At 71.3% G+C, this 219,434-nt stretch carries 213 protein-coding genes and 1 tRNA gene (1 of these 214 running past the window's edge); 101 read left to right on the top strand and 113 right to left on the bottom strand.

Annotated elements, in window-relative coordinates:
- From E0493_RS10750 to mutL, 4 genes are all read right to left on the bottom strand, one after another.
- On the bottom strand, window positions 1–552 hold the 5' portion of the coding sequence (locus tag E0493_RS10750; RefSeq protein ID WP_160936937.1) for a transporter substrate-binding domain-containing protein. It extends 264 nt beyond the left edge of the window; 552 of the gene's 816 nt are visible here — the first part of the coding sequence; its start codon is at window positions 550–552; its stop codon lies beyond the left edge, outside the window.
- A 27-nt stretch (window positions 553–579) separates the two neighbouring features.
- On the bottom strand, window positions 580–1,230 hold the full coding sequence (locus tag E0493_RS10745) for an amino acid ABC transporter permease (protein WP_160936936.1): 651 nt from the start codon (window positions 1,228–1,230) through the stop codon (window positions 580–582).
- A 13-nt stretch (window positions 1,231–1,243) separates the two neighbouring features.
- Complete coding sequence (locus E0493_RS10740) at window positions 1,244–1,915, bottom strand: amino acid ABC transporter permease (protein ID WP_160936935.1); 672 nt, start codon at window positions 1,913–1,915, stop codon at window positions 1,244–1,246.
- A 165-nt stretch (window positions 1,916–2,080) separates the two neighbouring features.
- Entirely contained in the window at window positions 2,081–3,856 is a 1,776-nt protein-coding gene (gene mutL, locus E0493_RS10735) for a DNA mismatch repair endonuclease MutL (RefSeq protein ID WP_160936934.1), read from the bottom strand.
- 146 nt (window positions 3,857–4,002) lie between these two features.
- Here mutL and E0493_RS10730 point away from each other — a divergent pair, with 146 nt between their 5' ends.
- Window positions 4,003–4,707, top strand: a complete 705-nt coding sequence (locus E0493_RS10730) for a class I SAM-dependent methyltransferase (protein WP_160936933.1) — start codon at window positions 4,003–4,005, stop codon at window positions 4,705–4,707.
- Window positions 4,708–4,880: 173 nt separating this feature from the next.
- Window positions 4,881–6,056: a GAF domain-containing sensor histidine kinase gene (locus E0493_RS10725; RefSeq protein ID WP_367614490.1), complete on the top strand. Its 1,176-nt coding sequence runs from the start codon at window positions 4,881–4,883 to the stop codon at window positions 6,054–6,056.
- Between the two features lie 166 nt (window positions 6,057–6,222).
- On the opposite strand, the gene pgi is transcribed toward E0493_RS10725, so the two are convergent.
- From pgi to E0493_RS10680, 9 genes are all read right to left on the bottom strand, one after another.
- On the bottom strand, window positions 6,223–7,884 hold the full coding sequence (gene pgi / locus E0493_RS10720; RefSeq protein ID WP_160936931.1) for a glucose-6-phosphate isomerase: 1,662 nt from the start codon (window positions 7,882–7,884) through the stop codon (window positions 6,223–6,225).
- A 52-nt stretch (window positions 7,885–7,936) separates the two neighbouring features.
- Window positions 7,937–9,196: a M16 family metallopeptidase gene (locus E0493_RS10715; RefSeq protein WP_160936930.1), complete on the bottom strand. Its 1,260-nt coding sequence runs from the start codon at window positions 9,194–9,196 to the stop codon at window positions 7,937–7,939.
- Entirely contained in the window at window positions 9,193–10,599 is a 1,407-nt protein-coding gene (locus E0493_RS10710) for a M16 family metallopeptidase (protein WP_160936929.1), read from the bottom strand. The genes E0493_RS10715 and E0493_RS10710 overlap by 4 nt, the downstream gene beginning before the upstream one ends.
- 44 nt (window positions 10,600–10,643) lie before the next feature.
- Window positions 10,644–11,234, bottom strand: coding sequence for a DUF3035 domain-containing protein (locus E0493_RS10705; protein WP_160936928.1), 591 nt, complete (start codon window positions 11,232–11,234; stop codon window positions 10,644–10,646).
- Window positions 11,231–11,728: a signal peptidase II gene (gene lspA, locus E0493_RS10700; RefSeq protein WP_160936927.1), complete on the bottom strand. Its 498-nt coding sequence runs from the start codon at window positions 11,726–11,728 to the stop codon at window positions 11,231–11,233. Before lspA ends, E0493_RS10705 begins: the two co-directional genes overlap by 4 nt.
- A complete protein-coding gene (gene ileS / locus E0493_RS10695) occupies window positions 11,725–14,649 on the bottom strand; it encodes an isoleucine--tRNA ligase (protein ID WP_160936926.1) in 2,925 nt (974 codons plus the stop codon). Before ileS ends, lspA begins: the two co-directional genes overlap by 4 nt.
- Window positions 14,650–14,935: 286 nt before the next feature.
- Window positions 14,936–16,564 carry a M48 family metalloprotease gene (locus E0493_RS10690; protein WP_160936925.1) on the bottom strand — a complete coding sequence of 543 codons (1,629 nt, stop codon included), beginning with the start codon at window positions 16,562–16,564 and terminating at the stop codon, window positions 14,936–14,938.
- A 44-nt stretch (window positions 16,565–16,608) separates the two neighbouring features.
- Window positions 16,609–16,959: a hypothetical protein gene (locus tag E0493_RS10685; protein ID WP_160936924.1), complete on the bottom strand. Its 351-nt coding sequence runs from the start codon at window positions 16,957–16,959 to the stop codon at window positions 16,609–16,611.
- Window positions 16,901–18,502: a CHASE2 domain-containing protein gene (locus E0493_RS10680; RefSeq protein WP_160936923.1), complete on the bottom strand. Its 1,602-nt coding sequence runs from the start codon at window positions 18,500–18,502 to the stop codon at window positions 16,901–16,903. Before E0493_RS10680 ends, E0493_RS10685 begins: the two co-directional genes overlap by 59 nt.
- Window positions 18,503–18,965: 463 nt before the next feature.
- On the opposite strand from E0493_RS10680, the gene E0493_RS23330 reads away from it, so the two are divergent.
- Window positions 18,966–19,850 carry an acyltransferase gene (locus tag E0493_RS23330; RefSeq protein ID WP_160936922.1) on the top strand — a complete coding sequence of 295 codons (885 nt, stop codon included), beginning with the start codon at window positions 18,966–18,968 and terminating at the stop codon, window positions 19,848–19,850.
- Here the strand turns inward: E0493_RS23330 and E0493_RS10670 are convergent.
- Both E0493_RS10670 and E0493_RS10665 read right to left on the bottom strand, forming a co-directional pair.
- On the bottom strand, window positions 19,791–20,696 hold the full coding sequence (locus E0493_RS10670; RefSeq protein WP_160936921.1) for a bifunctional riboflavin kinase/FAD synthetase: 906 nt from the start codon (window positions 20,694–20,696) through the stop codon (window positions 19,791–19,793). The two genes, E0493_RS23330 and E0493_RS10670, sit on opposite strands and share 60 nt — an antisense overlap.
- A gap of 16 nt (window positions 20,697–20,712) precedes the next feature.
- Window positions 20,713–21,294 carry an LOG family protein gene (locus E0493_RS10665; protein ID WP_160936920.1) on the bottom strand — a complete coding sequence of 194 codons (582 nt, stop codon included), beginning with the start codon at window positions 21,292–21,294 and terminating at the stop codon, window positions 20,713–20,715.
- 243 nt (window positions 21,295–21,537) lie between these two features.
- On the opposite strand from E0493_RS10665, the gene E0493_RS10660 reads away from it, so the two are divergent.
- Together E0493_RS10660 and E0493_RS10655 are read left to right on the top strand one after the other, a co-directional pair.
- On the top strand, window positions 21,538–22,674 hold the full coding sequence (locus E0493_RS10660; protein WP_160936919.1) for a M20 family metallopeptidase: 1,137 nt from the start codon (window positions 21,538–21,540) through the stop codon (window positions 22,672–22,674).
- A gap of 196 nt (window positions 22,675–22,870) precedes the next feature.
- Complete coding sequence (locus tag E0493_RS10655) at window positions 22,871–24,643, top strand: monovalent cation:proton antiporter-2 (CPA2) family protein (RefSeq protein WP_160936918.1); 1,773 nt, start codon at window positions 22,871–22,873, stop codon at window positions 24,641–24,643.
- A gap of 66 nt (window positions 24,644–24,709) precedes the next feature.
- Here E0493_RS10655 and E0493_RS10650 read toward each other — a convergent pair whose 3' ends face one another.
- The 5 genes from E0493_RS10650 to E0493_RS10630 form a co-directional block, all read right to left on the bottom strand.
- Entirely contained in the window at window positions 24,710–25,393 is a 684-nt protein-coding gene (locus E0493_RS10650) for a class I SAM-dependent methyltransferase (RefSeq protein ID WP_160936917.1), read from the bottom strand.
- Window positions 25,394–25,583: 190 nt separating this feature from the next.
- Window positions 25,584–27,074, bottom strand: coding sequence for an argininosuccinate lyase (locus E0493_RS10645; protein WP_235913692.1), 1,491 nt, complete (start codon window positions 27,072–27,074; stop codon window positions 25,584–25,586).
- 180 nt (window positions 27,075–27,254) lie between these two features.
- On the bottom strand, window positions 27,255–28,262 hold the full coding sequence (locus E0493_RS10640; RefSeq protein WP_160936915.1) for a zinc-dependent alcohol dehydrogenase family protein: 1,008 nt from the start codon (window positions 28,260–28,262) through the stop codon (window positions 27,255–27,257).
- Window positions 28,263–28,338: 76 nt separating this feature from the next.
- The gene (locus E0493_RS10635) at window positions 28,339–28,689 is read right to left on the bottom strand and encodes a DUF1428 domain-containing protein (protein WP_160936914.1); all 351 of its coding nucleotides are present in this window, start codon (window positions 28,687–28,689) and stop codon (window positions 28,339–28,341) included.
- A gap of 146 nt (window positions 28,690–28,835) precedes the next feature.
- Complete coding sequence (locus E0493_RS10630) at window positions 28,836–29,948, bottom strand: M20 family metallopeptidase (protein WP_160936913.1); 1,113 nt, start codon at window positions 29,946–29,948, stop codon at window positions 28,836–28,838.
- A 53-nt stretch (window positions 29,949–30,001) separates the two neighbouring features.
- Between E0493_RS10630 and E0493_RS10625 the strand changes: the two genes are divergently transcribed.
- From E0493_RS10625 to E0493_RS10615, 3 genes are all read left to right on the top strand, one after another.
- Window positions 30,002–31,138, top strand: a complete 1,137-nt coding sequence (locus tag E0493_RS10625) for a threonine synthase (protein WP_160936912.1) — start codon at window positions 30,002–30,004, stop codon at window positions 31,136–31,138.
- Window positions 31,135–32,694, top strand: a complete 1,560-nt coding sequence (locus tag E0493_RS10620; RefSeq protein ID WP_160936911.1) for a M81 family metallopeptidase — start codon at window positions 31,135–31,137, stop codon at window positions 32,692–32,694. Before E0493_RS10625 ends, E0493_RS10620 begins: the two co-directional genes overlap by 4 nt.
- A 495-nt stretch (window positions 32,695–33,189) precedes the next feature.
- Entirely contained in the window at window positions 33,190–34,329 is a 1,140-nt protein-coding gene (locus tag E0493_RS10615; RefSeq protein WP_160936910.1) for a methyltransferase, read from the top strand.
- Window positions 34,330–34,615: 286 nt separating this feature from the next.
- On the opposite strand, the gene E0493_RS10610 is transcribed toward E0493_RS10615, so the two are convergent.
- Both E0493_RS10610 and E0493_RS10605 read right to left on the bottom strand, forming a co-directional pair.
- Window positions 34,616–35,620, bottom strand: a complete 1,005-nt coding sequence (locus E0493_RS10610; RefSeq protein WP_160936909.1) for an aldo/keto reductase — start codon at window positions 35,618–35,620, stop codon at window positions 34,616–34,618.
- 482 nt (window positions 35,621–36,102) lie between these two features.
- On the bottom strand, window positions 36,103–36,318 hold the full coding sequence (locus E0493_RS10605) for a DUF1127 domain-containing protein (RefSeq protein ID WP_235913691.1): 216 nt from the start codon (window positions 36,316–36,318) through the stop codon (window positions 36,103–36,105).
- A 112-nt stretch (window positions 36,319–36,430) separates the two neighbouring features.
- Here E0493_RS10605 and E0493_RS10600 point away from each other — a divergent pair, with 112 nt between their 5' ends.
- Window positions 36,431–37,393, top strand: coding sequence for a transcriptional regulator GcvA (locus tag E0493_RS10600; protein ID WP_160936908.1), 963 nt, complete (start codon window positions 36,431–36,433; stop codon window positions 37,391–37,393).
- A gap of 537 nt (window positions 37,394–37,930) precedes the next feature.
- Here E0493_RS10600 and E0493_RS10595 read toward each other — a convergent pair.
- Window positions 37,931–40,069 (bottom strand): hybrid sensor histidine kinase/response regulator, encoded by a 2,139-nt coding sequence (locus E0493_RS10595; RefSeq protein ID WP_367614489.1) that lies wholly within the window; start codon window positions 40,067–40,069, stop codon window positions 37,931–37,933.
- Complete coding sequence (locus tag E0493_RS10590) at window positions 40,066–41,568, bottom strand: ATPase domain-containing protein (RefSeq protein ID WP_160936907.1); 1,503 nt, start codon at window positions 41,566–41,568, stop codon at window positions 40,066–40,068. Before E0493_RS10590 ends, E0493_RS10595 begins: the two co-directional genes overlap by 4 nt.
- 1,174 nt (window positions 41,569–42,742) lie before the next feature.
- Here E0493_RS10590 and E0493_RS10585 point away from each other — a divergent pair.
- The 3 genes from E0493_RS10585 to E0493_RS10575 all read left to right on the top strand — a co-directional run bounded on the left by E0493_RS10585 (window position 42,743) and on the right by E0493_RS10575 (window position 46,486).
- The gene (locus E0493_RS10585; RefSeq protein WP_160936906.1) at window positions 42,743–43,831 is read left to right on the top strand and encodes a mandelate racemase/muconate lactonizing enzyme family protein; all 1,089 of its coding nucleotides are present in this window, start codon (window positions 42,743–42,745) and stop codon (window positions 43,829–43,831) included.
- 635 nt (window positions 43,832–44,466) lie between these two features.
- Window positions 44,467–44,889, top strand: coding sequence for a CopG family transcriptional regulator (locus E0493_RS10580; protein ID WP_160936905.1), 423 nt, complete (start codon window positions 44,467–44,469; stop codon window positions 44,887–44,889).
- Between the two features lie 298 nt (window positions 44,890–45,187).
- Entirely contained in the window at window positions 45,188–46,486 is a 1,299-nt protein-coding gene (locus E0493_RS10575) for an extracellular catalytic domain type 1 short-chain-length polyhydroxyalkanoate depolymerase (protein ID WP_160936904.1), read from the top strand.
- Between the two features lie 782 nt (window positions 46,487–47,268).
- Here the strand turns inward: E0493_RS10575 and E0493_RS10570 are convergent.
- The 3 genes from E0493_RS10570 to E0493_RS10560 all read right to left on the bottom strand — a co-directional run bounded on the left by E0493_RS10570 (window position 47,269) and on the right by E0493_RS10560 (window position 48,372).
- Window positions 47,269–47,457, bottom strand: a complete 189-nt coding sequence (locus E0493_RS10570; protein WP_160936903.1) for a DUF3606 domain-containing protein — start codon at window positions 47,455–47,457, stop codon at window positions 47,269–47,271.
- A 110-nt stretch (window positions 47,458–47,567) separates the two neighbouring features.
- On the bottom strand, window positions 47,568–47,780 hold the full coding sequence (locus E0493_RS10565) for a hypothetical protein (protein WP_160936902.1): 213 nt from the start codon (window positions 47,778–47,780) through the stop codon (window positions 47,568–47,570).
- A 385-nt stretch (window positions 47,781–48,165) separates the two neighbouring features.
- Window positions 48,166–48,372 (bottom strand): cold-shock protein, encoded by a 207-nt coding sequence (locus E0493_RS10560; RefSeq protein WP_160936901.1) that lies wholly within the window; start codon window positions 48,370–48,372, stop codon window positions 48,166–48,168.
- 817 nt (window positions 48,373–49,189) lie between these two features.
- Here E0493_RS10560 and E0493_RS23325 point away from each other — a divergent pair.
- On the top strand, window positions 49,190–49,720 hold the full coding sequence (locus tag E0493_RS23325; protein ID WP_367614488.1) for a TFIIB-type zinc ribbon-containing protein: 531 nt from the start codon (window positions 49,190–49,192) through the stop codon (window positions 49,718–49,720).
- Window positions 49,721–50,106: 386 nt separating this feature from the next.
- On the opposite strand, the gene E0493_RS10550 is transcribed toward E0493_RS23325, so the two are convergent.
- The 6 genes from E0493_RS10550 to E0493_RS10525 form a co-directional block, all read right to left on the bottom strand.
- On the bottom strand, window positions 50,107–50,760 hold the full coding sequence (locus E0493_RS10550; RefSeq protein ID WP_160936900.1) for a trimeric intracellular cation channel family protein: 654 nt from the start codon (window positions 50,758–50,760) through the stop codon (window positions 50,107–50,109).
- 1 nt (window position 50,761) lies between these two features.
- Complete coding sequence (locus E0493_RS10545; RefSeq protein WP_160936899.1) at window positions 50,762–51,991, bottom strand: MFS transporter; 1,230 nt, start codon at window positions 51,989–51,991, stop codon at window positions 50,762–50,764.
- Window positions 51,992–52,134: 143 nt separating this feature from the next.
- Window positions 52,135–52,887 carry a DUF2076 domain-containing protein gene (locus E0493_RS10540; protein ID WP_160936898.1) on the bottom strand — a complete coding sequence of 251 codons (753 nt, stop codon included), beginning with the start codon at window positions 52,885–52,887 and terminating at the stop codon, window positions 52,135–52,137.
- Between the two features lie 130 nt (window positions 52,888–53,017).
- The gene (locus E0493_RS10535; protein ID WP_160936897.1) at window positions 53,018–53,449 is read right to left on the bottom strand and encodes a CoA-binding protein; all 432 of its coding nucleotides are present in this window, start codon (window positions 53,447–53,449) and stop codon (window positions 53,018–53,020) included.
- 14 nt (window positions 53,450–53,463) lie between these two features.
- A complete protein-coding gene (locus E0493_RS10530; RefSeq protein ID WP_160936896.1) occupies window positions 53,464–53,916 on the bottom strand; it encodes a PepSY domain-containing protein in 453 nt (150 codons plus the stop codon).
- 81 nt (window positions 53,917–53,997) lie between these two features.
- Window positions 53,998–55,107, bottom strand: coding sequence for an S-(hydroxymethyl)glutathione dehydrogenase/class III alcohol dehydrogenase (locus E0493_RS10525; RefSeq protein ID WP_160936895.1), 1,110 nt, complete (start codon window positions 55,105–55,107; stop codon window positions 53,998–54,000).
- 85 nt (window positions 55,108–55,192) lie between these two features.
- On the opposite strand from E0493_RS10525, the gene E0493_RS10520 reads away from it, so the two are divergent.
- Complete coding sequence (locus E0493_RS10520; RefSeq protein WP_160936894.1) at window positions 55,193–55,990, top strand: S49 family peptidase; 798 nt, start codon at window positions 55,193–55,195, stop codon at window positions 55,988–55,990.
- A 177-nt stretch (window positions 55,991–56,167) separates the two neighbouring features.
- Window positions 56,168–57,415 carry an aminopeptidase gene (locus E0493_RS10515; protein ID WP_160936893.1) on the top strand — a complete coding sequence of 416 codons (1,248 nt, stop codon included), beginning with the start codon at window positions 56,168–56,170 and terminating at the stop codon, window positions 57,413–57,415.
- 222 nt (window positions 57,416–57,637) lie between these two features.
- On the opposite strand, the gene E0493_RS10510 is transcribed toward E0493_RS10515, so the two are convergent.
- From E0493_RS10510 to E0493_RS10500, 3 genes are all read right to left on the bottom strand, one after another.
- Window positions 57,638–58,645 (bottom strand): Fic family protein, encoded by a 1,008-nt coding sequence (locus E0493_RS10510; RefSeq protein ID WP_160936892.1) that lies wholly within the window; start codon window positions 58,643–58,645, stop codon window positions 57,638–57,640.
- Window positions 58,646–59,108: 463 nt separating this feature from the next.
- Window positions 59,109–59,759, bottom strand: a complete 651-nt coding sequence (locus E0493_RS10505) for an HAD hydrolase-like protein (protein ID WP_160936891.1) — start codon at window positions 59,757–59,759, stop codon at window positions 59,109–59,111.
- Window positions 59,760–59,769: 10 nt separating this feature from the next.
- Window positions 59,770–60,174, bottom strand: coding sequence for a ketosteroid isomerase-related protein (locus tag E0493_RS10500; RefSeq protein WP_160936890.1), 405 nt, complete (start codon window positions 60,172–60,174; stop codon window positions 59,770–59,772).
- Window positions 60,175–60,272: 98 nt separating this feature from the next.
- On the opposite strand from E0493_RS10500, the gene E0493_RS10495 reads away from it, so the two are divergent.
- The 4 genes from E0493_RS10495 (at window position 60,273) to E0493_RS10480 (ending at window position 67,053) form a co-directional block, all read left to right on the top strand.
- A complete protein-coding gene (locus tag E0493_RS10495) occupies window positions 60,273–61,166 on the top strand; it encodes a glycine--tRNA ligase subunit alpha (RefSeq protein ID WP_160936889.1) in 894 nt (297 codons plus the stop codon).
- Between the two features lie 62 nt (window positions 61,167–61,228).
- Window positions 61,229–63,409, top strand: a complete 2,181-nt coding sequence (gene glyS, locus E0493_RS10490; RefSeq protein WP_160936888.1) for a glycine--tRNA ligase subunit beta — start codon at window positions 61,229–61,231, stop codon at window positions 63,407–63,409.
- A 12-nt stretch (window positions 63,410–63,421) separates the two neighbouring features.
- Window positions 63,422–66,094: a pyruvate, phosphate dikinase gene (gene ppdK / locus E0493_RS10485; protein WP_160936887.1), complete on the top strand. Its 2,673-nt coding sequence runs from the start codon at window positions 63,422–63,424 to the stop codon at window positions 66,092–66,094.
- Window positions 66,095–66,195: 101 nt separating this feature from the next.
- On the top strand, window positions 66,196–67,053 hold the full coding sequence (locus tag E0493_RS10480; protein ID WP_202397048.1) for a class I SAM-dependent methyltransferase: 858 nt from the start codon (window positions 66,196–66,198) through the stop codon (window positions 67,051–67,053).
- 19 nt (window positions 67,054–67,072) lie between these two features.
- On the opposite strand, the gene ygfZ is transcribed toward E0493_RS10480, so the two are convergent.
- The gene (gene ygfZ, locus E0493_RS10475; protein WP_202397047.1) at window positions 67,073–67,897 is read right to left on the bottom strand and encodes a CAF17-like 4Fe-4S cluster assembly/insertion protein YgfZ; all 825 of its coding nucleotides are present in this window, start codon (window positions 67,895–67,897) and stop codon (window positions 67,073–67,075) included.
- Window positions 67,898–67,981: 84 nt separating this feature from the next.
- Here ygfZ and E0493_RS10470 point away from each other — a divergent pair, with 84 nt between their 5' ends.
- The 4 genes from E0493_RS10470 to E0493_RS23715 are packed head-to-tail and all read left to right on the top strand — an operon-like array spanning window position 67,982 to window position 71,979.
- Entirely contained in the window at window positions 67,982–68,905 is a 924-nt protein-coding gene (locus E0493_RS10470) for a glycosyltransferase family 9 protein (protein ID WP_202397046.1), read from the top strand.
- 43 nt (window positions 68,906–68,948) lie between these two features.
- Entirely contained in the window at window positions 68,949–70,034 is a 1,086-nt protein-coding gene (locus E0493_RS10465) for a glycosyltransferase (RefSeq protein ID WP_160936884.1), read from the top strand.
- Between the two features lie 7 nt (window positions 70,035–70,041).
- The gene (gene asnB / locus E0493_RS10460; protein ID WP_160936883.1) at window positions 70,042–71,799 is read left to right on the top strand and encodes an asparagine synthase (glutamine-hydrolyzing); all 1,758 of its coding nucleotides are present in this window, start codon (window positions 70,042–70,044) and stop codon (window positions 71,797–71,799) included.
- A gap of 48 nt (window positions 71,800–71,847) precedes the next feature.
- A complete protein-coding gene (locus E0493_RS23715; protein WP_268894110.1) occupies window positions 71,848–71,979 on the top strand; it encodes a hypothetical protein in 132 nt (43 codons plus the stop codon).
- A 249-nt stretch (window positions 71,980–72,228) separates the two neighbouring features.
- Here E0493_RS23715 and der read toward each other — a convergent pair whose 3' ends face one another.
- The 3 genes from der to E0493_RS10445 all read right to left on the bottom strand — a co-directional run bounded on the left by der (window position 72,229) and on the right by E0493_RS10445 (window position 75,577).
- The gene (der, locus tag E0493_RS10455; RefSeq protein ID WP_160936882.1) at window positions 72,229–73,566 is read right to left on the bottom strand and encodes a ribosome biogenesis GTPase Der; all 1,338 of its coding nucleotides are present in this window, start codon (window positions 73,564–73,566) and stop codon (window positions 72,229–72,231) included.
- A 191-nt stretch (window positions 73,567–73,757) separates the two neighbouring features.
- Window positions 73,758–74,666: a hydroxymethylglutaryl-CoA lyase gene (locus tag E0493_RS10450; RefSeq protein WP_160936881.1), complete on the bottom strand. Its 909-nt coding sequence runs from the start codon at window positions 74,664–74,666 to the stop codon at window positions 73,758–73,760.
- 134 nt (window positions 74,667–74,800) lie between these two features.
- A complete protein-coding gene (locus E0493_RS10445; protein ID WP_160936880.1) occupies window positions 74,801–75,577 on the bottom strand; it encodes a VOC family protein in 777 nt (258 codons plus the stop codon).
- Between the two features lie 84 nt (window positions 75,578–75,661).
- Here E0493_RS10445 and E0493_RS10440 point away from each other — a divergent pair, with 84 nt between their 5' ends.
- The 4 genes from E0493_RS10440 to E0493_RS10425 all read left to right on the top strand — a co-directional run bounded on the left by E0493_RS10440 (window position 75,662) and on the right by E0493_RS10425 (window position 79,523).
- Window positions 75,662–76,108 (top strand): MarR family winged helix-turn-helix transcriptional regulator, encoded by a 447-nt coding sequence (locus E0493_RS10440; protein ID WP_160936879.1) that lies wholly within the window; start codon window positions 75,662–75,664, stop codon window positions 76,106–76,108.
- 96 nt (window positions 76,109–76,204) lie between these two features.
- On the top strand, window positions 76,205–77,122 hold the full coding sequence (locus tag E0493_RS10435) for a LysR family transcriptional regulator (protein WP_160936878.1): 918 nt from the start codon (window positions 76,205–76,207) through the stop codon (window positions 77,120–77,122).
- Window positions 77,123–77,233: 111 nt separating this feature from the next.
- Window positions 77,234–78,214: a Bug family tripartite tricarboxylate transporter substrate binding protein gene (locus E0493_RS10430; RefSeq protein ID WP_160936877.1), complete on the top strand. Its 981-nt coding sequence runs from the start codon at window positions 77,234–77,236 to the stop codon at window positions 78,212–78,214.
- Window positions 78,215–78,218: 4 nt separating this feature from the next.
- The gene (locus E0493_RS10425; RefSeq protein WP_202397044.1) at window positions 78,219–79,523 is read left to right on the top strand and encodes a CaiB/BaiF CoA transferase family protein; all 1,305 of its coding nucleotides are present in this window, start codon (window positions 78,219–78,221) and stop codon (window positions 79,521–79,523) included.
- Between the two features lie 213 nt (window positions 79,524–79,736).
- On the opposite strand, the gene E0493_RS10420 is transcribed toward E0493_RS10425, so the two are convergent.
- From E0493_RS10420 to E0493_RS10410, 3 genes are all read right to left on the bottom strand, one after another.
- Window positions 79,737–81,077 (bottom strand): outer membrane protein assembly factor BamB family protein, encoded by a 1,341-nt coding sequence (locus tag E0493_RS10420; protein WP_160936876.1) that lies wholly within the window; start codon window positions 81,075–81,077, stop codon window positions 79,737–79,739.
- Window positions 81,077–81,727 (bottom strand): tetratricopeptide repeat protein, encoded by a 651-nt coding sequence (locus E0493_RS10415; protein ID WP_160936875.1) that lies wholly within the window; start codon window positions 81,725–81,727, stop codon window positions 81,077–81,079. The genes E0493_RS10420 and E0493_RS10415 overlap by 1 nt, the downstream gene beginning before the upstream one ends.
- A 175-nt stretch (window positions 81,728–81,902) precedes the next feature.
- The gene (locus E0493_RS10410) at window positions 81,903–83,219 is read right to left on the bottom strand and encodes a dihydroorotase (protein WP_160936874.1); all 1,317 of its coding nucleotides are present in this window, start codon (window positions 83,217–83,219) and stop codon (window positions 81,903–81,905) included.
- A 240-nt stretch (window positions 83,220–83,459) separates the two neighbouring features.
- On the opposite strand from E0493_RS10410, the gene E0493_RS10405 reads away from it, so the two are divergent.
- On the top strand, window positions 83,460–84,755 hold the full coding sequence (locus E0493_RS10405) for a cation:proton antiporter (RefSeq protein WP_202397043.1): 1,296 nt from the start codon (window positions 83,460–83,462) through the stop codon (window positions 84,753–84,755).
- A gap of 175 nt (window positions 84,756–84,930) precedes the next feature.
- Here E0493_RS10405 and E0493_RS10400 read toward each other — a convergent pair whose 3' ends face one another.
- Entirely contained in the window at window positions 84,931–85,992 is a 1,062-nt protein-coding gene (locus tag E0493_RS10400; RefSeq protein ID WP_160936873.1) for an aspartate-semialdehyde dehydrogenase, read from the bottom strand.
- A gap of 306 nt (window positions 85,993–86,298) precedes the next feature.
- Between E0493_RS10400 and E0493_RS10395 the strand changes: the two genes are divergently transcribed.
- From E0493_RS10395 to E0493_RS10385, 3 genes are all read left to right on the top strand, one after another.
- Complete coding sequence (locus E0493_RS10395; RefSeq protein ID WP_202397042.1) at window positions 86,299–86,778, top strand: GNAT family N-acetyltransferase; 480 nt, start codon at window positions 86,299–86,301, stop codon at window positions 86,776–86,778.
- Window positions 86,779–86,841: 63 nt separating this feature from the next.
- Entirely contained in the window at window positions 86,842–87,693 is an 852-nt protein-coding gene (locus tag E0493_RS10390; RefSeq protein ID WP_235913690.1) for a TIGR02587 family membrane protein, read from the top strand.
- A 5-nt stretch (window positions 87,694–87,698) separates the two neighbouring features.
- Entirely contained in the window at window positions 87,699–88,079 is a 381-nt protein-coding gene (locus E0493_RS10385) for a hypothetical protein (RefSeq protein WP_160936872.1), read from the top strand.
- A gap of 116 nt (window positions 88,080–88,195) precedes the next feature.
- Here the strand turns inward: E0493_RS10385 and E0493_RS10380 are convergent, their stop codons facing one another.
- From E0493_RS10380 to radA, 4 genes are read right to left on the bottom strand one after another with little or no spacing between them, the layout of a single operon-like run.
- Complete coding sequence (locus tag E0493_RS10380) at window positions 88,196–88,912, bottom strand: SDR family NAD(P)-dependent oxidoreductase (protein ID WP_160936871.1); 717 nt, start codon at window positions 88,910–88,912, stop codon at window positions 88,196–88,198.
- Window positions 88,913–88,938: 26 nt separating this feature from the next.
- Window positions 88,939–90,426, bottom strand: coding sequence for an amidophosphoribosyltransferase (purF, locus tag E0493_RS10375; protein WP_202397041.1), 1,488 nt, complete (start codon window positions 90,424–90,426; stop codon window positions 88,939–88,941).
- A gap of 5 nt (window positions 90,427–90,431) precedes the next feature.
- A complete protein-coding gene (locus tag E0493_RS10370; protein ID WP_160936869.1) occupies window positions 90,432–90,989 on the bottom strand; it encodes a CvpA family protein in 558 nt (185 codons plus the stop codon).
- 34 nt (window positions 90,990–91,023) lie between these two features.
- On the bottom strand, window positions 91,024–92,451 hold the full coding sequence (gene radA, locus E0493_RS10365; RefSeq protein ID WP_160936868.1) for a DNA repair protein RadA: 1,428 nt from the start codon (window positions 92,449–92,451) through the stop codon (window positions 91,024–91,026).
- A gap of 506 nt (window positions 92,452–92,957) precedes the next feature.
- Here radA and E0493_RS10360 point away from each other — a divergent pair.
- Entirely contained in the window at window positions 92,958–95,531 is a 2,574-nt protein-coding gene (locus tag E0493_RS10360; RefSeq protein WP_160936867.1) for an HWE histidine kinase domain-containing protein, read from the top strand.
- A gap of 101 nt (window positions 95,532–95,632) precedes the next feature.
- Here E0493_RS10360 and E0493_RS10355 read toward each other — a convergent pair whose 3' ends face one another.
- The 9 genes from E0493_RS10355 to rpsF form a co-directional block, all read right to left on the bottom strand.
- Complete coding sequence (locus E0493_RS10355) at window positions 95,633–96,406, bottom strand: ABC transporter ATP-binding protein (RefSeq protein ID WP_160936866.1); 774 nt, start codon at window positions 96,404–96,406, stop codon at window positions 95,633–95,635.
- Window positions 96,403–97,188 carry an MlaE family ABC transporter permease gene (locus tag E0493_RS10350; protein WP_160936865.1) on the bottom strand — a complete coding sequence of 262 codons (786 nt, stop codon included), beginning with the start codon at window positions 97,186–97,188 and terminating at the stop codon, window positions 96,403–96,405. Before E0493_RS10350 ends, E0493_RS10355 begins: the two co-directional genes overlap by 4 nt.
- A 15-nt stretch (window positions 97,189–97,203) precedes the next feature.
- Window positions 97,204–98,265, bottom strand: a complete 1,062-nt coding sequence (alr, locus tag E0493_RS10345) for an alanine racemase (protein ID WP_160936864.1) — start codon at window positions 98,263–98,265, stop codon at window positions 97,204–97,206.
- Entirely contained in the window at window positions 98,258–99,772 is a 1,515-nt protein-coding gene (locus tag E0493_RS10340) for a replicative DNA helicase (protein ID WP_160936863.1), read from the bottom strand. Before E0493_RS10340 ends, alr begins: the two co-directional genes overlap by 8 nt.
- Before the next feature lie 116 nt (window positions 99,773–99,888).
- Window positions 99,889–101,154, bottom strand: coding sequence for an SAM-dependent methyltransferase (locus tag E0493_RS10335; RefSeq protein ID WP_160936862.1), 1,266 nt, complete (start codon window positions 101,152–101,154; stop codon window positions 99,889–99,891).
- 178 nt (window positions 101,155–101,332) lie between these two features.
- The gene (gene rplI, locus E0493_RS10330; protein ID WP_160936861.1) at window positions 101,333–101,902 is read right to left on the bottom strand and encodes a 50S ribosomal protein L9; all 570 of its coding nucleotides are present in this window, start codon (window positions 101,900–101,902) and stop codon (window positions 101,333–101,335) included.
- A 16-nt stretch (window positions 101,903–101,918) separates the two neighbouring features.
- Window positions 101,919–102,839 (bottom strand): DUF2232 domain-containing protein, encoded by a 921-nt coding sequence (locus tag E0493_RS23885; protein ID WP_160936860.1) that lies wholly within the window; start codon window positions 102,837–102,839, stop codon window positions 101,919–101,921.
- Between the two features lie 42 nt (window positions 102,840–102,881).
- On the bottom strand, window positions 102,882–103,160 hold the full coding sequence (rpsR, locus tag E0493_RS10320; RefSeq protein WP_076960322.1) for a 30S ribosomal protein S18: 279 nt from the start codon (window positions 103,158–103,160) through the stop codon (window positions 102,882–102,884).
- A 6-nt stretch (window positions 103,161–103,166) separates the two neighbouring features.
- Window positions 103,167–103,640 carry a 30S ribosomal protein S6 gene (gene rpsF / locus E0493_RS10315; RefSeq protein ID WP_160936859.1) on the bottom strand — a complete coding sequence of 158 codons (474 nt, stop codon included), beginning with the start codon at window positions 103,638–103,640 and terminating at the stop codon, window positions 103,167–103,169.
- A 346-nt stretch (window positions 103,641–103,986) separates the two neighbouring features.
- On the opposite strand from rpsF, the gene fabD reads away from it, so the two are divergent.
- The 5 genes from fabD (at window position 103,987) to mltG (ending at window position 108,489) form a co-directional block, all read left to right on the top strand.
- Complete coding sequence (gene fabD / locus E0493_RS10310; RefSeq protein WP_160936858.1) at window positions 103,987–104,943, top strand: ACP S-malonyltransferase; 957 nt, start codon at window positions 103,987–103,989, stop codon at window positions 104,941–104,943.
- A gap of 14 nt (window positions 104,944–104,957) precedes the next feature.
- On the top strand, window positions 104,958–105,695 hold the full coding sequence (gene fabG / locus E0493_RS10305) for a 3-oxoacyl-[acyl-carrier-protein] reductase (RefSeq protein ID WP_160936857.1): 738 nt from the start codon (window positions 104,958–104,960) through the stop codon (window positions 105,693–105,695).
- A gap of 122 nt (window positions 105,696–105,817) precedes the next feature.
- Window positions 105,818–106,057, top strand: a complete 240-nt coding sequence (locus tag E0493_RS10300) for an acyl carrier protein (protein ID WP_160936856.1) — start codon at window positions 105,818–105,820, stop codon at window positions 106,055–106,057.
- Window positions 106,058–106,094: 37 nt separating this feature from the next.
- Window positions 106,095–107,378: a beta-ketoacyl-ACP synthase II gene (fabF, locus tag E0493_RS10295; protein WP_160936855.1), complete on the top strand. Its 1,284-nt coding sequence runs from the start codon at window positions 106,095–106,097 to the stop codon at window positions 107,376–107,378.
- Window positions 107,379–107,517: 139 nt separating this feature from the next.
- Complete coding sequence (gene mltG, locus E0493_RS10290; RefSeq protein WP_160936854.1) at window positions 107,518–108,489, top strand: endolytic transglycosylase MltG; 972 nt, start codon at window positions 107,518–107,520, stop codon at window positions 108,487–108,489.
- A 274-nt stretch (window positions 108,490–108,763) separates the two neighbouring features.
- On the opposite strand, the gene E0493_RS10285 is transcribed toward mltG, so the two are convergent.
- Window positions 108,764–109,552 carry an SDR family NAD(P)-dependent oxidoreductase gene (locus tag E0493_RS10285; protein ID WP_367614487.1) on the bottom strand — a complete coding sequence of 263 codons (789 nt, stop codon included), beginning with the start codon at window positions 109,550–109,552 and terminating at the stop codon, window positions 108,764–108,766.
- Between the two features lie 39 nt (window positions 109,553–109,591).
- Here E0493_RS10285 and E0493_RS10280 point away from each other — a divergent pair, with 39 nt between their 5' ends.
- The 3 genes from E0493_RS10280 to E0493_RS10270 are packed head-to-tail and all read left to right on the top strand — an operon-like array spanning window position 109,592 to window position 112,075.
- Window positions 109,592–110,485, top strand: a complete 894-nt coding sequence (locus E0493_RS10280) for a YicC/YloC family endoribonuclease (RefSeq protein ID WP_160936852.1) — start codon at window positions 109,592–109,594, stop codon at window positions 110,483–110,485.
- Window positions 110,482–111,111: a guanylate kinase gene (gmk, locus tag E0493_RS10275; protein WP_160936851.1), complete on the top strand. Its 630-nt coding sequence runs from the start codon at window positions 110,482–110,484 to the stop codon at window positions 111,109–111,111. Before E0493_RS10280 ends, gmk begins: the two co-directional genes overlap by 4 nt.
- Window positions 111,112–111,157: 46 nt before the next feature.
- On the top strand, window positions 111,158–112,075 hold the full coding sequence (locus E0493_RS10270; protein ID WP_160936850.1) for an AEC family transporter: 918 nt from the start codon (window positions 111,158–111,160) through the stop codon (window positions 112,073–112,075).
- Between the two features lie 33 nt (window positions 112,076–112,108).
- Here the strand turns inward: E0493_RS10270 and E0493_RS10265 are convergent, their stop codons facing one another.
- The gene (locus E0493_RS10265) at window positions 112,109–112,384 is read right to left on the bottom strand and encodes an usg protein (protein WP_160936849.1); all 276 of its coding nucleotides are present in this window, start codon (window positions 112,382–112,384) and stop codon (window positions 112,109–112,111) included.
- A 289-nt stretch (window positions 112,385–112,673) separates the two neighbouring features.
- On the opposite strand from E0493_RS10265, the gene groES reads away from it, so the two are divergent.
- The 3 genes from groES (at window position 112,674) to E0493_RS10250 (ending at window position 115,108) form a co-directional block, all read left to right on the top strand.
- Window positions 112,674–112,964: a co-chaperone GroES gene (gene groES, locus E0493_RS10260; RefSeq protein ID WP_160936848.1), complete on the top strand. Its 291-nt coding sequence runs from the start codon at window positions 112,674–112,676 to the stop codon at window positions 112,962–112,964.
- 47 nt (window positions 112,965–113,011) lie between these two features.
- The gene (gene groL / locus E0493_RS10255; RefSeq protein WP_160936847.1) at window positions 113,012–114,652 is read left to right on the top strand and encodes a chaperonin GroEL; all 1,641 of its coding nucleotides are present in this window, start codon (window positions 113,012–113,014) and stop codon (window positions 114,650–114,652) included.
- 252 nt (window positions 114,653–114,904) lie between these two features.
- Window positions 114,905–115,108 (top strand): cold-shock protein, encoded by a 204-nt coding sequence (locus tag E0493_RS10250; protein ID WP_160936846.1) that lies wholly within the window; start codon window positions 114,905–114,907, stop codon window positions 115,106–115,108.
- A gap of 68 nt (window positions 115,109–115,176) precedes the next feature.
- On the opposite strand, the gene E0493_RS10245 is transcribed toward E0493_RS10250, so the two are convergent.
- Both E0493_RS10245 and E0493_RS10240 read right to left on the bottom strand, forming a co-directional pair.
- Window positions 115,177–115,599 (bottom strand): tellurite resistance TerB family protein, encoded by a 423-nt coding sequence (locus E0493_RS10245; protein ID WP_160936845.1) that lies wholly within the window; start codon window positions 115,597–115,599, stop codon window positions 115,177–115,179.
- 48 nt (window positions 115,600–115,647) lie between these two features.
- Window positions 115,648–118,515, bottom strand: coding sequence for an ATP-dependent DNA helicase (locus tag E0493_RS10240; RefSeq protein WP_160936844.1), 2,868 nt, complete (start codon window positions 118,513–118,515; stop codon window positions 115,648–115,650).
- Between the two features lie 152 nt (window positions 118,516–118,667).
- On the opposite strand from E0493_RS10240, the gene E0493_RS10235 reads away from it, so the two are divergent.
- Both E0493_RS10235 and E0493_RS10230 read left to right on the top strand, forming a co-directional pair.
- A complete protein-coding gene (locus E0493_RS10235) occupies window positions 118,668–120,311 on the top strand; it encodes a lysine--tRNA ligase (RefSeq protein ID WP_160936843.1) in 1,644 nt (547 codons plus the stop codon).
- 5 nt (window positions 120,312–120,316) lie between these two features.
- Entirely contained in the window at window positions 120,317–122,233 is a 1,917-nt protein-coding gene (locus E0493_RS10230) for a phosphatidylglycerol lysyltransferase domain-containing protein (protein ID WP_202397058.1), read from the top strand.
- A 4-nt stretch (window positions 122,234–122,237) separates the two neighbouring features.
- On the opposite strand, the gene E0493_RS10225 is transcribed toward E0493_RS10230, so the two are convergent.
- Complete coding sequence (locus E0493_RS10225) at window positions 122,238–122,885, bottom strand: S24 family peptidase (RefSeq protein ID WP_160936841.1); 648 nt, start codon at window positions 122,883–122,885, stop codon at window positions 122,238–122,240.
- A 120-nt stretch (window positions 122,886–123,005) separates the two neighbouring features.
- Between E0493_RS10225 and E0493_RS10220 the strand changes: the two genes are divergently transcribed.
- The 15 genes from E0493_RS10220 to E0493_RS10150 all read left to right on the top strand — a co-directional run bounded on the left by E0493_RS10220 (window position 123,006) and on the right by E0493_RS10150 (window position 136,248).
- A complete protein-coding gene (locus E0493_RS10220; RefSeq protein WP_160936840.1) occupies window positions 123,006–123,446 on the top strand; it encodes a hypothetical protein in 441 nt (146 codons plus the stop codon).
- On the top strand, window positions 123,443–123,943 hold the full coding sequence (locus tag E0493_RS10215) for a hypothetical protein (RefSeq protein WP_160936839.1): 501 nt from the start codon (window positions 123,443–123,445) through the stop codon (window positions 123,941–123,943). Before E0493_RS10220 ends, E0493_RS10215 begins: the two co-directional genes overlap by 4 nt.
- A gap of 119 nt (window positions 123,944–124,062) precedes the next feature.
- The gene (locus E0493_RS10210; protein ID WP_160936838.1) at window positions 124,063–124,293 is read left to right on the top strand and encodes a hypothetical protein; all 231 of its coding nucleotides are present in this window, start codon (window positions 124,063–124,065) and stop codon (window positions 124,291–124,293) included.
- Window positions 124,294–124,298: 5 nt separating this feature from the next.
- On the top strand, window positions 124,299–125,726 hold the full coding sequence (locus E0493_RS10205) for a portal protein (protein WP_160936837.1): 1,428 nt from the start codon (window positions 124,299–124,301) through the stop codon (window positions 125,724–125,726).
- Between the two features lie 8 nt (window positions 125,727–125,734).
- Window positions 125,735–126,466 carry a capsid assembly protein gene (locus E0493_RS10200; RefSeq protein ID WP_160936836.1) on the top strand — a complete coding sequence of 244 codons (732 nt, stop codon included), beginning with the start codon at window positions 125,735–125,737 and terminating at the stop codon, window positions 126,464–126,466.
- A 162-nt stretch (window positions 126,467–126,628) separates the two neighbouring features.
- Complete coding sequence (locus E0493_RS10195) at window positions 126,629–127,462, top strand: phage capsid protein (protein ID WP_160936835.1); 834 nt, start codon at window positions 126,629–126,631, stop codon at window positions 127,460–127,462.
- A gap of 161 nt (window positions 127,463–127,623) precedes the next feature.
- Complete coding sequence (locus E0493_RS10190; protein ID WP_160936834.1) at window positions 127,624–128,193, top strand: hypothetical protein; 570 nt, start codon at window positions 127,624–127,626, stop codon at window positions 128,191–128,193.
- Between the two features lie 3 nt (window positions 128,194–128,196).
- Window positions 128,197–130,077, top strand: coding sequence for a hypothetical protein (locus tag E0493_RS10185; protein WP_160936833.1), 1,881 nt, complete (start codon window positions 128,197–128,199; stop codon window positions 130,075–130,077).
- The gene (locus tag E0493_RS10180) at window positions 130,077–130,517 is read left to right on the top strand and encodes a hypothetical protein (RefSeq protein ID WP_160936832.1); all 441 of its coding nucleotides are present in this window, start codon (window positions 130,077–130,079) and stop codon (window positions 130,515–130,517) included. Before E0493_RS10185 ends, E0493_RS10180 begins: the two co-directional genes overlap by 1 nt.
- 129 nt (window positions 130,518–130,646) lie before the next feature.
- Window positions 130,647–132,986 carry a glycosyl hydrolase family 28-related protein gene (locus tag E0493_RS10175; RefSeq protein ID WP_160936831.1) on the top strand — a complete coding sequence of 780 codons (2,340 nt, stop codon included), beginning with the start codon at window positions 130,647–130,649 and terminating at the stop codon, window positions 132,984–132,986.
- A 52-nt stretch (window positions 132,987–133,038) separates the two neighbouring features.
- Window positions 133,039–133,362, top strand: coding sequence for a hypothetical protein (locus E0493_RS10170; protein WP_160936830.1), 324 nt, complete (start codon window positions 133,039–133,041; stop codon window positions 133,360–133,362).
- Window positions 133,343–134,782 carry a phage terminase large subunit gene (gene terL / locus E0493_RS10165; RefSeq protein WP_160936829.1) on the top strand — a complete coding sequence of 480 codons (1,440 nt, stop codon included), beginning with the start codon at window positions 133,343–133,345 and terminating at the stop codon, window positions 134,780–134,782. The genes E0493_RS10170 and terL overlap by 20 nt, the downstream gene beginning before the upstream one ends.
- A gap of 155 nt (window positions 134,783–134,937) precedes the next feature.
- Window positions 134,938–135,324, top strand: coding sequence for a hypothetical protein (locus E0493_RS23085; RefSeq protein WP_202397065.1), 387 nt, complete (start codon window positions 134,938–134,940; stop codon window positions 135,322–135,324).
- 226 nt (window positions 135,325–135,550) lie between these two features.
- Window positions 135,551–135,880 (top strand): hypothetical protein, encoded by a 330-nt coding sequence (locus E0493_RS10155; protein WP_160936827.1) that lies wholly within the window; start codon window positions 135,551–135,553, stop codon window positions 135,878–135,880.
- A 47-nt stretch (window positions 135,881–135,927) separates the two neighbouring features.
- Complete coding sequence (locus E0493_RS10150; RefSeq protein ID WP_160936826.1) at window positions 135,928–136,248, top strand: hypothetical protein; 321 nt, start codon at window positions 135,928–135,930, stop codon at window positions 136,246–136,248.
- A gap of 187 nt (window positions 136,249–136,435) precedes the next feature.
- On the opposite strand, the gene E0493_RS10145 is transcribed toward E0493_RS10150, so the two are convergent.
- The gene (locus E0493_RS10145; protein ID WP_160936954.1) at window positions 136,436–136,660 is read right to left on the bottom strand and encodes a hypothetical protein; all 225 of its coding nucleotides are present in this window, start codon (window positions 136,658–136,660) and stop codon (window positions 136,436–136,438) included.
- 94 nt (window positions 136,661–136,754) lie between these two features.
- Between E0493_RS10145 and E0493_RS10140 the strand changes: the two genes are divergently transcribed.
- From E0493_RS10140 to E0493_RS10130, 3 genes are read left to right on the top strand one after another with little or no spacing between them, the layout of a single operon-like run.
- The gene (locus E0493_RS10140; protein ID WP_202397040.1) at window positions 136,755–137,117 is read left to right on the top strand and encodes a hypothetical protein; all 363 of its coding nucleotides are present in this window, start codon (window positions 136,755–136,757) and stop codon (window positions 137,115–137,117) included.
- Window positions 137,118–137,149: 32 nt separating this feature from the next.
- Complete coding sequence (locus E0493_RS10135; RefSeq protein ID WP_160936825.1) at window positions 137,150–137,605, top strand: cell wall hydrolase; 456 nt, start codon at window positions 137,150–137,152, stop codon at window positions 137,603–137,605.
- Between the two features lie 11 nt (window positions 137,606–137,616).
- Window positions 137,617–137,973: a DUF952 domain-containing protein gene (locus E0493_RS10130; protein ID WP_160936824.1), complete on the top strand. Its 357-nt coding sequence runs from the start codon at window positions 137,617–137,619 to the stop codon at window positions 137,971–137,973.
- 48 nt (window positions 137,974–138,021) lie between these two features.
- Here the strand turns inward: E0493_RS10130 and E0493_RS10125 are convergent, their stop codons facing one another.
- Window positions 138,022–138,492: an MmcB family DNA repair protein gene (locus E0493_RS10125; RefSeq protein WP_160936823.1), complete on the bottom strand. Its 471-nt coding sequence runs from the start codon at window positions 138,490–138,492 to the stop codon at window positions 138,022–138,024.
- A 62-nt stretch (window positions 138,493–138,554) separates the two neighbouring features.
- Here E0493_RS10125 and E0493_RS10120 point away from each other — a divergent pair, with 62 nt between their 5' ends.
- The 5 genes from E0493_RS10120 (at window position 138,555) to ydfG (ending at window position 143,660) form a co-directional block, all read left to right on the top strand.
- Window positions 138,555–139,031, top strand: coding sequence for a YcgN family cysteine cluster protein (locus tag E0493_RS10120; RefSeq protein WP_160936822.1), 477 nt, complete (start codon window positions 138,555–138,557; stop codon window positions 139,029–139,031).
- On the top strand, window positions 139,028–139,375 hold the full coding sequence (locus tag E0493_RS10115; protein WP_160936821.1) for a cupin domain-containing protein: 348 nt from the start codon (window positions 139,028–139,030) through the stop codon (window positions 139,373–139,375). The genes E0493_RS10120 and E0493_RS10115 overlap by 4 nt, the downstream gene beginning before the upstream one ends.
- Before the next feature lie 107 nt (window positions 139,376–139,482).
- Window positions 139,483–142,047 carry a response regulator gene (locus E0493_RS10110; protein WP_202397039.1) on the top strand — a complete coding sequence of 855 codons (2,565 nt, stop codon included), beginning with the start codon at window positions 139,483–139,485 and terminating at the stop codon, window positions 142,045–142,047.
- Window positions 142,048–142,064: 17 nt separating this feature from the next.
- Complete coding sequence (locus E0493_RS10105; RefSeq protein ID WP_367614486.1) at window positions 142,065–142,790, top strand: M48 family metallopeptidase; 726 nt, start codon at window positions 142,065–142,067, stop codon at window positions 142,788–142,790.
- A 120-nt stretch (window positions 142,791–142,910) separates the two neighbouring features.
- Window positions 142,911–143,660: a bifunctional NADP-dependent 3-hydroxy acid dehydrogenase/3-hydroxypropionate dehydrogenase YdfG gene (gene ydfG, locus E0493_RS10100; RefSeq protein ID WP_160936819.1), complete on the top strand. Its 750-nt coding sequence runs from the start codon at window positions 142,911–142,913 to the stop codon at window positions 143,658–143,660.
- A 22-nt stretch (window positions 143,661–143,682) separates the two neighbouring features.
- On the opposite strand, the gene E0493_RS10095 is transcribed toward ydfG, so the two are convergent.
- From E0493_RS10095 to E0493_RS10075, 5 genes are all read right to left on the bottom strand, one after another.
- Entirely contained in the window at window positions 143,683–145,698 is a 2,016-nt protein-coding gene (locus tag E0493_RS10095) for a putative bifunctional diguanylate cyclase/phosphodiesterase (protein WP_160936818.1), read from the bottom strand.
- Window positions 145,699–145,837: 139 nt separating this feature from the next.
- Window positions 145,838–146,068, bottom strand: a complete 231-nt coding sequence (locus tag E0493_RS23875) for an Hpt domain-containing protein (protein WP_367614494.1) — start codon at window positions 146,066–146,068, stop codon at window positions 145,838–145,840.
- Window positions 146,069–146,247: 179 nt separating this feature from the next.
- Window positions 146,248–147,474, bottom strand: a complete 1,227-nt coding sequence (locus E0493_RS10085; protein WP_160936816.1) for a multidrug effflux MFS transporter — start codon at window positions 147,472–147,474, stop codon at window positions 146,248–146,250.
- Between the two features lie 102 nt (window positions 147,475–147,576).
- The gene (locus E0493_RS10080) at window positions 147,577–148,434 is read right to left on the bottom strand and encodes a TIGR01459 family HAD-type hydrolase (protein ID WP_160936815.1); all 858 of its coding nucleotides are present in this window, start codon (window positions 148,432–148,434) and stop codon (window positions 147,577–147,579) included.
- Window positions 148,431–149,492, bottom strand: coding sequence for a quinone-dependent dihydroorotate dehydrogenase (locus E0493_RS10075; protein ID WP_160936814.1), 1,062 nt, complete (start codon window positions 149,490–149,492; stop codon window positions 148,431–148,433). The genes E0493_RS10080 and E0493_RS10075 overlap by 4 nt, the downstream gene beginning before the upstream one ends.
- Window positions 149,493–149,602: 110 nt before the next feature.
- Here E0493_RS10075 and E0493_RS10070 point away from each other — a divergent pair, with 110 nt between their 5' ends.
- On the top strand, window positions 149,603–150,454 hold the full coding sequence (locus tag E0493_RS10070; protein WP_235913688.1) for a DMT family transporter: 852 nt from the start codon (window positions 149,603–149,605) through the stop codon (window positions 150,452–150,454).
- Between the two features lie 217 nt (window positions 150,455–150,671).
- Here the strand turns inward: E0493_RS10070 and E0493_RS10065 are convergent, their stop codons facing one another.
- The gene (locus E0493_RS10065; protein ID WP_160936813.1) at window positions 150,672–151,535 is read right to left on the bottom strand and encodes a tetratricopeptide repeat protein; all 864 of its coding nucleotides are present in this window, start codon (window positions 151,533–151,535) and stop codon (window positions 150,672–150,674) included.
- Between E0493_RS10065 and E0493_RS10060 the strand changes: the two genes are divergently transcribed.
- Both E0493_RS10060 and hemA read left to right on the top strand, forming a co-directional pair.
- Entirely contained in the window at window positions 151,534–152,484 is a 951-nt protein-coding gene (locus E0493_RS10060) for a Rossmann-fold NAD(P)-binding domain-containing protein (protein ID WP_235913687.1), read from the top strand. The two genes, E0493_RS10065 and E0493_RS10060, sit on opposite strands and share 2 nt — an antisense overlap.
- A 32-nt stretch (window positions 152,485–152,516) precedes the next feature.
- Complete coding sequence (hemA, locus tag E0493_RS10055) at window positions 152,517–153,743, top strand: 5-aminolevulinate synthase (RefSeq protein WP_160936812.1); 1,227 nt, start codon at window positions 152,517–152,519, stop codon at window positions 153,741–153,743.
- A 190-nt stretch (window positions 153,744–153,933) separates the two neighbouring features.
- On the opposite strand, the gene E0493_RS10050 is transcribed toward hemA, so the two are convergent.
- The 4 genes from E0493_RS10050 to E0493_RS10035 all read right to left on the bottom strand — a co-directional run bounded on the left by E0493_RS10050 (window position 153,934) and on the right by E0493_RS10035 (window position 157,109).
- Complete coding sequence (locus E0493_RS10050; protein WP_160936811.1) at window positions 153,934–155,214, bottom strand: TRAP transporter large permease; 1,281 nt, start codon at window positions 155,212–155,214, stop codon at window positions 153,934–153,936.
- A gap of 25 nt (window positions 155,215–155,239) precedes the next feature.
- Window positions 155,240–155,794 (bottom strand): TRAP transporter small permease, encoded by a 555-nt coding sequence (locus E0493_RS10045; protein WP_160936810.1) that lies wholly within the window; start codon window positions 155,792–155,794, stop codon window positions 155,240–155,242.
- On the bottom strand, window positions 155,791–156,804 hold the full coding sequence (locus E0493_RS10040) for a TRAP transporter substrate-binding protein (protein ID WP_160936809.1): 1,014 nt from the start codon (window positions 156,802–156,804) through the stop codon (window positions 155,791–155,793). The genes E0493_RS10045 and E0493_RS10040 overlap by 4 nt, the downstream gene beginning before the upstream one ends.
- 230 nt (window positions 156,805–157,034) lie before the next feature.
- Window positions 157,035–157,109: transfer RNA gene (locus tag E0493_RS10035), tRNA-Val, on the bottom strand.
- Between the two features lie 131 nt (window positions 157,110–157,240).
- Between E0493_RS10035 and E0493_RS10030 the strand changes: the two genes are divergently transcribed.
- Window positions 157,241–158,119 (top strand): N-formylglutamate amidohydrolase, encoded by an 879-nt coding sequence (locus E0493_RS10030; protein ID WP_408888727.1) that lies wholly within the window; start codon window positions 157,241–157,243, stop codon window positions 158,117–158,119.
- A gap of 328 nt (window positions 158,120–158,447) precedes the next feature.
- On the opposite strand, the gene E0493_RS10025 is transcribed toward E0493_RS10030, so the two are convergent.
- Both E0493_RS10025 and E0493_RS10020 read right to left on the bottom strand, forming a co-directional pair.
- The gene (locus E0493_RS10025) at window positions 158,448–158,978 is read right to left on the bottom strand and encodes a carboxymuconolactone decarboxylase family protein (RefSeq protein ID WP_160936807.1); all 531 of its coding nucleotides are present in this window, start codon (window positions 158,976–158,978) and stop codon (window positions 158,448–158,450) included.
- Window positions 158,979–159,122: 144 nt separating this feature from the next.
- Window positions 159,123–159,695 carry a peroxiredoxin gene (locus tag E0493_RS10020; RefSeq protein WP_160936806.1) on the bottom strand — a complete coding sequence of 191 codons (573 nt, stop codon included), beginning with the start codon at window positions 159,693–159,695 and terminating at the stop codon, window positions 159,123–159,125.
- A 131-nt stretch (window positions 159,696–159,826) separates the two neighbouring features.
- Here E0493_RS10020 and E0493_RS10015 point away from each other — a divergent pair, with 131 nt between their 5' ends.
- The 4 genes from E0493_RS10015 (at window position 159,827) to E0493_RS10000 (ending at window position 164,063) form a co-directional block, all read left to right on the top strand.
- Window positions 159,827–160,777, top strand: coding sequence for a hydrogen peroxide-inducible genes activator (locus tag E0493_RS10015; RefSeq protein WP_160936805.1), 951 nt, complete (start codon window positions 159,827–159,829; stop codon window positions 160,775–160,777).
- A 329-nt stretch (window positions 160,778–161,106) separates the two neighbouring features.
- Window positions 161,107–161,232: a type B 50S ribosomal protein L36 gene (ykgO, locus tag E0493_RS10010; protein ID WP_160936804.1), complete on the top strand. Its 126-nt coding sequence runs from the start codon at window positions 161,107–161,109 to the stop codon at window positions 161,230–161,232.
- A gap of 174 nt (window positions 161,233–161,406) precedes the next feature.
- Window positions 161,407–162,864: an FAD-linked oxidase C-terminal domain-containing protein gene (locus E0493_RS10005; RefSeq protein WP_160936803.1), complete on the top strand. Its 1,458-nt coding sequence runs from the start codon at window positions 161,407–161,409 to the stop codon at window positions 162,862–162,864.
- Entirely contained in the window at window positions 162,861–164,063 is a 1,203-nt protein-coding gene (locus E0493_RS10000) for an FAD-binding protein (protein ID WP_160936802.1), read from the top strand. Before E0493_RS10005 ends, E0493_RS10000 begins: the two co-directional genes overlap by 4 nt.
- 114 nt (window positions 164,064–164,177) lie before the next feature.
- On the opposite strand, the gene E0493_RS09995 is transcribed toward E0493_RS10000, so the two are convergent.
- Window positions 164,178–165,617 (bottom strand): CoA transferase, encoded by a 1,440-nt coding sequence (locus E0493_RS09995; RefSeq protein ID WP_160936801.1) that lies wholly within the window; start codon window positions 165,615–165,617, stop codon window positions 164,178–164,180.
- A 61-nt stretch (window positions 165,618–165,678) separates the two neighbouring features.
- On the bottom strand, window positions 165,679–165,882 hold the full coding sequence (locus E0493_RS09990) for a hypothetical protein (protein WP_160936800.1): 204 nt from the start codon (window positions 165,880–165,882) through the stop codon (window positions 165,679–165,681).
- Window positions 165,883–166,056: 174 nt separating this feature from the next.
- Here E0493_RS09990 and glcF point away from each other — a divergent pair, with 174 nt between their 5' ends.
- Window positions 166,057–167,367, top strand: a complete 1,311-nt coding sequence (gene glcF, locus E0493_RS09985; RefSeq protein WP_160936799.1) for a glycolate oxidase subunit GlcF — start codon at window positions 166,057–166,059, stop codon at window positions 167,365–167,367.
- Between the two features lie 4 nt (window positions 167,368–167,371).
- Here glcF and E0493_RS09980 read toward each other — a convergent pair whose 3' ends face one another.
- Together E0493_RS09980 and E0493_RS09975 are read right to left on the bottom strand one after the other, a co-directional pair.
- Window positions 167,372–167,560 carry a soj family protein gene (locus E0493_RS09980; protein WP_160936798.1) on the bottom strand — a complete coding sequence of 63 codons (189 nt, stop codon included), beginning with the start codon at window positions 167,558–167,560 and terminating at the stop codon, window positions 167,372–167,374.
- A gap of 80 nt (window positions 167,561–167,640) precedes the next feature.
- Window positions 167,641–167,796, bottom strand: coding sequence for a hypothetical protein (locus tag E0493_RS09975; RefSeq protein ID WP_160936797.1), 156 nt, complete (start codon window positions 167,794–167,796; stop codon window positions 167,641–167,643).
- Window positions 167,797–168,021: 225 nt separating this feature from the next.
- Between E0493_RS09975 and E0493_RS09970 the strand changes: the two genes are divergently transcribed.
- Window positions 168,022–169,041, top strand: a complete 1,020-nt coding sequence (locus E0493_RS09970) for an amino acid ABC transporter substrate-binding protein (RefSeq protein ID WP_160936796.1) — start codon at window positions 168,022–168,024, stop codon at window positions 169,039–169,041.
- Window positions 169,042–169,181: 140 nt separating this feature from the next.
- Complete coding sequence (phbB, locus tag E0493_RS09965; RefSeq protein WP_160936795.1) at window positions 169,182–169,904, top strand: acetoacetyl-CoA reductase; 723 nt, start codon at window positions 169,182–169,184, stop codon at window positions 169,902–169,904.
- Between the two features lie 42 nt (window positions 169,905–169,946).
- On the opposite strand, the gene E0493_RS09960 is transcribed toward phbB, so the two are convergent.
- Entirely contained in the window at window positions 169,947–170,306 is a 360-nt protein-coding gene (locus E0493_RS09960) for a phage holin family protein (RefSeq protein ID WP_160936794.1), read from the bottom strand.
- 66 nt (window positions 170,307–170,372) lie between these two features.
- Here E0493_RS09960 and yddG point away from each other — a divergent pair, with 66 nt between their 5' ends.
- Entirely contained in the window at window positions 170,373–171,230 is an 858-nt protein-coding gene (yddG, locus tag E0493_RS09955) for an aromatic amino acid exporter YddG (protein ID WP_160936793.1), read from the top strand.
- 75 nt (window positions 171,231–171,305) lie between these two features.
- Here the strand turns inward: yddG and E0493_RS09950 are convergent, their stop codons facing one another.
- The 4 genes from E0493_RS09950 to gloB are packed head-to-tail and all read right to left on the bottom strand — an operon-like array spanning window position 171,306 to window position 173,728.
- On the bottom strand, window positions 171,306–171,914 hold the full coding sequence (locus E0493_RS09950) for a class I SAM-dependent methyltransferase (protein WP_160936792.1): 609 nt from the start codon (window positions 171,912–171,914) through the stop codon (window positions 171,306–171,308).
- A complete protein-coding gene (locus E0493_RS09945; RefSeq protein WP_202397038.1) occupies window positions 171,911–172,369 on the bottom strand; it encodes a cupin domain-containing protein in 459 nt (152 codons plus the stop codon). The genes E0493_RS09950 and E0493_RS09945 overlap by 4 nt, the downstream gene beginning before the upstream one ends.
- An 11-nt stretch (window positions 172,370–172,380) precedes the next feature.
- Window positions 172,381–172,977 carry a glutathione S-transferase N-terminal domain-containing protein gene (locus E0493_RS09940; RefSeq protein ID WP_160936790.1) on the bottom strand — a complete coding sequence of 199 codons (597 nt, stop codon included), beginning with the start codon at window positions 172,975–172,977 and terminating at the stop codon, window positions 172,381–172,383.
- A 22-nt stretch (window positions 172,978–172,999) separates the two neighbouring features.
- Entirely contained in the window at window positions 173,000–173,728 is a 729-nt protein-coding gene (gene gloB / locus E0493_RS09935; RefSeq protein WP_160936789.1) for a hydroxyacylglutathione hydrolase, read from the bottom strand.
- A 69-nt stretch (window positions 173,729–173,797) separates the two neighbouring features.
- Here gloB and E0493_RS09930 point away from each other — a divergent pair, with 69 nt between their 5' ends.
- Window positions 173,798–174,610, top strand: coding sequence for a class I SAM-dependent methyltransferase (locus E0493_RS09930; protein WP_160936788.1), 813 nt, complete (start codon window positions 173,798–173,800; stop codon window positions 174,608–174,610).
- A gap of 59 nt (window positions 174,611–174,669) precedes the next feature.
- Here E0493_RS09930 and E0493_RS09925 read toward each other — a convergent pair whose 3' ends face one another.
- Window positions 174,670–175,038: a cupin domain-containing protein gene (locus tag E0493_RS09925; RefSeq protein WP_160936787.1), complete on the bottom strand. Its 369-nt coding sequence runs from the start codon at window positions 175,036–175,038 to the stop codon at window positions 174,670–174,672.
- Window positions 175,039–175,052: 14 nt separating this feature from the next.
- Complete coding sequence (locus E0493_RS09920) at window positions 175,053–175,430, bottom strand: VOC family protein (RefSeq protein WP_160936786.1); 378 nt, start codon at window positions 175,428–175,430, stop codon at window positions 175,053–175,055.
- 178 nt (window positions 175,431–175,608) lie between these two features.
- Between E0493_RS09920 and E0493_RS09915 the strand changes: the two genes are divergently transcribed.
- Entirely contained in the window at window positions 175,609–176,991 is a 1,383-nt protein-coding gene (locus E0493_RS09915; RefSeq protein ID WP_160936785.1) for an FAD-binding oxidoreductase, read from the top strand.
- Window positions 176,992–177,149: 158 nt separating this feature from the next.
- Window positions 177,150–178,229 carry an SMP-30/gluconolactonase/LRE family protein gene (locus tag E0493_RS09910; RefSeq protein ID WP_160936784.1) on the top strand — a complete coding sequence of 360 codons (1,080 nt, stop codon included), beginning with the start codon at window positions 177,150–177,152 and terminating at the stop codon, window positions 178,227–178,229.
- 723 nt (window positions 178,230–178,952) lie between these two features.
- Here the strand turns inward: E0493_RS09910 and E0493_RS09905 are convergent.
- Together E0493_RS09905 and E0493_RS09900 are read right to left on the bottom strand one after the other, a co-directional pair.
- The gene (locus E0493_RS09905; protein ID WP_160936783.1) at window positions 178,953–180,128 is read right to left on the bottom strand and encodes an acetyl-CoA C-acetyltransferase; all 1,176 of its coding nucleotides are present in this window, start codon (window positions 180,126–180,128) and stop codon (window positions 178,953–178,955) included.
- A 93-nt stretch (window positions 180,129–180,221) separates the two neighbouring features.
- Complete coding sequence (locus E0493_RS09900; protein ID WP_367614485.1) at window positions 180,222–181,493, bottom strand: alpha/beta fold hydrolase; 1,272 nt, start codon at window positions 181,491–181,493, stop codon at window positions 180,222–180,224.
- A gap of 420 nt (window positions 181,494–181,913) precedes the next feature.
- Between E0493_RS09900 and phaR the strand changes: the two genes are divergently transcribed.
- Both phaR and E0493_RS09890 read left to right on the top strand, forming a co-directional pair.
- Window positions 181,914–182,519: a polyhydroxyalkanoate synthesis repressor PhaR gene (gene phaR / locus E0493_RS09895; protein ID WP_160936782.1), complete on the top strand. Its 606-nt coding sequence runs from the start codon at window positions 181,914–181,916 to the stop codon at window positions 182,517–182,519.
- Window positions 182,520–182,655: 136 nt separating this feature from the next.
- Entirely contained in the window at window positions 182,656–183,090 is a 435-nt protein-coding gene (locus E0493_RS09890; protein ID WP_456316345.1) for a helix-turn-helix domain-containing protein, read from the top strand.
- A 299-nt stretch (window positions 183,091–183,389) separates the two neighbouring features.
- On the opposite strand, the gene E0493_RS09885 is transcribed toward E0493_RS09890, so the two are convergent.
- Window positions 183,390–184,784 (bottom strand): amidase family protein, encoded by a 1,395-nt coding sequence (locus E0493_RS09885; RefSeq protein WP_160936781.1) that lies wholly within the window; start codon window positions 184,782–184,784, stop codon window positions 183,390–183,392.
- A gap of 407 nt (window positions 184,785–185,191) precedes the next feature.
- Window positions 185,192–185,776 carry a TlpA family protein disulfide reductase gene (locus E0493_RS09880; RefSeq protein ID WP_160936780.1) on the bottom strand — a complete coding sequence of 195 codons (585 nt, stop codon included), beginning with the start codon at window positions 185,774–185,776 and terminating at the stop codon, window positions 185,192–185,194.
- Between the two features lie 15 nt (window positions 185,777–185,791).
- On the opposite strand from E0493_RS09880, the gene argH reads away from it, so the two are divergent.
- On the top strand, window positions 185,792–187,192 hold the full coding sequence (gene argH / locus E0493_RS09875; protein ID WP_160936779.1) for an argininosuccinate lyase: 1,401 nt from the start codon (window positions 185,792–185,794) through the stop codon (window positions 187,190–187,192).
- A complete protein-coding gene (gene lptM, locus E0493_RS23310) occupies window positions 187,189–187,317 on the top strand; it encodes an LPS translocon maturation chaperone LptM (protein WP_235913706.1) in 129 nt (42 codons plus the stop codon). Before argH ends, lptM begins: the two co-directional genes overlap by 4 nt.
- Window positions 187,318–187,352: 35 nt before the next feature.
- On the opposite strand, the gene E0493_RS09870 is transcribed toward lptM, so the two are convergent.
- Complete coding sequence (locus E0493_RS09870; protein WP_160936778.1) at window positions 187,353–188,252, bottom strand: formate/nitrite transporter family protein; 900 nt, start codon at window positions 188,250–188,252, stop codon at window positions 187,353–187,355.
- Between the two features lie 33 nt (window positions 188,253–188,285).
- Window positions 188,286–188,798 (bottom strand): 2'-5' RNA ligase family protein, encoded by a 513-nt coding sequence (locus tag E0493_RS09865; RefSeq protein ID WP_160936777.1) that lies wholly within the window; start codon window positions 188,796–188,798, stop codon window positions 188,286–188,288.
- Between the two features lie 139 nt (window positions 188,799–188,937).
- Between E0493_RS09865 and lysA the strand changes: the two genes are divergently transcribed.
- Together lysA and E0493_RS09855 are read left to right on the top strand one after the other, a co-directional pair.
- Window positions 188,938–190,317: a diaminopimelate decarboxylase gene (lysA, locus tag E0493_RS09860; RefSeq protein WP_160936776.1), complete on the top strand. Its 1,380-nt coding sequence runs from the start codon at window positions 188,938–188,940 to the stop codon at window positions 190,315–190,317.
- Window positions 190,314–192,887, top strand: coding sequence for a TIGR02302 family protein (locus E0493_RS09855; RefSeq protein WP_160936775.1), 2,574 nt, complete (start codon window positions 190,314–190,316; stop codon window positions 192,885–192,887). The genes lysA and E0493_RS09855 overlap by 4 nt, the downstream gene beginning before the upstream one ends.
- A 68-nt stretch (window positions 192,888–192,955) precedes the next feature.
- Here the strand turns inward: E0493_RS09855 and E0493_RS09850 are convergent, their stop codons facing one another.
- Window positions 192,956–193,951 carry a DUF2125 domain-containing protein gene (locus E0493_RS09850; RefSeq protein WP_160936774.1) on the bottom strand — a complete coding sequence of 332 codons (996 nt, stop codon included), beginning with the start codon at window positions 193,949–193,951 and terminating at the stop codon, window positions 192,956–192,958.
- Window positions 193,952–194,156: 205 nt separating this feature from the next.
- On the opposite strand from E0493_RS09850, the gene E0493_RS09845 reads away from it, so the two are divergent.
- Entirely contained in the window at window positions 194,157–194,726 is a 570-nt protein-coding gene (locus E0493_RS09845; protein ID WP_160936773.1) for a gamma-glutamylcyclotransferase, read from the top strand.
- A 245-nt stretch (window positions 194,727–194,971) separates the two neighbouring features.
- Here the strand turns inward: E0493_RS09845 and E0493_RS09840 are convergent, their stop codons facing one another.
- Genes E0493_RS09840 through E0493_RS09825 form a run of 4 tightly spaced genes read right to left on the bottom strand, consistent with a single transcriptional unit; the run spans window position 194,972 to window position 197,892 of the window.
- A complete protein-coding gene (locus tag E0493_RS09840) occupies window positions 194,972–195,775 on the bottom strand; it encodes a lysophospholipid acyltransferase family protein (RefSeq protein ID WP_367614484.1) in 804 nt (267 codons plus the stop codon).
- Window positions 195,772–196,365 (bottom strand): YdcF family protein, encoded by a 594-nt coding sequence (locus E0493_RS09835; protein ID WP_160936772.1) that lies wholly within the window; start codon window positions 196,363–196,365, stop codon window positions 195,772–195,774. The genes E0493_RS09840 and E0493_RS09835 overlap by 4 nt, the downstream gene beginning before the upstream one ends.
- Window positions 196,362–197,225: a cell division protein FtsX gene (locus E0493_RS09830; RefSeq protein WP_160936771.1), complete on the bottom strand. Its 864-nt coding sequence runs from the start codon at window positions 197,223–197,225 to the stop codon at window positions 196,362–196,364. Before E0493_RS09830 ends, E0493_RS09835 begins: the two co-directional genes overlap by 4 nt.
- On the bottom strand, window positions 197,218–197,892 hold the full coding sequence (locus E0493_RS09825) for a cell division ATP-binding protein FtsE (protein ID WP_160936947.1): 675 nt from the start codon (window positions 197,890–197,892) through the stop codon (window positions 197,218–197,220). Before E0493_RS09825 ends, E0493_RS09830 begins: the two co-directional genes overlap by 8 nt.
- A 93-nt stretch (window positions 197,893–197,985) precedes the next feature.
- On the opposite strand from E0493_RS09825, the gene E0493_RS09820 reads away from it, so the two are divergent.
- A complete protein-coding gene (locus E0493_RS09820; protein WP_160936770.1) occupies window positions 197,986–198,429 on the top strand; it encodes a zinc-ribbon domain-containing protein in 444 nt (147 codons plus the stop codon).
- A gap of 18 nt (window positions 198,430–198,447) precedes the next feature.
- On the opposite strand, the gene E0493_RS09815 is transcribed toward E0493_RS09820, so the two are convergent.
- From E0493_RS09815 to E0493_RS09800, 4 genes are all read right to left on the bottom strand, one after another.
- Window positions 198,448–199,557, bottom strand: coding sequence for a glycosyl hydrolase (locus E0493_RS09815; RefSeq protein WP_160936769.1), 1,110 nt, complete (start codon window positions 199,555–199,557; stop codon window positions 198,448–198,450).
- Between the two features lie 195 nt (window positions 199,558–199,752).
- Complete coding sequence (locus E0493_RS09810; RefSeq protein ID WP_160936768.1) at window positions 199,753–200,058, bottom strand: AzlD family protein; 306 nt, start codon at window positions 200,056–200,058, stop codon at window positions 199,753–199,755.
- Window positions 200,055–200,813 (bottom strand): AzlC family ABC transporter permease, encoded by a 759-nt coding sequence (locus E0493_RS09805; RefSeq protein ID WP_160936767.1) that lies wholly within the window; start codon window positions 200,811–200,813, stop codon window positions 200,055–200,057. Before E0493_RS09805 ends, E0493_RS09810 begins: the two co-directional genes overlap by 4 nt.
- The gene (locus E0493_RS09800) at window positions 200,806–201,411 is read right to left on the bottom strand and encodes a RecX family transcriptional regulator (protein WP_160936766.1); all 606 of its coding nucleotides are present in this window, start codon (window positions 201,409–201,411) and stop codon (window positions 200,806–200,808) included. Before E0493_RS09800 ends, E0493_RS09805 begins: the two co-directional genes overlap by 8 nt.
- Window positions 201,412–201,513: 102 nt before the next feature.
- Between E0493_RS09800 and E0493_RS09795 the strand changes: the two genes are divergently transcribed.
- The 3 genes from E0493_RS09795 (at window position 201,514) to folE (ending at window position 203,289) form a co-directional block, all read left to right on the top strand.
- A complete protein-coding gene (locus E0493_RS09795) occupies window positions 201,514–202,128 on the top strand; it encodes a LysE family translocator (RefSeq protein ID WP_160936765.1) in 615 nt (204 codons plus the stop codon).
- Window positions 202,129–202,133: 5 nt separating this feature from the next.
- On the top strand, window positions 202,134–202,544 hold the full coding sequence (gene apaG, locus E0493_RS09790) for a Co2+/Mg2+ efflux protein ApaG (protein WP_160936764.1): 411 nt from the start codon (window positions 202,134–202,136) through the stop codon (window positions 202,542–202,544).
- 103 nt (window positions 202,545–202,647) lie between these two features.
- Window positions 202,648–203,289 (top strand): GTP cyclohydrolase I FolE, encoded by a 642-nt coding sequence (gene folE, locus E0493_RS09785; RefSeq protein ID WP_160936763.1) that lies wholly within the window; start codon window positions 202,648–202,650, stop codon window positions 203,287–203,289.
- 174 nt (window positions 203,290–203,463) lie between these two features.
- Here the strand turns inward: folE and E0493_RS09780 are convergent, their stop codons facing one another.
- The 6 genes from E0493_RS09780 to E0493_RS09755 all read right to left on the bottom strand — a co-directional run bounded on the left by E0493_RS09780 (window position 203,464) and on the right by E0493_RS09755 (window position 209,197).
- The gene (locus tag E0493_RS09780; protein ID WP_160936762.1) at window positions 203,464–203,853 is read right to left on the bottom strand and encodes a RidA family protein; all 390 of its coding nucleotides are present in this window, start codon (window positions 203,851–203,853) and stop codon (window positions 203,464–203,466) included.
- A gap of 3 nt (window positions 203,854–203,856) precedes the next feature.
- Complete coding sequence (locus E0493_RS09775) at window positions 203,857–204,489, bottom strand: hypothetical protein (RefSeq protein WP_160936761.1); 633 nt, start codon at window positions 204,487–204,489, stop codon at window positions 203,857–203,859.
- A gap of 107 nt (window positions 204,490–204,596) precedes the next feature.
- Window positions 204,597–205,553, bottom strand: a complete 957-nt coding sequence (gene hslO, locus E0493_RS09770) for an Hsp33 family molecular chaperone HslO (RefSeq protein ID WP_160936760.1) — start codon at window positions 205,551–205,553, stop codon at window positions 204,597–204,599.
- Between the two features lie 164 nt (window positions 205,554–205,717).
- Window positions 205,718–206,896, bottom strand: a complete 1,179-nt coding sequence (gene ubiM / locus E0493_RS09765; RefSeq protein WP_160936759.1) for a 5-demethoxyubiquinol-8 5-hydroxylase UbiM — start codon at window positions 206,894–206,896, stop codon at window positions 205,718–205,720.
- 151 nt (window positions 206,897–207,047) lie between these two features.
- Window positions 207,048–207,998, bottom strand: a complete 951-nt coding sequence (gene argF / locus E0493_RS09760) for an ornithine carbamoyltransferase (RefSeq protein ID WP_160936758.1) — start codon at window positions 207,996–207,998, stop codon at window positions 207,048–207,050.
- Window positions 207,995–209,197, bottom strand: a complete 1,203-nt coding sequence (locus E0493_RS09755; RefSeq protein ID WP_367614492.1) for an aspartate aminotransferase family protein — start codon at window positions 209,195–209,197, stop codon at window positions 207,995–207,997. The genes argF and E0493_RS09755 overlap by 4 nt, the downstream gene beginning before the upstream one ends.
- A 237-nt stretch (window positions 209,198–209,434) precedes the next feature.
- Here E0493_RS09755 and E0493_RS23080 point away from each other — a divergent pair, with 237 nt between their 5' ends.
- Entirely contained in the window at window positions 209,435–210,298 is an 864-nt protein-coding gene (locus E0493_RS23080) for a hypothetical protein (RefSeq protein ID WP_202397064.1), read from the top strand.
- 40 nt (window positions 210,299–210,338) lie between these two features.
- Window positions 210,339–210,686, top strand: a complete 348-nt coding sequence (locus E0493_RS09750; protein ID WP_160936756.1) for a hypothetical protein — start codon at window positions 210,339–210,341, stop codon at window positions 210,684–210,686.
- A gap of 104 nt (window positions 210,687–210,790) precedes the next feature.
- Here E0493_RS09750 and dgt read toward each other — a convergent pair whose 3' ends face one another.
- From dgt to E0493_RS09735, 3 genes are all read right to left on the bottom strand, one after another.
- Entirely contained in the window at window positions 210,791–212,107 is a 1,317-nt protein-coding gene (gene dgt, locus E0493_RS09745) for a dGTP triphosphohydrolase (protein WP_235913686.1), read from the bottom strand.
- 5 nt (window positions 212,108–212,112) lie between these two features.
- Window positions 212,113–213,672 carry a D-glycero-beta-D-manno-heptose-7-phosphate kinase gene (gene rfaE1, locus E0493_RS09740; protein WP_160936755.1) on the bottom strand — a complete coding sequence of 520 codons (1,560 nt, stop codon included), beginning with the start codon at window positions 213,670–213,672 and terminating at the stop codon, window positions 212,113–212,115.
- A gap of 62 nt (window positions 213,673–213,734) precedes the next feature.
- Window positions 213,735–214,430: a metallophosphoesterase family protein gene (locus E0493_RS09735; protein ID WP_160936754.1), complete on the bottom strand. Its 696-nt coding sequence runs from the start codon at window positions 214,428–214,430 to the stop codon at window positions 213,735–213,737.
- A 269-nt stretch (window positions 214,431–214,699) separates the two neighbouring features.
- On the opposite strand from E0493_RS09735, the gene pqqA reads away from it, so the two are divergent.
- Genes pqqA through pqqE form a run of 5 tightly spaced genes read left to right on the top strand, consistent with a single transcriptional unit; the run spans window position 214,700 to window position 217,705 of the window.
- Entirely contained in the window at window positions 214,700–214,753 is a 54-nt protein-coding gene (gene pqqA / locus E0493_RS23870) for a pyrroloquinoline quinone precursor peptide PqqA (RefSeq protein ID WP_367614491.1), read from the top strand.
- Between the two features lie 12 nt (window positions 214,754–214,765).
- Window positions 214,766–215,653 (top strand): pyrroloquinoline quinone biosynthesis protein PqqB, encoded by an 888-nt coding sequence (gene pqqB, locus E0493_RS09725; RefSeq protein WP_160936753.1) that lies wholly within the window; start codon window positions 214,766–214,768, stop codon window positions 215,651–215,653.
- Window positions 215,647–216,378, top strand: a complete 732-nt coding sequence (gene pqqC / locus E0493_RS09720; RefSeq protein WP_160936752.1) for a pyrroloquinoline-quinone synthase PqqC — start codon at window positions 215,647–215,649, stop codon at window positions 216,376–216,378. The genes pqqB and pqqC overlap by 7 nt, the downstream gene beginning before the upstream one ends.
- Window positions 216,375–216,638, top strand: coding sequence for a pyrroloquinoline quinone biosynthesis peptide chaperone PqqD (gene pqqD / locus E0493_RS09715; RefSeq protein WP_160936751.1), 264 nt, complete (start codon window positions 216,375–216,377; stop codon window positions 216,636–216,638). The genes pqqC and pqqD overlap by 4 nt, the downstream gene beginning before the upstream one ends.
- Window positions 216,635–217,705, top strand: a complete 1,071-nt coding sequence (gene pqqE, locus E0493_RS09710; RefSeq protein WP_160936750.1) for a pyrroloquinoline quinone biosynthesis protein PqqE — start codon at window positions 216,635–216,637, stop codon at window positions 217,703–217,705. Before pqqD ends, pqqE begins: the two co-directional genes overlap by 4 nt.
- Before the next feature lie 171 nt (window positions 217,706–217,876).
- Here the strand turns inward: pqqE and E0493_RS09705 are convergent, their stop codons facing one another.
- Together E0493_RS09705 and E0493_RS09700 are read right to left on the bottom strand one after the other, a co-directional pair.
- A complete protein-coding gene (locus E0493_RS09705) occupies window positions 217,877–218,560 on the bottom strand; it encodes a ChrR family anti-sigma-E factor (RefSeq protein ID WP_367614482.1) in 684 nt (227 codons plus the stop codon).
- A 5-nt stretch (window positions 218,561–218,565) separates the two neighbouring features.
- On the bottom strand, window positions 218,566–219,141 hold the full coding sequence (locus tag E0493_RS09700; protein WP_202397036.1) for a sigma-70 family RNA polymerase sigma factor: 576 nt from the start codon (window positions 219,139–219,141) through the stop codon (window positions 218,566–218,568).
- Window positions 219,142–219,434: the final 293 nt, after the last annotated feature.

Genomic DNA, 219,434 nt, shown 5'->3' with positions numbered 1-219,434 from the left:
GATGGACTGCGTCGTCGTCGCATCGTCGTCGAAGCGCATGATGCGCGTCTCCTTCGGCGCCACGGCGGAAACGGCGGAGTCCTGCGTGCTGGCCCGCGCCACGCCGACGCGCACGCCCTTCAGGTCCTCCGGCCCGCTGATCTTGGCCGACTTCGGCGCCAGGATGTAGGTGGTCAGCGCGCTGTAGGGGTTGGAGAACAGCACCTGCTTGGAGCGCTCCTCGGTGATGCCGAAGGTCGCCACCAGCATGTCCACCTTGTTGGTCAGCAGGAAGGGGATGCGGTTCGGCCCCGTCACCGGCACCAGCTCCAGCTTGACGCCCATTTCCTTGGCCAGCAGCGCCGCCACGTCGTCGTCATAGCCGGCGGGGTTCTGGTTGGCGTCGGTCCCACCGAAGGGCGGGTAGTCGGTCAGCACGCCGATCATGATGGTGCCGCGCTTCTTGATCTCCTCCGGCGTGGCGGCGGCGGCGGGGCGGATGGTGGCCGGCAGCAGCGCGGCGCCGAGCGCCAGCGCGCCGAACCCGCGGCGCGAAAGGCGGTGGTGGGTCATTCTTGTGTCCTCCTGGGCTTGTGTCGCTCAGCGCCGGGCCACGGCCAGGCGCTGTTCCATGCGCTTGCTGTAGGCCGAGAGCGGCCAGCAGATGACGAAATAGGCCAGCCCCACCAGGCCGAAGATGGTGAAGGGCTGGAACACCGCGTTGTTGATCACCTGCGCCGCGCGGGTGATCTCGACGAAGCCGATAATGGAGGCGAGCGAGGTCGCCTTGATGAGCTGCACCAGGAAGCCGACCGTGGGCGGGATGGCGACGCGCAGCGCCTGCGGCAGCACGATCAGGCGCATCTGCCGCCAGTATTTCAGCCCGAGCGCGGCGGAGGCCTCCCACTGCCCCTTCGGCACCGTCTCGATGGCGCCGCGCCAGATCTCGCCAAGGAAGGCGCTGGCGTGCAGCGACAGGCCAAGCATCGCCGCGCCCCAGGGATCGACAGAGATGCCGAAGATACCGGGCACGAAGAAGGCCAGGAAGAGCTGCATCAGCAGCGGCGTGCCCTGGAACAGCTTGATGTAGCCGAAGGCGGCCCATCGCAGCGCCTCGACGCGCCCGCTGCGCGCCAGCGCGACCAGCAGGCCGCCCACCGCGCCGCCGGCGAAGGCGGCCAGCGAGAGCAGCAGCGTCCAGCGCAGCGCCGCCAGGATGAACAGGATGTCGCCGGAGCCGAGGCTGCGCATGTCCGGGCCCTCCTCAGCGGCTGGCCGGCTGCCGCAGGAAGGCGCGCTCGATCCCGGCAAAGACCGCCCAGAACAGCACCGACAGCGCCAGGTAGAGGCCGGTGACGACGAAATACACCTCGAAGGAGCGGAAGGTGCGGGACTGGATGTCGTTGGCGGCGGCGGTCAGCTCGTTCGCGGCGATGGTGGAGCAGACCGAGGAGTTCAGCATCAGCAGGATGAACTGGCTGGTCAGCGAGGGATAGATCGCCTGCAGCGCCGGCTTCAGCACGATCAGGCGGAAGATCTGCAGCGGCCTCAGGCCGAGCGCGCGCCCGGCCTCGATCTGGCCGTGCTGGATGCTCTCGATGCCGGCGCGGATGATCTCGATGCCATAGGCGCTGACATTGACCACCAGCGCCAGCAGCGAAGCCTGGTCCGCCTCCAGCCGCAGCCCGATCACCGGCAGGCCGAAGAAGATGACGAAGAGCTGGATCAGGAAGGGAGTGTTGCGGATCAGCTCGATATAGGCGTCGATCGCCCAGCGCAGCGGGCGCGGGCCGTTGGTCTTGGCCAGGGCGCCGAGGATGGCCACCACCAGCCCGATCCCCATGGCGGCGGCGGAAAGCCAGACGGTGCGCAGCAGGCCGGCCATCAGGTCGTCCCAGGCGTCGAACACGGCGCTGAACTCGAAGACGTAGTTCATGGCAGGCGCATGCGCAGGGTTCCCAAACGCCTCCGGCCCGGCGCTTGGACGGCCGGTGCCTCGATTCTTCCCGCCGCGGGCGGGGCGGCGGGCGTGAGGCTCGCGCGGATCATGTCACCTGACAAGGCCAGGACGCATGACGTTCCTGACAGGCTGGCGCGCCCCTCAGCGCCGGCCGAACATCCGTTCGAACTCGGCCTTGCCGAAGCGCAGCCAGGTCGGGCGCCCGTGCGAGCAGGTGGAGGCGCGCGGGGTGGCCTCCATCTGCCGCAGCAGGGCGGCCATCTCGGCCGGGTTCAGCCGGCGCCCGGCGCGAATCGAGCCATGGCAGGCCAGCCGCGCCACGGCGGCGTCCAGCCTGCGCTCCAGCGCGGTGGTTTCCTCCCACTCGGCCAGCTCGGCGCAGAGGTCGCGCAGCAGCGGCGCGGGGTCCGGGTTGCCGAGCAGGGCGGGGAGGGCGCGCACCAGCACCGCGCCGGCGCCGAAATCCTCCACCTCCAGCCCGAGCCGGGCGAGGGTGGGGGCGGCCGCCAGCAGGCGCTGCGTTTCCGGCCCGGGCAGCTCCACCACGGCGGGCAGCAGCAGCGGCTGGCTGCGCACCGCCCCCTCCAGCAGTTGCGCCTTCAGGGCCTCATGCGTCAGCCGCTCATGCGCGGCGTGCTGGTCCACCAGGATCAGCGCCCCGTCGGGCGCCTCGGCCAGGATGTAGGTTTCCAACAACTGACCCACCGGGCGGCCGAGCGGGCCTTCCCCGGCCATCTCGGGGAGCGAAGGGGGGGACGGGGACGGCTCCGGCCGGGGGTTCGGCAAGGCGAGCCGCAGCCCAGGCTGCCAGCCGAGCGGGCGCGCCGCCACGGGGGCGGTGAGCGGCGACGGGCCTTCGGCGAAACCGGTGGCGGCGGGGCCGGGGTCCATCGCCTCCCACTCGGCGGGGGCGGGCGGCGCGGCGGAGGGGCCGGCGCCCACCGCCAGGGCGCGCCGCAGCGCCGAGATCAGCGCGCCGCGCACCGCGCCCGCGTCGCGGAAGCGCAACTCGGTCTTCATCGGGTGGACGTTCACGTCCACGAGCTCCGGCGGCACGTCCAGGAAGAGCGCCGCCACCGGGTGCCGCCCGGCGGCGATCAGGTCGCGATAGGCCACCCGCAGGGCGGCGCGCAGCAGCGGGTCGCGCACCGGGCGGCGGTTGACCACGAGGTGCTGCTCGGCGGCGGTGGCGCGGGTCAGGGTGGGCAGCGCCGCCATGCCGTCGAGGTCGAGGTCGCTCCAGGCGCCGCTCACCGGCACCGCCGCCTTGGCGAAGTCCGGCCCCAGCAGGGCGGCGAGGCGGCTGGCGCGGTCGGCCGGGGCGAGGCTCAGCACGGCGCGGCCCTCCACCTCCATGCGGAAGGCCACCTCCGGCCAGGCCAGCGCCAGGCGCCGCACCGCCTCCACCGCATGGCCGGCCTCGGTGGGCGGGGTCTTGAGGAACTTTCGGCGGGCGGGCGTGGCGAAGAACAGGTCGCGCACCTCGACGCGGGTGCCCGGCGCGCCGGCGGCCGGGCGGATCTCGCCCTTCAGGCCCCCCTCCACCGCCAGGGAATGGGCCTCGCCGCCGGGCAGGCGGCTGGTCAGCACCAGCCGCGCGACGGCGGCGATCGAGGGCAGCGCCTCGCCACGGAAGCCCAGGGTGGCGATGCGGAAAAGCGCCTCCTCCTCCGGCAGCTTGGAGGTGGCGTGCCGCTCCACGGCGAGCGCGAGATCGGCGGGGGACATGCCGCAACCGTCATCCTCCACCAGGATGCGGCTGATGCCGCCGCCCTCCAGGCCCACCGCGATGCGCCGCGCCCCGGCATCCAGCGCGTTCTCCACCAGCTCCTTCACGGCGGCGGCGGGGCGCTCGACCACCTCGCCGGCCGCGATACGGTCGGCCGTGGTGGCGGAAAGGCGGCGGATGCGGTCCATGCTTTCCCCCTTAGCGCCCGCGAGGGGCGCCGGAAAAGGGCGCGGCCGGCGCCGCAGGGTCGCGCAATGCGCGAGGTCGGGGGCGGTTCCGCTTCCTCCGCGCGCAGCAATGGCCGATAATCTCCCTGCATTATTCAGGATCGCCCATGATGGACGCCACGGCCGAGGCCCGGCCCGCTCTCACCCTGGCCCAGGAACTGACCCAGCGGATCTATGGCGAAGACGTCTTCGCCGGCTTCACGCCTTCCCTGCCGCCGGACATGCAGGGCTGGAACAGCCGCCACGTGGCCTTCCGCGAGGTGATCGAGGCGGTGCGGCCGCGGATCATCGTGGATGTCGGGGTGTGGAAGGGCGCCTCGGTCAACTTCCTTTGCGAGACCATGCACAGCCTCGGCATCGAGGGCGCGGTGATCGCGGTGGACACCTTCCTGGGCAGCCCCGAGCACTGGAACCGCGAACGGCCGGACAACATCTTCGCCTCGCTGCGCTTCCAGCACGGCATGCCGGGCCTCTACTGGCAGTTCCTCAGCAACATGGCGCACCGCAAGCTGCAGGACCGGGTGGTGCCGCTGGTGCAGAGCAGCGAGAACGCGGCGGTGATCCTGAAGCGGCTGCGGATCGCGCCCGACATGATCCACATCGACGCCGCGCACGAATACGAGCCGGTGCTGCGCGACGCGCGGCTCTACTGGGACCTGCTGGCGCCGGGCGGCGTGCTGATCGGCGACGACTACAGCTGGAAGGGCGTCGCCAGGGCGGCGGACGAGTTCGCCGCCGAGATCGGCCAGCCGCTGACGGTGAACTCGCCCAAGTGGATCCTTCGCAAGCCGGACCGGCGCAAGGCGGCATAGCACGGAGGCCCGCTCGGGCCGCGGCAGGATGGGGCGGTGGGCGGCGGGTAATTTTCAAGAGGTGCCTGCCGGCGGCGGAACGCCTATGGAAGGACTCTGAACTCCTTCGTTCCCCCACAGGTACCATGCGCCAGAAAGTCCTCCCGGCGAACTTCCAGGCTGATGTCAGTGCCGTGGCCGGCGTGACGGCCGTCCCCTCCATCCTCAGCATGGCCTGCCGCATCACGGGCATGGGGTTCGCCGCCGTGGCCCGGGTCACGGAGGAGCGCTGGATCGCCTGCGCGACGTCCGACAGGATCGGGTTCGGCCTGAGGCCCGGTGACGAGCTCGAGGTGGAGACGACGATCTGCCACGAGATCCGGCAGCACCAGAGGCCCGTCATCATCAGCAACGTGGCCGAGGATGCGTGCTTCCGGCCGCACCACACGCCGGCGCTGTACGGCTTCCAGAGCTACATCTCAATTCCGATCATCCTGCCGGACGGTTCCTTCTTCGGCACCCTCTGCGCGATCGACCCGGAGCCGCGCGACCTCGACAGACCGGAGATCATCGGCACCTTCAGGCTTTTCGCCGAGCTGATCGCCTGCCACCTGGATGCGGGCATGAAGCTGGCGGCCTCGGAAACGGCGTTGCTGCAGGAGCGGGAACTGTCCGAGCTGCGGGAGCAGTTCATCGCCGTGCTGGGGCACGATCTGCGCAACCCGCTGGCCTCGGTCGCGGCCGGCATGCGGATCATCCTGCACAAGCCCGAGATGGCCGCCGAGGTGGCGGCGCCGATGCAGCAAAGCATCTCCCGCATGTCGGGCCTCATCGACGACGTGCTCGACTTCGCGCGGGGGCGGCTCGGGGGCGGCATGAGCATGGACATGGAATCGGACCTGCCGATCGGCCCTGTGCTCATGCAGGTGGTCCAGGAGCAGCAGAGCACGCATTCCGGCTGCGCCATCGAGTCCCGCTTCGACCTGGACGAGCCGGTGCGGTGCGACCATCGCCGCATGGCGCAGCTGCTTTCCAACCTGCTCGGCAATGCCCTGACGCACGGGGCGCCGAGCATGCCGGTGGTGGTGCGGGCGGTGGCGAGGGGCGGCCGTTTCGAGCTCTCGGTGGCCAACAGCGGCGAGCCGATCTCCCCCGCCGCGATGAAGCAGCTGTTCCAGCCATTCGTCCGGGGCGCCGTCCGGCCCAATCAGGAAGGCCTCGGCCTCGGCCTCTTCATCGTCGCCGAGATCGCTCGCGCGCATGGCGGCCAGATCGAGGTGTCATCCACCCGGACCGAGACGCGCTTCACCTTCCGGATGCCCACCGCGTCAGGGCAAGGGATGGGCGGCGCGGCGGCGCGGGCCGTCTGACCGGCGGCGGGCGGCCCCGTCGCCGGGCAGCCGCGCGCGGTGCCGGGGGGCGCCGAACCGCCCTAGAGCAGATCCCGTTCCGATTGTATCATCGGGACGGGTGAAGAGGCTCGTCAAAACAAACGGCCAGAGCATTTCCCGTGAGCCGGAGCGAATGGAAAATGCTCTAGCCCTGCAAACCCTGAAGTTGCCGGATGCGCTGGATCAGCCCGGTGGTCGAGGGATCATGCTCGCCGACCTGCCCCTCCGGCTCCAGCTCCGGCAGGATGGACTTGGCGAGCTGCTTGCCCAGCTCCACGCCCCACTGGTCGAAGGCGTCGATGTCCCAGAGCGCGCCGAGGCAGAAGACCTTGTGCTCGTAGAGCGCCACGAGCTGGCCCAGCGTATAGGCGTCCAGCCGGTCGAGCAGCAGGGTGGTGCTGGGGCGGTCGCCGGGAAACAGGCGGTGCGGCAGCAGGCGCTCGATCTCGTCGGGCGGGGTGCCGGCCTTGCGCATCTCGGCCCGCACCTCCTCCGCCGTGCGGCCGCGCAGCAGCGCCTCGGCCTGGGCCAGGCCGTTGGAGAGCAGCAGCCGGTGGTTCTCGGCATAGGGATGGTCGGGATTGGCCACCAGCACGAAGTCGGCCGGCACCGGGGTGGTGCCCTGGTGCAGCAGCTGCATGAAGGAGTGCTGCGCGTTGGTGCCGGGCTCGCCGAAGATCACCGGCCCGGTGTCGCGCTCCACCGGCGTGCCGCCGAGCGTGACCCGCTTGCCCAGGCTTTCCATCTCCAGCTGCTGGAGGTGGGCGGGGAAGCGCGAGAGGCGGTGGTCGTAGGGCAGGATGGCATGCGCCTTCAGCCCGAGCCCGTTGACGTGCCAGACGGTGATCAGCGCCAGCAGCAGCGGCAGGTTCTCCTCCGCCGGCGCGGACAGGAAATGCTCGTCCATCGCGCGGGCGCCGGCGAGCAGGTCGGAGAAGTCCTCCCAGCCGCAGCCGAGGGCGATGGAAAGGCCGATCGCCGACCACAGCGAGAAGCGCCCGCCCACCCAGTCACGGAAGCCGAAGACGCGGTCCGCCGGCACGCCGAAGGCCGCCGTCGCCTCGTGGTTGGTGGACAGCGCGACCATGTGCCGCCGCGCGCCCATCTCGCCGAGATTGCGCTCCAGCCAGCCGCGCACGACATGCGCGTTGGCCATGGTCTCGGCGGTGGTGAAGGTCTTGGAGGCCACCAGCATCAGCGTGCGCTGCGGGTTCAGCCGGGGACGGATGGCCTCCCAGTTGTGCGCGTCGGCATTGGCCAGGTAGAGCGGCCGCATCGGCGAGCGCACCGTCCACAGCGCGCGGGAGGCCATGAAGGGACCGAGGTCCGAGCCGCCGATGCCGATGTTGATGACGTCGGTGAAGGATTCGCCGGTGGCGCCGCGGATGTCGCCGGTGTGGACGGCATGGACGAAGCTCTGCATCGCCCGCAGCGTCTCCTCCACCGCCGCGCCGGCATCCTCCACCGTTCCATCGGTGTGGCGGGCGACGAAGCCGGCATTGCGCGAGGCGCGCAGCGCCATGTGCAGCACCGAGCGGCCCTCGGTCTGGTTGATCGGCTCGCCCGCCGCCATGGCGTCGCGCCGCGCCATCACGCCGGTGGCCCTGGCCAGCTCCAGCAGCGCCGCCAGGGACTCGTCGTCCACCGAGGTCTTGGAGAAGTCCATCTGGATGTCGCAGGCCTGCCGGTGGAAGCGCTGAAAGCGCTGCGGATCGGCGGCGAAGAGGGGACGGATGGCGCCGCTGCCCGGGCGGCGGGCCAGCGCGGCCACCCGGTTCCAGGCGGCCTCGCGGTCGAAAGGCGTCATGCGGCAATCTCCCCCATCATCCCCTCGCAAGCCAAAGCTTAGCCGTAATAGCTCAGAGGCCTTCGGGTTGCCCCGCCACGGTGACCGAAAGTCCGGCTGGCGCCAACAGGCGGGCCGCCACCTTGGCCGCCTGCTCGCGCGTGATTGCGGCAAGGCGCTCGGGGCGGCGGGCCAGCCAGTCCAGGGGGCGGCCGTTGCGGCGCATCGCCAGGAGGATGGCGGCGGTGCGCCGGCTGTCGGTGAACTGCAGGGGCTGGTTGCCGGTGAGGAAGGCCACCGCCTCCTCGATCTCGGCGGCGGTGGGGCCGGATTCGGCCATGCGCTTCCATTCGGCGCGCAGCACGGTGAGCGTTTCGCCGACGCGGGCATTGGCGGTGGCGCAGGAGCCGGCCAGCACGCTCTGGCCAAAGATCACCTCCAGCCCGGCGCCGATGCCGTAGGTCAGGCCGCGCTCCTCGCGGATGCTATGGGTCAGCCGCGCGGTGAAGCCGCCGCCGGCCAGGATGCGCAGCACCAGCTGCGCGGTTTCCCAGGCCGGGTCGTTCACGGGAATGCCGGGCTGGCCGAACAGGATGGCTGATTGCGGCGAGGCCACCGGCACCACCTGGGTGCCGAAATGGCGGAACTCCGGCAGGGGCGGCGGGTCCTCCACCTTGCCCTCGGGCAGGGCGCCGAACAGCGCCGGCAACAAGGCGGCCAGTTCGTCCGCGGTGATGGCGCCGGAGGCGGAGATCAGCAGCCCCGGCGCGCGGCGCAGGTGCCGTGCCAGGGCGGCGCGGAGCTGCTCCACGGTGAGGGCGGCGAGGCTTTCCTCCGTGCCGCCGGTCGGCCGGCCCGCCGGATGGTCGGGGAAGCCTGCCGCCCAGAAGGCCCGCGCGCCGCGTCCCTGCGGCCCTTCGAGCGAGCGCCGCACCATGGCGAGGGCGCGGGCGCGCTCCCGGGCCACGGCATCGGGCTCGAAGCGCGGCGCCGTCATGGCGAGCCGGGCGAGGCGGACGGCCTGCGGCAGGGCGGGCACAAGGGCGCGGAAGCCGCCCTGGAAACTGTCGCGGTCGGCCGAGAAATCGAGTCCGATCGCCTCGTCCTGCAAGGCGTCGGCGAAGGCCGTGGCGTCGAGCTCGCCGGCGCCCTCGGTCATCAGGTTGGCGGCGAGGCGGGCGGCACCCTCCTGGCCCCTGGGGTCCAGCGCGGCGCCGCCGGGCCAGGACCAGGTGATGCTGACCACCGGAACCGAATGGTCCTCCGCCAGCCAGGCGGTCAGGCCGCCGCCCTCCACCACCTGGATGGGCAGCGAGAAGCCGGTGCCGCTCATGCCGCGCCTTCCGGCAGCAGCCAGCCGACCATGGACTGCCGGGCGAGCACGGTGCGGGCGGCCTCCTCCACCTGGGCGCGGGTGACGGCGCGGATGCGCGCCGGCCAGTACTCGATGCCCTCCAGCGGCAGGCCGACCGCCAGGCCGGAGCCGAGGATGCGCGGCGCGGCGCCGAGGCTGTCCAGCGCCAGAAGCGTGCCGGCGGTGATCTGGCGGACCGAGCGCTCCACCTCGGCATCGGTGACGCCATCGTCGAGCAGGCGCTGGATCTCGGCGGTGACCGCCTGCTCCAGCCGGTCGGTCGTGGCGTCGCGCCGCGGCGTGACGGACAGCTCGACGCAGCCGGTGCCGAGGGCGTCGGTGTCATAGGCGCAGTGGGCGGAAACGGCGAGGCCGCTCTGCACCAGCGCCCTGTCGAGCCGCGAGCCCTGTCCGCCGCCGAGCAGGTGTGAAAGGACTTCCAGCGGGTGGGCGAGGCGGCTGGCCTCGGTGTCCGGAGGCAGGGAGGGAGCGATCCAGCCGCGCAGGAAGGCCGCCTCCTGCACCGTCGGCTCGCGCTGCACCAGCCGCTCCTGAAGCGGTGCGGGCGGCGCCGGCGCGCGGCCGCGATGGGCCTTGGGATAGGGGGCGGGGCGGCCCTGGATGCCGCCGTAGTCCTCCTCCGCGAGCTTCGCCACCGCCTCGCGCGAGACGGCGCCGGTCACCACCAGGGTGGCGTTCGCCGGCGTGTAGTAGCGGTGGTGGAACTCCAGCATGTCGTCGCGCGAAAGGGCGGCGACCTCGTCCGGCCAGCCGATCAGCGGCCGCCCGCGCCAGTGCTGGCGGCCCCAGAAATGCGCGTCCCAGGCCTCGCGGAAGCGCCCGCGCGGCGTGCTTTCGACGCGCTGGCGGCGCTCCTCCAGCACCACCTGGCGCTCGGCCTCGATCTCCTCGGCGGGAAAGCGGGCGGTGGCCATGCGGTCGGCCTCCATGCCCGCGACCAGCGGCAGGCGGCTGGCCTCGACGTTCTGGAAATAGGCGGTGACGTCGCGGCTGGTGAAGGCGTTGTCCTGCCCGCCCTCGCGCGCCACGCGGCGCGAGAAGGCGCCGGACGGGACATGCTCGCTGCCCTTGAACATCATGTGTTCGAGGAAGTGGGCAAGGCCGGACTTGCCCTGCGGGTCCTCTCCCGCGCCGACGCTGTAGAAGACGTAGTGCGCCACCACCGGCGCGCGCCGGTTCTCGGCATGCACCACGGTCAGCCCGTTGGGCAGCGTCCAGAGGCTGGCGCCGAACAGCGGCTTCTCCGCGCCGGCGGGCGGCGCGGCGGGGCTGGGTGGCGCGGCCTGCGCGGCGGGCAGCACGGCGAGCGCGGGAAGGGCGGCGGCGGCCGAGATGGCCGCGCGGCGGGACAAGGCGCACATGTCCCCATCAGATGGGCTTTCGCCCGCGCTGGCAACAGGGGCGCTCAGAACAGCCCCTGGAACAGGCCCTGCCGGCGCCGCTGGATGATGGGGGTCTCGCCTTCCTCGGCGCTGCGGCCGAGCGCGGCATTCTCGCGCAGGCGCTGCGATTCGCGTTGCGGGTCCACCACCGTGCCGGGCGGCGGGGCGTCGCGCCAGAACATTAGGCGATCCACCAGGCTGCGGCTGGCCTGCTCGACATGCAGGCTTTCCTCGTCCACGCGCGTGCGGATGTCGGTCGGCGCATCGCCGCCGGCGCGGGCCAGCAGCGCCTGCTCGCCGGCGGAGGGAGCGGTGGAGGCGCCGACGCCGAAGGCAGCGCCGGGGGCCAGGGTTGCCTCGCCGGCCTCGCGGCCGCGCAGCTCCTGCGGGCGCGGCGTGCCGGGGCGCGGCGGCGGCAGCTCGCCCAGCACCGGCGGCAGCGAGAGCGGCGCGCGGGTGACGACGCTGAACTCGTCCGGCGCGCTGCGGGTGAAGCCGAGCGTCCGCGCCGTGTCCGAGCCGCAGCCGGCGAGCAGCAGGCCGCAGCCGAGTGCCGCGAGGGCGGTGGTCGGGATGGGGCGGCGCGCCCGAATCCGGAAGGGAAGCTGCCTCATGGCGTTTCCTTAGCGGTGCGGCGGGAGACGAACAAGGCGTCGGCGATCAGCGCCGCGACACCCAGCACGATGGCCGCGTCGGCGAGGTTGAAGACGTACCAGTGCCAGTTGCCGGCCCAGGCGTCGGCGAAATCCACCACCGCGCCGAAGCGCAGCCGGTCGATGACGTTGCCGATGGCGCCGCCGACAATGCCGCCCAGCGCCACGGCGGTGAGGCGGTTCTCGGCGCGGGCGATCCAGCGCAGCAGGAACAGCGCCACCACCAGCGCCAGCACCGCCAGCAGCAGCCGGTGCCAGGGCGCGTCGCCCGCCAGCAGGCCGAAGGTGACGCCACGGTTCCACACCATGGTGAGGTCAAAGCCGACGCTCCCCAGGTTGAGCAGCTTCACCTGGCCGATCTCGGGCAGGCGGAGCACCTCCAGCACCCACCACTTGCTGAGCTGGTCCGCCGCCAGCACCGCGGCGGCGACCGGCAGGCCGAGCTTGAGGCTCATGCGCGGGCTTCGACCACGGCCTCGCAGCGCCGGCACAGCGCCGGGTGCGCCGCCGACTGGCCGACCTCCGGCAGCACGCGCCAGCAGCGGGCGCATTTCTCGCCCGGCGCATGGGCGAAGACGGCGGCCACGCCCGGCATCCCCTCCGGCGCCGCGGCGCCCCCAGGCGGGGGCTCGCCGGAGAGGGTGAGGCCGGAGGTGATGCAGAGCTCGGCCCAGGTCTCGGCCGGCAGCAGGCCGAGGGATTCCGGCGGCAGGTGCAGCACCGGTGCCGCCTGCAGCGAGGAGCCGATCTCGCCGGCGCCGCGCGCCTTCTCCAGCACGCCGGTCACGGCGCGCCGGATCTCGCGCACCCGGTCCCACTTGGCGGCCAGCGCCTCATCCCGCCACTCGGCCGGGAGTTCCGGGAAGCCCTGCAGATGGACGGAGCCCTCCTCCGAGGGGAAGCGGGCCTGCCAGGCCTCCTCGGCGGTGAAGGGCAGCACCGGGGCGAGCCAGGCGGTCAGGCAACGGTGCAGCGCGTCCAGCACGGTGCGGGCGGCGCGGCGGCGCGGGCTGTCCGCCGCGTCGCAGTAGAGGCTGTCCTTGCGGATGTCGAAGTAGAAGGCCGAGAGGTCGGTCGCGCAGAAGCCGTGGATCTCGGGATAGACGCCGTTCCAGTCGTAGTCGGCCACCGCCTTGCGCAGCCGCGCGTCCAGCTCGGAGAGCCTGTGCAGCACCCAGCGCTCCAGCTCCGGCAGCTCGGCATGGGGGAGCGTCTCGCTCTCCTCGAAGCCGGCGAGGCTGCCCAGCAGCCAGCGCAGCGTGTTGCGGATGCGGCGATAGAGTTCCGCCTGCTGGCCGAGGATGGTCTTGCCGATGCGCAGGTCGTCGGCGGTATCGGCGTTCATCACCCAGAGGCGCAGGATGTCGGCGCCGTACTGCTTGGTCACCTCCTGCGGGGCGGTGACGTTGCCGAGCGACTTCGACATCTTCCGGCCGGTCTCGTCCAGGACGAAGCCGTGGGTGAGGATGGCCTTGAAGGGCGCGTAGCCGTTGGTGCCGATGCTCTCCAGCAGGGAGGAGTGGAACCAGCCGCGATGCTGGTCCGAACCTTCCAGATAGAGGTCGGCGGGCACCGGCAGTCCGCGCGGGCGCAGCACGAAGGCATGGGTGGAGCCGGACTCGAACCAGACATCCACGATGTCCATCACCTGCTCGTAGTCGTCCGGGTTGCGGCCCTCTCCCAGGAAGCGGGCGGCGGCGCCGGGGCGGTACCAGGCATCCGCGCCTTCCTCGGCGAAGGCGGCGCAGATGCGGTCCAGCACGGCCTGCTCGCGCAGCACCTCGCCGGACTTCTTCTCGACGAAGACGGCGATCGGCACGCCCCAGGCGCGCTGGCGGCTGATGCACCAGTCCGGCCGCGCGGCGACCATGGAGCCGATGCGGTTGCGCCCCTGGTCCGGCACGAAATGGGTGTCGGCGATGGCCTGCAGCGCCTTGCCGCGGATGCGGTTGGCGTCGTCCATGGCGATGAACCACTGCGGCGTGGCGCGGAAGATGACCGGCTTCTTGGAGCGCCAGCTATGCGGGTAGCTGTGGGTGATGAAGCCCTTGCCGGCGAGGTGGCCCATCGCCTCCAGCGCCGCCCAGACCGGCTCATGCGCCTTGAAGACATGGATGCCCACGAAGCCCGGCGCCTGCACCGTGTAGGTGCCGTCGTCGGCCACGCATTCCGGCACGGCGATGCCGTGGGCGCGGGTGAGGTGGAAGTCATCCTCGCCATGCGCCGGGGCCATGTGGACGAGGCCGGTGCCCGCCTCGGTGGTGACGAAGTCCCCTTCCAGCAGCGGCACCTCGAAGGCATAGCCGACGCTGTTCCCCTGGGCGGCCTTGTCCCAGCCGCGCAGCGGATGGGCGGCGACGGCGCCTGCAAGCTCGGCGCCCTTGAAGACGCGCTTCACGGAGAAGGCGGCGAGCCCGACCTCCTTGGCGAAGGCGCCGAGCAGCGCCTCGGCGACGACGAAGCGCTGGCCCACGCGCGGCAGGGCGCCGTCATCGACGCCATCCACCACGACCAGCGCGTAATCGATCTCCGCGCCATAGGCCAGCGCCCGGTTGGCCGGGATGGTCCAGGGCGTGGTGGTCCAGATCACCGCCTCGGCGCCGACCAGGTCCTCGCTCGCGGCCTTGGTGAGGGGGAAGCCGGTGTAGAGGATGGCCGACTTGTGGTCATGGTACTCGACCTCGGCCTCGGCGAGCGCGGTCTTCTCCACCGGGCTCCACATCACCGGGCGCAGGCCGCGGTAGAGCGCGCCGTTCATCAGGAACTTGCCGATCTCGGCGGCGATGGCGGCCTCGGAGGGGAAGTCCATGGTGGCGTAGCGGCCGGCCCAGTCGCCGGCGACGCCCAGGCGCTTGAACTCCTCGCGCTGCACGTCCAGCCAGTGCGCGGCATAGGCGCGGCACTCGGCGCGGAACTCCAGCACCGGCACGGCGTCCTTGTCCCGCCCGCCCTGGTACTTGCCCTTGGGGTTGCGGTACTCCTCCTCGACCTTCCACTCGATCGGCAGGCCGTGGCAGTCCCAGCCGGGGACGTAGTCGGCATCCTTGCCGTCCATCTGGGCGGCGCGGTTGATGACGTCCTTCAGGATCTTGTTCAGCGCGTGGCCGATGTGCAGGGCGCCGTTCGCATAGGGCGGGCCGTCGTGCAGGACGAATTTCGGCCGCCCCGCCGACTGCGCGCGCAGCTTCTCCCAGAGGCCGATCCGCTCCCAGCGTTCCAGCCAGCCGGGCTCGCGCTTCGGCAGGTCGCCCTTCATCGGGAAGGAGGTCTGCGGCAGGAAGACGGTGGCGCGGTAGTCGCGGGTGCCGCTGTCGGAACGGGGAGTGTCGGAACGGGGGGTGTCGGAGCGGGGAGTGCCGGAGGGCTGGTCGTTCATGCGGTGAGGTCCATGCCGCCGCGAGGGGCGGGCTTCAGGCGGGGTTGGGGGTGGACGCGGTCAGGCTCCCGGTCCTTCACAAAGGACCGGGCTGCTAATTCGCGCCCCCGACTGCAGCGGCATGCCCAACATGCAGCGGTTTGTGAGGCGCCTGCGACGAGGGGTCAAGCGTGGCGCGACACAGCGCGGCTTTGGCGGTTTCCGCCCGTGGCGGGCCCCCGCCGGTTTCCGCGATCCGCCCTGACCGTCCGCAGCGGGGCGGCGGCGGAACCGCCCCGCCCCTGCTTCAGCGGAGCAGGCCGCGCATCGCCCTGCCGAGGCTGCCGCCGAGGTCTGGAAGGCCGAGCCCGGAGGGCCGCGCGGCGCCGGGCCGTTCCTGCTGCTCCATGATGTCGCGGCAGAGCGAGCGCACGGCCCGTTGCGGCGAGGCGGCGCAGCGGGCGGCTTCGGTTTCGGCGGCTGCCTTGTCGTGACGCAGCAGATGAAGCTCCAGCCGGTTCGGCAGCACGATGTCGGGGTTGCCGACGCTCCTGCCACCCTCGTCCAGGGTTGCCAGCGCGGCGGCCGGGCTGCCGGTCTGCTGCTCCAGCCTCGCCAGGGTGATGTAGCCTTCCAGCGGCAGGCCCGCCTCGCCCTTCACCCGCCGCAGCCCGTCCCGGGCCGCCTGGCTCTGCCCCAGTCCGATCTGGGCGACGGCAAGCTGATAGCGCGCGGCGGTGGAGTCGGGCGTTGCCGCCAATGCGGCCTGTGCCCAGCGCAGCGCCTCCTGCGGCTGGCCCTCCAGCAGCGCCTGTTGTGCCTGGGCGATGTTGTCCGCCGCCTCCCGCATCGCGCGGATGCGGGGGAGGTTGCGCAGCCGCTCGATCTCGCCAAGCTGGCCCGCACCCGCTGCGCGATCCGGGTAGGTGCGGTCCACATAGGCGAGCACGGCGGCCGACCGCTCGGCCGGGGGCGGGTGCCGGGTCTGGAGCTGCTGCTGGAAGTCCTTCGCGGCGCCGTTCGCCACGGCGACGAAGCCGTCCACCGCCTGGGACAGCATGCCGCGCAGATCACCCTTGACGAGGCGGTCGCCGAGCCCCGACTGCAAGGCGGCGCCGGCTTGCTCGGCCTGCGAGCGGGAGCGGGCGTACTCTCCCTGCAACCGGTCGAAGGCATCGCTGGCCGAACTCGGATCGAAGCCTGCCGCCGCCATCAGATCGACCCCGACAAGGTCGGCCTGCGCCTCCTGGCCACGGGCCCAGGCGGGATCGGCCACGGTGTCGAGCGCTTCCCGCAGCGTCATGGAGGAGGCCAGGCCGATCATCGTCGCCTTCCGCGCCTCCGCCTGGTCGCCTGGTCCGGAGAGCGCCTGCCGGCCGAGATTGGAGTTCGCCAGCATCGCGCCCGTCGCGATCACCTGGTCGCCCAGCTGGCGCAGGTCGCGCATCTGGCCGATCTCCTCCTCGCGCGTCGCGTTGTGGTAGCGCAGCAGATGGCCGAGTTCGTGCGCGACCACGAAGGCCATCTCATCCTCCGTCTCCACCTGCGTCAGGAGGCCGAGATTGACCCGGATGCGGCCATCCGCCTCGGCAACGGCGCCGTAGGCAGGGTCGGCGGTCAGCATCAGTCGCGGCTGGCGGGCAAGCCGGGCATGCGGCCAGGCGGCAAGCAGGCGCTGGCACAGCCGCTCCAGGTAGGCATCCACCGGGCGGTTGGCGACCGTCGCGTTGCGCGCGCCATAAAGCACCACGCTGCCGACGTCGCGGGCGTTGCCGAAGGTGCGCATCGGACCGCTGGTGGTTGCCGCCGTCAGGGGCGGGCTGGCGGCGTCGGCGATCACCTGCGGCTCATCGACATAGCGGCCCTTCAGGCTGGCCTGGAGCGCCGAGGAATCGACCGTGGCGCAGCCTGGCGCCAGCATGGCCAGCAGCGCCATGAGCGCGCGACGCCCGCGCCGTCGTGGAACAGCCAAGGGCGCGGTCAGCATGGCCGGCCGAATGCGCTGTTGCCGGTGGTCTGGCAGGGCGTGGTCGGCGCCCGCACACCCTGCGGCGTGGCGAGGCTGGTGCGGACCTCGGTTGCCGGGATGAAATAGAGTTTGCGGGTGCGCGGGTCCTCCACGACGAGAACCCTGTTCGCCTCCACCCTCCTGATGGGCAAGGGGAGGGGTGGCAGCATTTCGCGCGGGACGCGGTGGCCCACGGTTTCACCGGGGCCATCCAGCAGCACGACCTGCGGGCGGCGCCAGGCCACGACCTCGTCGGCCCGGGCGTCAGCCGGCGCCAGGAGGAAGGCGGTCAGCGCCAGCACGAGGCTCAGCAGGGGTGGCATCCAGCGAAACCTCGGCTTCCAGGGAAATGCGCGCGCAGATGACGTGCATGGCTTCCGGTGCGGCGTCATGGACGCTCTCCTTGTGTGCGTTGAGCCGTTGAAGGAGCTCCCGGACCCCCTTCTTCGCCTGGTCCTGCAACCGCACGAGCCTCGTGACGAGAGGGGCCAGGAGGTAGAGGAGGAGGTGGACGAGCGAGAACAGTCCAAGGGTCCAGGCGAAAAGCAGGAACAGGAGCGCCGCCGGCATGCCCTTTCCGCGGGCGAGCGGGCGAAGGATCGGCGCGCCGGGAAGGTCGGGCAGCCTGGCGGCCTCGGTGACCAGGAAGGCGATGAAGCCCGCCAGGAGCAGCAGCATGCTGTGCAGCTTGATGCCCCAGAGGAGGTTCAGCTCGGCCACCTCCGGCAGCACAGGCCAGGTCAGCAGGTTGTCGAGCGCCATGGCGTGCAGCATCACGCCAGGCACCATGGTGCCGAAGGGTGTCTCCAGGACGTCGCGGTCGCCGGTCAGGGCGGTACCGACCAGCACGACCTTGCCGCGCAGCGAATCCCGCACCCGCGGGTTCTGCTGCACGTCGTCGGCGCTCAGGGCCGCATGGTAGCTGCAAGGCTTCAGCGAGCCGGTCAGCAAGCCGAACAGAGTTTGCCAGGCCTCCAGGCTCAGCCAGGCGGCAAGGCCTGTCGCCAGAGGCCGGGGCTCCGGCGGGCAGGCCGGCGCGGCATCCGGGAAGGCAGGCTCGGGGCGATCGGCCACCCCCCAGGTCACCAGCAGCCCGCGGACGGCATCGGCCGGCATCAGGGGGCCGCCGGGCGGCAGCATGGCGGCCGCCCCGCCATCGTGTGCCGCAATCTGGCGGTCCGGCGCACCCGCGCGCCTCCCGCTGGTGATCTGGCCGAAGATGGCGAAGGCTGCCGTCGGCATGGCGCAGCCGCCCGCCGCCTCGGCCCGGATCCTGGCGGGATACAGGGACGGGGTGTCCCCCCGTGTCCACTGGATGGCGCCGACCGCGTCGGCCGCGGCTGCCAGTTCCGGCAGGATGGTGCCGGCTGCAGCCTTGCCGCAGCCTGGCGCGGCGGCGCCGTCTGAGGCGTGGCCCGTCGCCGCCTTGGGCAGGCCGATGCGGCTGGCCAGGACAACTTTCGTGCCGCCTGCGCGGAGCTTGCGGATGGCCTGCGCGATCTCTCCCACCGCCTCCTCCGAGGGCGCCGCCTCGGCGGAGAAGGCGTGCGGCTTCTCGAAGAGCAGGTCCAGAAAGACGGCTGCCGGCTCCGCCTTGGCCAGTTCGGCCAGGAATGGCGGATAGGCGTCCCAGCCGACCGGCCATTTCGGGCTGCCTGACGACTCGACGAAATAGTCGTCGATCAGCACCGGAACAATGCAGTCCCGTGCCGGGCGCCCCTCGCATCCGGCGATTTCGAAGCGGGACGAGGAGGTGGGATAGAAAAAGCTGAGCAGGTCGCTGGCGAGGCTGTAGGCAGCCTGATCCAGCGCATTCGCGATGCGCAGCGGAAACAGCAGGACGCAAACCAGAAGCAGGAGCAGCACAAGGGCCGCACAGGTGCGGATGATGGGTTGCAAACACGCCTCGCCGGTTTCCGTTCTGCAATGTCGGACAACCGTATCTCTTTCGCAACAAACTGACGGTTGTGCCGTCGGCATGTCCGGCGCTGGGCTCCAGTCCTGCCATACGGGCCGGGTGCTTCACCGTCGGAGGCGGACAAGGCCGCTGGGTCTCCTCCGATCGGACACGGGGAATGCCGCGCCACGGCTCCGGTCTGTTGGCCGCGAGGTCCGCGAGCAGGCCGAGGCGATGCGGCGCGACGCGGTTCGCCGTTCTGCGGCGCGTGGCGATCATGGTTCAACGAGGAACGCTGGCCACCCCGATCAGGGGCGGCATGGCGGCGCGGGTGCTCGCGCGGAGCGGAGGGCCAGCGCGCCTGCGGGTGGAACAGGCGGCGAGCGGCCTCGCGCATTGCCGCCGGGCGCCGGCTTCGGCATGAAGGCGGCCATGCAGCTTCTTTCCCCGGACGAGGCCATGAGCCTGCTGCGCGCGCATCCGCGCCTGCGGGCCGCCACCGCCCTTGACCGCCCCGGCTTCAGCCTGCCGGGCTTTCCCGGTCCTGTCGCCCGTTGCGTGCTGGGCAGCGCGCCGCCGCCGGAGCTGACGGCGCTTGGCCTGCGCGTTGAGGGAACGATGGAGGGCAACGCGCTGCTCTTCGACCCCGCGACCCCTTTCGCCGCCGGGCTGCGGCTTCGCTTCATCGGGCGGGGGGCGCGGAACAACCTGCTGGTGCTCGGCCCCGCCCCGCGGGTGCGGGCGGACCTCGCCGTCAGCGGCGCCGACAACTGCCTGGTGCTCGGCGACACGGAAGGCAAGGTCGCCCTGCGGCTGACGGTCAGGGGCGACAACTGCCTCTTTCTCGCCGGTGCCGGGATGAGCGCGAACGAGGCCAACATCCTGCTGCAGGGGGAGGGGCGCAGCATCGTCATCGGCGACGACTGCATGGCTTCCTCGGGGGTGGCGATCCGCAACTCGGATTCGCACGCCATCATCGACCTGGAGGCGGCGGAGCAGGTCAACCCGCCGCGGGACGTCGAGATCGGCGAGCATGTCTGGCTGGCCAATGGCGCGGTGGTGCTGAAGGGCGTGCGGATCGGCGCCGGCTGCATCGTCGCCGCCCGCGCCCTGGTCTCGCGCGACCTGCCGCCCTGCTGCCTGGGCGCCGGGATGCCGGCGCGGGTGATCCGCCGCGGCGTCACCTGGTCCCGCCGGCTTACCCCTTCCCGGGCCGAGATCGCGGCGCTGGTGAAGCGCTTCGAGGCACGGAGCGGCTCAGCCGCGGCCGAGCAGCTCCCGCGCGGCGGCGGCGTCGGCGGCGATCTGGGCCTTTAGCGCCTCCAGCCCGGCGAATTTCCGCTCCTCCCGCAGGAAGTGCAGCAGCGCCACGCCGATCTCCTGGCCGTAGAGGTCCTCGCCGAAGTCGAAGAGATGCGCCTCGACGCGGCTCTCGGTGCCGGCCACGGTCGGGCGCAGGCCGATATTGGCGACCCCCGGCACGCTGCGCCCGTCCGGCAGCCCGGCGCGGATGGCATAGACGCCGCGTGCCGGCTCCAGGTGCCGACCGAGCGGAATGTTGGCGGTGGGGAAGCCGATGGTGCGGCCGCGCTTGTCGCCATGGCTGACCTCGCCACGGATCGCCCAGGGGCGGCCGAGGGCGCGGGCGGCGCGCTCGGGGTAGCCGTCCTGCAGCAGGCGGCGGATGCGGGTGGAGGAGATCGGCCCGGCCTCGTCGGCCACCGGCGGCACCACGCTCAGCCCGATGCCCAGCCGCTCGGCGTGCCCGGCGAGAAAGCCGACGTCGCCGCCGCGCCGGTGGCCGAAGGCGAAATCGGTGCCGCAGGCCAGGTGCTTCGCCCTGAGCGCGCCGTGCAGCACCTTGGTGACGAAATCTTCCGCCGGCATGGCCGCGAAGGCGGCGTCGAAGGGCAGGGCGACCACATGCTGCGCCCCGGCGGCGCGCAGCGCCTGCGCCTTGGCCGGCGCGAGGGTCAGCCGGAAAGGCGGGTCGTCGGGCCGGAAATGCTCCCGCGGGTGCGGCTCGAAGGTCAGCGCCACCCGCGTCAGCTCGGGGCGGGCGGCATGGGCGGCGCGCAACACGGCGTGGTGGCCGAGATGCACGCCGTCGAAGTTGCCCAGCGCGACGGTGGCGCCCTGCGCCTCGGGTGGGATCGTGATCATCGCCGCGCTCCCCTGCTCAGCGCTCCGACCGCTCCGCCCACTTCTCGACGGCGACGGGCGCGAAGCTCTCCAGCGCGTCCAGCGCCTCCTCCGGCGCGGCGGCCAGCGTCACCATGGCGCGGTGCTTGGCGTGCAGGAAGCCCTCGCTCACCATGTGGTCGAGAACCGCGCCGAGGCGTTCCCAGTACCGCGCGGTGTTGAGGAAGACGAGGCCCTTGTCGTGGATGCCGAGCTGCGTCCAGGTGAAGGCCTCCACCGCCTCCTCCAGCGTGCCGATGCCGCCGGGCAGCACAACAAAGCCGTCCGCCAGGTCGGCCATCATCGCCTTGCGCTCGTGCATCGTGGCGACCACACGCAGCTCGGTGATGGCGCCATGCCCGAGTTCGCGCTGCATCAGCGTCTCGGGGATGATCCCGATCACCTCGGCCCCCGCGCGCATCGCCGCATCGGCCACGATGCCCATCAGCCCCACATGTCCGCCGCCGTAGATGAGGCCCAGGCCGCGGGCGGCAATGGCGCCGCCCAGCGCGCGCGCGGCGGCGGCATAAGCGGGGTTGAGGCCGGGATTGGAGCCGCAGAACACACAGACACGCTTCATGCAGATCAGTTCCTGGTGGTTTCGCGGCGCCCGGGAAGCCGGCGCCGCGCGGGCCTGGCCCCGGGCGGGCGGGCCTGCGGCCGGAAGCGGGCGCTGGCCGGCAGGTGCGCGCCGCTTCCCCCGCTTGCTCCGCTCTCGCGGCGCGAGGAGCCGCCCTGCAGGGCTTAACGCTCCCCGGCCGGATGGACAAGCTGAACCGGTGGCGCGACAACCCCGGCCTTCATTGCAAGAAAGGGAGGTCCCATGCCCGTCACGGAAATCGGCACCAGCGAACGCCTGCTGGAGGAGCTGCGCGGCTGGGTGGAGCACGAGACGCCCACCACCGACGCCGCCGCCATCGACGGGCTGATGGACAAGGCCGAGGCCGAGCTGCGCGCGGTGGGCGGCGCCATCGAGCGCGTTCCGGGCGTGGAGGGCTTCGGCGGCCATCTGGTGGCGCGCACCCCGGGCGAGGGGCGGCCGGTGCTGGTGGCCGGGCATCTCGACACGGTGTGGGGCCACGGCACCCTGGCCGGCCCGGTGCCCTTCCGCGTCGAGGGCGAGAAGGCGCATGGCCCCGGCATCTACGACATGAAGGCGGGCAGCTTCTTCGCCTTCCATTCGGTGCGCGAGATCCTGCGCCAGAAGGTGAAGACCCGCAGCCCCGTCACCCTGCTGCTGACCTCGGACGAGGAGGTGGGCAGCCCAACCAGCCGCGCCTTGATCGAGCGCGAGGCGCGGCGCGCCTGTGCCGTGCTGATCCCCGAGCCGGCCGGCAATCCCGGCCGCGCCTGCGTCACCGCGCGCAAGGGCGTCGGCCGCTTCGTGGTGAAGGTGCAGGGCACGAGCGCCCATGCCGGCGGCAACTGGGAGGAGGGGGCCAGCGCCATCGTCACCCTGGCGCGGCTGATCACCCAGATCCATGCCCTGGTGGACCTGCCCGGCGGCACCACCACCAACTGCGCCCCCGTCTGGGGTGGCACCCGGCCCAACGTGATCCCCAACGAGGCGGGCTGCGAGGTGGACTTCCGCGTCGCCACCGCCGCCGACGGCGCGCGCATCGAGGCGGCGGTGCGGGGCATGGCCGGGCCGCAGCCGGAGGGCACCCATGTCACCGTCACCGGCGGCATGAACCGCCCGCCGATGGAGGAAAGCCCCGCCAGCCTGGCGCTCCATGCCCGCGCGCAGGAGATCGCCGCCCGCATCGGCTACGACCTGCCGAGGCAGCACCGCGGCGGCGGCTCGGACGGCAACTTCACCGCCGCGCTCGGCGTGCCGACGCTGGACGGGCTCGGCTGCTCCGGCGCGGGCGCGCATGCGGAGTTCGAGCACGTTCTGTGGCGCGAGCTGGCGCCGCGCTGCGCGACCCTCTGCGAGCTGCTGGAGACGCTGGGGGACTGAGAAAAGCCGGGGAAAGGAATTCCTCCGGATCCCCATCCTTCTTCTTCGAGTCTCCCGCGCGGGTGGGAGGCGCCGCGCGAGACCGACAAGAAAAAGAAGGGGCTTCGGGGGACTTCATTCCCCCGACCTGCTGCATTGCGCCGCACTCGCCACGATGACCTAATCCGCCGACGAAACCCCGCTTCAGGAGCCCCCCATGGCCGAGGCCGACCACCTGACCCCGCTCCTGGAGCCAATGGTGCTGCTTGCCGCCGCCGTGGTCGCGGTGCCGCTGGCCAAGCGGCTCGGGCTGGGTTCGGTGCTGGGATACATCGCCGCGGGCGCGGCGATCGGGCCTTCGGTGCTCGGGCTGTTCGCCGCGCCCGGGCGGGTGGCGGGGGTGGCGGAGCTGGGGGTCGTGCTGCTGCTCTTCGTTATCGGATTGGAGCTGAACCTTGGCCGCCTCTGGGCCTTGCGGAAGGACATCCTGGGCCTTGGCACCGCGCAGGTTCTGGGCTGCGGCGGCCTGGCGGCGGCCGGGCTGATGCTGGCGGCGGGCTGGGCGGCGCCGGCGGCCAGCGTCGCCGGGCTGGGCCTGGCGCTCTCCTCCACGGCACTGGTCATGCCGCTGCTGGAGGAGCGCGGCGAGCTGCAATCACCGCAGGGGCAAGTGGCCTTCGCCGTGCTGTTGCTGCAGGATCTCGCCATTGTGCCGCTGCTGGCGCTGGTCGCCTTCCTCTCGCCACAGGAAGCGCCGCGCGAGGGCTCCATCTGGGGCGCCGTGGCACTGGCCGTGGCGGCGGTCGCCGTGGTGGTGCTGGTCGGCCGCTTCCTGCTCAATCCGTTCTTCAGCCTGCTCGGGCGCGCCGGCACGCGGGAGATCATGACCGCCGCCGTGCTGCTGGTGGTGCTGGGGGCGGCGTCGCTGATGGCGATGGCGGGGCTTTCCATGGCCATGGGCGCCTTCTTGGCCGGGGTGCTGCTGGCGGAATCCAACTACCGCCACGAGCTGGAGGCCGATATCGAGCCGTTCCGCGGGCTGCTGCTCGGGCTGTTCTTCCTGTCCGTCGGCATGAGCGTGGATCTTGGCGTGGTGGCGGCGCAGTGGCCGGTGCTGCTGGCCGGGGTGGCGGGGCTGGTGGCGGTGAAGGTGCTGGCGACGCACTGGCTGGCGCGCGCCTTCGGCCACTCGCCCGGTACGGCGCTGCGCACCGCGCTGCTGCTGGCCCAGGCCGGGGAGTTCGGCTTCGTGCTCTACTCGGCCGCCGCCGCCGCGGGCGTGATGCGGCCGGAGCAGGCGAGCCTGCTGGTGGCGCTGGTGACGCTCTCCATGGCGGCGACGCCGCCGCTGGTGCGCTTCGGCCCCGCCTTCCTGCGGAGCTGCGGCCAGAAGGTGCCGGAGGAGGATTTCTCCGACGCCCGGGGCAACGTGCTGCTGGTCGGCTTCGGCCGCTTCGGGCAGCTGGTGGCGCAGGTGCTGCTGCGCCACGGCGTCAGCCTGACGCTGCTCGACTCCGACGTGAACCGCATCGAGGAGGCGGGCCGCTTCGGCGCCCGGGTGCATTACGGCGACGGCACGCGGCTGGACGTGCTGCGCGCCGCAGGCGCGGGGCGGGTGCGGATGATCCTGGTCTGCACCGACCGGCCGGAAACCACCAACCGCATCGTCGGCGTGGTGCAGGAGGCGTTTCCGGATACGCCCTGCTTCGCCCGCGCCTGGGACCGGCGGCATGCGCTGGAGCTGCTGGCGCGCGGCATCGACGGGCAGGTGCGGGAGACGCTGGAATCCGCGCTCGCCCTGGGGCGAGAGGCCCTCGTGGGCCTCGGCGTTTCGCGCGACATGGCGGAGGCGGTGGAGCAGGACGTGCGCGACCGCGACCGGGAGCGGCTGAAGGCGCAGCAGCTTGGCGGCTTCTTCGTGGCCACGGATCACTACAAGGTGCGGCCGGAGCCGCTGACGCCGCCGCGGCGCGAGAAGCAGCCGGGCTGAGGAGACCGCGGGGCGACGGAGGCTTCAGCCCCGACCGCCGCCCTGCCGGGAGCGGCGGCGGGGGGCTCAGTCGTCCCAGGCGCTCATGGCCGTGGCCGCCGGGTAGTCCACCTGATGGATCGCGACATGGCCGAAGCCCGCGCGCATCACCTGGGTCCAGGCGTCGGCGCCGTACTCGGTCCGCACCAGGAAATCGTCCGGATGCGCCGCGGAATTGCCGTGCCAGCTTTTCGGCAGCCCCTCTCGTCCCCGCGTCATCCGCCCGACGATGACGGGCACGGTGAAGCAGAGCCGCCCGCCCGGGGCGAGCACCCGCCGGCACTCCTCAAGCCCCCGGATGGGATGCGGGACGTGCTCCAGGGTGTCGGAGTGGATGAGGAGGTCGAAGCTGGCATCCGGATAGGGCAGGGCTTCCATGTCCACCTCCGGGAAGTCGCCCCGCACATAGCCGGGCAGGGCGGCCAGGGCGGCGGAAATCGCCTCGGCGCCGTTGATGTCCAGGATCCGGAGGCTGGCGAGGCGCGGATCGCCGCCCAGCTCGCGCATCGTGCGGCTGGTGCGGAGGGCGTCCCGGATGGCCGCCCCGAGTGCCACGATCCGCAGGTTCGCGCCGCAGCCCTGGCAGGCGCAGCCCTGCTGCCGGTTGACGTAGGCAGTTTCCTCCGCGCTCAGGCCCCAGGCGGCGACGAGTTCCGGCCAGAGCACCTCCTTGAAGGAGAACGCCGCTCCGCCGCAGATGGAGCAAATCATCCTGGAGACCTCCGTCCCTGAATCACGCGGTCATGCTCCCGGGCGCGCCTGCAACGGGCTCGATCGGAGAGGGCGGACCTCGTACACGCCGGCGCCGGCATCCGGCAAGCTGTCCCCGTCGCTCCGGATGGCGGGAAGGGGAGGCGCGCCGCGCACGGCTTCCCGCACGCCCGCACCGCCCGGCACGGCCCTACTTCCCCCCGGCGAGAAGCTTGCGGAAGTCGCTGTCGAGGCTGGCGAGCGCACCGTCGATGCGCTGGCGGTGCGCCTTGATCCAGCTCTCCTGCGCCGCGAGGTCGTCCTTCCCCTCGCCGACCATGCGCGCCATCTCGGCCGGCTGGGGGCCGCCGCTGGTGGCGCGGTTGCGCACGATGGCGACGGGGTCGAGGGTGGCGCGGAACTCGGCCTCGCTCATCGGCAGGGTGGCGTTCTCCACCTGCATCTCGTGCCGCACGGTCTCGGCGTAGATGCGCTGCGCCTCGGCATAGGGGAAGTCGCTCGGGCGGATGTCGTTGGCCTTGGCGTGGCTCACCACCTCGGAGGCGAAGTGGTGGCCGACGCGGAAGGGGAGGCGGTATTCGCGCATCAGCTTGTCGGCCACCTCCTGCGAGGCGGTCCAGTCGCTGTTCAGCTCCTCCAGCGCGCGCTCGGGGCTGATCACCAGGGCGTTCAGCACGCGGTCAAGGGCGGCCAGCATGCGGGTGGCGCCGGCCACCATGGCGGTGTTGTCGCGCACGCTCTTGGCGTCGCTCATGCCGGGCGGGATGTTGTGCGCCTGGATGACGCGGCCGACGCCCGCCGTGATGACGCGCGAGGCCTCGGCGCGGGTGTCGTTCAGCAGGCCGGGGTTGCGCTTCTGCGGCATGGCGCTGGAGACGTAGGTGTTGCCGCCGCCCTCCTGCAGCAGGATCCAGGGGCGGGGCTGGGCGTACTGCGTCATGACGTCCTCGACAAAGGCGCCGACATGCAGGGCCATGCCGTTGACCACCGCGCCGATCTCGACCGGCATCTCGGTGGCGAGGATCTGCGCCGCGTCATAGGCGTTGTCCACGGTGCCGGGGAAGCCGAGATACTTCGCCATGCGGTCGCGGTTCAGCGGCCAGCTGGTGCCGTTGAGCACGGTGGTGCCCATGGGCGAGAGGTCGAGCCGCGCATAGGCCTGGCGCAGCCGCTCGGCGTCGCGCTTCAGGCCGGCGACGTGGCCGAGCAGGTAGTGGCCGTAGCTGTTTGGCTGGGCGGCGACGCCGTTGGTGTAGTTCGGCACCACCGTGCCGGCATGCGCCTCGGCCAGGCGCAGCATGGTGGCGGTGGCCTTGTGGAGCTGGGCGGCGAGTTGCAGCAGCGCGTCGCGCAGCATGGCGGCGCGCACGGTGGCGAGCATGTCCTGGCTGGAGCGGCCGGCATGCAGCAGGGTGGCCTCGACGCCGGCGGCCTCGATCAGCAGCGGCTCGAAGGTGATGACTAAAGTGGGGCGCTTGCCGTTGGGCTGGCCGCCCGCCTCCAGCACCTTCTCCAGCCCGGCGGCGATGCGCGGGGCGAAGGCGGGGTCGAGCAGGCCCTCCTCGGTGTTGATCACCGCGCTGGCCTTGTTGATCTCGCCCAGCCAGAAGAACTCGTCCCGCTTCGGCGTGGTCTGGGCCGAGGCGGGAGGAGCCAGGGAAGGAAAGGCAAGTCCGCACATCAGCAGGGCTCCAAAGCAGGTTCCAAGTCTCGACATTGTTCCCTCCCTTCGCCGCCGGCGGCTGGCATGCGCCCCAATGGCCGGCCGGGCGCGGATTGCATCCGTTCCGCAAGAAAGGAGCGAATTCTGCGGCTTGTCGAGAGCGGGCCCGTTCGGCCATGCCGGGTGCGGAGGCGGGCTTCAGAACTCCAGGCAGATCTTGCCGAAGTGCCGGCCGGACTCCTCGTGCCGGAAGGCGTCGGCGATCTGCGCCAGCGGGAAGCTGCGGTCGATCACCGGGCGCAGGCCGGTGGCGTCGAGCGCCCGCACGAAGTCCTGCTGGTGGCGGCGGTTGCCGACGATCAGGCCCTGCAGCCGCGCCTGCCTGGCCATCAGCGCGGCGGTCGGCACCTCGCCCTTGCGGCCGGTCAGCACGCCGATCAGCGAAATGTGGCCGCCCACCCGCACGGCGGTGATGGACTGCTCCAGCGTGCCGGGGCCGCCGACCTCGACGACGTGGTCCACGCCGCGCCCGCCGGTCCAGTCGCGCGCGCGGCTGCCCCAGTCCGGCTGCTGGCGGTAGTTGAGGGTGTGGTCGACACCGAGCTCGCGCAGGCGCTCCAGCTTGGCGTCGGAGGAGGAGGTGGCGATCACCGTCGCGCCCATGGCCTTGGCGATCTGCAGGGCGAAGACCGAGACGCCGCCGGTGCCGAGCACCAGGACGACGTCGCCCGCCCTGAGCCCCCCATCCACTACCAGCGCTCGCCAGGCGGTCAGGCCGGCGGTGGTGAGGGTGGCCGCCTCGGCATGGCTGTAGCCGAGCGGGGCGCGGGTGAACCAGGTGGCCGGGCGGATGACGGCCTCGCGGGCATAGCCGTCCACGCCGTCACCGGGGACGGTGGCGAAGTCGCCGACGGTGGGCGGGCCGTCCTGCCAGCCGGGGAAGAAGCAGGAGACCACATGGTCGCCGGGGGCGAACGCGTCCACACCCTCGCCAACGGCCTCGACCAGGCCGGCGCCGTCGGCCATGGGGATGCGGTTGTCCGCGGTCTTCATGCGGCCACTGACCACGCCGAAGTCGTGGTAGTTGAGCGAGCTGGCATGCAGCCGGACTCGGATCTCGCCCGGCCCCGGCGCCTCGGGATCCGGCATCTCCACCAGTTCCAGGCGCTCCAGCCCGCCGGGCGCGCGTACCACGATGCCTTTCATCCACCGGCTCCTTCCGTTCGGTGTGACCAGCAGGGGGAACGGGTGCGCGCGGCCGCCGTTGCAGGGCGGAAGGCCGTCAGGCCTCCACGAGCGGGACGAAGCCGCCAAAGATCATGCGCTTGCCGTCGAAGGGCATCTCGCCCAGCGCCTTCATGCGCGGGTCGCTCATCACGCGCGCATGCAGGGCGTCGCGCGTGGCCTTGTCCGGGTATTCCACCCAGCTGAAGACGACGACTTCCCCCTCCTCCGCTTTCACCGCGCCGCGAAAGTCCGTGAGCTTGCCATCCGGCACGTCGTCGCCCCAGCACTCCACCACGCGGGTGGCGCCGAACTCGCGGAACAGCGCCGCCGCGGCGGTGGCATGCTGGCGGAACGCTTCCTTGTTGGCGGCGGGCACGGCCAGGACGAAGCCTTCGACATAGGACATGGTCGTCTCTCCCTGTTGGCCGGACACGGCACGGACGTGCATCCGGCGTCTTTACGTTGATATCAACACAAAGCCGCCAAGTCAAAGCGGACGAAATCCAGGAGAGTGCGAGGGGGCGGCGCCCCCTCGTCGACGGCCTTCCGGTGTCAGGCCCCCATCAGCCGGTGGAAGAGCGGCACCGCGGCGGCGAGACGGGCGATGCTGGCCCGCTCGCGCGGGCTGTGGGCGGTGTCCATCACCTCCGGCCCGAGGATGATGCAGGGGGCGATCTCCTGCAGCTCGCTGGCATCGGTGCCGAAGGGGCGGGTTTCGGCCTCGTGGCCGGTGACGGCCTCGGCGGCGCGGACCAGGGGGTGGTCGGCCGGGGTTTCCGGCGGGCGGCCCTGGCGAATGATGGTGAGCCGCACCCCGGCGCGCTCGGCGGCGGCCTCGACGGCCTGCACCACGGGCGTCGGGTCGATGCTGCGGCTGTAGCGGAACTTGATGCGCGCCGTCGCCTTGGGAACGGTGACGTTCACCGCCGCGCCGTGATTGTCGAGGACCGGGTTGAAGTCGCTGAAGGGCGGGGCGTAGGCGGCGTCGTGCAGGCTGGTGTCGGTGCGCAGGCGCTCGGCGAGGGCCTTCATCTCGACCAGAAAGGGGATCAGCGCCCAGTTGGCGTTGCGCCCTGTGCCGAGCGAGGAATGCGCCTGGATGCCCTCCGCCACGGCGACGAAGTCGATGTTGCTGCGGTGGCCGCGCACGGGGACGAGGCTGGTCGGCTCGGCGACGATCACGCCGCGCGGCGCGGCGCGGCGGGCGAGGGCGGAGCGGTCGGCGATGGCGCGGGCGCCCTGCTTGGTGGTCTCCTCGTCGGTGGTGATGAGGAGGGTGGCGGGGAGATGCGCTGGAAGGGTGCGGGCAGCGACGATGCAGGCGGCCAGCGGCCCCTTCATGTCGGCCGCGCCGAGGCCGTGCAGGATGCCCCCGGCGTCGATGCGGCCGGAGAAGGGGTCGTCCTGCCAGCCGGTGTCGGGCACGGTGTCCATGTGGCCGGAGAGGGCCACGCCGCCACCCTGTTCTCCCTTGGTGGGGCCGCGATGGGCGACGAGCACCTGCTTCGCCACGCCGGCGGGGTCGGTGTAGGCGATGCGCTCCAGCTCGAAGCCGTCCAGCTCGGCGGCGATGCGGTCGGCAACGGCCTGGTTGGAGACGAAGGAGCGGCTGTCCAGCCGCACGAGGTCGGCGGCGAGCCGCGCCACGGCGTCGATGTGTTCCATGCTGCCTGCCTATCCCTTGTCGGGCGGGCGCTGGCAAGCCACGCTGCGACCCCATGCAAGACCCTGCCTATCTCGACCCCCGCAGCGGCCGCACCTGGCCGCTTTCCGAGCCCCGCTGGTGCGGACCGGAGGGCCAGCCGCTGCTGCTGACCGACCTGCCCGGCCTCAAGCGCGACGAGATCGACGCTGGCGAGCGCAGCCTCTGGCGCTACGCCGCCGCGCTGCCCTTCCGGCCCGAGTCGCGGATCAGCCTGGGCGAGGGCTGCACGCCGCTGGTGGCCGCGGAATGGAACGGCGCGCCGGTGCGCTTCAAATGCGAGTGGTTCATGCCGAGCGGCAGCTTCAAGGACCGCGGCGCCTCGGTGATGCTCTCGCTGCTGCGGGCGCAGGGCATCGGGCATGTGCTGGAGGACTCCTCCGGCAATGGCGGCGCGGCCATCGCCACCTATGCGGCGGCGGGTGGCATGCGAGCCAAGATCCTGGTGCCGGAATCGACCAGCCCGGCCAAGACGGTGCAGTCCCGCGCCGTGGGGGCGGAGATCGAGCTGGTGCCCGGCAGCCGGCAGGACTGCGCCGACGCCGCGCTGGCCCAGGGGAACGACCCTGCTGAGGATATTTTCTACGCCAGCCACAACTGGCACCCCTTCTTCCTGCACGGCACCAAGACGCTGGCCTACGAGCTGTGGGAGGACCTCGGCTTCCAGGCGCCGGACAACGTCATCGTGCCCTGCGGGGCGGGGTCGAACGTGCTGGGCTGCGGCATCGGCTTCTCCGAGCTGCTGCGCGCGGGGGAGATCGTCCGCCTGCCGCGCATCTTCGCCGCCCAGCCGGCGCATTGCGGGCCGATCGCGCGGGAGTTCCTCGGCGAGGCGGCCGTCGCGCCGCGCCCGACCATCGCGGAGGGCACCGCCATCGCCCAGCCGATCCGCACGCCGGAGGTGCTCTCGATCCTGCACGGCAGCCAAGGCGGCGCCGTGCTGCTGGAGGAGGCGGAGATCGCCGCGGCGACCGGCGCCCTGGCGCGGCAGGGCCTCTATGTCGAGCCGACCTGCGCCCAGGCGGCCGCCGCCTTCGCGCGCCTTCTGGCCAATGGCACCATCAGCCGGGACGAGACCACCGTGGTCGTGCTGACGGGCAGCGGCCTCAAGGCCACCCAGCGCCATGCGGAGCTGCTGGGACTGGCGCTGTGAGCGTCGCCGCCAGGAGCGGCAGCGGGGCGTCCGGTCCGCGCATCGCCCTGCTCGGCTTCTCCATCGAGTGCAACCGCTTCGCCCCGGTGGCACGGCGGGAGGACTTCCGCTGCTGGCTGGAGGGCGAGGCCATCCTCGCCGATGCGCGCAGCCCCGCACCGAGCGCGCTGGGCGAGATGCCGGGCTTCGTCGCCGCCATGGACCGTGACAGTCCCTGGCAGCCGCGCCCCATCCTGCTCGCCATGGCCGAGCCGAACGGCCCGGTGGAGCAACCCGCCTTCGACACGATGATGGCGGCCTGGCGCGCCGGGCTGGAGGCGCTGCGCGGGCAGGTCGAGGGCGCCTATTGCGTGATGCACGGCGCCGGGCTGACCACCGCGCTGGACGACCCCGAAGGCGCGTTGCAGAGCCTCGTCAAGGACGTGCTGGGGCCGGACGTGCCGCTGGTCTGTTCCTACGACCTGCACGCCAACGTCTCCGAGGCGATGGTGGCGCAGTGCGACGCCTTCGTCGGCTACCGCACCAACCCGCATGTGGACATGCGCGAGCGCGGCGCGGAATCGGCGGCCCTGCTGCGCCGGCTGATGCGGGGCGAGCGCTTCCACCGCGCCTTCCGCCGCCTGCCGATCGTGGCGCCCAGCGTCAGCCTGCTGACCGCCAAGGGCCCCTATGCCGAGGTGATCGAGTTCGGGCAGGAGCGGCAGAAGGTGCTGGGGCCGGACAAGGTGGCGAACGTCTCGGTCATGGGCGGCTTCGCCTATGGCGACACGCCCTTCAATGGCTTCGCCATCATCGTCACCGGCCCGGACCGCGACGCCTGCGAGGCGCTGGCCGACGCGCTGGCCAAGGAGGCCTGGAGCAAGCGCGACCGCTTCGTGGCGAAGCTGACGCCGCTCAGCGAGGCGGTGCAGCGGGCGCTGACCACCGAGGTGCCGCTGGCCTTCGCCGACGTCGCCGACAATCCCGGTGGCGGCGGCGGTGGCAACACGATGTACATCCTGGAGGCCTTCCACAAGGCAGGGGTGAGGGATGCCATCCTTGGCCTGATCCACGATCCCGCGCTGGCCGCGGAGGCGCACCAGCTCGGCAAGGGTGCGCGCCTCGCCGCCCGCTTCAACCGCGCGGCGGAGGACAGCTTCGCGCATCCCTTCACGGCGGAGGCGGAGGTGCTGGCGCTCTCGGACGGCAAGGTGACGGGGCGGCGCGGCATCTTCGCCCGCACGGCGATGGATCTTGGTCCCACCGCCGCGTTGCGGCTGGGCGGCATCGTGGTGGTGGTGATCAGCCGGCGGACGCAATGCGCCGATCCCGCCTTCCTGGAGCATCTTGGCCTCGACATCGGCGCGGCGCGCTGCGTGGTGGTGAAGTCGCGCGGACATTTCCGCGCCGGCTTCGACGAGTTCTTCACGCCGGGGCGCATCGTCGAGGTGGACACGCCGGGGTTGACCTCGCCGATGCTGGACCGCTTCACGTGGACGAAGCTGCCGCGCCCGGTGCTGCCGCTCGACCCGGAGACGCGGTGGCGCCCGGGGCAGGGAGTGTCAGGGCAGCCCTGACATCGCCGGGCCGCCAAAGCCCTGCTGCGGAGCCCGGCCGCCCGGTCGTCTCGTCATGGCCGATCATGTCCATCACACCAGCCCTGTCCGCGATTACGTCCGGAGAAGGCGCCGTACCGGACATCCGGCCGAAGCGGAGCTTCCGGAGCCGTGCGGAATGTCCCGACGCGAGAGAAGCCGCGCCGGCTCCGGGCCACGATCCGCTGCGATGTCGGGCAGATCGCGCCNAATGTCCCGACGCGAGAGAAGCCGCGCCGGCTCCGGGCCACGATCCGCTGCGATGTCGGGCAGATCGCGCCAGAGCATTCTCCGTTCGCTCTGGCTCACGGGAAATGCTCTGGCCGTTTGCTTTGACGAGCATCTTCACCCGCCCCGATGATGCCGTCGGAACGGGATCTGCTCTAGATACGGACTCCAGATACTGACTCCCCTGGGAGAGATGCCGGCCATGCCCCTTTTCACCGCCTTGTGCGCCGCGCGCGCGTCGCAGTGCCCATGAGTGTGCCCCGCCTGGAATGGACCGAAGGCGCCGCCACCCACGACGCGGCTTGGCTGTCTGCGTCCGGGACCCTCCCGCCCCGCCGCGTTGAAGCTGTCGATGACACGCTGCGCGCTGACGATGCCTTCCGGCTGGCCTGCGAGGGCGTCGGGATGCTGTGGCGCGCCGATTTCCAGAATGCCCGGCATCTGCTTGAGGCGCTGGCACGGCGCCTCGACAAGCGTGCGGCACGCAGCCGCCTGCCCGACGGCATGCCGATGCGCGAACGCTTCCATCGCTATCGGCAAGGCCGGGCGCATCGCGCGCGCATCCTGGGCATGGTGCTGGTCCCGCTCGATGACGCACAGGGAATTCCTCTGCGGCGCGCGCCGGATGTGCGCGCGGCCTTGCACCACGCGCTCGGCCAACCCGTGGGCGGCGCCGTGATGGCGTTGCGCGAGTTGCAGGGCATGGTGGGTGCCTACGAATGGCATCGCAAGGGTGTGCCGATCGCGGCGCTGGGGGGCGCGCGGATTCACCCCGACTTCGGCGTGTTCTCGCCCATCCGGGGTGAATACCTCGATTTGGTCGCGCGTGCGCCATTGCCGATGGGCGGGGATGCCTTCGACATCGGCACGGGCACCGGCGTGTTGGCGGCCCTGCTGGCCCGACGCGGCGTATCCACCATCATCGCCTCCGACATATCGCCGCGCGCCCTGGCGTGCGCCCATGCCAATGTCGAGCGGCTGGGCCTGTCCGGGCAGGTTACGGTACAGGAAGCCGACTTGTTTCCGCCGGGGCGCGCAGCCCTGGCGGTCTGCAATCCGCCCTGGCTGCCGGGCAAGGCATCCTCGACACTCGAGCAGGCGGTGTATGATCCGGACAGCCGTATGCTGCGCGGCTTCCTGGACAAGCTGCCGATGCACCTGTTGCCGGAGGGAGAGGGCTGGCTGATTCTTTCCGACCTCGCCGAACATCTCGGCCTGCGCAGCCGCGACCAGCTGCTGGGCATGATCGAGACCGCCGGGCTGGCGGTCATCGAGCGGCTCGATACCCGGCCGCGGCATGGCAAGGTCCTTGATGCGAACGACCCGTTGCACGCCGCACGGCTTCACGAGACCACCTCGCTTTGGCGCCTGCGCGTGGCGCGGTCCTGAGAACCGCGAGCGCGTTCCTGCGGCGGACCGGTTGCGCCGGGGCGCGCGAGCGGTGCGGCCGGATGAACCGGGGTCAGGGCGCGCTGATCTCCGCCCTGCTTCGATCAGGTCGGAGCGACCATCGTCGGCATGCCGGGGCCGTGCCGAATTTCGGGTTGCCGCAACAGGTCCGCGCCGCACGCCGGCGGCGGTCGCATGTCCGCGAACCTGCATGCACACCCGGAAGCCGCCTGTCGCTTTCCGGCTGATCTCCGCCTTCGATCGGAACCGGAAGGCGCATGCCCCCTCAGCTGTCTTCGTCCGAGAAGCCGGCGGTGAGCTCGGCGACACGCTGCAATGCCGCCGCCGGCAGCGGGCCCTTCAGCACGGCGGCCAGCGCCGCCTCGAACTCCTCCAGGCTGGCCATGCCGACCAGGACCGTTCCCATCGCGGGATGCGCGGTGGCGAAGCGGATCGCGGCCTCCGGCAAGGAGGCCGCGAAACCCTCCTCCACCAGCGGCGTCAGCCGGGACGCGCGGCGGAGATCGCTGTCATAGGACGTCCCTGACCCCATCGGCGCCGGGGGCGGGCTGGCGACCGGATGGCGATGCGCGGAGCCGCTCAGCGCCCCGCCCGCCAGCACACGGATGCCGACAGCTCCCATGCGCGCCGCCCGCATGCGCTCGAGCAGCCGCCGGTAGTCCTGGGCCGGGTAGTTGTTTGGCAGAACCATGCCGGCCGAAGGGTTCAGCATGTTGTAGATGACCTGCGCGCCACCGAAGAAGCCGGCTTCGATGACCTGCTGCAAGGCGGCGGTCTCTCCCACCGCGGTCATGGCGGGCAGCCGCAGCTTGCCGGCAGCCTGGAGCGCCTGGAACGCAGGCACGACCTCCTCCAGCACCTGCGGCACGCTCAGGTTCTCGCCGCCGCCGCGCAGTGTGATCTCGTTGTGCAGGTAGAAGATGTCCACCTGCTCCCGTTGCAGCCGCTTCAGGCTGCCGTCGAGGGAGGCCGCGATCGCTGCGGCGATGTTGCCGAACGCCTCCGGGCGCAGCCGCACCTTGGTGCCGACCAGGGCATCCTTCGCCCTGAGCTTGCGCAGCACCGTGCCCAGGTTCTGCTCCGAGGCGCCGTTGCCGTATTGCACGGCGGTGTCGAAATAGTTGATGCCGGCCTCCAGGGCGCGGGCGACCGCCGCCTCCTGGTCCGCGGCGGCGCCCCGCACCATCAGGCCACCGACGCCGCCGCAGCCGAAGCCGAGACGCGAGAGGGGGAGATTGTCCGGGCCGAAAGGGCGTGTCTCGATGGGCATGATCTGCTCCTGCGGGCCTGAAGGGCAGCCGTGTCGCGCGGCATAGTGCTGCCGTGAGGCCCAGCGCGCCAGGGGGGGCAGGTTGGCGGCCGTCGGGTAGAACCTCGCGCCTTTCGCTTTTCAGAACCTCGAAAGGAACTTGACCGCAGGGCCGTGCCGATGCCTGGCAAGTCGCTGAAGCCGTCGAGCTTGTGAGCTTGGGATCAAGCCGGCCAACTTTCCGGCGCCGGAGGGATGCCGCCGTTCAGGAAGGCAGTTCCACCAAGCCCGGAGAGCGTGTTTCCGGAAAAAGAAGCGGTGCGGAAAAGGGAGGCCTGGAGGCTCGGCGAACTCGCGGCGGAGCCCTGCGCGCGCGGGGCTCCGTCCCATTCAGCCGCCTCTCCAGCGCAACCGTACAATCCCGTCTGCAGCGCGTGAGCTTCCGGCGCAGCGGCCGCGCCTGGTCCGGCGGCGCAGGCGCCACGCCTGCCTTCCCCCACCGATCAGGCCCGCCAAAACGGCTTGCGTGCCTCGACACCCGCTTCATAGGGCGTCACGCCGATGTCGCGCAGCATGCGTGCGTCGAAGCTGGCCAGGGCCTGCCGCTCGCGCGAGCGAGCGAGCATTAGCTGAGCTACACGAAGCAAGACCCGGAGCGGATCGGCGAGGCGGCGCCGCATCCGGCTGGTGCCGATCGTGGCGAAAGGAAGGTCGGACATGTTAGCGAACCTCTTCCTGTCTGTGTGGGCGACGCCATTTTCGGCCCTGCCGCGGACCGGAGACAAACCAATTCGCTTGCGGCTGAGGCTTAGAGGAACTAAGCCATCCATCATGTCGGCCAAGCTGCCCCCGCTCGCCTCGCTGCGCGCTTTCGAGGCGGCTGCGCGCCATCTGAGCTTCGCCCGCGCGGCCGAGGATCTGCTGGTTACCCCGGGTGCGGTGAGCCAGCAGGTGAAGCAGCTTGAGGATTGGCTGGGCGTTCCCCTGTTCCGCCGGCTGCCCAAGGGCGTGCTGCTGACCGACGCGGGGCAGCTCTATGGGGGCGAGTTGCGCGAGGTGTTTGCGCGCCTCGCTGCCGCAAGCGAGCGCGTACGCCGGCATGCCGCCGCGCCGGTGCTCACCATCAGCACATCGCCTTCGCTCGCCGCGCGCTGGCTGATCCCGCGCCTCGGCGAGTTCCGCGCCCGTCACCCCGACGTCGATGTGCGCATCGAGGTGAACCCGGCACCCACCGACTTCGCGCGCGAGAACGTCGATGTGGCGATCCGCCAGGGGCCCGGCCCTTCCTGGCCGGGGCTGCACGCCGATCTGCTGTTCCCGCATGTGCTCTTCCCGGTCTGCAGCCCACGGCTGCTTGAGGCGGGACCGCCGTTGCGCACGCCTGCCGACCTCGCCCGGTTCACCCTGCTGCACGAGGATCCATGGATTGACAGCCTCGGGCGCCTGCACGACCTGACCTGGGGGGCGTGGCTCGCCGCGGTCGGCGCGGAGCAGGTGGACGCGTCACGCGGCCTGCACTTCGCGCAGGCGCATATGAGCCTCCAGGCGGCGCTGGCTGGCCAGGGCGTCGCGCTCGGCAATCAGGTGCTCGCGGGTGAGGACCTCCGGGCAGGCCGCCTGGTGCGGCCGCTGCCTCAGGAGGCGCGGGCGGACAGCAGCTACTGGTTCGTCTGCCCGGATGGCGCGGTGACGCGGCCGCGCGTCGCCGCCTTCCGCACCTGGCTGCTCGAAGAGGCGGCGCGCGAGCGCCGCACCCTCGCCGCGCGGCGGGCAGGTGCGCGACGGCGACGCTGAGGGTGCCTGGAAGCCCGTTCCCTTGGGGGAGAATGGCGCCGGTCGGCTTGCGGCGGGCGCCATCTGCCTCTGAGCCGTTGCTCCTGGCCAGACCGCGCCAGTCCGGGGCATCGGCGCCCTGCATTCCGTTGATGCCTGACCGGTCCGGCCCTGTCCGGCGATGAAGCCGACGAGGTGCTGGCCAAGCTGACTCACCCCGTCGCCGCTCGACCGCCACCCCGGTCTCCGCCGCCAGGCCCTGGGCCCGCTCGCTCAGCGGGGTGGATAGGGGGAGGCGTTCGAGGCCAGGAACCGGCCGGGGGCGCGCGGCCACCGCTGGAACCGCGAGAGGCAACCGCGTGCCTGGTTCATCGCCGTGGCGAAGGCGCAGCGGGAGGCGGAGCGGGAGGCGGAGCGGGAGGCGGAGCGGGCCGTCCCGCAGGCGGAGATCCATCGCAGCCGGAAGCGGCTGCCGAGGCGGCCCATGCGGTCGGGTCGGTCTGAAAACTTACGGGCCGGCTTCCAGGACGCCCCTGCGCACGGCTTTCATCCCGGCCCCTATGGCGGCGGTCCGCCTCCGGCGAGCCCGCTGGAGACGCGAGACGGAAACGCTTCATCCGCGATCAGGCCATTGATCCTGGCTGCGAGGGCCTCCAACGAGAAAGGCTTCGTGAGCACGGACATGCCGGGGGTGAGGTGCTTCTCGCCCATGACGGCATGCTCCGCATAGCCGGTGATGAACAGCACCCGCAGGTCCGGCCGCAGGGCTCGCCCCGCATCCGCCAGTTGCCTGCCGTTCATGCCTCCTGGCAGGCCGACATCGCTCACCAGCAAATCGACACGCGCCGATGAGCGGAGCACCTCCAGCCCGGACCGCCCATCCGCCGCCTCGATCGCGCAATAGCCGAGGTTCTGGAGCACCTCGGTGACCAGCATGCGGACGCTCGGCTCGTCGTCCACAACCAGAACGGTCTCGCCCGGCTTGGCGCGCGACGCCACGGCGACGCCGGACCTTCTCGCCGCAGCCTCGGCTGCCTGGGCGTGCCGCGGCAGATAGAGGCGGACCGTGGTGCCGCGGCCAACCTCCGAATGGATCCTCACCTGCCCGCCGGACTGGCGCACGAAGCCGTAGATCATGGAAAGGCCAAGCCCGGTTCCCTGGCCCATGGGCTTGGTCGTGAAGAACGGGTCGAAAGCGCGCTCGATCACCTCCGGAGACATGCCCGTTCCGGTATCCGTGACGCTCAGCGACACGTACTGGCCCGGCGGCATGTCGCGAGGGCCGGCGGCCCGCCCATCCAGGAAGATGTTTTCCGCCTGGATCATGATGCGGCCGCCATCCGGCATGGCGTCGCGCGCGTTGATGCACAGGTTGAGCAGGGCATTCTCGAGCTGGTTCGGGTCCACCAGCGTGGACCAGAGATCCTGTACGCTGGCCATCTCCAGCGCGATGGCTGGCCCGATCGCGCGCGTGATCAGCTCGGCCACCCCGGCCATCAGGCTAGCGACGTCGGTCGGCTTGGGATCGAGGGTCTGCCTCCGCGAGAACGCCAGAAGCCGGTGCGTCAGGGCCGCCGCCCGGTCCGCCGATTGCTGCGCCGCGACAATGAAGCGGTCCAGCTCCGCGGTCCGTCCCTGCCGCATGCGCATCTGGAGCAGCTCAAGGCTGCCGGTGATGCCGGTCAGCAGGTTGTTGAAGTCATGCGCCAGGCCGCCCGTGAGCTGCCCGACCGCCTCCATCTTCTGCGACTGGCGGAGCTGCTCCTCGGCGCGCTCGCGCTGCTCCACCTCCGCCATGACCTTGTCATGCGCCTGCCTCAGTTCGACGGTGCGGGTGAAGACCCGCTCCTCCAGCGTCTCGTTCAGCTGATGGAGCCGGTCCTCGGCGGTCTTGCGGTCCGTGATGTCGGACGACACGCCGACGAGGCGCGGCCTGCCACCCTGCCGGTCGCGCACCACGCGGGCACGGATCTCGGCCCAATGGATGCTGCCGTCCGGCCAGACCGTGCGGTATTCGATCGCGTAATCGACGTCCCCGGCGATGCTGGCCCCGACGGCGGCCTGCATCCTCGCGCGGTCCTGCGGATGGATGCTGGCCAGCAGGTCCTGGTAGGTGAAGGGCGCTTCCGGTCCGCGCCCGAAGATGGCTCTGCAGGTCGCCGAGGCCGCCAGGGTCTCTGTCTGGACGTCGAACTCCCAGGATCCCAGGCGCCCCGCCAGCAATGCGATCTGCAAGCGGTTCTCGCTCTCGCGCAGCTCCTCGATCCGCGCCCGCGCCTCGAACTGCCGGTGTCGGCCCTTGAGCGCGGAGCGGGTGACGCTGACGAAGGTGGTGGGATGGAACGGGCGCTCCAGGAAGGTGACGTTGCCGAGCGCCTCGGAAAGCCGGGCCGCGGCCGAGTTCTGTTCCGGGCCGTCGCCGCCCCGGGTCAGGACGATGAAGGGCAGGTCGGACCATGTGGGCTGCGCCGCGAGCCTGGCGGCGATGCCGCTGAGATCGGCGCCTTTCAGCGCCTCCTGCGTGACCACCGCGAAGCAGGCAGTTTCGTTGAGCCCTGCCTCGAAGCTCGCCAGATCGGAGCAGGTGCGGCAGGTCGCGCCCACTTCGCGCAGCAGCGCCTCGGCGATCATCGCATCGCGGCCATGCGGCGTGTAGATCAGGGCTTGGGGCGCCTGATCCACAGGAACCGGCTTCACGTCGCGGACGGCATGCTTAACAGAGGCGCCGCGTTCCCGACCAAGGTCGGCACGCCCCTGAGCACGCCCTGGAAGCCCACGAGCGGCTTGCCCAGGCTGAGGCCGTTTCCACTGATGCGGTATTCGCGGATCGTCTCCTCGTGCGCCCCGGTGCGTTTCTTGATGACGGACACGGCGCGCCGCACCTGGCCCGTCGCCTCGAAATAGCGGAGCAGGATCACGGTGTCCGCCAGGTAGGTGATGTCCACCGGAGACTTCATGTCGCCCACCAGCCCGTGCTGCGCCACCGTCAGGAAGGTGGTGGCGCCCTGCCGGTTCAGGTATTGCAGCAGCTCGTGGACGTGCAGGATCAGCGCGTTCTCGTCCGGCATCGCGGCCTGGTAGCCGTTGAGGCTGTCGATCACGACCGTCTTGGCCTGCGCGATGTCCACGCGCTGCCGCACGCGATGCGCGAACTCGCCGGGCGAAAGCTCGGCGGCGTCCACCTGCTCGATGTGCAGCGCTCCGCTGTCGCGCATCTGTTCCAGGTCGAAGCCCATGCTGCGGGTGCGGCTGAAGAGAAGGCCCAGTTCCTCGTCGAAGACGAAGATCGCCGCCTTTTCCCCGCGCTCCACCGCGGCAGCCACGAACTGCAGCGCGAAAGTGCTCTTGCCCGTGCCGGCGGGACCCAGCACCAGGGCGCTGGAGCCTTGCTCGATGCCTCCGCCGAGAAGCGCGTCCAACTCAGCAATGTCGCTGGTCATGCGGTGGCGATCGAAGCCGCTGCGGTGTTCGGCGGCCACCAGGCGGGGGAACACGTGCACGCCGCCATGCTTGATGGCGAAGTCGTGGAACCCGCCCCGGAAGGCCTGGCCACGGTACTTCGACACCCGCAGCCTGCGCCGCTCGGCGCCGTATTCCGGCGCCAGTTCCTCCAGCCGGATCACGCCATGGGCGACGCTGTGGACTGTTTTGTCGAGCGCGTCCGAGGTGAGGTCATCCAGCAGCAGCACGGTGGCGCCGAAGCGGGCGAAGTAGTGCTTCAGCGCCAGGATCTGCCGGCGGTAGCGCAGAGAGCTCTGCGCCAGCAGGCGGATCTCGGACAGGCTGTCCAGGACGACGCGGGCCGGCTGGACGCGTTCAAAGGTCTCGAAGATCTGCCGGGTCGCTTCGCCCAGCTCGAGGTCGGAGGAATACAGCAGGCTCTGCTGCTGCGCCGCGTCGAGCAGGCTTTCCGGCGGCACGAGTTCGAACACCGCGACCTCGTCCGGGATGGTCCAGCCATGCGAGCGCGCCCCGTCGCGCAGCTCTCGCTCCGTCTCGGAGAGGGTGATGTAGAGGCCTTGCTCGCCCAGGCGCGCGCCTTCGAGCAGGAAGCTGAGCGCGACCGTGGTCTTGCCCGTGCCGGGGCTTCCTTCCAGCAGAAAAAGGTGGCCGGGCGCCAGCCCGCCGACCAGGATGTCGTCGAGGCCGGCGACACCGGTCCGAGCCTTGCCCGAAGCCTTTGGATCATGGTTCATGGGGCGCTCCGATCTGGACCAGGACGGCATGCGGGGAGGGTGCTGAGGACGGCTGGCCAGCCGGCACGCCGGCGCTTTCCAAACCCGCGGTAAGGCGCGGTTTTGCTGCCCCCTTCGCCGGCAGGCGAGGGAAGCCCCGCAGCAGCGTTCCAGCCGCAGCCCCCCCCTCTCCAGGGTGAGGGCGCCACGGCCGGCGAGAATGCGGTGCAGGGGTTGCCACAGGGTCGCGCGGTCGAGAACTGCCTGGCTTGCCGCGAGCCCCAGCGCAGGCAGGATCCGGTCACGCAGCGAGGGGCAAAGTGGGGTAGCCGGACTACGCGGGGCAGGCGGCACGCGGCTCATGCTCACGGATGTAAGGCACTGCTTAACAGTTCACAATGGCGAAAGCGTCGAGGTGCCGCTCATCTGCCTCCGCCCCGTGATGGCCGGCCGGGGACGCGGCCGATCTGGAAGCCGCTGGGTTGCTGCGGCGGGCGGATGCGCCCAGGGACGAGGCCGCCGCTGCGCTGTGCGCCCGGACCGAGGCGGGCGCAGTGCGCGGCGCCGCCTGCTTTCCGACGGGGGTACCTGCCGAGCGCGATCATGCCTGTCCGGCGGCGACGCCGCTTCGTCAGCGCTGAGGTGGCGCGGCTGGAGGGTGGTGACCATGGTGCGCTGGCTGGTCGGCTTCGCCTTGAAAGAGGGATCGAGCGCACTGGCCATCCCTTCCGGCGACATGCCGGGACCGGTGTCGCTGACGCTGAGGCAGACGTACCGACCGGCTGACAGCGCGCGCTCCTGGGTCTCATCCGGCTCCAGTCGGCGGTTGGCCGTCGCGCCGGCTGGCTCGCCGCCGTCCGGCATGGCGTCGTGGGCGTCGATGCATGGGTTGAAGGCCATATTCTCCGGCGGGCTGGGTCCGCCGGGATGGTCCAGACTCGCTTGCGGCCACCGCCTCAACCTTGATGGCGGGCCCGACAGCCCTGCGCGACCACCAGCGCCCGGCCGCCGAAGGGCTGCCGGTCAAGGCGTTCCGGACGCGCGCGCTGCCGGAGCCCACCGGCACCGCGGGCCCTGAAGGACTGGGCCTTCATGCGAAAAGGGGCAGGGGCAGGCAGGCGATTACAGGCCGATGAAAGCATAATATGGTCGGCCAGAACCGGAGCCGTAAATCGGCGAAGAATGGAGGAGCGTCATGCCAAACGTCGTTTCGATGGAGGCCGGCTATTATCGTGTTCCGCTTGAGGTCACCTTGAGCGACAGCACGCATGGCGACATGCTGGCCTTCGAGCTCAACACTGTTCGTCTGCGGGATGCCGACGGAGCCGAGGGCGTCGGCTACACTTTCACCGTCGGCCGCAACGGCGCGGCGATCGACGCGATCCTGACACGCGACATCCCCGAACAGATGGTCGGGCAGGATGCGGACCGGATCGAGCTGCTTTGGCAAAGGGTCTGGTGGGGGCAGCATTATGGTGGCCGGGGCGGCCCCACCGTCCTTGCCCAGTCGGCGCTGGACATGGCGCTGTGGGACCTCAAGGCCAGGCGGCTCGGGCAGCCACTCTGGAAGCTGCTCGGTGGCTATGACCCGCGCGTGCCGTGCTACGCCGGCGGCATCGATCTCGACTTTCCGCTCGACAAGTTGCTGCGGCAGACCGACGACAATCTCAGGAAGGGCTTTCGCGCGATCAAGATGAAGGTGGGGCGCAAGCGGCTTGCCGAGGATGTCGAGCGCGTCAGGGCCATGCGCGAGCACCTCGGTGAGGGTTTTCCCCTGATGGTGGACGCCAACATGAAGTGGAGCGCCGACGAGGCGATCCGGGCAGCCCGCGCCTTCCAGCCCTACGCCCCGGCCTGGCTGGAGGAGCCGGTTATTCCCGACGACGTGGCCGGGCAGGTGCGCGTGGTGCGCGAGGGCGGCCTGCCGATCGCCGCCGGCGAGAACCTGCGCACGCTGTGGGAGTTCAAGCAACTGATCGCCGCTGGCGGCGTCACCTATCCGGAGCCGGACGTCACCAACTGCGGCGGCGTGACGCCCTTCATGAAGATCGCGCACCTGGCCGAGGCCTACAACCTGCCAGTTACCTCGCACGGCGCGCACGACGTCACGGTCCACCTGCTCGCCGCGGCGCCGAACCGTTCCTACCTTGAAGCTCACGGTTTCGGGCTTGATCGCTACATCGCCGAGCCGTTGCGAATCGAAGAGGGTTTCGCGGTCGCGCCGGACCGGCCGGGACACGGGATCGAGTTCGACTGGAAGGCGCTCCAGGCCATCCGGGCTTGACTGCTTGAGGCAAGGCCGGCCGCCACAGGGGGAGGGGGGAAGTTGGCTGACGGAGCGGCTTGAGGAACGGGGGCGGGGGCAGTTCCCGCCATCATCCCGAGGCGCCTGTCCTGCTGTTGGAGGGAGATGCCGACGGCCTGCCAGCCTGCCCGTGCAGCTTCGCCGGCGAAGATCCGGGTTGCGCTGGTGCGAGCTGTGGCGCCGCACGCCTGTTTTCGCCGCGCCGCGAATGCAGGCGGGCGGCGAAGCCGTGACGGCCGCCGGAAAGATGCAGTTTGGCCCGCCGGTGGAGGCGGCGCGCAGCATCAATCAAGCGGCTTCCACAGACCTGGCGGTGGGCGCGATATGTCGCCGCGGCCATGGCGGGGTTCAGCGAGGAGGGAGGGCCATGCACCCGCTCCGGGATCCGGCCCGCCGGAACCGTCGCGCCTCCACCAAGCGCCGGAGCACGATCCCGGCCGGATGTGGACCGAGGGGGCGCAGCGCCCTGCACAACAGCTCTGGCACCCTCATGGCATGTCGCCGAGGCGGCAAGCCGCTGCGGGAAGCGGTCTGCTGCCCTCCTGACCGGGCTTGAAGTTCCTGGTCGAACCTCCACATACCATCCAGGTGGATGGCGAGAGGATGTCCCGAGGATGGCGAGCACCCTTCACGAACTGCGGCCCCGGGCCGGCGGTGACACCGAGAAGGTCACGATCAATCTCGGCTATGTTGATCTCGGCCATATCGACCTGCTGGTGCAGGACGGCTTCTACTCGAACCGCACCGACTTCATCCGCACCGCGATCCGTAACCAGATCGAGCGGCATGCCGATGCGGCGAGGCTGTCCGTTGCGCGGAAAAGTCTCGACCTAGGCCTGCGGCACTACAGCCGCGAGGACCTCGAGGCGGCGCAGGAAGCGGGGCAAACACTCCATATCCGGGTGCTGGGCCTCGCCAGCATTGCGGCGGATGTCTCGCCCGAACTCGCCCGCGCCACGATCGCATCGGTGTCCGTCCTGGGCGCGCTGCAGGCCAGCGCCGCCGTGAAGGCGGCCCTCGCCGACCGCACCCGCTGAGAGCCCGTTTGAGAATGGCTGCGGCTCGGCCTGGCGGATCGTCTCCGCGCCGGGGGCGTCAGACCCTTGCCCCGATGCTCCGCATCGGGTCCGCGGATCGTCCCGCCCGGCACAAGAAGGTCTCGCCAGCCCGCCGCCGCCCCATTCTCGAACGGGCTCTGAGTGTTCTCCATCGTTGCTGCACCAGAATCCCGGATCGGCGCCATGCGCCGACACCCCTGGGAGGTCCAGCCGGGCTGCGGGTCGGACCTGCCCATGGGGCAAGGCTGCGCGCTCCCGAAAATCGAAAGATCCGCACATGAACACCGCGCCGCTCCCCGACATGGCCGAGGCGACCCGCCTCACTCGCGAGGGCCGCCTCGCCGAGGCCACCGCGCTCCTGCAGCGCCGGCTTCGCGGCATGCCGCCATCAGCCGCAGAGACGTTCGAGGCGCCGCAGCTTGCCAGAAACGGGATGCCTCCCGGAACTCAGCGGCCACGCATCATCGACGTCGAACCGGAAGCCGGCGAGATGGTCGATCCCGGCGAGGTCGTCCACCGGGGCCGGCCCGAAGAGGCGCGCGCCAGCCCCTGGCAGGTGGCCGGCGACCTGCATGGGAGCGTGGCACCGCAGGCGCCGGGCGCGTTACGCGGCATTCTGGCCGGGCTCGACGCGGGCGGCTTGGCGGGAAAACCGGATGCGATGCGGCGAGCGCCGACGCATGCACGGGCACGCCTTCCCGAGGGAGCGCAGTTCATGGCGGGAACCTTTACCGCCGAGGCCGGAAGCCGCTCCTACAAGTTGTACATCCCCAGCACGCATCGCGGCGAACCGGCGCCACTGATCGTCATGCTGCACGGGTGCACCCAGTCGCCGGACGATTTCGCTGCCGGCACGCGCATGAATACGCTCGCCGAGGAACATGGCTTCCTTGTTCTGTATCCAGCCCAACCAAGTTCCGCCAATGCGCAGAAATGCTGGAACTGGTTCAGTCCCGCCGACCAGAAGCGCGGTCACGGGGAGCCCGCGTTGATCGCGGGCATGACGCGGCAGATCATGCGCGACCATGCCGTAGAGCCTCGGCATGTTCATGTCGCCGGGCTGTCGGCCGGTGGAGCGGCGGCGGCGATCATGGGGCAGGCCTATCCTGAGCTTTACGCGGCGGTTGGAGTGCATTCCGGCCTGGCCTGCGGCGCGGCGCGCGACCTTTCTTCCGCCTTTTCCGCCATGCGGCAGGGCGCGCCCGGTGCGCTTCCCTGTTCAGGAAAGCCGCAAGGGGTGGTTCCGACCATTGTGTTCCACGCCGACCGGGATGCCACGGTGCACCCCCGCAACGGTGACCAGGTCATCGCGCAGTCGGGCGCTGCCGCCTCCACCGCTCTCCGGACGGAGGTCCAGCGTGGCCAGGTGGCGGGCGGGCATGCCTATACCCGGACCATCCAGGCCGATGCCGAAGGGCGGCCCGTGCTGGAGCAGTGGCTCATCCATGGCGGTGGCCATGCCTGGTCCGGCGGCAGCCCCGCCGGCTCCTACACCGACCCGCGCGGACCTGACGCCTCGCGCGAGATGCTCCGCTTCTTTCTGGACCATCCGCACGGCGGCGCCGGCGCGAGATGATCCCTGGGGTCCGGCCGAATGGCCGGACTGCGCGGTGATCCCCGGGGCCGCGCGGAGGAGCTGGGCTGCAGAGCGGGCAGCGGCGGAAGACGGGTGACCACGCCGGCGCCCCGCCTCCAGGCTTCGGCAGGAAGAGGGCGAAGCGGACGAAGCCGATGGTGGTCGCGGTGCGAGAACGTGCCCTGCCGATCGCATCCTGGATCGGCAGGGCAGGAACCGAGAGCGCCGCATCAAAGGTCGCGAACCGGAATGCCGCGGTGCGCGCCTTCCGGATCTCCGAAATCCCCTCCACCTCGCCCTCGCCAAGCGCCTCCAGCGCGCAGGCGGCTAGAGCATGTTCACCCGTCCCGATGATGCCATCGGAACGGGATCTGCTCTAGGGTGCTGAAGGGGAGCAGAGCTTCGGAGGTGCCGTGAGAGGGGCGCGGGTCTCTGTGATCGTGCCGGCCGCCGTTGACGGTGGCCGGACAGGCCGCGGCAGTCCTCGAGCATCCGAGGCCACGCCACTGTGGAGGAGGTCGCATCGCCGGCAATCTGCTGCCCGAGCGGGACGTATTGCTTGTTCTGGGTACGCTACGCGCCGCGTCGCCAACCCAGGCGCTGGGCCGACATATCCTCGACGGCTCGCTCGCAGCGAAAGGCGTTGTCGCTCACCCGCTCCCACGGCTGCCCGATCACAACACCCCTGACAGATCCTGCCTCTGGCTGCGGCGGCGTGTCATGACGCGGCCATGCTCCACCCCGCGGCGGCTGGTGGCTCAGCCTGCGCCGCGCACGCTGGATCAGCGGCGCATCATGCCCTTGCGGATCTCACGTTCGACCGCCGTCCGCTCGCTTGAGCCGAGGCGGCGGATAATCTCCTGCACGATGGCGGGCGACACACGATGGCGCTTCGCGAGGTAGGCCACCTCCTCTTCGGCACCTGTCTCGGCGGCTGAGGTAGGATCGGGTTTCGTCTTGCTTTTGGGCATGATGTACTTTCTGCCATTCGAGCCTTCCCAGGAGCGGGCGGCCGGCTCAGGGCGCGATGGGTCGCTGCCATGCGATAGGCCGGCAATGGCCGGAGAGAGGAACAGTGTCCTCAGCGGAAGAACGAGGCTGGCCCGGGACGGATCTGGCTTTCGCGCACGACGCGCTCGTGGCCGTCATCCTGGTGACGCACGCGGTACTCGCGATCAGCATCGTCGTTGGGGAGAAGCCGCAGAACCGTGTAAGTGCCGTTTGGCGCGCTGCCGCCGTACTTTCCGAGGGAGAGCAGCACGTTCTGGCCGATGGAAAAGCGGTGGGACTGCATGGTTAATCCTCGTGAGATGACTTGGGCTGCTGGATCAGGTGGTCCGCGCCCTTATCGCTCTTTCGTCACCCGAAGACACCGAGAACGAGCCACCGGTCTTCCTCCGGCCTCAGCCGGAAGGTACCGAGGGCTCGGCAGCGAAGACGGGGTGGGCGGAACTGGCAGCACCATCCGCTGCAAAGCGCCTTGTTGGCGCTTGAGGAGATAGTGGATTCAAGCTGATTTCCATGACGGCGCCAGGTTGGGCGTCGGCACGGGCTTCCTGGGTGCTTTGTGAAGGCAGCTGGCTCCCCGCAAGTCACCCTCAGGCGAAAACCCGAGCGCAGCGAGCATGCCGGCTGCTTCTGAGCGGCGGGGCGACCGTGGCCGCCCCGCCGCAAATCTGTTACGCCGGCTTCAGATTGCCGGCGGAAACCTTGCCCTGCTGGCCGCGCTGGAGGTCGTAAGCGAGCTTGTCGCCCTCGCGGGGCTCCTGCATGCCGGCGCGCTGCACGTCCGAGATGTGCAGGAAAACGTCCTTGGAGCCGTCATCAGGCTGGATGAAACCGAAGCCCTTGGTGGCGTTGAACCATTTCACAGTGCCGATAGCCATGGTCGTGTTCCGTTCATAACAAAATTCCGCCTTGCGACTTCACAAGACGGATCAAACTTCGAGGGGAGACGGACACCGGGCTCGGCGCTCGATCATGAGCAAGGAGAGCAGGCCGAACCAAACGAGTTGACTATGCATAGATGGAGTGCTTGCCACAACGATGCAACTCCTTTCTGCGCCCCCGTCGGCAATTGTTGGTGCCATCCAGGGAAAACTCCCAATCCGGCTTAAGCGGCCGAGCGCCGCGGGCGATACGTCGCAGGCCTGATAAATGCCTTTGTGTTGCTCCTTCCAGCCGATGAGATGACGATAACGTCATTGGTAGAAGGGCGATCGCTCGTCGCTTCCAGAGGTGTCCGCCGGGCCTCTGCTGCTCTTGAAGCCGCGACGCGCCGCTGTGGAACTGCTGCGACCGCGCCCGAGCCTGGTCAACAGCAGCAGCTTCGCCGTTCTTCTTCGCATGTGGTTCGTCAAAATCAGTACAACGGCGGGCAGGCGAAGACGTTATCGGAGAGGAAGCGCGGAACCGGCTGCGGATGGCAGGGCTGCCTCAGCGGCAAGGCGGCGCGTCGCCACGGTTTGTCGAGTTCGGAAGCGTCAGCCGCAGCCGCCTCTCCTGCCTCATCCATCGAGTCATGGAGCAGGAGAGTTCCAAGATGGTTCTGCATCACGGTGCCTTTGGCGCGCGGCGCGTACCGGTGCGACGTTCCAGGCGGCATTTTCTTGGAACAAGGCACGCTGCCGGGCCAAGCGGCGTCGCTGTTGAAGCCACGGATGAACCGAGTGAAGGCGCGTTGGAACGGATGAGGCACATGAGGTGCTGAATCTCGGCGAAGCCCGTGCCGCTATTCAACCAAGGAACCAGGTCGTGACCCTCTCGCCAGTGGATATCTATCGCAGTCAGAACGGCGACAGCTGGCAGCTCATCCGCGATCCCATAGCGGGGCGGATTTCCGTGCGGCATCAAGCCAATCCCGCATCCGGCGGCCATGTCACGGACGTTGAAGTCGAGGAATTCCTGAGCCGTGATGGTTCTGGCCCCGAGTACGACGCGGCGCGCGCGCTTCTCGCTTCCTTGAAAGGGAGGGCAGGAGAATTGGCGCAGATCGACAGCCGATCCGCTTCTGTGCAGGAGGGAGCGGAGAGCGAAGCGCACCCCTTCAGCTGCCCATGTTGTGGCGCAGCCCTCGCCAAAAGCGAGCGGCAGGGCATCAAAATGGATTATTGCCCGAAATGCCGGGGCGCCTGGCTTGACCGCGGCGAGCTCGACAAGATCCTTGGGCGCGCTGAAGCGTCCCCCCAGGCGAGCCAGCCTGCGCCAGCTCCGCCAGCAGGCGGATGGATCTGAGAGCCGTCCCGAACCGGCTGGGGGTGGCGGCGCAACGAAAGCGGCCGCGGAAGCAGTCGGCGGTTCGGTTGCCGGGGGGGGCGACGGCCCGCCATTCCTTCAGCCACGCCCAAGGCTTTCCACGCGGCGCCGTTGGCGGTGGCGGCGCGATCGTTGGGGCCGGGCACTCCGGTGGGTCGGGCTGGCGCGCAGAATGGATTGAGCGCCGGCCTCCTGGACGAAACGGCGCCAGGCCGCGGAGACATGGGTGCCTTCGCGGACCACGCGGCCGAGATGGCCGAGTTGCACGGCGACCAGCGGCAAGGCGGGTGTGGCGCGCGGTCCGCCGCGCCGAGGTCGCGCGCCGCCATGGAGCGGATGGTGGCTTCCATCGGCTTCTGCCTCCTTCACCGCTCGTCCGGGTAGTCCCGCCCCGGGCGCGCCTTGTAGGTCGGCAGCGACCAGCCGCGCAGCAGCGCCGCCGCCCGCACCAGGAAGGCGCCCGCCATGCCGGCGCAGACGGCAAGGCTGCGCTCCGCCCCCAGAAGGGAGAGGGCGACAAAGCCCGCGGCGCCCAGCGCCGCCGCCGTGGCGTAGATCTCCTTGCGCAGGATCAGCGGCAACTCGCCGCAGATGATGTCCCGCAGGGCGCCGCCAAAGGTGGCGGTGATCATGCCGAGCAGGATGGCGGCCCAGGGGCTGGCGCCATCATCCAGCGCCGCCTCGGCGCCCAGCACGGCGAAGAGTGCCATGCCGACCGCGTCGGCCCAGAGCAGCGGCACGAAGCGCCGCTCCAGCCGGTGCGCGGCGAAGAACAGGATCAGCGCCACCGCCGCCACCATCAGCGCCAGGCCGGGCGTGCTGAGCCAGAGCACGGGCCGGCCCAGCAGCACATCCCGCACCGTGCCGCCACCGAAGGCCGTGGTGGCGGCGATCAGCACGAAGCCCACGGGGTCGAGCTGCTTGCGCGAGGCGGTGAGGGCGCCGGAGGCGGCGAAAGCGGCTGAACCGATCCAGTTCAGCCCCTCCAGCAACAGCGAAAGGGAAAGCGAGGCGGGCAAGCTATTCGGCGGGCAGCGGGCGCACCGGCTTCTCCGCCCGCGCCGCGCCGCGCGCGCTGCCCATGCAGAGCAGCGAGAGGGCCAGCAGCCCGGCCACCAGCGGCAGCACGAGATGCGGGTGGCCGGCATCGAGCAGCAGGCCGAAGGGCACCGGCGTGAGCGCGCCGCCCAGCGGCAGGCCGGAGGAGATGAAGCCGAAGACCTTGCCGATCTGCCCGGACGGGGCGGCGTCCTTCACCATCACGTCGCGCGGGGTGCGGCTGGCGCCGAGCGCGAAGCCGGCGCCGAGCGCCAGCGCCACGGCGGCATAGCCCGATACGGGGAAGCTGCCGAGCATCAGCAGCAGCGTGATGGAGACCAGCGTCAGGCCGATGACGAAGCTGGCATGGCGCGTCGAGCGGTCGGCGAACCAGCCGCCGAACAGCACGCCGGTGGTGTTGCCGGCCATGTAGCCGGTCAGCGCCATCGAGCCGACCGCGACGGGGATGCCCCACATCTGGTCGAGCACAGTGATCAAAAAGGCCTGGATGCCCGAGCCGGCCATGGCGGAAAGCAGGAAGAAGGCGAAGAACAGCAGCATGGTGCGGGAGAACAGCACCTCGGCGCCAAGGCCGCCTTCCTTTGCCCTGGGCTTGGCCTGGTCAGCCAGGATGCGGCTCTGCAGCAGGATGGCGCCGACCACGGGCACGCCGAGCAGGCCGAGCAGCAGCAGCGACTCACGCCAGCCGATGCTCACCGCCAGCACGGCGATCACGGGCGGCGCCAGGGCGAAGCCCAGGTTTCCCGTCATGGTGTGCATGGCGAAGGCGCGGCCCATGCGCGACTTGTTGATGCTGCCGGCGAGGATGGCGTAGTCGGCCGGGTGGATCACGCTGTTGCCGATGCCGGAGAGGATCGAGAGGCCGAGGATCACCCAGTAGTTCGGCGCCAGGGCCATGGCCGAGATGGAGAGCGCCATCAGCAGCGTGCCGCCGACCAGATAGGGGCGGGCGCCGTGCCGGTCCACCAGGAAGCCGACCGGCGTCTGCAGCAGCGCCGTCACCGCGCTCATGAGGGCCACGGAAAGGCCGAGCGCCGCGTAGGAGACACCGAACTCCTCGCGCCAGAGCGGAAAGAGCGGCGCCAGGCACAGCATGTAGAAGTGAGAGAGGAAGTGGCCGGTGCCGATCAGCCCAATGATGCGCCAGTCGCGGTTGTGCGGCGGCGCGTCTTCCAGATCGGCTGGCGGCATGGGGCGTTCCTCCTGCGAAGCGGAGAGAAACGCTGCGCCGCCGGGGCAGGGCTGTCAAACGCCGCGCGCGGAGGGCCGGGCAGCCCCGGCAGGCGCCGCCCGGCAAGGCGGCGCCGCCTCCTGCGGAACAGGCCGCGCCAGCCTCAGATCTCTTCGTCGAAGCCGGGATCGTCGAGGCCCGGATCGTCCTGGAAGCCGGAATCATCGGGGTAGGCGTCGTTGCCGAAGCCGCCCTGGTCGGGCACGGCATCCTGCTGCGTGCCGGGATCGGTCCAGGGGCTGGAGGCCGCAACGGCCTCCTGGCCAAAGCCACCGGCCATGTCGCCCGCCGCGGCGGTCGCCGCCTCGGCAGCGCCGCCCTCGAACATGTTCATCAGCATGTTGCCGAGCACCATGCCGCCGGCCACGCCGGCCGCCGTGGTGAGGGCCGAGCCCAGGAAGCCGGAGCCGCGCCCGCCCTGCATCATGCCGGGGTTCATGCCGTTGGGCGGCATCACCGGCTGCGGGCGCGGCGACATCGGCACCGGGCGGTTGCCGCCGCCTCCGCCGAACATGCCGCCGAACAGGCCGCCACGGCTCTGCTGCTGCGCCGCCTGCGCCTGGCGCTGGGTGTTCTCAAGCTGCCATTCCAGCTCCTGGATGCGGTTCTGTGCCTGCACCAGGGCGTGCTCCTGCACGAAGGCCGTCTGCGTGAGGCGATAGCGTGCCTCGGGGTAGCGCGCGAACAGCTCGGCGATGAGCTGGTCGGCCTCCCGGTCGACCGGCGGCAAGGGCGGGCGGGACTGGGTGGCCGGCACGCTGCCGCCGCCCCAGGGAGAGGCCGATGGCTGCGGGGCGGAAACCCCCGCCATGCGCTCCACGAAGGCGGTGATGATGCGGCGTTCTTCTTCGGTCATGTCCGATCCCCGGGAGGGGCCTTTCTCGAACAGGGTGTCGTCCGTCCGCGCCCGGGCCGGGCGCGGATCAGCACTTGGACCGGCGGCGCGGCGCTTTCAAGGAAAAAATTACAGAACGTCCATCTTCCGGTCAGGCACCGCGCGAGAGGCCGAGCCGGCTCCACTCGATCACCGGGCAGCGGTCCATCACCGCCACCAGCCCGGCGGCGCGGGCGCGCCCGGCGGCCTCGGTGTCGATCACGCCGAGCTGCATCCAGACCGATTTGGCGCCAAGGCGGATGGCCTCGTCCACCACTTTCCCGGCCTCCTCGCTGCGGCGGAAGATGTCCACCATCTCCAGCGGCCCAGCCTCCTCCAGGCTGGCGACGACCGCCGAGCCGTGCAGCCGCTGCCCGGCCAGGCCAGGGTTCACCGGCGTCACGTCGAAGCCGCGCCCCACCAGGAAGCTGGTGACGCCGTTCGAGGGGCGCGCCGGGTTGGCCGAGGCGCCGACCACGGCGATGCGCCGGGTGTTCAGCAGGATGTCGCGGATGGTGTCTTCGCTCAGGCCGTCGATCGTCATGTCGGAAGCGGTCCTCAATTGTCCTTGTCGCGGTGGAGGATGCGGAAGCTGTGGCGCTCCAGCGTCAGGTCGTAGAGCGTGCCGTCGGCGGCGCGGGCATCGTCCACCTCCCAGACGCCCTCTTCCAGGCTGACGGACTGGAAGCCGGTGAAGCCCTGCCCGCGCAGCGCCTGTCCGATCGCCGCCCGTTCCTGCTCGGTGGCGCTGCGGTCACCTTCCCCGGTGGCGATGACGGTGAGGTCGTCCGGGGTGAGGCGGATGTCGCGCGCGTCGTTGTTGCCGCGGCTGGCATCCTCCACTTCCCACAGCCCGTCATCCATCCCGATCTTGCCCCAGCCGACGAAGCCCTGCGCCCGCAGCGCGGATTCGACGCGGGTGCGCTCATCCGCGGAGGGGGCGCGGGCCAGGGCCGGGATGGCGGCCAGCAGCGCGAGGGCCAGGGCGGAAGCGGCGAGGCGGGGCGTCATGCGGCGGTCAGCTCCTTGCGGTGAACCTGTCCTCCCCCGAACGCGGCGGGGCAGGACAAGGTTCCGGCGCGGCGGGCCGCCTCAGTAGAGCACGACGCCGCGGATGCTTTCGCCGCGCGCCATCAGGTCGAAGCCCTCGTTGATCTTTTCCAGCGGCATGGTGTGGGTGATCAGGTCGTCGATGTTGATTTTCCCGTCCATGTACCAGTCCACGATCCTGGGCACGTCGGTGCGGCCGCGCGCGCCGCCGAAGGCCGAGCCGATCCAGCGCCGGCCGGTGACGAGCTGGAAGGGGCGGGTGCTGATCTCCTTGCCCGCCTCGGCCACGCCGATGATGGTCGAGACGCCCCAGCCCTTGTGGCAGCATTCCAGCGCCTGGCGCATCAGCGTGGTGTTGCCGACGCATTCGAAGGAATAGTCGGCGCCGCCCCTGGTCAGCTCGACGAGGTGGCCGACCAGGTCGCCCTTGACCTCCTTCGGGTTGACGAAGTGGGTCATGCCGAACTTGCGGGCCATTGCCTCGCGCGCCGGGTTGATGTCCACGCCGACGATCATGTTGGCGCCGACCATCCTCGCGCCCTGGATGACGTTCAGCCCGATGCCGCCGAGGCCGAAGACCACGACATTGGCGCCCGCCTCCACCTTGGCGGTGAAGATCACCGCGCCGATGCCGGTGGTGACGCCGCAGCCGATGTAGCAGACCTTGTCGAAGGGCGCGTCCTCCCGGATCTTCGCCACGGCGATTTCGGGCAGCACCGTGTGGTTCGCGAAGGTCGAGGTGCCCATGTAGTGGTGGATGGGCCTGCCCTGGCAGGAGAAGCGGCTGGTGCCGTCCGGCATCTGCCCGCGCCCCTGGGTGACGCGGATCTTCTGGCAGAGGTTGGTCTTGCGGCTGAGGCAGTAGTCGCATTCCCGGCATTCCGGCGTGTAGAGCGGAATGACGTGGTCGCCCTTCTTCAGCGTGCGCACGCCGGGGCCGACATCCACCACCACGCCCGCGCCCTCATGGCCGAGGATGGCGGGGAAGAGGCCCTCCGGGTCGGCGCCGGAGAGGGTGTACTTGTCGGTGTGGCAGAGGCCGGTGGCCTTCACCTCCACCAGCACCTCGCCCTCGCGCGGGCCCTCCAGATCGACCTCCTCGATCGAGAGCGGCTTGCCGGCTTCCCAGGCGATGGCGGCGCGAGTCTTCATCGGGGCATTCTCCTCGGGTCGGCTGTGACGCCCCGCACAGGTCGCACTTCTTGCCCGGCGGCGAAAGGTGGTCATCTTCCTCTGCATGAAGATCCCTTTCCTGAACCGCCACCCGCGCGTGGCGGTGCTCCGCCTCTCCGGCCTCATCGCCGCCCGCGGCGGCATCGGGCCGGGCGGGCCACTGAATGTCGAAACCATCGGGCCGGTGCTGGAACGGGCTTTCGCGCTGAAGCGCGCGGCGGCCGTGGTGCTGGCCATCAACTCGCCCGGCGGCTCGCCGGTGCAGTCAAGCCTGATCGCCCAGCGGATCCGCCAGCTTGCCGAGAAGCACAAGCTGCCGGTGATCGCCTGCGTGGAGGATGCCGCCGCCTCGGGCGGCTACTGGCTGGCCTGCGCGGCGGACGAGATCGTCGCCGACCCCTCCAGCATCGTCGGCTCCATCGGCGTGATCTCCGCCAGCTTCGGGGTGGAGGAGCTGGCGGCCAAGCTCGGCATCGAGCGCCGCCTGGCTACGGCGGGGGAACAGAAGTCCTTCCTCGACCCCTTCCGCCCGGTGCAGCCCTGGGAGCGGGAGCGGCTGGAGCAACTCCTCGGCACCCTGCACGGCGAGTTCAAGGCCTGGGTGCGGGCGCGTCGCGGCGAGCGGCTGAAGGCGCCCCAGGCCGACCTGTTCAACGGCCGCTTCTGGACCGGGCGGGAGGCGCTGCCGCTCGGGCTGATCGACCGGCTGGGGGATGCCCGCGGCGAGATCCGCCGGCGCTTCGGGGAAAAGGCGCAGATCGTGCGCTTCGGGGTCAAGCGGCCGCCGCTGCCCCTCCGCCTGCTGCGCGGCGCCGCCGCCATGGTGGAGGAGCGGGCGGCCTGGGGAAGGCTCGGGCTGTGAGCGGCGCCAGGGGGGGGCGCCAGGGGGAGGGGCGCCAGGGGGGGGCGCTGCCCCGGTTGGCTCCCTCGGGAAGCCTCGCCGGGTGACAGAGTCCGCCCCGGACTTGCCATCAGAAAGCCGGTTTGGGGCGGCGCGGCGATACGGTAGGACTGGCAGGCCGAGCACAGGAGGCCTTCCATGGACCAGCAGACCGCCACCACCGCAGACCCGCGCCTCGACCGTCTTGCCGAGATCGCCGTGCAGGTCGGGCTGGGCGGGCTCCATCCGGGCCAGGAACTGGTGATGACCGCCTCGGTCGAGGCGCTGCCGCTGGTCCGCCGCATCACCGAGCAGGCCTACAAGGCCGGCGCCTCGCAGGTGACGACGCTGTTCTCCGACGACGAATGCGCGCTTGCCCGCTACCGCTTCGCCGCCGACGGCAGCTTCGACGTGGCGCCGGGCTGGATGTACGAGGGCATGGCGGCCGCCTTCCGCGGCGGCGCGGCGCGGCTCGCGGTGGTGGGGGAGGACCCCAACCTGCTGGCCGGGCAGGACCCGGAGAAGGTGGCGCGGGCCAACCGCGCCCGCTCCAAGGCCTATCGGCCGGCGCTGGAGCTGATCACCGCCTCGGCCATCAACTGGACGCTGGTGCCCTTCGCCACCCCGGCCTGGGCGCGCGCGGTGTTCCCCGGGCTGCCCGAAGCCGAGGCGGTGGCGAAGCTGTGGGAGGCGCTCTATGCCAGCACCCGCGTGGACCGGGCGGACCCCAAGGCGGCCTGGGCGGAGCACAACGCGGCGCTGATGGCGCGGCGCCGGATGCTGACCGAGCGGCGCTTCCGGGCGCTGCGCTTCCGGGGGCCGGGCACCGACCTGACCGTGGGGCTGGCCGACAACCATGCCTGGATGGGCGGCCTCTCCAAGGCGCGCAACGGCATCACCGGCAACCCGAACATCCCGACCGAGGAGGTGTTCACCACCCCGCACGCGGCGATGACCGAGGGCACGGTGGCCGCCACCAAGCCGCTGGCGCATGGGGGGACGCTGATCCGCGACATCCGCGTGCGCTTCGCGGAGGGGAAGATCGTCGAAGCGCATGCCAGCACGGGCGAGGAAGTGCTGCGGACAATGATCTCGACCGACGAGGGCGCGCGGCGGCTGGGCGAGGTGGCGCTGGTGCCGCATTCCTCGCCGATCTCGCAGAGCGGGCTGCTGTTCTTCAACACGCTGTTCGACGAGAACGCGGCCAGCCATATCGCGCTGGGCCAGGCCTACAAGAAGTGCTTCGTGGATGCCGAGGGCATGACCGACGCGCAGTTCGCCGAGCGCGGCGGCAATTCCAGCCTGATCCATGTGGACTGGATGATCGGCTCGGCCGAGGTGGAACTGGACGGCATCGGCTTCGACGGCAGCGCGACGCCGCTGATGCGCCAGGGCGAATGGGTCTGAGTGCCGGTTCCGGCCGCCGGTGGGGAGGGGCGACCCTCCTGCATCGGCCCGGCGGGGCGCGAGCTGGTCAGAACCGCCGCGCCCTCCCCAGTTCACGACCAAGTTAAGCGAGTCAAGTTAGGAGGTTCGCCTCAGTACAAGAAATGAGCGCGCGAGGCGAGAATCCGCAATATAATCCTCTGAATGGAAAAGCATTATTATAGAGCCGATTTTAGAGTCTATCTAGGTACCATTAAGTTCGAGTCTGGAAATTTTTGGCTGTCCTTCTGGAAGAACGGCAGGAAGGAACGAAGATAAAGCTTTTATGTTCGGTTTATATTTTCGATCTGAAATTGTAATTATTTTCATATTAATTAATTCAAGTAAATCTCTCTGAATTGTTTTTGTGCTTTTCCCTGCATATTCCTCCGCAATCTGGGGCGATAGACCGCGGACATTCCGTAAATCTACACCATCCCAATTATTAGATATTGCTAAAGCAAGCATTCTGCGCCTGCGGCTTGTGCTAGTCTTCTCGTCTTTGAAAGATTCATGTACATAATTGGACCAAGTAACATCAAAGTGCTCTCCGCGAATCAGTGAGATTTGATCCCTAAGTTGATCACGCAAGCCCTCGCAGGCATATGTAATAAATTTAGAGACATCTCCTCCACTTTTGCTAGCATGATCGAGTTGTCTATAGTATTCTGATCTTGTTTGGTTGTAGTAATTGCTTAAAAGATGTGCTGCGGATGATGGAGCTCCTGCCTCAAGAAGTAATCTTACCTCAACCATTCTGGCGGTTCGCCCATTTCCATCTCCAAACGGATGAATCCAGGCAATGTAGAGGTGAGCAAAGATTGCCTTCATTACTCCATAAATAAGAGCCATTCCAGGTTGTGGCTTAAATTCCTCGTTAAGCCATTCGCACATTTTCTCAAGGAGAAACTCACAATCCTGTGCAGGAGCTCCGCGATAGCGCCCGACGGTAACGCTGTGCTCGCGTATCTCGCCTGGAACTGCCGGAGGTTCTACCTGAAGACCATCTAGAATTTGGGCGTTGTATCGCTTCAGATCATCAACGGTGAGCGGCTTCCCTACGTCATTCCAAAGGCCATTGGCAGCCGCCAAGACATTATCAATCTCCTTCCCAAGGTATTCCTTTGATGGTGGTAACTTCAGATCGCCGGCAATGCGCTTGCCTACTTCTTCTTCGCTAAGCGTGTTTCCCTCGATGGCCGCGGTTGCCATCAAACCCTTGGCCAAAAAGATTGAGTGAAGGTGCTTCTGTACTTCGGGGCGCAGGGGCGCCCCGGCAATATGTTCGCATTTGCTCTGGATCTCTCCAAAGGCCATCCAGGTCGTGGGTGGAAGCTTCCTGTTGTCTACCTCAAAGGTAATCCAGGGGTGGGTCCGCTCGTATGTCCTGTGTTCTGGCATCTGACATGTCCGATCAACAATTTGGTTTTTATAGGTTTCGTCCGGCCGAGCGGAGAAATTTGTCCCACTTATGGGGCATTTAAGATGACTTTTCCACTAAGAAAAGAGGGCGGTCTAACGCCGGCGAGGTGATGTTCTGACCTGCTGGGGTCGCACCTGCCGGACCGTCGTCCTGCGTAATCGAACTGACTAAGACAGGTCAGGATTTCACTGGATGACACGACACGGGTTGGGGGGGCTGTGCTCCCCCCCCCAAACCCCCGGGGGGCGCGACTTATGGCGCCGCGACCGGGGTGGCCACGGCGAAGCGGGCGATGATCTCGCCCGGGCTGTCGAAGAGCAGGGTGGGCCGGATGCCGGCGAGGGCCGCGCGGGTGGCGTAGCCCCAGGCGACGGCGCCGAAGTCCATGCCCACCGCGCGGGCGGCCTCGGCGTCGCGCAGTTCGTCGCCGATGTAGATGGCCTCGCGGGCGGGGATGCCGGCCTGGCGCAGGGCCGCCCGCAGCTTGCGCGGCTTGCCGAAGAGGGAGGCGCGGGTGCCGTAGTGGCCGATCCGCGCGGCGAGGTCGGGGCCGAGGGTGGCGCGGATCGAAGCCTCGGAATCGGAGCTGACGATGGCCAGCCGGGCGCCGGCCGCCGGGAGGGCGGTGAGCAGGTCGGGCACGCCGGGGAAGAGGGGGAGGCTGCCCGCCACGGCCTGCTTCTCCCGCCGGAGGTGGCGGATGATCCAGGGGAGTTTCCAGGCCGGGACTTCCAGGCGGCGCATGATCTCGCGCGGGCCGAGGGCGCGCAGCGCCTCGCCTTCCTCGGCGCCGACGGTGCGGAAGCCGAAGCGGCGGGCGGCCTCGTTAAGGGCGGTGGTGAACCAGGGGAAGCTGTCGGCCAGGGTGCCGTCGAAGTCGAAGATCACCAACCGGTAGCGCATCGGCGGCGGCTCAGCCGCGGACCTGGGCGATCCAGTCGGCCAGGTTGTAGAAGTTGGAGACGCGGGCGATGCGGCCGTCGCGGACCTCGAAGAAGGCCCCGGCGGGGAGGGTGTAGGTCTGGCCGCGCGCCTCGGGGAGCCCTTCGTCGGTGGCGAGGTAGGTGCCGTTCACGGTGAACTCGGCGGCGGCGCGCTGGCCGGAGGGTTCGGTGAGCACCACGATGCCGCGCAGCTGCTCGCGGTAATGCGCGTTCATCCGGGCCATGAAGGCGCGGAAGGCGGGGATGCCGGTCTCGCGGCCGCCCTGGTTGAGGTCGTGCGCCACGTCCTCGGTCAGCAGGGCGAGCATGGCCTTGGTGTCCCCGGCGTTGAAGGCGTCGTAGTAGGAGCGGATCAGCGTCTCGGTGGCGGACATCGGGGGCGCGGCCTTCCTTGCCGGGGGGTGGGGCGGGTCTTATGGTGCGGCGCATAACACGGCCGCAAGCCCAAGACCCGATGACCGGAACGCCGCTGATGACTGCCTCTTCCCCGGGCTCCTCCCAGGGCTCCTCCTCTGGCAAGCCCCTCAGCTTCCAGGACATCATCCTGACGCTGCACCGGTTCTGGTCGGCGCAGGGCTGCGTGATCCTGCAGCCCTATGACATGGAGATGGGCGCCGGCACCTTCCATCCGGCGACCACGCTGCGGGCGCTGGGGCCGCAGCCGTGGAAGGCCGCCTATGTGCAGCCCTCCCGCCGCCCGGCGGACGGGCGCTACGGCGAGAACCCGAACCGGCTGCAGCACTACTACCAGTATCAGGTGATCCTGAAGCCGAGCCCGGCTGACCCGCAGGCCTTGCTGATCGAGAGCTACCGCGCGCTCGGCATCGACCCGGCGCTGCACGACATCCGCTTCGTCGAGGACGACTGGGAAAGCCCGACGCTGGGCGCCTGGGGGTTGGGCTGGGAGGTCTGGTGCGACGGCATGGAGGTGACGCAGTTCACCTACTTCCAGCAGGTCGGCGGCATTCCGGTGGAGAAGCCGAGCTCCGAGCTGACCTACGGGCTGGAACGGCTGGCCATGTACATCCAGGGCGTCGAGAACGTCTATGACCTCGACTTCAACGGCCAGGGCGTCACCTATGGCGACGTGTTCCTGCGGGCCGAGCGCGAGTTCTCGGCCTTCAACTTCGAGCATGCCGATACCGCCCTGCTGTTCCAGCACTTCAAGGACGCCGAGGCGGAATGCGCCTCTCTAGTGGACAAGGCGCTGGCCCTGCCGGCCTATGACCAGTGCATCAAGGCCAGCCATGCCTTCAACCTGCTGGACGCGCGGGGCGCCATCAGCGTGACCGAGCGGGCGGCCTATATCGGCCGCGTCCGCGCGCTGGCGAAGCGCTGTTGCGAGGGCTGGCTGGCGGGCGCCTGACGGCCCGCCATCCCCCGACGACCTGCCGACCGACGACCGCCGTTCTCCCGTAAGGCCCCGTGATGCCCGAACTCCTGCTCGAACTGTTCTCCGAGGAAATCCCCGCCCGCATGCAGGCGCGCGCGGCCGAGGAGCTGGCGCGGCTGATGGGGGACGCGCTCAAGGGCGCCGGGCTGCCGGCGGAGGGCCTGCGCACGCTCCATGGCCCGCGCCGGCTGGCGCTGGTGGCCGCGCTGCCCGCCGGTACGGCGGCGGTGGAGGAGGAGCGGCGCGGCCCGCGCGCGGACGCCACCGGCCCGGCGCTGGAGGGCTTCCTGCGCGCCACCGGGCTCACCCGCGGCCAGCTCGAGGAGCGGGACACCGGCAAGGGCGTCTATCTCTACGCGGTGATCCGCCGCCCCGGCCGCGCCACGCCGGACGTGCTGGCCGAGGTCATCCCCGCCCTGCTGCGGCGCTTCCCCTGGCCGAAATCCATGCGCTGGGGCGGCACCAGCGGCTTCACCTGGGTGCGGCCGCTGAAGCGCATCCTCTGCCTGTTCGGCGGCGAGGTGGTGCCCTTCAGCCTGCTGCAAGGCGAGGATGACGGGCACGGGCTGATGAGCGGCGACCTCACCGAAGGCCATCGCATCATGGCCCCCGGTGCCTTCCCCGTGAGAAATTTCTCGGACTATGCGACGCAACTCGCCGCCCGGAAGGTCATTATCGATCCCGTCGAGCGCGCCAAGCTGGTGCGTGACGGTATTGCGGCACTGGCCGCGGCGGAGGGGGTCGAGGTGGTGCCGGACGAGGGGCTCGTGGCCGAGGTGGCCGGGCTGGTGGAGTGGCCCGTGCCGCTGCTCGGCCGGATCGACGACGCCTTCATGGACCTGCCGCCCGAGCTGATGCGCACCACCATGCGGGTGAACCAGCGCTACTTCGCGTTGCGCCGGCCGGATGGCGCGGCGGCGCCGTGCTTCGCGCTGGTCTCCAACATCGCCGCCAGCGACGGCGGCAAGGCCGTGGCGGCGGGCAACGAGCGCGTGCTGCGCGCCCGGCTCTCGGATGCCCGCTTCTTCTGGGACCTGGACCGCAAGCAGCGGCTGGAGGACTTCCTGCCGAAGCTGGAGGGCGTGGTCTTCCACGCCAAGCTCGGCACCCAGGGGAGCCGCGTCTCGCGGCTGGAGCGGCTGACCGCCTGGCTGGCGCCGAAGCTCGGCGCCGAGCCCGCGCTGGCCGCCCGCGCCGCGCGGCTGGCCAAGGCCGACCTGGCGAGCGGCCTGGTGGGCGAGTTCCCGGAATTGCAGGGCATCATCGGCCGCTACTACGCGCTGAAGGATGGCGAGGACCCGCGCGTGGCCGAGGCCATCGCCGCGCATTACCGCCCGCTCGGCCCGGGCGACACGGTGCCCGCCGAGCCGATCGCGGTGGCGGTGGCGCTCGCCGACAAGCTCGACCAGCTGGTCGGCTTCTTCGCGGTGGACGAGCGGCCGACCGGCTCGGGCGACCCCTATGCGCTGCGCCGCGCGGCGCTCGGCGTCATCCGCATCCTGCGCGAGAACGGGCTGCGGCTCGGGCTGGCCGACGTGCTGGCCGAGGCTTTCTTCGGCTATCCGCAGGCGCTCGGCACCACCGCCGAGCCCGAATTCGGCATGGCGGTGGCGCAGGAGAAGATGAAGGCCGGCTTCGAGCCGGCGCCGGGCTCCGACCACCCGCCGGTGGTCGCCGCCTTCGCCGCCGGGCTGCTCGACTTCCTGGCCGAGCGGCTGCGCGTGCAGCTCCGCGCCGAGGGCGAGCGGCATGACGTGCTGGCCGCCACGCTTGGTTCCGCGGGCGGCGGCGGCGGGGACGACCTGGTGCGCCTGCTGGCCCGCGCCAGCGCCCTGCGCGCCTTCCTGGAAGGCGAGGACGGCGCCAACCTCCTGACCGCCTATCGCCGCGCCGCCAACATCCTGCGCATCGAGGACCGGAAGGACGGGCCGCACCGCGCGGAGACCGACCCCGCGCGCTTCGTGGCGGCGGAGGAGCAGGCGCTTTCCGCCGCGCTGGACGACACCCTGCCACGGGCGCTGGCCGCCCTGCGGGCGGAGGAGGATACGGCGGCGATGTCGGCGCTTGCCGATCTGCGCGCGCCGGTTGACGCTTTCTTTGATAAGGTCGTGGTCAACGACGCCGACCAGGGCCTGCGGCGCAATCGCCTGGGCCTGCTGGCGCGCCTGCGGGCGGCCATCGACCAGGTGGCCGATTTCTCCAAGATTGAAGGCTGAAGGAAACCCGGGATGCAGAAGTGGGTGTATGGCTTCGGCGCCGGCCGCAATGACGGCAAGGCCGAGATGCGCAACCTGCTGGGTGGCAAGGGCGCCAACCTGGCCGAGATGGCTTCCATCGGGCTGCCCGTGCCGCCGGGTTTCACCATCACCACCGAGGTCTGCACCTACTACTACGAGCACGACAAGCAGTACCCGGCCGAGCTGAAGGCGCAGGTCGCCGAGGCGTTGGCCCGCATCGAGGCGGCCGTCGGGCTGAAGTTCGGCGACGAGGGCAAGCCGCTGCTGGTCTCGGTGCGCTCCGGCGCCCGCGTCTCCATGCCCGGCATGATGGACACGGTGCTGAACCTCGGGCTGAACGACAAGACGGTGGAGGGCCTGGCCCTCGCCTCCGGCGACCCGCGCTTCGCCTGGGACAGCTACCGCCGCTTCATCCAGATGTACGGCTCGGTGGTGCTCGGGGTGGACCATCACCGCTTCGAGGAGATCATCGAGGACGTCAAGCTGGACAAGGGCGTCTCCGAGGACACCGCGCTCACCGCCGGGGACTGGACGCGGGTGGTCAGCGAATACAAGCGCATGGTGGAGGAGGTGCTGGGCTCGCCCTTCCCGCAGGAGCCCGAGGCGCAGCTCTGGGGCGCGATCGGCGCGGTCTTCGGCTCCTGGATGAACCAGCGCGCCATCACCTACCGCCGGCTGCACGACATCCCGGCCGAATGGGGCACGGCGGTGAACGTGCAGGCCATGGTGTTCGGCAACATGGGCGAGGACTGCGCCACGGGCGTCTGCTTCACCCGCGATCCGTCCACCGGCGAGAACGTGTTCTACGGCGAGTACCTGATCAACGCCCAGGGCGAGGACGTGGTGGCCGGCATCCGCACGCCGCAGCCGATCCGCAAGGAACGCATCAAGGCCGGCGAGCGCAGCATGGAGGAGGCGATGCCCGGCGCCTTCGCCGAGCTGATGCAGGTCCGTGAGACGCTCGAGAAGCACTACACGGACATGCAGGACATCGAGTTCACCGTGCAGCAGAACAAGCTGTACATGCTGCAGACGCGCAACGGAAAGCGCACCGCCGCCGCCAGCCTCAGGATCGCCGTGGACATGGCGCGCGAGGGGCTGATCGACGAGGCGGAGGCGGTGAAGCGCGTGGCGCCCTCTTCGCTCGACCAGCTGCTGCACCCGACCCTGGACCCCAAGGCCGCGCGGACCCTGATTTCCAAGGGCCTGCCGGCCTCGCCGGGCGCCGCCTGCGGCGTGGTGGTGTTCTCCGCCGACGAGGCCGAGGCGCGCGCCGCCAAGGGCGAAAGCGTCATCCTGGTGCGCATCGAGACCTCGCCCGAGGACATCCACGGCATGCACGCCGCCAAGGGCATCCTGACCACGCGCGGCGGCATGACCAGCCATGCGGCGGTGGTGGCGCGCGGCATGGGCCGCCCCTGCGTGGCCGGCGCCGGCGGCGTGGTGGTGGACTACCACAGCCACCAGCTCTCGGCCGGCGGCAAGGTGGTGCAGGCGGGCGAGACCATCACCCTCGACGGCGCCACCGGCGAGATCTTCCTCGGCGCTGTGGCGATGGTGGAGCCGCAGCTTTCCGGCGACTTCGCCACGCTGATGGGCTGGGCCGACAAGGTGCGCCGCCTGAAGGTGCGCGCCAATGCCGAGACCCCGCTGGATGCCGAGACCGCCCGCAAGTTCGGCGCCGAAGGCATCGGCCTCTGCCGCACCGAGCACATGTTCTTCGACCCCGAGCGCATCGGCGCCGTGCGGCAGATGATCATGTCGGAAAGCGAGGGCGGGCGGCGCGACGCGCTGGCCAAGCTGCTGCCCTTCCAGCGCAAGGACTTCACCGAGCTGTTCCGCATCATGGCCGGGCTGCCGGTGACCATCCGGCTGCTCGACCCGCCGCTGCACGAATTCCTGCCGCATCGCGACGAGGAGCTGGCCGAGGTGGCGGAAAGCCTCGGGGCCGACCTCGCCGCGATGAAGCGCCGGGCGCTCGACCTTTCCGAGGCCAACCCGATGCTCGGCCACCGCGGCTGCCGGCTCGGCGTCACCTATCCCGAGATCTACGAGATGCAGGCGCGGGCCATCTTCGAGGCGGCGGTCGCCATCGCCAAGGAAACGGGCAAGGCGCCGGTGCCAGAGATCATGATCCCGCTGGTGGGCGTGAAGAAGGAGCTGGAGATCACCCGCGCCCAGGTGGACAAGGTGGCCAAGGAGGTCTTCGCCGAGGCCGGGCAGAGCCTGGAATACCTGGTCGGCACGATGATCGAGCTGCCGCGCGCGGCGCTCACCGCCGACGCCATCGCGGGCGTGGCCGACTTCTTCTCCTTCGGCACCAACGACCTGACGCAGACCACCTTCGGCCTCTCGCGCGACGACGCGGGCAAATTCCTGCCCTACTACGTGGAGAAGGGCATCCTGCCGAAGGATCCCTTTGTCTCGATCGACCCGGAGGGCGTCGGCGCGCTGGTGCAGATCGCCGCCGAGAAGGGCCGCAAGACGAAGGAGCAGCTCAAGCTCGGCATCTGCGGCGAGCATGGCGGCGATCCGGCCTCCATCCAGTTCTGCGAAAGCGTGGGGCTCGACTACGTCTCCTGCTCGCCCTACCGCGTGCCGGTGGCGCGCCTCGCGGCGGCGCAGGCGGCGCAGGCCGACGGCGGCACCGACCGGACGGCCTGACCTCCCGCAGGGCCGGGTGGGGCGATGCCCCGCCCGGCGATACCGGGATACCGCTCCCTGAGATGTTCTTCGTGTTCCGGAACAAGCCGGGACTAGACTGAATGCTGCAACCCGTGCAGGGGGCGGCCATGCCGATCGAGCGGGACGTTGCGCAGCACTACACGCATGGGGCGCTGGAACGCGCCATCCTTGACGCGCTGGCGGCGAGCGGACGCGCGGCCCGGCAACTGAGCGCGGCCGACCTCGCGGAGATCGACGAGCTTCATCTCGGCTGGCTGGCGGCAACCGCGGAGCTGGCCAGGGCGCTTGGCCTCTCGCCCGGGACACGCGTGCTGGACGTCGGGTCCGGCCTGGGGGGACCCGCGCGCTACTTCGCCGACGCACATGGCTGCCAGGTCACCGGCATCGACATCACGCCCGAATTCGTGGCGGTGGCGGCGGCGCTGACCCGGCGTTGCGGCCTGTCGGGCAAGGTCGGGTTCCTGAAGGCCAGCGCGCTGGCCATTCCCTTCGGCGCCGCCAGCTTCGATGCCGCCACGCTGATCCATGTCGGCATGAACGTGGCGGACAAGGCGCGGCTCTTCACCGAGCTGCGACGGGTGCTCAGGCCCGGCGGGCGCCTCGGCGCCTATGACATTGTCCATGCCCGGCCGGAAGAGCCGCTGCCCTACCCGATGCCCTGGGCGGACGGCACGGCGACAAGCTTCGTCGAAACCGCCGAGACATACCGGCGCCTGCTCGCCGAGGCCGGCTTCACGCTGGAGCAGGAGGAGGACCGCAGCGAGCTGGCGCTCCGCCTGGGGCGGGAGATGCGGGAGCGGGCGACGCAGACCGGCCGCCCGCCGCTCGGCCTGCACGTGGTGATGGGGGAGGGCACGCAGCAGCGGCTGGCCAACGCCATGGACGCGCTGGAACGCGGCATCATCGCGCCCGTGGCCTTTATCGCCCGCGCCGAGTGACCGCCGCGCGGCGGCCGGCTCAGCCCGCCGCCTGCTCCGGCAGGCGCATCCAGCCTGGCACGCGCGGCACCAGCACCGCCGCGCCGCAGGTCAGCCGCTCGCCCTCGCGCAGCGGCAGGCGCAGCAGGGCCAGGCCCAGCCCTTGCGGGTGGCCGGAGCGCATCTCGCCGACCTCGGCGCCCTCGCGCAGCACGGGCGTTCCGGGCGCGGGCAGGGGGCCCTCCACCGCCACCGGCACCAGCCGCCGCTTCAGCAGGCCGCGATACTTGGTGCGGGCGGTCAGCTCCTGGCCCATGTAGCAGCCCTTGCTCCAGGAGATGCCGCCCAGCTCGTCGAAGCCGGCCTCCAGCAGCACCGACTTCTCCGCCTCCAGGTCGGGCGCGCCGTTGGGCAGCCCGAGGGCGAGGCGATGGCGGTCGTAGTCGCCCGCCGCGCCGGGCAGCGCCTGCCCCGCGGGGAGGATGGCGCGCCAGCCGGCCTCGGGCAGGCGCGGGTCGGGGGCGGCGAGGGCCTCCGCGGGCGGCGCGGCCTCGCCCCAGCCGGCCCAGACGGCGAGGTCGGGCCGCCCGGCCAGCGCCACGCGGGAGCGCAGGCGGAAGCGGGAAAGCCGCTGTGCCAGCAGGGCGGCCTGGGCGGCAGGAACGTCCAGCAGCAGGCGCTCGCCCGCGGCCAGGATGAAGAAATCGGCCAGCCACTTGCCCTGCGGGGTCAGCAGCGCGGCCCAGACGGCGCGGCCAGGCATGGCCTGCGTGACGTCGTTGGACACCAGGCCCTGAAGGAAGTCGAGGCGGTCCTCACCGGAGAGGTCCACCACGGCACGGTCGGAAAGGGGAGCGATGGGCATCCCGAAGATTTTGGCAGGCGAGGCGGCGCAGACAAGCGGCGACGCTGCACGCCATCGCCCAACCATGCTATGCGCGCGCCAACCATGCGCATCCTCTTCGTGACCGCCACCCGCATCGGGGATGCGGTGCTCTCCACCGGGCTGCTGGACCACCTGCTGCGAACCTATCCGCAGGCACGCTTCACCGTGGCCTGTGGTCCGGCGGCGGAGGGGATCTTCGCGCGGATGCCGCGGCGCGACGCCACCATCGTGCTGGAGAAGCGCCGCTTCTCGCTGCACTGGCTGGCGCTCTGGGCGCAGGTGGCGCGGCACCGGTGGGACCTGGTGGTGGACCTGCGCGGCTCCGCCCTGGCCTGGATGGTGCCGGCGCGGGCGCGCGCGGTGATGCGCGGCGGGCGCCGCCCCGGCCACAAGCTGCTGCATCTTGGGCAGGTGCTGCGGCTGGCGCCGGCGCCGCGCCCGGTGGCCTGGTTCGACGTCGCCGACACCGCGCGGGCGGAGGTGGTGTTGCCGGGCGAGGGGCCCTTCATCGCCCTTGGCCCCAGCGCCAACTGGCCAGGCAAGGTCTGGCCGCCGGACCGGTTCGTGGCGCTTTTCCAGGCGCTCTCCGCGCCGGATGGGCCGTTGCCCGGGGCGCGGCCGGTGATCCTGGGCGGGCCGGGCGGGACCGAGGCCGGCCTGGCCGCGCCGGTGCTGCGGGCCTTGCCGGGGGCGGTGGACCTGGTGGGCCGCCTTTCGCTGCCGGAGGCGGCGGCGGTGCTGACCCGCTGCGCGCTGTTTGTCGGCAATGATTCGGGGCTGATGCACCTCTCGGCCGCCGCCGGGGCGCCCACGCTTGGCCTGTTCGGGCCGACCCAGGCCGGCGAATACGCGCCGGTCGGCCGCCGCGCCCGGGCGGTGGTGGCGCAGGGAGCGGCCGGGCAGGCGCCGATGACGGCGCTTGGCGTCGGCGAGGCGCTGGAGGCCGCGATTGCCCTGCTGCGGCAAGCGGAGGCGGCGGCAGCATGACGCTCCGCCGCATCCACGGCCTCGCTCCGGCGGCGGGCGGCCCATGAGGCTGGCCCAGGTGATGGCCGGCAGCACGATGGGCGGGGCCGAAGGCTTTTACGAGCGGCTTGCCCTGGCGCTGCACCTGACGGGCGACGAGGTGCTCTCGGTGATCCGCAGCGACCCGGGGCGCGCCGCCCGGCTTTCCGCGCAGGGGCTGGTGCCGGTGCAGCTCCGCTTCGGCAACTGGCTCGACCTGCCGACCCGGCTGCGCCTGCAGGCCGAGCTGAACGGGTTCCGGCCCGCGGTGGTGGTGGCCTGGATGAACCGCGCCGCCCGCTTCTCCCCGCGCGGCCCCTGGACCCTGGTGGGCCGGCTGGGCGGCTACTACGACCTGAAATACTACCGCCACTGCGACCACCTCGTCGGCAACACGCGCGACCTGGTGGCGTGGATCGTCCGCCAGGGCTGGCCGCGCGAGCGCGCGCACTACCTGCCGAACTTCGTGGACGACATGGGGGGCATGCGGCCGGCCGAGCTGGACCTGCCACCCGGCGTGCGGCCGGGCGCGCCGCGCCTGCTGGCGCTGGGCCGGCTGCACCGCAACAAGGGCTTCGACATGCTGCTGCGCGCCCTCCCCCTCCTTCCCGGTGCCGCGCTGACCATCGCCGGGGAGGGGCCGGAGCGCGCGGCGCTGGCCCGGCTGGCGGCGCAGCTGGGCGTGGCCGACCGCGTGCAGCTCCTGGGCTGGCGCCGGGATTCCGGCGCCTTGCTGGCGGCCTGCGACGTCTTTGTCTGCTCCTCGCGCCATGAGCCGCTCGGCAACATCGTGCTGGAGGCCTGGAGCGCGGGGCGGCCGGTGGTGGCGGTGGCGGCGCAGGGGCCCTCGGAACTGATCCGCGACGGCGAGACCGGCCTGCTGGTGCCGCCCGAGTCGCCGGAGGGGCTGGCGGCCGCCATCCGAACCCTGCTGCAGGAGCCGGAGCGCCGCGCCGCGATGGGCGAGGCAGGGCGGGCCGCCTATGCCGCAGCCTTCGCCGCGGGGCCGGTGCTTGCGCGCTGGCGGGGCTTTCTGCAACAGGTGGCGCCGCCTGCCGTTGCCGCCCCGGCGAGGTCCCTATCTGCCGAAGCGCCGGGCGGGCGGAGCTGACTCGCGCATGTGCGGCATCGCCGGCCTCATCCTGAAGCAGGGACTTGTCCCCGACGCGGCGCTGCTGCAGCGGATGACGGCCGCCCTGGCCCATCGCGGGCCGGACGGCGCCGGGCATCACGTGGCGGGCAACGTCGCGCTGGCGCATACCCGGCTGGCCATCATCGACCTCGCCACCGGCGACCAGCCGCTCTTCACCGGCCCGGCGGCGCTGGTCGGCAATGGCGAGGTGTACAACTACCGTGAGTTGCGCACGGAGCATCTCCTGTCCTGCTCCACCGGCAGCGACTGCGAGCCGCCGCTGCACCTGTTCCGCCGCGACGGGCTGGCCTTCGCCGACACGCTGCGCGGCATGTACGCCTTTGCCATCCACGACCGCGCCCAGCGCGAGCTGGTGCTCGCGCGCGACCCCTTCGGCATCAAGCCGCTCTACACCGCCGAGGTGGCGGGGGGCATCGCCTTCGCCTCGGAGCCGCAGGCGCTGATCGCCGCCGGGCTGGTGGCGCCCCGGGTGCGCGCCGAGGCGCGCTCCGAGCTGTTGCAGATGCAGTTCACCACCGGCGCCGAGACGATCTTCGAGGGCATCCGCCGCGTGCTGCCCGGCGAGAGCATCGCCATCGCCGAAGGCAAGGTGCTGGAGCGCCGCCGCCGCGAGGCGCTGCCCGAGGGCGGGCCGGTTCCGGCCAGCGAGGAGGAGGCGCTGGCCCGCTTCGAGGCCGCCTTCCGCGACAGCGTGGACCTGCACCAGCGCAGCGACGTGCCCTACGGCATGTTCCTCTCCGGGGGAACGGACAGTGCCGCGGTGCTGGCCATGATGGCGCGGCTGAACGAAAGCCCGGTGCGCGCCTTCACCGCCGGCTTCGACCTGCCCGGCGCCGCCGACGAGCGGGAGCGCGCCGCCGCCCTCGCCCGCGTGGCGGGCGCGCGGCACGAGACCATCACGGTGACGGAGGCGGAGGTCTGGCGGCACCTGCCGGAGATCGTGGCCGGCATGGATGATCCGGCCGCCGACTACGCCATCATTCCCACCTGGTTCCTGGCCCGGCGTGCCCGGCAGGAGGTGAAGGTGGTGCTCTCCGGCGAGGGCGGCGACGAGATCCTGGGCGGCTATGGCCGCTACCGCGCCGCCATGCGGCCGTGGTGGCTGGGCGGCAAGGCGCCGCGCACCCGGGGTTCCTTCGACCACCTGGACGTGCTGCGCGCCCCGCCCACCGGCTGGCGCGACGGCATCGCCGCCGCCGAGGCCGCCGCCGCCTCCGCCGGCCGCACCCGGCTGATGGCGGCGCAGGCGCTGGATATGGCGGACTGGCTACCGAACGACCTGCTGCTGAAGCTCGATCGTTGCCTGATGGCGCACGGCGTGGAAGGGCGCACGCCCTTCCTGGACACCGCGGTGGCCGAGGCGGTGTTTCGCCTGCCGGATGCGCTGAAGGTCCGCAAGGGCATGGGCAAGTGGTTGCTGCGCGAGTGGCTGGCGCGCAACTTCCCCGCCGCCGAGCCGCACCGCCCGAAGCAGGGCTTCACCGTGCCGATCGGCGCCTGGATCGAGCATATGGGCGAGAAGCTGGGGCCGCTGGTGGCGGCGCAGCCGGGCGTGATGGAGATCGCCAAGCCGGCGAAGGTGGCGGCGCTGTTCAAGGGCGCCGCCAGCAAGCGCCAGGGCTTCGCGGCCTGGCACCTGCTGTTCTATGCGCTCTGGCACCGCCGGCACGTGGAGGGCGTCCTGCCGCAGGGCGACACGCTGGAGTACCTCTCCGCCCGCTGACCGGGGCGCCATGCTTGGCGGGGGAGGCGGAATGTGGGAGGTTGGCCGATGCAAGAACGAACGACCACCCGTGCCCGTCTGCTCTCGGCCCCGAGGATTCGCCTGCTGGAACAGCTCATGCTGACCGGCCTGGCTTTCTTCGGCCTGCTCGCGGTGCTTCACCTGCTGCGACTGGGCTGACCCGCGGCACCCGCCAGCCGCGGCCAGGAGGGCACCCCTCCTGGACCACCCCGCCGGGGCGATTGAATGGCCCCGGACCTTCCCTTTTCCCTTCCTGATGCGCCGTCACTGAAACAGGTGGCGCGGCGGGCTGGGCGGCTCCGTTCCTCCAAAATTTCCAGCAGGCCGGCATCTCCAGCAGGCGGGTCCCGACGACGCGCACCGGCGCGTTCAGCGGCAGGCCCCATGCGCCCGGCCGCGGCCGGACGATCATTCCCCGACGAAGGGGTTCTTGCCGCCGCGCCCATGCAGGCGGATCGGCACGCCCGGCATGTCGAAGGCCTCGCGGAAGCTGTTCACGAGGTAGCGGCGATAGTCCTCCGGCAGGTCCTCGGCGCGCGGGCCGAAGACGGCGACCGTCGGCGGCCGGGCCTTCGGCATGGTGGCGTAGCGCAGCTTGACGCGGCGGCCATCCACCAGCGGCGGGGCGTGGCGGGCGACGGCGGCCTCGAACCAGCGGTTCAGCTCGCCGGTTGGGATGCGGCGGTTCCAGCGCTCGACGGTCTGCCGCACGGCCGGCATCAGCCGCTCCACGCCCTTGCCGGTCATGGCCGAGAGCGCGACGACGGTGATGCCCTTGAGCTGGGCAAGGGAGGCCTGCAGCACGTCCTCCAGCGCCCGGCGCGCCGCCGCGCGGTCCTCCACCGCGTCCCACTTGTTGTAGGCGATGACCACGGCGCGGCCCTCGCGCTCGGCGAGGCGGGCGATGCGCAGGTCCTGCTCGTCCATGCCCAGCGTGGCGTCGAGCACCAGCACCGCCACCTCCGCCTCCTTCAGCGCGGAGATGGTCGCACCCACCGACATCTGCTCCAGGTGCTCGCTGATGCGGGCCTTCTTGCGCATGCCGGCGGTGTCCACCAGCCGCACCTTGCCGCCGGTCTCGTCGGTCCATTCCACCGCCACGGCGTCGCGCGTCAGGCCGGGCTCGGGGCCGGTGATCATCCGCTCCTCGCCGACCAGGGCGTTGAGCAGGGTGGACTTGCCGGCATTCGGGCGGCCGACGATGGCCAGCCGCAGCGGGCGGTCGCGCTCCTGCGCCTCGGGGTCCTCCTCCTCCGGCAGCATCCCGATGGCGGTGGTGTAGAGGTCGGCGATGCCCTCGCCATGCTCGGCCGAGATGGCGACCGGGTCGCCGAGGCCCAGCTCATAGGCTTCCATCGCCGCCATGCCGCCGGCGCGGCCTTCGGTCTTGTTGGCGATCAGCAGCACCGGCACCGACTGGCGGCGCAGCCAGGCGGCGAAGGCACGGTCGGAGGGGGTGAGGCCGGCGCGGGCGTCGGTCACGAAGAGCACCAGGTCGGCCTGCCGGATGGCGATCTCGGAGCTGGCGCGCATGCGGCCGGCGACGGTGTCGGGCGGCGCCTCCTCCAGCCCCGCCGTGTCGAGCAGCAGCACGGGACGGTGGCCGAGGCGGGCCTCGACCTCCTTGCGGTCGCGCGTGACGCCGGGCGTGTCGTCCACGATGGCGAGCTTGCGCCCGGCCAGGCGGTTGAACAGCGTGGACTTGCCGACATTCGGGCGGCCAACAATGGCGATACGGGGGAGCATGATGCGCAGGGCTTTACAGCGGAAACGGCTGGGGTGGAACAGAAACGGGCGTGAAAGAGCAAGGCCGGGGGAAATGAATTCCCCCAGACGCCTTCTTTTTTTCTGTCCGCTCCCCGCGCGGACAAGCGCGGCCCCGAACTGACAAAAGGAAGATGGGGTTTTGGGGGGAATTCATTCCCCCGACCTTGATCCTACGCCGCCAGATGCGCGGGCCGGGCCGCCATGGCCTGCCGCACCCGTCCCCCTGGGCAGCCGCCGGGCAGCGCCGCCGCGCGCCGTGCGACGGGCAGCAGCGCGCCGAGGTCCACGCCTGTGGAGGCACCCATGCGGGCGAACATCCAGGCGACATCCTCGGTCGCCACGTTGCCGGTGGCGCCCGGAGCGAAGGGGCAGCCGCCCAGGCCGGCGATGGCGGCGTCGAAGACCCGCACGCCCGCGCCATGCGCCGCCATGATGTTGGCGAGGCCCAGCCCGTAGGTGTCATGGCCATGGAAGGCCCAGGCGGCGACCCGCGGGAAGGCTTCCGCGCAGGCGGCGTGCAGGCCGGCGACATGGGCGGGGTCGGCGCGGCCGGTGGTGTCGCAGAGGGCGTATTCGGCGTCCGGGCGCAGGGCGGCGAGGCGGCCGACGAGGTCCAGCGCGGCTTCGGGGGCGACACGGCCGGTGAAGGGGCAGTCGAAGGCCGTGGCGATGTTCACGCGCAGGCGGACGCCCTCCAGCTCCGGCAGCAGGGCGGCGAATTCGGCCACGGAGTCCGCCGGGCTCATGCGGATGTTGCTGCGGTTATGCGCCTCGGAGACGGAAACCACCCAGACCAGGTGCCGCGCCCCGGCGGCCAGGGCGCGGCGGGCGTGGCGGGCGTTGGGCACAAGCATCTGCGGGTCGGCGCCGGGGAGGGCCAGGGTGGCGGCCAGCACCGCCTCGGCATCCGCCATCTGCGGCACGGCGGCGGTGCCGACAAAGGCGCCGGCCTCGATGCGGTGGAGGCCTGCGGCGGCGCAGCCCTGGATGATGGCGAGCTTTTCCTCCGTGGGGATGAAGCGGGCGATCGGCTGGAAGCCGTCGCGCGGCCCCACCTCGACGATGGTGACATCCGGCATGGTGCGGGTTCCTCCCGGGGGAGAGGGTGGCGCGGCGGGGGCGCGCCGACCAGTGCCGGATGCAGAGCCTTGGCATCGCGGGATGCGATCACTCGGGGGGAGGGACCGCGCGGGGGGGGATGGTCGGGAGGGCGTCAGCGGCCCGCGCTGATCAGGGCGAAGGCGGCGCCCTGCGGGTCGTGCGCCTGCAGGATCCATTGGCCGCCCGGCACCTCATGCGGACCGTTCAGCACGCTGCCGCCCTGCGCCTTCACGCGCTCCGCCGCGGCCTCCACGCTCTCGACGCGGAAATAGAAGGTCCAGGGGAAGGCGGGCATGCCGGGCGGGCGGGTCATCATGCCGCCGATGGTCACGCCGTTCGCGGCGAAGAGCTGATAGACGCCCATCGGGCCCATGTCGTGCGCCTCGGCCTTGGTCCAGCCGAACAGGCGGGAATAGAAGGCGAAGGTGGCCTCCGCGTCGGTGGCGACCAGCTCGTGCCAGGCGGGGTGGCCTGGCCTGTCCATGGCGAAGGGAGGCGGCGGCATGGCCTCGGTGCCGTGGAACAGGATAAAGGCGGTGCCCTCCGGGTCGGCGGCGACGGCGAAGCGGCCGATGCCGGGAATGTCCTCGGGCTGGCGCAGGATGGCGCCACCGGCCTTGGCCACGCGCGCGGCCATGGCGTCCACGTCCTCCACCGCGACGTCGCCGATCCAGGTGGGGCGCGTGCCGCCGGCACAGCTTCCGCCCGGCGGCATGGTCATGGCGCCGGCGACCGGGGCCTCATCGGCGAGGAGCAGGGTGTAGTCCGTTCCCGGCTGCCCGGCGCTGCGGGCGTGCCAACCCAGCACCGCGCGGTAAAACGCGGTGGCGGCCGCCGCGTCGGTGGTCATCAGTTCGTACCAGACGAAAACTCCACTTGGACCCGGCATTGTGATTCCTTTCTTTCCCGGTCGGCCGCTTGCATGACGCGACGGCACGAACGACATGAAACAGTTGATATCAACCCAATCGGCTTGTCAAACCCCGTGGACCTGACCTTCCAGACGACCCTTCTGGTGCGCGATGCCTGCCTCTGCCTGCATGTGCAGCGTGCTGCGCGGGCCCTGGCGCGCCGCTTCGACGAGGCGCTGCGGCCCGTGGGCCTGACCAGCGGCCAGTTCTCCCTGCTGATGTCGCTGAACCGGCCGGAGGCGGCGCCGATGAAGGCGGTCGCCTCGCTGCTGGCGCTGGACCGGACGACGCTGACGGCCGCCCTCAAGCCGCTGGAGCGGCGCGGCCTGGTGACCGTGGCCGCGGACGCGCGGGACCGCCGGGCCCGGCGCCTGGCGCTGACGGAGGAGGGCCGCGTGCTGCTGGCGCGGGCGCTGCCGATCTGGGTGCGGGCGCATGACGAGGCGGAGGCCCTGCTGCAAGGCGGCGATGCCGATCGGCTGCGGCGGGACCTGCTGGCCCTGTCGTGACTTGCCGGGCTTCGGGACCGAGGGGCGCCGCCTTCCCCCTCCCGCCCCGGTGGGCCCGTTTGACCGCGCTTCGCCTTCCGCCGCAGATTCCCCGCCATGTCTCAGACCATAGGCGAGGGCCGGCTGCGGTTCGACCTGGTGACGCTCGACCTGTTCCTCTCGGTGGCCGAGGAAGGGAGCATCGCGGCGGCGGCCATGCGCCGGCACATCGCACCCTCGGCGGTGAGCCGTCGGCTCGCGGAGCTGGAGGCGGCGATGGACACGCCCCTGCTGCAGCGCCACGCGCGCGGCATCGCGCTGACCCTGGCGGGCGAGGCGCTGCAGCGGCACGCCCGCAGCGTCTTCGCCGTGCTGGGCCGCATGCGCGACGAGATGGGTGAGCACGCGCAAGGGGTGCGCGGACATGTGCGGATCGCCGCCAACACCTCCTCCCTGGCCGAGTTCCTGCCGGAGGAGCTGGCGCTGTTCATGGCCCGCTGGCCGGGCGTCCGGGTGGAGATGCAGGAACTGCTGAGCCCGGAGATCGTCCGCGCCGTGCGGGACGGGCTGGCGGATGTCGGCATCATGGCGGAGAGCGTGCCGGCCGAGGGGCTGGAGAGCCTGTTCTACCGCGAGGACCGGCTGCAGGCGGTGGTGCCGCTTGGCCATCCGCTCGCCGGGCGGGAGGCGCTGCACTACGCCGAGACGCTGGACTTCCCGCAGGTGGGGCTGGCGCGGGAATCCTCGATCCAGAAGATGCTGGCCGGCACGGCGGCGCAGGCCGGGCGGCCGATCGACCTGCAGGTGCATGTGAACAGCTTCGACGTGCTGCGGCGCCTGGTGCAGGTGGGGATCGGGCTGGCGGTGCTGCCGGAGGCCTGCATCCGCCCCTTCGCCGAGGCCATGGGGTTGCGCGGCGTCCCGCTGCGGGACGCCTGGGCGCGGCGAAGGCTGAAGCTCTGCGTGCGGGACCGCGCGACGCTGCCTGCGCCGGCACGGCTTTTCGTGCAGCAGGCGACGCGGCTGGAGGCATAGCCGGCGGCAGCCGTCGCCCGCGGCGATGGCTCGCCTCGCCAAACGCGAGTGGCGGGAGGGTCGCCCGCTTGGCATCCTGGCGGGCAAAGAAATCTGGGAGATGTCCGAGCCATGCTGTTCAACCGGCGGCGCCTGCTGGGTGCCGCGTCCCTCGGCCTTGCCGGCGCCCTGCTGGGCGCCATCCCTGTCGCGCGCGCGCAGAGCGGCACCATCACGCTGATCGTGCCCACCGCGCCCGCCGGCAGCACCGACTTCGCCGCCCGCCTCGTGGCCGAGCCGCTGGCGAAGCGGCTGGGGCAGAACGTGGTGGTGGAGAACCGGGCGGGCGCGAACGGCGCCATCGGCACCGGCGCGGTGGCGCGCGCCAGGCCGGATGGCACCACGCTGCTGGTGCAGTATTCCGGCTACCATGTCGGCACGCCGGCCATCGTCCCGAACCTCGGCTACGACGTGCGGAAGGACTTCGTGCCCATCGCGCTGCTGATGGACGCGCCGCAGGTGGTTTTCGTGCATCCCTCGGTGCCGGCGAGAACGGCGGCCGAGCTGGTGGCCTATGCCAAGGCGCATCCGGGCCAGCTGAACTACGCCTCGGCCGGCAACGGCTCGATGCAGCATCTCGGCACCGAGCTGTGGAAGCAGCAGGCGGGCTTCGACATGGCGCATGTGCCCTATCGCGGCACCGGTCCGGCGACACAGGACCTGCTGGCCGGGCGCGTGCAGGTCCTCATGACCACGCCGCCGCCGCTGATGCCCTACGCCAAGGATGGAACGCTGCGGGCGCTGGCCATCACCTCGGCCGGGCGCCACCCGGCGCTGCCGGAGGTGCCGACCATGGCCGAATCCGGCCAGCCGGGCATGGAGGTGACCGCCTGGTTCGCCGTGTTCGCGCCCGCCGGCACGCCGGAGCCGGTGCTGAAGCGCCTCACCGAGGCGGTGGACGCTGTGGTGACGACGCCGGAGTTCCGCCGCCGCGTGGAGGAACAGGGCGCCATCGCCCGTTCGATGACGCCCGAGGCGCTGGGCCAGCGGGTGGAGAAGGAACTGGCCGAGTGGACCCAGGTCGCCCGCGCCGCCAACATCAAGCCGGAGTAGGTCCATGGCCGACATGCCGCCCCGCCCCGATCCCTCGCCCCTCGCCGGTGCCGGCGCGCCGCTCGCCGGGCTGCGCGTGCTGGAACTCGGCCACTTCGTCGCCGCGCCGTTCGCCACGCGGCTGCTCGGCGACCTGGGGGCGGAGGTCATCAAGGTGGAGCCGCCGGGTGGCGACCCGGTGCGGCAATGGGGGGCGCGGCACAACGGGCATGCCCCGTGGTGGTCCGTCCATGCCCGCAACAAGCGCTGCATCGCGCTGGACCTGAAACGGCCTGAGGCGCGGGAGATCGTGCTCGGGCTGGTGCGGCACTGCGACGCGGTGGTGGAGAACTTCCGGCCCGGGCAGCTTGAGAAGCTCGGGCTCGGCGCGGCGGCCATGAAGGCGGCGCGGCCTGACCTGGTGATCGCCCGTATCTCCGGCTATGGGCAGGACGGGCCGTATCGCGATCGGGCGGCCTTCGGGGTGATCGGCGAGGCGATCGGCGGGCTGCGCCACCTGACCGACCATGCGCCGGGCACCAGCGACCTGCCGCCGGTGCGGGTGGGCGTCAGCCTGGGCGATTCGGTGGCCGGCATCTATGCCGCGCTCGGCCTGGTGGCGGCGCTGTGGCGTCGGGACCGGCGCGCGCCGTTGTCCGGGCCAGGGTGTGGAGGTGAGGCCGGAGGTGAGGCCGGACGGGGGGCGGAGGTGGACGTGGCGCTGACCGAGTCGGTGTTCAGCCTGCTGGAAGGGGCGCTGCCCGACTACTCCACCCTCGGCACCATCCGGCAGCCGTCCGGCGGCGGCATCGCCACCGCGGCGCCGACCAACGCCTACCGGGCACGGGATGGCATCTGGGTGCTGATCGCCGCCAACTCGGACCCCCTGTTCCGCCGGCTGGCAAAGCTGATGGGCATGCCCGAGCTGGTCGAGGACGCGCGCTTCGCCGACAACCAGGCCCGCGTGCGCAACGTGGCGGAACTGGACGCGCTGATCGGCGCCTGGGCGGCGCGCTTTGACGGGCGGGCGCTGGAGGCGGTGCTGGCCGAGGCCGACATTCCCTCCACCCGCGCCTTCACCATCGCCGATTGCGCGGCGGATCCGCAGTTCCGCGCGCGGGACATGGTGCGGGAGGTGGAGGATCCGCTGCACGGGCCGGTGCTGCATCCCGGCGTGGTGCCGCGGATCGACGGCGCCGTGCCGCCGCCGCGTTCCACCGGCCCGGAGATCGGTGCCGATACGGCCGCGGTGCTGCGGGAACTGCTCGGGATGGAGAAGGAGGCGGTGGCCGCCTTGCAGGAGGCCGGCGTGCTGCGGGCGAGAGGGTAGGCGAGGCGCGGGCGGGATCGGGGCGAAACGCTGCTCCCCTGGATCCCCGCTTCGCCCTGTTGCGGACTTCGCCCCGCGCGCGAGGTGCGCTCGCGCCGGGGCTGAAATGCTCCTGGCGGCGGCAGGCGCGAACCGGTCCCGCCACTGGCCTTGAAAGCGCGGCCGAAAAGAAGAAGCGATGCGCGGGGGAAATCCTTCCCCCGCGCATCGCTTCTATCCGCGATAGGCCGCCAGCGTGCCGTCGTCCGCCAGCAGCACCAGCGTGTCCTGCGCCACCGCCGCGGGAAGGGTGGTGCCGTCCGGCAGGCGCAGGCGGCCGGCGATGCTGCCGTCGGCCGGGTTGATCAGTAGCGCCTCGCCCTTGCTGGAGGGCACGATGAGCTGGCCGCCCGCCGCCAGCGGCGTGCCGAAATTGGCGGGATCGTCGTTCTTCTCCTTGCCCGGCGGGGGCGCGTTCAGCTCGGCGATCCACCGGATGCGCCCATCCTCGCGCCCGAGCGCCACGAGGTCGCCGCTGCGGCCCATCAGGAACAGCCAGTCGCCTACCGGAACGGGGGTGGTGGTGCCGCCGATCTCGCGTTCCCAGAGGCGGCGGCCGGAGCGCAGGTCCACGCCCAGCGAGGTGCTGCCCATGCCCATGGCATAGACCCGCCCCTCATGGATCACCGGCAGGCCATGCACGCCCGAGATGTCGCCGATGCCGCCGAGGCTGCGGCCGGCCAGGCTCTCGCTCCAGAGCACCTGCCCGTCCTCCGGGCGCATGGCCACCAGTTCGCCGGAGGGGAAGCCGGCCACCACGAAGCCGGCCTCCACCGCGGGGGCGGGCAGGCCGAGCGGCACCGCCAGGGTGGGCTGCGCGCGGTAGGTCCACTGCTTCGTGCCGTCCTGGGAGGAGAAGGCGGTCAGCTGGTTGTCAATGGTCGGCACGTAGATGCGGCCGCCGGCCACGGCCGGTGCGCCGCGCGCCGGGGCGGGCAGCTTCACCCGCCAGCGCGGCTTGCCGTCGGCCGGATTCAGCGCCATCAGCTCAGCCATGCCGGTGGCGACGTAGAGCGTGCCATCGGCATAGGCGCAGCCGGCGCCGACCGCGCCGGTCTCGTCGTCCTCCGGGCGGGTGTCGAAGCGCCAGCGGCGGCCGCCCTTCGCCAGGTCGAAGGCCGAGATCACGCCATAGGCATCGGACGCGAAGACGGTGCCCTCCGCCACCACCGGGCCGGTGGTGATGCGCCGGCGATAGCTGCTGCCGGTGCCGGCCGAGGCGGTCCAGGCGCGGCTCAGGCGCGGTGCCAGGGCGGAGTGGCCGGGATCATGCGCCACGTTGCCGCCGAGCTGCGGCCAGTCGGCGCGCGGCTGCGGCGGCGGCAGGGTGAGGGGCTGGCCGGCCAGGGCCGGGTCCACCTCCAGCGCGCGCTGCGTCGTCAGGATTGAGACACGCTCGCCGGGCAGCGGCTGCTTGGCGGTGCCGAAGATGCTGTCGAGTGTGCTGCAGCCGGCCAGCATGCCGGCGCCGCCGAGCAGCGCCGCGCGCCGTGTCCAGATTGTCCTGCTCCGCATCAGACCCCCAATCCTGCCGCCAGACGGCCCGCCCGGTCGCGCAGGCCGCGCGGGGCGGTCACATCGGCGGCCAGGGCTTCAAGAATGCGCTTCGCCTCGGGCTTGTCGCCGCGCCGGATGGCCAGCAGCGCCTGCAACTCCCGCGCCGAGGCGCGCCAGGGATTGCTCGGTTCGGTCAGCGGCGTGAGGCGCGCCGCAAGCACCGCTGGGTCCTGCGTGTCCATGCCGTGCAGCACCCACATCAGGCCGGCGAGGTCGCGGTAGAGCCGGGGCGCGCCCGCGTCGCCGGAGAGCTGGTCCCAGAGCGCCAGGGCGGCCTCGCGGTCGCCGGTTTCAGCCTTCAGCGCGGCGCCGCGCAGGCGGGCGAGGATCTGGTAGCCCTCGGGCGAGGTGGCGGCGAGGCTGGCGAAGCTGTCGCCCGCGGCCTTCAGGTCGGCGCCGGGCGCCTCGGCCTTGCGGCTGATCTCCAGGAACAGGGCGCCGGACTGGGCGGCCTGGCGGTCCTGCCACCACTGCCAGCCCTGCCACCCGCCGACGCCGAGCAGCACCAAGAGCGCCACGCCGGCCAGCAGGCCGCCATACCGTATGCCGAGCCGCCGGGCCCGCTCGGCCCGCAGCTCCTCCTGCACTTCGTCGAAGATATCCGGCAAGGTCCGGTCCCTGTGAAAAGCGGCGCGGACCATAGCGGCCAAGGCGCGCCGCGTTAAGGGCTGGCGGCCGCGGCAGGCCGCCAGATCGGCCTCCCCCGAGGTCTCCCCCGAGGTCTCCCCCGAGGTCTCCCCCGACGTCTCCCCCGGGGCCTCCCCTGGGGCCTCCCCTGGGGCCTTAGCGGAAGCGGACGGGCTGGCCCTCCGGCGTGCCCAGCACCTCGTCCTCCCGCATCACCGCGCGGCCGCGGATGACGGTCATGACAGGCCAGCCGGTGCAGCGCTGCCCGGCGAAGGGCGTCCAGCCGCAGGGGGAGGCGATCCAGCTCTCCTCGATGGTGCGCTGCCGCTTCATGTCCACGACGGTGAAGTCGGCATCGTAGCCGGCGGCGAGGCGGCCCTTGCAGACGGCGCCATAGACCCGCGCCGGGCCGGCGGCCATCAGGTCCACCAGCCGGGCGAGGGAGAGGCGGCCGGCGTTCACGTGGTCCAGCATCAGCGGCACCAGGGTCTGCACGCCGGTCAGGCCGGCGGCGGTGGCCGGCCAGGGGCGCTCCTTGGCGGCGCGGGAATGCGGCGCGTGGTCGGAGCCGATGCAGTCCACCGTGCCGTCGCGCACCGCGGCCCAGGCGGCCTCCTGGTGGCGGGCGGCACGGATCGGCGGGTTCATCACGGCATAGCCGCCGAGCCGGTCATAGGCCTCGTCGTTCTGGCTGAGATGGTTGATCAGCACCTCCACCGTGCCGACGTCCCGGAACTCCTTGAGGTAGTCCAGCTCCTCGGCGGTGGAGACGTGCAGGATATGCGCCGGGCGGCCGGTCTCGCGGGCCAGCGCCATCAGGCGGCGGGTGCCGAGGAAGGCGCATTCCACGTCGCGCCACTCGGCGTGCAGCCGGTGCGGGCCGCCGGCGGCGTAGATCGGCTTGCGCTCCTGCAGGCGGTACTCGTCCTCGGAGTGGTAGCAGATGCGGCGGCGGCCGGAGCGCATGACGCGTTCCAGGCTGGCGTCGTCCTCCACCAGCAGGTCGCCCGTGGAGGAGCCGGCGAAGACCTTGATGGCGCAGACATCCGGCTCCGCCTCCAGCGCCGCGAGTTCGCCGATGTTGGACTTGGCGGCGCCGACATAGAAGCCGATGTCGCACCAGGCCTTGCCCTTCACATAGGCCCGCTTGTTCTCCAGCGCGGCCTGGCTGGTGATCGAAGGGATGGTGTTCGGCATGTCGAACACCGCCGTGATGCCGCCGAGCACGGCCGCCCTGGTCCCGGTCGGGATGGTCTCCACCGCCGGGTCGCCGGGATCGCGCAGATGGACATGCGGGTCGATCAGCCCGGGCAGGACGTGCAGGCCGGCGCAGTCGATCACCTCCGCCGCCTCGGCGGTGCGCAGGTCACCCAGCGCGGCGATTCGGCCGGCGCGCACGCCCACATCCGCCTGCGCCTCCCCCCAGGGGAGCACGCAGGTCCCGCCGCGCAGGATGAGGTCGAAGCTGGACATGCGGAGGGCTCCTTCGGGCTGGGGGGACGGACCCGCGTTGTCTAGGCGGATTCGCCGGCGGCGGCGAGAAGGCCGGAGGAATGAAATCTCCCAGGCCCTCTTCTTTTTATTTTCGAGTTCTCGGCACCGGCCGCCAGGCAGCGCCCAGGACCGGCAGAAAGCGGAAGGGAGCTGAGGGGGCCGTCCCTCGGTCTTTCCGCTGCCGGTGCAACCCTGCCTCGGCCGGAGTGCTTGTGCGACATGCTGTCTCCCTTTGAGCTGATTTCCCTCCTGCTGGTGCTGACGGCGGCCTTCGGCTGGATGAACGCCAGGCTGATCGGCCTGCCGGACACCGTCGGGCTGCTCGCCATGGGGTTGGCCGCCTCGCTCCTGCTGCTGGCGACCGACCTGCTCTTCCCGGCCACCCCGCTCTACGAGAACCTGACCGGGATCATCCGCCAGGTGGATTTCCAGCGCACCGTGCTGGAGGGGATGCTGGCCTTCCTGCTCTTCGCCGGCGCCTTGCATGTGGACATCTCCGCCCTGCGCGACCGCGCCTGGGTCGTCGGCTGCATGGCGACGCTTGGCGTGCTGATCTCGACGCTGATCGTGGGCTTCGGCTTCTGGTTCCTGGCCGGGTTGGCGGGGGTGGCGCTGCCGCTGTCCTGGGCCTTTGTGTTCGGGGCGCTGATCAGCCCGACTGATCCCGTGGCGGTGCTCAGCACGCTCAAGGCGGTGCGGGTGCCGCAGTCCCTGGAACTCGACATGACCGGCGAGTCGCTGTTCAACGACGGCGTCGGCATCGTCGCCTTCACCATCGCCATGGCCTTCGCGGCAGGGGCGGGCGAGGAAGCCGCCGGGCCGGGCGAGGTGGTCGCGCTGCTGCTGCATGAGGCAGCCGGCGGAATGCTGCTGGGGCTGGTGGCGGGCTACGCCGCCTATTTGGCGATGAAGCAGATCGACAACTATCCGATCGAGGTGCTGATCTCGCTGGCGCTGGTCACCGGCACTTATGCCCTGGCCTCGCGGCTGGGCATGAGCGGGCCGCTGGCCATGGTGGTGGCGGGGCTGCTGATCGGCAACCGCGCTCCGCAGCACGCGATCAGCGACCTCACCCAGCACTATCTCTTCAGCTTCTGGACCCTGGTGGACGAGATCCTCAACGCCGTCCTCTTCCTGCTGATCGGGCTCGAGGTGCTGGTGCTGCGGCCGGAGACGCTGCTCCAGTGGCTGCCCGTGGCGGCCATCCTGCTGGTGCTGGCGGCGCGCTTCGTGTCGGTCGCGCTTTCGGTCACGGCGATGGCGCGCTGGAAGCGTTTCGTGCGCGGCACCATCCCGGTGCTGACCTGGGGCGGCCTGCGCGGCGGCATTTCCGTGGCGCTGGCGCTCTCGATCCCGGAAGTGACGGAGAAACCCACCATCCTGGCCGCGACCTATACGGTGGTGGTCTTCACCATTCTCGTGCAGGGCCTCACCCTGCGGCCGCTGGTGAAGCGGACGGTGCGGGGGCCGGGGAGGGGGGCGGAGCCCTCCTCGCATGCCGCCTCGGGGCACTAGAGCATTCTCCGTTCGCTCTGGCTCACGGGAAATGCTCCGGCCGTCTGTTCTGACGGAAATCTTCACCCGTCCCGATGATGCCACCGGAACGGGATCCGCTCTAGCGAGGGAGGGCTCCGCCCCCCCCAACCCCTGCGGCCGGAGGGGGGGTGAGCCCCGTGGACCCCGCACCCGCTCAGCGGCGCAGCAGCTGCTCGGCGATCTGCACGGCGTTCAGCGCGGCGCCCTTCAGGAGCTGGTCGCCGGCGACAAACAGCGCCACTGAACGGCCGGAAGGGTCGCCCAGGTCGGGGCGGATGCGGCCGGCCAGCACGTCGCCCTGCCCCGTGGCCTCGGAGGGCATGGGGAAGTGGTTGGCGGCGCGATCGTCCACCAGGCGCACGCCCGGGGCACCGGCGAGGGTGGCGCGGACCTCCTCCGGGGTGACGGGGGCCTCGAACTCCACGGTCAGCGCGATGGCGTGCGCCCGCAGCACCGGTACCCGGACGCAGGTGATGCCGATCGGCAGGGCCGGCACGTCCATGATGCGGCGGGTTTCCGCGATCACCTTCAGCTCCTCGCCGTTGTAGCCGCTCTCCGGGTCCACCTCGGCATTGTGGCTGAACAGGTTGAAGGCATAGGGGTGCGGCAGGACCCTGGGCGTGAAAGCCTCGCCGCGCAGCGCGGCGGCGGTCGATTCGCGCAGCTCCTCCATCGCCGCGGCGCCGGCGCCCGAGGCCGCCTGGTAGGTGGCGGCGGTGACGCGGCGGATGCGGTGGCGCTGGTGCAGCGGCCAGAGCGGCACCGTCGCGATGATGGCGACGCAGTTGGGGTTGGCGATGATGCCGCGATGGCTGGCGATGGCGGCGCCGTTCACCTCCGGCACCACCAGCGGCACGTCCGGGTCCATGCGGAAGGCGGAGGAGTTGTCCACCACCACCGCACCGGCCTTCACCGCCGCGGCCGCATAGCGCTTCGAGACGCCGCTGCCGGCGGAGAAGAGCGCGACGTTCACGCCCTCGAAGCTCGCTTCGTCCAGCGCCTCGACCGGCAGCTCCTGGTTGCGGAAGCGCAGGGTCCTGCCGGCGGAGCGGGGGGAGGCCAGCAGCTTCAGGCCGGCGAGGGGGAAGTTCCGCGCCTCCAGGCAGTGCAGCAGCTCGACGCCCACCGCGCCGGTGGCGCCGACGATCGCCACCGTCGGCGTGGCGGGCACCACCTGGTGGGGGGCGGCCTGGAGGGGTTCTTCAAGGGTCAGCATGGGGTCTCTTCCGTGGTGCCGGGAGAGACGGGGCCGTGACATCCGGCCTGGCCCCGTCCGTTTCCGGCGGGGCCTTCTGGTGCTTTATGCCGTGGCGATCACCGCGCACGCACCAGAGGACGCCCCGCCGGAGCGGTCGTCTTGGTAATGCGCTTGATGAGGATGGTCGCGAGCATCGAGTGATCTTGCGCGATCGGCGCGCCACGTCAAGCTGCGAGGGCCGGGGGCGGGTCCTCACCGGTCGGCGCGCTGCAGGGGCGCCGGCCCGGAAGCCCGCGTTTCCCGCGCGCCGGGGAAGGAGGCGGGATGTCGGACGAGATCCGGATCACCACCATCGCCGAACGGCCGGAGCTGGCACCGCTGGTCGCGGGCTGGCTGTGGCAGGCCTTCTGGCAGGAGGCCGGGCACGGGCTGGAGGCGACGCTGGCGGCGGTGCAGGCATCGGCGGCGCCCGGCGCCGTGCCGCAGACATTCGTGCTGCTCGCGGCGGGCGAGCCGGTGGCGACGGCCAGCCTCGTGGCGGGTGACCTCGACTCCATGCCGGAGCTGACGCCCTGGCTGGCCGGGCTTTTCGTCCTGCCCGCGGCGCGTGGGCAGGGACATGCACGCCGGCTGCTCGCAAGAGCGGAGGCGGCAGCGCGGCAGGCCGGCTTCACCGCGGTCTGGCTCTACACGGAGGCGGCGGAGGACTTCTATGCGCGCGCCGGCTGGGAGGTCGTGGAGCGACTGCCGCATGGGGCCGGCACCCTCACCCTCATGCGGCGCGAACTGGCGGGGGCCGGTTGAGCGCGGCGCGGAACGGCGATGGAAACGCCGCGCACCCGCTGGGGTTCTCCAGCAGAGCGGGAGATGGAACGGCAGATGGCGGACTCGGCGGGGAAAGGCAGGGCACGAGGCGCCAACCTCGAATACGCCATCGGACTGGCGCGCGCCCTGGCGGGGGCGTTGATCTTCGCCTTTCCGCTGGTGATGACCATGGAGATGTGGTGGATCGGCTTCTACATCGCGCCGCTCCGCCTGTTCCTGTTCCTGCTGCTGGGGCTCGGGATGCTGGCCGGGCTTGCCTACTACAGCGGCTTCGAGCCTTCCGACGGGGTGCTCGACGCCGTGCTGGACGGGCTGGTGGCCTTTGGCGTCGGGTTCCTGTGCAGCCTCGCCGTGCTCTGGATGCTCGGCCTCCTGGATGGCGAGATGGGCTGGCGCGGCGCCGTCGGCATGGTGGCGATCCAGGCGGTGCCGGCCGGAATCGGCGCGGTGGCGGCGCGCCAGCAGTTCGGCGACGCCTCGGGCGAGGGCAAGCAGGACCGCGCGGGCTATCCGGCGCAGCTCTTCCTGATGGCGGCGGGGGCGCTGTTCCTGGCCTTCAACGTGGCGCCGACGGAGGAGATGATCCTGATCACCTTCAAGATGAGCCCCAGGCAGGTGCTGGGCCTGGCGGCGATCTCGATCCTGCTGCTGCACTTGCTGGTCTATACGGTGGGCTTCGCGGGGCAGGAGCGGTTTCCGGAAGGGGCGGGCTTCTGGTCCACCTTCTTCACCTACACGCTGGTGGGCTATGCCATCGCGCTGTTGCTCAGCGCCTACGTGCTCTGGACCTTCGGCCGCACCGATGGCACGGCGCCGGAACTGGTGGTCATGATGTCCGTCGTGCTGGGCTTTCCCGCCGCGCTCGGCGCCGCCATCGCGCGGTTGGTGGTGTGAGCGGGATGGCCAGGCGCACGCCGGCCCTCGAATGGATCTGCGCGGCGCTGGGCGGCGCCATCGTGCTGGCGGTGCTGGCGGTGGTGGGGGCGCAGATCCCCGGCGACGACAAGGCGCCGCCCGACATCCGGCTGCGGGTGGAGGCGGTGCAGCCAGCCTCGCAGGGCTGGCTGGTGCGGTTCGAGGCGGCCAACCCGGCGCAATCCACCGCTTCGGCGGTGGAGATCGAGGGGCGGCTCGAAGCGGAGGGGCGGCTGGTGGAGGCGAGCCAGGTGCGGTTCGACTACGTGCCGCGCGGCTCGCGCCAGCGCGGCGGCCTCTGGTTCACGCACGACCCCGCGCAATACCGGCTGAGCCTGCGGGTGCTGGGCTACCAGGAGCCCTGAGGCCCGGCCCGCCTAGAGCAGATCCCGTTCCGACGGCATCATCGGGACGGGTGAAGATGCTCGTCAAAACAAACGGCTAGAGCGTTTCCCGTGAGCCAGTGCGAACGGAAAATGCTCTAGCCGAGACGGGCGATTGTCTCGCCATGCCGGGTCTCGCCGGGCAGGCAGAGGGCGGCGAGGGCGGGAGCGACGTCGGCGGGCTGGGCAAGGCGCTTCGGGTCCTCCCCGGGCATGGCCTTGGCGCGCAGCTTGGTGGCCACCACGCCAGGGTCGAAGAGGTTCACCCGCAGCGGCGTCTTCTCGACCTCCTGCGCCCAGCATCTCACCAGGTATTCCATGCCGGCCTTGGTCGCGCCGTAGGGACCCCAGAAGGCCTTCGGCTGGCGCGCCTGCGCGGTGGTGAGGAAGACCGCCCGGCCAGCCGGGGCCGCACGCAAGGGCGGGTCGCAGGTGCGGATCAGGCGCCAGGTGGCGGTCATGTTCACGCCCGCCACCTCGGCCCATTCGCGCGGCTGGATATGCGCCACGGGCGTCAGGCTGCCGAGCGCGCCCGCGGCGTGCACCAGCACGTCCAGCCGGCCGAAGCGCTCCACCAGGGAGGGGCCGATGACGTCGATCTTCTCGGCGTCCTTCGCCAGGTCGAAGGGCAGGAGGGTGGTGGCGCCGCCGACGGCGCGGATGGCGTCGTCCGTCTCCTCCAGCCCACCCTGGGTGCGGGCGAGCAGCACGCAATGTGCGCCGAGACGGGCCAGTTCCACTGCCAGCGCGGCGCCGATGCCGCGACTGGCGCCGGTGACGAGGGCGACCTGCCCGGCGAGCGGCCCCTCCCTCACTGGCCCCTCCCTCACTGGCCCCTCCCTCACTGGCCGTTGGCCGCCAGCAGGGCGGGGGCGCGCTCGGGGTGGCCGGTCAGGTCGGTCAGCGGGATGGCGTAGTCGCCGGTGAAGCAGGCGTCGCAGTAGCCGGGATTGGCGGCGTCACGGCCCGGGCGGCCGAGGGCGCGGTACATGCCGTCCAGCGAGATGAAGGCGAGGCTGTCGGCGCCGATGATGCGCGCCATCTCCTCGACGTCGTGGTTCGCGGCGAGCAGCTTCTCCCGCTCCGGCGTGTCGATGCCATAGAAGCAGGAATGCGTGGTCGGCGGCGAGGAGATGCGCATGTGCACCTCCTTGGCCCCGGCCTGGCGCACCATCTCGACGATCTTCTTGGAGGTGGTGCCGCGCACGATGGAGTCGTCCACCAGGATGACGCGGCGGCCCTCGATCATCGGCCGGTTGGCGGAATGCTTCAGCTTGACGCCGAGATGGCGGATCTGGTCGGTCGGCTCGATGAAGGTGCGGCCGACATAGTGGTTGCGGATGATGCCCAGCTCGAAGGGAATCCCGGCCTCGGCGGCGTAGCCCATGGCGGCGGGCACGCCGGAATCCGGCACCGGCACCACCACGTCGGCCGCCACATGGCTCTCGCGGGCCAGCTCGCCACCGATGCGCTTGCGCGTCTCGTAGACCGGGGTGCCCTCGACCACCGAGTCCGGCCGGGCGAAGTAGATGTACTCGAAGATGCAGAAGCGGCTCTGGCTGCGGCCGAAGGGCTTCATGCTGCGCAGGCCGTCGTTGTCGATAATGACGATCTCGCCCGGCTCGATGTCGCGCACGAACTCGGCGCCGACGATGTCGAGCGCGCAGGTCTCGCTGGCCAGCACATAGGCGCCGCCCTCGCCGACGCCGAAGCGGCCGAGCACCAGCGGGCGGACGCCGAGCGGGTCGCGCGCGCCGATCAGCGCGCCGTCATGCAGGGCGACCAGGGAATAGGCGCCCTGGACCTGCTTCAGCGCGTCGATCAGCCGGTCCACCACGTTGCTGTAGAGGCTGATGGCGATGAGGTGGACGAAGACCTCGGAATCCGTGGTGCTCTGGAACAGGCAGCCGCGGCGGACCAGGGCGCGCTTAAGCTGCGCCGCGTTGGTCAGGTTGCCATTGTGCGCCACGGCGAGGCCGCCGAACTCGAAATCGGCGAAGAGCGGCTGCACGTTGCGCAGCGCCGTCTCGCCGGTCGTGGCATAGCGGTTGTGGCCGACGGCCGAGCGGCCCTTGAGGCCGGCCATGACCTTGGCGTCGCCGAAGATGTCGCCGACGAGGCCGAGGCCGCGATGGGCGTTGAAGCTGCCCTTCTCGGAAAGGGCGACAATGCCGGAAGCCTCCTGCCCGCGGTGTTGCAGCGCGTGCAGGCCAAGCGCGGTGAGCGCCGCCGCGTCGGTGGCGTTCCAGACGCCGAACACGCCGCATTCCTCGTGGAAGCCGTCGTCTTCGTCCCAGGGTTGCGTGGAGAGCAGGGGCTGCATCGGCATCCTCATCACCGGCCTCGCGCCGGGGGGCGCAGCAACTCGTCCATGCTGGGCATGTCGCTGCGGGGCAGGTCTGGAAGTCGCGGGCGATACTCCGGCGGAAGCTGCGCCACAAGTCCGGCCGCCGCATCCGCCACCACGGGCAGGCTCCGCGCCTCGCGCACCGGCTCCGGCCAGCGCTCCACCGAGGGAAGAAACAGCCCGCCGAGGATATAGGCGAGCAGGACGAGAAAAGCACCCCGCGCGAGGCCGAAGACCATGCCGAGCGCGCGGTCCAGCCCCCCGAGGACCGAGGCCCGCACCAGGCCGGCGAACCAGGCGATCAGCAGCTTGAGCACCACCAGCGCGACAATGAAGCAGAGGCCGATGGCGATCAGCTCGGCCAGCCAGGGCGGCTGCACCGTGCCGGCCAGCAAGGGCGCCGCGCGGGGAAAGAGGTAGAGGGCGAAGACCACGGCGCCCGCCCAGGCACCGACGCCCAGCACCTCACGCACGAGGCCACGCGAAAAGGCGATGAGCGCCGAGAGGGCGATCACCGCGAGAACAATGCCGTCCACCCAGGTCATCGGGGGCAGGCTATAGCCAAGCGGCGGCGCGGAGTCACGCGGAGGCGCGCTCCTCGGCGGGTTTGGCGCGCCTCGCCGGCGGGGCGGCGGCGAGGGCGGCGACAAGATCGGCCAGATGGCCGATCTCGGCGGCCTTCAGCCCGTCCGGCGCCGAGGCGGCACGCCCGCCGCGCGCCACCCGGCGGGGCAGGGTGGCGCTGGCGAAGCCGAGCTTGGCGGCCTCGCGCAGGCGGTTGTCGGTATGCGCCACCTGCCGCACCTCGCCGGAAAGGCCGACCTCGCCGAAGAACACCGTGTCGGGGTCGGTCGGGCGATCGGTGGCGGCGGAGACCAGGGCGGCGGCGACGGCGAGGTCGGCGGCGGGTTCGGTGATGCGCAGCCCGCCGGCGATGTTCAGGTAGACATCGTTCTGGCCGAGGCTGACCCGGCAGCGGGATTCGAGCACCGCCATCAGCATGGCCAGCCGCCCGGAGTCCCAGCCCACCACCTGCCGCCGCGGCGAGCCGCCCGAGGTGGAGGGGGAGAGCAGGGCCTGGATCTCCACCAGCACGGGGCGGGTGCCCTCCATGCCGGCGAAGACGGCGCTGCCGGAAATGTTGCCGCGCCGCTCGGCCAGGAAGAGCGCGGAGGGGTTGGCGACCTCGACGAGGCCCTGGTCGGTCATCTCGAAGACGCCGATCTCGTCGGTGGCGCCGAAGCGGTTCTTCACCGCGCGCAGGATGCGGAACTGGTGGCCGCGGTCGCCTTCGAAGTAGAGCGTGGCGTCCACCATGTGCTCCAGCACGCGGGGGCCGGCCAAGGTGCCCTCCTTGGTGACGTGGCCGACCAGCACCACGGCGAAATTGCGGGTCTTGGCGAGCCGGGTCAGTTCGGCGGCGCAGGCGCGCACCTGGCTGACGGTGCCGGGGGCGGCCTCCAGGCTGTCCAGCCAGACGGTCTGGATCGAGTCGATGATGACCAGCGTGGCCTCGCGCTCCTCCTCCAGGGAGGCGGCGATGTCGCGCAGCGAGGTGGCGGCGGCGAGGCCGAGCGGGCTGTTGGTGAGGCCGAGCCGCAGGGCGCGCAGCCGCACCTGGTCGATGGACTCCTCGCCCGAGATGTAGAGCGTGCGGCGGCCGGCGGCGGCGATGCGGGCGGCGGCCTGCAGCAGGATGGTGGACTTGCCGATGCCGGGGTCGCCGCCCACCAGCACCACCGACCCCGGCACGAAGCCGCCGCCCAGCACGCGGTCCAGCTCGGCCATGCCGGTGGTGGTGCGCGGCGGCGGCGCGGCGCGGCCCTTCAGCCCGACGAACTCGATGCGCCGTCCGCCGGCCGCCTTGCCGGCCGGGCCGGGGGCGCGGGCTTCGGGCTGCTCCTCGACAAGGGTGTTCCATTCGCCGCAGGTGTCGCAGCGCCCCTGCCACTTGGCGGTGACGGCACCGCAGTTCTGACAGACGAAACGGGCAATGGTTTTGGCCATGCCGCGAATATGGAACAAACCGTGGACCTATGGGAGTCCCGGCCCGGCGATGATGAAATTCCGCAACATCTGCAACCCAATCGATTCCGAACTGGATCTGGGCTGGTTGAAGGTGCGATGTTGTGCAAAATGCCCGCGCCCCGTCGGGAGAGGGCAATAAATTCGCGTGATCGGTGACGATGCGGGGGAGTGAGGTCTTGCGAGGCCTGCAAAAACCGGCTGCCATGCTTGTACTAAAACAGATTTCTGCGACTACCGGTTGTGTCCCTTGGATGATGGAGCATCTTTCGCTGGCCGCCCCGCTTTCGGCTCCTGCCGCCGGCGCTGTCCTTCTGCGCTCCATGCCTTCTCACGGGATTCGGAGAGCGCGGTGACCCCATCGCGCCGCTCTTTCCGCGGCCGCCTCCAGGGCGGGCCAGTTCGTCATGCCGTCGCCTAGCGCGCCCAAGGCTGAGGGGCCGCGTCTCGCGGGACGCCGCTCGTCGCAGCGCGCCGGCCGTCCTGGCTTGCGGGTCTACCTCCTGACCCTGACGCTTGTGGTGCTCATCCCGGCGCTGCTCGCCGGGGGCGTGACGGCCTGGCAACTGGGCTCGGCCTACCAGCAGGCCGCGGCGGCGGGGCTGCGCGGCACTGCGCGCGCGACCTCTGTCGCCGTCGAGCGGGAACTCGATGTGGTGGCGACGGCGGCAGCCAGCCTGGCGCACTGGCCGCCCCTCGCGCGGCTGGAGCAGGCCAGGCCGGAGGAAGTCGCGGAATTCTATGCCCAGGCCCGGGCGGTGGGGCACGCCTTCGGCGGCTGGGTGGTGCTCGCCAATCCCGACGGAACGCAGATCTTCAACACGCTGCGGCCGCTTGGCGCCAAGCTGCCGGAAGCCCAGGGGCGCGTCTGGATCGAGGAGGCACTGGCCAGCGGACGGACCGTTGTCAGCGACCTGTTCAGCGGCAGCGTGGCCGGACGTCCCATCCTGGCGGCCTTCGTGCCGGTCACGCCGCCGCACGCGCCGCCGCATGACCTGGGCGGCGTGGAGAGCGACCCGCGCCGCGTGCTGATCCTGGCGGTTGATCCAAGCCGGCTTTCCGGCCTGCTCGCCGGTGTCCAGCCGGGCGCCATCGTGGCGTTGGTCCATGTGCGGACCGGCGAAATCATCGCCCGCTCGCTGAGCCATGAGCGGCGGGTCGGCCATCTGGCACCCGACTGGCTGCGCAAGGCCATCGAATCGTCGGGGGATGGCGTCGCCGACGGCATCTCGTTGGCCGGGCGGCCGATCGTCGCCGCTTTCCAGCGGATGGAGCGGCTGCCCTGGTCTGCCGTGGTGACGGCGCCGCAGGACGCGTATGAGGCGGCCTGGCGCCAGCCGCTCGAGCGGCTGGCCATCTGGGCGGCGGCCCTGCTGGCGGCGGCCCTGGGCATCGCCCTGCTGATGGCCTGGCGGCTGCTGAAGCCGGTGCGCGCGCTGGCTTTCGAGGCGGAGGTGCTGGCCGCGGGATCGCTGCCGCCGCCGGTCAGCCTGCCGGGGCCGGTGGCGGAGTTCGAGGCACTTCGCCTTGGACTGCGCCGCTCGGCCGAGATGATCCGCAGCCGTGCCGCCGCCAATGGGCGGGCCGAGGCGGCGGAGGCGGCCGCTTCGGCGCTGCGCACGGAGCGCGACCGGACTCGGCTGTATTTCGACGTTGCCGGCGTCATGCTGGTGGTGCTGGGGCCGGATGGCGTCGTGCAGGGCATCAACCGCCGGGGCATCGAGGTGCTTGGCCTCTCGCAGGAGGAGGAGGCGATCGGGCGGGACTGGTTCACCGCCTTCCTGCCCGAGCGCCAGCGCGAACCGGCACGGACCGCCTTCATGCGCGTCGCGGCGGGCACGGCCGAGCCGTCCCATCTGCGCAACGAAACCCACGTCCAGCGGGCCGACGGCGAGGAACGCCTCGTCTCCTGGAGCAATGCCGTGCTGCATGACGGGGGCGGGCGGTTGCTGGCGGTGGTGGCGTCCGGCGAGGATGTCACGCTGCAGCGCGGCACGGAGGAGCGGCAGGCGCTGCTGATGCGCGAGGTCGATCACCGTGCGAAGAACGTTCTGGCGGTGGTGCAGTCCATCATCCGGCTGAGCCAGAGCGAGGAGCCCGCCCATTTCGCCGCGGCCGTCGAGGGAAGGGTCGGCGCCCTGGCGCGGGCGCATACCCTGCTCGCCCAGGAGAACTGGAGCGGCGGCGACCTGCGCGCGCTGATCGAGGGCGAGCTTTCGGTTTATCTGCGCTCCAGGCGCGTGGCGATCTACGGCGCCGGCATCTGGCTGGCGCCGGAAGCCGTGCAGGCGATTGCCATGGTTTCGCACGAGCTGACCTCCAATGCCGTGCGGCATGGAGCGCTGGCCGGTGACGAAGGCGAGCTGGCGGTGCGCTGGGCGATGCTTCCGGACGGCCGGCTGAAGCTGGAATGGGCCGAGGAGGTTTCCGCAGCCGCCGGGACGGTGCAGAAGCCCAGGCGCCGTGGCTTCGGTCTGCGCATGGTGGATGCCACCGTGCGCAGCCAGCTCGGCGGCAGCATCAGCCTGGATTGGCGGCCTGAGGGGCTGCATTGCGCCATGATCATCGCGGCGGATCGCGTGGCGCCGCGAACGGCGACGCGCCCCGTGGAGGGTGCGCGGCCCGTGGTGGCGACAGCCGTCCAGCCCGCTGCGGGCCTGCGGCCGCGCCGCGTGCTGCTCGCGGAGGATGAGCCGCTCGTCGCCATGGAGCTGGAGACGCAGCTGCACGCGCTGGGCTTCACCGTGGTGGGGCCGGCGGCCAGCCTTTCGGAGGCCTTGCGGCTGGCCAGCGAGGAAGCGCTGCTGGATGCCGCGGTGCTGGACGTGAACCTGCGCGGGCAGGCGGTTTTCCCGGTGGCCGACCTGCTGGTGCGGCGCGGCGTTCCGGTGGTCTTCGCCACCGGCTACGGGGCGCTGCCCGGCGGCTGGGCGACCGGCGGCGGCCAGGGACGGACGGCATTGCTGCGCAAGCCGCTCACCCAGGGTGCGCTGGCGGCCGCCCTGCGCACCCTGATGGTGCCCTCCAGCAGCCAGTCGGCCGCGCAGCGGCGCATCAACTGAGGGCGCCGCTCGCCGGGGAAGCCGTTGCCTGCGGGGGCGGAAATCTCTCAGCTTCCCGGCGGAGGGTCGGGGGGTCCTCGCCTCCCCGGACGCCGGGAGGGCTACCTGCGCAGCTCCATCTGGATCGGTCCCTCGCGCTCGCCGCGCGCGAACTGGTCCACCATGGGGTTGCCGGTCTCGCCCAGGCTGGCGGCCGGGCCGGTCCAGATGATGCTGCCCTTGTGCAGCATCGCCGCCGTCGTGCCGATGCGGCGGGCGCTGGCCATGTCGTGCGTGATGGAGACGGCGGTGGCGCCGAGGCGCTGCACCACGTCCACGATCAGCCCGTCGATCACCGCGCCCATGATGGGGTCGAGGCCCGTTGTCGGCTCGTCGAAGAAGATGATGTCGGGCTCGGCGGCGATGGCGCGGGCGAGGCCGACGCGCTTCTGCATGCCGCCCGAAAGCTCGGCGGGCGAGAGGTCGCCGACGCTGGGCGCCAGGCCGACCTGGGCCAGCACCTCGGCGGCCTTGTCGCGCGCCCTGGAGCGGGTGATGCGCTTCTGGGCCAGCAGCTTGAAGCAGACGTTCTCCCAGACCGGCAGGCTGTCGAACAGCGCCGCGTTCTGGAACAGCATGCCGATGCGGTCGTTCACCGCCTCGCGCTCGCGGCGCGGCATGGACAGCACGTCACGGCCGTCGATCTCGACCGTGCCGGCATCCGGCCGGATCAGGCCCAGGATGCACTTGATGGTGACGGACTTGCCGGAGCCGGAGCCGCCGAGGATCACCATGCCCTCGCCGGCGGCGACGTCGAGATCCACGCCGTCCAGCACGGGCTTGCCGTTGAAGCGCTTGGTGAGGCCGCGCAGGCGGATTTTCGGTGTGCCGCTCATAGGCCGAAGAACATCGCGGTCAGCACGTAGTCCAGCGCCAGGATGAGGATGGAGGCCGCCACCACCGCGCCGGTGGTGGCGGCGCCCACGCCCTGCGCGCCGCCGCGGCTGGTATAGCCGCTCCAGCAGCCCATCAGCGCGATGACGAAGCCGAAGACCGCCGCCTTCACCAGGCCGGAGACGACGTCCCCGGCCTGCATGAAGTTGAGGGTGGAGGTGAGGTAGGAGGCGGAGGTGAAGCCGAGCTTGGTGGTGCCGATCAGCCAGCCGCCCATCACGCCCAGGATGTCGGCCACCACCACCAGCAGCGGCATGGCGACGATGCCGGCGGCGAGGCGCGGGGCGACCAGGTACTTCATCGGGTTGGTGGAGAGGGTGGTCAGCGCGTCGATCTGGTCGGTGACGCGCATGGTGCCGATCTCGGCGGCGAAGGCGGCGCCGATGCGGCCGGCCACCATCAGGCCGGCCAGCACGGGGCCCAGCTCGCGGGTGATGGAGAGGACGACGACGTTGGCGATCGCGCTCTCGGCGCCGAAGCGGGAAAACCCGGAATAGGACTGCAGCGCCAGCACCATGCCGGTGAAGACCGCCGTCAGCGCCACCACCGGCAGCGAGAAATAGGCGATCTCCAGGAAGGCGCGGCCGAGCAGGCGCGGGTAGAAGGGCGGCCGGACGAGGTGGGAGAGGCCTTCCAGCGCGAAGAGCGTGACGCCGCCCACCTGCCGGCAGCCTGCCAGCACGAGCCGCCCCAGCAGGGCGACGAGGTTCAGGAGATGCTGCAAGTCAGGAAGGCCGCCTCATGCCGGGAGGTAGCGCCGGCGGTAGCGGGCGCCAAGGGAGGTCAGGATCTCGTAGCCGATGGTGCCGGTGCGCGCGGCGATGTCGTCCGGCGTCTGCTGCGGCCCGATCAGCTCCACACGGTCGCCCTGCGCCAGCTCCGGCACGTCGGTCACGTCCAAGGTGATGAGGTCCATCGAGATCCGGCCAACCAGTTGCACGGGACGGCCGGCGGCGGTGGCGAAGCTGCGGCCGGACAGGGCGCGAGGGTAGCCATCGGCGTAGCCCGCGGCAATGGTGGCGATCCGGCTGTCGCGGCGGGCGGTCCAGGTGGCGCCGTAGCCGACGGTGACGCCGGCGGGCACCTGGCGGAGCTGCAGCACGGGGACGGTGAGGCGCAGCACCTGGCGCATCGGGTTGGGCAGGCCGGGGGTCGGGTTGATGCCGTAGAGGGCGCAGCCGGGGCGGGCGAGGCCGGAGGCGAAGTCCCGCCCGAGGAAGATGCCGGCCGAGTTGGCGAAGGAGCGCGGCACGCCCGGCAGCGCCTCGGCGGCGGCGGCGAAGCGGGCGGCCTGGGCGGCGTTCAGCGGGTGATCAGGCGTATCGGCGCAGGCGAGGTGCGTCATGACGTAGCGCAGGCCGAGGTCCGAGAGGTCGCCGGCTGCCGTCAGCTCGGCGGCGTTGAGGCCGAGCCGCTCCATGCCGGTGTCGACATGCAGGATGGCGCCGCGCAGGCCGGCGGCGCGGGCGGCGGCGACGTCCCGCGGGGAGTTCAGCACCGGGGTGAGCGCGGCGCCTGCATCGGCGCCCGCCGGAAAGCCGCCGAGCACGGCGATCATCGGGCCATGGCCGAGGGCCTCGCGCAGGGCCAGGCCCTCGGAGAGCTGGGCGACGAAGAAGTGGCGGCAGCCGGACCCGGCCAGGGCGCGCGCCACCGGGGCGGCGCCGAGGCCGTAGCCGTCGGCCTTCACCACGCCGGCGGCCGGGCCGGAGGGGTGCCTGGCGCCAAGGTCGCGCCAGTTGGCGACGATGGCGCCGAGATCCACCTCAAGCTCACCCGCCAGGGCCTCGGCCTCACTCATGGCCGTAGGGGTCCGCGTGGTGGATGTCGAGGTCGCCGAAGCGGGTGAACTCGGCCTCGAAGAACAGCGGGATGGTGCCGGTGGGGCCGTGGCGCTGCTTGGCGACGATCAGGTCGGCGCGGTTGTAGGCCTTCTCCATCCGGTCCTTCCAGCTCGCCAGGGCGGCCTCGAACTTCTCGCCGTTGTCGAAGTTGGTCTGCTTCGGCTCCTGCATCTTCAGGTAGTAGTCGTCGCGGTAGACGAACATGACCATGTCGGCGTCCTGCTCGATCGAGCCGGACTCGCGCAGGTCGGCGAGCTGCGGGCGCTTGTCCTCGCGGTTCTCCACCTGGCGGGAGAGCTGGGAGAGCGCGATCACCGGGACGGAAAGCTCCTTGGCGATGGCCTTCAGGCCCTGGGTGATCTGGCTGATCTCCTGCACCCGGTTCTCGGGGCGGGAGCCGGCGGCGGGGCGCATCAGCTGCAGGTAGTCCACCACGATCAGATCCAGCCCGCGGGTGCGCTTGAGGCGGCGGCAGCGCGTGCGCATGGCGGAGATGGTGATCGCCGGCGTGTCGTCAATGTAGAGCGGCAGCCGCGCCATCTCGCGGCTGACCTCGACGAACTTGTCGAAGTCGCGCTGCTGGATCTCGCCGCGGCGGATGCGGTCGCCGGAGATGCGCGCCTCCTCGGAGAGGAGGCGGTTGGCGAGCTGGTCGGCGCTCATTTCCAGCGAGAAGATGGCGCAGCCGCCTTTGGGGACGGCGCCCGGCCCGTGCTCGTCCTCGGCATCGCGGAGGAGGGACTTGGCGGCGCCGAAGGCGATCTTGGTGGCCAGCGCCGTCTTGCCCATGCCTGGACGGCCGGCCAGGATGACGAGGTCGGAGGGGTGCAGGCCGCCGGTCTTGGCGTCGAGGTCGCGCAGGCCGGAAGGCAGGCCGGAGACGCCGCCGCCGCTGGTGAAGGCCTTCTCGGCGAGGGAGACGGCCTCGGTCAGGGCCCGGCCGAAGGTGACGAAGCCGCCCTCGGAGCCGCCATCCTTGGCGAGGTCGAACAGGGCCTGCTCGGCGGCTTCCAACTGCTCGCGCGCCTGCAGCTCGGCCTCGGCGCCGAAGGCGCGGTTGACCACCGTCTCGCCGAGGTCGATCAGCTGGCGGCGCAGCCAGGCGTCGTGGATGACCTTGCCGTATTCGCCGGCATTGATGATGCCAACCATGGCGCCCAGCAGCTCGGCCAGGTAGGCGGCGCCGCCCACCTCGCCCAGCACGCCGGAATGCTCGAACTCGGCGCGCAGGGTGACGGCGTCGGCGAGCTGGCCGGCCTCGATTCGCCGCTGGATCGCGGCGAAGATGCGGCCATGCGCGGCATGGGCGAAATGCTCCGGCGCCAGAAACTCGGAGACGCGCTCATAGGCCTTGTTGTTGGCCAGCAAGGCACCGAGGAGGGCCTGCTCCGCCTGCAGGTTCGCGGGAGGATGACGCTGCGAAAGGCCGAGCAGGCCGTCACCGGGCGGAGGTACGCTGTTCATGCCCGCAGTTTAGCTCGCCCGGGGACCGCGCGGCGAGAGGAGGGCTGTGGATAGCGGGGATGAAAGCGGGAAGGGGCGCTGCTGCCCCTTTCCTGCAACAGGTCGGGGCGACCAGGTCAGCCCTGGGGCCGCAGCCCGGCGGAGGAGCCCTGCGGCACCGGCTCGGTCTGGTGCGTGGCGGCCCTCAGCTCGGCCTCGCGCATGTAGTCGCGCGTGAGGGGCAGGCTGTCCACCCTGCGGGCGAGCTGGATCTGCCAGTTCATGTGGCCCATGTGGCGGAAGGCCAGCTCGGAGCCGATCAGGTAGAACTCGAACATGCGGCAGAAGCGCTCGTCATAGAGGCTCTGGATGGCGTCGCGGTTGGCGGCGAAGCGGCGGCGCCAGTGGGCGAGGGTCTGCGCGTAGTGCAGGCGCAGGATCTCGATGTCGGTCGCCCAGAGGCCGGATTTCTCCACCGCCGGCAGCACCTCGGAAAGCGCGGGGGAATAGCCGCCGGGAAAGATGTACTTGGCGATCCAGGGGTTGGTGCTGCCGGGGCCGTCGGAGCGGCCGATGGCGTGGATCAGCGCCACGCCATCCTCCTTCAGCGCGCCGCGGACGGTGCGGAAGAAGCTGCGGTAGTGGTCGATGCCGACATGCTCGAACATGCCGACCGAGACGACGCGGTCCACCGGCTGCTTCCAATCCCGGTAGTCCATCAGCTCAAAGCTCACGCGGTCGGCGAGGCCGGCCTCGGCGGCGCGGCCGCGGGCGACTTCAAGCTGCTCGGTGGAAAGGGTGATGCCGGTGACGCGGGCGCCATGCTCGCGCGCCAGGTGCAGCGCCATGCCGCCCCAGCCGCAGCCGATGTCGAGGACGTGCAGGCCAGGCGTGTCCAGCCGCAGCTTGGCGGCGATGTGCCGCTTCTTGAGGAGCTGCGCCTCCTCCAGCGTCTCGTTGCCGGTGGGGAAGTAGGCGCAGGAATATTGCCGGTCGCGGTCGAGGAAGAGGGCGTAGAGGCGGCCGTTCAGATCGTAGTGGTGAGCCACGTTGCGGCGGGCGCGACCGGCGGGGTTGAGCTGATCCACGTGGCGGCGCAGCCAGCGGACCTTTTCCATGATGCGCTCGCCGGCGTGGCCCTGCTCCATCCAGTTGATGACCAGGAGGTCCATCACATCAAAGAGGGAGGAGCCCGGCAGGAGGGCGATCTCGCCGTCCATGTAGCCCTCGCCGAAGGCCAGGCCGGGGTTGGTGAGCAGGCGGCGCTCGGCGCGGGTGGTCCGCAGGTTGAAGCCGGCGACGGGGCCCGCGGCGCCGCGGTAGATGCGGGTCGCTCCACTTGGGAAGCGGACCGTCAGCGTCCCGCGCCGGATCATGCGGGACAGGATGCGATCGAACAGCATGTTCGAACCTCCAGCTGCAGAAGTTGGAGCAATGGTTCGACGCGTCAGGGGGGCTGTCCAGTCAAGGGGCGCGGAGGGGCGCCTAAACAATTCTCCACGAAAGAAGGGGGAGCGCCCTCGCGGGCGCTCCCCCTTTCGTCCGTTCGCCCAGGCCGCCGGATTGCCCGGCGGGCGTGGCTTACTGCTCGCTGGCGCTGCCCAGTTCGGACAGCTCGGCGGCCAGCTCGGCCTCCAGGCTCTCCTGCTCGGCCTGCTGCTGCGCCTGCAGGTCCTCGCCGCGGGCCTGCTTCTCCGCCTCTTCCGGCGAGCGGGCGACGTTCACCGTCACCGGCAGGTCCACCTCCGGGTGCAGCGCGACGCGAACCTGGGTCAGGCCCAGGGTCTTGATCGGCTGCTCCAGGACGACCTGGCTGCGGCTGATGACGAGGCCGGCCTCCTTGCAGGCGTCGGCGATGTCGCGCACCGAGACGGAGCCGTACAGGCCGCCCGACTCGCCGGCCTGGCGGATGATGACGACGGAGAGCCCGTCCATCCGCTCGGCCACGCGCTCCGCTTCCTCGCGGCGCTTCAGGTTCTGCGCCTCAAGCTGGGCGCGCTCGCGCTCGAAGCGGGCCAGGTTGTCCTTGTTGGCGCGGATCGCCTTGCCCTGGGGGAGCAGGAAGTTGCGGGCATAGCCCGGGCGGACCTTCACCAGCTCGCCCATCTGGCCGAGCTTGTCGACCCGCTGCATCAGGATGACTTCGATCATCGGTGTAACCCCGATCTCACATGTTGGCGGGCGGGTTGCGGCGCCCGTACTGTTCGAGGAGGCCGAGCGCCACAAGGATCAGGGCGCCCGGCAGGCTGAAGACGAGAATCAGGACGTAGAACAGGATCAGCAGTGGCAGCCGCGCGCTGTGCCGGGCCAGCCGGCGGTGCATCGCGGCCAGCCCCTGCAGCAGCAGCGGCACGGCGAGCACCAGGCTGAGCGACAGCGGCAGCAGCGCGTCGGCCGGGTCGGCCAGCAGCCAGGCGATGCCCGCCAGCGCCGGCAGCGCCGGATACCAGGCGGGCAGCCGGGCCTCGCGCCACTGCGGCGCCGCCGCCAGGGCCAGGCCGCGGCGCCCCAGGAAAGCCTGGGCCGCGGCGGCATTGGCCGCCAGTGCGATGCCGAGCCACAGGGCCAGGGCGGCGGCGTTCAGCCGCACGATCTGGTCCACCGCGGCCGCCGGCACATCGGCGCCCATGCGCGTCAGGCCGAGCTCCACCGTGGTGCGCATCACCGCCTCCAGCCCCCCGAGGTCGGCCGCCAGCACGGCGGCGACCAGGGTCAGGCCGGCCGGCCAGAGGCCGAGCAGCGCGAGCGGCGTGGTCAGCGCGATCCGCGGACCGGCGCGCAGGCCAAGCGCCACCAGCAGCAGCACAGGCAGGCCATAGAGCGCCAGCCAGAGCAGCAGCGGCAGCAGGCCGGGCGTGACGGCGAGCAGTGCCGCGCCGCCCGCGCCAACCGCAACGGTCAGCGCCAGCTTGCCGAAGCCGAGCCCCGCCAGGAACAGCGGCAGGGGGGAGAGCCAGAACAGCCCAAGCCCCGCCGGCAGCCCGCGGAACGCCCAGAGGGCCGCCAGCGCCGACACGAGCCCGCCCGCCGCCCCCGCCAGCAGGCGGGGATCGTCGATCAGGCCGATACGGGGTTGCTGGGCGGCCACGCTGCCGATCCATCCGTTGTCCGGGTTCCCGTCCGCTGCCCGTCAGTCGTTGATGACGTAGGGCAGCAGCGCCAGGAAGCGGGCACGCTTGATGGCATTGGCCAGCTCGCGCTGCTTCTTCCCCGACACCGCGGTGATCCGGGAGGGGACGATCTTGCCGCGCTCGCTCAGGAAGCGGGAGAGCAGGCGCACGTCCTTGTAGTCGATCTTCGGCGCGTTCGGGCCGGAGAACGGGCAGGACTTGCGGCGGCGGTAGAAAGGCCGGCGGGCGCCCACGGCGGGGCGGCGGGCGGCGATGTTCAGCTCGGTGCTCTCGGACATGGTGGCTTACTCCTCGCCGCCGGCGGTTTCGGACTCGTCGCGCGGACGGGCGCGGTATTCCTCGCGGTCGTCGTTGCGGTCGCGACCGCGGCCGGAGGAGAAGCGGCCGGCCGGCGGGCGGGGGCCGCGGAAGCCGCGGTCGCGCTCGCGGTCGTCGCCGCGCTTGGCCAGGATGGCGGAGGGCGCCTCGTCGATGGCCTCGACCCGCAGGGTCATGTGGCGCAGGACGTCCTCGTTCAGGCCGAGCTGACGCGCGACCTCCTGCTCCGCCGTGGCGGGGCAGTCGAGGCCGAGGAGCATGTAGTGCCCCTTGCGGTTTTTCTTGATGCGGTAGGCCAGGCCACGCAGGCCCCAGTACTCGCGCTTCTTCACCTCGCCGCCGGCTTCGGTGATGATGCTGGTGACCTGGTCGCCGATGGTCTCGACCTGCTGCTGCGTGAGGTCGTTACGTGCGATGAGCACGGTTTCGTAAAGCGGCATGGGATCTCCCTGCGGCTGTCTCAGCCCAGGCAACGCCGGCCCATGCCGGCGCGCGCAAACGGGCATAGCCGGGCGCGATGCCTCGCGCGCCCGGCAGGGGAGCGGGGCGTAAACCACGAATCCCTCGCGGGGGCAAGAATTCTCGCGGCCTGGCGCCCGGAAACCGGGAGGGCGCCGGTGCGGGCCGGGATTCTTCGGCGCGCGCGGGGACTCGGACGTTGACTCCGGGGAACGGCACCGTTACCCCGCCCGCCTTCAAGGGATTCTTCACCATCCGGCAGAGTCCGGCACGAAATCCGCGCCCCGGGCCAACCGGCCGCCGCATCTCAGGAGAGCCAGCACCGCCATGCCGATCGCCTTCGTCTTCCCCGGCCAGGGCAGCCAGGCCGTCGGCATGGGCCGAGACCTGGCCGCGGCCTTTCCCGCCGCGCGCGAGGTCTTCGAGGCGGTGGACGAGACGCTGAAACAGAGCCTTTCCCGCCTGATGTTCGAGGGGCCGGCGGAGGAGCTGACGCTGACCGCCAACGCCCAGCCGGCGCTGATGGCCGTCAGCCTCGCGGTGATGCGGGTGCTGGAGCAGGAGGGCGGCTTCGACCTGAAGGGTCGGGTGGCGCTGGTGGCCGGCCATTCGCTGGGCGAATACAGCGCGCTGGCCGCGGCGCAGAGCTTCGACGTGCCGACCGCGGCGCGCCTGCTGCGGCTGCGCGGCCAGGCGATGCAGAAGGCGGTGCCGGCGGGCCTTGGCGCCATGGCGGCGCTGCTGGGTGCCGAGATGGCGCAGGCGCAGGAGATCTGCGCGCGTGCCGCCGAAGGCCCCGAGGGCGAGACCGAGGTGGTCGAGGCGGCCAACGACAATGGCGGCGGCCAGGTGGTGATCTCCGGCCACCGCAGCGCGGTGGAGCGCGCGGTGGCGCTGGCCAAGGAGCAGGGCATCAAGCGCGCCATGCTGCTGCCGGTCTCCGCCCCCTTTCACTGCGCGCTGATGGCGCCGGCGGCGGACGCCATGGCGGAGGCGCTGGCGGTGGCCGAGCTGCGGCCGCCGCTGGTGCCGGTGGTCGCCAACATCACCGCCGCCAAGGCGACCGATCCGGTGGAGATCCGCGAGCTGCTGGTGCGGCAGGTGACGGGCACGGTGCGCTGGCGCGAATGCGTCGGCACCATGCTGGAACTCGGCTGCGACCGCTTCGTTGAGATCGGTTCGGGCAAGGTGCTGACCGGCCTGATGAAGCGGCTGGCGCCGGATGCGGCGGCCGGCACGGTGGGCACGCCCGCCGAGATCGAAGCCTTCCTGAAGTCGCTGTGAGGACGCCCGGAAACATGTTCGGACTGGACGGCAAGGTGGCGCTGGTGACCGGCGCCACGGGCGGCATCGGCGCCGAGATCGCCCGCGCGCTGCACCGGCAGGGGGCCAAGGTGGCGCTCTCCGGCACCCGGCGCGAGGTGCTGGAGGCGCTGGCGGCGGAACTCGGCGAAGGGGCCCTCGCGGCGCCGGCCGACCTTGCCGACCCGGCGGCCCCGCAGGCGCTGGTGGAGCAGGTGGAGAAGGCCTTCGGGCAGCTCGACATCCTGGTGAACAACGCCGGGTTCACCCGCGACGGGCTGGCCATGCGGATGTCCGACAAGGACTGGGCGGACGTGCTGGAGGTGGACCTCGCGGCGCCCTTCCGGCTGGCCCGCGCCGCCATGCGCGGCATGATGAAGCGCCGGGCGGGCCGGATCATCTCGATCGGGTCCATCTCCGGCATCACCGGCAATGCCGGCCAGGCGAACTACGCCGCCGCCAAGGCCGGGCTGATCGGCATGAGCAAGGCGCTGGCGCAGGAGCTGGCCTCGCGCAACATCACGGTCAACGTGGTGGCGCCGGGCTTCATCCGCACGCCGATGACCGATGCGCTGAACGACGCCCAAAAGGCGCGGCTGATGGAGCGGATTCCGCTCGGCCGCATGGGCGAGGCCGCTGACATCGCGGCAGCGGTGGCTTATCTGGCCTCCGATGCCGCCGGTTGGGTGACGGGTTCGACCCTTCACGTGAACGGCGGGATGGCGATGAGCTGAAACGGAAGGGCCGGGTCATCTGTTCCCCGGCTTGCTTCCGTGTTAATGCCGCGCCGGCCGAGGGCGGGGAATAGGCTCCTCCCGGAACCCGGCAGCGTCTGCAAGCAGGAGAGACTCGGGCGATGAGCGATACCGCCGAGAAGGTGAAGAAGATCGTTGTCGAGCACCTCGGCGTCGAGGAGAGCAAGGTGACGCCCGAGGCGTCGTTCATCGACGACCTGGGCGCCGACAGCCTCGACACCGTTGAGCTGGTCATGGCCTTCGAGGAGGCGTTCGGCGTCGAGATTCCGGACGATGCCGCCGAGAAGATCACGACCGTGAAGGACGCGATCGACTACATTGAGGCGCAGAAGGCCGCCTGAAGGCCTTTTAGCGGCGCCTCCCAGGGAGAGATAACGCGTGTTCGCTTCTCTGACGACGCCGCGGCGTGTCGTCGTCACCGGGATGGGCATCGCTTGCCCGCTCGGTGTCGGCGTGCCGCATGTGTGGCAGCGGATGCTGGCTAGCGAAAGCGGCATCGGTCCGATCGGCCTCTTTGACGCCAATGACCTGCCGGCGCGCATCGCCGGCGAGGTTCCTCCTGGCCCGAAGGCCGAGGGCAAGCTCGACTTCAACGAGTGGATCCCGGTCAAGGATCAGAAGAAGATGGACCGCTTCATCCAGCTCGCGCTGGTGGCGGCCACCGAGGCGGTCGAGGATTCCGGCTGGGTTCCGCAGACCGATGACGACCGAAACGCGACCGGCGTGATGATCGGCTCCGGCATCGGCGGGCTGCCGACGATCTCGGAGAATGCGCAGCTCGTCGGCGCCGGCAAGGCGCGGCGCCTGTCGCCCTTCTTCATCCCTTCGGCGCTGATCAACCTGGCTTCCGGCCATGTCTCGATCAAATACGGCTTCAAGGGGCCGAACCACGCGGTCGTCACCGCCTGCGCCACGGGCGTGCACGCGCTCGGCGACGCGGCGCGGCTGATCGCGCTTGGCGATGCGGACGTAATGGTGGCCGGCGGCACCGAGGCGGCGATCAGCGACATCGGCATGGCCGGGTTCTGCGCCGCGCGCGCTCTCTCGACTGGCTACAACGACGCGCCGCAGGAGGCCTCACGCCCCTGGGACGAGGGCCGCGACGGCTTCGTCATGGGCGAGGGGGCCGGCATCCTGGTGCTCGAGGAGTACGAGCACGCCAGGAAGCGCGGCGCCAAGATCTATGCCGAGGTGATCGGCTACGGCATGTCGGGCGACGCCTACCACATCACGGCGCCCGCCGAAGGCCATGATGGCGCCTTCCGCGCCATGAAGGCGGCCTTCAAGAACGCCGGGATCAGCCCCGAGCAGGTCCAGTACGTCAACGCCCACGGCACCTCCACGCCAATGGGCGACGACCTGGAGCTGGAGGCGGTGGAGCGGATGTTCGGCGATGCGGCAAAGGCGCTCGCCATGTCTTCCACCAAGTCGGCGATCGGGCACCTGCTCGGCGCGGCCGGCGCGGTGGAGGGCGTGTTCTCGATCCTGGCGATCCGCGACAGCGTCGCGCCGCCGACGCTGAACCTGCGCAAGCCTTCGAGGGAGAGCGTGGTCGACCGGGTGGCGCTGGAGCCGCAGGAGCGCAAGATCGAGGTGGCGCTGTCCAACAGCTTCGGCTTCGGCGGCACCAACGCGAGCATCCTGTTCCGCAAGGCGCCCTGAACCGGAGTGGTACAGGCTTCGGGAGGGCCCCAGCTCTCCCGGCCGCGGCTTTCGGCCTTCGACAGCCGGCGCAATGAAGGCGCGGGCCGTCGGAGGCTTTGTCGTTTCCGGGCCGGCACTATTCTGACAAAGGCGCATCATGCGGAAAGTCTTCCTGGCTCTGCTGTTGCTGCTCCTGCTTGCTGGCGGGGGCGCCGCCTGGTGGGGATGGCGGGCTTGGCAGGAGCCGGGGCCTCTGCCGGAGGCGAGTGCCGTGGTGGTGGCCCGCGGAAGCGGGACCCAGGCCCTTGGGCAGGCGCTCAGCGAGCGGGGCGTGATCCGTGACCCCCGCGTCTTCGCCGCGGCCGTGTGGCTGACCCGCAAGCAGGGGCCGCTGCGGGCCGGGGAGTATCAGTTCCCTGCCCATGCCTCGCTGCGGCAGGTGCTGGAGGTGCTGCGCACGGCCCGGCCGGTGCAGCGCATGGTGACCTTGCCCGAGGGGCTGACCGCGCGGCAGATGGCCGACATCCTGGAGCAGGCGCCGGGGTTGTTCGGGGATATGCCGAGCCTCGATGATGGTGAGCTGCTGCCCGAGACCTATGCCTATAGCTGGGGGGACAGCAGGGCTTCCGTGGTGCGGCGCGCATCGTCCGCGATGCGGGAGACGCTGGAGCGGATCTGGAAGGACCGCGCCGCCGACCTGCCGCTGAAGACGCCGCGCGAGGCGCTGATCCTGGCCTCGATTGTGGAGCGGGAGACCGGCCGGCCGGAGGAGCGGGCGCGGGTGGCGGCGGTGTTCCTCAACCGGCTGAAGCGCAACATGCCGCTGCAGTCCGACCCGACCGTCGCCTACGCCGCGGCCGACGGCGGGGTGCTGGACCGGCCGCTGACCCGGGCCGACCTGGACATGGAGCATCCGTTCAACACCTACCGGAACCGCGGCCTGCCGCCCGGGCCCATCGCCAGCCCCGGTGTGGCTTCGCTGCGCGCGGTGCTGCAGCCGATGGAAACGAACGAGCTCTATTTCGTGGCCGATGGTTCCGGAGGGCATGCCTTCGCCAGCACGCTGGAGGAGCACAACCGCAACGTGGCCCGCTGGCGGGCGCTGGAACGTCAACGCGGCGCGCCCTGATCCTGGCCGAAGGTTAGAGAGGTTCGGGCCTGTCGCTCCGCCTGGCAGGGGGGGGGTGAAACCTGGCCAGGATGAATTCTCCCCATCGGACTTGTGCGTCCGATTCCCTCTTTTCTCCCCTGCCGGTTCGATGGCGCTGGCCGGACGGGTGAATGCAGGGTGGGGCGCTTGCAGGGGCGGGTGCAGCGCCGGCGCCCCGACACCGCACAGGTACCCTTGGAGGCCGGCAGAAAGAAGATGAGAGTACGGGGGAGTTCCTTCCCCCGATCTTTTTCTACGCCTCGGTCACATGCTTGGCCGGGAGCCTGGCCGCCAGTGCCGCCCGGAGGCCGATGGGCAGGGCGCCGGCGAGGCGCGCCATCATGTAGGTGGGCCAGGGGAAGGCCACGCGGGTGCGCCCGGCGGCGATGCCGGCCAGGGTGCGGCGCGCGGCTTCCTCGGCATCCATCAGGAAGGGCATGGGGAATTCGTTGACCGCCGTCATGGGCGTGCGGACATAGCCCGGGCAGACAGCATGCAGGCGGATGCCGCGGTGGCGCTCGGTGGCGTCGGCGGCCTCGGCCCAGCGCTGCACGGCCGCCTTGCTGGCGCAGTAGGCAGCGGCGCCGGGTGCCGCGACAAAGGCGGCGACGGAGGCGACCACCGCGACGCGGCCACGCACGCCGTCGGCGCCGGCAGGCTGGGCCGCCATGCGCTCCATGGCGGGCAGGGCGGTGTTCAGCACGCCGGTGACGTTGGTCTCGAAGATGGCGCGGATCTGGCCGGCAGGCTCGGTCGCGCCGCCGGTGCCGCCGGAGATGCCGGCATTGGCGATCAGCAGGTCGAGATGCGGGATGCCGGCGATCCAGCCTTCGGCGGTGGCGGCATCGCGGACGTCAAGGCAGGTTTCGGTGGTGGCGGCGCCCAGGGCTTGGCAGGTCGCGGCGGCCTCGGCGAGGCGCGCCGCATTGCGGGCGGCGAGGTGGAGCGTCACGCCCGGGCGGGCGCAGGCCAGCGCCAGCGCCCGGCCGAGGCCGGAGGAGGCGCCGGTGATGGCGATCTGTGTCCAGGCCGTGTGCGCCATGGCTTGCATCCTGCCGCGGAGGGGGAGAGAAGGCCGGGCATGGCTCTCTCGTCGATGACCGGCTTTGCCCGGCATGCGGGCACCCTGCCGGACGGCACGGCTTTCGTGTGGGAATTGCGCAGCGTCAACGGGCGCGGGCTGGATGTGCGCCTGCGCCTGCCCAACGGGCTGGACCGGCTGGAGGCGCCGCTGCGCGAGGCCGCCACGGCGCGGTTCCGTCGGGGCAACATCTCCGCCACGCTGACGCTGAAGCGCGAGGACAGAGCGCCACGCCTGACGCCCGACCCCGCCGCCCTGGAGCAGGCGATCGCCCTGGCGGTGGCGGTGGCGGCGCGCATCCCGGGCTGCCCGCCGCCCCGCGCGGAGGCGGTGCTCGGCCTGCCGGGCGTGCTGCGGGCTGAATCGCCCGAGCCGCAGGAGGGCGAGGAGGAGGCGCGGCATGCCGCGCTCGCCGCCGACTTCGGCGAGGCGCTGGAGGCGCTGGCGGCAATGCGCCGGGCGGAGGGCGAGAAGCTGGCCGGCATCCTGGGCAGGCTGCTGGACGAGATCGGCACCCTGCGGGAGGCCGCGCTGGCGGAGGCGGCGAGCCAGCCGGCGGCGCATCGCGCCCGATTGAAGGCGGCACTGGCCGAGTTGCTGGAGGGTGACAGCCGGGTGCCGGAGGAGCGGCTGGCGGTGGAGGTGGCGATGCTGGCGCAGAAATCCGACGTGCGGGAGGAGCTGGACCGGCTCGCCGCGCATGTGGAGGCGGCACGGACCCTGCTGGGCGAGCAAGGCGTGGTGGGACGGCGGCTGGAGTTCCTGACGCAGGAGTTCGGGCGCGAATCGAATACGCTGGGGGCGAAGTCGGCCAGCCTGGCGCTGACCCGGATCTCCCTGGAGCTGAAGGCCGCCATCGAGCGGCTGCGCGAGCAGGCGGCGAACGTCGAATGAACCGGATTTCGCGACGCGGGCTTTGCCTGGTGCTGGCCGCGCCCTCCGGCGCGGGGAAGTCGTCCGTCAGCCGGGCGCTGCTGGAGCGCGAGCCGGAGCTGAAGCTTTCCGTCAGCGCCACCACGCGGGCGCCGCGGCCCGGCGAGCAGGAGGGGGTGCACTACTTCTTCCGCACGGTGGAGCAGTTCGAGGCGATGGAGGCGGACGGCGCGATGCTGGAGAGCGCCAACGTCTTCGGCCGGCGCTATGGCACGCCGCGGGCGCCGGTGGTGGAGGCGCTGGCCACCGGGCGGGACGTGCTGTTCGACATCGACTGGCAGGGGCACCGCCTGCTGCGGGCGGCACTGCCGGAGGATGTGGTGGGGGTGTTCCTGCTGCCGCCGAGCCTCGTTGAACTGGAACGGCGCTTGCATGGGCGGGGACAGGACTCCGCTGAAGAGATTGCCCGCCGCATGAAGGCCGCCCGCGACGAGATCAGCCATTGGGCCGATTTCGACCATGTCCTGGTGAACCACGACTTCCACGAGACGGTGGCGCAGGTGCGCGCCATCCTGCAGGCGGCGCGGACGACCCGTGCCAGGCAGCCCTGGCTGCCGGACTTCATCGACGGCCTGCTGCGCCCGTGAGAGGCCGGGCCCGGCCCCGATTGGGCCGACCCGGAATGGCTGCACCATGTACACGCTGCTGAACGTCGTGGCGCCGATCTTCGCGCTGGTCGGCATCGGCTATGTCTCGGCCTGGCGCCGCTGGGTCTCGGAAGAGGCGCTGCGCGGGATGACGGATTTCGTGTTCCGCCTCGCCATGCCCGCGCTGCTGCTGAACGGCGCCACCACGCCGCACCCGAGCGGCGGCGCGACGGCCCTGGCCTTCTTCTCCGGCTGCCTGGTGGCCTATGCGCTGGCGCTGCTGCTCTCCCGCCTGGTGCTGCGGATGCGGCTGATGGAGGGCGGGACCTTCGCGCTCAACGCGGCCTACGGGAACACGGGCATGATCGGCGTGCCGCTGGTGATCGCCGCCTATGGGCAGACGGGATTGTCGCAGCTGCTGGCCATCATCGGGCTGCACTCGCTGATCCTGCTGCCGCTGGGGACGGTGGTGGGGGAGATCGCGCACAGCTCCCGCGCACCGGTGCTGGGCATCCTGAAGGCCACGGTGTTGTCGGTGCTGCGCAACCCGATCGTGCTCGCGGTGCTGCTGGGGCTGGTGATCTATCAGTCCGGGCTGGAACTACCCGCCGTGGTCCGGAGCTTCCTGGGAATGACGGGGATGGCGGGGCCGCCGGTGGCGCTGTTCTGCCTGGGGGCCAGCCTGGTCGCCTTCGACGCGCGGCGGGACTGGCCCTCGGCGCTGCTCTGCACCGCGCTGAAGCTGCTGGTCATGCCGGCCCTGGTCTGGCTGGCGGGCAGGGGCCTGGGATTGCCGCCGCTGGCCCTCGCGGTGGCGGTGGTGGCGGCCGGGATGCCGACCGGGGCGAACGCCTTCTTCATGGCCCGCCGCTATGCCGCCGGGGCGGACCGCTCGGGCGCCACGGTGCTGCTCTCGACCATCCTCTCCCTGGCGACGCTGGCCATCCTGCTGGCGGTCCTGTGAAGCGCGCCGGGGCGGCGGCCCCGGCTTTTCCCCTCAGTGCAGGTTGAATTGCCCCTCGGCGTACCGAAGTTCGGCCGGGCGGGTCAGCGCGCTGGAGGCGACCCGCACCGAGTGCAGCGGGCCTTCGATCTCGCGCTGCCAGAAGTCCAGGAAGCGGCGCAGCTCGGGAAATCCGGGCGCATGGTCGAACTTCTGCCACACGAAGCTCTGCAGCACGCCGGGGTGGTCGGGCAGGTGGTAGAGGATCTCGGCGGTGGTCAGGCGCCAATCGGGGATGCGCACGAAGGCCTCGATATCCCGCAGCAGCATGGGCGATCGTCTCCGTTGTGGGCGGCGGCCCGGCTGCCGGGCCGCATCGCGTTTCCCATCCATGGGAGTCGGAGCATCGCATGGCGGTGCCGTGGCCTTGCAATAAAAACCTGCAATTCCAGCGCTTTAGCACTCATGTGGAAAGAGTGCTGCTTGACGCTTGACGGAAAATGGAGGGCGTCCTAGATCGTCAGCACTCGCCGGGGGTGAGTGCTAACAAGGCTTGCCCTGCCCGGCGGGGCAACCGTCGCTGAATGCGCCACAGATATAGGGCGTCAGGAGAGGGCCAATGAAGTTTCGTCCTTTGCATGACCGCGTCGTCGTTCGTCGGGTGACCGCCGAAGAGAAGACCGCGGGCGGCATCATCATTCCCGACACCGCCAAGGAGAAGCCGCAGGAAGGCGAGATCGTCGCCGTCGGCCCTGGCGCGCGCAACGAGCGTGGCGAGATCGCCGCCCTCGACGTGAAGGTCGGCGACCGCGTCCTGTTCGGCAAGTGGTCCGGCACCGAGGTCAAGATCAGCGGCGAGGACCTGCTGATCATGAAGGAATCCGACCTGATGGGCGTGATCGCGGCCTGAGGCCTGCGGACCCCATTCCTGCAACAGATCTGACGAGGTAGAGAACGATGGCTGCTAAGGACGTGAAGTTCGGCGCCAATGCCCGCGAGCGGATGCTGCGTGGCGTGGACATCCTGGCCGACGCCGTGAAGGTGACGCTGGGCCCGAAGGGCCGCAACGTGGTGATCGACAAGTCCTTCGGTGCCCCGCGCATCACCAAGGACGGCGTGACGGTCGCCAAGGAGATCGAGCTCTCCGACAAGTTCGAGAACATGGGCGCGCAGATGGTGCGCGAGGTCGCTTCCAAGCAGAACGACCTGGCCGGCGACGGCACCACCACCGCGACCGTGCTGGCGCAGGCCATTGTCCGCGAGGGCGCCAAGGCCGTGGCCGCCGGCATGAACCCGATGGACCTGAAGCGCGGCGTCGACAAGGCGGTGAACGTCATTGTCGAGGAGCTGCAGGCCAAGACCCGCAAGATCACCACCTCCGGCGAGGTGGCGCAGGTTGGCACCCTGTCCGCCAACGGCGAGGCCGAGATCGGCCAGATGATCGCCGAGGCGATGGAGAAGGTCGGCAACGAGGGCGTGATCACGGTCGAGGAAGCCAAGGGCATCCAGACCGAGCTCGACGTCGTCGAGGGCATGCAGTTCGACCGCGGCTACGTCTCCCCGTATTTCATCACGAATGCGGAGAAGATGATCGCCGAGCTCGAGAACCCCTACATCCTGATCCACGAGAAGAAGCTGTCCCAGCTGCAGCCGATGCTGCCGCTGCTGGAGAGCGTCGTGCAGTCCGGCCGCCCGCTGATCATCGTGGCCGAGGATGTCGAGGGCGAGGCGCTGGCGACCCTGGTTGTCAACAAGCTCCGCGGTGGCCTGAAGATCGCCGCCGTGAAGGCCCCGGGCTTCGGTGACCGCCGCAAGGCGATGCTCGAGGACATCGCGATCCTGACCGGTGGCCAGGTGATCTCCGAGGACCTCGGCATCAAGCTCGAGACCGTGACCCTCCAGATGCTGGGCCAGGCGAAGACCGTCCGCATCGAGAAGGAGAACACCACGATCGTCGACGGCGCCGGCTCCAAGGAGGACATCCAGGGCCGCGTGGAGCAGATCAAGGCGCAGATCGAGGAGACCACCTCGGACTACGACCGCGAGAAGCTGCAGGAGCGCCTGGCGAAGCTGGCCGGCGGCGTGGCCGTGATCCGCGTCGGCGGCGGCTCCGAGGTCGAGGTGAAGGAGCGCAAGGACCGCGTCGACGACGCGCTGCATGCGACCCGCGCCGCGGTTGAGGAAGGCATCGTGCCGGGTGGTGGCGTGGCGCTGCTGCGCGCCGCGGCGAAGCTGGCCGACCTCAAGGGCGACAACAACGACCAGCATGTCGGCATCGAGATCGTCCGCCGCGCCGTGCAGGTGCCGCTGAAGCAGATCGCCGAGAACGCCGGCAAGGATGGCGCGGTGGTCGCCGGTGAGGTGCTGCGCGACGGCACCTACGAGTACGGCTATGACGCGCAGATGGACGAGTACAAGGACCTGGTGGCCGCCGGCATCATCGACCCGACCAAGGTCGTGCGCACGGCGCTGCAGGATGCCGCTTCGGTGGCCTCGCTGCTGATCACCACCGAGGCGATGATCGCCGAGCGCCCGGAGAAGAAGGCGCCGGCCGGTGCGCCTGGCGGCATGGGCGGCATGGGCGACATGGACTTCTGATCCCTTCGGGATCGGAGCTGCAGAGGGGGCGGTCCGCGAGGGCCGCCCCCTTCGTTTTTGGGGCCAGGGGATGCGTGGCGGTTTTCGTTGACAGGCTGTTAACGATCTGCACCACTAAACGGCAGCCAACCGCTTCCGCTCGCCTTGCCGTGCCTCCGGAGACCCGGTCGCCTTCAAGCCGTCCCGGGACACCGGCTGGGTTCATGGCAGGGGCGCTGGTGCTTCTGCCGAAGCGAACGAGGAGTGCATCGCATGGCGATTGGCACCGTGAAGTGGTTCAACGCGACGAAGGGCTTCGGCTTCATTGTTCCCCAGGATGGCGGCAAGGACGTGTTCGTCCACATCACCGCCGTGCAGAAGGCGGGTCTGCAGGGGCTGCAGGAGAACCAGAAGATCAGCTACGACGTGGCGATGGAGCGCGGCAAGGCCGCGGCCACCAACCTCAAGCCGCTCTGAGCGGCTGAGGCCGCCGGCGGCAAGGGCCGCGGCGGCGGCAGGGCGGGAGGGCAGCGCCCTCCCGGGCCTCAGACCATCTGGTAGCGGGCCTTGGCGGCACGCTCGATGGCGCCGGCGATCAGCCGGTCAATGTCCATCTCGATGCGGAAGTCCTGAAGGAAGCGCAGCTCCTCCTGGGTGGCGTCGCCATCCGCGGCGGCGACTTCGCAGGCCAGAAGATAGGCGGTCTCGCGCAGGCGGGGCGGCAGGGCCTCGCGGATCAGCGCGCAGGCATGGTCCAGCCCGTCCCGCTCGCGCAGCAGGGTGAGGCAGGATTCGGTGACGAGCTCGATCTCTTCCGCCCGGAAGTTGGTGAAGACCGGCAGCTCCTGAACCAGCCGCGACATCATGTCGAGCTCTGCGTCCGACATCTGCTGGTCGGCGGCGGACATCAGCACCATGGCGCAGACCAGGGCCTCCTGCGCGGTGAAGCGGATCTTCGGGTGCTGCATCGGGGGGGCTCCTTCCAGGCGCAGGCCTATCCTAGCGCAGATTGCCGTTCAACACCCAGGCGGTGATGGGGTTTGTGACAGGAACGTGGCCGTTTGCCGCACCGCCTCGGCGAGGCCCAGGCGCTGCGGCACCACGCCCTCCGGCAGGCCGGCCAGCAGGCGGGAGGGGGTGCGGGAATCGAGCAGGACGAAGACGCCGCGGTCGTCGGCGCGGCGGATCAGGCGGCCGAAGGCCTGGCGCAGCCGGTGGCGGGCGATGGCGTCGTCATAGCCGCCGGGGCGGCCGCCGGAGAGGTGGATGCGGCGCTCCCGGTGCAGGATGGAGGGGCGCGGCCAGGGCACGCGGTCGAAGACCAGCAGGCGCAGGGCGCGGCCGGGGACGTCCACGCCATCTCGCAAGGCATCGGTGCCGAGGAGGCAGGAATCCTCCTCGGCGCGGAAGATGTCCACCAGGGTGGCGCTGTCCATGGCGTCCACATGCTGGGCGTAGAGGGGCAGGCCGGCCTCCGCCAGGGCGGGGGCGATGCGGGCATGGACGTCGCGCAGGCGGCGGATGGCGGTGAACAGGCCGAGCGCGCCGCCGCCGGCCGCGCGGAAGAGCTGCTGCATGGCCGCGGCGATCTGGCCGGGGCTGTCGCGGGTGATGTCCTCCACCACGAAGGCGCGGGTGTTGGCGGCGTAGTCGAAGGGGGAGGGGACGGCGGCGCGGATGGCGGGGCTGGGCAGGTGCTGCACGCCGGTGCGCGCCTCGGCCTCGCGCCAGGCGGATTCGGGGTCCTTGCGGGCGGCGTCGCGCAGCGTGGCGGAGGCGATCAGCACGCCATGCGCCGGGGCAGCGACCTGGGTGGCGAAGGGAACCGTGGGGTCGAGCCAGTGGCGGTGCAGGCCGGCATCCACGTCGCGGCCCTCGCGGCGGGACAGGGCGAGCCAGTCCACATAGGTGGGGCGCTGGCCGGGCTCGGAGGGCGGCTCGCGCAGGCGGGCGAGCATGGCGACCCAGGCGGCGAGCGGCATCAGCGCCCGGCGCTCGATGCTGCGGGTGGCGGTCTCCAGGCGGATGCGGTCGCCGGTCTCCAGCTCCTGATCGGGGTCTTCCAGAAGATCGGCCAGGAGCTTGGCGAGGTGCTTCAGGGGGGCGCGCAGGCGCTCCAGCGCGTCCTCCAGCCGGGCGGCGGCGTCCGGCAGGTCCTCGTGCAGCGGGTGGAGGTCGCATTCGGCATCGTAGAGCGGGTCGGCCTCGGCGGTGCGGGCGAGGATCTGCGTGCGGACGGCGCGAAGAAAGGTCTCGGCGGGCTCGCCCTGGACGGTTCTGGCCACAACCGGGCGCGGGTCGTCGGGGGGTTCGCCGCGGTCCTCGGCGCGTTGCTCGTCCGCCTCGGGCAGGACGGCCCAGCGGTCCCACCAGCCCGGCGAAGGCAGGGTGCGCGCGTTGCGTTCGACCAGTTCGAGCGGCGGCAGCAAGGCGGGGTGCTCGGCCAGCAGCTCCTCCAGCCGGCGGCGCAGGCCGCGCGCACGGCCGCGCCCGCCTTCGCTGCCCAGCAGCCAGCGGCGCAGCTCGGCCATCTCGGCGCCGGACAGCGCGGCGGAGAAGGCGCCGTCGGCGGCGTCGAAGAGGTGATGGCCCTCGTCGAAGACATAGCGCAGGGCGGGGCCGTCCTCGCCGCCGCCGAGCGCGGCCTGCACCATGACCAGGGCATGGTTGGCGACCACCAGATGCGCGCCGGCGGCGCGGCGGATGGAGTGCTCGACGTAGCAGCGCTTCCAGTGCGGGCAGGCGGAGTGGATGCACTCGCCGCGCCGGTCGGCCAGCAGGGAGATGGCGCCGGCGGAAAAAAGCTCCATCAGCCAGCCCGGGAAGTCGCCGCCCAGGAGGTCGCCGTCCCGCGTGGCCAGCGCCCAGCGGGCGACCAGGGCGAGGGGGAGCAGGCGGCCGGGCATGGCGCCGCTGGCGGCCTCGTCATAGTTCAGCAGGCAGAGGTAGTTCTCGCGGCCCTTGCGGATGACCACGCGTTGCCGGCGCTGCTCCGGCTCCGGGTAGAGCCGGGCGAGTTCCTGGTCGAGCTGGCGCTGCAGGTTGCGGGTGTAGGTGGCGATCCAGACGGGGGCGCCGTTGCGCTCGGCCCAGAGGCTGGCAGAGGCGACATAACCCAGCGTCTTGCCGGTGCCCGTGCCCGCCTCGGCCAGCACGAGCTGCGGCTCGCCGGGTGCCTCGCGGGGGGCGAAGGCGAGCGAGGCGGCGGAGGCGAAGTCGGCCTGGGAGGGGCGCTGCTCGGCGCTCTCGCCGAGGATCTCGGCCAGGCGGGTGCGGGCCTCGGCGGGGGAGACGGGCAGGCTGGCAGGCGGCGGGGACGGGGCGGCCTCCTCCCATTCCGGCAGGGCGCGCCAGACCTTCAGGGCGTCGCGGCCCGGGCGCGCGCCGGGCTGGCCGAGGGCGGCAAGGATGGAATCGGCCCAGGGCCAGTCGGCGGCGTCGCGCAGGCGGGCGGCGAGGGCGGCGGCCTCCCGGTTGAGCGGTGCGTTGCGGGCGCGGGCGAGGCGGCGCAGCAGTTCCGTCGCGATCTCGGGCAGCAGGGCGGCGGCGGATTCGGCGTCCGGCGGCGGCGGCAGGTCGAGGGCGAGGGCCAGGCCGCGCGGGGTGGGGGGCGCCGCGAGGGCGGGCTGGCAGAAGGCGAAAAGCTCCAGCAGATCCCAGGCGCCGGGGAGGGCGGGGAGGTTCAGCCGCTTCGCGGTGGCGGGGGCATGCACCAGGATGGGCGGGCCGAGCTCGCGCAGCGCGGCGGGCACGGCGGCGGCGCGCAGGGTGGAGAGCTCGCCATCGGGCGTCAGCAGGACGGCGCTGCCGGGGGCAGGCGCGACCAGGGCCGGGGCATCGGGCAGCAAGAGGCGGGGAGGGAGGGCGCCGGCTGCGCCCTTCATGGTCGACACGCCGGGAAACTAGGGGCAAAAGGCGAACAAGACCAGCTTTGGCAAAGGGTTCGCTCAAAGATGACGGCCGCGCAGGACCGCAGGGGCCGACTTGCCGTCGCGGCGCGTTGACCGGGCGCGCCGGCGCTGGCAAGGGGGCTGGCATGACCGCCGATTCATCCTTCCGTTCCGTCAAGGCCTGGCCCTTCGAGGAAGCCGCCAAGGTCGCCGATCGCATTGCGCAGGCCGGGAAATCGGTGGCGCTGTTCGAGACCGGCTACGGGCCCTCGGGGTTGCCGCATATCGGCACCTTCGGCGAGGTGGCGCGCACCACCTGGGTGCGGAAGGCCTTCGAGCGGATGACCGGGCTGCAGGGCAAGCTGATCGCCTTCTCGGACGACATGGACGGGCTGCGGAAGGTGCCGGACAACGTTCCCAACGGGGAGATGCTGCGGCAGCATCTCGGCAAGTCGCTGACCGCCATTCCGGACCCCTTCGGCACGCATGAGAGCTTCGGGCACCACAACAACGCCCGGCTGCGCGCCTTTCTGGACGCCTTCGGCTTCGAATACGAGTTCGCCTCGGCCACCGACTACTACCGGTCTGGCCGGTTCGACGCGGCGCTGCTGCGGATGCTGGCGGTGCATGAGGAGGTGCGGCAGGTGATCCTGCCGACGCTGGGGCCGGACCGGCGCGCCACCTATTCGCCCTTCCTGCCGGTGCATCCGCGCAGCGGGGTGGTGATGCAGGTGCCGATGGACGAGGTGCGGCCGCAGGACGGCACCGTGGTCTGGCGCGACCCGGCGACGGGCGAGCGCTTCGAGACGCCGGTGACGGGCGGGCACGTCAAGGCGCAGTGGAAGGCCGATTGGGCCATGCGGTGGTTCGCCCTCGGCGTCGATTACGAGATGTCGGGCAAGGACCTGATCGACAGCGTGCGGCTTTCCTCGCAGATCTGCCGAGTGCTGGGCAGCGAGCCGCCGGTGGGCTTCACCTATGAGCTGTTCCTCGACCAGGGCGGGCAGAAGATCTCGAAGTCCAAGGGCAACGGGCTGACCATCGAGGAGTGGCTGCGCTACGCGCCGCCGGAAAGCCTGGCCTATTTCATGTACCAGGCGCCGGGGCGGGCGAAGCGGCTCTATTTCGACGTGATCCCGCGGGCGACGGACGAGTACCTGACCTTCCGCGAGAAGCTGCGCGCCAATCCAGATCCGGCCAACCCTGACTGGCATATCCATGGCGGCGAGGTGCCCAATACGCCCGAGCCGTCGCTGACCTTCGGCATGCTGATGAACCTCGCCACCGTGTCGGCGGCGGATACGCCGGAGCGGTTGTGGAAGTTCGTGCGCAACTACGCGCCGGAGGCGACGCCGGAGACGCAGCCGCTGCTGGGGCAACTCGTCGGGTATGCGGTGGCCTACTCGCACGACTTCATCCTGCCGGGGCTGAAGCCGCGGGCGCCAACGGCGGAGGAGCGGCCCTGCTTCCTCGCGCTGGTGGAGATGCTGCGCGCGCACCAGGCGGAGATCGAGGCGCTGCCGCACGGGTTGCCGCAGGCGGAACGCATCCAGACGCTGGTCTATGACGCCGGGCGGCGGGATCCCTTCATCCAGGTCCAGAAGGACGGCTCGCCGGGCGTGGCACGGGGATGGTTCAACGCGCTGTATCAGGTGCTGGTGGGGGCGGACCAGGGGCCGCGCTTCGGCTCGCTGGCCGCGGCGTACGGCGTGCCGGAAACCATCCGGCTGATCGAGGAGGCGCTCGCCCGGCCGCCGGAAGTGGCCAGGGCGGAGACGAGCCCGGCGTGACGGGCATGCTCGGCACGCTGCGCCGGCATGGAGCCACCGTGTTCGGCCTGCTGCTGCTGGCGGGTGCGCTTTTCGTGGTGCAGCGTGAGGTGCGCCACCTCTCGATGGCCGAGATCGGCGAGGCGCTGGCGGCCATGCCGTCCAGCGCGCTGTGGACCGCCGGCGGCTGGACCGTGCTGGCCTATGGGGTGCTGACCATCTACGACCGGCTCGGATCGGTCTATGCGGGGCGGCCGGTGAGCTACCTGCGCACGTCGCTGGCCTCCTTCTGCGCCTATACCCTGGCGCATAATCTGGGCTTCGCGGCGGTTTCCGGCGCCGCCGTGCGCTACCGCTTCTATGCCGCCTGGGGGCTGACCCCGGCGGAGATCGCGAAGGTGATCGCCTTCACCAGCCTCACCTTCGGCCTGGGCGGCATGGCGCTGGGCGGGGCGGTGCTGATCTGGGAGCCGGAGGTGCTGCCCTGGATCGCCGAGAACCTGCCGCACTGGGCGATGCGGGGGCTGGGCATTGCCCTGATCGGGGTGGTGGCGGGCTATATCCTGCTCTCGCGCTTCGTGCCGCATTTCACGATCTTCGGGCATCGCATCGACCTGCCCGGCTTCCGCATGGCCTGCATGCAGACGGTGCTGGCGGGGGTGGATGTCGCGGTCACGGCGATGATCTTCTACGCCTTGCTGCCGGCGGCGGAGGGGCTGAGCTTCCCGCGCTTCATCGGCATCTATCTCGCGGCCTATGCGGCGGGGCTGGCCGCCAATGTGCCGGGCGGGCTCGGCGTGTTCGACAGCGCGGTGCTGATCGGGCTGCAGCCCTATGTGCCGGCGCCGCAGGTGATCGGCGCGCTGCTGTTGTTCCGCTTCTTCTACTACATCATCCCGCTGTTCCTGGCGGGGGCGCTGTTCGCCGGCTTCGAGCTGAACCAGCGGCGCCACGTGCTGGGCCGGATCGGCACCGAATCGCAGGTGACGGACGCGCTGGAAGGCCCGGCGCTGGCGGGGCTTTCGGGCCTCGCCGGCGTGGCGCTGCTGTTTATCGGCGCGCTGCCGGCGCGTGGCTCGCCGCTGGCCGCCTGGGCGGGGGAGTGGGCAGCGCTGGCCAGCCATTTCGCCGCCTCGCTGATCGGCTCGCTGCTGCTGGTGGTGGCCTATGGCATGGTGCGGCGGCTGCGCATCGCCTGGGTTTCCGGCATCGCGCTGCTGATGCTGGGAGGCATCGTGACGCTGCTGCGCGGCGAGCCCTGGTTCGTGCCGGTGGGCTTCCTGGCACTGGCGGGGCTGCTGGCCTGCATCCGCACCGCCTTCTACCGGGACGCTCGGCTGACCGGCGAGCCGCTGGCATCCAGCACCCTGATGCCGCTTGCGGCGAGCGTGGTGGCGGCGTTGATCCTGGCGCAGATCGCCTGGCGCGGGCCGGTGGCCGACAACCCCTGGTGGGCGGTGCCCTTCTCGGAGGAGGCGCCGCACACGCTGCGCTTCACCGTGGGCCTGTGCGGCGTGCTGATGCTGGTGGCGGTGCTGCGGCTGCTGCGGCCTGCGCGCATCCGCGTGCCGGCCTACGACCTCGCGACCCGGGCGCGGCTGGCGGCGCTCGGCGCGCGCACGCCCCGCCAGGCGGACGGCGCCATCTTCGCCGAAGGGGGACGGGGGGCGGGCTTCGCCTTTGTTCGGCGGGATCGGGTCTGGATCGGCATCGGCGATCCGGCGGGCGAGGAGACCGCGCGGATTGCCGCGCTCTGGCGCTTTCGCGACCTGTGCGAGCGCAACGGCGTGGCCCATGCCTTCTGGCAGGTGGGGCCGGAGCTGCTGCGGGCCTATGAGGACACCGGCCTGGCGGCCGTGCCCCTGGGCGAGGGGCGATTCCTGGTCTGCCACGCTGAGGGCGACCCGCAGCGCCTGCTGGAGGAACTGCAGGCGGGGCGCTGACCGGCTATTGGCTGGCCCAGACGATCCGGTGCATCCAGGTGACTTCCGAGAGGTCGAAGCTGTAGTTGGGATGCGCCGGGTTGAGGCTGGCCAGCTCGATCCGCCGGGCGGACTGGCGAATCAACTCCTTCGCCATCACCTCGCCGCGGTTGGTGCGGGCCACCACGCGGTCTCCCCGGCGGACCGGCGAGTTGGGCGAGACGATGACCAGGTCCCCGTCGCGGAAGACCGGTTCCATGCTCTCGCCCGAGATCTCCAGCGCATAGGCGTTGGGATCGGCGAATTCGGGGGTGCTGATCTCGTCCCAGCCGCCGCCGACGGGATAGCCGCCATCATCGAAGAAGCCATCGCTGCCGGCCTGGGCGAGGCCGATCAGCGGGATTCGCCGGCCGGGCGGGATGCGGCCTGCGCTGTTGAGCGCCGGGGCGCCGCTGACCAGCGAGGCGAAGCTCTCCATATCCGTGCCGGTGGCGGCGAGGATCTTCGCGATGCTCTCGGTCGAGGGCCAGCGCGCGCGGCCGTCGGTGCCGGCGCGCTTCGAAGGGTTGAAGGCTGTGGGGTCGAGCCCCGCCTTGCGGGCGAGGCCGGAAGGCGACAGGCCGTGCTCGGCTGCCAGCGCATCCACTGCCCGCCAGATGTCGTCATGGCGCATGGGCGGATTATCCTAGGATCACGGTCGGAAAGCAATAGGAAGATCATCACAGATAGGTGTTGACGCCTATAAAGCTACTCGTAATGATTGGCGCCGCTGCAACCAAAAGGCGAATCCCCCATGACTGCGCTGCGCCGTTCCTCCGCCTCCCCCGTTCTCTCCAACATGACCAAGGTGGAGCCCTTCGGCAGTGCCGAGGAGGCGTGGCTCTGGACCATGGCGGCCCTGGTGGCACGTCGCGAAGGCGCCCGCGTGGTCGCTGGCGCCGGTCGTGTTCAGCGGCCCTGCGAGCCGGACGACGTGGTGAAGTGCCTCGACCGGCTCTATCGCCAGCGGCGGATTGACCTGGTGCATGCCCGCATCATGCGCTTCTGGGGCGAGCGCGGCGCGGCGCCCGACCCGCGCTATGCCCAGGAGAAGGCCGACTGGCGCATCTGGAACGAGGCGATGCAGCGGCTCGACTGGCCGCTGCGCATGAAGGGAATCGTGGCGGGTTCGGCGCTGCCGATGCCGGCGGGCGAGGAGGTGGTGGTGGCGCTGCAGGGGCGCTTCCCGGAATGAGCGCGCCGCGGCGGCTCCAGGGAGCGGTGCCCCGCATTGCGCCGCGCCATGCCCTTGCTGAGGGCGGGCAGCGGGTCTGGATCGGCTTTGGCGGCCGGGCGGACCGGCTCTGGCTGAGGCTGCTGCGGCCGGGCTTCCGCCACTGCTTCGCCGTGCTCGGCGATTCCGGCGGGTGGACGGTGGTGGAGCCGCTGTCCGGCCGGCTGCTGGTCTCCCGGCCCGAACTGGGGCCGGAGTTCGACCTGCCGGGCTTCTATCGTCGCGCGGGACTGACGGTGCTCGGACCGTTCGCGCCGGGGGGCGCCTTCTGCGGTGTTCTGCCGGGGGTGCTGCCCTATTCCTGCGTTGCGGTGTGCCGCGCGCTGCTCGGCGAAGGCGCGCCGCGCGCCCTCACGCCGCGCGGGCTCTACCGGAAGCTGCAGAAATTTACGGTTGTAGGAAAAAAGTCCTTGACGACGCCGCCGTCCGCCGGTAAGAAGGTCCTCGTCAACGGGTGAGTTGCGCCCGCTGACCTCCTCCCGATCCCCCCGACTGCGCGGGCCCGTCCGGAACACTCCGGACGGGCCCGCGGCTTTTTGGGGCGACCTTTCCGCCAAACCGAAGGAGCCGCACGCGCATGGGTGGCCTGTTCCGCGCCCCGAAGCCGGTGGTCGTGACCGCGACCGAGCCGGTCGCTTCCCCGCCCGCCGGGCCGACCCCCGACGCCGCCGAGCAGACCGCCCGGACGGAGAACCTGGAGCGGTCTCGCCGCGGCCTCGCCGGCACCATCGCCACCTCCGCCCGTGGCGTGCTGGAGCCGTTGCCGCAGGGTCTCGCCGGGACCCGCAAGACGCTGCTTGGGGAGTGAGGCCGATGACCCTCTCGCCCGAGACCATTCTGGCGCGCCACGGCGCCGCGCGGGAACGCCGCCGCCCCTGGGAGGGCGTCTGGCAGGAATGCTACGACCATGTGCTGAACGGGACGCCCGGCAGCGGCGGGCCGGCGCTCTATGACGCGACCGCGCCGGATGCCGCAGAGCAGCTTGCCGCCAGCCTGCTGGCCGAGCTGACGCCTCCCTGGTCCCGCTGGTTCGGGCTGGCGCCGGCCGAATCGCTGGCCAATGGCCCCGAGGGCGCGGCCGCCGCGAAGGCACTGGAAGCCGCGGCGGAGACGCTGCAGGGGCATCTGGACCGCTCCAACTTCGCTTTGGAGATGCACCAGGCCCTGCTCGACCTGGTGGTTGCCGGGACCGGCGTTCTGCTGGTCGAGGAAGCGCCGGCCGGCGGGCTCTCGGCGCTGCGCTTCACCGCCGTGCCGCTGCGCGACGCGGTGCTGGAGGAGGGACCGAGCGGCCGGCTCGACACCGTCTATCGCTGCGTGGCGCTCGACGCCGCGGCGATCCAGGCGCGCTATCCGGAGGCGGAACTGCCGGCGGCGCTGCTGGCCGGGAGCGGCGAAGACGAGTCGCCGCGCCGGTACCGCGTGGTCGAGGCGGTGTGGCCGGAGCGGACGGGCAGCGGCTACCTCGCCGTGCTCGACCATGAAGGGCAGGCGGTGCCGCTGGGCTTTGGACGCTTTGGAGAAAGCCCCTTCATCGCCTTCCGCTGGATGAAGGTGCCGGGCGAGGTCTATGGCCGCGGCCCGGTGATGAAGGCGCTGCCGGACATCCGCACCGTCAACAAGGTGGTGGAGCTGGTGCTGAAGAACGCCTCCATCGCCGCCACCGGCATCTGGCAGGCCGAGGATGACGGGGTGCTGAACCCCGCCACGGTGCGGCTGGTGCCGGGCGCCATCATTCCGAAGGCGCCGGGCTCCTCCGGGCTGACGCCATTGGCCGCGCCGGGCAACTTCGACGTCTCGCAGCTGATGCTGGACGACCTGCGCGGGCGCATCCGCAGCGCGTTGCTGGCCGACCGGCTGACCGCGCCGAGGGACGCCCGCATGACCGCCACGGAAGTGCTGGAGCGCAGTGCCGAGACGGCGCGGCTGCTCGGCGCGACCTATGGGCGGATGCAGGCCGAGCTGCTGACGCCGCTGATCGGCCGTTGCCTCAGCATCCTGCGGCGGCGTGGCGAGGTGCCGCCGCTGCTGCTGGACGGCCGCGAGGTGCGGCTGACCTATCAGTCTCCGCTGGCCCGCGTGCAGGGCCGCGCCGATGCGGCGAACACCTTGCTGTTCCTGCAGGCGGTGGCGGCACTGGGCCCGCAGGCGGCGGCGCAACTCGACGTCGCCGCCGCCACCCGACACCTGGCCCGGACGCTTGCCGCGCCGGCCGGGATCCTGACCCCTCTCGAGGAGTGACGCTCCGCATGTCCGAGAACTTGCTTGAGGCCGCGATGGCGGAGGGCGCCGCTCCGGCGGCAGCCGAGGAAATTCCGGAGAAGTTCCGGGACCCGGAGACCGGCAGCCTGCGCGTGGAGGCGCTGCTGCGCTCCTACCGCGAGCTGGAGAAGCGCCTCTCCCAGCGCTTCGCGCCGCCCGGTCCGGAGGCGCCGGAGGAGGAGCGCGCCCGCTTTCGCCGCGCCATCGGCGTGCCCGATGCGCCGGAGGAATACGCCGTGGAGCCGAAGCATGAGCTCTGCGGCCCGGATCCGGAGATCAACAAGCGGCTGCACGAGGCGGGCTTCACCTGCACGCAGGTGCAGCTTGTCTATGATCTCGCGGCCGAGCGGCTGCTGCCGCTGATCGCCGAGGCGGCGGCCGACTACGAGGCGCAGAAGCAGGTGGCGCGGCTGGCGCAGGAATTCGGCGGCGATGAGCAGTTCCGCCGCATCGCGCCGCAGATCGCCGCCTGGGGTCGTGCCAACCTGGCGCCGCCGGTCTTCGAGGCGCTTTCCACCACCGCCGAGGGCGTGCTGGCGCTGCACCGGATGATGGCGAAGAGCGAGCCGAGCCTGGCGCGCAATGCCGAGCCTGCCGAAGCGCTCGATGAGCAGGCGCTGCGCAAGATGATGCGCGACCCGCGCTACTGGCGCTCGCGCGAGCCGGAATACGTCAAGCGCGTGACCGAGGGCTTCAAGCGCCTCTTCGGTCAGGGCTGACGCGTCGCCGGGGTTCCGGCGCGCCCGTCTTCCAACCGTTTTCCGCCGTGGCGCAACCCGCATTGCCGGGTGCCGCGGCGTGCCTGCCGCTCCGGCCCCGCGTGGCCAACCGGAGCGCCTGGCTGAACCCATCCCACCATTCCGCCTCTTAAGGAAATCGGCATGTCCGCTTCCATCGACCAGGTCTTCACGAAGCAGTTCCAGTCCGAGGTGCATGACGCCTACCAGCGGCAGGGCAGCAAGCTGCGCCCGACGGTGCGCAGCAAGACGGACGTGCGTGGCGCCTCCACCGTGTTCCCGATCGTCGGCCGCGGCATCGCGGCGGCGAAGGCGCGCAACGGCGCGGTGCCGGTGATGAACCTCTCGCATTCCAATGTCGAGTGCTTCCTGCAGGACTACTATGCCGGCGAGTGGATCGACCGTCTTGACGAGCTAAAGACCAACATTGACGAGCGCCAGGTGGTGGCCAGCGCCGGGGCCTATGCGCTGGGCCGCAAGACCGACGAGCTGATCATCGCCGCGCTGGACACGGCGACGCATGAGGCGGTCGGCACCGCGCCGGGCACCGGCGACACCGACGGGCTGACCAAGGCGAAGGTGCTGATGGCCTTCGAGATGCTCGGCGCCGCTGACGTGCCGGATGACGGCAATCGCTTCGCCATCGTCGGCTGGAAGCAGTGGAGCGAGCTGCTGCAGATCCAGGAGTTCGCCAACGCCCAGTATGTCGGCGACGACGACCTGCCCTGGAAGGGCACGCAGGTGAAGCGCTGGCTGGGCGCGACCTGGATGCCGCATTCCGGCCTGACCAAGAGCGGCAATCTGCGCTTCTGCTACTTCTATCACAAGACCGCCATCGGCCATGCCGTCGCGCAGGAGGTGGTGACCGACATCACGTGGCATGGCGACCGCGCCGCCCACTTCGTCAACAACATGATGAGCCAGGGCGCGGTGATGATCGACGCGGCCGGCGTCGTGCGGATGCGCGCCGCCGAGTAATCGGAAAACGTGCGGGGGAAGGAATTTCCCCGCACTCCCTTCCTTCTTCAGTCAGTTCGAGGGGCGCCAGTGAGCGGGCGCGGGAACTGACAGAAAAAAGAAGGGCGTCTGGGGGAACTCATTCCCCCAGCCTTCCTGCAACCTTCCGGGAGTTCCGACCGATGGCGCTGTCCGCCCTCGTCCTCTGCTCGCGCGCGTTGCTGAAGATCGGTGCGCAGCCCATCGCCTCCTTTGACGAAGGCACCGCCGAGGCGGAGGTGGCGGCGCATCTCTATCCTCTGGTCTGCGACGCGCTGCTTTCCGCCCATCCCTGGTCCTTCGCGACCGGCCAGATGGAGTTGCCGCGGCTCGTCGAGACGCCGCACGCCGACTACGCCTATGCCTACCAGCTGCCATCGGACTTCCTGCGGGTTCTTTCCGCCGGAGAAGGTGGCCGGGGCCGTGGGCTTGCGTACCGGCTCAATGAAAGCCGGCTGCACACGAACGCCTCACAGGTGACGCTGACCTATCTCTTCCGGCCTGCGGAGAGCGGCTTTCCCGCTTTCTTCGCCGCGGCGCTGGTTGCGCGGCTGGCGGCCGAGTTCTGCATTCCCCTGACCGAGAGCTCCTCGCGAACGGAGATGCTGCACCGACTGGCGGAAACCGAGTTCCGTCGTGCGCGCGCCGCCGACAGCCAGCAGAGCACGACGCGCGCCGTTGAGGACTTCCCGCTGATTGCCGCGAGGAGATGACACATGGCGGGCGACCGCAGCACCAAGACGAGCTTTGCCGCGGGTGAGCTGAGCGACCAGCTGCTTGGCCGCGGCGACCTGCGCGCCTTCGAGAACGGCGCGCGGCGGCTGCGCAACGTGTTCATCCAGCCCACGGGCGGCGTGACGCGGCGGCCGGGGTTGCGGCACGTGGCCATGCTGCCCGGCTCCGCGCGGCTCATCGCCTTCGAGTTCAACACGGAGCAGACTTACCTGCTGGTGCTGACGCATCAGCGCCTGCAGGTTTTCATGGGTGATGTCGCGGTGGCGAGCCTGAGCGCACCCTGGACCGCGGCGATGCTCGACCAGATGGCACATACGCAGAGCGCCGACACATTGCTGTTGCTGCATCCCGAGATGCCGCCTCAGCGGGTGACGCGCAGCAGCCATGTGGCCTGGACCATGACGACGTGGCCGTGGGTGGCGGAGCCGTTCTTCCGCTTCGCCGCGCCGGAGGTGACCTTGGCCGCCAGCGGAACCACCGGCAGCGTGACGCTGGCAACCAGCGCTCCCTTCTTCCAGGCGGGCCATTCCGGAGCGCGGCTGCGGTTGCGCGGCAAGCGGCTGCGGGTGACGGCGATCCTCTCCGCCACCAGCGCCAGCGCGCAGGTGGAGGGCACGCTGCCGGACACGGCGGCCAGCAGCGACTGGGACGAAGCGGCCTTCAGCCCGGCGCGCGGCTGGCCGGTTTGCGCCTGCTTCCATCAGGACCGCCTGGTGCTGGGCGGCTCGCGCGATCTGCCCAACCGGCTTTGGCTCTCGTGCTCGGGCGACCTGTTCAACTTCGACCTCGGCACCGGGCTGGACGACCAGGCGATCGAGTTCGGCCTGCTCTCCGACCAGGTGAACGCCATCCGTGCCGTCTTCTCCGGGCGGCACCTGCAGGTCTTCACCTCCGGCGCTGAATGGATGGTGACGGGCGATCCGATGACGCCGGCTTCCATCCAGCTGCACCGGCAGACCCGGATCGGCTCGCCGGTCGATCGCATTATTCCACCGGTGGACGTGGATGGCAGCACCATGTTCGTGGCGCGCTCGGGCCAGGCAGTGCACGAGTATGCCTACACCGACGTGCAGCAGGCCTACCAGGCGAACGACCTGGCGCTCGTCGCGCGGCACCTGGTGGAACGGCCGGTCTCCATGGCCTATGACCAGGCGGGCCGGCTGCTGCACGTGGCCATGGCAGGTGGGTGGCTTGCCACCCTGACGCTCTACCGCGCCGAGCAGGTCACCGCCTGGACGCGGCAGGACACCGACGGCGCCTTTCGCGCGCTGGCGGAGATCGACGGAACGATCTGGTGTGCTGTTGAGCGGGCCGGATCGCTGCGGCTGGAGAGGTTCGATGATGCGCTGGCGGTGGATGCCGGGCTGACCGGCAACGACAGCACGGAGCGGACGCTGTGGAATGGCCTCGACCATCTGGCGGGACGCAGCGTGCAGGTGGTGGCGGATGGCGCGCCGCGCGGCAGCGCCACGGTCGCCAATGGCGGCGTGTCGCTCGATCCGGCCGCCTCCGCCGTGCAGGTCGGCCTCGGCTACAGCCATGTCATCGAGCCGCTGCCGCCGCAGCTTGTAAGCGCGGGCGGCACGCGCAGCGGGCCTGTTCGTCTGCTTTCCATCGGCCTCCGCTTGCTGGAAACCGCGGCGCTGACGGTGGATCTCGGACGCGGGCCGCAGAATGTGCCGTTCCGCCGCATGGATACGCCCGTGCTTGATGCCGCGCCGCCGCGCTTCACCGGCGACGTCACGCTGCGCGCCTTCGGCTGGCGACGCGACACCATGCTGCCGCTCTGGCGGATCGAAGGCGACACGCCGCTGCCGCTCACGCTGCTTTCCGTCACCACCGAGACGAGGATGAACGACTGATGGCCCAGCTTGCCCCCATCGCCACGCTGATCGGTACGGGCGCCTCGCTCTACGGCACGGTGCGCCAGGGCCAGGCGCAGGCGGCACAAGCCAAGGCGCAGCAGCAACAGCAGGCGGAGGCGCTCACCGCCCGGCAGCAGCAGCTTGCCGCGCAGCAGGAAAGCGAGGCGCGCGCCCGGCAGGACCGGCTGGAGCGCACCGTCGCCTCCACGCGCGCGCGCCTCGCCGCGTCAGGGATCAGTCCGGACCAGGGTTCGGCCGGCGCCATCACCGCCGGCCTGGAGCGCGATGCCGCCGAGGCAGCGCAGGACAGCAGCGACGCCTTCGCGGCGCGGATGTCGGCCGGCCGCTCCTCCCTGCTCAACAGCGACGGATCGCTGACCACATGGCTGCGTGCCGGCAACAGCTTCGGAGGGGCGCTGCGTTCGCTGCTGGACTGACGCGGCGCCGACGCCCATCCATCATCCAGGGCTGCGAGCATTTCCCGTGAGCGTGAGGGAACGGGAAATGCTCCGACGCACCCGCGGCCGCCCGGACGCCCCGATTCCCCTCCTGCATGAGAGACCCGCATGGCCGAGCATATCCGCATCGGCGACGTCGCGCCGCGTGTGCACTACGTGGCGGACGGCGCGCAGACCGTCTTCATCTATCCGTTCCCGATTTTCGAGAGCGCCGACCTTGAGGTCCGCCTGGACGGCCTGGTGCAGTACGATGGCTTCACCATCACGGGTGCCGGCAGCTCGGAGGGCGGCAGGGTGGTGTTCGCCGCGCCTCCCGCAGCCGGGCGCCAGCTGCTGATGCGGCGCGTGATGCTGATCGAGCGCGTTACCGACTTCCAGCCGAACGGCGTGCTGCGGGCCAAGACGCTCAATGACGAAATGGACCGGCAGGTCGCATCGCTGCAGGAGATGCGTGAGAATCTGACAGGCGCCATCCGTGCCGATCCGGGTGATCTTCCTGCCAGGCTGGTACTGCCTGCGCGAAGCGGTCGCGTCAATCGCCTGCTTGGCTTCGACAGCGTCGGCAACGTCACTGCCGTGCCACGTGATCCGGTGCTGCTCGCCCCGTTTGGCGGGGCGATCCCGCGCACCGTGGAGGACAAGCTGGCCGAGCGCCTTTCCGCGCGCGACTTCGGTGCCACGGGCGACGGCGTCAGCGATGACGGACCGGCGCTGCAGGCGGCAATGAACGCTGCCGCGGCCTCGGGCAAGCATCTCGTCATCGGCGAGGGCACGCACCGCACGACCATTCCGCTGACGCTTCCGGGCGCGGCGGCGGGGCTGACGATGCGCGGCAGCATTCTTTATGCCGGGCCAGGGGGTGTGACGGCGCTGACCCTCGGCGACGGCGCGGCGGCGCGCAACCAGGCGAAGCTGTACCAGGGCCTGCGCGTGCTGCGCGCCACGATCACCGACTGGCTGGACGAGCGCGACATCGGCATTCTGCTGCGCAACCTCGATGCGTCCGTGGTGGAGGTCCGGCAGGTGGAGGGCTTCACCATCGGCACGCGGACCGAGGGTGTCGAGCTCGGCTTCGAGGATACAACGATGTACCTCGGCCGGTTCGTCAACAACCGCATCGGCCTCGACGTGCATACGGCGACCGCGTCGGGCTGGAACAACTCCGTGCGCTACATCGGCGGGCACTTCGCCAACAGCGCCAGCACCAACCCGACGCGCGACCGCTTCGGCGTTCGCTTCTCCTGTGCGCCAGGGGCCTACCCCCGACACAACGCGCATTTCTTCACCGGCCCGGCCTTCGAGCTGCAGCGGCAGGGCAGCCCGGGAACGGTGGCGGCCATCCCCTTCCTCCTGGAGGCCGGGGACGAGCGCGGCATCATCGCCCGCGGCGTGCGGATGGAGCAGTGCAGCCCTAATGTGGCGCGGCACGCGGGCGGTGCGAATGATTGCCTCTACGAGGTCGTCTATGTCGGCACCTATGCCTTCACGGGCGCCGATGTCGAGTACACGGCCACGGCGACGCGGGCTGGCGGCACGGTCATCCCCCTGCACCAGGCCAGCGCGGCGCAGGGCACTCCACGCCTGGTCGCCGCGGCGGAGAATGTCCGGCGGCGCGCCTTCCGGCAGACCATCGATAACGTCGACGGCATCGGCTTCGAGCAGATGGCGGTGCTTTCCGGCAATCCATCAGGGCCGCCGGCGAACCTGAACGGCTTCGCCTTCGCCGGCCTGTCGCAGTTCGCGCTGAACCCGGACAGCGTCGGCATCCCGACCAGCCGCGCGCTTGCCTTCGTGGTGGATTGCAGTGTTTGCAAGGAGTTCTTCATCGCCGCCGAAGGCTCGGAGCTGCGGCCGATCGTGATGCAGTTCGATGCCAGTGAGGCAGTGCTCGGGGCGACGAATCCGGCGCTGCTCTCCAACATGAACGCGGTCTGGGCGGGGAGTCCGTCCTTCTTCTGGGAGGGCAATGCGGATCTCGACAGCCTGGTGGGCGGGCTGCCGATCAACCGCCTGCAGCGCGTCACCCTCCATGCAAATGCACGGTTCGCCGCGATCGGCGTTCGTGGCGGCAGCGCCAACGCCGTGCTGAAGGCGCTGCGCCTCTACTGCTCGCCGCTGCATGCGCCGGCGCTGCTCTTCGGCGGCAGTCGGAAGTGGGGAACGCGCGAGTACGGCGTGACCGATGCGGGATGGGTGGTGCCAAACCTGGCGGCTGGCGCCAGCGCGACGCGTGACGTCGCGCTTCCCGGCGTGCGGCAGGGCGACTTCGTGCAGGCGAGCTTCGCCAAGAGCAGTGGCTTCCAGAACGGCGGCGTGGTGTTCCACGCCTCGGTGGGCGGCACCGCCAGCCTCGATCAGGTGCGGGTGACCGCACAGAATGTCAGTGGCGGCAGCATCACCGTGGATGCCGGCACACTCTATGTCCGTGCCGTGAAGCCGAGGGTCTGAACATGGACCGCTCGGCTGAGCGCGGCGCCGATGAAGCAGGGGAAGGGGCGTCATGAGCCGGCGGGACGTGGTGGCGATCGAGGACCTGCAGCCAGCCATCCGGCGCGTGGTCGAGGACTACAACACCTTCGTCGCGCATGGCCCGGCTCCGGGCACGCATGACGACGCCAAGGCCTTCGCCGCGCACCATGCCGCGGCGAAGGCGGCTCTCGCGCATCTGGAGCATTTGTTGAAGCTCGCCCGTGCCACTGGCGCGGGCGAGGAGGAAAGTGGCCTGGCACAGGCGGCCGCGCTGCTGCGCCAGGCGCGCGGCGCGCTGGCCGAGGAGCCCCCGACCGAGGAGGAGTGCGACGCCGATGACGGACCGTCCGGCTGACCTGACGGAATTCGTCTGGATCTGGAACAACCTGGCAGGGCAGGGCACGCCGGCCGTGCACCGCCGCATTCTGCGCTGGCTGGAGGCGCGGCGCGCGGCTGACGAGCGCCGGTTGCTGCTGATGGCCTTTCGCGGCTGCGGCAAGTCCACGCTGGTCGGGCTCTACTGCGCCTGGCTGCTGCTCCGCTGGCCGGAGTTGCGCATTCTGGTGGTGGCAGCGGACCATGCGCTCGCCACCAAGATGGTGGGCACGGTGCGGCGCATCGTCGAGCGCCATCCGCTGTGCCGACCGCTGGTGCCATCCTCGCCGGAGGCTTGGGCGGTGGACCGCTTCACCGTCAACCGGCAGGGTGCGCTGCGCGATCCCTCCATGCTGGCGGCGGGGCTCGGCGGCAACATCACGGGCCTGCGCGCCGACGTCATCATCTGCGACGACGTCGAGGTCGCCGGCAACTGCGACACGCCGGGCAAGCGCGCCGAGCTGCGCGAGCGGCTGGCGGAGACGGAGTTCATCCTGACGCCGGGCGGTACCATTCTCTACGTCGGCACGCCGCATTGCGCGGAAAGCCTCTACCTGCATCCGGAGGAGGGCGAGGCCTATCTTTCCGGCTATAGCCGCCTGCGCATTCCGCTGCTGGACGGGGCCGGGCGCAGCGCCTGGCCGGAACGCTTCGCCACGCCGCTGGTGGCGCAGATGCGCGAGCGTGTCGGGCCGATCCATTTCGGGCGGCAGATGCTGCTGCGGCCGGTGGCGAGCGGCGCGGCGCGGCTCGATCCGGCGCAGATCATCCGCTACGAGGAGGAAACCGAGTACCAGGAGGCGCAGGGGCGGCCGCTGCTGCGGCTGCTCGGGCGCCGCATGGTCTCGGGCGGCGGCTTCTGGGACCCGGCCTATGGGCGGCCGGGTTCGGGCGACGGCAGCGTGCTGGCCGCCACCTATGCCGATGCCGAGGGCAACCACTACCTGCACCGGCTGAGCTACCTGACGCATGAGCCGGGCGGCGCGGAGGACCCGGCGACGCAGCAATGCCAGCGGGTGGCGCGCATCGCGCGTGAGCTGCTGCTGCCGGTGCTGCGCGTGGAGACCAACGGCATCGGCCGCTTCCTGCCCGCCATCCTGCGGCGGGAGCTTGCGCGGGCCGGGGTGCCCTGCGCGGTGGTCGAGCAGCACAGCCACCGGCCGAAGCAGGAGCGCATCCTCGCCGCACTCGACCCGGTGCTGGCGGCGCGGCGGCTGCATGCGCATGCGCAGGTGTTCCGCACGCCCTTCCCGACGGAGATGGCGGAGTGGAAGCCGGACACCGCCGGCACGCGGGACGACGCGCTGGACGCGCTGGCCGGTTGCCTGCTGGCCGAGCCGGTGCGGCTGCCCGGCGCGCCGCCGGCGCCGCGCGGCATTGGCTGGCGCGGGATCACCTAGAGGGGTTTCCCGTTCGCACTGGCTCACGTCAAACGCTCTAGCCGGTTGTTTTGGCGAGCAGCCTTACCCGATCCAGTGATTCCACCGGATCGGGATCTGCTCTAGCGACGCTCCTGCCGCACAGATTTTCAAGCCGGCCGCAGGAAGGAACCACGATGGCAGGTGGCGTATCCGTCAGCGCCGATAACCGCACGCGAAACGGCAGGCCGGAGCATGTCAGCGCCTACACGCGCGCCGTGCCGGATCTGGTGAACGAAGGCATCGGTTTCGGCCGCTTCGGATCGGCCGGGCCGCCCCCGCGCGGCGGTGGGTCGTTCATCTTCATCGCGCGCCGGCGTGATCTCCTGGAGGGCTTCGGTCGGCGCGAGATGCCGCTGGAGGGCGGGGGTGGCTTCGCCGGGCCTCTGGGCAAAGCTTCGGCAATGCTGTCTCACGGGCGCCCTCCCCGCGGCGGAGCGCCGAGCCGCGCTTTGACATCCCTATGGACAGACAGCGGCATCATCAGCCCGGAGCTCAGACTGACCCTCGGCGGAGTACGCTGACGGCCGACCCCCATGCTCTGCTGCGCGAATTTGCTGGCAGAGGACATATCGTAGCCGGTAGCAAACCTGGAGTTGGAGGTACTCGCGAACGTTTCGATGCTGGCGATCGTATCATTGGTGTCTATCGGCACAAAGATGGACGAGAAGCAGCGACGACGCCTGGCATAATCCACTAATCATCACGCGGCGCCCATATTGTTCCGGCGAAACCTCGAGGGCGGGCTGAATGACGAACGGGGCAAACCTGTCAAAGCTGCGCGAAAATCTTCTCTGGTCGGCGCAGCGTGCGCTCCCGGGAAAGATGCCTGCTTCACTCCATGCTTATTCTGTTAAGGTGGAACGGCCGCAGAAAAAGCTGCGCCTTCGGGCTCACTTCCATGAGCCGCCTTCCGAGGATGACATTGAAGATCTACTCGCCGTGGAAACCGAAATCTTCGCGGACTTCTTCGATGACGTTCGTGTTGAAACGGAAATCGAGGTCATCGCACCCGGCGAGAAGCCGAACTTTCTGGCGGAGGGGGTCGCTTATCAGCGCCCCGCATCTTTGGGCGCCTGACCGTGGTCGCACAGGCGGTCTCGGCAAACATCCGGAGATGAAGGGGGATGACCGACTGGGCGAACCTGGAACGGCTGCGCGAGAAGCTTCTTTGGTCGGCGCGGCGCGCTCTGGGCGGCCAGACGCCGGCTTCCCTCGTCGTCTACTCCGTCGCCGGGGATCAGGTCCAAAAGCGGTTGCGGCTCCTCGCGCAGTTCGATGAGCAGCCTTCTGAGGACGACCTTGAGGACTTGGCCTGCGTCGAGACTGAAATCTTCTCGGATTTTTTCGATGGCGTGAGCATCAAGACTGAGATCAGCATTGTCGCGCCGGGTGAGGAACTCGATCTCCTGCCGGATGGTATGGCGTATCGGCGGCCGCTTAACTGAGACGCTCCGGCGGCTCGCTTGCCGGCATCGTTGGGGATGGGCGTATGACAGACTGGGAAGGAAGCCGGGGCACCTCTTTCCCGGTATGGGCGAATTCCGCCCTAGGATGTTCACTTTTTGTTGACTCGATCGCCGGAAGTGCCTTAGGCTCCGCTCGTCAACGGCCGAACTGCGTCCGCTGACCGCCTCAGGCCGCGGGCCTGCTCCTCAGCACTTCTCGTTCATGCCGCGCCTCACCCTCCGGGGTGATGCGGAAACGGCCGTCCGCCTGATGCGCCGCCAGCCGCATCCCGGCCAGGCGATGCAGGCAGGGGCCATCCTTCAGCCCGTCCGGGCGACCGAGCGCGCCGCTCAGCTCCAGCCGATGAAGGGCGGAGCGGCAGCAGGTCTCTAGGTAGGGCTCGTTCCACATCATTCCATCGCAATCGTTTCCGGCCGGCGCCGGTGCCGCCCTCCCCAGGGTGGCGCCGGCGCCGTCGTCGTTCAAGAAGGCCGAGGAGGGCCGGATGAACCCGCTCGATCTGGAACCCCAGACGCTGGCTACCGCCGTGCAGGCACCGCTGCTGGGCGTGCTGTTCTGGATGCTGCATGGGCTGCGGCGTGGCCTGCCCGACCGGCCCGTGGAATTCGCCGAAGCGCCGCGCGTCGAGAGCGACGCCCTGGCGCGCACGCGCGACGAGCTGGCGGCCTTCAAGCTGGAGGTCGCCCGCACCTACGTGCCGCTCTCGCTGATCCGCGATGTGGACCAGCGGCTGAGCCGGCAACTGCTCCGCATCGAGGAGAAGCTGGACGCCGTCTCCCGCGCCTCGGCCGCGACCGCCGCGCTGCAGGCCGCCCAGCGCGGCCGCGGCGCCGACGACCACCTCTGATTTCCCCCCGGACCCAAGCGAGACCGCCCCCCATGAGCCATATTCCCCTGGCCGCTCCTGTCGCCGGCACCGGCCTCTCCGCGCAGGAGGTCCTGGCATTGACGCTTTGGGCCGAGGCCGGCACCCATTCCGTGCGCGCCATCGAGGCGCTGGCCGCCACCATCATGAATCGCGTGCGCCTGGCGGAGCGGGAAGGCGTGACGCATTGGGGGCGGGGGCTGGCGGCCATCTGCCGGGCTCCCTTTCAGTTCTCCTGCTGGAACCGCAACCATATGCGCCACATGCTGATGCAGGCCATTCCGCCCGGCGACCCCAGCATGGCCGTGTGCCGCCGCATCGCCGCGCGTGCTGCCGCTGGTGCCCTGGCCGACCCGACCGGCGGCGCCACCCATGCGCACGATGCCGGCGAACTTCCGCCCTGGGCTGTGGGCGAGGCGCCGGTGGCCGAGATCGGCGGGATGCTGTTCTACCGCCTCCTGGTCCGGTAAACTCCGGGAGCATGGAACCCATCATCTACACCATGGTCCGGGACGAGGACTGGCGGGAGGCGCGCGCCGGCAGTGTCTATCGCGGCAGCGCCGAGGATGCGCGGGACGGCTTCCTGCACTTCTCCACTGCGGCGCAGTTGCGGGAGAGCGCGGCGAAGCACCGCGCCGGTCAGCGTGACCTCTGGCTGTTGGCGGCGGATGCCGCCGCCCTCGGCCCAGCACTGCGGTGGGAGCCTGCCAGTGGCGGCAAGCGCCCGGGGCTGTTCCCGCACCTCTACGGGCCGCTGCCGCTCACGGCCCTGCGCTGGTCCATGCCGCTGCCCTTGCAGGCGGATGGCACGCATCTCTTTCCCGAGGAAATCCCCTGAGCCGGCAAGGGGAAGCCCGGGGGGAATTCGATCCTCCCGCCCTCGCCTTCACTCCACCCGAAGCGCGGCGCGCAGTTCCAGCGCCCCGGCCGGGTCGAGCATGCCCTGCAACCTGCCTGCGGCGAGCCTGGCATAGCGTAGCAGCAGGGATCTCCTGCGCGCCGGCGCCAGCTTGTGCTCCGCCGGGTGCCGCAGCATCGCCGCGTCCCCATCTTCCGCCACGATCAACCCGACCTCCTCGGGCAACAGCGCCTGTGGAAAATCGAGGTCCACGGCGAAGTAGAGCCGGTCGCACCAATCACGGTATTCGTGCCACTTGCTGTCCGACTGGAAGTCGCGCGCGCAACTCTTCACCTCGATGGCGGTGAGCCCGCCATCCGGCTCCAGCGCCAGGATATCGAGGCGGCGGCCGCTCGGCAGGGGCACTTCCAGCAGGGGCGCCCAACCCAGCCGCCCGCAAAGCCGGGAAGCGGCGCGGCAGACGCGAAGCGTGCGCTCGGGAGGTGAAAGCTCGGACATAGGTCCTTATGTTCGCTCTCCGTTCCCTCCCGCGTCAAGTCACGACCGCCTAGGATGAATGGATGGGCGCCCAACCTCCCTTCTGGAAGACCAAGCCGCTCGCGGCGATGACGCGTGCCGAATGGGAAAGCCTGTGCGACGGCTGCGGCCGCTGCTGCCTGCACAAGCTGCGCGACGAGGATACCGGCGAGCTGGCCTGGACGGAGGTGGCCTGCCGCCTGCTCGACGGGCAGAGCTGCCGCTGCCGCGACTACGCCAACCGTCGTGCGCATGTTCCGGACTGCGTGAAGCTGACGCCGAAGCGGCTCGCCCGGATAGACTGGCTGCCGCCGAGCTGTGCCTACCGCCTGGTCGCCGAGGGTCACGACCTGCCCTGGTGGCACCCGCTGATCTCCGGCCGGCCGGAGACGGTGCACGAGGCCGGTGCCTCGGTCAGCGGGCGCGTGGTGGCGGAACGCCGGGCCGGCGACCTTGAGGATCATGTCGTGGAATGGCCGGGCGAGTGGCCGGCTGCAGCGAAGGAGGAGCGCAAGCCATGAGCCCGTCCAACCCGGGTCGCCCCGAGGCCTTTGAGGAGCCGTTGCGCTGCCGCCCGCCCGCCATCGCCACCGTGCAGATCGACAATGCCGAGATGCGGGCGACGCGCTGGGACTTCCCGCCCGGCGCGGAGACCGGCTGGCACAGGCATGGCTATCGCTATATCGTCGTGCCGCTCTCGGCGGGACAGATGCTCCTCGAGCTGCCTGGCGGTGAGACGATGGAGGCGGAACTCGGCTCCGGTGCTTCCTACGAACGCCCTCCTGGCGCGGAGCACAACGTGGTCAATGCCGGCAGCGAGCCGTTCAGCTTCGTCGAGATCGAGCTGAAGGGCTTTCCCGGCTAGGCTGCGATGCCTTGCCACGCTGCGGTGGCATGGCGGCGGCTTGGTTCACCCTTTCGGTTCCCGCGGTGCCGGTGTAACCACCACAGCTGGCAGGCAGGATGGACTCATTGCAGGAAACTTCAGGGCTTGCGGCGATGGATTTCGGGCGGTTGCTTGATGCCGCGCCGCACCCCTATGTCGTGCTGGATCCAGAGTTCACCCTGGTCTGGGCCAACCGCGCCTATCTTGCCGTCACCGGGCGCAGTGCCGGGGACATCCTCGGGCGCAACATCTTCGAGGCCTTTCCCGGAGGCGCGCATGATCCGGGCGGGGAGGGCACGCGCCAGCTCCGGCACTCGCTCGAAACGGTGCTGCAAACCCGCACCTGGCACACGATCGCGCATATCCGCTATGCCATCCCGGTCGACGGGCCGGGCGAACCCCGTTTCGAGGAGCGCTTCTGGAGCGCGACCCACACGCCGATCCTCAACGAGGCCGGTGAGCTGGCCTTCATCCTCCAGCAGACCGACGACATCACCGAAATGCAGCTTCTGCGGCGGCGCTCGGCAGGCGCTGGTGCGATCGGGTTGGAGGAGAGCGTCTTCCGCCGTGCCCAGGCGGTTGAGGCGGTCAACCGCGCGCTGGACGCCGAGCGGGCGCATCTTCGCCGGCTCGTGGAGCAGGCGCCGGCCTTCGCCGCCTATCTGCGCGGCCCGGAGCATGTCTTTGAGATCGCCAACGAAGCCTATTGCGATCTCGTGGGACGCACGGACTTGCTGGGAAAGCCGGTACGCGAGGCGCTGCCGGAGCTGGCGGGCCAGCCCTACTTCGAGATCCTGGACCGGGTCTTCGCCACCGGCGAGGTGTTCAGCGCCCGCAACATGCTGGCCCGCCTGAACCGCTATGCCGACGCGCCGCTGGCCGAGCTCTTCCTCGACTTCGTTTATCAGCCGATCCTCGATGCCGATGGCAGCGTCTCCGGCATTTTCGTGCTGGGCTACGACGTCACCGAGCAGAAGCGCATCGCCGACGAACTGGAGCGCTACAAGGATCAGCTTGAGGACATGGTGCGCGTCCGCACGCGCGCGCTGGAGGAGAGCGAGGCCGAGCGCCGGCGCACCGAGGCGGCGCTGCGGCAGTCGCAGAAGATGGAGGCGATCGGCCAGCTCACCGGCGGCGTGGCGCATGACTTCAACAATCTGCTGCAGATCCTGAGCGGCAACCTGCAGATGTTGCAGCGGGCGATCGTGGTGCCGGACGATAAGCGCCGGCTGGAGGCCGCGCTGAACGCGGTGGACCGCGGCGCCAAGCTGGCCTCCCAGCTGCTTGCCTTTGCGCGACGGCAGCCGCTGGAGCCGCGCGCGGTCAATCTTGGCCGGCTGGTGCGCGACATGGACGACCTGCTGCGCCGCGCGCTGGGCGAGGCGATCGAGCTGGAGACGGTGATCGCCGGCGGCTTGTGGAACACCCTGGCGGACCCCGACCAGGTGCAGAACGCGCTTCTCAACCTCGCGGTCAATGCGCGCGACGCCATGGACGGCGCCGGCAAGCTGACCATCGAGGCCGGCAACGCCATGCTGGACGAGATCTACGCCCTCCAGCACGAGGACGTGCAGCCTGGCCAGTACATCATGCTCGCCGTCTCCGACACCGGCTGCGGCATGGCGCCCGAGGTGCTGGAAAAGGTCTTCGAGCCCTTCTTCACCACCAAGCGCGAGGGGCGTGGCACCGGCCTCGGCCTCTCCATGGTCTATGGCTTCGTCAAGCAGAGCCATGGCCACATCAAGATCTATTCCGAGGTCGGGCAGGGCACCACGGTGCGCATCTACCTGCCGCGCACGCACAGCGCCGAGGAAGCCATTCCGCAGATCGCCATCCTCCCTGTCGAGGGCGGCCACGAAACCATTCTGGTGGTGGAGGACGACCCGGTGGTGCAGGCGACCGTTGTCGATCTGCTGACCGATCTCGGCTACACCGTGCTGCGCAGCTCGGACGCGCAGAGCGCGCTGAATCTGGTGAAGAGCGGCGTTTCGATCGACCTGCTGTTCACCGACGTGGTGATGCCCGGCTCGGTGCGTGCCCCCGACCTGGCGCGGCAGGTCCAGACGCTGCAGCCGCATGCGGCGGTGCTCTTCACCTCGGGCTACACGGAGAACGCCATCGTGCATGGCGGCCGGCTCGACCCGGGGGTGAACCTGCTCTCCAAGCCCTACCGGCGCGAGGATCTGGCGCGCAAGGTTCGCCACACCCTGAACAACCGCCGGCAGGCCCTGGCGGCCGTCGCCGCGCCGCGCGTTCCCGCCCCGAGCCGCCAGCCGGCCCCGGCCTCCACGGGCGCCCGCGTGCTGCTGGTGGAGGATGATCCGCTGATCCTGATGGACAGCGAGGATATGCTGAGCAGCCTCGGCTACACCGTGATCAGCGCGCGCGATGCCCGCAATGCCCTGCGTGAACTGGAGCGCAACAGCTTCGACGTGTTGTTCACCGACATCGGCCTGCCCGGCCAGTCCGGCATCGAGCTGGCCCAGCAGGCCCTGCGGCGCTGGCCCGGCCTGCGGGTGGTCTTCGCCTCCGGCTATGGCACGCCGCAGCTGGCGGAGGACATGCCCGGAGCCCTGTTCCTGACCAAGCCCTATGGTCCCCGGGCTCTGACCGACATCATGCGGCGTGCCCTGGACGGGACGGAGTTCTGACCGGCCGGAGCCGCGGCGTGACCGCTCTGCCGGAGAGCGCCGAACGCATCCTGCTCCGCCTCGCGCCAGGCGTGCCACCCTTGCGCTGCCCTTTGCGCTGGCGCGTCTCGCCGCGCGCGCGGCGGGTCTCGCTGCGCATCGATCCGGTGGAGGGCGAGGTTGTCGTCACCCTGCCGCCAACCGCCAGCCAACGCGCCGGCCTGGCCCTGCTGCGCCGCCATGCCGGATGGGTGGCCACCCGGCTGCACGCCTTGCCGCCGCCGCTGCGCCTCGCCCCTGGCGTCGCGGTGCCGGTCGGCGACGTGCCCCACCTCGTCCAGCACGAGACCGCACGCCCGGGCTCGGCGCTGCTGAGCGAAGGCCGCATCCTGGTCGGCGGCGCGGAAGAGGCGCTGCCGCGGCGTGTTCTGGCGCTGCTGCGCGCCGAGGCGTCGCTGCGCATCGCGCCGCGTGCCTGGCGCCATGCCGCCACGCTCGGCGTCGCGCCGCAAGCCATCCGGCTGAAGGATCCGCGCAGCCGCTGGGCAAGCTGCGCCGTGGACGGCACCCTGGCCTTCTCCTGGCGGCTGGTGATGGCACCCCCCTGGGTGCTCGACTACGTGGTGGCGCATGAGGTGGCGCACCTCCGGGAGATGAACCACTCGCCCCGCTTCTGGGCCAGCCTGGCCCGGCTCAGCCCGCATCGCGCGGCGGCGCATGGCTGGCTCCGGCAGCACGGTCCGCGCCTGCTGCGCGTCGGCTGACGGAAAGGCCGGGGGAACTCGCTTCTCCGACCTTGTCGCCGGCCGGGGTTTGTCGGGCGGGCTTCCCTCGGCCCGGGCACGCTGCCATACGCAAGGGGCACCGAGCCAGGAGCCAGCCGCATGATCCTTCTCGTCACCGGCGCCACCGCCGGCTTTGGCGCCGCCATCGCCCGCCGCTTCGCCCAGGACGGCGCGCGCATCATCGCCGCCGGCCGGCGCACCGACCGGCTGGAGGCGCTGGCGCGGGAACTGGGCGAAGCCAGGGTGCTTCCGCTCACGCTGGACGTTCAGGACAGCGCCGCCATCCAGGCCGCCATCGCCGGCCTGCCGGCCGACTGGGCGGAGATCGACCTGCTGGTCAACAATGCCGGCCTCGCCCTCGGCCTGGAGCCTGCGCAGCGCGCCAGCCTGGCCGACTGGGAGACGATGATCGACACGAACACCAAGGGGCTGGTGGCCATGACGCATGCCGTTCTGCCGGGCATGGTGGCGCGCAACCGCGGCCATGTGGTGAATATCGGCTCCACGGCGGGCGAGTGGCCCTATCCCGGCGGCAACGTCTATGGCGCCACCAAGGCCTTCGTGCGCCAGTTCAGCCTGAACCTGCGCGCCGACCTGCATGGCACCGCGGTGCGGGTGACCGACATCGAGCCCGGCCTGGTCGGCGGCACCGAGTTTTCAACCGTTCGCTTCGGCGGTGACGCCGCCAAGGCCGCCGGTGTCTACCAGGGCACGGAGGCGCTGACGCCGGAGGATATCGCGGACGCCGTGCACTGGGTCGCCACCCGTCCGGCCCGGGTCAACGTGAACACGCTGCAGGTGATGCCGGTCTGCCAGGCTTTCGGTCCGCTGCGCGTGCATCGCGGCTGAGCGCCACGCCGCCACCCCCAGCTCATGCGGTGGCGGCGCGGGCGGCTGGAAAATGCAGCATCGAGAGCGGGCAGGGCGCTCCGAGCAGGTAGCCCTGGATCTCGGCGCAGCCCTCGTCGCGCAGCGTCGCGAGCTGCGCCTCCGTCTCCACCCCCTCCGCCAGCACCGGAATGCCGAGCCCGCGGCCGATGCCCAGCACCGCCCGCAGGATGGCGCGCGCCTGCGGATCGCTCTCGATTTCCGGGATGAAGGAGCGGTCGAGCTTGATCTTGTCGAACGGAAAGGCGCGCAGTGTGGCCAGGGACGAATAGCCGGTGCCGAAGTCGTCCATCGCCACGCTGATGCCCAGCCGCTTCATCCGCTGCAGCATTTCCACCGCCCGTTCCGGGTCCCGCATCATCACCGACTCGGTGATCTCCAGCTCCAGCCGCGCGGCGGGCAGGCCGCTTTCGGCCAGCGCGCCGGCCACCAGCTCGGGCAGGCCGGGCTGGCGGAACTGCAGCGGCGAAAGGTTCACCGCCACCTTGCCCAGCCTCGGCTCCGCCGCCGCCTCGGCGCAGGCGGTGCGCAGAGCCCATTCGCCAAGCGCCAGGATCAGTCCGGTCTCCTCCGCCAGCGGAATGAAGATGCCGGGCGCAATGAGGCCGCGCTCCGGATGGTGCCACCGCATCAGCGCCTCATGGCCGCACAGGCGGCGGCTGCGAGCCTGGGCCTGCGGCTGGTAGAACAGACGGAACTCCGCCCGCTCCAGCGCCAGCCGCAGGTCGTCGGCCAGCCGAAGCCTGTCGCGCGCCGAGGCGTCCTCCGCGGCGTCATAGAAGCAGGCGCGACCGGCCCGCATCGCCTTGGCGCGGCGCATCGCCAGTGCGGCATTGGCCATCAGCGCCTCCGCGTTTCCGCCGTCGTGGGGAAACAGCGCCACGCCGATGGCGGCCGAGATGCCGGCCCTGGCCTCGCCCGGCAGCAAGGCCATCGCCTCCAACCGGCTCACCAGCATCTCGACCTCGTGCCGCGAGCCATAGGGCTGCAACAGGCCGAACTCGTCGCTGCCCATGCGGGCGGCCATGCCGCCTTCCGGCCGCAGCCGGTCCAGCCGGTGCGCGTAATCGCGCAGCGCCGCGTCGCCCGCGGCCTGTCCATACAGGTCGTTGACCTGGCTGAAGCGGTTGAGGCCGAGCCACAGCAGGGCCAGCCCGCCACCTCCGCTCCGCGCCGCGCCGAGCTGCCGGCTGAGGTGGGTGCTGAAGGCGAGGCGGTTGGGAAGCCCTGTCAGGCCGTCGTGCAGGGCCAGTTGCCGCATCCTGCCCCGTCCCGTCTCCTCGTTGCGGCGGTCAATCAGCCAGGCGGTCGCGGTCGCGGAAACCACCAGCAGCGCCACCACGCCGACCGCCAGCGCGAGCGGCTCCTGGGCCGTGCTTCCCTTCGCCAGCTGCCGGGGAGCGGGAAGGATCTCGATCGCGCCCATGCCGGTGAAGTGCAGGGCGGCGATTCCCAGGCAGAACAGCAGCCCGCCTTCCAGCCATCCGCGCCAGCCATCGCCCTGCAGCGCCTGGAACAAGGCTGCCATGCAGAACAGCACCGCCAGCAGCACCGATGCGCCGACCAGCAGGCCGTCATAGGCCAGGATGCCGTTGGCACCGTACGCCGCCATGCCGATGTAGTGCATGGCGCTGCCGCTGAGGCCGAGCAGCGCACCGCCCGCCAGGGAGGCCCATGGCGGCCCTCCGACGGCGACGCCGAAGCTGAGGCCGCAGCCCAGCATGGCGACCACCAGCGAAACAAGCGTGAGCGTCGGCGCGAAGCCGAGCGCGGGGCTCGGCATGTAGGCCAGCATTGCGATGAAGTGGGTGCACCAGATGGCGGCGCCGCCGCTCATTCCGGCCAGGACCAGCCAGCCGGCGCGGGACAAGCCATGCACCCCGCGTGCCCGTCGCAGCACGCCAAGCGCGACGAGGGTGCCCGCGAGGTCAACCAGCCCGGCCAGTAGGACGAGGCGTAAATCGTGCTCCTGCGTCAGGCATGTATAGACCCGCAGCATCCGCCTCAGCCTTGTCCTGCCGGATTCCACGCGATAATTCTCAGCGAGAGAACAAGCGCCTGTCCACAACCTTAGATCACAGCTTCACGCGTTCCGTGAAGCTGTCGGGTGGTGCCTCAGCGGAGCCGGTTCGCCGCGGTCAGGGGCGAGGACATGTCTCCGGAAGTGCTCGCAACGCCTGCAGCGTCGCGTGGAGAATCCGCTGGACTTCCTCAAGTTCCGGCTGGCCGGTCGGCCGCGGGTCCGGGCCGAGCGCAAGGCGGGCTACCCGTTCCAGCGCCTGGGCGCCGATCGAGGCAGCCGTACCCGCCAGCGCATGTGCGCTGCGCCGGCAGCCTTCCGCATCCCCTTGCCGCGCTGCCTGCTGCATCTCCGCGGCAAGACGGGTCAGGTCGGCCTCGAAGGTCCGCAGGACTTCGGCGAAGACGTCGGGCGGCAACTCGGCGGCGAGTTCGCGGGCGATCTGGGGGTCAAGGATATCCACCCCGCGACGGTGGCAAACCGCTTGCGCCGGGTCAACGTATGCGGAGCCTGATACCGCAGCCTTCATCAAGCTGCCTGCCTCGCGCCGCGCAGGGCCAGCTGGGCGCCCAGGGCGCAGCCCGCCATGGTGGCCGCGGTGCCGATGCCCGAGCCCAGTTCCACCGCGCCGGCGAACAGCGTCATCGCCGCGCCGCAGGCCATCTGCGCCGCTCCCACCAGGCCGGAGGCGGTGCCGGCAAGCTGCGGCCGCACACTGACCGCGGCGGCCACGGCGTTGGGCTGGGAGATGCCGTTGCCCAGCGCCACGATCGCCATCGGAAGAAAGAACAGCAGCAGGGAGGGCGGCAGCAGCGCCTGCACGCCCACGCCGAGCAGCGCGCCGGCCGTGCTGCCGGCGAGGCCGAGATGCAGCATCCGCACCAGCCCCATCCGGGCGGAGAATCGGCCCGCCAGGAACGAGCCGGCGGCGAAGGCAACCGAAATGGTCATGAAGGCGAGGGCATAGACCCGCGCCGTATGGCCCATCCCATCCATGATCACCCGCGGGGCGCCGGACATGAAGGCGAAGAAGACGCCGGAGGTACAGGCGGTGATGGCGGCGTAGCAGCGGAAGGACCGCACCCCCGCCAGCTGCCAGTAGGCCCGTGCCATGCCTCCCAGGCCCGGCAGCGGCTGCGGCTGGCGCAGCGTCTCCGGCAGGCGCAGCGCCAGCAGCGCGATCACCACGCCGAACAGCACGCAGGCCAGCATGACGGCCCGCCAGCCGAAGGCCGCCGCCAGCTCGGCGCCGATCAGCGGCGCCAGCATCGGCGCCACCGTCATGCCCATCATCACGAAGCCGATCTTGCTGGCCGCCTGGTCGCGCGGGAAGACGTCGCGGATGATCGCGCGGGAGAGCACCATCCCTGCGCAGCCTCCCGCCGCCTGCGCCGCCCTTGCCGCCACCAGCCAGCCGATCGCGGGCGCCAGCAGGGCTGCGAGCGAGCCCACCAGGTACACCCCGAGCCCGAGCATCAGCACCGGCCGCCGGCCGAAGCGGTCGGACAGCGGCCCGTAGATGAGCTGGCCCAGCGCGATGCCGACCAGATAGACGGTCAGCGTCATCTGGGCAGTGGCGTAGGGCACGCTGAAGATCACCGCCAGCAGCGGCAGCGAAGGGATGATGATCTGCATGCTGAAGGGGCCAAGGCCCATCAGCAGGGTCAGCAGCCAGGTCTCTGGCACCTTCCCCGGCGGCGGGTGCTCCTCCAGGGGCAAGGATTGGTCCGGCTGTACGACATCGCGCGGGCTCATGCCTCACCCTATGGGCATGATCTCCGGAAGCGCCAGCCACACCGCACCGCCAAACCGCCGCAAGCCATGCTCATAGCGCGGAGCTGCCCTGCGCTTACCCGCTTACCAGCGCAGGCTGCGCAGCGCCGCCACCGGCTTCACCCCCTCGCGCTCCGCCTCGCTCTGCAGCAGGGCAGGGGAAGGATCGGGGCCAAGGTTGTCGCCCGCCAGGCCGGTCAGCGCCCAGACCGCGTCGATGCCCACCGCGGCCGCGCCGGCAAGGTCGGTATGCGGCGTGTCGCCGATGGCGACGATCCGCTCTGCCGGCATGGCGAGCGCGGCGAGCACCGTCTCGTAGACCATGGCGTCGGGCTTGCCGATCTCCATCACGTCGCCGCCCAGCTCGAGGTAGCGGTCGGCGAAGGCGCCGGCGCAGATCAGCCGCTGCCCGCCCACCATCACCGCGCGGTCCGGATTGGTGCAGACCATGGGCAGCTTCGCCGCCGCGCAGGCCTCCAGCATCGGCTGGTAGGGCTCCACGCTTTGCCGGCCATGCTTGAAGTCGGGGCCGGTGTTGAGCACGAAGTCGGCCTCCTCCGGCCGCTCCGCCAGCGGCACGTCCAGTTCCTCGATCACCGAGAGGTCGCGCTCCGGCCCGATATGGAAGGCGCGCTTCCCCAGCCTGGCGAACCAGGGATGCGCGCGGTCGCGCAGCAGCGTCCAGGCGACCTCGCCGCTGGTCACGATGCGGTCGAACAGCGCCGGCTCCAGCCCCATCTCGGCCAGCGCCGCACCCACCGTCCAGGCCCGGCGCGGCGCGTTGGAGAGCAGCACGATCCGCTTGCCCCGCGCGCGCAGTTCCCGCAGCGCCTCGGGCACGCCGGGATAGGGCTTCTCGCCGTCGTGCAGCACGCCCCAGATGTCGAGGATGAAGCCGTCATGGCTCTCGGCCAGGGGGGCAACGGATTCGAGGATCTTCATCGCGCGTCGGCTCCCACTGCGTCGTGGACATGGGCGAAGCCGTCGCGCCGCAGCAGCGCGGCCAGCTCCCGTTTCAGCTTCGGCACCAGCGCCGGCCCGGCATAGGCGAAGGCGGCATAGAACTGCACCAGCGAGGCGCCGGCGCGGATCTTGGCATAGGCCTGCCCGGCGCTGGCGATGCCGCCGCAGCCGATCAGCGTGAGCCGCCCCGCCGCCAGCCCATGCACCCGCCGCAGCAGCGCGGTGGAGGGCTCGAAGAGCGGCGCGCCGGAAAGCCCGCCCGCCTCGCCCTTGTGGGCGCCGCGCAGGCTGGCCGGACGGGCGATGGTGGTGTTGCTGACGATCAGCCCCGCCACCCCGTGCGCCACGCAGGTCTCCACCAGCGCCGGCACCGCCTCCTCGGCCAGGTCGGGCGCGATCTTCACCAGCACCGGCGGCTGGCGCTCCGCCGCGCCACGGGCGTCGGCGACGGCGGCCAGGATGGCGGCCAGCCTCGCCTCGCCCTGCAGGTCGCGCAGCCCCGGCGTGTTGGGGGATGAAACGTTGATGGTGACGTAATCGGCCTGCGGCGCCACTGCGCGGTAAAGCGCGGGATAGTCGCGCTCGGGATCGGCGCCCTCCTTGTTGATGCCGATATTCGCCCCGAGCACCGCCGGCAGCGGCCGCCGCAGCGCCGCCAGCCGCGCCGCGAAGGCCTGCACGCCCTCGTTGTTCATGCCCATCCGGTTGATCACCGCCGCATCCTCCGACAGCCGGAACAGACGCGGCTGCGGATTGCCGGGCTGCGGCCGCGGCGTGGTGGTGCCGGGCTCGACGAAGCCGAAGCCCAGCCGCATCAGCGGCGCCACCGCCACGGCATCCTTGTCGAAGCCCGCCGCCAGCCCGACCGGATTGCGGAAGTCGAGCCCGAGGGCGCGGGTGGCCAGCACCGGGTCGTCCGGCGTGGCATCGGCGCCGGCCAGGCCAAGGGCCAGCGCCTTCAGGGCGAGCCGGTGCGCGCGTTCGGGGTCCATGCCGCGCATCAGCGGCATCAGGGCGGAGGCAAGGGCGGGCGTCATGTCAGGGCCGCTTGTGCCTTGCCGCGCCGCACAAGGAAAGCGGCGATTTGACGCGGCCTGCGGCGCGTCCCAGAAGCCTTGCCTCAACCATGAAGGGTGGAGGCGCGGCCTTGCGGGGTTCCGTGCTGATGCTGGCCGCGCTCGCCCTGTTCGCCGCGCTGGACGCCAACAGCAAGCTGCTCTCCGGCGCCTATCCGGTGGCGCAGGTGGTGCTGATCCGGCATGTCGTGATGCTGGCGCTGCTGGCCGCGGCGCGGCTCGCCCGCCCCGGTCTGGGCGGCGGGCTCGGCACCCGCCATCCCGGCCTGCACCTGCTGCGCGCGGCCGCGATGCTGAGTTCCGCCTTCGGCTTCTTCCAGGCCCTGCGCGAGATCCCGCTGGTGGAGGCCTACCTCGTCTACTTCACCGCGCCCTTCATCACCCTCGCCCTTGCCGCGACGGTGCTGGGCGAGCGGATGCCGCGCTCCGCCTGGCTCTGGAGCGGCCTCGGCTTCCTGGGCGTGCTGGTGGCGATGGCCCCCGGCCTGCACGCCGGCGGCACCCTCCTTGCCTACGGCTATTCCCTGCTCGGTGCGGTGAGCTATGCGCTCGTGCTCACCATCAACCGCTTCCTGCGCAACGAGCCCGGCATTTCCCGGCTGATCCTGTGGTCGGCACTGCCAGGCGGGCTGGTGCTCCTGCCCTTCGCCGCCGCGCACTGGATCCCGCCCGCGCCGGCCGACTGGCTCTCCCTCGCGCTGAACGGGGTGATCGCCGGGGCGGCAACAATCTGCCTTGCCGTGGCCTTCCGCCACGCCAGCGCGGCGCAACTGGCGCCGCTGGAGTTCTCGGCGCTGCTCTGGGCGGTGCTGGCGGATCTCGCCCTTTGGGGCGTGCTGCCTTCCTCCGCCACGCTGGCCGGCGCGGCGATCGTCGTGCTGGCCTGCGTCATGAGCCAGCGCGCGCAGCGTACGGCCAAGTGAAGAGAGAAAGGTCGGGGGAATGAATTCCCCCGAACCCCCATCTTCTTTTCGTCGGTTTTTTGGCTTCGCTCCGGAGCGTCGGTCTCGCCGATGATCCGCGCCGCCATAGCCGCCGGGCTGCTCCGGCCCTGGCGCGGGCGCGCCCCGCCCATGCAACAGACTGACAGAAAGAAGAGGGGTCTGGGGGAGAATTCATCCTCCCCCTGGCCTTGCACCCTCACCGCCGGCGCGGCCCCGCCTCGTTCAGCGCCAGGTTCTGCTGCGCCAGGTCGGCGGCGGCGCTGTCCGGCGCCACGCGGATGGTCTCCTGCCAATCCGCCCGCGCGCCTGCCGCATCGCCCTTCAACTGGCGCAGGATGCCACGCTCCAGCAGCGCCTCGGCATGACGAGGTTCCAGCCCCAGGGCGTGCTGCACGTCCCGCATCGCCTCGTCCGCACGGTCCAGGTGGCGCAGCGCGGCGGCGCGGAACACCCAGCTGTCGGGCCGGCTGTCATCTTCCGCGATGGCGTGGTCGAGGTCCTGCAGCGCCTCGGCATAGCGGCCGAGGCTGGCGGCGGCCACGGCGCGGTCCACCAGCAGGGAGGGATCGTCCGGCCGCAGCGTCAGGGCCAGCGTGCTGGCGCCGTAGGCGCGCTCGGGAGCGCCCAGCATCATCCAGGCCTGCGACGCCTGCGCGAAGACCGAGGCGCGCGCCGCTGCACTGGCATGGGAGCCGGCGGCGAGGCGCTCCAGGCGGCTCGCCGCACCTTCCAGCTCGCCGATGGCCAGCAGGCCCAGCGCCTGGCAGTGCCGCGCGCCGTTGCCCCCGCCGCGCTCCTCCCAGGACCCTGCTCGGGCAATGGCCGCCTCCGGGTCGATGCGCAGCAGGGCGAGGCAGGCCTCGTATTCCGGGCCGTCGCCGAGGCGCGGCAGCTCAGGCGGCAGGGGCAGGGCATCGGCCGGCGGCGGCGTGGCGGGCCGCTTCGCCTCCGCGGCTGATAGCGGGGCGGGGTCATGCAGCAGGAAGCCGGCACCCGCCAGCATCGCCACCGACGCGCCGGCGAACGCGCTCAGCAGTGCGCTGCGGAGGGAAGCTCGCATGGCCGGCACTCTAGCGCCGCCCCCGGGACTGCGCCACATGCCGGGAATGACACAGCCGATCTCGAAATCGCTGGTGGTGCTGGGGCTGGGCTATGCCGGCCATGCGGCGGCACGCGCTGCCCTGGCCGCCGGCTTCGCCGTGGCCGCCACCCGCCGCGCCCCCCGGCCGGGGGAGGCGCCTGCAGGCATCACGCTGCTGCCCTTCGCGGAAGCCGGCCCGGCCATCGCCGCCGCCACCCACCTGCTGGTCACGGCCGGGCCGGAGGCGGAGGGCGACCCGGTGCTCGCCACCCATCGGCAGGCCCTGCAGGCCGCGGCCCGCCTGTGCTGGGTCGGCTACATCTCCACCACGGGCATCTATGGCGACCATGGCGGCGCCTGGGTGGACGAGGCCACGCCGCCCACCCCGCAGCAGGAGCGCACGCGGCGCCGGCTGCGGGCCGAGCAGGCCTGGGCCGCCGCCCTCGCCGGCACCGGCGCGGCGCTGGACATCTTCCGCGCCGCCGGCATCTACGGCCCCGGCCGCAGCATGTTCGACGACCTGCGCGCCGGCAGCGGGCGGCGGGTGGACAAGCCGGACCATCTCTTCTCCCGCATCCACCGCGATGACATCGCCGCCGCCGTCGTCGCGGCCGCGCTGAACCCGCCCGCGCCTGGCGGACCGCCCCGCGTGCTGCACCTGGCCGATGACGAGCCCGCCAGCGGCGCCGCCGTGACGGAGGAGGCGGCCCGCCTGCTCGGCGTCCCGCCGCCGCCTCTGGTGCCTTTCGCCGAAGCCTTCGCGGCCATGTCGCCGATGGGGCGCTCCTTCTGGGCGGAGAACCGCCGGGTGGCCAGCGCGAAAACCAAGGCGGCACTCGGCCTTGCCTGGCGCCACCCGACCTATCGCGAGGGGCTGCGCGCCATCCTGGCGGAGGAAGCATGCCAGGGTGGCGCCGATCCCGCGTGAAAACGCGGCCTGACTGATCTATGCATCCGCGCATGGACACACGGCAGACGCTGCGGGCGCACTGCACGCAGCACCTCGAGACCCTGCGCGCCGAAGGCCGCTACCGCGAGTTCGCCCGGCTGGAAAAGATCGCCGGCCGCTTCCCGCGCTACCGCTGGCACCAGCCCGGCGCCGGCCCGGGCGCGGCGCGCGAGATCACCGTGTGGTCCTCCAACGACTATCTCGGCATGGGCACCCACCCCGCCGTGCGGCAGGCCACCATCGAGGCCATCCACGCGCATGGCGCCGGCGCCGGCGGCACGCGCAACATCTCCGGCACCTCTCCCCTGCATGCCGAGCTGGAGGCCGAGCTGGCCGGCTGGCACGGCAAGCCCGCGGCCCTGCTCTTCGGCAGCGGCTACATGGCCAACCAGGCGGCGCTGCTCGCCCTGCTGGCCGCCCTGCCGGGGATGCAGGTCTTTTCCGACGCCATGAACCATGCCTCGATGATCGACGGCATGCGCCGCAGCCCGGCGAAGCGCCACATCTGGCGCCACAACGACCTCGCCCACCTGGAGGAACTGCTGCGCGCCGCCGACCCCGCGGCGCCGAAGATGATCGCCTTCGAGAGCGTCTACTCGATGGAAGGCGACGTCGCCCCGCTGCACGCCATCTGCGACCTCGCCGACCGCTACGATGCCATCACCTACTGCGACGAAGTCCATGCCGTCGGCCTCTACGGTCCGAGCGGCGCCGGCATCGCCGAGCGGGACGGCGCGGCGGCACGGATCGACGTCATCGAGGGCACGCTCGCCAAGGGTGTCGGCGTGGTGGGCGGCTATGTCGCCGCCGGGGCCGATTGGGTGGACTACATCCGCTCCACCGCCGGCGGGCTGATCTTCACCACGGCCCTGCCGCCGCCGAACGTGGCCGCCGCGCTGGCCAGCATCCGCCACATCCGCACCGACGGCGCCCTGCGCGGCCGGATGATGCAGCGCGCCGCCGCCCTGAAGGCCGCGCTCGACGCCGCCGGCCTGCCGCGCCTGCCCAGCGCCAGCCATATCGTGCCGATCCCGGTGCCGGGCGCCGACCGCTGCCGCGGCGTGGCCCGCCGGCTGCTGGAGGAGTTCGGCCTCTACGTCACCGCGATCAACTACCCCACCGTACCGCGCGGCACCGAGCGCCTGCGCCTCTGCGCCACACCCTTCCACGACGACGCCATGGTCGCGGAGCTGGTGCGGGCACTGGGAGCGGTGCTGCGGGTGGCCGAGGCGGCGTAAGGCTGGGGGAACGAATTCCCCCAGGCCCCCATCTTTTTTCTTCGAGTTGCTGACACAGGCGGCAAGCGCGGCTCTACCCCTCAGTTGCCGGGGCTGCTTCAGCCCCGGCGCGGACGCACGAAGCCAGCGCGACCCAACTGACAGAAAAAAGAAGAGGGGGCCCGGGGGAGAATTCATTCTCCCCCGGTCGCTAACCGCCGTACCCGGCGAGCCGCGGCAGCCACAGCGCGATCCCCGGAAAGGCGATCAGCAGGGCGATGCCGAGGGCCAGCATCAGCATGTAGGGAATGATCGAGCGGTTCACCTCGGCCAGCGGCGCCCCGGTGATCGCCTTGATGACCACGAGGTTCATCGCCACGGGCGGCGAGATCAGCGCCATCTCAAGGCTGATGGTCAGCAGCACGCCGTACCAGACCTTGTCGATGCCGAGCTGTCCGAGCACCGGCAGCACCGCCGGCATGGTCAGCAGGATGATGCTGAAGCTTTCCAGCACCAGGCCGAGCAGGAACAGCAGCAGCATCATCGCCAGCAGGAAGCCGGTGCGCGAGAGGCCCCAGGCCAGCACGAGGTCGGTCAGTTCCTGCGGCACCCGCAGCTTGGTCAGCATGTAGCCGTAGATGGCGGCGCCGGCGATGATCATCAGCAGCATGGCGCTGGTGCGGGTCGCCTCCTGCACGCCGTCCAGCAGGTCGCGCCAGGTCATGCTGCGGTAGATCAGCGCGGCGATCAGCAGGGCGTAGATCGTGCCGGTGCCGGCCGCCTCGGTGGCGGTGAAGATGCCCATGTAGATGCCGCCCAGCACGAAGACCGGCAGCGAAAGGCTCCAGCCGGCGCGCCTGAGCGCCTGCGCCGCGTTCACCGGCGGCGGGTCGTCGGCCGGGGCGACCGCGCGGCCCTCGGTGACGAAGCAATAGGCGGCGAACATCGCCGCGATCAGCAGGCCGGGGATCAGCCCGGCCAGGAACAGCGCGCCGACGCTGGTTTCCGTGACATAGGCATAGAGCACCATCGGCGCCGAGGGCGGGATCAGGATGCCGAGCGTGCCGCCGCCCGCCACCACGCCGAAGGCGCCGCGCCGGCTCATGCCGTAGCGCAGCATCTGCGGAATGGCGATCTTGCCCACCGTCAGCGCGGTGGCGACGGAGGAGCCGGAAATGGCGGCGAAGATGGTGCAGGCCGCGACGGTGGCGATGCCGACGCCGCCGCGCACCCGGCGCAGCATGGCGAAGGCGGCGCCGTAGAGGTCGTCCACCACCCGCCCGCGCACCATCACATGCGCCATCAGCATGAAGAGCGGGATGGCGACGAGCAGGTAGCCGTCGAGCTGCCCGATCACCAGCTCGCCGAGCGCGGGCAGGCCGCCCTCCACCCAGAGCAGCACGCCGAGCGGCAGCAGGAACAGCGCCACGAACATCGGCAGGCCGAGATAGAGCAGCGCCAGCAGCGCCGCGAGCAGTGCGAAGAAGGTCATGGTCGTCCGGGGCTGGGCCGAAGCTTCACTCGCCGCGCGCGAGGGTGTCGCGCGGCAGGTCCTGGGGGCCCTGGTCGGCGTGGTCCGGCTCCTGCCCGAGCAGCAGCACGAGGGACTGCGCCAGCGAGACCACCAGCAGCGCCGCCGCGCCGACCGGCAGCAGCGCCTGGATCCACCAGACCGGCACGCCCTCGATCTCCGTCATCACGCCGATCATGCGGCTGAATTCCACCGTCTCCAGCCCGGAGCGCAGCAGGATGCCGGCCACCAGCGCGACGGAGAGCGTGCCGAGCAGCCGCGCCCCGCGCGAGGCGCGGCCGCGCAGCCGGCCGGTCAGCACGTCCACGCCGATATGCTCGAAGCGCCGCTGCGCCTCGGGGGCCGCCAGCAGCACCAGGGCGACGACCAGCCATCCGGCGGTCTTGTCGATCCAGGGCTGCGGCAGGCCGGCCAGGTAGCGCGCCCCCACCGAGATCGCCACCAGCACCAGGCACATCACCGTGGCCAGGGCGCCGAAGGCGGCCGCGAGCCCGGCGACCGCCCGCGCCAGGCCGGAGAGCAGGCGCGCCGCCGCCCTCACAGCTTGCGAATCAGCTCAAGCGCGCGCGGGCCGCCCTCCGGGGCGAGGCGCAGGAAGGCGTCCACCACGGGCTTCTGCATGGCGGCGCTCCAGGCGGCGCTTTCCTCGGCCGTCTGGTCGTGCACCGTCATGCCCTTGGCCTGCAGTTCCGTCTGCGCGTCGGCGGCAATCTTCTCGGTGAGCGGGATCTGGTCCTGCTCCGCCTGCTGCGCCGCCTTGGTGATGATGGCCTGCTGCTCCGGCTTCAGCCCCGCCCACCAGCGCGGGTTCACGTAGACATGCGTGAAGACGCAGAACCAGGGCGCCACGGTGCCGAACTTCTGGAACTCGTAGAAGCGGCGGGAGACGGCGGCCGAGACGTCGGTCAGGCCGGCATCCAGCACGCCGGACTGCAGCGCCTGCGGCACCTCGGGGCCGGGCATGGAAGAAGGGGCGGCGCCCACCGCCGTCAGCGCATGGTCGGTCAGCGCGTTGAGCCCGCGGATCTTCAGGCCCTTGAAGTCGTCGGTCTTGATGATCGGCTTCGCGTTGCTGGTGAAGATCGCCTTCCGCGTGGTGTAGAGCCAGGCCAGGTTCCTCACCGCGCGCTTCTGCAGCAGCCCCTCCAGGTAGGCCGCCGCCTCGGAGCCCGGGAACTTCTTGATCCGCTCGAGGTCGGAGAACAGGTAGGGGATGGTGAGCACGTTCATTTCCGGCAGGGTGTTGCCCCACTGGAAGTTCACCGCCGCCGCCGCCTCGAAGGCGCCGCGCGCCACGGCCGGGAAGTTCTCGCCGGCGCGGGCGAGCTGCTCGGCCGGGAAGACCTGCACCTCGATCTCGCCCTTGCTGTCCGCCTTCACCTTCTCCGCGAAGGCCTGGAGGATGACGGCGTGCTGGTGGCTGGGCGGGAACTGGTGCGAGAGCCGCATGGTCACGGCCGGGCTGGAGGCGCCCTGGGCGCGCGCCAGTCGCGGCAGGGCGGGAGCGGCGAGGCCGGCGGCGGAGGCCAGCAGCAGGCGGCGGCGATGCATGATGGGCGACTTCCCCGAATGCTCTTGTCGCCGCTGTCCTTGCAGCGGCGGGAAGGGGCGGTCAACCTTTCCGGCAAGCCCTTTGCGGGTTGCGGATATGTTTATTCCAAATCTCTCGGCGCCCGCGCAACTTGTCCGCCGCCCCGAAGCGCCTCGGGAACAGGCCGGCACAACGCAAGAAGCCCCGCACGGGGCAGGGCATCGGCAAGCGGCGAGCGGGTGGATCCGAATGGTGGGCGCGACAGGGATTGAACCTGTGACCTTCCCCGTGTCAGGGGGACGCTCTCCCGCTGAGCTACGCGCCCATCCGGTCGGGCGGGCTCTCTATCGTGCCTTCCGGGCAAGGGCAAGAGCAGATCGGCGGCTGGACGAAAAAGCTTTGTCACCGCCCGAGTCGTGACATCAGAAAGACACTGTGGCTTCATCTCTCCAAATCATGGATCTCCCGATGCCGCGCCTTGCCGGGCATGACGCGCCCGGCCCGTATCAGTTGACGCGCCCCGCCGTGCAGCGCGCGCCGCTGGTCTTCGCCTCGCCCCATTCCGGCCGGCACTACCCAGAGCCCTTCCTGGCGGAATCGCGCCTGGACGCGCATGCGGTGCGCCGCTCCGAGGATTGCTTCGTGGACGAGCTGTTCGCCGCCGCGCCGGCGCTCGGCGCGCCGCTGCTGGCCGCCAACTTCCCCCGCGCCTTCTGCGACGCCAACCGGGAGCCCTGGGAGCTGGACCCGGCCATGTTCGACGAGCCGCTGCCGGCCTGGGTGAACAGCGCCAGCCCCCGGGTGGGGGCCGGCCTCGGCACCATCGCGCGCGTGGTGGCCAGCGGCGAGCCGATCTATCGTCGCCGCCTCTCCTTCCGCGAGGCGGAGGAGCGGGTGCGGTGCTGCTGGCAGCCCTACCATGCCGCCCTGGCCGAGCTGATCGCGGAAACCAGGCAGCGCTTCGGCTGCTGCCTGCTGCTGGACTGCCACTCCATGCCCGCCCACCCCACGCAGGCGCAGAACGCGCCCGACATGGTGCTGGGGGACGCGCATGGCACCGCCTGCGCCCCGCGGGCGGTGCGGCGGGTGGAGGAGCAGCTCTGGGCCATGGGCTACCGGGTTCGCCGCAACGACCCCTACGCCGGCGGCTACGTGACCCGCCATTACGGCCGCCCGCGCGAAACGGTGCATGTGCTGCAGATCGAAACCGCCCGGGCGCTCTACATGGACGAGGCGCGGATCGAGCCGCTCCCCGGGATGGCCAAGCTGCAGCACGATTTCGCCACGCTGGTCGCCGCGCTGATGGAGATGGATTGGGATTTCCTGCGCGGCTGAACGCCGGAAAACGGCCGAGGCCGGGCCGCGGGCAAAAAAAAGGCGGTGCCAGAAGCACCGCCGAGTTTAGGGAGGAAACGTCCAAGAAAGACAGTCACGCAGCGTACTGCGTGGCTGCGAGGTGAAAGATATGCGGGTGGTCGTTCGTACGCAAGCGGTTTTTCGCGGTGCAACACGAATTCTGCCCGCAGCTGAAGCATGTCCGTATGCGCGGAACGCATGACAAACAGGCGCGGCCTTCCGGCGATGATGAAACCCCACGCAAGGTGGGGTTTCCGCTTGAAGTCCGGGCAGGCGAACAGGGCGGCGCCTGGCGCCGCCCGGCGGGTCAGGCCGCGAGGGCGTCCTCAGCCTCCAGCACGCCGGCCACGGCATGGACGACGGAGGCGATTCGCACCGCCGCCTGCACCTGCTCGCTGGTCAGGCCGCCATGCTTCACGACCTTCTCGTGGCTTTCCATGCACATGCCGCAGCCGTTGATGGCGGAAATGGCGAGGGACCACAGCTCAAAGTCCACCTTCTCGACACCCGGCCTGGCCATGACGTTCATGCGCAGCTTGGCCGGCATGTTGCCGTAGTCGCCACCCACCAGGTGGGTGAAGCGGTAGTAGACGTTGTTCATCCCCATGATGGCCGCGGCGGCCTTGGCGGCCGTCAGCGCCTCCGGGGAGAGCTTCGGGCCGAACTCGGCCACCAGCGCCTTGGTGACCTCGGCATTGCGGCTGGCGATCGCGCTTGCCACGAAGGTGCCGGCGAGCTGCTGCTGGCTCAGCACCGGCTCGGTCGCCAGGCTGCCAAGGTTCAGCTTCAGGTCGCGGGCATAGTCGGGCAGGCGGGCGCGCAGGGCTTCAAGCGACATGCGAAGGGATCCTCCGGTCTTCTCTGGGGTGATGCGGATTCGGGGGGGCGATGGGCGGAGGCGGACCTGTTCACGGAGGGCCGGCTCGGCGCAGCGTCGCCAGGGAAACCGCCGGCGGAGCGAACCCCGCCGGCCAGCCGGGCTTCAGGCGGCCTGGAACAGCGCGTCCGGGTTCAGGGTGTCGGTGCCCTTGTTCCAGTTGCAGGGGCACAGCTCGTCGGTCTGCAGCGCGTCCAGCACGCGCAGCACCTCCTGCGGGTTGCGGCCGACGTTCAGCCCGTTCACCGAGGCCCACTGGATGGTGCCCTCGGGGTCCACGATGAAGGTGGCGCGCAGCGCGACGCCCTCGTTCTTGTCGAGGATGCCGAGCGCGGTGGACAGCTCGCGCTTGGTGTCCGCGAGCATCGGGATCGGCAGGTCGTTGATGTCCTTGTTGTGCACGCGCCAGTTCAGGTGCACGAACTCGCTGTCCGTCGAGGCGCCATAGAGCACCGCGTCACGGTCGGCGAACTCGGTGTTCAGCTTGCCGAAGGCGGCGATCTCGGTCGGGCAGATGAAGGTGAAGTCCTTCGGCCAGAAGAACACGACCTTCCACTTGCCGGCGTCGGACTCGTTGGTGATCTGGATGAAGGACTTGCCGGGGCCCTCCAGGCCCTCCGCGCCGCCCTTCACGGCGGCCAGGTTGAACGCCGGGAACTTGTCGCCAACAGTCAGCATGTCAGTTCAGCCCTTTCTGCGTGCTCTTCCAGCCGGGCCGGAATTCCCTGGCCCGGCGATGCCCCAGCTTATGGATGTTGCAGCGCACACATGCCAATGAATAGTTTTCGATAAAACGATCGGCGGAATCGATGACCCCGCTCCCCAGCCCCCAACAGCTCCGATATCTCGTCGCCCTGGCCGATCTCGGTCATTTCGGCCGTGCCGCCGCCGCCTGCGCGGTGACGCAATCCACCCTTTCGGCCGGGATCATCGCCCTGGAGCGGCAGCTCGACAGCGCCATCCTGGAGCGCGGGCCTGGCAAGCGGCCGGTCTTCACCCCACTGGGGCTGGAGCTGGTCGGCCGTGCCCGCCGCGCCCTGGCGGCGCTGGCGGCCGTCTCGGAAACCGCGGCGGCGGCGCGGGACCCGCTTTCCGGCCCGCTGCGCCTCGGCGTCATCCCGACCATCGGCCCCTTCCTGTTGCCGCGGCTGATGCCGGCGCTGCGGCGTGCTTTCCCGCGGCTGCAGCTCTGGCTGCGGGAGGACCTGACCGACCGCCTCGCCGAGGAGCTTTCCGCGGGCCGGCTCGACCTGCTGCTGCTCGCCCTCCCGGCCGCCCTGCCAGAGGCGGAAACACTTCGCGTGGCGCACGACCCCTTCATGGCCGCCCTGCCCGAGGGACATCGCCTCGCCGGGGAAGCAAGCCTGCCGCTTTCCGCCCTGGGAAGCGAGCGGATGCTCCTGCTGGAGGATGGACACTGCCTGCGGGACCAGGCGCTGAGCGCCTGCGGCATGCCCGGCGCCGGCGATGCGTTCGCGGCCACCAGCCTGCACACGCTGGTGCAGATGGTGGCCGGCGGACTGGGCGTGACGCTGCTGCCGCAGCTTGCCATCGAAGGCGGCGTGCTGGCGGGCGCCTCGGTGGTCCTGAAGCCTCTCGGCACCCCGCAGGGCCGGGAACTGGGCCTGGCCTGGCGTGCCCGGTCGCCGCGCGCGGAGGAGTTCCGCAACATGGCGCCCACCATCGCGCAGGCGATCAGCCCCGCCGGGGCGGAGGCGGAGGCAAGTCTCGCGCGTGCCTGCGCGCTGGAGACAAATTGATGGGCTTCAGGCGCAAAAAAGAAACGACGGCCTCGAATTCATGCTTTTCTGTCCTCAACACGGCTGGAAAGAGCGGAAAGCCATGTCCGGTGCGAGGGAGAGCGAGCGGCTGGTGCGCGCCCTGCTGCGCGGCGCCCTGCGCCGGCGCGGGCAGCGGCGCGGCGGAATAGGGGCGCCTTACGGATGGCGCATGGATCTGTTCCGCGCATTGCAGGCCGCAGCGGCGCAGGCGCATGCGGCTGGGCCGGCGCTGGGGTTCGCCGCCGGCACGGAATGGTTGACAGCCCGATCCCCGGCCCCTAAACGCGGGCGCTCGAAGAGGGTGCCCCATGAAGATCCGCAACAGCCTGAAGAGCGCCAAGATGCGCGACAAGAACTGCGTGCTGGTCCGTCGCCGCGGCCGCATGTACGTCCTGAACAAGAAGAACCCCCGCCTGAAGGCCCGCCAGGGCTGACGGGAATGGCCGCCCCGCTGGTGGTGGCCATGCCTGGGTCGTTCAACTGAAAACGGCGCCGCGGGCCTTCCCGCGGCGCCGTTTTCATGTGCGCCGCGCCTCTTCTGCCGGCTTGCCGCCGCCCGGCCGTCGCCCCATCCTCCGCCACAAGAACCGGCGTGAGGAAAGCGGACCATGATCGACCTGCCAGAGCCCAATCCGGCCGTGCTCGCCCGCCGCGACGAGATCCTGGCCGCGCTGCACAGCTTGGTGCCGGACGGCCCCTTCGGCCAGGGCGTGATCGGCGACCCCCACCGCCTGCGCGCCTATGAGACGGACGGGCTCTCCGCCTATCGCCAGCCGCCGCTTGCCGTGGTGCTGCCCGCCACCACCGGGGAAGTGGCCGCCGTGCTGCGCTACTGCCACCAGAACGGCATCCGCGTGATCCCGCGCGGGGCCGGCACCAGCCTCTCCGGCGGCGCCCTGCCGCTGGCCGACGCCGTGGTGGTCGGGCTGATGCGGATGAACCGCATCCTGGAGGTCAACTACGCCGACCGCTATGCGGTGGTGGAGGCGGGCGTCACCAACATCGGCATCACCCAGGCGGTCAGCGCCGAGGGCTTCTTCTACGCGCCCGATCCCTCCAGCCAGCTCGCCTGCATGATCGGCGGCAACGTCATGATGAACTCGGGCGGTGCGCATTGCCTGAAGTACGGCGTCACGGCCGGCAACCTGCTTGGCGTGACCTTCGTCACGGTCGAGGGCGAGGTGGTCGGGATCGGCGGCCAGCACCTGGACGCGGCGGGCTATGACTGGCTCGGCCTGATCACCGGCAGCGAGGGCCAGCTCGGCATGGTCACCGAGGTCACGGTGCGCATCCTCCGCGCCGCCGAGGGGGCGCGCGCCATGCTGGCCGCCTTCCGCGCCAACGAGGTGGCGGGGCAGGTGGTGGACGCCATCATCGGCAGCGGCATCATCCCCGTGGCGCTGGAGTTCATGGACCGCCCGGCCATCCATGCCTGCGAGGCCTTCGCCCAGGCGGGCTACCCGCTGGACGCCGAGGCCATGCTGATCATCGAGGTGGAAGGCAGCAGCGAGGAGCAGGACGTCCTGCTCGCCCGGCTCAAGGAGATCTGCGCCCGCTTCGACCCGATCTCGCTGCGCGTCGCCGAGACGCCGGAGGAGAGCGCGGCGATCTGGAAGGGCCGCAAGGGGGCCTTCGGCGCGGTGGGCCGCATCTCGCCCGACTATCTCTGCATGGACGGCACCATCCCGACCGGCGAGCTGCCGTACGTGCTGCGCCGCATCGGCGAGATGAGCGACAGCTACGGCCTGCTGGTGGCCAACATCTTCCATGCCGGGGACGGCAACCTGCACCCGCTGATCATGTTCGACGCCAACGACCCGGAGAGCTTCCGCAAGGCCGAGGCCTTCGGCGCCGACATCCTGAAGCTTTGCGTGGAGGTCGGTGGCTGCCTGACCGGCGAGCACGGCGTGGGCGTCGAGAAGCGCGACCTGATGACCGTGCAGTTCAACCCCGCCGAGCTGGCGCAGCAGCGCCGCATCAAGTCGGCCTTCGACCCGCAATGGCTGCTGAACCCGGCCAAGGTCTTCCCGCTGGAAGGCAACCCGGCCCTGGCGCCTGCCGCATGAGCGTCGCGACCGAGGCACTGGCGCCGGTGGACGAGGCCGGCGTCGTCCAGGCGGTGCGGGAGGCGGCGGCGCGCCGCATGCCGCTGGCGGTCGAGGGCCATGGCAGCAAGCGAGCCATGCTGCGCCCGGTGCAGGCCGCGCGCACCCTCTCCACGGCCGGGCTGACCGGCATCACCCTCCACAAGCCCGCAGAGCTGGTGCTTTCCGCCCGCGCCGGCACGCCGCTGGCGGAGATCGAGGCGGAGCTGGCGCGGCACAACCAGATGCTGGCCGCCGAGCTGCCGGATTTTTCCGGGTTGTTCGGCCACGAGCGCCCCTCGACGCTGGGCGGCATGGTGGCCGCCAACCTGTCCGGCCCGCGCCGCATCGCCGCCAGCGGAGCGCTGCGCGACCAGGTGCTTGGGGTGCGGGCGGTGACCGGCCATGCGGAGGTGGTCCGCTCGGGCGGTCGCGTCCACAAGAACGTCACCGGGCTGGACCTCTGCAAGCTGCTGGCCGGCAGCCACGGCACGCTGGGCATCCTGACGGAGATCACCCTGAAGCTGGCGCCGCGCCCTGAGGCAAGCCTTACCCTCGCGGTGGGGGTGGCGGACCTCGCGGCCGGGGTGGCGGCGCTTTCCGCCGGGCTTGGCAGCCCCTTCGGCGTCACCGGCGCGGCGCTGTTGCCGGAGGGCGCGGCGGAGTTCGGCCTGGAGGGCCCCACCGCCCTGCTGCGGCTGGAGGACATGGCGCAGTTCCTGCCGCACCGGGCCGGCCGCTTGCAGCAGGATCTGGCGGGCTTTGGAACCGTCACGCTGGCGGAGGGTGAGGCTTCCCGGGGGCTCTGGCGCGCGGTGCGGGATGTCCGCCTGCTGGAGGCGGCGCCGGAACAGGCGGTCTGGCGGCTTTCGGTGCGCCCTGGTGCCGGCCCGAACCTGGCCTGGCGGCTGAACAAGGCTTTCGGCGCCCGCCTGCTGCTGGACTGGGGCGGGGGGCTGCTCTGGGTTGCCGGCCCCGCCTCCGACACCGCCCATGCGGCGGTGATGGCGGCCGCGCGGGCGGCGGGCGGCACCTTCACCCTGTTCCGGGCCCCGGATTCGCTGCGCAGCGCCGTGCCCGTGCTGCCGGAGGAGCCGCCGGCACTGGCCGGCATCGCCGCCCGCGTGAAGGCGGCGATGGACCCCGAAGGCATCCTCAACCCCGGGCGGATGCGCGGCTAGAGTCGATCCCGATCGGGTGAAGATGCTCTTCAAAACAAATGGCTGGAGCGCTCGAAGTGAGCCAAAGCGAACGGAAACCGCTCTAGGAAAAAGGGGGGGGGCGCAGTGGCCCGCTCACCCCGACGAAGGGGGAGCGGGAAAGGCGGCGCCTCCGCCGGACCAGACAGGCTCATGGCTGCCAAGAGGCATGGGGGGCACCGCCCACCGCGCCGGCGTCGCGCTCATCTGTGCGGCGTGACGGATGGCGCTGAGCCGCCCGAACCCGCTTTCGCTGTCCTCCAGCAGGTCGGCGATGTCCTCCTGCCCCGGATCGGGCGCAGCGAAGCCATCCGCCAGCCGTCCCAGGCCGCGCAGCCACTGCCCGGTCGCGGCAAGCGAGACGCGCACATGCCAGGAGCCGCCTTCCTCGGCGCGCCGCAGCAGTGCCGCCATGGCGCCAAGGGCGAGCAGATAGCCTGACGCGTGGTCCAGCGCCTGGCAGGGCAGCGGACGCGGCTGGTCCGGCGTGCCGGCCGCCTCGGCTTCCGCCTGGTTGAAGCCGGTGGCCGTCTGGACCAGCGAGTCGAAGCCGCGCCGTCCGCCCCAGGGGCCTTGTTCCCCATAGGCGGAGAGGGAGGCGTAAACCAGCCCCGGCCGCAGCGCCGCGGCCGCCTCGGGTCCAAAGCCGAGCCTTGCCAGCGCGCCAGGCCGGTAGGACTGCAGGAGAATGTCGGCGCCGCGCAGCAAGCCGCGCAGGCGTTCGGCTCCCGCTGGCTGCCGCAGGTCCAGCCGGGCGGTGCGCTTGCCGCGCCCGGTGTCCATGTTGAGCACCGGGATGGAGGGCAGATGGGCGGCGCTGAGATGCAGCACCTCCGCGCCATGCACGGCGAGACAGCGCCCGCCCACCGGCCCGGCGATGATGCGCGTCATCTCAAGCACCCGCAGTCCGGCGAGCGGCCGGGCTCCGAGCGGGGGCAGGGGAGTGGGCGGCGCATCGCCGATCCGCTCGATCAGCAGCGGCGGCTGGGCGGCGAGGGCGCGGCCCTGCGGATGGGCGTCCCAGCTTCCGAAATCCCGCAGCATGGCGACGCAGAGCCCGGCCCCGGCGGCAGCCGCCTCGAAGCGGGTGGCGGACCATTCCTGCAGCGCGGCGGCGACGGCCGCGCGCTCCGGCGGCAGGCCGCCCAGAAGCTGCAGGATGCCGTCGCGATGGTGGAGGAAGTTGGTGTGCAGCCGCACTGCGCCGCCATCTCCGCAGCGATACAGGCCCGCCAGCGCATCCCAAGGGTCAGGTGGCGGAGCGCCGTCCAGCCGGAGGTGACGCTCGCTGCGGAACTCGGCGAGGGCATGGCGCAGCGGCACGGTCACGTGCTGCGCGGGGCCGCCTCGCCGGAGGTGGATCCCGGCGGCTGCCACCGCCGCTGCCGCGATGCTGGCCTGGGCGGCGGCGCCCAGGTGGAAGGAACTCGGCAGGCCGGGCCCGGCGCCCGGAAAAGCCACAGCCTGTGCCCATGGCAGCGGCAGGGATGCGGCCGTGAGCAGGTCGTGGAGGGCGTCTTTGGCAGGGTGGGCCAAGGGTTGATGCTCCCTGCGGGGGAGGCCTCAGCCTTTCACCGTCTCCGCTACCGGGCAAGGGTCAGCTCTGGCCCTCAGCCTTCGCCGGGCGCGGCGCCGGCTCGACAAGCTGTGCCGGCTCGACAAGCTGTGAAGGCGCGGCGTGGCCGACCCGCAGCAGCGCCGCGCGGCGCGCCGCTTCCTGCGGGCCGCCATGCACAGCAGCCAGCCGCTCCGTGGAGGAGGAGCCTTCCGGAAAATGAGCAGGGAGCGAGGTCTGGGCCATCGAATGTCTCAAACTTGAACTGTTTCTTGCTTTATCACACAGGTTTGCGGGGAATCCACCATTTTCGAGACGGCTGTGACCGTCGGTGCCGCAGCCCCGCCGGCCCTCATGGCACCAGCGACTTGCGCCGGCGCAACTTCCCTTCCACCCTGCCGGGGAGGAACAAGCCAGGCGATGCAGACCAACTTCACCCCCAACCAGCTTGCCGATCCCGACACGCGGGAATCCAACACCATCCTGCGGACCTGCGTGCATTGCGGCTTCTGCACCGCCACCTGCCCGACCTTCGTGCTGCTCGGCGACGAGCTGGATTCGCCGCGTGGGCGCATCTACCTCATCAAGGACATGCTGGAGAGCGGCCGGCCGGCTGGCGAGGCCGAGGTGCGGCACGTGGACCGCTGCCTCTCCTGCCTTTCCTGCATGACCACCTGCCCCTCGGGCGTGCACTACATGCACCTGGTGGACCATGCCCGCCGCTACATCGAGGAAACCTACACACGCCCCTGGCCGGAGCGTGCGCTGCGCCACCTCCTCGGCACCATGCTGCCCTATCCGCGCCGGTTCCGCCTGGCGCTGGCGGCGGCGCGCCTCGCCCGACCCCTGCGCGGCATGCTGCCGGCGCGCGGCACCACCGCCCGGCGCCTGCGCGCCATGCTGGACCTGGCGCCGCGACAGCTGCCCGCCGGCGGCGACACCGCGCGCCCCCAGGTTCATCCCGCCCAGGGTCCGCGCCGCGGGCGTGTGGCGCTGCTGACCGGCTGCGCGCAGACCGTGCTGGCCCCCTCGATCAACGAGGCCACCATCCGTTTGCTGACGCGCATGGGGGTGGAGGTGGTGGTCACCGCCGGGCAGGGCTGCTGCGGCGCGCTGAACCACCACATGGGCCAGCACGACGCCGCGATGGCGCTGGCCCGCGCCAACATCGAGGCCTGGACGCGCGAGATCGACGGCGAGGGGCTGGACGCCGTGGTGGTGAACGCCTCGGGCTGCGGCACCACGGTCAAGGACTACGGCTTCATGTTCCGCGCCGAGGCCGGCGCCTGGCCGGCGCGCGCCGCGGCGGTGGCGGAGCGCGCCAAGGATATTTCCGAGGTGCTGCTGCGCTTCGGCTACGCGCCATCACGCGAGGTGCCGGGGCTGACCGTCGCCTATCACGCCGCCTGCAGCCTGCAGCACGGCCAGAAGATCACCGCCGCACCGAAGCAGTTGCTGTCCAGAGCCGGCTTCACGGTGAAGGAGCCGGCCGAGCCGCATCTCTGCTGCGGCTCGGCGGGCACCTACAATCTGCTGCAGCCGGAGATCGCGGCGCAGCTCAAGGCGCGCAAGCAGCACAACCTGGCGCGCACCGGCGCCACGGTGATCGCCAGCGGCAATATCGGCTGCCTGACCCAGCTCGGCGACGGAACGATGCCGGCCGTCCACACCGTGGAACTGCTGGACTGGATGGCGGGCGGACCCCGGCCCGCCGCGCTGCCGGCGCCCTGAGGCTTCAGGCCGCCCGCTTGCGGGCGGCGCAGTCGCGCAGCAGCGCCGACATGGCGGCCGCCACCAGGCTCGCGGCCTCCTCCGAGCCCGCGTCAAGGCAGCAGCGCTCGACATGGGTCATCAGGCGCAGCACGGCCTGCACGTCACGTTGCGCCTGGTTGGTCCAGAGAACGGCGGCGATCGGGGTATCCATGGGAATCGGCTCGGCTCAAGGTTGTTGCGCGTGGCGGCGCTGAGGCCCGCTGCCCTGACGGGGCCAGGACGTGCCGGGCATTACTGAAGGGTGATGGTGGCGGCGAGGACCTGCGACGGGGAGTCCGACAGCGCCGCCGCCGCCAGCGCCGCGTGCCGGGCCGCCTCCGGCACACCCAGCCGGCGGCATTCCGCCTCGATGTAGGACAGCATCAGCAGCAGCGCTTCCTGGTCCACTTGCTTCTCAAGGCTTGCCGAGGAGAGGCACGCAGAAGTCGCAGAGGCGGTCATCGTGTCCGGCCCGAATGACGATACGCGCGGGGGTGCATCGTATCACATTGCTGTGACTATGGTTTTTTGGCTCCAGCGGCAACAGTGAAATGCATGCCGCAACGATCGGGCTTGGCGGTGTTGCATTTATGCCCATAGGCTCGCGCCATCGATTTGTGAAGTGACCCGATCATGCGCCATGCTCTGGGCCTGCTGGCCCTCTTGCCCACCCTCCTGGCCGCGCTGCCGGCCAACGCTGGCCCGACCCTGGAGGGCGTTCGCTCCCGCGGGCAGGTCGTGTGCGGGGTCAACACCGGCGTGGCCGGTTTCTCCGCCCCCGACAGCCGGGGCAACTACCAAGGGCTGGACGCCGAGTTCTGCCGCGCCGTGGCCGCCGCGACGCTGGGCGACGCCGCCAGGGTCCGCTTCGTTCCCACCACCTACCAGACCCGCTTCGTGGCGCTGCAGGGCGGCGAGATCGACCTCCTGGCACGCAACGTCACCCAGACGCTGACGCGCGACACCGCGCTGGGCTTCAACATGGCCGGCGTGAACTTCTATGACGGCCAGAGCTTCATGGTGCACAAGTCCGCCGGCCTCACCGCGGCCAGGCAACTCGACGGCGCCACGGTCTGCGTGCTGCCCGGCTCGACCAGCGAGCTGAACCTCGGCGACTTCGCCCGGCGCGAGAAGATCGCCATCCAGCCCGTCGTGCTCTCCTCGATGGATGAGATGACGGCCGCCTACCAGTCCGGCCGTTGCGACGCCATGACCACCGACGCCTCCCAGCTCGCGGCGTTGCGCGTCTCCGCCCTGCGCGACCCGGCGGCGCATGTGATCTTCGCCGAGCGCATCAGCAAGGAGCCGCTCGGCCCGATGGTTCGCCATGGCGACGAGGAGTGGCGCGACATTGTCGCCTGGACGCTGATGGCGATGATCGAGGCGGAGGAGCTCGGCCTCACCCGCGAGAATGTCGAGGCGATGCGCGCCAGCCCCGACCCCAACCTGCAGCGCATGCTTGGCGTGGCGCCCGGCTTCGGCAAGGCGCTCGGTCTGCCGGAGGACTGGGCCTTTCAGGTGGTCCGCCAGGTCGGCAACTACGGCGAGGTGTTCGAGCGCACGCTTGGAAAGGATTCGCCGATCGGCCTTGAGCGCGGCCTCAACGACCTGTGGAAACGCGGCGGCTTGATGTACGCGCTGCCGTTGCGTTGAGCCGGCTCCGCCCGGAAACCGCAACCACAAGAACTTGATTCAGCACAGGGGCGTGGCATCTCGGCTGGCGCTGTGATGCCATAGGCGGGCGGCGCCGTCGCGGTGCCGCCAAATTCTTTTTGGGAAGGGAGGCTTCTCCTATGGCACGAGTGGCACTCGTCACTGGCGGGCAGCGCGGCATTGGCGCCGCCATCAGCGAGCACCTGCACAAGATGGGCCGCAAGGTGGTCGCCTCCTACGCGGGCAACGACGCCGCTGCCCAGGCCTTCACCGAGCGCACCGGCATTCCAACCATCAAGTTCGACGTCTCGAGCTTCGCCGCCTGCCAGGAAGCGGTGGCCAGGATCGAGGCCGAGCACGGCGCCATCGAGATCCTGGTGAACAACGCGGGCATCACGCGGGACGGCACCATGAAGAAGATGGACCGCGAGATGTGGGACGCGGTGATCGACACCAATCTCGGCTCCTGCTTCAACCTGTGCAAGCTGGTCTGGGACGGGATGAACAGCCGCAAGTTCGGCCGCATCGTCAACATCGGCTCGATCAACGGCCAGGCCGGCCAGTACGGGCAGGTGAACTACGCCGCCGCCAAGTCGGGCATCCACGGCTTCACCAAGGCGCTGGCGCAGGAGGGTGCCCGGGTCGGGATCACCGTCAACGCCATTGCCCCGGGCTATGTGGACACCGAGATGGTGCGCGCCGTGCCGGAGGACGTGCTGCAGAAGATCATCGCGCGCATCCCGCGCGGCCGGCTCGGCACGGCCGACGACATCGCCCGCGGCGTCTGCTTCCTCACCGCCGACGACGCCGACTTCATCACCGGCTCCACCCTCTCCATCAACGGCGGTCAGCACATGTACTGAGGCGCGGGCTGGCCGGGGCGTGCGGCTCCCCGGCCAGCCGCTTCAGCGTGCCGCCGTCGCCTCGCGGTCGCCGATGGCCCGGTTGACGAGCCAGGACACCAGGGCGACGATGATCGCCCCGAAGAACGCGGCCCAGAAGCCGGAGACCTGCATTCCCGGCATGACCAGCGCCGTCAGTCCCAACATGGCCGCGTTCACCACCAGGGTGAACAGGCCCAGAGTGATGATGTTGAGCGGCAGCGAGAGCAGCATCAGCACCGGCCGGATCAGGGCGTTGACGATGCCGAAGATGATGGCGGCGATGAACAGCGTGAACGGCCCGGCGAAGGCGATCCCGTCGATCAGCATGTCCGCGCACCAGAAGGCGAAGGCCGTGATGACGGTGCGGGCCAGGAACCCCATGACACAACTCCTTGATGACTCGCCGGCGCAACGCCAGGGTCATGCTCCGGTTGCAGGGCGCCCGACATGAACCGGGCCACGCTGGTCGGCTGCGGCGCCATCCTGCTCTGGGCCTTCCTCGGCGTGCTGGCCCGCCTGGCGGCGGGGGTGCCGCCGCTGCAGCTCACCGCGCTGAGCATGGCGGTGGGTGGCCTGCTCGGGCTGGGCGTGGTTGCCGCGCGCGGTTCGCTCGGCCTGCTGCGGCAGGAGAAGCGGGCCTGGGCGCATGGCGTCGGCGGCTTGTTCGGCTACCACGCGCTGTATTTCGCGGCGCTCGCCCTGGCGCCCGCGGTTGAGGCCAACCTGCTGAACTATCTCTGGCCGCTGCTGATCGTGCTGCTCTCCGGCCTGCTGCTCGGCATGCCGCTCGGCGGCCGCCGCCTGCTGGGGGTGGCGCTGGGCTTCGCGGGCTGTGCCCTGCTGGTCGGCGGCGGCGCCCGCTTTCCCGCCGGTGCGCTGCCGGGCTTCCTCTGCGCGGTGGCCGGGGCGGTGGTCTGGGCGACCTATTCCGTCACCGCCCGCCGCCTGGCCCGCGTGCCCACCGAGGCGGTGGCGGGCTTCTGCCTGGTCAGCGCCCTTCTGGCCGGGGCGCTGCACTTGGCCTTCGAGGTGACGGTCTGGCCGGATGCCCGGCAGGCGCTGGCTATCCTGCTGCTGGGCCTGGGGCCGGTCGGCTCCGCCTTTTTCCTCTGGGATCTCGGCATGAAGCGCGGCGATCCGCGCCTGCTCGGCACCCTGGCCTACTCGATTCCCGTGCTGTCCACCCTGCTGCTGGTGGCGGCCGGGGAAGGGCGGGCGGATGAGCGCGTCCTGATTGCCGCCCTGCTGGTGGCGGGGGGCGGAATCCTCGCCTCATGGCAGCGGCCACGCCGGCTGCCGGCCTAGTGGAGGCGCCCGGCGGGCGCGGCCCTGAACTGCGGGAAGGATGAAGGGGTTCAGGGACCTCCTGCCCGGGTTTCCTCAGCCCGGCTTCCGCCAGAGCCCCCGCACCACTTCGGCGGGGCCCTGATGACGCGGGCCCTCATCGAGCCGCACGGTGCCTTCCAGGCACTCGAGCAGCGTCAGCCCCGGGAAGGCCGCTTCCGCCGCTTCCCGGGTCCAGAGCAGGTCCGGGTCCTTCGGCCCGCCGCTGCGGCGGCCGCCCTGGGCGAGGGTGAAGCCTTCCAGCAGCAACAGCCCGCCCGGCGCCAGCGCCCGCTGCGCCGCCGCGGCCACCAGGGCGCGGTCGGCCGGCGGCATGTGCACGAAGACCCAGGCGATCAGGTCGAAACCGGCTTCCGGCCAGTCCCAGCGGGTGAGGTCGGCCACCACCGTTGCCAGCGGCACGCCGCGCGCGGCGGCGAAGCCGGCGGCGCGGGCCATGCCGGTGGCCGACCAGTCCACCGCGGTCGCGTCCAGCCCCTGCCCGGCGAGCCAGACGCCGTTGCGGCCCTCGCCGTCGCCCAGCGCCAGGGCGCGCATTCCAGGCCGCAGCCAGGGAGCGAGACTGTGGAGATAGCGGTTGGGCGCCTGGCCGAAGAGCCAGGTGCCGGCCGCGTAGCGCGCGTCCCAGGCGGCCGCCTCGCTCAACGGCCGGCCTTCCCTGCCGGTTCCCAGCCCGGCGGCGCCAGGGTGAAGCCGGCGAAGTCGAAGGCGGGGCTGACGGTGCATCCCGCCAGCGTCCAGGTGCCCAGGCTTTCCGCCGCCTGCCATTCGCCCGGCGGAACCACGGCGAAGGGTGCCTCGCCGCCGCCGAGGTCGGGGCCGAGCCGGTGCTCGGTCCGGGCCCCTGCCTCGCTGGCGATGGAGAGCCGCAGCGGGGCGCCGGCATACCAGTGCCAGGCCTCGGCGGCGTCCACCCGGTGCCAGTGGCTGCGCTCGCCGGCGGCGAGCAGGAAGTAGATCGCCGTGCCTGCCCCGCGCCCGCCTGCCGCCGGCCTGTCGCGCCAGATCTCGCGGTAATGCCCGCCCTCCGGATGGGGGGCGAGGCGAAGCGCCGCGATGACTTCGGCGACAGGAAGGGCGGGATCGCGCAGGTCAGGCATGGCGGCGCGGATCATGCCGGCGGCGGCGCGGTGCGGCTCAGCGCCGGATGGGCGGAGACGTCCGAATACCACGCCGCCAGCTTCGGATGCGCCTCGCGCCAGGGCTCGTGGCCGAAGCGGAAGTCCAGGTAGCCCAGCGCGCAGGCCACGGCGACGGCGCCGATATCGGCCAGGCCCTGTGGCGGCGCCGCCTCCAGCACGTCGAGCGCCCGCGCCACGGCGGCCTGCTGGCGGGACTGGAAGGCGGTGCGCCCCTCGTCCTGCGCCAGCCCCATGCTCATGCGGCGGGCGACGGCGGCATCCATGATGCCGTCGGCCAGGGCCTCCATGGTCTTCGCCGCGATCCGCGCCGGGCCGGCGGGGTAGAGCGAGGCGGCATCGCCCAGCCCGTCGAGGTACTCGCAGATCACCGGGCTGTCGTAGATGGCCTGGCCCTCGTCGGTGGCCAGGCAGGGCACCTTGGAAAGCGGGTTCATCGCCAGCAGCCCTTCGGGGCTGGTGTGCGGGTTGGTCGGGACCAGCTCGATCCGGCTGGCGAGGCCGCGCAGCAGCGCGCAGGCCATGACCTTGCGGACAAAGGGGCTGGAAGGCGAGTGGAACAGCTTCATGGTGCGTTTCCCTGGCTGAGGTTCAGCGGAAATTGTCCTTGGCGGTGCGGATCCGCCCCAGTTCCCCGGCGGACTCCGCGCGGAGGAACGGGTTGGTTTCCAGCTCCTGCCCCAGCGTCACGGGCAGGGTGGGCTGGCCTGCGGCGCGGGCCGCCTCGACCTCGCGGGCACGCGCCTTCAGCGCGGCATTGCCCGGCTCCACCGTGAGGGCGAAGCGCGCGTTGCTGGCGGTGTATTCATGGCCGCAGCAGACCAGCGTTTCCGGAGGCAGCGCCTTCAGCAGGGAAAGCGCGCGGAACATGTCCTCCGCCGTGCCCTCCAGCAGCCGCCCGCAGCCGAGCGAGAACAGCGTGTCGCCGCAGAGCAGCACATGGCCCTCGGGGAAGTGGTAGGCGACGTGGCCAATGGTGTGGCCGGGGCTGTCGATCACCCGCCCATTCGATTCGCCCACCCGCACCATGTCGCCCGGCGAAACCGCCATATCCAGCTTCGGCAGCCGGTGCGCGTCGGCGTCCGCGCCGATCACCTTCGCGCCATAGCGGGCACGGATCTCCTCCACGCCGTCGATATGATCGGCGTGGTGGTGGGTCAGCAGGATAATGTCGCAGCGCCCGCCACCGGCCTCGATCGCCTCGATCGCCGGCTTCGCCTCGCCGGGGTCGCAGAGCGCCACGGTTCCGCTCGCAGTGTCGCGCAGCAGCCAGGCATAGTTGTCGGACAGGCAGGGCACGGCCTGGACGGTGACGGCCATGGCGGTTCTCCTTCTCGCGGACCCAGGCAAGGGCGTGTCAGGCTTCGAACAGGGACCTATATCGAGCTTATGAACCCAGAGGTCCACGGGCACCGGGATTTCTACGCCTCCCCCAGCGGGCTGGTGGCGGCGAGGCTGCTGCGCGAGCGGCTGCTGAAGCTGTGGCCGGACCTGACGGGACGCGAGATCCTCGGCCTCGGGCATGCCGCGCCCTACCTGCGGCTCTGGCGGGACGGCGCGGCGCGCATCCTTTCCGCCGCGCTGCCGGAGGCCGACGCGGTGCCCTGGCCTCCGGGCGGCCCCGGCCTCTGCGTGCGCGTGGAGGACGAGGCGCTGCCCTTTCCGGACCTCAGCTTCGACAACGTCCTGCTGGTGCACGGGCTGGAGCACACCGAGAACGCCCGGCGCATGCTGCGCGAGGTCTGGCGCGTGCTGAAGGACGATGGCCGCCTGCTGGTGGTGGCGCCGAACCGGCGCGGCATGTGGGCGCACCTGGAAAGCACCCCCTTCGGCCAGGGGCGGCCCTATTCCCCTGGCCAGCTCGGCAGGCTGCTGGAGCGCAACCTGTTCAGCGTGTCGCGGCGGGACAAGGCGCTGTTCATGCCCCCCTTCCAGTCGCGGCTGATGCTGCGCGGCGCCGGCATCTGGGAGGCCGCCGGCCGCGTGCTGGCGCCGCGCTTCGCCGGCGTGGTGATGGTGGAAGCGCACAAGGAGCTCTACGGCCTCATGCCCAAGGCGGCGGCGCGGGTGCCGGGGCGGCGCGTGCGGGTGATCGAGGGGGCCTGGGCCGCCTGCCGGGACGAACCCGCCTGGGCCGAGGCCGAGCGGCACGGGGAACACGGGCCGGGGCGGCCGCCTGTCCCGCGGAGGCGAGGCGGCTGATCCCGCGCGCCCGGCACGAGGCCGCGCCCCCTCCGCCGCCCGGCGCGGCAAGCCCCCTTTCAGACCGGCGCCTCCTGCCGTCGCGGCGGCATGTGGACGGCCAGCCAGAGCGTTTCCCCGGCCGGGTCCGTCCAGGCGACACGGTGGCGGCAGAAGGCGGGCAGGATGGCGTGGTCCCCGGCCCGCAGGCGCCGTTCCGTGCCATCCGGGAAGGCCAGCACGGCGGCGCCCGACAGCAGCAGCACGAACTCGTCCCCCTCCTGCTCGTACCAGAAGCCTGGCGGACTGGCGGCGCCGCGCGAGAGGATCCGCTCGACCCGGGCGCCACCCGGCGCCGCCAGCAGGTCTAGAAAGCATTCCTCGCCGGGGCCGGGGCGGGGGCCGCCCTCGGCAAGGCGGCCAAAGGAAGCGGACACGGAAAAGGCCATGCGCAGGCTCCCGTTCAGCGAGAGGAATGGGTGACGGCCTCAAGCTTGTTGCCGTCCGGGTCGCGGACAAAGGCGGCATAGTAGTTGGCGTTGTATTCGGGGCGAAGGCCGGGCGCGCCGTCCTCGCTGCCGCCATGCGCGAGAGCGGCGCGGTGGAACGCCTGCACCATGGCCTTGTCCTGCGCCGCGAAGGCCACATGGACGCCGTTCCCCGGCGAGGCCGGGCGCCCGTCCACCGGAACGACAAGGCTGAACAGGATCTCCCCGGTGCCGTAGTGCACGGCTTCGCCATCCTGCCGGATGAGGCGGAAGCCGACCACGGCCAGAACCGGATCGTAGAAGGCGCGGGCGCGCCCGACGTCGCTGGTGCCAAGCGAGACGTGGTGGATCATGGCGAGCCTCCTGCCTGTGGTGGGGGGCGGGCCGGCGGCGGTGGCGCCGGGCGGGCCCGCCCTGGCTGCCAGTTTAGGACGCTCAGGCAAGAATGCGCGACGCCCCGGCATGGAAGGCCCTCCGCCCCCCGGCCTAGCCTGTGGCCGTCCTTCACCAGGGGGAAAAGGGGAGGCGGTCATGCGCACCGAAGCTTTGGCGGCATTCCGGCAGACGCTCCGGGGTCCGCTGATCGGCCGGGAGGACCCCGGCTACGCCGAGGCCTGCAAGCTCTACAACGCCATGATTCACCGGCGCCCGTTGCTGGTCGCCCGCTGCCTCGACGTGGCGGACGTGATGGCGGCGGTGCGCTTCGCCCGCGAGAACGAGATGCTCGTGGCCATCCGTGGCGGCGGCCATAACGGCCCGGGCCTCGGCAGCTGCGACGACGGCCTGGTGATCGACCTGTCGCTGATGAAGGGGGTGCGGGTGGATCCGGCGGCGCGCAGCGTGCGCGTCGGGCCGGGCTGCACCCAGGGCGACATGGACCATGCCACCCATGCCTTCGGCCTGGCGGTGCCCGCCGGCATCGTCTCGACCACCGGCATCGCCGGCCTGGCGCTGGGCGGCGGCACCGGCTACCTGACGCGGAAGTTCGGCCTGACCATCGACAACCTGCTGGAAGCCGACGTGGTGCTGGCCGATGGCCGCTTCGTCACCGCCAGCGAGGCGCAGAACCAGGATCTCTACTGGGCGCTGCGCGGCGGTGGCGGCAATTTCGGCGTGGTCACCAGCTTCCTGTTCCGCGCCCATCCCGTCAGCACCGTCTATGCCGGGCCGATCTTCTGGGACCAGGCGCAGGCGCGCGAGATCATGCGGTGGTACCGCGATTTCCTGCCGGGGGCGCCGGCCGAGCTCTGCGCCGTGCTGGGCCTCAAGACCGTTCCCTCCACGCCGCCCTTCCCGGAGGAGCTCTGGGGGCGGCGCATCTGCGCCCTGATCTGCTGCTATGTCGGCCCGGCTGAAGAGGCCGAGCGGGCGCTGCGCCCGGTCCGCACCGAGCTTCCGAGGCCCATCTTCGAGCATCTGGGCGAAATGCCCTTCCCGGCGCTGCAGAGCCTGTTCGACCCGCTGCTGCCGAGCGGCCTGCAATGGTACTGGAAGGGCGATTTCGTCCGCGACCTCAGCGACGCCGCGATCGAGGAGCACCTGCGCCACGCCGCGGAGACGCCGAGCGAGCTGTCCCTCATGCACCTCTACCCGATCGACAGGGCGGCCCGGCAGGTGGACAGGGGCGCAACGCCCTGGGGCGCGCGGGACGCCACCTGGTCCATGGTGATCGCCGGCATCGATCCCGATCCCGCGAAGGCCACGGCCCTGAAGTCCTGGGGCCGGAGCTACTGGCAGGCGGTCCATCCGCACAATCCCGGCGGCGGCTACGTCAACTTCATGGACAGCGACGAGGCGGCGGGCAGGATCCAGGCCGCCTATGGCGACAACTATGCCCGCCTGGCGGCGGTGAAGCGCGCCTACGATCCCGGGAACTTCTTCCGCGTGAACCAGAACATCAGTCCCGCCGCCTGAGCATCCGGCGGCGCCTGCCTCCCCCCTCGCGCCGGGGTGGCGCAGGCGCGCCGGCCATGCGTAACCGGTGCCACACGCGCCGATGATTGGCCTTCCTCCCGCCGCCGGCGGCATGGTTCCGCCCGGTCCCGCCCAAGACGGGACAGGGAGGAACGAAAATGGACCTGCATCATGTCATGCCGCCCCGGCGCGCCCTCATCGGTGGCGCGCTCAGCACCCTGGTGGCCTTGCCCGTCCTGGCGCAGCGCGACTACGGCCCGGGCGCCCCGCCGGCGCGCTACCCGGACCCCGACGTCCTCGTGCACGATCCGAAGCGCTTCAGGGCCAAGCTCGGCAACGCCGCGATCCGCCGGCTGCACACCGGCATGGGCTGGGCCGAGGGGCCGGCCTGGCATGCCAACGGGCGCTTCCTGGTGTGGTCCGACATCCCGAACAACGTCTGCCTGCGCATGACGGCGGAGGACGAGCACGTCTCCCCCCGCTTCCGCAGCCCCTCCGGCTTCACCAACGGCAACACCTTCGACCGCGAGGGGCGGCAGGTCTCCTGCCGCCACCTGCAGCGGGACGTGGCGCGCCACGAGCCGGATGGCCGCGTGACGGTGCTGGCGGCGAAAGGGCCGGACGGCGAGTTCAACGCGCCCAACGACGTGGTGGTCCACCCGGAGGACGGCAGCATCTGGTTCACCGACCCCGGCTACGGCGCCCTGGTGGAGTATGAAGGGCACCGCTACGACACCGGCAGCCCGCGCCCCTTCATCAAGGAGGCGGTCTACCGCATCGACGGCCAGTCGGGCGAGGTCACCAAGGTGGCGGACCAGCCCTTCAAGCCGAACGGCCTCTGCTTCAGCCCGGACTACCGGATGCTCTATGTGGCGGACACCGGCAGCAGCCACTATCCGGAGGCCCGCAACATCATCTGGGCCTATGACGTCGAGGGCGGCGCCCTGCGCAACCCGCGCAGCTTCGCCGACATGACGCTGGACGGGAAGTCGGGCCTGGCGGACGGCATCCGCTGCGACACCGAGGGCAATGTCTGGTCCTCGGCCGGATGGGTGGGGGAGGGGTATGACGGCGTCCACGTCTTCGCCCCCGACGGCGCGCGCATCGGGCAGATCCGCCTGCCCGAGATCTGCAGCAATGTCTGCTTCGGCGGCACGCGGCGGAACCTGTTGTTCATGACCGCCAGCCAGTCGCTCTATGTGGTGCCGGTAGAGGCCCGCGGGGCGCATTTCTGCTGAGCGGCGGCCGGGTTGGTTCAACCACTCCGGCCGGAGGGGTTCGGGGAGGGCGGAGCCCTCCCTGAGAGGAGGCAGGCCGGGGTTCGGGGAGGGCGGAGCCCTCCCTGAGAGGAGGCAGGCCGGGGTTCGGGGAGGGCGGAGCCCTCCCTGAGAGGAGGCAGGCCGGGGTTCGGGGAGGGCGGAGCCCTCCCTGAGAGGAGGCAGGCCGGGGTTCGGGGAGGGCGGAGCCCTCCCTGAGAGGAGGCAGGCCGGGGTTCGGGGAGGGCGGAGCCCTCCCTGAGAGGAGGCAGGCCGGGGTTCGGGGAGGGCGGAGCCCTCCCTGAGAGGAGGCAGGCCGGGGTTCGGGGAGGGCGGAGCCCTCCCTGAGAGGAGGCAGGCCGGGGTTCGGGGAGGGCGGAGCCCTCCCTGAGAGGAGGCAGGCCGGGGTTCGGGGAGGGCGGAGCCCTCCCTGAGAGGAGGCAGGCCGGGGTTCGGGGAGGGCGGAGCCCTCCCTGAGAGGAGGCAGGCCGGGGTTCGGGGAGGGCGGAGCCCTCCCTGAGAGGAGGCAGGCCGGGGTTCGGGGAGGGCGGAGCCCTCCCTGAGAGGAGGCAGGCCGGGGTTCGGGGAGGGCGGAGCCCTCCCTGAGAGGAGGCAGGCCGGGGTTCGGGGAGGGCGGAGCCATCCCTGAGAGGAGGCGGGCCGGGGTTCGGGGAGGGCGGAGCCCTCCCCAGAAAAGCGCTGCGTTCAGGCCGCCTCGACGCACATGGCGACGCCCATGCCGCCGCCGATGCACAGCGTGGCGAGGCCCTTCTTCGCGCCGCGCGCCTTCATGCCGTAGAGCAGGGTGGTCAGCACGCGGGCGCCGGAGGCGCCGATCGGGTGGCCGAGGGCGATGGCGCCGCCATTGACGTTCACCTTGGAGGTGTCCCAGCCCAGGTCCTTGTTCACCGCGCAGGCCTGGGCGGCGAAAGCCTCGTTGGCCTCGATCAGGTCGAGGTCCTGGATGTTCCAGCCGGCCTTCTGCAGCGCCTTGCGGCTGGACGGGATCGGGCCGGTGCCCATGATCGAGGGGTCCACGCCCGCGGTGGCCCAGGAGGCGATGCGCGCCAGCGGCGTCAGGCCGCGCTTCGAGGCCTCGGCCGCCGACATCACCACCAGCGCGGCGGCGCCGTCGTTGATGCCGCTGGCATTGCCGGCGGTGACGCTGCCCGTCTTGGAAAAGGCCGGGCGCAGCTTGGCCAGGATCTCGCGCGTCGTGTCCGGCTTCGGATACTCGTCGTTCTCCACCACCACGTCGCCCTTGCGGCCCTTCACGGTGACGGGCGCGATCTCGTCCTTGAAGCGGCCCTGGCGCATCGCCTCGCCGGCCTTGTGCTGCGAGTTGAAGGCGAACTCGTCCTGCTCGTCGCGGCTGATCTGGTACTTCTCGGCCACGTTCTCGGCGGTGTTGCCCATGTGGTAGCCGTTGAAGGCATCCCACAGCCCGTCGCGGATCATGGTGTCGACCATCTGGAAGTCGCCCATCTTCACGCCCGCGCGGAGCTGGGCGCAGTGCGGCGCCTGGGTCATACTCTCCTGCCCGCCGGCGACGACGATCGAGGCATCCCCGGTCGCGATCTGCTGCGCCGCCAGCGCCACGGCGCGCAGGCCGGAGCCGCAGAGCTGGTTGATGCCGAAGGCGGTGCGCTCGACCGGGATGCCGGCGTTCACCGAGGCCTGGCGGGCCGGGTTCTGCCCGGCGCCGGCGGTGAGGATCTGGCCGAGGATCACCTCGTCCACCTCGGTGGCCTCGATGCCGGCGCGGGCGAGGGCGGCCTTGATGGCGGCCTCGCCCAGGGCGTGGGCCGACAGGCTGGCGAAGGCGCCGTTGAAGGCGCCCACGGGCGTGCGCGCGGCCGATGCGATGACGATGTCGGTCATGAGGCTGGGTACTCCCCCGATGTTTCCGCTGCCGGCCTGCGGCCGGGCACCGGCTTGTGCTCGAACCTAACTCTGCGCCGTAGGGTGCTTGCCCTACAAGCCCGCCAGCCAGCGGCGGAGCGGCTGCCACAGCGCCGCCTCCGCGCGGCTGCCCGCGGCCATGCCGATATGCCCGGCCGAAACCATCTCGATATGGCCGCCGGGCAGACGCTCTGCCAGGGCCAGGGCGGAGGCCGGCGGCACGATGCGGTCGGCCCGCGGCACCGCGGCGAAGGCGGGAACCGCGAGCGCGGCCGGCTCCACGACGGCCCCGGCGACGCGCCAGCGTCCCTGACCCGGATCATTGCGTCCATACCAGCCGCCCAGCGCCTCCCGCGCCACCGGGGCGGCGAGCGGGATGCCGTCGTTCAGCCAGTCCTCCAGCGCGACGAAGTGGCGGGCGCGGGGGCTGTCGGCCTCCATGGCGGCGAAGGCGCGGAACTTGGCGGCGATGCCCCAGGGATCGCGCGCGGCGAAGAGCGCCTGGATGACGTCCACCGGCAGGACATCGCCGGCTTGCATCAGCGGCTCCAGCCCGGGCAGCAGGGCGGCCAGCGCCCGGGCCGGCGCGGCCTCGCCGGCGTGGAAGTCCCAGGGCGTGGCGAGCAGCGCCAGGCCCCGCAGCCGCTCCGGCCGGCGCAGCGCGGCGCCAAGGGCGAGCAGTCCCCCCATGCAGTACCCCATCAGCGCCACCGGCCCGAGCGGCGCGAGGGAAGGCGCGGCGAGCGCCCGTTCCAGCCGCCCGGCGATGTAGTCGGTGAGGGTGAAGGCCCGTTCCGCCTCCTCCGGCCAGCCCCAGTCGAGCAGCAGCACGCGGTGGCCCTGCGCCGCGAACCAGCGCAGCATGGAATGCTCCGGCAGCAGGTCGAGCACATAGGCGCGGTTGACCAGGGAGGGCACCACCAGCAAAGGCGGGCCGGCGCCGCCATAGTCCAGCAGCCGGGAACCGCCCTCGCGCCAGAGCACCGGCAGGTCGGGCTCCTGACGCCGCCAGGGGTGGCGGCGGTAGGCGGCGATGCCGGCGACCAGCGCCCGGTCCTGCCGCGCCAGGCGGCGCAGCACGGCGGCGCGGAACTGCTCAGGCCGGTGGCCGCCGGCGGCGAGGGCGCCGTTGATCCGCTGCAGCTCCTGCCGCCCGGCCTTCGAGATCGGCCAGGCGGCGCTCCAGTTCGGCGATGCGGCCGAGCAGGGCGCCGGCGTCTTCGCTCCGTCGCTCCCGGGAGGGTGATCCGGCGGCAGGGTCAGGCCCGCCCCCAGGCCGCGCGCCATGGCCAGGCCCAGGTGCAGGAACAGCGGGCGTGGCCCGCGGCGAGGCGGGAGGCTCACGCGGGGGCTCCGCCGCGGCGCCTGCGGAACTTCCCCAGGAGCCGCCGGGGCGGAACGGGTGCGATGCGGCCGCGGCACGCATCCATGCGGCTGTCAGCGCCGTCCAGGCGGACCAGCCCTCGGCCACCTCGCGGTCCGTCGCCAGCGCCGCGATCTCGCTCTGCCACAGTGTGATCCAGTCCTCCGCCAGCCGCTCCAGTGCCTCGGATCCGCCGGGCGGGTCGCCGGCACCGGTCGCGGAAGGTTGCTCGGGCCCTGCCATGCCATCCCCTGTGATGCGCGCGCAACGGCCAGGTCGCCGGCCCGCGCGGAACATAACGCCGCCGCCGCGCAGGGAAAGGGCAGCGGTGCCATCGGCATATTCCCGCCCGTGAGGCCATGCTAGCCTCGCCTCCTCACGAAGCGGGACGGGAGGGCGCAATGACCGAACAGGCAGCACAGAAAAAGACGGACGAACAGCCGAAGCCCACAGTCGTCATCAAAAAATATGCCAATCGGCGCCTCTACAACACGGAAGCCTCATCCTATGTGACGCTCGAGGATCTCGCCGGGATGGTGCGCGAGGGCCGCAACTTCGTGGTCTATGACGCCAAGTCGGGTGATGACATCACGCGCAGCGTGCTGACGCAGATCATCGTCGAGGAGGAGGCCAAGGGGCGGAACCTGCTTCCCATTCCGTTCCTGCGGCAGTTGATCGGCTTCTATGGCGACAGCCTGCAGTCCCTGGTGCCGCGCTATCTGGAGTTCGCGATGGGCAGCTTCGCCCGCCAGCAGGAGCAAATGCGCGTTTCGGTCGAGCAAACCATGGGGAACTTCAATCCTCTGGTCAGGCTGGAGGAGATGAGTAAGCAGAACATGGCGATGATGGAACGCGCCATGTCGCTGTTCAGTCCGTTTCCGCGGCGGGATGAAGGCGGCGCCGGAACCCCGCAATCGGCCGAAGCCGAGGAGATTGCGGCGCTTAAAGCAGAAATTCGCCTCCTGCGCGAACAGATGGCAGAACAGCGTTCAGAACCAAATAGGTGATATTTCTTTCGTGAGGACTACCGCAGTTGAGGCCCCTCACACAGTTTTTAAGAATTTGGAAATGAAATGCGATAAACAGCAGGGCGCGGGCTCGTATTTTGGGGTTCGTGCAATTTTTCATCCTGACAGGTAGAGAATGGCCGATACCGACATGGGCGGCATGCCTCGCGGCGAAGAGCCGGAGGAAGCCACTACCCAACGTGCCAGACTGGCCGACCGCCATGTCGGCGCTCGCATCCGCGAGCGCCGGCTGATGCTCGGCCTTTCGCAACAGCAACTCGCCAGCATGATCGGCGTGACCTATCAGCAGGCGCATAAGTATGAACGGGGGCTGAACCGGATCTCCGCCGGGCGCCTGTTCGAGATCGCACTCGTGCTTGGGGTGCCGGTTTCCTGGTTCTTCGAGGGACTGCAGGAGAGCGGGGCAACCCAGCCTCTGGGCGTGCGGCAGCGCATGTGCCTGGAGCTGGCGCGCAACTTCTCCCTGATCAACAACGAGAAGCACCAGGAGGCGCTGAGCCAGATGGCACGGGCGCTGGCGGCCCAGTCGCAAGGCCGCACGATCGAATAGGAGGGATGGCTGCCGCGGGGATCGGGTAACCCAGCCCCAACGACAGCCCTGCCCGTCCTTTTTGCCTCGGGCCGGCATCCGCCGGCGTCGAAGGATAGTTACTGCCCAAGCCGTTCACGGACGGGCATCTCGCCGGCCTTCAATGCCGGCTCATCGACTCGGAAGTGGCGTGCGCCAGAAAGGGCGCCCGTTGCTTGCGGATCTCACGCGCCAGGAACTCCCGGCGCGCCGAAGCGGCCATTCTCCCGGAATCTCTGCCAAGGTAACGGGGCCGAGGATTCCTTCCCTCGGCCTCTTGTTCATGCCGGGTCGCAGGCCTCGATGGCCGGCCCCGCGGCCTCGATGGCGGCGCCCGCTTCCAGCAGCAGGTCCTCCCGGTAGCGCCCGGCGATCAGCTGCACGCCCACCGGCGCGTCGCCGGCCTGCCCCGTGGTGACGGTCAGGCCCGGCAGTCCCATCAGCGGCAGCCCGACCTGGACGAGCTGCGCCTCGATCACGCGCTCGAAGGCGGCAGGCGACTCGACGTCGAGCTGGTCGGGGAAGGGCAGCTCGGCCGAGACCGGCAGCAGCAGCACCGGGTAGTCCCTGAGGAAGATCTGCCATTGCCGGATGAAGCCGGCACGGGCCTGCAGCGCGTCCTGGAAGGCGTTCAGGTCGGGGGAGGGGGCCAGCCGCTCCATCTGCGCCAGCACGAAATTGGCGTCGGGGTCGTTCTCGCGGGCGAAGGCGGCGTTCAACCCGCGGCGGGACTCGCCCAGCCAGAGCAGCGCCTGCAGCCGCGCCGGCTCGCGCAGCGGCGGGCAAGCGGTTTCGACGATGCTCCACCCCTTCTCCTGCAGCCGCAGCGCCGCGTCGCGCAGCGCCTTCTCCACCTCGGGACCGGTATTCATCCCTTCCGGACGGATGCAGAGCGCGGCCCGTTTCGGCGCCGGCGGGCCTTCCAGCGGCGCAGGCGTCCACCACGGGTCGCGCTGGTCCTCGGCCGCCATCGCCTGCAAGGCGAGCCGCAGATCGGCGATGGAGCGCGCCAGCGGGCCGGAGACAGCCATCAGCTGCGCCCCGACCGCCCGCTCGGGACCGGAGCGGTTGAAGGCGGCGACGCGCCCGAGCGTCGGCCGCAGCCCGTGCACGCCGCAGGCATAGGCGGGGTAGCGGATCGAGCCGCCGATGTCGGTGCCGTGCGCGATGGCGCCGATGCCCGCCGCCACCGCCGCCGCCGCGCCGCCGGAGGAGCCGCCCGGGGTGAGCGCCGGGTTGCGCGGGTTCTTGGTGTGGCCGTGCAGGGAGTTGCGGGTGAACCAGCGCAGCGAGAAGGCCGGCGTGTTGGTGCGCCCGATCACCACCGCCCCGGCGCGCTGGAGGTTGCTGACCACCGGGTTGTCCTCGGCGGCGATCAGCTCCTGCTGGATGCGCAGCCCGTTGGTGGTGGCGAAGCCCTTCTGGTCGGCGTTGACCTTGATGGTCACGGGAACGCCGGCCAGCGGCCCGACGGCCTCGCCGCGAGCGAGGGCGGCATCCACCGCGTCGGCGGCGGCGAGGGCCTGCTCCGGCATCTCCTGCACCACGGCGTTGATCGCGGGATTCACGGCGGCCAGCCGGTCCAGCGCCGCCTGCGTCACCTCCCGCGCGGAAACCTCCCGTGTCGCGACCCGCGCCGCGATCTCGCTGGCCTGCAGGCGCCAAAGCTCGGTCATGCCCTCGTTCTCCGCTCTCCCGTGGAGGGTGGAGTGTCGCGCCGTCCGGCGGCGGAGGGCAACCCGTCCGCCGGAGAGGGACGTCCGGCCGAAGAAGGCTTGGGGAGCGAACTCCCTCAGATCCCCCCCTTTCTTCTGTCAGTTTTTCGGCGGCGCCCGCGGGGAGGGGCGTTCCTGCATGCCCCTGGGGCGGCCGTCGCGGGCGCTGTTTCAGCCCCGGCTTGAGCGCATGCGGCCAGCACAACAAACCGATAAAAAAAGCAGGAAGCGGGGGTTCCGGGGGAGAATCCATTTTCCCCCGGACCTGTCCTGGGGCGGATTTTCGGACAGATCCCGGTTCTACCCCGCTTTTGCCTTCTGCCGGTCTCATGGAGGGGCTTGGGCGCCGCGGAGCTTCCGGCTCACTCTCAGGTCGCGCTGGTCTCCGGCCCGATGAGGCCGCGCAGCGCCGCCAGCATGGCCGCGTCGTCCCATTCGGCGGCGCCTTCCAGCCGCGCCACTTCCTGCCCGGCGGGATTCACGACCACGGTGGTCGGCAGGCCTCGCGCGCCGAGCGCCCGTGCCGCCGCGCCGCGCGGGTCGAGCCAGACGCCCAGGTTCTTCACCTGGGTGCGGGCGAAGAAGGCCTCCACCTGGGGCTTGCCCGCGCGGTCGGAGGAGAGCGGCAGCACCTTCCAGCCCGCTCCGGCCAGATCCGCCTGGGCGCGGTCCAGCGAGGGCATCTCGGCCACGCAGGGCGGGCACCAGGTGGCCCAGAGATTGATCAGCAGCGGGTGCCCGGCGAAGTCGGCCACCGTCTTCTCCTGGCCCTCGGCGTCGGTGAAGCCGAAGTCCGGCAACGGCTTCGGGCTGGAGCGGGACAGCTTGCCGAGCCCTTCCGCCGCCGGGATGGCCTGCGACCCCGTTGCAATCCCTTGCCGTGCCGGAAGCAGCGTGGTTAGGGTCGCCCCCGTCGCGGAGAGCGAAAGCAGGAAGCGGCGTCCGAGCAACACGAGGCAGATCCTTCCTTGTCCAGTCAGCAGCGAAGCCAGGGCAACCAGCAGTGGGGAGGGCGCTACAGCGCCGGACCCTCGGCCATCATGGAGGCCATCAACGCCTCCATCGGTTTCGACCGCAAGATGTGGCGGCAGGACATCCGCGGAAGCCTCGCCCACGCCGCCATGCTGCGCCATGTGGGGATCATCTCGGCCGATGACGAGGCCGCCATCAAGGAAGGCCTGGCCGCCATCGGCGAGGAGATCGAGGAGGGCCGCTTCCCCTTCAGCGAGGCGCTGGAGGACATCCACATGAACATCGAGGCACGGCTGACCGAGCGCATCGGCGAGGCCGGCAAGCGCCTGCACACCGGGCGCAGCCGCAACGACCAGGTGGCGCTCGATGTCCGCCTCTGGGTGCGCGACGCCATCGACGGGCTGGACGGCCAGCTCGCCGACCTGATGCGCGCCCTGACCGACCGCGCCGACGAGCACGCGGCCACGGTGATGCCCGGCTTCACCCACCTGCAGCCCGCGCAGCCGACCACCCTCGGCCACCACCTGCTGGCCTATGTGGAAATGCTCGGGCGCGACCGTTCCCGCCTCGGCGACTGCCGCGCGCGGATGAACGAGAGCCCGCTGGGCTCCGCCGCGCTCTGCGGCACCGGCTTCAGCATCGACCGCCACATGACCGCCGCCGCGCTCGGCTTCGACGGGCCGATGCGCAACAGCCTCGACGCCGTGGCCAGCCGGGACTTCGCGCTGGAATTCCTGTCGGCGGCGGCGATCTGCGCCACCCACCTCTCCCGCTTCGCCGAGGAGATGGTGATCTGGACAAACCCCTATTTCGGCTTTGTCGCGCTGTCCGACGCCTACACCACCGGCTCCTCGATCATGCCGCAGAAGCGCAACCCGGACGCCGCCGAGCTGGTGCGCGCCAAGGTCGGCCGCATCTCCGGCGCGCTGGTCGGCCTGCTGACGGTGATGAAGGGCCTGCCGCTGACCTATGGCAAGGACATGCAGGAGGACAAGGAAGGCCTCTTCGACGCCGCCGAGACGCTGGCCCTGGCGCTGGCCGCCACCGCCGGCATGGTGCGCGACATGAAGCCCGACGTCACCCGCCTGCGCGAGGCCGCCGGCGCCGGCTTCTCCACCGCCACCGACCTCGCGGACTGGCTGGTGCGCGAGCTGCGCCTGCCCTTCCGCGACGCCCACCACGTCACCGGCCGGCTGGTGGCCAAGGCCGAGGCCAAGGGTGTCGATCTCGCCGGCCTCACGCTGGAGGACATGCAGGCCGAGGAGCCGCGCATCCATTCCGGCGTGTTCCAGGTGCTGAGCGTCGAGGCCTCGGTGGCCTCGCGCACCTCCTATGGCGGCACGGCGCCGGTGAACGTCCGCCGCATGGCCGCCGAGTGGCGGGAGCGGCTGGCGTGACCCGCGGCCTCGCGGTGCTGCTGGCGCTGACCCTGGCACTCGCCGCCTGCGGGCGGATGGGACCGGTGCGCCCGCCCGGCCCGCCGGAGCAGGTCACCTATCCCCGCACCTATCCGAGCCGCTGAAGTGGACCGGGGGGCGTCGGCCTGAGCCCCCCGCGCTACCCGCCGCCTTCCGCCATTTCGTCCCGCACCTGCCCATAGGCGAGCAGCGAGAACAGGGCCGCGCCGCCCAGCACGTTGCCCACCAGCCAGGGCAGCAGGTGCTCGCCCAGCCCCTCCAGCACGCCAAGCCGCCCGGTGAACATGAGCAGGAACAGCTCCACCGAGCCGGCGATGACGTGTGACAGCTCGAAGAGCGCGATCAGGTAGGTGACCAGCGCGATCACCCAGAACCGTGCAGTCTCCGCCAAGGGCAGCAGCCAGACCAGCAGGGCCATCATCCAGCCGGCGAAGATGGCGCGCAGGAAGCCGGGCAGCGGCTCGCGTTCCACAACATGGGCGGAGACGGCAAGCGCTCCCTCGCGCACGAAGGGCGGCAGAACCCCTTCCAGCGACAGCATGGCCGCGAAGACCAGCGTGCCGGCCATGTTGGCCAGGAACACCACCGCCCAGTTGCGCGTCAGGGCGCCCAGCACCCGGCGTCCTGGCTCGGCGAGCACCGGCAGCACGGCGGTCAGGGTCACCTCGGTGAAGAGCTGCTGCCGGGCCATGATGACGACCAGGAAGCCCACGGTATAGCCGAGGCTCGCCACCAGCGGCCGCCAGGGAGCGTCGGGCAGCAGGGCGTGCAGCGTGCCCTGCGCGGTGAGTGAAAGGCCGATGGAGAGCCCCGCCGCCAGCCCGGACCACCAGAGGCTGCGCCAGGGGCGGCCCAGCTCCTCCACCCCCTCGCGCCGCACCACCTCGTAGATCGCGATCGGGCGGAGCTTCTGATAGTCCTCGATCTCCTCCTCTTCCTCGGCGCTGATCGGGCCGCCGCCGGCGTCGATTTCGGCCTCTGTTCGGCCGGCCTCGGTGAATTCGCGCTCGCGCTCGGATTGGGGGTGGGGGGGCTGCATGGCTGCTGAAAGCGCCACGCCTCGGCCGCGGTTTCAGCCGCTGAAGGGGAATTGCGCCGCCGCCTCCCAGGGGCCGCCGCGGTAGTGCCAGAGCAGCATGGCCGTGCCGTGCCCGGTCCAGGGCGCGAAGCGCTGCTGCAGCGTCGCCAGCAGCGTCCGCGCCGCGTCGGGAGCCACCTTGTTCTGCACCGTGACATGGGGGCGGAAGGGCCGTTGGTCCTGCGGCGTCAGCACCGCCTGCCAGTCGGCCGCGAGCTTGCTCCGCAGCGCGGCCAGGGCCGGGCTTTCCACGCCGAAGGCGACCCCGCGCCCGAGGCTGCGCAGCGCGTCGAAGCGCAACGGCGGCGGCGGCGTGCCGGCGGCCAGCGCGGCGAGCCGGTCGGCGATGGCCGCCAGCTGCCCGCCCGGAAGGGCGTGGAACAGGGTCAGGTGTGCGGGAAGGTGGTTGCGTTCAGTGGGGAAATGCGCCCGCCGCAACGCGTCGAGGCAGGCGAAGCTGGCCGTGTCGAGGCCCAGGGTCAGGATCAGCGGGGCAGGCTCGGTCATGCGGGACCAGATGGGGGCCCTGATCACTTCCGCGCCCCCCCCCTCGCGCCGCACCTCCTGAAGGGCAGGCTTCACGTGAGGGGCAGGCTTTACACCGGCGCCGCTTTTCTCCGGCCCTCCGGCGCATCACAATACTGCCATGGCCGCTCCGCTCCCCGTCGCCCTTGAAGGCGCCGACCCCACCTTCGCCGACCTCATCGCCGCCCGCCCGGCGCTCTCCGCGCACGCCCTGGACGGGCTGCTGATGGAGGAGGTGCCGCTCGCTCGCATCGCGCGCGAGGTCGGCACGCCCACCTGGGTCTATTCCGCCGGCACGCTGCGCCGCCGCTTCCGCGCGTTGCGCGCGGCGCTCGACGGCGCCGGGCTGCGGGCCAGCATCCACTACGCCGCCAAGGCCAACGACAACCAGGCCGTGCTGCGCGTGCTGGCGGCCGAGGGGGCGGGGGCCGACATCGTCAGCGCCGGCGAGCTGCGCGCCACCCTGGCCGCCGGCATCCCGGCCGGGGCCACGGTCTTCTCGGGTGTCGGCAAGCAGCCGGACGAAATCCGGCTCGCCCTGCGCGAGGGCATTTTTCAGATCAACGCCGAGAGCGCGGAGGAGATCGAGATGCTCTCGGCCATCGCGGCGGGGATGGGGCTCCGCGCGCCGGTGGCGCTGCGCGTGAACCCGGACGTGGACGCCAGGACCCACGCCAAGATCACCACCGGCAAGGCGGAGAACAAGTTCGGCATCGCCTTCGGGGACGCCCACGCCCTCTACGCCCAGATGGCCGCGCTGCCCGGCATCCGGCCGATCGGCATTGCCACGCATATCGGCAGCCAGATCACCGAGGGTGTCGCCGCCTACCGCGCCGCCTACGCCCGGCTGGCGGAGATGGTGCGCGGGCTGCGCGGCGCCGGCCTGCCGGTGGAGCGGGTGGATTGCGGCGGCGGCCTCGGCATCCCCTATCGCGACGAGGCGCCGCCGCCGCCCGAGGCGCTGGCCGGCGCCATCAAGGCGACCCTGGGCGAGCTGGGCCTGCCGGTGATGCTTGAGCCGGGCCGCTGGATCGCCGGCCCGGCCGGCGTGCTGCTGGCTTCGGTGGTGCTGCAGAAGCAGGGCCATGCCCGCCGCTTCGTGGTGGCCGACGCCGCCATGAACGACCTCGTCCGCCCCGCCATGTACGAGGCCTGGCACGGCATCCTGCCGGTCTCCCCCAGCGCGCTCGCCGCGCCCTGTTCGCCGGCCGACGTGGTCGGCCCGGTCTGCGAGACCGGTGACACCTTCGCGCGCGGCCGCGCGCTGCCCGCGCTGCCCCCGGGGGATTTGATCGCATTCCTGGATGCGGGCGCGTATGGTGCGGTCATGAGCAGCACCTACAACGCCCGCCCGCTGGCGGCCGAAGTGCTGGTGGATGGCGCACGCTTCGCCGTCGTCCGTCCCCGACAGACGCCCGAGGACCTGCTGGCGCACCAGCGCCTGCCGGAATGGCTCACCCCCGCCGCCGGGACCTTCCCTGGGGCGGCTCCACCGGCATGACGGAGGGGCGCGCTCCGCTGGCCCGGCGCCTGGCGCGGGGGCTGCGGCTCGCGCGCCTCGCGCTCGGCTGGGAGGCGCTCTGGCCCCGGCTCTGGCCGGCGCTCGGCGTCATCGGCCTGTTCCTGCTGGCCGCCTGGACCGGCCTGTTCCTCCACCTGCCGCCCTGGCTTCACCTCGCCTTGCTGGCGGGCTTCGCCCTGGCGCTGGGCGCCGCCCTTTGGCGGGGCTTCCGCGGCTTCGCCTGGCCCGGAGTGGCGGCGGCGGAGCGGCGGCTTGAGGCCGCTTCCGGCCTGCGCCACCGCCCGTTGTCCACCCTGCGCGACCAGGCGCTCAGCGAGGATCCGGCCACGCTTGCGCTCTGGCGGACGCACCAGGCACGGGCGCTGGCCGGGCTGCACCGGCTGCGCATCGGCGCGCCGCGTCCCAACCTCGCGGCGCGCGATCCCCGCGCCATGCGCAGCGGCCTGCTGGTCGCGCTCTGCGCCGCGCTGGCCTTCGCCGGCGGCGAGGCCGGCGAGCGGCTGCGCCGGGCCCTGTGGCCCAGCCTGCACGCCGCCCCGGCCGGCGCCGCGCTGAAGCTGGAGGCCTGGGTGACGCCGCCCGCCTATACCGGGGCGGCGCCCGTTTTCCTCGACCGTGCCGGCGGCGCGCTGACCGTGCCGCAGGGCAGCACCCTGCAGGTCGCCCTTTCCGGCGGCAGCGGCGGGGTGCCCGAGCTGCGGGTGGACGACCACGGCACCCCGCTCCGCACGCTGGACGCCGGCTCCTTCGCCATCGAGGCCCCGCTGACGCGCGGCGCCCGGATCGCGCTGCGCCGCGACGCCCGGGACCTCGCCGCCTGGAGCTTCAGCGTGCAGGCCGACACCCCGCCGACCGCCGCCTTCACCGAGCCGCCCGGCCCCTCGCAGCGCAGCCTCGCGGTGCGGCTGCCGTGGCGTGCCGACGACGACTGGGGCGTGACCGCCGCCCAGGCCGAGATCCGCCTCGCCGCCCGCCCGCATGCCGAGGCGCTGCTGCTGGACCTGCCGCTTTCCGGCGGCGAGCCGCGCGCCCGCAAGGGCGTGGCGCAGCCCGACCTCTCGGCGCATCCCTGGGCCGGGCTGCCGGTACAGGTGCGGATCCTGGCGCGCGACGGCGCCGGGCAGCAGGGCGCCTCGGAGGTGCAGGAGCTCGTCCTGCCCGAGCGCCAGTTCACCCATCCGGTGGCGCGCACGCTGGTGGAGCTGCGCAAAGCGCTCTCGCTCGACCCGCTGGGGCGGGAAGGCGTGCGGCGCGGCCTCGACGACCTCGCCGTCAAGCCGGAGGCCTTCGAGCATGACGTCACCACTTTCCTGGCCCTGCGCGTCGCCCGCTTCCAGCTGATGCGCGACCGCCGCCCGGAGGCCGTGGGCGAGGTGCAGAAGCTGATGTGGGACACCGCCGTGGCGCTGGAGGAAGGCCTGGCCGAACGCACCGCCCGCGCCCTGGCGGAGGCGCGCGAGGCGTTGCGCGAGGCGCTGGCCGAGGCCGAGCGCACGCCGCAGGATGCCGCGAAGCGCGCGGAGCTGGAGCGCCGTGTGCAGGAACTGCGCGAGGCGGTGCAGCGCCACCTGGAGGCGCTGCTGGAGCGCATGCGCCAACAGGGCATGGAGCCGGTGCCGCCCGATCCCGGGCAGCAGGCGATGAACCAGCAGGAGCTGGAGCGCCGCATGCAGGAGATGCAGGAGGCGGCGCGGGAAGGCCGCACCGAGCAGTTGCAGCAGGAGCTGGCGCAGCTTGAGCAGATGCTGGAGGCGCTGCAGCAGGGCCGCCTCGCCGCCCGTCCGGAAGGCGGCCGCAACAGCAGCCAGCGCCAGCAACAGCAGCAGCGCGGCGAGCAGCAGATGGGTGCCGTGCAGGACATGGTGCAGCGGCAGGGCCAGCTGCTTGACCGTGGCCAGCAGCGGGAGGGAGCCAGGGAGCAGCCATCCGAGCGGCGGCCGGGCATGCCGTCCGGGCGGCCGCAGCCGGGACAGCAGCCCTCCCGGCAGCCGCCGGCGGGGAACCAGGCCGGCGGCGAGGAGGCGCAGCGCGATGCCCGCGCCCAGCGCGCCCTGCGCCGCGCCCTTGGTGAGCTGATGCAGCAGTTCGGCGACCTGACCGGCGAAATTCCGGAGGCGCTCGGCCGTGCCGACCAAGCCATGCGGCAGGCGCAGGAGGCGCTCGGCCAGGGCCGGGACGCCAGCGGCCACCAGCAGGAGGCGATCCGCGAGTTGCAGGAGGGCGGCCGCCAGATGGCGCAGTCCATGCGACAGCAGTTCGGCCAAGGCCAGGGCGAGGGGCAGGGAGATGGGCAGAACAGCCCCGGCGCCGCCGTGGGCGCGCAGGGGCAGGACCGCATGGCGGGCCAGGGGCAGGGCCGCGATCCGCTCGGCCGCCCGACCCGCGACGCGCCCGGCGCCAGCGACCAGGGCAGCGACACGCAGGTGCCCGAGGAGGCGGAGATGCTGCGCAGCCGCCGCATCCAGGAGGAGCTGCGCCGCCGCGGCGCCGAGCGGGAACGCCCGCCGAGCGAGCTGGACTACATCGACCGCCTTCTGAAGGCGTATTGACGCGCGCGGAAGGGACGAAGCCGGAGGCCGGGGGTGTTCTTTCTCCCGGCCTGCTTCTTTCTTCCCGCTCAGCGCCCCCAGTCGATCGCCGGCAGCCGGAGCACCGGGATGCGCGCCGCCGCCAGGGTGCGGTCCTCCAGGGTCAGGGGCACCTCGATCTGTGGCGGCCCGCCGGCCGGATCGGGCCGCGCCATGAGGGGCACCAGGCTGCGGGCCAGGTTCGCCGTGCGGGCCGGGAGCAGCCCCGCTTCCGCAAGGGCGTCCAGCCCCTGCGCCGCGCCGGCCACCCGCAATGTGCCGGCGCCGGTCGGCTGCAGCCCGGCATCGAGCGCCAGGGTGGCGGCGGCGCTGGCGGCCACGTCTCCCCAGCGCAGCGTCAGCGCGCGCAGTTCCAGCGTGCCGCCCGCATCCCGCCAGGTCGTGGCGCGCCGTGCGGGCGCCCGCCCGCCGGGCAGCGGGCCGGCCAGCGCAGCTTCCATCGAGGCTGCTTCCACCTGCCGGCCAAGCGGCAGGGCCCAGGGCAGGGTGATGCCGCCCAGGGTCAGCGCAAGGGTGAGGGCGGCATCATCCGCCGGGTTGCCGGCGCCCCTCAGCTCGGCCGCGAGTTCGGCGACGGTGACCGCGCCGGCGGCAGGCCCCAGGCGGAGCTGGTGGGCCATGATCCTGACGGTATCGGGGGGGACGTCGTCGGCGAGCGGCAGGGTGGCGGTGAGGCGGTCGGCGACAAAGGGAAGCTCCCGCGAGTCGGCGATCAGCCGTTGCGGCCCGCGCGCATCGACGAGCAGCGTCCGCAGGTCCGAGGGCAGCAGGCGCAGCCGCACCCCCGTGGCCTGCCAGGCCAGCCTGCCGAACGGGCCATCCGGCGGCGCGGCGAGCCGCAGATCGGGCAGGGTCAGGCTGGCGGAGAGCGGCCACCCGCCACGTTGCGGCGGCGCATGGGCGACCTGCCATCCCTGCGCGCGGCGCAGCGTGGCCCAGCGCTGGAAACCCTGCTCCAGCCGGTCCGCCACCAGGCGCCACAACACGGCATGGCCGGCCCCCAGCAGGGCCAGCAGCAAGGCCAACCCCAGCAGGAGCCTGCCGGGGCGAAACCCGCGGCGGCGCGGGGCTTGTGGCTTTCGGGTCATTGCACTTCGCGATATAGGGTGGCTGGCCGCGGGCGGAAACGTCACGCCTTCGCCTCGTGGCCATTTCTGGTTCCTCCTCCCCGGACCGGCCGCGCTGTCCGCCTGCCGCAGGCGGCGAAGCGGTGCGTCCCCAGCCGCCCTGATGACCCAGCCCCTGCCCGCCGGCCTGCTCGACCCTGATGGCGACCTTTATGTCTTCGGCTATGGCTCCCTGATTTGGAAGCCCGGCTTCGCCTATGCGGCCCGGCATCCGGCCCTGCTGCGCGGCTTCCATCGGCGCTTCTGCCTGTGGTCCCGCGAGTATCGCGGCACGCCGGACTGTCCGGGGCTGGTGCTGGGGCTGGACCGGGGCGGCGCCTGCCGGGGCGTGGCCTTCCGCGTGCCCGCCTCTGCGGCGCCGGAGGTGCTGGCCTACCTTGATGCGCGCGAAATGATCAGCGACCACTACCAGCGTCGCCGCCTGCCGGTCCGCCTGCTGGACCAGGGCGTCGTGCGGCAGGCCGTGACCTTCGTGGCCAACCGTCAGGGGCAGGCCTATTGCCGCGAGATGACGCCTGAGCAGGCGGCGGCCGCCATCGCGCTGGGCCGTGGGAGGATGGGTCCGAACCGCGAGTATCTGCTCAACACCGTGACGCACCTGCGAAGGCTGGGAGTGCACGACGCCGCGCTGAACCGCATCGCCGCCCTGCTGCCGGCCGGCCCCACCGATTGAAGGCGCCGATTCGCAGCCGCCGCCGCAAGGCCCGGCACGGCTTTTCCGCAGATTTATCCACAGGGCTTGCTGTGGCCGCGCCGGCACAGGCCAGGGGATTGTGGCAGTAAGGCTGCACACGCTCACCGAGCCTTCCAAGAAATCTATTTATTTCAATCAATTAGTTGGAACGGGCCGGCTTGGCAACGGAGCGGGCGGCGGGCGCTCGAGGATGAAATCCTGTTTTGCCAGAGGCTTGCGCGGCGCTACTGGACGCGTTCTGAAGAACGGCGCGCAACTTGTCCCACAGAATTATCCACAGGGGCCAGCACCGCGGGAGGTCCGCCCGCCGCCACGACGAGGCGGTCCGTTTCGCCTTCAATCGCGGCTTCCAGTTGCCGCAGGAGTTGCGCGCGCGGAAGGCCGGGAGGCAGAGGCGGCAGGATGGCCACGGTGATGAAGCCCGGCTGCTTGGCGAAGGCGCGGCGACCCCAGCGCAGGCCGCTGTCGGTGGCGACAGGGATGACCGGCGCGCCGCTGGCCGCCGCCAGCGCCACCACGCCGGGCTGGTAAGGCACGCGAACCCCCGGCGCCGTACGGGTGCCTTCGGGAAAAATAACGATCTGGTCGCCCACGGCCAGCGCCTCGCCGGCCTGCCGCACCATCGCCTTCAGCGCCGCCGCGCCGCCGCGGCGGTCCACCGCCACGGCGCCGTAATGCCGGGCCAGCCAGCCCCAGGCGGGAATGCGCAGCAACTCGCGCTTGAGCACATAGACCGGCTCCGGCAGCAGGGCCAGCCAGACGATGGTGTCATAGGCCGACTGGTGCTTGGCGGCGATCACCGCCGGCCCGGCCGGCAGGTGCTCCCGCCCCGTCACCCGCAGGCCGATGCCGCAGACCACCCGCAGCAGCCACAGCATCAGATGCGCCCAGCCCCGCACGTAGCGGCGCAGGGCGCGGCGGGGGAATGGCAGCAGCAGCAGGCCCGCCAGGCAGCCGAGGCCGGTCAGCCCGAAGAACAGCAGGTTGAACAGCGCCGAGCGCAGCAGGGTCAGGCCCGAGGGGTTCACGAGGGCGGTTTCTCCGGACTTAGCGCCGAAAGGCCGAACATCGCGCCGATCAGCTTCAGGTACTCACGAGCCAGCAGCGCGAGGCGCGGCCCTTCGGTCTGCACGGGATGCGGGATCAGCAGCACCCCCGGCAGGGTACGGCGAAGCTCCAGCAGGGCACGAGGCATGTGGAAGGCGGCCGTCACGACGCGCAGGGACCTGATCTGCCGCGACTGCGCCCAATGCGCAATCTCCTTTCCGTTGCCGCGTGTGCTGGTGGCGGCGTGGCCCAGGGTGGTGCGCGACGCCAGTGCCTCGGGCGGCAGGCCGGCGGTGCGCGCCAGGTCCTCCAGGTCCGCCACGGGCGAAACGCCGGAGATGATCAGCCAGCGCGCCTTTCCCTCCGCCAGCAGCCGCATGCCGGTCTCGACGCGCTGCGGCCCGCCGGTCAGCACGGCAACGCCATCGGTCGGCAGCGGGGGGAGGTCGGGGCGGCCGCGGCTCTGGCCGGTGAAGAAGGCAAAGCCGCCCAGCAGCAGCAGCGCCAGAACGGCCGGGACCAGCCACAGCCGGCTCGCCCGGCCGCGGCGGCTGCCATCGGGCAGGCTCATGGCAGGCGGCGCAACCAGCGGCGGACGCTGACCTGCGCGGTGGCCCAGCCGATGCCGCCGGCGACGGGCGGCAGCAGAACCAGGTCCAGCCAGGGAAGGGAGGACCAGGGCTGCACCATGCCGCCCGCCAGCGGCGCCGCGACCCCCGCGAGCGCCGCCAGCGTCGGCACCGCCAGCGCCGCGCCGGCCAAGGCGCCGCTGGCCGCCAGCAGGCCGATGCGCCGGGCGAAGCGGCCGGCGATGTAGTCCTGGGTAGCGCCGAGGTCGTGCAGGATCTCGATGGCCTGGCGGCGGGAAGCGAGGCCGGCGCGCGTCGCCACCGCCACCACCGCGACCGCCACGCCCGCCACCAGCAGCAGCACCACCAGGGCCATGGCCTGAACGCTGCGCGCCAGCGCCGCCAGCCGCGCCACCCAGAGGCCGTGAGACTCGACCTCGGCGCCCGGCACGGCCTCGGCAAGCTGCCGGGCGAGCGGCGCGGGGTCGATGTTGGGGTTCACCAGCCGCAACTCCAGCACGGCGGGCAGCGGCAGGGCCGGCACCTCGCCCAGCCAGGGACGGAGCAACTCGCGCATCCGCTCGGGGCTCACCGGCTCGGCGCTGGCCACCTCCGGCATGTCGCGCAGCAGGGCCAGTGCCCGGTCCATGCGCCCGGACTGCTCGGGGGGAAGCTGCACGGTGACGGCGGCGGCGGCGCCCTGCTGCCAGCGCTCCTTCAGCGCAGCGGCGCCATGCGTGCCGGCCAGCGCCAGGGCGGCGAGCAGCGCCATCGCCGCCACGAGCCCGGGCAGCAGGCGGTCGGAAAGGGCGCGCTTCAGCCCGAGCGGGTCGCGCGCGTAGCGGGTCCGGCGCTCAGCCATGATGCACCACCCGGCCTTCCTCCAGCACCAGGGCGGGGGCGGAGAACTGGGCCACGAGATCCTCGCTGTGGGTCGCCACCACCACGGTGGTGCCGAGCCGGTTCATCTGCGTCAGCAGGGCCAGCAGCCGCCGCGCCTGGTGCGAATCGAGGTTGCCGGTCGGCTCGTCCGCCACCAGCAGGGCGGGCCGGGTCACCACCGCGCGGGCGATGGCGATGCGCTGCTGCTCGCCGCCGGAAAGCTGCTGCGGCAGCGCGAGTTCCCTTCCCTGCAGCCCGACCCAGCGCAGCATTTCCGCCACGTCCGGCCGCAGGCTGGCCTCCGAGCGGCCGGAGAGCCGCAGCGGCAACGCGACGTTGTCGAAGGCGGAGAGGTAGGGCAGCAGCCGGAAGTCCTGGAACACCACGCCGATGCGCCGCCGCAGCGCCGGCAAGGCGGCGCGGCGGTCGCGGCGCACGCGCTCGCCCAGCACCTCCAGCTCGCCGCGCGTGGGCAGCAGGGCGAGGTGCATCAGCCGCAGCAGCGAAGACTTGCCGGCGCCCGAGGCGCCCAGCAGCCAGGTGAAGCTGCCTTCGGGCAGCATGAAGGTCAGGTCGGCCAGGGCCTCGGGGCCTGTTGCCCCGTCGGGAGAGGGATAGCGCAGGCCGACCGCTGAGAAGCGCACCATGCGGCAGGGAAATGCCACGCCCTGCTCCTGGCCGCCACCCGGGAGGTGTGACGAAGGCTTGCGGCGCGGGTCTCGCCCCGGCATAGCGGGAGAATGCGCATCGAGTGCCCGGGCTGCGCCGCCGCCTATGAGGTGCGGGAGGAAATGCTTCCGCCCGGCCGTGAGGTGCGCTGCGTGCGCTGCGGGCGGGCCTGGGTGCCGGTGCCGGTGCCGGTGCCGGCGGGCGCGGCGCCGGCGCCCCGGCCATTGCCTGCCGTTCGCTCCGCGGAGGCGCCGCCGCCCCGCCGCCCCATGCCGCTGCGGGTTCGGCCGCGGCTGGGCGCCCCCATGGCCGAGGCGGAGCCGCCGCCCGCATTGCCGCCGCCCGAAACGCCCGCGCCGCCGCCGCCGCCGGCCTATGCGGCGGTCCTTTCCGCCTGGGTGGTGTCGGCGCTCGTGGTCGTCGGGGCGCTTGCGGCGCTCTGGGCCTGGCGTGACGATCTCGTGGCCCTCTGGCCCCCCGCCGGGCGCCTGGTCCAGGCGCTCGGCGGCGGCTGAGGCAGTCTCAGGCCTGCTTTACCCGTAGAACACCCCGTCCGAGCGGCCTTCGGCATAGCCATGCTCGATGAAGTGCTGCGCCGCCGCGTGGGTATTCGTTCCGAGCCAGGCGGACAGGTCGGGATAGCGCGCGAGGTAGCTCAGCGCGTCGAAATGGACGGGGGCACGCCCCTCCATCACGCCATGGTGGAAGAAATGCGCCAGCCCGGCGGATGCGTCGGCGCCCAGCCACTGCAGCAGGTCCGGATAGCCGGCGACATAGACCAGCCCATCCAGCTTCCACTGCACGTTCGGGTTGTGGAAGGCGTCGACATAGGCCTGCCCGGTGTGCGGCTCGGTGCCGTCGGACAGGAGGCCGGAATAGTTGTCGTCGGAATCCCAGCGCGACTGCCACAGGACGTTGTGCGTGTCGAACCAGTACTTCATGGCGTCGACATAAGGCTTCGCATTGTCGGTCATCACGCCCCATTCCGAATAGGCCATGGGCTTGCTGTGCGCGGCCGCGAAGTTCAGGTGCCACTGCAGGCCATACTGCTCGTTCAGCACCAGGTCCCAGGCGTGGTAGGGATCATTGCCGAAGAACTCGGTCTTCCAGTAGGCGTCCATGCCGACGATATCGACGTAGTTGTCGCCGGGATAGGCGCTGGCCGGGTCCATGCTGCCCGCCCAGGCCTCGTTCACGTTCCACTCGAAGACAAAGCGGTCGGAGACGCTGCGGAAGGTGTCCACGAACTGCCGGAAGGCGCCGATATACTCCTGCTGATGGCCGATGGCCGACCAGGGGAACCAGCCGCCGTTGAACTCCCAGCCAGGACGGATGTTGATGGGCTCGCCGGGCAGGCCGCTGCTCTCGATCGCCTCGGCCGCCTGTCGGTAATAGCCGTTGTAGGCGCCGGCGGCCGCTTCGGCGAGGGTCGCGCCCTTGACGATGAGCGGCACCGACCAGGCGAGATCGTGCTGGCCGTCGCTCCAGGCATTGCTGGAGCCCCAGCTCGCGCCATAGAGGAAGTCACTCCAGCTCTGATAGCCGATGACGGTGTGCACGTTGTCGGCGGGCCGTCCTAGCCAGTTCTCGAAGCGCTCCAGGTCGTTCCAGTTGTTGCCGACATACACTCCCACCTCAGCCATCCGAAATCATCCTTGCGCAGCTTTGTCTGGCCGGGCCGGCCATTTCCGCGCAAAAATTTCGTAAATGGAGAGTGAGTGAAAGGCGATTTCATCGAAAAAAAGGGCACGTCTGCGCGAGTATTATTACTTGTCAATTCTTGCGTGCAATTCATCCATTCAAGTTATCGTCCAGCGCAAGCTGAAGGTTGAGCGCGATCAGAGGGGGCTTGCAAGCAGGTCCACCAGCCACACCGCGCCGATGCCGGCCAGGATGGAGGCACTGAGATGGCCGGTGCGCCACTGCACCAGCACCACCACAACGGCGCCGATCAGGCCGGCGGGGCCGCTCCGCATCAGGGCGAGGGCCAGGTAGGCCATGAAGATCGGGCCCGGCAGGTTGCGCAGCATGGCATCCAGGAAGGGCGGCGGGCGCTTCGCGCGCATGATGGCGTAGCCGCCGGCGCGGCACAGATAGGTCACGGCGGCCATCCCAAGAATGGCCAGCAGCACGTCGGTCCTCATCGGGCGCCGCGGATTTCCTGCCAGGCCGCCAGCGCCGCGCCGGCCAGCGCGCCGCCAAGCAGCGGCAGCGGCAGGCCCAGCCGGTGCAGCGCCACCGCCAGCGCCGCCGCCGCCGCCCAGGCCAGCAGGTCCTGCCGCGCCCCGCGCCAGAGCGGCACCAGCAGCGCCGCGAAGGCGGCGATGCCGCCGAAGAACAGCGGATGTCCCGGCGGCAGCCGCACCGCCCCGCCGAGCAGGTGCCCCGCCGCCACCGAGGCGATCCAGCCGAAATAGAGCACCAGCGAGGTGCCCAGCAGGAAGCCGGCATCGCGCCCGCCGGCGCGGATCTCGGCCATGCTCATGGCGAAGGAGTGGTCCACCAGCGTCGCCAGCGTGCCCCAGAGCCGCAGGCCGCGGAGCCTGTCCAGCCAGGGTGCCAGCGCCGCGCCCATCGGTGCCATGCGGATGTTCACCACCGCCGCCGCCATGGTGGCGGCGAGGATCGGCGCGGGATCGGACCAGAGCTCCAGCGCCAGGAGCTGCGCGGAGCCGGCATAGACCAGCGCCGACATGCCCAGCGCCTCGACAAGCGAAAGCCCGTGGCCGATCGAGACCACGCCCACCACCAGCCCGAACGGCAACAGGCCGAGCAGCAGCGGCACGGCGCGGCGGGCGCCGCGCCGGACACCGTCACGCGTGAAGCGGACCGGGCCGCCCCTGGTCTCCGCGCCCCTGGTCTCCGCGCCCCTGGTCTCCGCGCCCGATGCCTCAGCCACGGCGGGACGCCAGCAGGCGCTCCTCCGCTTCGGTGGGCTCCATGTCGAGGGCGCGCTCCGCCAGGTCGCGGGCGAAGCCGCCGCGGGCGAGCGCGGCCAGCGCCTTCAGCCGCGCCTCGGGCGCCACCGGCTGCTCGGGCGCGAAGGGGCCGGCGCGGCGGCGGCGCAGATGGCCGAGCGCGGCGGCCAGCTCGTCGGGCGCCTCCCCCTCCAGGACGTTGGCGGCGGTTTCCGAGCCCACTCCCTTGGCGGCCAGATGGGCGGCGATGGCCCGCTGGGAGCGCCCGGCGCGGTTGAGCCGGCGGGCGCGGGAGGCGGCGAAGGCGGCGTCATCCACCGCGCCCGTGGCGGCGAGGCGCTGCGTCACCTCGACCGCCGCGGCACGGGCGGCAATAATGGCGGAGGCGATGCCGTCGGTCGGCTGGCCCTCGGCCTCGGCACGGCGCGCCCAGCGGTCGATCCGGCGGTGCAGCACCCGCAGGAGGCCGGCCTCGGTGGCGGCGAAGCGCGCCAGATGCGCCAGCGCGGCCTCGTGCAGCCGTGCCGCATCCGGCGCCTTGCCCGCGGCCGGCCGCGCACCCTCCCGCTTTCGCTCCATTCCCGTATTGTGCCATGCGGTACGCCACCTGCCCATCCCACCCTCGACGCGGACCGGCGGGCGGCGCAAAATAGGTGGCCCCCTGCCCACCGTGGAGGCTCCATGCCGGTTGAAACCTGGATCGCGTTTCTTGCCGCCGCCCAGATCATGCTGATGATCCCAGGCCCGACCGTGCTGCTGGTCATCGGTCAGTCGCTGGGCGGTGGGCGACGGGCAGCCCTGCCGCTGGTGGCGGGCGTCGCGGCCGGGGACCTGGTTGCGATGAGCCTTTCGCTGGCCGGCCTCGGCGCGCTGCTCGCCACCTCGGCCTTGGTGTTCACCACCCTGAAATGGCTGGGCGCCGCCTATCTCTGCTATCTCGGCCTGAAGCTGTGGCGGGCACCGGTGGGGGACATGGCCGCCGCCCCGCTGGCGGCACGCGACGCATGGCGGCAGGCCTTCCTTGTCACCGCGCTGAACCCGAAATCCATCGCCTTCTTCGTTGCCTTCGTGCCGCAGTTCCTCGACGCCGGCCGGCCTTTCCTGCCGCAGGCCGCCATCCTGGTGGCGAGCTTCGTCGCGCTGGCGGCGCTCAACGCGCTGCTCTACGCCCTGGCGGCCGGGCGGCTCTCCGGCACGGTGCGGCGGCCGGGGGTGCGGCAGGCGCTGAACCGGCTGGGCGGCGGCGTGCTGATCGGCGCAGGGCTGGCCACCGCCACGCTGCGGCGCGCGGGGTGAGCGCCATGGTCCATTCGCCTGTCTTCACGGCGACGACGCACGACATCCGCGTCTCCGTCCGCGCCTTCTTCCTGGCCGACCAGTCGCAGCCGGAGCAGTCGCACTTCGTCTGGGCCTACCGCGTCACCATCGAGAACCTGGGCGGCCGCACGGTGCAACTGCTGAAGCGGAGCTGGCAGATCACCGACGGCCTCGGCCGCGAGCAGCGGGTGCATGGCCCTGGCGTGGTGGGCGAGCAGCCCGTGCTGGAAGCGGGCGAGAGCTTCGAGTACACCTCCGGCACGCCGCTCTCGACGCCGTCCGGCTTCATGTGCGGCACCTACCACATGATCGAGCGCGACAGCGGCGAGGCTTTCGACGTCGCCATCCCCGCCTTCAGCCTCGACAGCCCGCACCAGGCCGGCATGGTGCATTGAGCGGAGGTCGCCCGAGCCCTGCGCAATCGGGCATTGCAACGCTGCCCGCGCGGGCACAAGTGGTGCCGCATCATCGCGCGGATCATGGAGCGGAAGGCCCAGAGTGAACGTCACCACCCCCCCGGCCGGGAAGCTGGCCGAGTCCGGCCTTTCCGAAGGCCGTCCGAGCCGCGCCGAGGCCGAGGCCGCCGTCCGCACCCTGCTGCTCTGGGCCGGGGACGACCCGCAGCGCGAGGGGCTGCTCGACACCCCCGCCCGCGTCGTCCGCGCCTATGAGGAGTTCTTCTCCGGCTACGGGGAGGACCCCGTCCAGATCCTCGCCCGCTCCTTCGAGGAGACGGAGGGCTACGACGAGATGGTGGTGCTGCGCGACATCCGCGTGGAGAGCCATTGCGAGCACCACATGGTGCCCATCATCGGCCGGGCGCATGTGGCCTACCTGCCCGCCGGGCGGGTGGTGGGCATCTCCAAGCTGGCGCGGGTGGTCGAGGCCTATGCCCGCCGCCTGCAGATCCAGGAGAAGCTGACGGCGCAGATCGCCAACAGCATCGACGAGGTGCTGAAGCCGCGCGGCGTGGCGGTGGTGGTCGAGGCCAGCCACCAGTGCATGACCACCCGCGGGGTGCACCAGCCGGGCGTCAGCATGATCACCAGCCGGATGCTGGGCGAGTTCCGCACCGATTCCGGGCTGCGGCGGGAGTTCCTCGCCGTGACCAGGAGCGGCACGCCCGTTCCTGAGGCGTAAAAAGCCTGAGGGAAGGGCTTCCCCAGACCCCCGTCTTCGGTTTGTCGGGCTTGGGTCGCGCCTGGAGCCGCTCCAGCCCCGGCGCGGCCACCTCCGGTCGGTCCTGCCCCGAATGGCAGAAGCAAAGAAGAGCAGACCCGGGGGAGAACGCATTCTCCCCCGGTTCCACAGCCTTCAGGCGATCGCCTCGGCCTCGACTTCCAGCACGAAGCGGGGGTCGGCCAGGCCAGCCACGATCATCAGCGAGCTGCAGGGGGCGTGCTCCCCGAAGACGGCGTCCCGCTCGGCACGCCAGACCGGCAGCAGGGCCCGGTCGGTCAACAGCACCAGCACCTTCACGACGTTTTCCGGGCGCATGCCGTGCGCCGCCAACACGGCGACGAGGTTGCGCAGGGCCTGCCGTGCCTGCTCCTCCGGCGCCTCCAGCACCGTGCCATCCGGCAGCACGCCGATCTGGCCGCTGATGATGAGGCGGCGCCCGGCGCCTTCCACCAGTCCCGCCTGGGAGTAGCGCGCCGCCGGCGAATGCACGCCGGGAGGATTGGAGAGCGTGACCTTTGCCATCGCTCAGCCCGCCGGCTGGCTCAGGTTTTCCTGCTGCACGGGGCCGGGCAGCGGGGCGGTCGGCGGGCCGGACATGATCCAGTCGCGCAGGTTGCGGCGGAGCTGGAACTCGAACTCCACGTTCAGGTCATCCATCGCCTGGCGCACGATCTGGTCCGCCGCCTGCGCCCGGCTGGCTACTCCTTCGTCGATCACGGTGGCGTTGCGGCGCACCTCGGCCTCGGAGAAGCCGACGCGCCGCCCGTCATTGCCCAGGATCTCCACGCGCACGCGGATATAGACCGCCAGCCGCTCCGTGCGCTGCGAGAACATGCCGCCGGGCTGCGCCACCTCGCGCGTCAGGCTGGCCGCGTCCACCAGGAAGCGGCCATGGCCGCTGGTGCCGACCGCCACCAGCCGCTCGCGCCCCATGCGCATGGCCTGGGTGAGGGGGGAAAGCGGGGCCGGCGGGTCCACCCGGAAGGCCGGGCCTTGCGGCGGCTCCAGCACCTCGATGTCCAGCACGTTCAGCCGCAAGGGCGTGAGATGGCTGTAGCCCGGCGGCGGTCGCAGGGCCGGCTGGGCATCGCCGCCGGCGCAGGCCGCCGCCAGCAGCGGCAGCAGCAGGATCGCGCCGCGGCGCGTGGTCGGCATCATTCCTCGCTGTTCTCCCGTTCGAGCGGTCCCATCGGACTGGAAACCGTCAGATGGACGAAGATGCTCGCAAAACAAAGACTGGCCCAGCCCTCTTCGGCGGAACCTGCTCAATCCGCCGCCTGCACCTCGGCGCGCTCGAAGTGGAAGGCCACGTTGCAGAACTCGCAGGTCATGGTGATGGTGCCGTCCTCGGCCATGTGGTCGAGGTCGTCGGTGCCGAAGCCGGAGAGCACCGAGGCCAGCCTGGCGCGCGAGCAGCGGCAGCCGTAGGAGAGCGGCCGCGGCTTGCCCAGCGCCAGGCCCTCGGCATGGAACAGGCGGTAGAGCAGCCGGTCGGGCGAGAGGCCGTCATCCAGCAGCTCCGCCTCGGTCACGGTGGTGGCGAGGGCGAGGGCGGTTTCCCAGGCGTCATCCTGCGCGGCGGCATCCAGCTCGGGGGCGATGCCGCCCTCGCCGGCGATGCGCTCCAGGATCAGGGCGGTTGCGCGCCAGCCGGCGGGGGTCCGGGCGGCGGCCAGCCAGACGCGGCTGCCGAGCTGCTCGGAGGTGGCGAAGTAGTGGCCCGTCATCTCCGCCAGCGTGCTGCCCTCGATGGCGACGATGCCCTGGTAGCGGTCCATGTCCGGCCCCTGGTCGCAGGTGAAGGCCAGATAGCCGCCGCCGAGCAGCGCCTTGGCGTCGGGGTTCTCTCCGTCCGGCAGCTTGTCGCCATCGGCACGGGCGTAGCCGCGCAGGCCGCCGGCATCGGTGCAGTCGGCCAGCAGCATGGGCACCGCGCCGTCACCCTTGGCCTGCAGGCTGAAGCTGCCCTGGAACTTGAGCGCCGCGGCCAGCCCGGCGGTCAGCGCGAGCGCCTGGCCGAGCAGGGCGGTGACGGCGGGCGGGTTGTCGTGCCGGGTCAGCAGCGCGTCGGCCAGGGGGCCAAGGCGCACCAGCCGCCCGCGCACCGGCTTTCGGGCGAGGTGGAAGGGCTGCACGCCGCGCGGCACGGTCAGGTGCGGCACGGGCGGACGGTCGTGGTTGAGGAAGTCGGGGGTGGCGGAGGGTTCAGTCGGATCGGTCACGCGCGAGGCCTGAAATGCTGCAAAACGCCTAGATAGGGCGCCGTACCCCACTCTGCGACCGTTGCAGCCCCGTGCCCAGGTAATGGCGGGGTCTGGTGTAACGCTGTTACCCCGGCGGCGGGGCCGGGGGAGGTGGGGCCGGGGGAGGCGGCGCCTCCCCCGGATCAGGCGCCCTGGGTTTCCATGAGATGCCCGACAATGCGCTGCTGCACCGGGCGAAGATGATTGCCAAGCCGCAGCGCCACGTTGCGCAGCACCCGCGCCGGCAAGGTGGCCTCGGCATAAATCAGCGCCGTGGCGTTGGTGGCGAGGTAGAGCGCGCGGGTTGCCTGCCGGTGGGCGTGGGCGTAGCGCCGGAGCACGGCGGGCGCCGCGAAATCCGCCCCGCGCGCGAGGGCCGCGCGGATCTCGCGTGCCAGCACCGCCTGCCCGCGCAGCCCGAAGTTGAAGCCATGCGCGGTGACCGGGTGCATCCCCACCGCCGCATCGCCCAGCAGCACGGCGCGGGTGGTGGCGAAGCGCTCGGCATAGACGGAAACCAGCGGATAGACGTGCCGCGTGCTCACCAGCTCCATCGCGCCGAGCCGCTGGCGGTAGCGGCGGGCGATCTCCGGCCCGACCTCCGCCTCCGGCATGGCTTCCAGCGCCGCCATCGCCTCCGGCTCCAGGGTGATGACGGCGGAGGACATGTTGCCGTTCAGCGGCAGCATGGCGATGGTCTGGCCGTAGTCGAACCACTCGGTGGCGACGCCATGATGCGGGGCGGCATGGCGCAGGCGGCAGACCATCATGCGCTTGCCGAAGTCGCGGACCTCGGCGCCGATGCCGAGCGCCTTGCGCAGGCCGGAGAAGCGACTGTCGGCGGCGACCAGCAGCCTGGCTTCCAGCGTCTCGCCACTGGCCAGGCGCAGGCGGGCGCCGTCCACGTCGGTGTGCGCCTCGTCCACGCCGGTGCCGGCCAGCAGCCGGACGTCGGGGGAGGCGGTGGCGACGCGATAGAGCGCGCGGCGGATGCACCGGTTGGAGACCAGCCGGCCCAGCTCCGCCTCGGGCCGGCCGCGCGTGTCGAAGCGCAGGGCATAGGCGGAGCCGCCGTTCAGCACGCGGGCCTCGCGCAGGGGCGCGATGCTCTCGGGCGGCAGGTGCTCCCAGGCGCCCAGCTCGCGCAGGAGGGCCTGCGAGGCATGGGTGAGGGCGATCTCCCGCCCGTCGAAGGGCGCCTCGGCCAGCAGGGCTTCCGGCTGGCGCTCCACCACCACGACCTTCAGGCCGGTGCCGGACAGGGAAGCGGCGAGGGCGAGGCCGGCCGGCCCGCCTCCCACGATCGCGACGTCACATTGCATGCTGGCTGCCTGCCTCCTGCGTCTCGCAAGATTAGGTGGGGCGGATCCGGCGTTTGGCAAAGCGGCGCATCGGGCACATGTTCGGCGCCACCCAAAAAAAGAAGGCCGGGGCACCTGGCCCCGGCCTGGTTCCCGCGGCCGCGGCCTCTGCTCAGAGCCCGGACAGCGCCCAGAGCAGCACGCCCTTCTGGGCGTGCAGGCGGTTCTCGGCCTCGTCGAAGATCACGCTCTGCGGCCCTTCCATCACCTCCTCGGTGATTTCCTCGCCGCGATGCGCGGGCAGGCAGTGCATCACCAGCGCATCCGGCGCCGCGTGCCTCAGCAACGCCGCGTTGAGCTGGTAGGGGGCGAGCAGGTTGTGCCGGGCGCTCGGCCCGCCATCCTTCTCGTCCGACATGCTGACCCAGGTGTCGGTGACGACACAGGCGGCATCCTTCACCGCCGCCACGGGGTCGGAGGTCAGCTCGATCTTCGCCCCCTCGCGCCGCGCCCAGTCCACCAGCTGGGCCGGCGGGGCCAGCTCCGGCGGGGTGGCGAGGCGCAGCGTGAAGCCGAAGCGCGCCGCCGCCTGGATGAAGCTCTGCGCCACGTTGTTGCCGTCGCCTGTCCAGGCCACGACCCGGCCGGCGATCGGGCCGCGATGCTCCTCGAAGGTGAGGACGTCGGCCATCAGCTGGCAGGGGTGGGAGACGTCGGTCAGGCCGTTGATCACCGGCACCGTCGCGTATTGCGCCAGCTCGCGCAGCTTCGAGACGCTGTCGGTGCGCAGCATGACGGCGTCCACGTAGCGCGACAGCACGCGGGCGGTATCGGCCGGGGATTCGCCGCGGCCGAGCTGCATGTCCTTGGCCGAGAGCACCACCGCATGGCCGCCGAGCTGGCGGATGCCGACCTCGAAGGAGACGCGGGTGCGCGTCGAGGGCTTCTCGAAGATCAGCGCGATCGACTTGCCGGCCAGCGGCTGGCCCTCGACCCTGCCGCCCTTGGACTGGGCGGCGAGGTCAAGCATCCGCCGTAGGGTCGGCGCGTCGAAGTCGGACAGTTCAAGGAAATGGCGGGGAGCGTTGGCCGCTCCGCCGCCCGTCTTGAGGGCTGCGCTCACTTCGCGGCCACCTTCGCCTTTGCGGGGGTCATGCGGGTCGCCGCGCGGTCGAGCATGGCGAGTGCCTCGTCCGCCTCGGCCTCGGTGATGATGAGCGGCGGCGCGACGCGCAGCACGTTCTGCCCGGCGGCCACGGTCAGCAGCCCTTCCTCCACGGCGGCGGCCTGCATCTCGGCGTTGGAGACCTCGGGCGTCAGCTGCAGGCCGAGCAGCAGCCCGGCGCCGCGCACGCCGCTGGCCACGGTGGGGTGGCGGGCGGCGAGGTCCTGCATGCCCTTCCAGAGGTGGCGCGCCACGCGGTCCACCTGCTCCAGGAAGCCGGGGGCCAGGATCACGTCCAGCACGGCGTTGCCGGCGGCGCAGGCCAGCGGGTTGCCGCCATAGGTGGTGCCGTGGGTGCCCGGCTTCAGGTACTGCGCGACCTTCTCCTTGGCAAGGACGGCGCCGAGCGGGAAACCGCCGCCGATGCCCTTGGCGGAGGACATCACGTCCGGCTCGATGCCGGCCCACTGGTGCGCCCAGAGCTTGCCGCTGCGCCCCATGCCGGTCTGCACCTCGTCGAGCGCCAGCAGCAGGCCGTATTCGTCGCAGACGGCGCGCAGCTCCTTCAGGAAGCGCAGGTCGGCCGGACGCACGCCGCCCTCGCCCTGGATCGGCTCGATCATGATGGCGGCGGTGTTGGGCCCGATGGCGTCGCGCACCGCGTTCATGTTGCCGAAGGGCACGTGGTCGAAGCCCTCGACCACGGGGCCGAAGCCGGCGAGGTACTTCTCGTTGCCGGTGGCCGCCAGCGCGGCCAGGGTGCGGCCGTGGAAGGCGCCCTCGAAGCAGATGAAGCGGAACCGCTCGGGGTGGCCGTTCTCGGCATGGTACTTGCGGACGGCCTTCATCATGCCCTCGTTCGCCTCGGCGCCCGAGTTGCAGAAGAAGACGCTGTCGGCGAAGGAGCTTTCCACCAGCCGGGCGGCGAGGCGCTCGGCCTGCGGCACGCGGTAGAGGTTGGAGGTGTGCATCACCTTCGCCGCCTGCTCCGCGATGGTTTTCACCAGATGCGGGTGGGCGTGGCCGATGGAGGTGGTGGCGATGCCGCTGCCGAAGTCCAGGAATCGTCGTCCGTCCACCGTCCACAGCCAGGCGCCCTCGCCCCGCTCGAAAGCGAGGTCGGCACGGTTGTAGGTCGGCATCAGGGCGGGGATCACGCTGATCATTCTCCGTGGAGTCCGCGGGCCGCGCCCTTCGCGCGGCCTTCGGCGGAAGGGGCGACAGTGCCGCAAAGGCGGCGCGCGGTCAAAGGCGCAAGGGGCGGACCGGCCACGCAAATCCGGCGCTCCTGCTCCGCGGCGGGCTTTCCTGCGCCGCAACCGCGGCGCGGCCAGGGGGTTCCTTCCGGCAAGCGGCGCGCCCGGCGCGCGCTGGAGCATCCGGAGGAGAAAGCCATGTCCCGCCACCCGACCATTCGCCTCCTGCCGCTGGCGGCCGCCGGGCTCCTGGCCTGCACCACGGGCGCCATCGCCACGAGCGCACGGGCGCAGCCCCAGACGGCGGCCCAGCCGCGGCACGAGGGCTCGCAGAGCCAGCAGTCGTTGCAGAACAACTCGGCGACCCGGGCACTGGACCGCGCCGCCGGCACCAACGTCTCCGGCGCCTATCCGAGCCAGGCCGACGGCACCACCACCAACCCGCCGGGCACGGCGCTGGGCCGGGCGGTGGATCGGGCGGCCGGGACCGACGTTTCCGGCGCCTATCCCGGCCACGAGGCGAAGACCGGCAACGACGGCCGCAACCCGCCCGGCACCGCCGGCAGCCGGGCGGTGGACCGTGCCGCCGGAACCAACACCTCGGGCGCCTATCCGAGCCAATCCGATGGAACGGCCGCCAACCCGCCCGGCACCGCCGCCGGCCGCGCCATGGACCGCGCCGCCGACGGCAAGGCCGGGGAACCGCCGCGGCCCGTGCCCACCACGCCGGACGCCCGCCCCGACAAGCGTTCCGACAGCGGCCGCCTGCTGCTGGCGCAGAACGCGCTGGGCACGGAGCCGGGCGTGACCGATCGCGGCGCGACGCTGAAGGGGCCGGAGGCGCAGGGCGGCACCGGCAACAACAGCGGCCGCATTCCGGGCCCGCGCACGGGCACCGCGGGCAACGGGGCCAGCGTTCCGGAAGGCCAGGGGCGGCATGGCGCCGGCGCGCCGGGCTCAACCACGGGAAACACCACCGAGGCGCCCTCGCTCGGCACCCGGCAGGTGACGCCGCCGACCAGCAACCCCAGCCTGCAGGATCGCCCGAGCAGCGCCCGCTGAGCCACAGCGCGCGGCCTGCAGGCGCCCGGAGGAGAAAGCCATGAAGCGCAAGTCCAACATCCGCCTGCTGCCCCTGAGCGCCGCCGCCTTCCTGGCCTGCGCCGCCGCCGCGCTGGCGCAGAACCCGCTCGGCACGACACCCGGCCTGAGCGATGGGGAAACGCTGAAGGGGCCGGAGGCGCAAGGCGGGGTCGCCAACAACGCCGGCCGCATGGCCGCGCCGCGCACCGGAACGGCGGGCAATGCCGCCACCCAGCCGGCGCTTCCCGACGGGCAGCCCGCCACGCCTTCCGGCGTCACCACCGAGGCGCCCACCCTCGGCCTGCGCGAGGTGCGGCCGCCGACGGGCGACCCCAGCCTGAAGCAAAGGCCAAGCAGCGCGAACTGAGTGGAGGCGCAACCGGCTGCCGCGGGCCGGAGGCGCCGATCGGGGAACCCTGCCGGGGTGGACGGCGTCACCCCGGCAGAAGCAAGGCCGGATGCGGCCCGGTGCTAAAGGCCGCGCAGGCGGGCGGCGAGGTAGGCGGCGTAGTTGTCGGTCATGCCGGCCACGAAATCCACCGCGCAGCGGATCGTCTCGCTGGGAGAGTAGCCCTGTTTCGGGTGGTAGTCCTGCATCAGCGAAAGCGCCTGGCGCGGCCGCAGTTCCGCCCCGGCCGCGCCGCCGGTGCGGGCATAGGCGAGGCAGGCCTCCAGGAACACCGTGAGGGTCTTTTCCAGCACGTCGCGCGCGCCGATCTCGAACTCGATCTTGCGGCTGTGGAAATAGAGCGCGTCGTGGTTCTTGCGCTGCACGGCGGCGAAGGCGGCGCGCAACTCGGGGTCGCACAGGCGGATCAGCGACTGACCGGCCGGCAGCAGCCCGGCCATGATGGCCGCGTGGTGGTCGCAGAAGGCCCTGGCGACCCCTTCGATCAGCCGGCCGATGGCGCGGGAGCGCAGCAGCGCCACCTTCTGCACCTCGGTGTCCTCGCGCGTCAGCCGCTCGGCGGTGATGCCGGCCAGCGGCGCCACCAGCGCCTCGTAGGTGGCGTAGGGCACCATCTCCAGCTCGACCGCATCCTCCAGGTCGGCCAGGCTGTAGGTGATGTCGTCCGCCGCCTCCATCAGCCAGACGGCGGGGTGGCGCGGATGCTCTCCCCCAAGGCCGCAGGCGGCCGTCACCTGGGCAAAGGCGGCTGCCTCGGTGGCGAAGTGGTTGAACTTGACGCCCGGCCGCCCGTCGCGGACGGCGCGCGGGTCGGCCCCACCCCAGGGATACTTCACGAAGGCGCCGAGGCTGGCATAGGTCAGCTTCAGGCCGCCCCGCTCGCGATAGCCGTCCGCCCGGGTCAGGATGCGGAAGCCCTGGGCATTGCCGTCGAAGTGGCGGAGGTCGTCGTCCAGCTCCAGCCCGCTGGCCTGGCCAACGGTGTCCAGCCAGTGCCCCATGAAGGTGGCGATCACTTCCTCGCCGGCATGGCCGAAGGGCGGATTGCCGATGTCATGCGCCAGGCAGACCGCCTGCACGAGGTAGCCGAGGTCGTCCGGCGTATGGCCGGCCGCGTCCAGCTCCTCCTTCAGCAGCGTGCCGACGCTGTAACCCAGCGAGCGGCCGACCGAGGCCACCTCCAGCGTGTGCAGCAGCCGGTTGCGGATATGGGCGTTGAAGGGCAGGGGATGCACCTGCGTCTTCTGCTGCAGCCGGCGGAAGGGGCGGCTGAAGACGATGCGGTCCTGGTCGATCTGGTAGGCGTTGCGGTTGAGCGCCTGCTTCGGCCGCTCGTCGAGGAAACGCCGCGTCTCGAACAGCGTCTCCCAGCGCATCATCCGGCTCAGCCCCGCAGCCGTGCCACGGTGGCGGTGGTGGAGTTGCCCGGCAGCAGCTCGGCGAGCTTCACCACGCCCCCCCAGTCCTGCAGCAGGTCGGCGCCCACCACCTGGTCCACCGTGTAGTCGGCGCCCTTCACCAGCACGTCCGGGCGCAGCAGCCGGATCAGCTCGACCGGCGTGTCCTCCTCGAAGATCGTCACGAGGTCTACGGTGGCGAGGGAGGCCAGCACGGCGGCGCGCGCCGCCTCGGGCTGGATCGGCCGCGTCGGCCCCTTCAGCCGGGCCACGGAGGAATCGGCGTTCACCCCCACCACCAGCCGGTCGCACCAGGAGCGCGCCTGCTCCAGCAGGTGCACGTGGCCGGGGTGCAGCAGGTCGAAGCAGCCATTGGTGAAGCCGACGCGATAGCCGCGCTGGCGCCAGCGCTCCACCTGCTCGGCCGCGGCGGCGCGGCGCACCACCTTGCGCAGGGCGCCGCGCTCCGGCGTCAGGGCTTCCAGCAGGTCCGCCTCGCGGGCGACCGCGGTGCCGACCTTGCCCACCACGATGCCGGCGGCGATGTTGGAGAGCCGCGCGGCGAGCGGCAGCGGCAGCCCGGCGGCATAGCCGGCGGCCAGCACCGCCACCACCGTGTCCCCGGCGCCGGAAACGTCGTGCACCTCGGGCGCCTCGGCCGGGAAATGGTGCAGGTTCTCGCCTTCGAGGAGGGTCATGCCGTCCTCGCTGCGGGTGACCAGCACGGCGCCGAAGCCGTGCCGCCGCTGCAGGGCCCGGGCGGCGGCGACGACGTCCGCCTCCGTCTCCACCGGCATGCCGCTGGCGAGCGCCAGCTCGGCGCGGTTGGGCGTGATGACGTCGGCGCCGGCATAGCGGGAGAAGTCGCGTCCCTTCGGGTCCACCAGCACGCGGCGCCCGGCCGCCTTGGCGGCGGCGATCAGCCGCTCCGGCGTGTCGCCGGCCAGCACGCCCTTGCGGTAGTCGGACAGCACCATGACGCTGGTCGCCGCCACCGTGTCGGTGGCGATGCGCACCAGCCGGTCGGCCAGGCGCTGGTGGATGGGGCGGACGATCTCGTGGTCCGCCCGCAGCATCTGCTGGCCATTGGCGATGAAGCGGGTCTTGGTGGTGGTGGCGCGGCCGCCCTGCACCAGCAGCCAGGGCTCCACGCCGGGCTGGCCGCCGATCAGCCCGGTCAGGTCGCTGCCGGCCTGGTCGTCCCCCACGACCGAGAGGAAAGCCACCGCCGTGCCCAGCGCCGTCAGGTTGCGCACGACGTTGCCGGCGCCCCCCGGCATCGCCAGTTCACGCTCCACCGCCAGAACCGGCACCGGCGCTTCCGGGCTGATGCGGCTGACATGGCCATAGACGTAGCGGTCGAGCATGGCGTCGCCGACCACCAGCACGGTGCCGCGCTTGAGTTGCCGGACCCCCTCGATCAGGTCGGGGTTGATGGCCGCCGGCGTGGTGGCGTGCGGTGTCGCCCCGCCGGCCGGCTGGCCGTTGGCAGGCGTGGCATCGGAGGGGCTGGCGGGAGCCGCCGAGGGGGGCACGGGGCCTTGCATCGGCAAGGTGCCTAGCGCAGCCTTGCCTGGACGCGCAAGGCGCGCCGCTTGCCCGCGGTCACTCAGGCGTGCAGGAAGCGCAACCGCTCCCCCTCCAGGACCAGGCAGGTGAGCGCCCCGCCGGCCACCGCGCCGGTGTCGATGCCGATGCGGTTGCCGCGCAGTTCCGGCGCCCGGCTCGGGGTGTGGCCATGCACCACGATCATCGGCAGGGGGCGCGGCCAGGAGAGGAAGGGCTCGCGGATCCAGAGCAGGTCCTGGCTGCGCTGGCTCTCCAGCGGGCGGCGCGGGTCGATTCCCGCATGCACGAAGAAGTAGCTGCCCGCCTGCCAGGAGAAGAGGGTGCGCTCCAGCAGCGCCCGGTGCGCGGCGGGCGGGGCGAAGCTCGCGTCCCGCGCCCCGTAGCTGGCCAGGGTGGCGTCGCCGCCGTTCCACAGCCAAAGGTCCTCCGCCGCGGTGCCGGCGCCGGCGGCGAGGCTGTCCAGCATCATCGCCTCGTGGTTGCCGCGCAAAACCACCTCCTGGGCGCCGGGCACCGGGCCGGGGCCGCAGAGCCGCTCCAGCACGGCGGCGCTGTCCGGGCCGCGGTCCACGTAATCGCCGAGATGCACCAAGACGCAGTGCGTGGCCGGCCGGCTTGCCCAGTCGTCCGCGATGGCGGCGTGCAGGGTCCCGAGTCGGGCCGCGCAGCCGTGCACATCGCCGATCGCATAGATCCTGAGTCCCGCCGGCAACTGGCCGGGTGCCGCTATCTGCATCGCGCGCGGACCCTCCGCCCGGGGAAGCCTGCGGCGCGCCTGCCGCGCGACAGCCCCGGCGGCACTCTACAGGGTCGCGCGCGTTCAGGCGAGGCATGGTGATGCGGAGCCGGCTGCTCCCCGCTGCGTCACCCCGCCGTGATGCGGGGGCGATGCGGCAACTGCGCTCGCCAGGCGGGCGTTGTCACGACGGCTGGAGCCGCTTGGCGGGCCGGCCGCATCCGAGGCAGCGCAGGAGGTGCCGCATGAAGTGTTGGAAAAAGCCGCGCATGGTCGAGATCTGCACCGGCATGGAGATCAACTCCTACGCCAGCGCCGAGTGACCGTGGCTGGGGATGCGGTTCATCATCCTGGGATCGGCGGCGGGCGGGGGCTTCCCGCAATGGAACTGCGCCTGCCTGCACTGCCGCCTCGCCCGGGAAGGTGAGCCGCGCCTTCGGCCCCGCACCCAGTCTTCCCTCGCCGTGGAAATGGCGGGCGGCGGCTGGCTGCTGGTGAATGCCTCGCCCGACATCCTGCGGCAGGTCGCCGCCACCCCGGCGCTTCACCCCCGCCATGGCCCGCGGGACAGCCCGATCGCAGCGGTGCTGCTGACCAGCGGGGAGGTGGATCATGTGGCCGGGCTGCTTTCCCTGCGGGAGCGCCAGCCCTTCACGCTGCGCGCCACGCCGCGCATCCTGCATCTCCTCGACCGCAACGCCATCTTCGGCGCGCTGGACCGCCACATCGTCCGGCGCGAGGCGCTGGCGCTGGAGAAGGAATGGGCGTTGCCCGGCCTGCGGCTGCGCCTCTTCGCCGTGCCCGGCAAGGCGCCGCTCTACATGGAGCACGAGGCCGGCGCGGCGGAGGACACGGTGGCTGTCGAGTTCACCAGCCCCGAGGGGCGGCGCGCCTACTACATCCCCGGCTGCCACCAGGTGACGCCGGAGCTGCGCAGCCGGATCGAGGGCGCCGCGCTGCTGCTGTTCGACGGCACGGTCTGGACCGATGACGAGCTGAGCGCCGCCGGCGTCGGCGAGAAGACGGGCCGCCGCATGGGCCACCAGCCGCTCTCCGGGACCGACGGCTCGTTGGCGGCGCTGGCCTGGCTCGGCGTGGGCCGCCGCGTGCTCGTGCACATCAACAACACCAACCCTCTGCTGATGGAGGGCTCGGAGGCGCGGCAGCACGCCGAGGCCGCCGGATGGGAAGTGGCGGAGGACGGCATGGACCTGGCATGGTGAGCCGCCTGCTTGCACCCGACGAACTGGAAGCCGCGCTGCGCCGGATCGGCGCCGAGCGCTACCACAACCTGCATCCCTTTCACCGCCTGCTGCATGACGGCAAGCTCGACCGCGGTCAGGTGCGGGCCTGGGCGCTGAACCGCTACTATTACCAGAGCCGCATTCCGCTGAAGGATGCCGCCTTCCTCTCGCGCGCCGAGGACCCGGCGCTGCGCCGCGAGTGGCGCCGTCGCCTGGAGGACCATGACGGCACGGAGCCCGGCACCGGAGGCATCGCCCGCTGGCTGGCGCTGACCGACGGGCTCGGGCTCGACCGCGCCGATGTCGAGGCCGGGCGCGGCATCCTGCCCGCCACGCGCTTCGCCGTGGATGCCTATGTGCGCTACGTTCGCGACATGCCGCTGCTGCCGGCCGTCGCCTCCTCGCTGACCGAGCTGTTCTCGCCGAACATCATCTCCGAGCGCGTCGAGGGCATGCTGCGGCACTACAACTTCATCAGCCCGCGGACGCTGGAGTATTTCAGCCACCGCCTCGAACAGGCGCCGCGCGATTCCGACTTCGCGTTGGACTACGTCAAGCGCGAGGCGCGCACGCCGGAGCAGCAGGAACAGGTGCTCGACGCGCTGCGCTTCAAATGCGACGTGCTCTGGGCGCAGCTCGACGCGCTGCACCACGCCTATGTCGCGCCGGGCCTGATTCCGCCCGGCGGCTACAGGCCGGCATGAGCGCGGCGCCCAGCCTGGCGCCGCAGGTCCGCCTGCGGCATGACGCGGCGCGCGGCCAGTGGGTGCTGCTGGCGCCCGAGCGCGTCGTGGTGCTGGACGAGGTCGCCCATGCCATCCTCAGCCGCCTGGACGGCCGGACCACGATCGACGGGATCGCCGCCGCCCTCGCGCGGGAATACGAGGCACCACCCGCGGAAATCGCCGCCGACGTGCGCGAGGCGCTGGAGGACCTGCACCGCAAGGGGCTGGTGCGGCTGTGAGCGCCATCCCGCCGCCGCTCGGCCTGCTGGCGGAGCTGACGCACCGTTGCCCGCTCGGCTGCCCCTACTGCTCCAACCCCCTGGCGCTGGAGAAGCGCGGCGACGAGCTGGACACCGCGACCTGGCAGCGGGTGATGCGCGAGGCGGCCGCGCTCGGCGTGCTGCAACTCCATCTCTCCGGCGGCGAGCCCGCCGCGCGGCGCGACCTGGAGGACATCCTCGCCACCGCGGCGGAGGAGGGGCTTTACACCAACCTGATCACGTCAGGCGTGCTGCTCGACCGCGCGCGGCTGAATGGCTTGGCGTCGGCCGGGCTGAACCACGTCCAGCTCAGCATCCAGCACGCCGAGGCGGGCGCCGCCGACCGAATCGCGCATTTCCAGGGTGCCCATGCGCGCAAGCTGGCCCTCGCCGAGCAGGTGCGCGAGGCCGGGCTGGCGCTCACCATCAACGCCGTGCTGCACCGGGGCAACCTGGACGCGGTGGCGGCGATGATCGCCCTCGCCGAGCAACTCGGCGCCGGGCGGCTGGAAATCGCACACGCGCAGTATCACGGCTGGGCGCTCCGCAACCGCGCGGCGCTGATGCCGGAGCCCGCGCAGGTCGAGGAGTCTCGGCGCATCGTCGCGGAAGCCCGGCAACGGCTGGAAGGCCGCATGGTGATCGACTTCGTGGCGCCCGACTACCACGCCAGCCGGCCCAAGGCCTGCATGGGCGGATGGGGACAGCGCTTCCTCAACGTCTCGCCCGGCGGCGCCGTGCTGCCCTGCCATGCCGCCGAGACCATTCCGGGAATGCGCTTCGAGCGCGTCACCGAGCGTGGCCTCGCCGACATCTGGTACGGCTCGGCGGCCTTCAGCCGCTTCCGCGGAACGGGCTGGATGCCCGAGCCCTGCCGAAGCTGCGAACGGCGCGAGATCGACTGGGGCGGCTGTCGCTGCCAGGCCCTGGCGCTGACGGGCGACGCCGCCCGCACGGATCCGGTCTGCGCCCTCTCGCCGGATCATGGGTCCGTGCTGGACGCCATCGCGGAGCGGGCCGGCGACGCCGTGGCCTGGCGGCGGTAGCGAAACGGCCGGGGGGCGCTGCTTCCGCAACGCCGCCGTGGCTGACCGGGTGCTGGTATCGGCAGGCCATCCGGCAGCGCCGCGAAACCGTCCGCGATCGTCCGGGGGGATGGCGGCGCGTGCCTGGGGCCGCGGCCGCATGGCGGTGGCGAGACGCCGGCGAAGGCGTCCCTAGATCTTCAGCCATGCGCCGACCAGCTTGCCGAGCGTGCCTGCGAAGTGCGTCCGCCCGCTTGTTGCGATCAGGCAAACGCAGTCTGCCGGGCCTTCCGCGACCGGCCGGTGATTGTAGCCGCCTTCCGCCTCCGCCAGATCCCCGATGCCGTAGCGCCCGCCTTCGTCCGCGAAGGCGCCCTCCAGCACGCAGGTGCGTTCCGTTCCGGCATGGCCATGGGTGGGGAGCGCGACACCTGGCCGGACCCGCAGCAGGAGCAGTGCCTTGCCGCCCTGCGCTCCGCCGGATTCCCGCAACAGCACGGCCACGCGCACCCCTGGCGACACCCACCGCAATCGTGGCGCCGGCAGGCCAAGCCAGGACAGCGCTGCGGCTGCTCCCGGCGGGCGGAGCCGCGCCGGCTGAGCGGGTGTTTCGCGCATTTGCGCCGCCTTGGTGCCACCGAGGCGATCAAGCGTTTGCTGCAGCGCGCCGGGAGCGAGTGGCGATGGCGGCAGGTCCAGAAGCAGCAGTCCGCCCGCGGCGACGGCCAGCGCGGTGGTGGCGCGGCAATGCCTGCAATACAGGAGATGCGCCTTGACAGCGATGCCGGCGGCCGGTCCGAGACCGCCGACGGCGTAGGAGACCAGCGTCTCCTCGCTCGGATGATGACGGATGGTGCCGTCCGCTGCCCCGTTCACGGCTTTCATTCTTCAAGTGCGCGGCGCAGGCGCGCCATCACCAGCCGCAGGCGTCCTTTCACCGTGCCGAGGGGAATTCCGAGGTCGCGCGCGACCTCGGAATGGCTCCTGTCGGAGAAGTAGCAGAGTTGGAGCACCTGTGCCTGCTCCTGCGGCAGAAGGTGCATCGCCTTGTGAAGAAGCGCCTGATGGGCGGCTGTGGTGAGTTGCATTTCAGCGTCCGGAGCATCGTCCTGCGTTTGAAAAGGCTCGGCGGCCGAGACTTCGTTGGCATGCGCGCCATTGCGGCGAAAGGCATCAATCCGCAGGTTGCGCGCGATCGCATAGATCCAGGTGGAGGCCATGGATCTCGCGGGATCGAAAAGCGGCGCCTTGCGCCAAACAAGAATCATCGTCTCCTGCGCGAGTTCCTCGGCCTCTCCATCAACCATGCCAAATTTGCGGAAATATGTCTTCAGCTTTGGTGCGAAATGGGCGAACAGGGCAGCGAAGGCGCCGTGATCCTGCGACCGCGCCACCGCGACAATATGGCCCGAGAACGTTGTCTCGCCGCAGGCGCTGGCAGGGCGATGGCGCTGCAACCACGGTGCTCCGTTTATAATGTGCGGCCAATGCACTCTCGGACTGCCGTGCGGAACACAGCGCAGGAGCGGAGAAACACGTTAATCGGAAGCAGGAGCACTGCCTGCATAACGTGCCGGTGATCGGATGATCCGCCGCGCGTGGCGCTTCGTATCATGAAAGGTCTGCGAGAGAAGAAAGAGGAAGAACGTCACAATGAGCAACGCCTGTCACGAGACGACCAGCCCGGACTATTCCTCCGGCCATCCTGCGCCTGCGTTCGGCGGCCTGCTGGGTGGGCTGCAGATTTTCG

This window comes from Teichococcus coralli, from assembly GCF_009829925.1.
In the GTDB taxonomy this organism is placed as follows: Bacteria; Pseudomonadota; Alphaproteobacteria; order Acetobacterales; family Acetobacteraceae; genus Pseudoroseomonas; species Pseudoroseomonas coralli.
This window is presented reverse-complemented; position numbering and strand designations above follow the sequence as displayed.

What these genes read in the sequence shown, in the direction of transcription:
- E0493_RS10745 (WP_160936936.1), bottom strand. Translation starts at nt 1,230, where the DNA reads ATGCGCAGCCTCGGCTCCGGCGACATCCTGTTCATCCTGGCGGCGCTG.
- E0493_RS10740 (WP_160936935.1), bottom strand. Translation starts at nt 1,915, where the DNA reads ATGAACTACGTCTTCGAGTTCAGCGCCGTGTTCGACGCCTGGGACGAC.
- mutL (WP_160936934.1), bottom strand. Translation starts at nt 3,856, where the DNA reads ATGGACCGCATCCGCCGCCTTTCCGCCACCACGGCCGACCGTATCGCG.
- E0493_RS10730 (WP_160936933.1), top strand. Translation starts at nt 4,003, where the DNA reads ATGATGGACGCCACGGCCGAGGCCCGGCCCGCTCTCACCCTGGCCCAG.
- pgi (WP_160936931.1), bottom strand. Translation starts at nt 7,884, where the DNA reads ATGACGCCTTTCGACCGCGAGGCCGCCTGGAACCGGGTGGCCGCGCTG.
- E0493_RS10715 (WP_160936930.1), bottom strand. Translation starts at nt 9,196, where the DNA reads ATGAGCGGCACCGGCTTCTCGCTGCCCATCCAGGTGGTGGAGGGCGGC.
- E0493_RS10710 (WP_160936929.1), bottom strand. Translation starts at nt 10,599, where the DNA reads ATGTGCGCCTTGTCCCGCCGCGCGGCCATCTCGGCCGCCGCCGCCCTT.
- E0493_RS10705 (WP_160936928.1), bottom strand. Translation starts at nt 11,234, where the DNA reads ATGAGGCAGCTTCCCTTCCGGATTCGGGCGCGCCGCCCCATCCCGACC.
- lspA (WP_160936927.1), bottom strand. Translation starts at nt 11,728, where the DNA reads ATGAGCCTCAAGCTCGGCCTGCCGGTCGCCGCCGCGGTGCTGGCGGCG.
- ileS (WP_160936926.1), bottom strand. Translation starts at nt 14,649, where the DNA reads ATGAACGACCAGCCCTCCGGCACTCCCCGCTCCGACACCCCCCGTTCC.
- E0493_RS10690 (WP_160936925.1), bottom strand. Translation starts at nt 16,564, where the DNA reads ATGGCGCTGCTGGCCATGCTGGCGCCAGGCTGCGCCACGGTCGATTCC.
- E0493_RS10685 (WP_160936924.1), bottom strand. Translation starts at nt 16,959, where the DNA reads ATGCCACCCCTGCTGAGCCTCGTGCTGGCGCTGACCGCCTTCCTCCTG.
- E0493_RS23330 (WP_160936922.1), top strand. Translation starts at nt 18,966, where the DNA reads ATGCAGCTTCTTTCCCCGGACGAGGCCATGAGCCTGCTGCGCGCGCAT.
- E0493_RS10670 (WP_160936921.1), bottom strand. Translation starts at nt 20,696, where the DNA reads ATGATCACGATCCCACCCGAGGCGCAGGGCGCCACCGTCGCGCTGGGC.
- E0493_RS10665 (WP_160936920.1), bottom strand. Translation starts at nt 21,294, where the DNA reads ATGAAGCGTGTCTGTGTGTTCTGCGGCTCCAATCCCGGCCTCAACCCC.
- E0493_RS10660 (WP_160936919.1), top strand. Translation starts at nt 21,538, where the DNA reads ATGCCCGTCACGGAAATCGGCACCAGCGAACGCCTGCTGGAGGAGCTG.
- E0493_RS10655 (WP_160936918.1), top strand. Translation starts at nt 22,871, where the DNA reads ATGGCCGAGGCCGACCACCTGACCCCGCTCCTGGAGCCAATGGTGCTG.
- E0493_RS10650 (WP_160936917.1), bottom strand. Translation starts at nt 25,393, where the DNA reads ATGATTTGCTCCATCTGCGGCGGAGCGGCGTTCTCCTTCAAGGAGGTG.
- E0493_RS10645 (WP_235913692.1), bottom strand. Translation starts at nt 27,074, where the DNA reads ATGTGCGGACTTGCCTTTCCTTCCCTGGCTCCTCCCGCCTCGGCCCAG.
- E0493_RS10640 (WP_160936915.1), bottom strand. Translation starts at nt 28,262, where the DNA reads ATGAAAGGCATCGTGGTACGCGCGCCCGGCGGGCTGGAGCGCCTGGAA.
- E0493_RS10635 (WP_160936914.1), bottom strand. Translation starts at nt 28,689, where the DNA reads ATGTCCTATGTCGAAGGCTTCGTCCTGGCCGTGCCCGCCGCCAACAAG.
- E0493_RS10630 (WP_160936913.1), bottom strand. Translation starts at nt 29,948, where the DNA reads ATGGAACACATCGACGCCGTGGCGCGGCTCGCCGCCGACCTCGTGCGG.
- E0493_RS10625 (WP_160936912.1), top strand. Translation starts at nt 30,002, where the DNA reads ATGCAAGACCCTGCCTATCTCGACCCCCGCAGCGGCCGCACCTGGCCG.
- E0493_RS10615 (WP_160936910.1), top strand. Translation starts at nt 33,190, where the DNA reads ATGAGTGTGCCCCGCCTGGAATGGACCGAAGGCGCCGCCACCCACGAC.
- E0493_RS10610 (WP_160936909.1), bottom strand. Translation starts at nt 35,620, where the DNA reads ATGCCCATCGAGACACGCCCTTTCGGCCCGGACAATCTCCCCCTCTCG.
- E0493_RS10605 (WP_235913691.1), bottom strand. Translation starts at nt 36,318, where the DNA reads ATGTCCGACCTTCCTTTCGCCACGATCGGCACCAGCCGGATGCGGCGC.
- E0493_RS10600 (WP_160936908.1), top strand. Translation starts at nt 36,431, where the DNA reads ATGTCGGCCAAGCTGCCCCCGCTCGCCTCGCTGCGCGCTTTCGAGGCG.
- E0493_RS10590 (WP_160936907.1), bottom strand. Translation starts at nt 41,568, where the DNA reads ATGAACCATGATCCAAAGGCTTCGGGCAAGGCTCGGACCGGTGTCGCC.
- E0493_RS10585 (WP_160936906.1), top strand. Translation starts at nt 42,743, where the DNA reads ATGCCAAACGTCGTTTCGATGGAGGCCGGCTATTATCGTGTTCCGCTT.
- E0493_RS10580 (WP_160936905.1), top strand. Translation starts at nt 44,467, where the DNA reads ATGGCGAGCACCCTTCACGAACTGCGGCCCCGGGCCGGCGGTGACACC.
- E0493_RS10575 (WP_160936904.1), top strand. Translation starts at nt 45,188, where the DNA reads ATGAACACCGCGCCGCTCCCCGACATGGCCGAGGCGACCCGCCTCACT.
- E0493_RS10570 (WP_160936903.1), bottom strand. Translation starts at nt 47,457, where the DNA reads ATGCCCAAAAGCAAGACGAAACCCGATCCTACCTCAGCCGCCGAGACA.
- E0493_RS10565 (WP_160936902.1), bottom strand. Translation starts at nt 47,780, where the DNA reads ATGCAGTCCCACCGCTTTTCCATCGGCCAGAACGTGCTGCTCTCCCTC.
- E0493_RS10560 (WP_160936901.1), bottom strand. Translation starts at nt 48,372, where the DNA reads ATGGCTATCGGCACTGTGAAATGGTTCAACGCCACCAAGGGCTTCGGT.
- E0493_RS10545 (WP_160936899.1), bottom strand. Translation starts at nt 51,991, where the DNA reads ATGCCGCCAGCCGATCTGGAAGACGCGCCGCCGCACAACCGCGACTGG.
- E0493_RS10540 (WP_160936898.1), bottom strand. Translation starts at nt 52,887, where the DNA reads ATGACCGAAGAAGAACGCCGCATCATCACCGCCTTCGTGGAGCGCATG.
- E0493_RS10535 (WP_160936897.1), bottom strand. Translation starts at nt 53,449, where the DNA reads ATGACGATCGACGGCCTGAGCGAAGACACCATCCGCGACATCCTGCTG.
- E0493_RS10530 (WP_160936896.1), bottom strand. Translation starts at nt 53,916, where the DNA reads ATGACGCCCCGCCTCGCCGCTTCCGCCCTGGCCCTCGCGCTGCTGGCC.
- E0493_RS10525 (WP_160936895.1), bottom strand. Translation starts at nt 55,107, where the DNA reads ATGAAGACTCGCGCCGCCATCGCCTGGGAAGCCGGCAAGCCGCTCTCG.
- E0493_RS10520 (WP_160936894.1), top strand. Translation starts at nt 55,193, where the DNA reads ATGAAGATCCCTTTCCTGAACCGCCACCCGCGCGTGGCGGTGCTCCGC.
- E0493_RS10515 (WP_160936893.1), top strand. Translation starts at nt 56,168, where the DNA reads ATGGACCAGCAGACCGCCACCACCGCAGACCCGCGCCTCGACCGTCTT.
- E0493_RS10510 (WP_160936892.1), bottom strand. Translation starts at nt 58,645, where the DNA reads ATGGCAACCGCGGCCATCGAGGGAAACACGCTTAGCGAAGAAGAAGTA.
- E0493_RS10505 (WP_160936891.1), bottom strand. Translation starts at nt 59,759, where the DNA reads ATGCGCTACCGGTTGGTGATCTTCGACTTCGACGGCACCCTGGCCGAC.
- E0493_RS10500 (WP_160936890.1), bottom strand. Translation starts at nt 60,174, where the DNA reads ATGTCCGCCACCGAGACGCTGATCCGCTCCTACTACGACGCCTTCAAC.
- E0493_RS10495 (WP_160936889.1), top strand. Translation starts at nt 60,273, where the DNA reads ATGACTGCCTCTTCCCCGGGCTCCTCCCAGGGCTCCTCCTCTGGCAAG.
- glyS (WP_160936888.1), top strand. Translation starts at nt 61,229, where the DNA reads ATGCCCGAACTCCTGCTCGAACTGTTCTCCGAGGAAATCCCCGCCCGC.
- ppdK (WP_160936887.1), top strand. Translation starts at nt 63,422, where the DNA reads ATGCAGAAGTGGGTGTATGGCTTCGGCGCCGGCCGCAATGACGGCAAG.
- E0493_RS10480 (WP_202397048.1), top strand. Translation starts at nt 66,196, where the DNA reads ATGCTGCAACCCGTGCAGGGGGCGGCCATGCCGATCGAGCGGGACGTT.
- ygfZ (WP_202397047.1), bottom strand. Translation starts at nt 67,897, where the DNA reads ATGCCCATCGCTCCCCTTTCCGACCGTGCCGTGGTGGACCTCTCCGGT.
- E0493_RS10470 (WP_202397046.1), top strand. Translation starts at nt 67,982, where the DNA reads ATGCGCATCCTCTTCGTGACCGCCACCCGCATCGGGGATGCGGTGCTC.
- E0493_RS10465 (WP_160936884.1), top strand. Translation starts at nt 68,949, where the DNA reads ATGAGGCTGGCCCAGGTGATGGCCGGCAGCACGATGGGCGGGGCCGAA.
- asnB (WP_160936883.1), top strand. Translation starts at nt 70,042, where the DNA reads ATGTGCGGCATCGCCGGCCTCATCCTGAAGCAGGGACTTGTCCCCGAC.
- E0493_RS23715 (WP_268894110.1), top strand. Translation starts at nt 71,848, where the DNA reads ATGCAAGAACGAACGACCACCCGTGCCCGTCTGCTCTCGGCCCCGAGG.
- der (WP_160936882.1), bottom strand. Translation starts at nt 73,566, where the DNA reads ATGCTCCCCCGTATCGCCATTGTTGGCCGCCCGAATGTCGGCAAGTCC.
- E0493_RS10450 (WP_160936881.1), bottom strand. Translation starts at nt 74,666, where the DNA reads ATGCCGGATGTCACCATCGTCGAGGTGGGGCCGCGCGACGGCTTCCAG.
- E0493_RS10445 (WP_160936880.1), bottom strand. Translation starts at nt 75,577, where the DNA reads ATGCCGGGTCCAAGTGGAGTTTTCGTCTGGTACGAACTGATGACCACC.
- E0493_RS10435 (WP_160936878.1), top strand. Translation starts at nt 76,205, where the DNA reads ATGTCTCAGACCATAGGCGAGGGCCGGCTGCGGTTCGACCTGGTGACG.
- E0493_RS10430 (WP_160936877.1), top strand. Translation starts at nt 77,234, where the DNA reads ATGCTGTTCAACCGGCGGCGCCTGCTGGGTGCCGCGTCCCTCGGCCTT.
- E0493_RS10425 (WP_202397044.1), top strand. Translation starts at nt 78,219, where the DNA reads ATGGCCGACATGCCGCCCCGCCCCGATCCCTCGCCCCTCGCCGGTGCC.
- E0493_RS10420 (WP_160936876.1), bottom strand. Translation starts at nt 81,077, where the DNA reads ATGCGGAGCAGGACAATCTGGACACGGCGCGCGGCGCTGCTCGGCGGC.
- E0493_RS10410 (WP_160936874.1), bottom strand. Translation starts at nt 83,219, where the DNA reads ATGTCCAGCTTCGACCTCATCCTGCGCGGCGGGACCTGCGTGCTCCCC.
- E0493_RS10405 (WP_202397043.1), top strand. Translation starts at nt 83,460, where the DNA reads ATGCTGTCTCCCTTTGAGCTGATTTCCCTCCTGCTGGTGCTGACGGCG.
- E0493_RS10400 (WP_160936873.1), bottom strand. Translation starts at nt 85,992, where the DNA reads ATGCTGACCCTTGAAGAACCCCTCCAGGCCGCCCCCCACCAGGTGGTG.
- E0493_RS10395 (WP_202397042.1), top strand. Translation starts at nt 86,299, where the DNA reads ATGTCGGACGAGATCCGGATCACCACCATCGCCGAACGGCCGGAGCTG.
- E0493_RS10390 (WP_235913690.1), top strand. Translation starts at nt 86,842, where the DNA reads ATGGAACGGCAGATGGCGGACTCGGCGGGGAAAGGCAGGGCACGAGGC.
- E0493_RS10385 (WP_160936872.1), top strand. Translation starts at nt 87,699, where the DNA reads ATGGCCAGGCGCACGCCGGCCCTCGAATGGATCTGCGCGGCGCTGGGC.
- purF (WP_202397041.1), bottom strand. Translation starts at nt 90,426, where the DNA reads ATGCCGATGCAGCCCCTGCTCTCCACGCAACCCTGGGACGAAGACGAC.
- E0493_RS10370 (WP_160936869.1), bottom strand. Translation starts at nt 90,989, where the DNA reads ATGACCTGGGTGGACGGCATTGTTCTCGCGGTGATCGCCCTCTCGGCG.
- radA (WP_160936868.1), bottom strand. Translation starts at nt 92,451, where the DNA reads ATGGCCAAAACCATTGCCCGTTTCGTCTGTCAGAACTGCGGTGCCGTC.
- E0493_RS10355 (WP_160936866.1), bottom strand. Translation starts at nt 96,406, where the DNA reads ATGAGCGGCACACCGAAAATCCGCCTGCGCGGCCTCACCAAGCGCTTC.
- alr (WP_160936864.1), bottom strand. Translation starts at nt 98,265, where the DNA reads ATGAGTGAGGCCGAGGCCCTGGCGGGTGAGCTTGAGGTGGATCTCGGC.
- E0493_RS10340 (WP_160936863.1), bottom strand. Translation starts at nt 99,772, where the DNA reads ATGAACAGCGTACCTCCGCCCGGTGACGGCCTGCTCGGCCTTTCGCAG.
- E0493_RS10335 (WP_160936862.1), bottom strand. Translation starts at nt 101,154, where the DNA reads ATGCTGTTCGATCGCATCCTGTCCCGCATGATCCGGCGCGGGACGCTG.
- rplI (WP_160936861.1), bottom strand. Translation starts at nt 101,902, where the DNA reads ATGATCGAAGTCATCCTGATGCAGCGGGTCGACAAGCTCGGCCAGATG.
- rpsR (WP_076960322.1), bottom strand. Translation starts at nt 103,160, where the DNA reads ATGTCCGAGAGCACCGAGCTGAACATCGCCGCCCGCCGCCCCGCCGTG.
- rpsF (WP_160936859.1), bottom strand. Translation starts at nt 103,640, where the DNA reads ATGCCGCTTTACGAAACCGTGCTCATCGCACGTAACGACCTCACGCAG.
- fabD (WP_160936858.1), top strand. Translation starts at nt 103,987, where the DNA reads ATGCCGATCGCCTTCGTCTTCCCCGGCCAGGGCAGCCAGGCCGTCGGC.
- fabG (WP_160936857.1), top strand. Translation starts at nt 104,958, where the DNA reads ATGTTCGGACTGGACGGCAAGGTGGCGCTGGTGACCGGCGCCACGGGC.
- E0493_RS10300 (WP_160936856.1), top strand. Translation starts at nt 105,818, where the DNA reads ATGAGCGATACCGCCGAGAAGGTGAAGAAGATCGTTGTCGAGCACCTC.
- mltG (WP_160936854.1), top strand. Translation starts at nt 107,518, where the DNA reads ATGCGGAAAGTCTTCCTGGCTCTGCTGTTGCTGCTCCTGCTTGCTGGC.
- E0493_RS10285 (WP_367614487.1), bottom strand. Translation starts at nt 109,552, where the DNA reads ATGGCGCACACGGCCTGGACACAGATCGCCATCACCGGCGCCTCCTCC.
- E0493_RS10280 (WP_160936852.1), top strand. Translation starts at nt 109,592, where the DNA reads ATGGCTCTCTCGTCGATGACCGGCTTTGCCCGGCATGCGGGCACCCTG.
- gmk (WP_160936851.1), top strand. Translation starts at nt 110,482, where the DNA reads ATGAACCGGATTTCGCGACGCGGGCTTTGCCTGGTGCTGGCCGCGCCC.
- E0493_RS10270 (WP_160936850.1), top strand. Translation starts at nt 111,158, where the DNA reads ATGTACACGCTGCTGAACGTCGTGGCGCCGATCTTCGCGCTGGTCGGC.
- E0493_RS10265 (WP_160936849.1), bottom strand. Translation starts at nt 112,384, where the DNA reads ATGCTGCTGCGGGATATCGAGGCCTTCGTGCGCATCCCCGATTGGCGC.
- groES (WP_160936848.1), top strand. Translation starts at nt 112,674, where the DNA reads ATGAAGTTTCGTCCTTTGCATGACCGCGTCGTCGTTCGTCGGGTGACC.
- groL (WP_160936847.1), top strand. Translation starts at nt 113,012, where the DNA reads ATGGCTGCTAAGGACGTGAAGTTCGGCGCCAATGCCCGCGAGCGGATG.
- E0493_RS10250 (WP_160936846.1), top strand. Translation starts at nt 114,905, where the DNA reads ATGGCGATTGGCACCGTGAAGTGGTTCAACGCGACGAAGGGCTTCGGC.
- E0493_RS10245 (WP_160936845.1), bottom strand. Translation starts at nt 115,599, where the DNA reads ATGCAGCACCCGAAGATCCGCTTCACCGCGCAGGAGGCCCTGGTCTGC.
- E0493_RS10240 (WP_160936844.1), bottom strand. Translation starts at nt 118,515, where the DNA reads ATGAAGGGCGCAGCCGGCGCCCTCCCTCCCCGCCTCTTGCTGCCCGAT.
- E0493_RS10235 (WP_160936843.1), top strand. Translation starts at nt 118,668, where the DNA reads ATGACCGCCGATTCATCCTTCCGTTCCGTCAAGGCCTGGCCCTTCGAG.
- E0493_RS10230 (WP_202397058.1), top strand. Translation starts at nt 120,317, where the DNA reads ATGCTCGGCACGCTGCGCCGGCATGGAGCCACCGTGTTCGGCCTGCTG.
- E0493_RS10225 (WP_160936841.1), bottom strand. Translation starts at nt 122,885, where the DNA reads ATGCGCCATGACGACATCTGGCGGGCAGTGGATGCGCTGGCAGCCGAG.
- E0493_RS10220 (WP_160936840.1), top strand. Translation starts at nt 123,006, where the DNA reads ATGACTGCGCTGCGCCGTTCCTCCGCCTCCCCCGTTCTCTCCAACATG.
- E0493_RS10215 (WP_160936839.1), top strand. Translation starts at nt 123,443, where the DNA reads ATGAGCGCGCCGCGGCGGCTCCAGGGAGCGGTGCCCCGCATTGCGCCG.
- E0493_RS10210 (WP_160936838.1), top strand. Translation starts at nt 124,063, where the DNA reads ATGGGTGGCCTGTTCCGCGCCCCGAAGCCGGTGGTCGTGACCGCGACC.
- E0493_RS10205 (WP_160936837.1), top strand. Translation starts at nt 124,299, where the DNA reads ATGACCCTCTCGCCCGAGACCATTCTGGCGCGCCACGGCGCCGCGCGG.
- E0493_RS10200 (WP_160936836.1), top strand. Translation starts at nt 125,735, where the DNA reads ATGTCCGAGAACTTGCTTGAGGCCGCGATGGCGGAGGGCGCCGCTCCG.
- E0493_RS10195 (WP_160936835.1), top strand. Translation starts at nt 126,629, where the DNA reads ATGTCCGCTTCCATCGACCAGGTCTTCACGAAGCAGTTCCAGTCCGAG.
- E0493_RS10190 (WP_160936834.1), top strand. Translation starts at nt 127,624, where the DNA reads ATGGCGCTGTCCGCCCTCGTCCTCTGCTCGCGCGCGTTGCTGAAGATC.
- E0493_RS10185 (WP_160936833.1), top strand. Translation starts at nt 128,197, where the DNA reads ATGGCGGGCGACCGCAGCACCAAGACGAGCTTTGCCGCGGGTGAGCTG.
- E0493_RS10180 (WP_160936832.1), top strand. Translation starts at nt 130,077, where the DNA reads ATGGCCCAGCTTGCCCCCATCGCCACGCTGATCGGTACGGGCGCCTCG.
- E0493_RS10175 (WP_160936831.1), top strand. Translation starts at nt 130,647, where the DNA reads ATGGCCGAGCATATCCGCATCGGCGACGTCGCGCCGCGTGTGCACTAC.
- E0493_RS10170 (WP_160936830.1), top strand. Translation starts at nt 133,039, where the DNA reads ATGAGCCGGCGGGACGTGGTGGCGATCGAGGACCTGCAGCCAGCCATC.
- terL (WP_160936829.1), top strand. Translation starts at nt 133,343, where the DNA reads ATGACGGACCGTCCGGCTGACCTGACGGAATTCGTCTGGATCTGGAAC.
- E0493_RS23085 (WP_202397065.1), top strand. Translation starts at nt 134,938, where the DNA reads ATGGCAGGTGGCGTATCCGTCAGCGCCGATAACCGCACGCGAAACGGC.
- E0493_RS10155 (WP_160936827.1), top strand. Translation starts at nt 135,551, where the DNA reads ATGACGAACGGGGCAAACCTGTCAAAGCTGCGCGAAAATCTTCTCTGG.
- E0493_RS10150 (WP_160936826.1), top strand. Translation starts at nt 135,928, where the DNA reads ATGACCGACTGGGCGAACCTGGAACGGCTGCGCGAGAAGCTTCTTTGG.
- E0493_RS10145 (WP_160936954.1), bottom strand. Translation starts at nt 136,660, where the DNA reads ATGTGGAACGAGCCCTACCTAGAGACCTGCTGCCGCTCCGCCCTTCAT.
- E0493_RS10140 (WP_202397040.1), top strand. Translation starts at nt 136,755, where the DNA reads ATGAACCCGCTCGATCTGGAACCCCAGACGCTGGCTACCGCCGTGCAG.
- E0493_RS10135 (WP_160936825.1), top strand. Translation starts at nt 137,150, where the DNA reads ATGAGCCATATTCCCCTGGCCGCTCCTGTCGCCGGCACCGGCCTCTCC.
- E0493_RS10130 (WP_160936824.1), top strand. Translation starts at nt 137,617, where the DNA reads ATGGAACCCATCATCTACACCATGGTCCGGGACGAGGACTGGCGGGAG.
- E0493_RS10125 (WP_160936823.1), bottom strand. Translation starts at nt 138,492, where the DNA reads ATGTCCGAGCTTTCACCTCCCGAGCGCACGCTTCGCGTCTGCCGCGCC.
- E0493_RS10120 (WP_160936822.1), top strand. Translation starts at nt 138,555, where the DNA reads ATGGGCGCCCAACCTCCCTTCTGGAAGACCAAGCCGCTCGCGGCGATG.
- E0493_RS10115 (WP_160936821.1), top strand. Translation starts at nt 139,028, where the DNA reads ATGAGCCCGTCCAACCCGGGTCGCCCCGAGGCCTTTGAGGAGCCGTTG.
- ydfG (WP_160936819.1), top strand. Translation starts at nt 142,911, where the DNA reads ATGATCCTTCTCGTCACCGGCGCCACCGCCGGCTTTGGCGCCGCCATC.
- E0493_RS10095 (WP_160936818.1), bottom strand. Translation starts at nt 145,698, where the DNA reads ATGCTGCGGGTCTATACATGCCTGACGCAGGAGCACGATTTACGCCTC.
- E0493_RS23875 (WP_367614494.1), bottom strand. Translation starts at nt 146,068, where the DNA reads ATGCAGCAGGCAGCGCGGCAAGGGGATGCGGAAGGCTGCCGGCGCAGC.
- E0493_RS10085 (WP_160936816.1), bottom strand. Translation starts at nt 147,474, where the DNA reads ATGAGCCCGCGCGATGTCGTACAGCCGGACCAATCCTTGCCCCTGGAG.
- E0493_RS10080 (WP_160936815.1), bottom strand. Translation starts at nt 148,434, where the DNA reads ATGAAGATCCTCGAATCCGTTGCCCCCCTGGCCGAGAGCCATGACGGC.
- E0493_RS10075 (WP_160936814.1), bottom strand. Translation starts at nt 149,492, where the DNA reads ATGACGCCCGCCCTTGCCTCCGCCCTGATGCCGCTGATGCGCGGCATG.
- E0493_RS10060 (WP_235913687.1), top strand. Translation starts at nt 151,534, where the DNA reads ATGGCCGGCACTCTAGCGCCGCCCCCGGGACTGCGCCACATGCCGGGA.
- E0493_RS10065 (WP_160936813.1), bottom strand. Translation starts at nt 151,535, where the DNA reads ATGCGAGCTTCCCTCCGCAGCGCACTGCTGAGCGCGTTCGCCGGCGCG.
- hemA (WP_160936812.1), top strand. Translation starts at nt 152,517, where the DNA reads ATGGACACACGGCAGACGCTGCGGGCGCACTGCACGCAGCACCTCGAG.
- E0493_RS10050 (WP_160936811.1), bottom strand. Translation starts at nt 155,214, where the DNA reads ATGACCTTCTTCGCACTGCTCGCGGCGCTGCTGGCGCTGCTCTATCTC.
- E0493_RS10040 (WP_160936809.1), bottom strand. Translation starts at nt 156,804, where the DNA reads ATGCATCGCCGCCGCCTGCTGCTGGCCTCCGCCGCCGGCCTCGCCGCT.
- E0493_RS10030 (WP_408888727.1), top strand. Translation starts at nt 157,241, where the DNA reads ATGGATCTCCCGATGCCGCGCCTTGCCGGGCATGACGCGCCCGGCCCG.
- E0493_RS10025 (WP_160936807.1), bottom strand. Translation starts at nt 158,978, where the DNA reads ATGTCGCTTGAAGCCCTGCGCGCCCGCCTGCCCGACTATGCCCGCGAC.
- E0493_RS10020 (WP_160936806.1), bottom strand. Translation starts at nt 159,695, where the DNA reads ATGCTGACTGTTGGCGACAAGTTCCCGGCGTTCAACCTGGCCGCCGTG.
- E0493_RS10015 (WP_160936805.1), top strand. Translation starts at nt 159,827, where the DNA reads ATGACCCCGCTCCCCAGCCCCCAACAGCTCCGATATCTCGTCGCCCTG.
- ykgO (WP_160936804.1), top strand. Translation starts at nt 161,107, where the DNA reads ATGAAGATCCGCAACAGCCTGAAGAGCGCCAAGATGCGCGACAAGAAC.
- E0493_RS10005 (WP_160936803.1), top strand. Translation starts at nt 161,407, where the DNA reads ATGATCGACCTGCCAGAGCCCAATCCGGCCGTGCTCGCCCGCCGCGAC.
- E0493_RS10000 (WP_160936802.1), top strand. Translation starts at nt 162,861, where the DNA reads ATGAGCGTCGCGACCGAGGCACTGGCGCCGGTGGACGAGGCCGGCGTC.
- E0493_RS09990 (WP_160936800.1), bottom strand. Translation starts at nt 165,882, where the DNA reads ATGGCCCAGACCTCGCTCCCTGCTCATTTTCCGGAAGGCTCCTCCTCC.
- glcF (WP_160936799.1), top strand. Translation starts at nt 166,057, where the DNA reads ATGCAGACCAACTTCACCCCCAACCAGCTTGCCGATCCCGACACGCGG.
- E0493_RS09980 (WP_160936798.1), bottom strand. Translation starts at nt 167,560, where the DNA reads ATGGATACCCCGATCGCCGCCGTTCTCTGGACCAACCAGGCGCAACGT.
- E0493_RS09970 (WP_160936796.1), top strand. Translation starts at nt 168,022, where the DNA reads ATGCGCCATGCTCTGGGCCTGCTGGCCCTCTTGCCCACCCTCCTGGCC.
- phbB (WP_160936795.1), top strand. Translation starts at nt 169,182, where the DNA reads ATGGCACGAGTGGCACTCGTCACTGGCGGGCAGCGCGGCATTGGCGCC.
- E0493_RS09960 (WP_160936794.1), bottom strand. Translation starts at nt 170,306, where the DNA reads ATGGGGTTCCTGGCCCGCACCGTCATCACGGCCTTCGCCTTCTGGTGC.
- yddG (WP_160936793.1), top strand. Translation starts at nt 170,373, where the DNA reads ATGAACCGGGCCACGCTGGTCGGCTGCGGCGCCATCCTGCTCTGGGCC.
- E0493_RS09945 (WP_202397038.1), bottom strand. Translation starts at nt 172,369, where the DNA reads ATGCCTGACCTGCGCGATCCCGCCCTTCCTGTCGCCGAAGTCATCGCG.
- E0493_RS09940 (WP_160936790.1), bottom strand. Translation starts at nt 172,977, where the DNA reads ATGAAGCTGTTCCACTCGCCTTCCAGCCCCTTTGTCCGCAAGGTCATG.
- gloB (WP_160936789.1), bottom strand. Translation starts at nt 173,728, where the DNA reads ATGGCCGTCACCGTCCAGGCCGTGCCCTGCCTGTCCGACAACTATGCC.
- E0493_RS09930 (WP_160936788.1), top strand. Translation starts at nt 173,798, where the DNA reads ATGAACCCAGAGGTCCACGGGCACCGGGATTTCTACGCCTCCCCCAGC.
- E0493_RS09925 (WP_160936787.1), bottom strand. Translation starts at nt 175,038, where the DNA reads ATGGCCTTTTCCGTGTCCGCTTCCTTTGGCCGCCTTGCCGAGGGCGGC.
- E0493_RS09920 (WP_160936786.1), bottom strand. Translation starts at nt 175,430, where the DNA reads ATGATCCACCACGTCTCGCTTGGCACCAGCGACGTCGGGCGCGCCCGC.
- E0493_RS09915 (WP_160936785.1), top strand. Translation starts at nt 175,609, where the DNA reads ATGCGCACCGAAGCTTTGGCGGCATTCCGGCAGACGCTCCGGGGTCCG.
- E0493_RS09910 (WP_160936784.1), top strand. Translation starts at nt 177,150, where the DNA reads ATGGACCTGCATCATGTCATGCCGCCCCGGCGCGCCCTCATCGGTGGC.
- E0493_RS09905 (WP_160936783.1), bottom strand. Translation starts at nt 180,128, where the DNA reads ATGACCGACATCGTCATCGCATCGGCCGCGCGCACGCCCGTGGGCGCC.
- phaR (WP_160936782.1), top strand. Translation starts at nt 181,914, where the DNA reads ATGACCGAACAGGCAGCACAGAAAAAGACGGACGAACAGCCGAAGCCC.
- E0493_RS09890 (WP_456316345.1), top strand. Translation starts at nt 182,656, where the DNA reads ATGGCCGATACCGACATGGGCGGCATGCCTCGCGGCGAAGAGCCGGAG.
- E0493_RS09885 (WP_160936781.1), bottom strand. Translation starts at nt 184,784, where the DNA reads ATGACCGAGCTTTGGCGCCTGCAGGCCAGCGAGATCGCGGCGCGGGTC.
- E0493_RS09870 (WP_160936778.1), bottom strand. Translation starts at nt 188,252, where the DNA reads ATGCAGCCCCCCCACCCCCAATCCGAGCGCGAGCGCGAATTCACCGAG.
- E0493_RS09865 (WP_160936777.1), bottom strand. Translation starts at nt 188,798, where the DNA reads ATGACCGAGCCTGCCCCGCTGATCCTGACCCTGGGCCTCGACACGGCC.
- lysA (WP_160936776.1), top strand. Translation starts at nt 188,938, where the DNA reads ATGGCCGCTCCGCTCCCCGTCGCCCTTGAAGGCGCCGACCCCACCTTC.
- E0493_RS09855 (WP_160936775.1), top strand. Translation starts at nt 190,314, where the DNA reads ATGACGGAGGGGCGCGCTCCGCTGGCCCGGCGCCTGGCGCGGGGGCTG.
- E0493_RS09845 (WP_160936773.1), top strand. Translation starts at nt 194,157, where the DNA reads ATGACCCAGCCCCTGCCCGCCGGCCTGCTCGACCCTGATGGCGACCTT.
- E0493_RS09835 (WP_160936772.1), bottom strand. Translation starts at nt 196,365, where the DNA reads ATGAGCCTGCCCGATGGCAGCCGCCGCGGCCGGGCGAGCCGGCTGTGG.
- E0493_RS09830 (WP_160936771.1), bottom strand. Translation starts at nt 197,225, where the DNA reads ATGGCTGAGCGCCGGACCCGCTACGCGCGCGACCCGCTCGGGCTGAAG.
- E0493_RS09825 (WP_160936947.1), bottom strand. Translation starts at nt 197,892, where the DNA reads ATGGTGCGCTTCTCAGCGGTCGGCCTGCGCTATCCCTCTCCCGACGGG.
- E0493_RS09820 (WP_160936770.1), top strand. Translation starts at nt 197,986, where the DNA reads ATGCGCATCGAGTGCCCGGGCTGCGCCGCCGCCTATGAGGTGCGGGAG.
- E0493_RS09815 (WP_160936769.1), bottom strand. Translation starts at nt 199,557, where the DNA reads ATGGCTGAGGTGGGAGTGTATGTCGGCAACAACTGGAACGACCTGGAG.
- E0493_RS09810 (WP_160936768.1), bottom strand. Translation starts at nt 200,058, where the DNA reads ATGAGGACCGACGTGCTGCTGGCCATTCTTGGGATGGCCGCCGTGACC.
- E0493_RS09800 (WP_160936766.1), bottom strand. Translation starts at nt 201,411, where the DNA reads ATGGAGCGAAAGCGGGAGGGTGCGCGGCCGGCCGCGGGCAAGGCGCCG.
- E0493_RS09795 (WP_160936765.1), top strand. Translation starts at nt 201,514, where the DNA reads ATGCCGGTTGAAACCTGGATCGCGTTTCTTGCCGCCGCCCAGATCATG.
- apaG (WP_160936764.1), top strand. Translation starts at nt 202,134, where the DNA reads ATGGTCCATTCGCCTGTCTTCACGGCGACGACGCACGACATCCGCGTC.
- E0493_RS09780 (WP_160936762.1), bottom strand. Translation starts at nt 203,853, where the DNA reads ATGGCAAAGGTCACGCTCTCCAATCCTCCCGGCGTGCATTCGCCGGCG.
- E0493_RS09775 (WP_160936761.1), bottom strand. Translation starts at nt 204,489, where the DNA reads ATGATGCCGACCACGCGCCGCGGCGCGATCCTGCTGCTGCCGCTGCTG.
- ubiM (WP_160936759.1), bottom strand. Translation starts at nt 206,896, where the DNA reads ATGCAATGTGACGTCGCGATCGTGGGAGGCGGGCCGGCCGGCCTCGCC.
- E0493_RS23080 (WP_202397064.1), top strand. Translation starts at nt 209,435, where the DNA reads ATGTCCCGCCACCCGACCATTCGCCTCCTGCCGCTGGCGGCCGCCGGG.
- E0493_RS09750 (WP_160936756.1), top strand. Translation starts at nt 210,339, where the DNA reads ATGAAGCGCAAGTCCAACATCCGCCTGCTGCCCCTGAGCGCCGCCGCC.
- dgt (WP_235913686.1), bottom strand. Translation starts at nt 212,107, where the DNA reads ATGATGCGCTGGGAGACGCTGTTCGAGACGCGGCGTTTCCTCGACGAG.
- rfaE1 (WP_160936755.1), bottom strand. Translation starts at nt 213,672, where the DNA reads ATGCAAGGCCCCGTGCCCCCCTCGGCGGCTCCCGCCAGCCCCTCCGAT.
- E0493_RS09735 (WP_160936754.1), bottom strand. Translation starts at nt 214,430, where the DNA reads ATGCAGATAGCGGCACCCGGCCAGTTGCCGGCGGGACTCAGGATCTAT.
- pqqB (WP_160936753.1), top strand. Translation starts at nt 214,766, where the DNA reads ATGCGGTTCATCATCCTGGGATCGGCGGCGGGCGGGGGCTTCCCGCAA.
- pqqC (WP_160936752.1), top strand. Translation starts at nt 215,647, where the DNA reads ATGGTGAGCCGCCTGCTTGCACCCGACGAACTGGAAGCCGCGCTGCGC.
- pqqD (WP_160936751.1), top strand. Translation starts at nt 216,375, where the DNA reads ATGAGCGCGGCGCCCAGCCTGGCGCCGCAGGTCCGCCTGCGGCATGAC.